Raw genomic sequence first — 228,096 nt, 5'->3', positions numbered from 1 at the left:
CGCGGGTGGGCGCGCTGGCCGCCGAGGCGCACGCGCTGGGCTGCATCGGGCTGCGCACCACGCTCCAGCAGGTATCGGGGCTGGAACCGGGCGCCGGCGCCAGTATCCGCAAACTGGTGCAGACCCCGCACCAGCAGAAGGTCGCGGAACTGGCGCTGGAACTGCTCGGCCCGGCCGGCGCGGTGCGTGAAGGGGCCGGCGAGCGGGCGCTGCACGGCTTCTTGATGTCGCGCTGTCTGACCATCGCCGGCGGCACCACCCAGGTGCAGCTGAACGTCGTCGCGGAGCGGCTGCTCGGCCTGCCCCGCGACCCCGAGCCCCGGCCCCTGATCTGACGACTCCGCGACGACTCTCCGACGACTCCCCGACGGCTCTCCAGGAGGACCCGCATGGCTGGCAAGGCGTACATCGTCGGCGTAGGGATGACCAAGTTCGAGAAGCCCGAGACCCGTGAGTGGCAGTACTGGGACATGGCGAAGGAGGCGGGCGGCAAGGCGCTCGCGGACGCCGGGATCGGTTACGAGGCGGTCGAGCAGCTGCCGGTCGGCTACTGCTACCAGGCCTCGACCGCCGGCCAGCGCGCCGCCTACGAACTGGGCCTGACCGGCATCCCGGTCTACAACGTCAACAACAACTGCGCGACCGCCTCGACCGCGCTGATGATGGCCCGTCAGTTCGTCGAGGCCGGCATCAACGACTGTGTTCTGGCGCTCGGCTTCGAGAAGATGAAGCGCGGCGCGCTGGGCGGCGGCACGGACGGCGGTGCCGGTGGGGGAGCCGCTGGCGCCGGGGGCGCGACCTCGCCGGTCGCCCGGCACTACGGCGTGATGGCCGCCCGGCACGGCTTCGAGATGACCCCGCCCACCGCCCAGATTTTCGGCAACGCGGCCCGCGAGCACATGGAGCGCTACGGCACCACCGCCGAACAGCTCGCCGCGGTCGGTGCCAAGAACCACCGGCACTCCGCACACAACCCCTACGCCCAGTTCCAGGACGTCTACACGGTCGAGGAGATCCTCGCCGCCAGGACCATCCACCGGCCGCTGACCAAGCTCCAGTGCTCGCCGACCTCGGACGGGGCGGCCGCGGCCGTCGTCGCCTCCGAGCGGTTCGTCCGCGAACACGGGCTGGCCGACCGGGCGGTGGAGATCGCCGCGCAGGCCATGACGACGGACACCGAGGACAGCTTCGCCTCCGGATCCTGCATCGATGTCGTCGGTAAGCCGATGTCGCGGGCCGCAGCCCGGCAGGTCTACGCGGCCAGTGGGCTCGGCATCGAGGATGTGGACGTCATCGAGCTGCACGACTGCTTCTCGGTCAATGAGCTGCTGACGTACGAGGCGCTGGGCATGTGCGCGGACGGGGAGTCGGGGAAGCTGGTCGCCGAGGGCGCCACGACCTACGGCGGCCGCTGGGTGGTCAACCCGTCCGGCGGCCTGATCTCCAAGGGGCACCCGCTCGGCGCGACCGGCCTGGCCCAGGCCGCCGAACTGGTCTGGCAGCTACGCGGCACAGCCGGCGAACGCCAGGTCCCCGACGCCCGCGTGGGCCTCGCCCACAACATCGGGCTGGGCGGGGCGGCGGTGGTGACGGTGCTGCGGAGGTGAGGTGCTGGTGCCGGGCGTTAACTCCCCACCCGTGATGGGTAGTTGCCCGTAGGGGGCCTTCCCGCCCCCTACGGGTTCCCCGCCCCCACCCCGTACGGGCCCCCGCGCCCCCGCGCCCCCACCCCGTCTCCGTCCTGCGACCTAGGCCCCTGGTCAGGTGGTACATGCACCGATATCCCGATGCGGGGTGCAAGCGGCGAATGCGAGCATGGTCCGCATGCCCCCGATAGCCACCTCCGCCGCCCTGTCCACAACGTCGCGCCGGGCGGCCGCACCGGCCTGGCTGGTGATGCTGTTGGTCTGCGCCGGGCAGTTCCTGGTCGTCCTGGACGTCTCCGTCGTGAATGTGGCGCTGCCCGCCGTACGGACCGGCCTGGGCCTGAGCGAGCTGGGGCTGCAGTGGATCGTCAACGCGTATGTCATCACCTTCGCGGGCTTCATGCTGCTCGGCGGCCGGGCCGCCGACATCTTCGGCCGTAAGCGGGTCTTCGTCCTCGGGCTGGCGCTGTTCACCATCGCGAGCGTGGCCGGCGGGCTGGCACATCAGCCGTGGCAGCTGATCGCGGCCCGTACGATCCAGGGCGTCGGCGCCGCCGTACTCTCGCCGGCCACCCTCACGATCCTCACCACGTCGTTCCCGGCCGGCCCGGCCCGTACCCGTGCCATCGCCACCTGGACGGCGGTCGGTGCCGGGGGTGGCGCGGTGGGCGGTCTGGTCGGCGGGGTGCTCACCGAGTATCTGTCGTGGCGCTGGGTGTTGCTGATCAATGTGCCGGTCGGGGCGCTGGTGCTGGCCGGCGCGGTGCTGTGGCTCACCGAGAGCCGGCAGGGCGTCGCGCGGCGGCTGGATGTGCCGGGTGCGCTGCTGGTGACCGGTGGGCTCGGGCTGGTGGCGTACGGGATCGTACAGACCGAGACGGACGGCTGGGCCTCGGCGTCGGCGCTGCTGCCGCTGGCTGCCGGGCTGGTCACGATGGCGGCCTTCATCGCCGTCGAGGCGCGTACCAAGGCCCCGTTGATGCCGCTGGGGCTCTTCCGGCTGCGCTCGGTCTCCTCGGCGAACGCGGCGATGGTGCTGGCCGGCGCCGCGATGTTCTCGATGTGGTACTTCCTGTCCCTCTACGTGCAGAACGTGCTGGGCTATCAGCCGCTGCAGGCCGGGCTCTCCTTCATCCCGCACTCGCTGTCCATCGTCCTGGGCTCCAAGCTCGGGCCGCGGCTGATGAACCGGGTGGGGGCCAAGTCCCTGGCCATCGCCGGTGCGGTGATCTCCGCGGCCGGCATGGTCTGGCAGGGCACGATGGACGTCGACGGAACGTACCTCGGCACCATCCTCGGGCCCGGCATCCTGATGGCGCTGGGCGCGGGCCTGACCGCGACACCGGTCGCCTCCATCGCCACCTCGGGCGCCGACCCCGCCGACCAGGGTCTGGTCTCCGGCCTGATCAACACCTCACGCCAAATGGGCGGCGCGCTGGGCCTGTCGGTGCTCTCCACCATCGCCGCCTCCCGCATCGAGGCCGGTCACGGCCCGAAGGCCCTGGCGGACGGTTACGGCCTGGCCTTCCAGGTCGGCTCGATGGTGCTGCTGGGCAGCATTCTGCTGATGGTCATCGCGCTGCCGCGGCGACGGGCGGATGCCGCGCAGGGCTGAGAAACGGGGTGTGCCGGGCGGCGGCGGGGAGTGCGCGCCCGCTACCTACAACCATCCGTTCTGGCGCGCCGCCCGTACCGCCTCCATGCGGTTACGGGTGCCGGTCTTGCCGATGGCCGCGGAGAGGTAGTTGCGGACGGTGGCCTGGGAGAGATGGACCTTGGCGGCGATATCGGCGACCGTCGCGCCGTCCACGGCCGCGGTCAGGACGTCGCGTTCGCGCTGGGTCAGCGGGTTGGGGCCGGCGCTCAGTGCCGCCGCGGCCAGGCCGGGGTCGATGACCCGCTCTCCCGCGAGCACCCGGCGGATCGCCGCCGCCAGGTCCTCCACCGGGCCGTCCTTCACCAGGAAGCCGGACGCTCCGGCCTCCATGGCCCGGCGCAGATAGCCGGGGCGCCCGAACGTCGTCACGATCAGTACCTTGCAGGACGGCAGCTGGTCGCGCAGATCGGCCGCGGCGTCCAGGCCGCTGCGGCCGGGGAGTTCGATGTCCAGGAGGGCGATGTCGGGACGGGCGTCCAGGGCTGCGGCGACGATCTGATCGCCCGCCGCGACCTGCGCCACGACCTGCATGTCCTCTTCCAGGTCGAGCAGCAGCGCCAGCGCGCCCCGCATCATTCGCTGGTCCTCCGCCAGCAGGACCTTGATCACCTGGTCAACTCCTCCATATCCGCCATATCGCCCGTGCCGACCGGCAGTTCGGCCGTGACGCGGAAGCCGCGGCGGCCGTCGGGGCCGCTGATCAGTGTGCCGCCCGCCGCGGCCAGGCGCTCGGCCAGCCCCTTCAGGCCGGTGCCGCCCACCGGTCCCGAACGACCGGGCTCGGTACGGCCCGGGCCGAACGCGCCGTCGATGGCGACCGTGCTGTCCGTACCGTCCACGCCGTCCGTCACTTCGCCGCCCGGGTCACCGTCGCGCCCGGGGACGCGGTCGCGAAGCCAGGTCAGGCCGTGTGCCGTGGCAGCACCGGAGCTTACGGGACCGTGGCCGTCGTCCGTGATCGTCAGCCGTACCCGCTCCTCTTCGGCGTGTACCTCGATCTCACAGCGGGTGGCGCCGCTGTGCCGTACGGCGTTGGTGATGCCCTCGCGGACCACCCAGCCCAGCAGCGCGCCGGCCTGCGGGGGCAGCGGCGGCCCGGCCTGTCGTACGACGGGCTCGATACCGGCCGCCTCCAGCACCGAACGGGCCCGGTCCAGCTCGGTGGTCAGGCTGCCCTCGCGATAGCCGGTGACCGCCTCGCGGATCTCGGTCAGCGCCTGCCGGCCGACCGCCTCGATATCGGCGGCCTGGGCGAGCGCCGCGTCCAGATTCCGTGGCGCCAGCCGGCGGACCGCCTCGGCCTTGACCACCACCACGGACAGGGTGTGCCCCAGCAGATCGTGCAGATCGCGGGAGAAGCGCAGCCGCTCCTTTTCCACGGCGCTGCGGGCCAGTTCCTGGCGGGTGGTGTTGAGCTCCTGGATGGTGTCGAACAGGTTCAGGACCGTGGCCGTCACCATGCCGGACAGGAACGTGCCGTACCCGATGCCGAAGGAGCCCCACGGGTCGTCGTCGTGCCAGCCGGCCAGATACCCGGCCGCCCCGCTGAGCGCGATCAGCCACAGGGCGAGCTTCTTGCCGCGCAGGGCGTGCACCGTGCCGGAGGCGAGCGACAGCAGCGGAAAGAACAGGAACCAGTTGCCGCCGAACCCGAGCGCGATGGAGAAGGTGATGGCGGTCAGCACACCCAGGGCGATGAGCGGATAACGCGAGTCGCGCAGCCGTGGGTTGAAGGAGGACCACACGACGGTGATGTAGAGCGAGTTGAAGGCGAGCAGACCGAAGCCGGCCAGCCAGGGGTTGCCCGACTTGCCCTGGATGATGTTGGAGAAGGCCCCCAGGCCCATCAGCAGCCAGGGCAGAAAGGCGTACTTGCCCGGCGCGTTGTCCGGCTTTTTGCCGCGCCACTTCTGCGTGCACGAGCTGTTGTTCGTGCCCTCCGTGCCCTCCGTGCCGCCGGGGTCCTTGTCGCCGGCGGGCTGCTGCTTTGTGTGCTGCACTGTCGCTTCCCAGGTCTGCGCCATCGTCGATCACACCGTTCGTGCGGCCCGACGGTACGCGTACACCGCGTAACCGCCGAAGAGTGCCAGCCAGGCGGCCAGCACCGCCACCGTGCCGAGGCCCGGTGCGCCGCCCTGCGTCACGCTCCGGCCGAGCTCGGCGAAGCGGTTGCCGGGCGTCCAGGAGGACAGCGAGCGCAGCCAGCCGGGGAACAGCTCGGCCGGGAACCACAGGCCGCCGAGGATCGAGAGCAGCAGCATGCAGCCCGTGTTGACCACGCCGGTGGACTGAGAGGAGAGGCGGTAGCCGTTGCCGAGGCCGAGCAGGGTGAAGGGTGCGGTGCCGACCCACAGCAGCCCGACCAGCGCGGCCCACTGCCAGGCCGGCATCCGGACGCCGTTGACCAGCGCGCCCACCAGCAGCACGGCGGCGATGGCCGGCAGCACCGTCACCGACGCCGTCAGTCCGCGGCCCACCACCACACGTATCGGGCTCAGTGGGGTGATACGCAGCTGTCGCAGCCAGCCCAGGTGCTTCTCCTCGGCGACGCCGGTGCCCGTGCCGACCGCCGCGCCCAGCGCGCCGTACGCGGCCATGCCGACCATCGAGGTGATCTTCCACTCCATCCCCGCGCCGCCGGAGCCCGCACCGATGTTGGTCATCAGCACATACATCAGCACCGGCATCCCGATACCGAAGATGACAAAGCCCTTGTCGCGCAGCGTGCGGCGGACTTCGAGCCGGATGTAGTCGAGCATCACGCGATCTCCTTCGCGGACAGGGCGTCGGCGGCGGCAAACGCCGTGCCGTGGGGGGCGGTTCGGGCGGAGGTGAGCGCGAGGAACGCGTCCTCCAGGCTGGCGGGCACGACCTGCAGACCGCGGACGAGCCCGAGCCCGGCCAGCGCCACGACCGTCGCATCGGAGTCCGCCGTACGCAGCAGCGCGCGGTCGCCGCGTATCTCCACGGCGCTCACACCGGGCAGGCCGGGCAGCGGCTCGCTCGCCGCGCCCGCCAGGTCGAAGGAGACCAGTGACCCGCCGGCCCGCCGCTTTATCGCCTCGCCGCTGCCGTCGGCGACCACCCGGCCGCCGTCGATCACCACGATCCGGTCGGCGTGCTCATCCGCCTCCTCCAGATAGTGGGTGGAGAACAGGATGGTGTTGCCACGGCGGGCATAGGCCCGCATCGAGCGCCAGAAGGCGCGGCGCGCCTCAACGTCCAGCGCCGCGGTCGGCTCGTCCAGCACCAGCAGCTCCGGGTTGCCGGCCAGCGCCACCGCGAAGCGGACCCGCTGGGCCTGTCCGCCGGACAGCCGGTCCACCCGCCGCCCGCCGAATTCGCCGAGCCCCGCCAGCTCCAGGGCCTCGGTGACATCCATGGGATGGGGGTAGGTGGCCGCGACAAAGCTGATCAGTTCGCGGACGGTGACCCGGGGGATGGGCTTGCCGTCCTGCAGCATCGCGCCCACCTTGCCCGCCAGCACCGCCGCCTCCGGCGCTCCGCCGAACAGCCGCACCGTGCCCGAGCTGGGCGGCAGCAGTCCCAGCAGCATGTTGATGGTGGTGGACTTCCCCGCGCCGTTGCGCCCGAGCAGCGCCACCGTCTCGCCCGCGGCGATCTCCAGATCCATCCCGTCGACGGCACGCACCGCGCCGTAACTCCGCGTCACCCCGGAGAACCCCACCGCCGCGGCGCCGCCCGCCCTCCGCGCCGCGCTCACCGGCCCCGTCGTCCGTGTCATGCCCGCCCCGCCTCTCGTCTTCATGCCTATGACGTTACGGAGAGTTGCGAGGTCGGGGCAGATGCGAATGTGTGTGATGGGGGCTGACAAATGTCATGGGTCCGCACGGTGCGTGTCGTGGCGTACGTCGTGGCGTATGCCGTAGGGCCGCACGTATCTGACACCACGTCAGGGGGTTCCAGGTGCTGGACGGATCGGCTATACATGAGAGCCATCGGCTAGAACGCGTTCTAGAAGTGCGGCAGGTGCGCTGCCGGAGCGCGGCCGCGCCGACCAGATACGACCCCGGCGCGGTCGACGGTGCGGACGGCCGGGCCGGGGTCTTCACATCGTGGTGAAGGAGCAACAGCCCCCATGCCCATCGACGCCGCCAAGGCCATCTCCGCCGAGCCGCGGACCACCGAACTAGCCTGGGACCACAAGGACGTCCAGCTCTACCACCTCGGCATCGGCGCCGGCGCGGCCACACCGGAGAAACCGCACCCCGCCACCGACCCGGACGAACTGCGCTACACCCTGGAGAGCGCGCTGCACGTCCTGCCCAGCTTCGCCACCGTCGCGGGCGGCGGAATGGCGGTCGCCGGCGGACTCTCCGCCCCCGGCATCGACGTCGACCTCGCCGCCGTCCTGCACGGCGGCCAGACCGTCACCGTGCACCGCGCCCTCCCGGTGCGCGGCCGCGCCACCCAGACCTCGTCCGTCCCCGCCGTCTACGACAAGGGCAAGGCCGCCGTCATCGTGCTGCGCTCCGAAGTTGCCGACGAGGAGGGCCCGTTGTGGACCTGCGATACGCAGATCTTCGTCCGGGGAGAGGGCGGCTTCGGCGGCGACCGCGGCCCCTCCGCCCGCCTCGAACTCCCCGAGCGCGAGCCTGATCTGAGTACCGAACGCCATATCCGCGAGGACCAGGCGCTGCTCTATCGCCTCTCCGGCGACTGGAATCCACTGCATGCCGATCCGGAGTTCGCGAAGCTCGCCGGGTTCGACCGGCCGATTCTGCACGGGCTGTGCACCTACGGGGTGGCGTTGAAGGCCGTGGTGGACACGGTGCTCGGCGGGGATGTCTCGCGGGTGCGGTCGTATGCGACGCGCTTTGCGGGGGTGGTCTTTCCCGGCGAGACGCTGCGGCTCCGTTTGTGGCGGGAGCCGGGGCGGGTCCAGGTGTCGGTCACGGCGGCCGACCGGGACGATGCGCCTGTTCTCGCGGACACCGTGGTGGAGCACAGCTAGTCGTTGGGGGCCGTCGGGTCCGGCGGCCGCCCGTCCTCGATCTCCCCGGCCGGCGCGGGGAGGTGTCCCCAGTCAGGCGGAACAACCGAGAGGAGCCGTGACATGCGCGCAGCCGTACAGCACGAGACCGGGCAGGACAAGCTGGAAGTGCTCGATGACGTCGAGGCGGTGGGGTTCGGACCCGGCAAGGTCAAGATCCGTATCCGGGCGACCGGGCTGTGCCACTCCGATCTCTCGGCGATGAACGGGGTGCTGCCGCAGCCCGCGCCGTTCGTCCCCGGACACGAGGGCGCCGGCGAGATCCTTGACGTCGGCGACGGCGTCACCGGCCTCGGCCAGGGTGACCGCGTACTGATGTGCTGGCTGCCCGCCTGCGGCAGCTGTCCGTCCTGCAAACGCGGCCAGACCCATCTGTGTCTGGCCGGATTCATGAACGCCGGCACGCCCAACTTCAAACGCCCCGCCGGTGATGTCTTCGGCTTCGCCGGCACCGGCACCTTCGCCGAGGAGGTCGTGGTCGCCGCCAACTGCGCGGTCCCGATCCCGGACGATGTCCCGTACGAGATCGCCGCGCTGATCGGCTGTGGTGTCACCACCGGGCTCGGCGCGGCCATCAACACCGCCAAGGTGGAGGCCGCTTCCTCGGTCGCGGTGATCGGCTGCGGTGGCGTCGGCATCTCCGCCATCCAGGGCGCGAGGGCCTGCGGCGCCGCCCAGATCATCGCCGTCGACCCGGTCCTCGCCCGCCGAGAGGCCGCGCTCCGCTTCGGCGCCACCGAAGCCGTCGCCCCCGACGCGTTCGCCGACGCCAAGGCCCGGATCACCGCGGGGGAGGGCTTCGACTATGTCTTCGAGGTGGTCGGCAAGTCCGCCACCGCCCGTACCGCCTACGAGATGACCCGGCGCGGCGGCACCCTGTGCGTGGTCGGCGCGGGGGCCATGGACGACAACTTCCAGGTCAATATGTTCGAGCTGTTCTTCGACGAGAAGCGGATCCTGCCGTCCCTGTACGGCGGCGCGGATGTGCTGCGCTCCTACGAGCGGGCCATCGCCCTGTGGCGGGCCGGCCGGATCGACCTCGAAGGCCTGATCACCCATCGCGTCCAGCTCGCCGAGGTCAACGACGCGCTCGACCAGATGCGCTCCGGGACCGCGCTGCGCACCTGCATAGAGATCTGAACGCCGGAGAGGCCGGAGACCGGAGATCCGATGCCGGAGAGGGGGCGCACCCGGCTCAACCCGGCACGCCGCATCTCACGGCACCACACGGCACGGCACCGCGCCGCACCGCATCGCACCGTGCTCCGAGACGACTTGAGAGGACAGGAATGGCACAGCCACTTGAGGGCCTGACCGCGCTCGTCACCGGTGCCGGGCGCGGCCTGGGCCGCGCCGAGGCCCTCGAACTCGCCCGCCTCGGCGCCCGCGTCGTGGTCAACGACTACGGGCAGCCGGGCCGCGACGGCTCGGGCGAGGCCTCCGCGGCACCCGCCGAGGACGTCGCCGCCGAGATCCGCGCGGCGGGCGGCCAGGCGGTCGCCCACCTCGGCGATGTCGCCGACCACGAACAGGCCCGCGCGCTCGTCCAGTTGGCCATCGATACGTATGGAAAACTCGACATTCTGGTCAACAACGCGGGCATTCTGCGCGACCGGATGGTGTTCTCGATGACCGAGGACGAATGGGACTCGGTCATCCGCGTCCATCTCAAGGGCCACTTCAACACCACGCACTTCGCCGCGGTCCACTGGCGCGAACGCGCCAAAGCGGCCGGCGGCCCGGTACACGGAAGGATCGTCAACACCTCCTCGGAGGCGTTCCTCGCGGGCTCCGCGGGCCAGCCCAACTACGCCGCGGCCAAGGGCGGCATCGTCGGCCTGACGACCTCCACGGCGCTGGCGCTCGCCAAATACGGTGTGACCGCCAATGCGATCTGCCCGCGCGCCCGCACCCGTATGACCGAGGACGTTTTCGCGGGCTTCTCGGAGCCCGAGGACGGCAGGCTCGACGCGCTCGCGCCCGAGCATGTCGCGCCACTCGTCGGCTATCTGGCCTCGCCGGCCGCGGCCCGGGTCAACGGACAGCTGCTGGTCGTGCACGGCGGCATGGTCGCGATCGCCGAGCGTCCGCGGATCGCCGCGAAGTTCGACACCGCCAAGGAGGTCTTCAGCTTCGAGGAGCTGGACGATCTGCTGACGCCGTATTACGCGCAGCGCCCGCCGAACGAGACCTTCGCGGCGGCCGAGGTACTGGGCCTCAAACACGGCTGAGGGGCCGGCCGGACGCCCTGCGCACAAGGGGGCCGGGCTCTCCACGCACGACGGGCCCCGGCCCACCCGCGCACAACGGCCGTGGCCGCCGCCCGCGAAGATGCGGTGCGGCGGCCACGGCCGTTGTGCGCGGTCGGCGGTCAGGTCCGCCGGACCGGCCTTACGCGTCCTGCGGCTGCTTGTCCCGGCGGTGCCGGCCGTGGGCGGTGGAGTCGGACTCCTCAGCGGCGGCCGGGCCACGGTGCTTGGCGGAGCTTGCGGCCGCGGCGGCCTGGGCGGATGCCTCCTGGGGGCGCGCCTGGGTCGTGTTGGTTCGGGCTTCGGACATGGGAAGAGTCACTCCGTCAGATCGCTTACAGCTGTACGCGTCGGGACCTCGCCCGACGACCGCCAAGGCTGACCCCGAGCGGCACTGTCGGTGGCCGGTCAACCGGCTGCGTAGCCCCCGCCCGAAATTCTAACGGGGCGGGAAATCATGCTCCACCGGGTCTACCGGGCCGCGAGAGGTGCCTGTTGCAAGGGCACTGGCCTGCACATTTGGGGATGCGTCGGGGCGCGCTGCGGTTCCGCGTCCAGGACTCGGAGTTGTGCAGATGCTGTGGAGCGGTTGTCGGCGTCTCCTGCATCCAGGACAATCCCCCCGGCCGCCTTCGCGCTCGTACGCGCGCCCGGGACGGTTCCCCCGCCGGCCACCTTGTCCGCGCCCGCGGCCGGGGGTCTCTCCCCGCCGCCCGCCCCAGAAGCCGGACTCTGCACCGGCCTCACAGGCTCCACCAGCCGCTCCGCGCCCACGGGTTCCGCAGGTCCTACCGCCCCCGCAGGCTCCGCCCGCCGCTCCGCCCCCGCAGGCTCCGCCCGCCGCTCCGCCCCCGCAGGCTCCGCCCGCCGCTCCGCCCCCGCAGGCTCCGCCCGCTGCTCCGCCCCCGCAGGCTCCGCCCGCCGCTCCGCCCCCGCAGGCTCCGCCCCCTCCACCGGCCCCAGCGGTATGGCCATCCGCGCCACCCCGCACGGCTCCGCGTCCGTCGCGTACGGCAGCAGCAGTTCGCCGGCCGCCGTCCACAGCCCGGCCCCCGCCAGCCACCCCTCCGGCACCGGCAGCTGCCGCAGCTCCCGTCCCGAGGGCCGCCAGACCCCCAGCCACGCCCCGCTCACCGCATCCATCCGGTCCATCCGGAACGCCACCGCGCAGCTCTCCGGGGCCAGCATCTGCCCCGGTTGTGCGGCGAACGGCGTCACGGACGTACCTGCCGGTCGCAGGCACTCGGGGAACCGCACCGGCAGACTGCTGCCCAGTACGCCCCAACCCAGTCGGTCGTGCCCCGGCGCGTCCGACCGTACGAGCAGCAGCCCGCTGTCCGGATCGGCCAGCAGCAGCCGGTCGTTGCTGTCCTCGGTGATCTGCAGCAGCGGGCCGGTCCCGCCGCCCCGCTCCAGATCGACCAGCACGGTCTTCGTCCGGCCGCCCCACTCCCGGTCCAGGGCCAGGAGCCGGCCGGCGCGGTCGAGCCAGACGCCCCCCGAGCAGCGCCCCGGGATCTCGGTGACCCGCTCGGGTCCGTGCGCGCCGCCGTGCACCAGCCACAGCACGGTGCGGTGGGCCTCGGGCGCCAGGGCGTAGCCGAGCGACCCGCCAGGGGTGGGCGGCAGCAGGGTCAGCTCGTCCGCTTCCACCGCGCCCAGCAGGAGTTCGCCGGTCCCGGGGTCGGTCGGGTAGAGCAGGGAGCAGGCGAAGCGGTCGGCGACCCGGCGCACGATCAGCACCCGTCCGTCCGTGAGCGGCAGCAGTTGGCTGTCCGGCTCCTCGGGCTGGCTGCCCGGCAGCGGTACGGCGTACGGCTCGGGGCCGCTCAGCGTCCAGCGCTCCGGAAACCAGCTCCCGGCGGCGTCGTCATGACGGGCGAGCCGGGCGGCGTACGAGCCGTCGGCGGCGATGGTCAGCGCCGTGCGGTGCGGGCTGTCCAGCTCCGTGGCGTCCTCAGGGGCACAGATCGTCATCGAGTGGTCACCTCCAGTCAGCAACCGAAGCTAGTTTTCGCACTTCCGGCCGATCAACGCGAGTTGCCGCACTTCACGCATAAGGATGGCGATTGTCCGGTTCGCCGGTGCTGGTTGAGGTGGGTGTGCTTCGGAATTCAACGGTGGGCTAGGTTAGGCGTGCCTAAGTTGCCTCTTGACGGGCCTGACGCGGTCCTCAAGTTGGTTCCGTGCTGCCCGGGTGTTCCTTGTGGCGCCCCGGCGAGCAGCCGATCTCCCGGGAGTACGTGATGTCCCTTCGCCGCCGCGGCGCCGCCGCGACAGCCCTCGCCGCCGCGGGCGCCCTGACGCTCGCGGCCTGCGGTACGTCCGACGCGGGCGGTGGCCGGAGCGACAACGGTGCGGGATCGAAGGCCGTCGCCCAGGGCGGCAAGGACTTCGCGAAGGCCGCCGAAGAGACCGCGAAGATGGGCACCGATGCCAAGCCGGGGCAGTTCCCGCGCACCATCAGGCATGCGATGGGCAGCACCTCGATCAAGGCCGCGCCCCAGCGGGTGGTCGTCCTCGACGTCGGTGAGCTCGACAACGTCGTCTCGCTCGGCATCAAGCCGGTCGGCTACGCCCCCACCGAGGGTGACGAGGCCCTCCCTGGCTACCTGAAGAAGGACGCCGGCCACCCCCGGAGCGTCGGCACCATCAACGGCCTCAACCTGGAGGCCGTCAACAAGCTCAAGCCCGACCTCATCCTGGGCAGCAAGCTGCGCGCCGAGAAGCAGTACCAGCAGCTGAGCAAGATCGCCCCGACCGTCTTCTCGATCCGCCCCGGCTTCACCTGGAAGCAGAACTATCTGCTCAACGCCGCCGCCCTGGACAAGACCGCCGAGGCGAAGACCGAGCTGGCCGCGTACGAGGCCAAGGCGAGGAAGCTCGGCGCCGACATCGGCCCCAAGAAGCCGACCGTCACGATGCTGCGCTACATGCCGCAGTTCACCCGGCTGTACGCCAAGCAGTCGTTCATCGGCACCATCCTTGAGGACGTCGGCCTGCCGCGGCCCAGGAACCAGCGGATCGACGACCTGGCCACCGAGGTCAGCCCGGAGAACATCAACCAGGCCGACGCGGACCGGATCTTCACCGGTGTCTACGGCGACCCCAAGTCGACCAAGCGCGAGAGCGCCGAGCACAACCCGCTGTGGAAGAACCTCAAGGCGGTGAAGGACGGCCACGCCAAGGACGTCAAGGACGAGACCTGGTACCTGGGACTCGGCGTCACCGCCGCCAACAGCGTCCTGGACGATCTGCGCGGCTTCCTGGTCAAGTAGCGGCTCGGGCGGGCAGCCGGCCGTTGAAGCCGCCGTCGGCTCCCCACCCGACCGACAAAGCACCCCACCAACAAAGCACCCCACCACCGAAGAACGAGCCGCCCGGGACAGGACGCCGCCCCCTGTCACAGGCGGGAGGTAACCTTCCACCCGTGCCCGTACTGTCTGAAGTCCTCACCGCGCTCGACGCCCTCTGGCCACCCGAGCGGGCCGAAGGGTGGGACGCCGTAGGCACGGTCTGCGGAGACCCCGACGCCGAGGTCCGCCGTGTGCTGTTCGCCGTCGACCCGGTGCAGGAAATCGTCGACGAGGCGGTGCGGCTCGGCGCCGACCTTCTCGTCACCCATCACCCGCTCTATCTGCGCGGTACGACGACGGTGGCGGCCTCGACCTTCAAGGGCAAGGTCGTGCACACGCTCATCAAGCACGACATCGCCCTGCATGTCGCGCACACCAACGCCGACACCGCCGACCCGGGTGTCTCCGACGCCCTGGCCGGTGCCCTGGATCTGCACGTCCTGGGCCCGCTGGTGCCGGACGCGAGCGACCCGGCAGGCCGTCGCGGTCTGGGCCGGATCTGCGAGCTGGGGCACCCGATGACGCTGGCCGAGTTCGCCTCGTACGCCGCCGCCCGCCTCCCCGCCACCGCGCAGGGCATCAGGGCGGCCGGCGACCCGGACCGCGAGATCCGGACCGTCGCCGTATCCGGTGGTTCCGGTGACAGCCTCTTCGACGACGTACGGGCGGCCGGTGTGGATGCGTTCCTCACCGCCGATCTGCGCCATCATCCGGCCTCCGAGGCCATGCAGAGCACACACAACAGCCCGCCGGCGCTGCTCGACGCCGCCCACTGGGCCACCGAATGGCCGTGGTGCGAGCAGGCCGCGGCCCAGCTCGACGCGGTCTCCGACCGGCACGGCTGGGGACTGCGTACGCATGTCTCCCGTACGGTCACCGACCCCTGGACCGCCCACGCGGCGTCCGCCCCCCGCTTCACCCCGACGCACACCACAGGAGCCCCACGCTGAACGCCGCGCCCGCCGACCAGATCCGCCTCCTCGACGTCCAGGCCCTGGATGTCCGGCTCACCCAGCTCGCGCACCGGCGCAGGAACCTCCCGGAACTGGCCGAGCTGCAGACCCTTGAGGCCGACCTCATCCAGCAGCGCGACCTGCTCGTCGCCGCACAGACCGAGGAGAGCGACACCAGCCGCGAGCAGACCAAGGCCGAGCAGGACGTGGACCAGGTGCGCCAGCGCGCCGCCCGCGACCAGAAGCGGCTGGACTCCGGCGCCATCACCTCCCCCAAGGACCTGGAGAGCCTCCAGCGCGAACTGGCCTCGCTCGCCAAGCGGCAGGGCGACCTGGAGGACGTCGTCCTGGAGGTCATGGAGCGCCGGGAGGCCGCCCAGGAGCGGGTCACCGAGCTCACCGCCCGGGTGGAAGCCATCCAGGCCAAGGTCGACGACGCCGCCGCCCGCCGGGACGCCGCCTGTGCCGAGATCGACGCCGAGGCCGCCACGGCAACCAAGGAGCGCGAGCTGACCGTCGCCGACATCCCGGCCGACCTGCTGAAGCTCTACGACAAGATCCGCTCCAAGGAGGGCGGCGTCGGCGCGGCCCGCCTCTACCAGCGCCGCTGCGAGGGCTGCCGCCTGGAGCTGAACATCACCGAGATCAACGATGTGCGCGCGGCCGCCGCCGACGCCGTCGTCCGGTGCGAGAACTGCACCCGCATTCTGGTCCGTACGCCCGACTCGGGCCTGTAGGCCATGACACGCACGCTGATCGTCGAAGCGGACGGCGGGTCCCGGGGCAACCCGGGGCCGGCCGGCTACGGCGCCGTTGTCCTCGACCCGGTGACGGGTGAGGCGCTGGCCGAGGCCGCCGAGTACATCGGCACCGCGACCAACAACGTCGCCGAGTACAAGGGTCTGGTGGCCGGCCTGCGGGCGGCCCACGCCCTGGACCCGCAGGCACGCATCCAGGTGCGGATGGACTCCAAGCTCGTCGTCGAGCAGATGTCGGGGCGCTGGCAGATCAAGCACCCGGACATGAAGCCGCTGGCCGCCGCGGCCAGGGCGATCTTCCCGGCCGGCCAGGTGTCGTACGAGTGGATCCCCCGCGCGCAGAACAAGCACGCCGACCGGCTCGCCAACGAGGCGATGGACGCCGGAAAGATCGGCAAGCAGTGGGAGCCGCGGGACTCCAGGGCGGCGCTCGCCACCGCACCCGCCCGCAGCGCCGCCGCACAGGCCGCCGACGCGGCCGCCGAGGTGGCGGAGGCGGCCGCCGCCCCGGGCTGGGGCGCTCCCGACCTCGGCGCACCCGCGACCTTCGTCCTGCTGCGGCACGGCGAGACCGCGCTGACGCCCGAGAAGCGGTTCTCCGGCAGCGGCGGCAGCGACCCCGAACTCTCCGCCGCCGGACGCCGCCAGGCCGAGGCGACCGCCGCCGCACTCGCCGCCCGCGGCACGATCCAGGCCGTTGTCAGCTCACCGCTGCGACGCTGCCGGGAGACCGCGGAGACGGTCGCGGCCCGGCTCGGCCTGGAGGTCCGCATCGAGGAGGGCCTGCGCGAGACCGACTTCGGGGCGTGGGAGGGGCTGACCTTCGCCGAGGTGCGCGAGCGGTTCCCCGATGACCTCGATGCCTGGCTCGGCTCCGCCAAGGTGGCGCCCACCGGAGGCGGTGAGTCCTTCGCGTTGGTCGCCCGCCGGGTCGCCGTCGCCCGCGACAAGCTCATCGCCCGGTACGCGGGCCGGACCGTGCTGCTGGTCACGCATGTCACCCCGATCAAGACCCTGGTCCGCCTGGCCCTGGGCGCCCCGCCGGAGTCGCTTTTCAAGATGGAGCTCTCCGCGGCGTCACTGTCCGCGGTGGCGTACTACGCCGACGGCAATGCCTCGGTGCGGTTGCTGAACGACACGGGGCATCTGCGGTAGCGGGGCGTCCCGCGCACCCCGCACACCGCGCGCCTTCCGTACGCGAACGGGCCCGGCCCATCGGACGACCGATGCGCCGGGCCCTTCACATGAACAGCCGTCGGCGCATGGGCGGCCATGAGCAGTAGTCGGTACCCGGGCAGACATGAACAGCCGTCCGCGCCCGAAAGCCTTCAGGCCGCCAACGCCGCCGCCTCCCGAGCGAGTTGGCGTACCCGGCCCCAGTCCTTGGCGGCCAGGGCGTCGGCCGGCAGCATCCAGGTGCCGCCCACGCAGCCGACGTTCGGCAGCGCCAGATACGAGGGCGCCGATGCCGGGCCGATCCCGCCGGTCGGGCAGAAGCGGGCCTGCGGCAGCGGTGAGGCCAGCGACTTCAGATAGGCGGTGCCGCCCGCCGCCTCGGCCGGGAAGAACTTCAGCTCGGTGAGGCCCTCGTCCAGCAGGGTCACCACTTCCGAGGTCGTCGAGACGCCCGGCAGGAACGGCACGCCGGAGTCCTTCATCGCGCCCAGCAGCCGCGGCGACCAGCCCGGGCTGACCAGGAAGCGGGCGCCGGCCGCGCGGGCCGCCTCGACATGCTCGGGGGTCAGCAGCGTGCCGGCGCCGATCACCGCGTCCGGGACCTCGTCGGCGACGGCCCGGATCGCGTCCAGCGCGGCCGGCGTCCGCAGCGTCACCTCGATCGCGGGCAGCCCGCCAGCGACGAGCGCACGGGCGAGCGGCACGGCGTCGGCGGCGTCGTGCAGCACGACGACCGGGATGACGGGGGCGAGTTCGAGCACCGAGGACGGGGGAGAAGTCGAGAGCTTGGGGGAGGCGGGCGCGGGGGAGGAGGCGACGCTGGTCACGCCGCCCATAGTGCGCCCGCCGACCCACTCTCCGCAACGAGCGTTGCGCATGTTGCAATCGCAGTCGGCCGGGTTGCCCCTACGGCCGTATCCCCGGCCCCTACAGCTCCGTCACGATCACATCGACGGCCCACGCCTTGCCGCTCTTGGCCGGGGCCTCCGCCTCCACCGCGTACCCCAGCCCGCGCAGCGCCTCCACCAGCTCCGCCGGACCGTCCGGTGTCAGACCCGCCGACAGCAGATCCCGCACCAGCCGGCCCTTGGTCGCCTTGTTGAAGTGGCTGACCACCGTCCGCTTCTCCACACCGGCCACGATCTTCGACTGCAGCACCCGCACGGTCGCGGTCCGCCCGGCCACCTCACCCTTGGGCTTCCACGCCGTGGCGTACGCCGCCGACCGCAGATCGAGCACCAGCCCCTCGGCGGCGGCCGTCGGCAGCACCTCCGCCATCGGTGCCCGCCAGTACGCGCCCAGCGCGCCGAGCCCCGGCAGCTTCACCCCCATCGAGCAGCGGTACGACGGAATCCGGTCGCCGATCCGCACGGCGCCCCACAGCCCCGAGAACACCAGCAGCGACCGCTCGGCCAGCTTGCGCGCCGGCGCGTCCAGGGACGCCAGCCCGAGCGCGTCGTAGAGCACACCGGTGTAGATCTCCCCGGCCGGCCGTGCACCCGCCGTCCGCAGGCCCGCGTTCTTGGCGATCTCGCCCTTGAGGCCCTCGCTGAGCCCGAGCACCTCCTGGGCCTTGGTCGCGTCCGCGGCGCACAGCTCGACCAGCTCCTCGAACACCGCCTCGCGCGCCGCGGTCAGCCCCGGCAGCGACAGCGATCCGATGTCCAGCGGCGCGCCGGCCTCTCCCGCGGCCTTCCCTTCGGACGGCGGCAACAGCACGAGCACGGTGTTCTCCTTCACGGCGGTAGGGGCGGGGGTGCGGCCCCGGGAAAGCGTATGGCCTGCGCCGGGCGGGCGAAGAACCCGCTCAGGGCCGGCCTCCCCGGCGCGGCGCCGCACGTCGCGCCGCGAGCGCCCACCCGCCATACGCTCGGTTTCATGCCCCGTCTCCATATGCATGTGACCGACGCAGCCGATGCCCCGCTGCGCGCCGCGCTGCGTGAGCTGCGCTGCAAGCTGGAGATTCCGTACCACTTCCCGCCCACGGCACAGGCCGAGGCGGAGAGCGCCGCCCGCGCCCCGCGGATCCCGGTCGCCGATGGCGCGGTGGCCACCGAGCACACCCTGGAGGACGTCACCGACCTCCCGCTCTTCACCATCGACCCGCCCGGCTCGCTCGACCTCGACCAGGCCATGTTCCTGTCGCGCCGCGCGGGCGGCGGCTTCCGCGTCCACTACGCCATCGCGGACGTCGCCTCCTTCGTGACGCCGGGCGGCGCCCTGGACGCCGAGGCGCACCACCGCGTGACGACCCTCTACTTCCCCGACGAGCGCGTTCCGCTGCACCCCTATGCGCTGAGTGAAGGCGCTGCCAGCCTGCTGCCCGACCAGGACCGCCCGGCCGTCCTGTGGCAGCTCGACCTCGACCGGCAAGGGGCCCTGACCGCCGCGTCCGTCCGCCGCGCCCTGGTCCGCTCCCGCGCCAAGCTCGACTACGCGGGCGTCCAGCGGGTCATCGACGACCGGACGGCCGAGGAACCGCTCGCCCTGCTCCGCGAGATCGGACTGCTGCGGGAGGAGCTGGAGGTCGCCCGCGGCGCGATCTCCCTCCATGTGCCCGAGCAGGAGATCGTCGAGCAGGACGGCTGCTACACCCTCGAATACCGCGCCCCGCTCCCGGCCTACGGCTGGAACGCGCAGATCTCCCTGCTCACCGGCATGGCCGCGGCCGAGCTGATGCTCGCCTCCGGCACCGGCATCCTGCGTACGCTGCCCACCGCCCCGGACGGCTCGGTCGCCCGGCTCCGGCTCACCGCCCGCGCGCTCGGCGTGGACTGGCCCCACCACACCTCGTACGCGGCGCTGATCCGCACCCTCGACCCGGGCCGCGCCACCCACGCCGCGTTCCTCCAGGAGTGCACCGCCCTGCTGCGCGGCGCCGGCTACACCGCTTTCGACGGCGCCCCGCCGGCGGCCTCCGACGCGCTGCACGCCGCCGTCGCCGCCCCGTACGCGCATGCCACCGCGCCGCTGCGGCGGCTCGTCGACCGCTACACCTCCGAGCTGTGCCTGGCCGCCTCGGCCGGCGAGGAACCGGCCGACTGGGTCCGCAGCGCGCTGCCCGCCCTGCCCCGGGAGATGGAGACCGGCACCCAGCGCGCCAACCAGATCGAGCGCGCCTGCGTCGACCTCGTCGAGGCGGCGCTGCTGCGCGACCGGGTCGGCGAGATCTTCGAGGCCCTGGTCGTCGAGATCCAGGAGAAGGACCCCACCCGGGGCACCGTCCACCTCTACGACCCGGCCGTCATCGGCCAGGTCGAAACCGCCCCGGACGGCCCCGCGCTCCCGCTCGGCCACCGCATCCAGGTCCGCCTCGCCGAAGCCGAACCGGGCCGCGACCCGGTCCGCTTCACCCCTGTCTGACGGCGGCCCCTTCCGGGGCCCCCGGGGCCGCGCCCGGTGCCGCCGTCGCCGCCCGTACGGCCGCCACCGCGCCCCGCGCGTCATCGGCATGGAACCGCACCGTACGGACCGTCTCCTGCCGCCCCGTCAGCCGTACGGCCGCCACCGGTTCGGTCAGCTCGACGGTCACCGACGTCTGCCCGCCGACCGCCATCTCCAGCACCCCGTCCCCCGCACCCTTCTTCTCCGGCTCCCTGGTGAACCGCAGGTCGTAGCGGACCGAGGCGATCCGCTCCAGCGGTATCCCCACCTCCATCCGGGCACCGTTGCGCAACCGCAGCATCCCGGCCCCCAGCACATGCGGCCGGGTGACCGCCGCGGCCTGGAACCCCAGCATCATCAGCACCGTGTAGACATCGACGACCAGCATCACCTCACGCGCCACCGCAAGTCCGGCGAGCAGCACATGGAGCCCGGCCGTCTCCACGGCACACACGAACGTCAGCCCGTACACGATCGCCGCCTGCGCCCCCGCGTACCCCATGGCCCGCTCGCCCGGCGCCACCCCGATCCGCCGCCGCGCCACCCACCACCCCAGGCTCACCAGCCACCGGCCCTCGTACGCGGCCAGCCGGCGCAGCGTCCCGCCCCTCCGGGTCACCGGGCACGCTCCACGAGCAGCCGGATCGACTGGCGTACGGCCTCGGCCTGCGCGGGCGCGAAGTCCGCGAAGAAAGCCCCCATGAACCCCTCCGAAACCTCCGCGGACTCCCAGGATCCGACCTCCCCGGCCCGTGCGCCGACCTCCGCGGCCACCGCGTCCGGCAGGCAGTCGGAGAGCGCCTGTGCGGCATCCGCCACCCGCGGATCGTCCGGCTCGGCCCCGGCCAGCTCGTCCAGCAGCGCGTACACCTCGTACACCCGCGCCATCGCCCCCGGCTCCGCGGTCGCCTGCCCGAGCAGGGCCGACAGCCGCTCGCCCGCTTCGGCTCCTGCCGTCGCCTCCATCAGCGCCAGCACCTCCCGCTCCTTGGCGGCCATCGCGGGCTCGGGGCCCGGCCGCTCCGCCGCGGTCCGGGCCATCCTCCCGAAGAGCGCCGCCAGTTCCTCCGACACGGGGCCCTCGGCGGGCAGCCCGCCGTGCTCCTCCGCCAGCCGCAGCAGCGCGGCGATGCGCGCCCGCCGGGTCCGGATCGCCTCCTCCTGCCGCGCCAGATCCGCGTCCAGCTCGGCCAGCACCTCGTGCAGCGCCCGCCCCGCGTCGTCGGCGAGGACGTCCCGTACCTCCTCCAGCCCCAGGCCCAGCTCGGTCAGGCGCCGCACCCGCGCCAGCGCCACCGCGTCGCGCAGCCCGTACTCGCGATAGCCGTTGGCCCGCCGCGCCGGCTCCGGCAACAGCCCCAGATGGTGGTAATGACGCACCGCACGGGTGCTGATGCCGGCCAGCGCGGCGAGTTCTCCGATCCTCATGCGGCCAGTAGAAACGTTGACGCCGCGACAAGGTCAAGCGGTCGCGCACACGGTCCGGCCCGGGTGGCGGCGGCCGGTCCGCCCCCCTCACCCGTGCAGGTAGCATGGTCGCTACGGCGGACGAGCCGGCCGGACGGCCGCGTGGGGATCTCACGATCCTCCCGAGGAACGTCCGGGCTCCACAGGGCAGGGTGGTGGGTAACGCCCACCCGGGGTGACCCGCGGGACAGTGCCACAGAAAGCAAACCGCCCGGGCCGCAAGGCCTGGGTAAGGGTGAAACGGTGGTGTAAGAGACCACCAGCCTCCGAGGTGACTCGGAGGGCTAGGTAAACCCCACCCGGAGCAAGGTCAAGAGGGGGCATCGGCTGATGCCTCTGCGCGGACGACCGAGGGCTGCCCGCCCGAGTCCGCGGGTAGACCGCACGAGGCTGTCGGCAACGGCAGCCCTAGATGGATGGCCGTCTCCCCTCGGCCCGCAAGGACCGGGGGCGACAGAACCCGGCGTACAGGCCGACTCGTCCGCCACTACCTGGGACTTAGCCCCGGAAAGGGCCTCTGACCTGCATCGGAGGTCCTTTCTGGTCTTTCAGGGGCTTGCCTGTTTAGGCAGCGGAAAGTCCCCGGAAAGTCCCCCTGACAGACCAGAAAGTCCCCGAAAAGTCCCCGGGTTGGGCTGCCTGGCGAGCCCTCTGAACAGGCGATTCAACGTATGGCGCCACAAGGGAAGGCGCTGATCGCCGAGATGCTGGATAACCGGACGGCTGTCGGTCACGTCGCATGTCACACGCGGTGGGACACAGACGAACACCGGTTGACGAACCGGCGTGCACCGGAACTCCGAAACCGCGCGGAGGAGGTGCTCGCCTGTCAGGACGTTGGCCGGCGGCACGACGTACCTGAAGCGCTGACTGGAGCCGCTGCCCGGCAGCGAATGGTGGGCTCCGGCCGGCGTGGCCGGGCGCCTGATTCCACCGTTGTCCGGGGTTCGGCAAGTGGAGATTTCACTGTGGCTGCGCCGTCTGCTCCTCGGCCAGATCGGTGTCCGTGGTGTCTGCTTTCATGGCGGCACCGACGCGCTCGGTGTGGGGCTGCCAGCTGCGTCCCCGTCCGTGAGGGGTGCATGGTGTGTGGGGTGCTGCGCCGCATGCGGGACACGTTTGTGCGCTGACGGCGTCCTTACGTGGGGCTGAGGCCAGCCACAGCTCACGTCGAGCCCGGCGTAGCTTTCGTTCCGCCGCTTGCTGTTGTTCCCGCGCATAGCGTGGCTCGGCCTTTGCGGTCTTGTCCGGTAGGGGGTGGTCCAGGATCTCCCGGGGGTCCCCGTCCAGCGGAGGATCCGGAGCCTTTCTGCCTGAGTGGAGGGAGTACTCATCGAGAACGAACTCCTTGGGCCGCAGAATGCCTGCGAGTGCGCGTCGTGCTTGGTGCAATGGCCGGACTGGGACCCCCTTCGGGCTGCGGCACAAGGCGGCCGCGGCTGCGTCGCAGTGAGGGCAGGCAACGGAGAGGATCTCGATGAGGTTCTCGCGCCGTTCGGCGTTGGCTCGCTGCCGTCGCTGTTCTTCCTCTTTGCGCCGCTCGGCCTCAGCGGCTTCCCTGGCACTCTGTTGCTCCCGCTCCTGCGGGCTCAGGTGAGCACGGCACGGTTCCCGGGTGATGTCCCACTGGCAGGGCAGGCGGGACTTCGGCGACGACCACGACATGGCGGAGGTTTCGTGAGCCTGACCGCGGAGGAGCGGACTGCGGCTGCTATCGCGGCCCGTCGACGCGCGGCTGACGTAATGATCGGCCGGGTCAGGGACGTCGTGGCCCAGATTCGGCGTGAGCGGGCGAAGGTGACCTTTGCTGCCGTCGCCCGCCGTGCGGACGTGTCCCGCACGTTTCTTTACCAGAACGACACAGCCCGGAAGCTCGTCGAGGCAGCTGCTGCCGAAGCTGCGGGGCGGTTCGGCGCCGACCAGGCCGAAAAGGCCGCGCATACGGAGGCGACTTGGCGGGAGCGCGCTCTCAACGCTGAAGAGAGCCTTAAGGCCACCAATGCTAAGGTTCTCGCCCAGCGCACCCAGATCGCCGTCCTACTCGGCAGGTTCCGGGACCTTGAGAGCGACCTTCCTTCCGATGCTTTCCAGCACCTGATCAGCGAGAACACCACGTTTAAATACCGGGTCCGGCAACTCGCGCAGGACAACAAGTCCCTCGAAGGGCGGCTCAAGGGCGCGAGGGAGAACAACCGGTTCCTCGACAAGCGCATCGCCGACCTGGAGAGCCGGATCCTGGACATGCAACAGGGCCGAGAGACCTAGCAGATCCGCCCCACAGACAACGACCGCTTGATCGAGGGCGAGAAGGCCGTTCACCCTGGTGAGCCCATGATCGCCGGAACGAGTGGCACGAGAGGGAGACTGAACTGTCCCTCTCAGGCGGACCTGGTTCCTCATTCAGGTGCGCGTCGCTGTATCTGACCGTGCGTAAATTCTGCGCTCGGTGTGTGACCAGCACGCTTCTTGCCTGCCTCAGGATGGGCTCGGCCCGACGCCACAACCGTATGGTTGGGACCAAATGGCGTGACGGCTAACCTGTTCGGAGCGAATTAGCATCGTTGCCAGCTGATGTCGCGAAGTTTGGGATCCCCCTAGAGTCGACGAGCGCGGCCGACCCCTGCGCCCCTCGAGCGCTGAGATGCGGTTTGCTTCGCTGTGGCGCAAGCTGAATATAGATGGACGAAGTCGTGCCGGCGGGTCGGGAGTTGTAGGCACCCGCCGAGGTGGAAACGCTGAATTGCCAACGGCGAACGAAGCTGAATCGTGCGACGCATGAGTATTGGGATGCGCGATGGGGGTTGACGCAAGATCGGGAGTCAAGGGGTGCAGCACACCTGGTTGTTCCCCTTGCTGGACAGACGTGATCTGCAGCGAACACGGAAATCTTGTCCTGCACATAAGAGCATGGCAGGCTTCGATACTAGGCTTGACTATTTATGCCACCTACCCAATCGCAGCCCAGATGAATAGCGAGTGGCCGCTGTTTGCGGCGGGCGTGTTGGTTGGAGCCATGGTAGTCGCCCTCCCCTTGTGGCGCGATCGCCCGCGGTGGAGTTCGATCCTGGCGGCCTGGATTTTGTCTTGTGGGATAGTCGTCGTAACCAACTTTCGCGATGCCACATTCTTCAGATTGGTATTGTTTATCACCGCTGCCGCAACGACAGCGGTGTGGCTGGCCGCCTTTTGGATAGATTCGACTGTCGCTCACTTCTTCAATTTTCCGTCTTCACTTATAGCGAACCGTAAGGTCCATTTTGCGAAGATTTCCAGCGCCATAGTTGCGTTCGGCCTAGCCGCCATGACTATCGACGGGATCCTTAACTTCCTCCCTTTGAATTGGGGAGTTCAAGAAGTTGAACCGTATCAAAACGGGCTACTTCTTGTCGGGGCCGGTTCACTGGTAGTCGGCGTCGTATATGCGGTGGGAGTGAGCGCATGCAAGAGAAAGGGCATAGTGGCGACCCGCAAGGTGCCTGGTCCGAAATTTACGAGCCTCACAAATAAGGCAAGAAGGGATCCAAGGAAAGGGGCGGTAGGGAATCTGGTCGATATATTCTATAGAGCGGCCTCTATAGTTGAAATCTGCTTCAGTAATGCGATGTCCGTCGCTTGGTATTCAATAACGGTGATTTCCGTTGCCATCTACGAGATGGCGGCCTCCTTTGCGGCAATCATTGCCGAAATGGCTAGGATCCTCGCAAGATCAGCTGTCAGCGCAGTGCGGTATTCGGCGATCCCTGTCATTGGGATTGGATTTGCCAGTTGGCTAACCTTGAGGGCATCTCAAAATAATCTACAGTATCTGGTTCGCGGAAATAGCGATTCCCTGTTGAATGCAGTAGCACTTGAACTCATCGCCATTGCATCTCTGACTTTAACTTGGATTGCAGTGTCGACGCAGCCGGTCCGGCGCTCTGTGTACTCAGCTGTCTTGTCAGTGCTCAATTCTGCGCCATACCTACTGTTCTACATCTGGGTGGGATTTGCACTCGTCTATTTCATAGGGTTAATTCCTGGAATTCGGATTCATGTACATACGGTCGGCATTGGCCTTACAGTATTGCTGCTTATTTTGTTGGCTGTAGGATTGATAAGGAAAAAAATCCGATAGTGCCGCCATGCCTCGACCTGGAGGTGGTGGCCGCGCTGCTGGAACGCGACCACCACCTGGTCCGTGCGGTGATCCTTGCGGACAAGGGCTTCGCGGGGCGGAAGTTCGAAGTGTTCCTGACCGAACGGCTCGGCGTACGCCTGGTGCACCCGGACCGCAAGAACGAACCGGTCGACCACAGCCGTCTCGTCCGCGTCCGCCAGTGGACCAAGGCTGCTTCGACACCCTCAAGGGGCAGCTCAGCCTCGACAACACCGTGGCAGACCTCCAGTCCCGGAGTCTTCGCCCGCCCAGGCCAACGCCTCCTCGCCCTGGCACCCCGCATCTGGCACAACTGGACCACCGGACTCCCGGTCTAACGCTTACTTATCCCCTACGAAGTTCGTTGCCGGTTCGTGGTGAACATGTCCGCGACGCTCCACAGCTCGTCAGCATCGATACGCACATGTTCAAGCGACGAAAAGCGGACGAGGCGCAGAAGCTGAAGAACCCCGCCACCCGCACAGCGCGCCTCGCGCAGTCCCTCAAGAGCACGACCCGCCTGGCACTGACCGGCACACCCATGGAGAACTGCCCGGAGACCGCGTGGCCACGACGCCTGCGCCCGACACCACAACAGCGCCGCCCTTCTGGGACCGTCTCATCCCCTCTCCGCCCCAGGGCCTCCCCACAGGTGACGAGCTGGCCGCCATCGCCTCTGACGCGGCACACCGCGCCAGTAAACTGCTTCGCATGCACGAAAGTGCTGACCACGCACAGGCCAGCCGGTCAGACGAGCCCGTACCTGGACCCCTCGACCCGGTCACCGACCTTGTCCGCCTGCTGCGTCACACTTCCGACAAGGGCACCATCGAGACTGCTGCCGCCCGCGCAGGACTGCGCACCGGGCAACTGCGCACCCTGCGCGTGGCATTCGCCTTCCACGGCGAAGCCGGCGTGCGTGCAGTCCTTCACTGTGCCGAGGTAGATCCCAGTACCCTGGAACACGCCGCTCGACAGCTCGCCAGTGTCCGCTCGCACACCCGCACACCACTCCACTGCAGGCACAACCGGATCACCGACCTGGACGCAGGCATCCAGCTCCGCCTGGTGGACGACACGTGGTATCCGTTCACCAGAACGCCACAGAACGGCTGGGCACCTGCCCGGGGAGCCGCCCAGCTTCCGACCGCCGCCTACTCGGCGGCACGCCTGGCAACCCGTTCACGCGGCGCATAGCCGGAGGCCCCGGCTCTGTTCCTCACAGCTCGGTCAGCGGGTTCGCCAAGGAGTCTTGATCATCGGGCATGCCGAGGCAGTCGAGCGAGCGATCGCCAACAATCGCGCTCTCCGGCGCAACACCGCCATGACCCATCGCATCACCGACGCTCAGCCGACCGTGCCGGTATCACGACGGAATACAGCCACCGGCCAGCTCGCCCGGGACTGAATGCCACCGAGGAACCCCTCGGAATAGCCCAAGCACCGAAGATCGCCGAACTCCCTCGGTGCTCCGCCGAGGGGCGAGTGGCGCCTCCGCGCATCCGCACCACGATCGGTTCGCACTTGGAGACCCGGGCCGAGCGGGCTGGTACCTAGATCGGAAAAACTCTCCTCGCCGGACTGCGGCTATGAAGTCCAACCATACTTCCGCTCTGAAAACGATCACTGAGTCGTCAGGGCCTTTGGAGTCCCGGACAGGGGTGAGTTGACCAGTGCGGAACGCGAGGAGCTGACACGGCTGCGCAGGCAGAACCTTGAGCAGCAGAAGACGATCGAGATCCTGAAAAAAGCCGCAGCGCTCTGTGCTTACCGTGGCATTGCGGGAGCTTTCGGGGTGGCCAAGGGGTGGCCGGATGCCCTTGGACAGTGCAGCACGGCATACCCGGGCTGAGCACGGTGCATGCGTTCTGATCAGGAGCGATGCCGCCCGGCACCACGGGCGTCACCAGACGGCATGAGAAGTAGGGCGAGTGAGCTGTGCTGGCCCTGGTCGGCGCGTGGTCAGTGGATGGCCCAGCTCTTCGTACGGTCGCCGCGTTTCAGAGTGTCCAGGCGGAAGGTGAGCTGGGTAGCCGCCTCAAGGTCGCCCAGGTCGGCGCGCCGGATGAAGGAGCCGAGGGTGTGGAGGTCCCGTAGCTCGGTGAGTACCGAGAGCCCTGGCCAGTCGGTGAGGTCGTAGCCGTATGCGTCAGAGAAGGCACGCAGCTGAGCGGTGGTGCGACCGAAGCGGACGCCCTGGAAGGTGTTGGCGAGGTCGGTCTCCCGGGGGCCGATCGCTGCTTCGTCCCAGTCGCCGAGCCTGGCGGCGGTGCCGTCCCAGAGGGTGTTGCCCGGGTACGCGTCACCGTGGACCAATCCCCGGCCGAGGGGGAAGTCAAGATGCGCGTAGGCGTGCAGGAGTTCGTCGGAGCGGCCAAGTATCCACTCGCGATCGCTGGGTGTAAGGGCGGTGCTGGACTCGGCGACAGGGCGCAGAGCCAGATGGGGGCGATAGGCGGGAAGCTCGATGGGGGGCTCGGGGAGCCTGTGCAGCAGGCTGAGCAGATGGCCGAGGTGCTCCGGGCCGGGGGGCGGACCATCAGGCTGCGGGTAGTGCCGCCACAGGGTGATCACGTATCCGGGAACGTCCAAGGGCTGTGATACGTCGAGGGGCTCGGTGACCTCAAGTCCCTGGCCAACTAGCCAGCGTGTGAGGGCGATGGCTCGTTGAATCGAGGCGCGCTGTTCGTCCCGGCTGACTCGGACAACGGCGTCGACATGGGGCAGGAGATAGACGGAGGTGGCATGGGAGCGCAGGGGCGAGATGCCGCGTGCCGGAAGCCCCCAGACCTCGCAGGCCCGTTGAGCGGCGCCCTGGGGCGTAAGAGATGTCGTGGTCATCGCTCCGACCGTAGCGCGGCCGTGCCGTCGATGACTCGGTAGCCCTGAATGAGGTCCATCAGTTGCCCGATGGTCTGGTTGCCCTTGAGGTCGGTTCGGCGCATGAGGCTGCCGAGGCGATCCATGGCGCTGCCGAGCTGGCGGATGCGCATCTGCGGGGGCAGGTCCAGGACATGTTGGAGGGCGGTTGTCGCTCCGGCCGGGTCTCCCTGGAGGATGGCGGCGGTGATCAGGTCGATATGGGCCAGGGCCTCATCCCCGTACGAGCGCTCTTCCCTTGGACCGCTGCGGTACGCGGTGATGGCGGCGGTGGCATGCCGGTGGGCCTCCTCGTGTTTCCCGAGCAGCGTGTAGGTGCCGCCGAGGTAGTAGTCCTGCTTCGCGAGGGGGAAGGTCAGCAGGCCACCGAACTGCTCGACCTCGTCGTGGAGCGGAGTTTCCTCCCTGGCCTGCCGCATCCGGTCGAGCGCGGCCAGGGACAGCTCGTGATCGCCGATTCGGGCCGCCACGCGAGCCTCGATCGCGGCGATGCGGATACGGGCCTCGCCGGCCGGGGCGAGCTGGGCCGCGTGTTCCGTCAGCTTCAGTGCCATCCGGTTCTGTGGTGACCATTCGGTGATGAGCGCGGCCGTGCCCGCAGCCCATGCCCGCAGCCCGGTGTGATCCGCCTGCTCGGCGCACAGGCGCGCGGCACGGATCTGTGCCATCGCGGACGCTTGCTCGCCGAGGTTCTGTGAGGCGTGCGCGAGCAGCAGGCACGCCGTCCCGGCGAGCATGAACAGATCGCGGCTCTGCTGGGGGCGCTGGCGGCCCTGCAGGCGGTCGAAGAGCTCATCCCGTACCGCGACGAGCTCGGTGAACAACGGGAGCAGCGGTGCGTGGACGTAATCGGTGGCGATGCGGGCGAGAGTGAATCCGAACTGCTCAAGCTCGTCTGTGCTGACGTTGCTGGACGACATGAATGCGGCGAACGCGCTGGAGGACTGCGCCGCTTCTGTGGCGAGCGAGCGCAAGTGATCGGCTTCCTCACGCTCGGGCTCCGGTGCCTCGCGTGCAGGCGCGCTACTGGGAGCGAGCGGGCGGAGTTCGGCCGGCACATCCAAAGCGTCCAGGAACGCCTGGGTCTTGTCGAGACGCGTGAGACGCCGGGCTCCGGATTCGAGCTGGGAGAGGTAGCCCTGGCTGAGGCCGGCGAGGCGAGCCAGGTCGTCTTGCCGTAACCCGGCGTGCTGCCGCAGCAGACGGCTCATCCTCCCGAAGTCCATTACCCGGAGGGCTTCTTGGATCCCGGGATCCGACCAGACACGATCAGGGATGGCGGGCGGTTCGGGCTCTGTTGAGGTCGGGGCGCCTCGCGCGCAGGCCCCGCACAGTTCCCGGTCGTCCGGGTTGTAGCGGCTGAGGCGGCACCCGCACTTCAGGCAACGACGCTCCCCGCTCACTGCCCCTCCCGACCTCGGCCGACTGATGCTCATGCTCATGCTGGCATTGCGGTTGCCATATTGCAGCCCAACTCTCTTATCGCTCTGGCGATATGCGATCTCCCATGCCCAGTGGCAGCGTGATCCGCAAGCCGTTGCCGAGACGAATTGTCCTCGGCGTGGCAGGGACCTTGGGAGGTATGTCCATGACGGCGAACCACCAGATCGTGTTCCGTATTGTCCGCCGGGAACCGTCGGTTGTTGATGCCCGGCATTGCGTAGGCGTGGATTCGCTGAACGCGACCATGCGTCAGCAGCACCCCTTCGCCCAGGCCCGCCACTTCGCAGATCGGGCTGCCGCTCTGTTGCCGGTGTTGATGGAGACGACCCAATGATCGGCCGGAGATGCCCGGCCGGCATGGCGGCCGCCGCCCCCTCGATGAACTCCGGTGGATGGCCTGCGGGGGGCGGCATGAACAGCGCCCTGGCCATGGAAGCTGTTATCGAGCACGCCGAGCTGCATTCGAGCGTCACATTGGCCTCGGACGACTTGGCTCCCCGTCGGGCCCGGGCATTCACCCGGACGAAGCTCACCGAGTGGGGCCTGGACGCTCTCGCCGATCGCGTACTGCTCATCGTCAGCGAACTCGTCACGAACGCATGCCGCCACGGCAGAACCAAGTCCGAGGGCATGTTGGAGGAGATCACCCTGACGATCTCCTACCAGAACGCCGTCGTAGGGATCGAGCTGGAGGACAACTCCCGCCAGCTCCCCGTTCCGCGTAAGGGGCCGATCAGTGCGCTCGATGGCCGGGGCCTGTGCCTCGTAGCCGCTGAAGCGGACGCCTGGACCTCGCGCCTCAATCCCGACGGCACCGGCAAACGGGTGCTTGCCTTCCTGCGCTGGCCGTCGACGCCACCGGCCGTCTGACCGCAACCCGTCCTCACCACTCCACGCGTCCAATCAGATCTTGGAGCTGTTCGTCATGCCCGCACACTCCCCGCCTGTCCTGCTGCACCTCCTTACACCGAGGGAAACCGAGATCCTGGGCCTTGTCGCCGATGGCCTGGGGAACCGCGAGATCGCGGCGCGCATCGGCTTGGCCGAGGACACCGTCAAGGGCTACCTGCGCAGTATCCGGACCAAGCTGGCCACGAGCCGCCGCCCGGTGCTCGCCGACATGGCGTGCCGAGCAGGTCATGCAGCCCGGCCCAAGGGTGCGGAGGCCGCGCGGCCGGAGATCTCCGATAAGGAGAGGACCACGCTCAGGCTGCTCGCCCAGGGGGCGGGTGCAAGAGAAGTCGCGAAAGCGCAGCTCATGTCGCACCACACCGCCAAGAAGCACATTCGGCGGTTGCTGGACAAGATGGGCGCCTCCGACGCCGTGCACGGAGTCAGCCTCGCCTGGAGCTGGCACATCCTCAACGCCGACGAAGGAGCACGATCCTGATGACGGCGTCCAGCCTCAGGCGTGCGCTCGTCCTCGACCTCGACGGCGTTCTGCTCGATACGCGGCCGGTTATGCGGCAAGCATGGCGAGAGGTACGCGAACGCCACGGCATCAACGTGCCGTTCGAGGCGTACGAGCAGCACCTCGGCCGCCCCTTCGACGACATCATGGAAATCCTGGGCCTCACCGAGGCTGATCGTCTCCACGAGACGTATGCGGAGGCATCTCAGCGAGGCTGCGAGCTGGCCAGCCCGTTCGCCGGCGTGGAGGAAGTCCTCCACGCATTCGCTGCCGCCGACTGGCTGCTTGGCGTCGTCACATCCAAGCCGTTGGACCGCGCCGCTCCACTGCTGGCCCGGCTCGGGTGCCCCTTTGCCGCGGTCCGCACCCCCAGCGGCCCCGGGCGGGGTAAGCCGGCACCGGACCCCCTGATGCTCGCGCTCGTTGATCTCGCCACTGATCCCGCGTCCGCGATGTTCGTGGGCGATATGGCCGTTGACCGCGAGTGCGCCCGGCGGGCCGGTGTGCCGTACCTGCATGCCGCCTGGGGCTACGGCGAGCCCGGCAGCCCGACACCTGAGATCGCGCGTGACCCGCAGGACCTCCTCCGGGTACTCGACACGACCTGTGAGTCGGGCCCCTTTGTCGCAGGGAGCCTGCTGTGACCATTGCGAAGAGGAGCGCTCTCGGCCTCGTCCGGACTTCAGCGGGGGAGCAGACCGTCTGGGCGCTCGTTGGGGAAGCGTCCCTTCGGCACATGACGGCTGCCTGCATCACCACACTGGATCTGGAGGCTTTGCCGGTCGATCGAACAGAGGTGGATCGGCACGTCGCCGACGTCATGTCCGCTTTGGAGACGTACAGCTCGCGGCGCGCCGAGACGCCGGGTGGCGCCTCGTGGTTGTACGTGCAGCACGTTCCCGTACGGCGTCTGATCACGCAGCTGGTGCGGAAGCTCCTGGGGCTGAGTGCGTGGCCCGAGTTCGCCGCGGCCCCCGGGCCCGTGACCCTTGCCCCGTACGAAGGACTGCTTGGCCTGCGGGACAGCAGCTCACGCGAGTACCGCTCCTACACCGTCACCTGGTCGGGTGTCGCGTACGCCCTTGGTGCGCTGGCGCCGCATAATCCGGCGCTCTCCGCCCGGCTGCGAAAGCTCACGACTCTCCACCCTGATAGCCGACTTGCAGGTGCCCCTACGCCTTCGGTCGTATCGGCGGCCGAGGTGGTGGCACTGTCTTGGTCATCCCGGCACGCGCAGACCCTGCTGCCGGTGTTGGAGGAGCTCGCCGGCGCAGGCCGATCCAGCGTGCTGGTCGACCTCGCCACGGACCCGGTGGAGCGCTGCCCAGCCCCCGCGGGCGGGTCCATCACGCTGTGTCTAGCTCCCTCCGAGGCTGTCACCGCCTCCGGGACGGTCCCCGGGCTGCGACTGGATACCGAAGAACCCGACGGCGCCGATGGCACGGCCCAAGTCGGTGTACACACCGTTCGGTTGGACCGGCTGGAGCGCCTCGCCGCCGCACTTCTGGAAGGGAGCGGCGGGTGTACCCAGCCGTCCTGGCGAGCCGTAGTGCGAGTGGAGGAGTGGCTCCAGGAGCTGCTCGACGCGGTACGCCCGCACACCGTGCTGCTGAGCAACGACACCAGCCCGCTCGGAGCGCTCGCCGCCCATGCCGCGGAGCGGCATGGTGCCACCACCGTGAACGTCCAGCACGGGGCGTGGATACCGGAGTCGGTCGCCTGGCCCGCCCTCCACAGCCGTCACATCGTTTTGATGGGTGACCGCGACGTTGCCCCGGCGAGGTCATGGGTTCGGCACCCCAAGGCGGAGATCCACGTCCTGGGGCAGCCGCGCTTCGATGCGCTCGCCGGCCTCGGGCGGGAAGCACAGCGTCGCTATCTCCAGAAGCTGCTCGGCGCCGACAGCGAGCGCGGTCCGGTGCGGATCGCGGTGTGGGCCTGCCAGCCGTTCGGCCCTGAGCGCCTCCAAGCTCAGGCCGACATCATCCTCGACGGTCTGAAGGCGGCCCAGGGGCACTGGGGGCTCGTCATTGCCCCGCACCCAGCCCAAGGGGGCCACGTCTTCGACCGCCTGCTGCGGGGGGACGGAAAACCACCTGTGGCTGTGGCCGACCCGCGCGTCGGAGCGCGCGGCTGCCTGGCGGGTGCGGACGCCGTGGTGAGCGTGTCCTCCACATGCGGCATCGAAGCCGTACTCCTCGACGTGCCCGTCCTCGAACTGGACCGCCCCGGTGACCGCACGCTTGGTCTCGCAGGGCACGCCGTCGCGCATCGGTGCCGAACGGCTGCCGATGTCACGGACGCGCTCGACCTCGTGAGCCGGGGGAGCGCCCGAGTACCGCGAGAAGTGCGCGATGCGGTGTGCCGCTGGCGAGGCCACAGCGCTGCCGACATCGCCCAGCTCATCATCCGCCAGGCCGAGGCCGGCATCTCGCACACCGACCCAATCGAACACCACCCCACGGGCGCCGAGTCCGGCCTGCCCCGGGGCGAGGGAGCCACCATCCGATGACGAACCTGACCGCCGACACCGTCGCCCAACTCTTCACCGGGGCTGTTGCGTTGGCCAAGAGCGGGGAGATGGTCAGCCCGCGCGGGATGGCCACTCGTGAGGTCCTCGACCTCACCATGCGCCTGACCCAGCCCCGGGCACGACTCCTGTACGCGCCGCCCGCCCGCATTGTGAACCCCGCCTTCGCGGTGGCCGAGACCGTCTGGCACCTTTCCGGCTCCGACGCCCCGTGGATCTTCGACTACAACGCGCGGCTGCGGCAGTACGCCGACGACGGCATCCTCCGCGGTGCGTATGGGCCCAGGATGCGGAACTGGGCCGGGAGGGTCGACCAGCTCCACCGCGTCGTCGAGATCCTCAAGGACGATCCCGACTCCCGGCGGGCGACCATTCAGCTCTACGACCCGGCTCGCGACACCGCCGGCCACAAAGACGTCCCCTGCACCCTCGGCTTCCGCTTCCACCTGCGTGGCGGACGACTGCACATGTCGACCACGATGCGCGGCCAGGACGTGTGGATCGGCATGCCGTACGACCTGTTCTTCTTCACCACGCTCCACGAGCTCGTCGCCGGCTGGCTGGACGTCGACCTGGGGGAGTACCACCACCACGTCGACTCCCTCCACATCTACGAGCGCGACATCGAGAAGGCCGACGCGTTGACCGATGTGGCAGCGAGTCCGGTGATGCCTGAACTGTCCACGCCGTGGGAGGGGTTCGAGAAGCTACTCGACCGGGTTGAAGCCGGCGGCGAGACGGGGCACCCGGGCTGGGATGCCATGGCTGAGACGATGCGCAGCTACCGGCTGTGGAAGAGCGGAGAGCGCGAGCAGGCGTGGCGCATGGCTGACGCCATCGAGGGGCCGCTCGGCGAGGCCCTGACCGGCTGGTACGGCGAGCTGAATCGTCGCGTTGGCGGCACGCCGGCTTCCGCACCGGTGGGGACGAGGTGACGACCGCCGTGGACCACGTTCCGTCCGTTGTCCTGGGTGCGTGCTCCTTCACCCACGACTCCGCCGCAGCTCTCCTCATCGACGGCGAGCTGGTGGGTTTCGTCGAAGAGGAGCGCTTGTCCCAGCAGAAACACACCCGTGAGTACCCGCGTCAGGCCATCGGGTGGCTGCTGGAGGAGGCCGGCATCACGCCTGGTGACGTCGAAGCAGTCGCGTACAACTTCCAGCCCATCCGCTACCTCGCCGAGACTCCCGCCGCCCTGCGGATGGCCCTGTCGGGCACGACCCGCTCACGGGCCATACCGCGTGCGGCAGGGTTCGCCAAGGTCGCCGTGCGTACCCGGCGTCGCCTGCGGCTCCTCGCTCAGGACTTCCCCGGCGCCCGTGTTACCCCCGTACTGCACCACCGCGCGCATCAACTGGCCGCGTTCACCGCGTCGGGCTGGGAGGAGGCGGCTGTTCTCGTCATCGACAGCCTCGGCGAGCGGCAGACCACCACCATCGCCCACGCTCACCAGAGCGCCCGTCCGCGGGTGCGCATGCTGGAGGGGCTCACGGACCCGGCTTCGCTGGGCTATGTGTACGGGGCGGTTACCGAGCACCTCGGCTGGCGGCGCGGCGACGAAGAAGGCACCGTGATGGCCCTCGCAGCGCTCGGCGACCCCGCCCGATTCCGGCACGTCTTCACCCGCGCAGTCCACACCACAGCCACCGGCTTCGCCGTGGACCCGGCGTACTTCCCGCCCCGCGTGCTCACCTCCGGCTATCCACGCACTTCCCCTCGGTTCGGCGCCGAGACCTGCCCGCCCCGGCAACCGGACGAGCCGGTCCAGGAGATCCACCAGGACCTGGCCGCCGCCCTCCAGGAGCGCACCGAGCAGATCATGATCCACCTCGCGCGCCGAGCCCGCTTGGTGAGTGGCTCGCGCAGGCTGTGCATGGGCGGTGGCGTGGCCACCAACTGCGTCAGCATCGGACGGATCATCGACGCCGGCATCTTCGACGAGGTCTTCGTCCCGCCGGCTCCCGGCGACGCCGGCACGGCGATCGGCGCCGCTGTCGCCGTGCACACCGACAGCGGCAGCCAACGGCCCCTGTCCGGGATCGCCCGTACCTGCTACCTCGGCCCGTCCTTCCCGGAGCCGGAGCTGGACCTCACCTCGTGGCCCGGACTGACGCAGAAGCCCCTCGGCACGGACGCCGCGGAGTTTCTCGCGGACCAGCTGGCCCACGGGATGATCGTGGGGCTGTTCCAAGGCCGCGTCGAGGCCGGCCCCCGTGCCTTGGGGAACCGCTCGATCCTCGCCTCGCCCCTCGAAGCCGGGGTGGTCGAGCGCCTGAACGCCACGGTGAAGTTCCGCGAGCCCTTCCGCCCGTTCGCTCCCATGGTCACCGCCGTCCGCGCCCGCGAGTTCTTCACCCTCGGCCAGGACGCCCCGTACATGTCCATGGCTTCCCAGGTGACCGACGCTGCCCGCGAGCGCATCCCCGCGATCGTCCACGCCAACGGCACCGCCCGCCTCCAGACCGTCACTGCGCCACAGAACCCGTTCATGCACCAGGTCCTGGAGGCGTTTGCCCGCCGTACGGGAGTCCCTGTCCTGATCAACACCTCGCTCAACGTCAAGGGAAAGCCCATCTGTGGCACCCCGGAGATGGCACTGGACTGCCTCGCGAACTCCGGGCTCGACGCCCTGCTGCTCGAAGGGAGGTGGATCACCAAATGAAGATCGGATACAGCTTCTGGGGCTTCCTCGGAAACGGGGTCACCGACACCCCCGACGGAGGCCGCAGCCACCGCCGGCCGTTGATCGACGCGCTCCTCGGGCGCGGCCACGACATCGTGTTTCTACAGGCCGACCGCGATCGCCTCGAAGCCGGAGACGACCTCGGCGGCGCGTACACCTTCGGCGCCGGCATCCCGGACATCGACGTGCTGTTCCTTGAATGGCGCTGGCCCATCGAAGGGCGCAACACCACCGCCTGCGGCACCCAAGGACACACCTGTGATCTCCACCGCCAAGCGGAGCTGCTCCAGCACTACACCGTTTGCCGCCGTACCCCCACCGTGATCTGGGACAAGGACCGGCAACTGCGCGAGGACAGCATCTGGCGGCGGATCCGGAACGTCGAGGTGTGCGAGGCCGCCCTCACGCCCACCCTTGGTGCCCACCGCCTCCTCTTCCCCGTCGACGATGCACTCCTGGATGGTGCCGACTCAATCGCCCTGGCCAGCGAGGACCGGAAGACGCCGCTCGGTTACGTCGGCAACCAGTACGACCGCGACGACGAGTTCGACCGCTTCTTCGCTCCAGCCGCCGCCCGCTTCGACCACCAGGTGGGCGGCAAATGGACCAGTACCGCGCGCTGGCCACACATCACCTTCCTCGGCCGAATCCCCTTCAACGCCGTCTCCCGGCTCTACAGCAGCACCCTGGCTACAGTGCTACTTCTGCCTGAGCGGTACGCCGCGGCCGGACAGATGACGCAGCGGATCTTCGAAGCCGTCCTCGCTGGCTGCCTGCCGCTGGCGCCGGCCGGCATCCGGCACGTCGAGCGGTTTGTGCCCGAGGACCTGGTGGTCAGGACCGGCGGCCACGTGATCCGGCGGATCGCGGACCTCCAGAGGATCGCTGGCAGCCAGCAGCACGCCGAACTGATCTCGGAGTGCCTCGGCCGACTGGGGCTCTTCCGGCTCAGCCACCAGGTCGATGCACTGGAGACCGTGCTGGACGTGGCCACCGCCGCCGCGTCGCCAAGGCGGGGGGCCGCGTGATGAACCGCCTTGCACGGGCCAGCATGCCCCGATCATCCGTATGTGTTCCGGCGGCCGAGCCGTCCGGGCACCCGAGCACCTCTAGGCTGGAGCACCATGAAGAAGGTCGCCATCGTCGGCTGCGGAGGCAGCGGCAAGTCGGATCTTGCCCGCAAGCTGGCCAAGATCCTGGATGCTCCAGTGACGCACCTGGATTCCGCGTTCTACGACGACGAGTGGAACGCCTTGCCCATGGAGAAGTTCGCCGAGGTGCAGCGCGGCCTGGTCGCGCAGCCGACGTGGATCATCGACGGCAACTACAACTCCACGCTGCAGATCCGGCTCGAAGCCTGCGACACCGTGGTGCTGATGGACGTCTCGACACCGGCCGCACTGTGGGGGATCTTCTCCCGGCAGATCCGGCACGGCGCCGGACACAAGGGCAACGGGGTGCACAACCGCATCACCTGGGGCGTGATCAAGTACGTCGCGACGTACCGGCGCAAGATGCGACCGCGGGTCATGACCAAGATCGAGGAGTTCGCCGCCGGGCACACCGAAGTGGTGCTCCTCACCAGCCGCCGGCACACGCGACGCTGGCTGCAGCAGGTCGCCGCACAGAGCACCTGAGGGCGCCGCGCCCCGAGCGGGGGTGCGGCTCGTGATCACCAACCCGTTTCTCGACCCCGACCGGCAGGGCGAGCTGTACGGCAACACCGCCCGGCTGGCCCGCCGCTCAAGCGCACTGATGCGGGCCAAGACCACAGGACGTCCCGTCCCAGAGACGATCGTCCAGCTGGCCCAGGCACACCGAACCGAGGGCGATCGCCGTCCCACTCTGGTAGCGGACATCGGATGCGGCCGCGGAACCAGCAGCCGCGTCCTGGCCGAGCAGCTGAAGCCGCAGCGGCTCGTGGGTATCGACGCCTCTCCCGCCCTGGTGACCGCCGCTCGAAGTCGCGTCAGCCACCACCCCGGAACGCAAGTGGCGTTTCTCCAAGGGGACTTCCACCATCTACCCCTGCCCGATGACTCTTGTGAGCTGGCTGTTGCGGCGTTCTGCCTCTACCACTCACCCGACCCCAGGCGAGCCATCGCGGAAATCGCCCGCTCCCTGGCCCCCGGTGGGCTCGCCGTGCTGGTCACGAAGGCACTCGACAGCTACAGCGACATGGACGCCCTCATCGCCGCCGCCGGTCTCGACCCGCGCGCCGAGCGGCACGAGAGCCTCTACGCCACCGCGCACGGAGGCAACCTCGCCGAGCTGGCCCAGTCGGCCCTGGACGTGGTGGCGGTCGAGCACGAGGAGCACCGCTTCGAGTTCTCCGGCCTCGACCACGCCGCCGAGTACCTCGCAACCAACCCCAAGTACGACCTGGCACCCGGTCTGTACGGCAACCCGAGCGCCCTGGCCGCCGCGCTCCACGAGTGGCACCCGGACAAACCGATCACCACCACCTCGGTCATCACCTATGTCGTGGCTCGGTCAGCAGGAGGCCGGACGTGACGCCCTTCCACTTCACCAAGCACTACGAGACCCCGGCGAAGGCCGCTGCCGCCGCCCACCACTATGGGTGGCTCGCCGCCCATGCGAAGCCGCTACGGCAGCCGGCGCTGATTGTGATCGGGCCGGCCAGCCTGACCTTCGAGCGCATCGACGGTCGTCATGCGCAGAAGAAGGACCTGCTGTCTCTGGCCGCGCTCCTGGGCGATGCGCATGGTGCTGCCTGGACAAGCGGCCTGGACGCAGCACAGCTGGACATACCTCACGAACTCCGGGAGGGCAGCCTTCTCGCGGCTTTCCGCTCCTGTCGGGAAGTAGCGCTGCGCAACCGGTTGGAGAAGGGCTTTCTGCCCGACACCGCCGCCCTGCACGCGATGCTGACGCTGCTGGAGCGCTCCGCCGATGGGCCTGCCGCCTTCTACAAGGACAGCAACCCGCGGAATTTCCTGATCACCGAGAACGGCACGGTCTTCAGCGTCGACACGGACGACCTCACCCTCGCGCCCTTCGGATACGACCTGGCCAAGCTGATCACGACGCTGATCATGACGCACGGCCCGATCGACCCACCCGACATCGAAGCGGCCCTGAACAGCTACAACCACGCCGCTGCCCGGCACGACGCCCAGCTAGGGGCGACAAGCCGAGAGCGCCTCGGCGACTTCCTCGCACTGCACGCCGTACTGACCGCGCCGTACGCCGGGCGCCACGGCTACCGATACGGCTGGCTGCATCAGCGCCAACAAACCCAAGGCACCTCATGATCACCACAGAACTCGTCTTCGTCCGCCACGGCGAGGCTCGCTGCAACGTCGACGGCCGCGTCGGCGGACCCGCAACCTGCACAGGGCTCACCCACCGCGGGTACCTCCAGGTCCAGAGGGCCGCAGCCCAGCTGGCCGCCGAGCACCGAGCCCAGCCGTTCACCGCGCTCTACGCCGGCCCCCGACTGCGCCTGCAGCAGAGCGGACAGATCCTCGGGCAGGCCCTCGGTCTGGAGCCCCTCATTGAACCTGGCCTCGATGGCCCCGCTCACGGAGAGGCCGACGGCAAGCCCTGGCACTACGTCAAGACCGCAGCGAACGGCGGACCGCATGCCCACCCAGACCAACCATGGGCCACGGGATCCGACACCTGGAACGGCTACCTCCAGCGAGCCGAGGCGTTTCTCCGCGACCTCATCGCCCGTCACGACGGGGGCCGAGTCCTGTTCGCCGCCCACGGCGAAACGATCCTCGCAGCACACGCCCTCCTGCTCGGACTCGGGCCGATGACGGAAGCCGGCTTCACCGTCTCCCACGCCTCCGTCACTCGCTGGCAGCACCACCACAACCGGCTCGGCCAGCGCCGCTGGATGCTCGACCGGCACAACGACACCGCCCACCTCGCCGCATTAGCAGCGGGAGCGACGCCGTGAGCACGGCCTACGACGATCCGCGCATCCAACTCGCGCGCCAGACGGTCGGAGCTGTCAGCATCGTCGCCGGCCCGACGCTCCCGCCCCACCTCCTGCAGCTCATGGACACCCGCGGCAACACCTACTTCGCAAAGCAGCACAGAAGCCAGGCGCGATACGTCCAAGAGACGCACGCCTACCTGACGTGGAGACGCCATCTCCAAGACCACGCACCTGAGCTAGTCGACCGCCAGGACTCGACGCACATCCTCCTGCTCACCGCGGTGCCCGGTCGGAGCGGTGACGCACTCCTGCCTGGTTCGGACGAGGAGGAGCGGGCGCACCACGACGCCGGTGCTGCACTTGGAGCCCTTCATCACGCGACGAACCGTTGTAGCGCCGGGGACATGGGAGACGAGCTGGCAGATCGTCTCCGAAGCTGGGTTGCCAGGGCCGACCTCGCGGACCTCCTATCGGGCAGCGAGCGGAACCTCCTCCTGCAGACCGCGGACGAACTGGCCGGCACCTGCATGGACAGCGCCATCTGCCACCTCGACTACCAGCCCAGGAACTGGCGCATCGGAGAGGGCTTCTGGGCCTTCGACTTCGAGCACATGCGACGCGACGCCCGCCTCCGGGACTTCGCCCGACTCGAATTCCGCCACTGGCCGGCGGCCCCTCAACTGCGCGAGGCGTTCTTCACCGGATACGGCAGTCGCCTCACGGACACCGAACAACGGCTCCTGGAGCGCTTCGGCGCCATCGAAGCCGTCACTGCAATCGTCCGCGGCCACCACCAGGGCGACCTGGCTCTGAGCGCCCACGGTCGCACCGTCCTGTCCCAACTGAGCTGACCACCCCACCCGCCAACCCACCTCTGGAGAGTTCCGTGTCAGACAGCCACTCCGCCGCGACCGCATCGAGCCCTAGGCGCGCGCTGGTGACCGGCGCGGCCGGTTTCATCGGATCCCACCTCGCCCACGCCCTGCTCCAGACAGGAACCACCGTCATCGGCCTCGACCGCCGCGACCCCGCAAGAGATCAGACGGCCGCCGCCAACATGGCCGCACTGCACGGCCTTCCTGGCTACATGCACATCACCGCGGACCTCCTCACCTGCGCGATCGACCCGCTCCTCATCGACGCAGACGTGATCTTCCACCTGGCCGGCATCCCTGGCGTACGACCGTCATGGGGACCGCAGTTCAGCGAGTACGTCAACTCCAACATCCTCGCCACCCAGCGGCTCATGGACGCCGCCACGCGTATGCACGTCCCCCGGCTCGTCGTGGCCTCCTCCTCCAGCGTTTACGGCCCTACCAACGGCGGCCCCAGCGTCGAAGGTGATCACCCCCGCCCGGCTTCTCCGTACGCGGTCACCAAGCTCGCCGAGGAACAGCTCTGCCTGGCTCACGCCTCCCGAGCCGATTGCCCCACCAGCGTCATCGCACTGCGGTACTTCACGGTCTACGGCCCCCGCCAGCGCCCCGACATGTTCACCCACCGCGCCCTCCACGCCGCCATGACCGGGGAGCCACTGCGGCTGTACGGAGACGGCCACCAGCGCCGCGACTTCACGTACATCGACGACGCCGTCGCCGCCACCATCTCCGCTGCGGGGGCCCCCATCGACACGGGCATCGTCAACGTCGGCGGCGGAGCCAATGCTTCTTTGCTCGACGTGATCAACATCGCCAACAACCTCGCTGGCCGAGAAATCCAGATCCACGCCGACAACGCCCGCAACGGAGACGTACTGACCACCCGCGCTGACCCCCGCCGCGCCCAGTCCGTACTCGGCTGGCAGCCGACAGTCGACCTGCCCACCGGCATGCGCGCACAGATGCAGGCCCTGGCCCAGCCCGCGTACCGAACGGCAGCCTGACCACCTGGCGACGAGAAAGGAGTTGCCGTGGAAAGCCCAGAAAAAGCCCGGCTGGACGCCTTCTTCCGACGAATCACCGAACGCTTCCCCGCCGCCGGTCAAGCCACCTCGCTGATCATTACGCACCTCCTCCCCGAACGCCCGGCGTTTCTACGCGCGATGGCCCGCACGACCACCGTCGCAGCCGTTCTCCCCAAGCCCAAATCCGTGACCAAAGAGGCCCTGGCAGAGGTCCGCCGCACATACGCCGTCCACGCCCTCACCCGTGAACTCTTCGCCGATCCGACCAGCGCCCTGGAGTACCTCGAAGACACCGCACCCGGTCGCGACGTCGTCCTCCTCGACATCGGCGGCTACTACGCCCCCAGCCTCGACACCCTGGTCGACAAATTCTCCGGCCGCATCCTGGGAGTCGTCGAGGACACCGAAAACGGCCACCAGCGATACGAGGCGCTTGACCAACTTCCCTGCCCCGTGTTCTCGGTGGCGCGCTCCCCATTGAAGGACTGCGAGGACCACCTCGTCGGCCGGTCCATCGTCTTCTCCACGGAAGCCCTGGTCCGCACCCGAGGCGACATCCTCACCAGCCGCGACGCCTGCGTCATCGGATTCGGCAAAGTCGGCCGCAGCATCGCCCAGACCCTGCGAGCCCACGACCTGCGCGTCGTCGTCTACGACAACGATCCCGTCAAGCAGGTGCAAGCCCACGCCCAGGGCTTCCGCACCACCGCCACCTGCACGGAAGCGATCCACAAGGCCGGCCTCGTACTGTGCGCCACCGGCAACCTGGCCCTGCGGCAGAGCGACTTCGCAGCCCTGCACAACGGCGCGTACGTCGCCTCGGTCACCTCCTCCGAGGACGAACTCGAACTCGACGCGCTCGACGACCTCTACCGGCGCACCCCAGCCGGGGACCAGCTGACTCGCTACGACGTGACCGGCCACTACTTCTACGTGCTCGCCAACGGCAACGCCGTCAACTTCCTGCACGGTGCGGCCGTAGGCACATACATCCACCTCGTCCAGGCCGAGATACTCGCCGCCACATCCGCGCTCAGCCGGGGCACGCACGACCCGAGCCTCCACGAGATGTCCGCAGACGACCGCCAGGCCATCGCCAGCGCCTGGCTCGACCACTTCGCCAGGTGATTCACATGCCCCCGTCCGGCAGCCACATCCACCACACGACCGAGGCATACCGCGGGCGCCACCCCGACGAGCGGGGAGCACTCATGCCTCTTCTGGACGCTTTGACGCGCTCGGAGGACCCGACCAGCCGCAAGACCTACCCCGGCCACATCACCTGCAGTGCCGTCGTGATCGACCGCCACGATCAAGTGCTGCACATCCGCCACAAGATTTTCGACAAGGACCTCACGCCCGGTGGGCACATCGAGCCTGCCGACACCACTCTCCCCAGTGCCGCACTGCGCGAACTCCAGGAGGAGGCCGGCATCCCGCCCAGCGCCGTGGTGCCGCTGATGGGCTACGAAGGCATCCCGCTCGACATCGATGTACACGACATCGCAGCCAACCCTGACAAAGGCGAACCGGCGCACCAGCACTACGACTTCCGGTTCGCTTTCCGACTTCTCGGCGAGCGGAAGATCCACCTCCAAGTCGAGGAAGTCACGGACTACCGGTGGCTGCCCTTCGCCAAGGTCCCTGCACCGACCATCGCTGCCAAGCTCGCTCTCCTGCCCAGCTCCACCAGTCCCTGACCCGCCTATCGACCGGAGATCACCGTGGCCGTCACCACAACGAAGTCGAAGCACACCTCGCGCCGGCACGTAGCGGTGATCCCATGCCGCTGGGGCGCCTCACGATTCCCGGGAAAGCCCCTGGCCATGCTCGGCGACAAGCCGCTGCTGTGGCACGTCCACCAGCGATGCCAGGAGGCCACGCGGCTCGATGATGCCATCGTCGCGACCGACGACCCTCGCATCGAGGAGACGTGCAGGAAGCTCGGCATTCGCTGCGTGATGACTGGCGAGCATGCCACAGGCACCGACCGCGTCGCCGAATGCGCCCAGCACCTCGACGCCGACGCGTACATCAACGTCCAGGGCGACGAGCCGTTCATCGACCCGGCAGCGATCGACGCCGTCTCGGAAGCAGTGGCTCACCTCGACACAACCACCCTGGCGGTCAACGCCTACACGCGCGTGACTGACGTGGCAGCGGCCATTGACCACAACGTCGTCAAGGTCGTCGTCAGCGCGGACAGCAATGCCCTGATGTTCTCCCGCCAGCCGATCCCGTACCCGCGGGGTCACTACCTTGCCTACCTCCGTCAGCTTGGGCTGTACGCGTTCACGGCCGAAGGGCTGGAGATATTCCGCAAGCTGAGCCAGGGGCCGCTCGAACGCGCCGAGGGCGTCGAGATGCTGCGTTTCATCGAGCATTCGCGCAACGTGCGGATGCTGCCCGTGGCCGATGCCGGCCTTGCAGTGGACACCCCCGAGGACCTCGTCCGCGCGGGCATCCTTCTGGAACAGGCACAGGCCAGCTCCGGTTCTCCTGAGAGGGGCGGGGGCTGACCTTAGGTTCTGTCCGTCCGATCATGTTCGGATCCAGACTGACTTCGGTGTGGTCCCGTACCGGCCATCGGGACGCACGGCTGTGCCCGGGTCGTGGTCTCGGGCGCGCCAGGACCAGCACTTTGTGGTGCACATCGCTCGTTCGGGTGGTTAATGCGCGGAGTAGATCTGCGGGGCTCGCACTTGGCTCTTGACTGGCTGGACCGGAGTGAACTGGCCTACGGAACGAGGTAGTTGGTCGTGATTCGTCATGTGCTTCGAACCTTGCTCGTCGCGCCCTTGGTGGCGGGCAGCCTGTGCACAGTGTCGCCGCCCGCTCAGGCGGACGGCACGACGTGCGGGGAGAAGACCTGCCGTGCGGAGTTCACAAACGACTGGGGGTACCACGAGTTCACCGTGCCGGCCGGTGTCAAGTCCATCACCATGTACGTGTGGGGTGCGGGCGCCGGTGGATCCACCGGCGGTGGTGGCGGTGGTGGCGGCGGCACCGAGGTGAGCCTCGCCCCCAACGCCCGGCATCCCGGTGGCGGTGGCGGTGGCGGGGGCGGCGGCGGTGCGGGCGGCAACGGCGGCTCCAGCGGCGGCTACGCCGTCGGCCGGGTCAAGGTGCACCCCGGACAGAAGCTGAAGGTGGCTGTTGGCACGGGCGGAGAGGCCGGCACCGCCGCCCGGGTGGGCAGCCATGGCGGGGCGGGCTCCGAGGACAACAACGGGACGGCCGGGCAGGACGCCTACCGCCCCGGCGCGGGCGGCATCGGCGGCGGCTCGCAGATCACCGACATCGAGTCCCGCCGCTGGCTGCTCTCCGTCGACGGCAGCTCCGCCGGCCATCCCGGCGCCGGCGGACACGGCGGCAAGGGCGGCTGCGCCGGCCATACCTTGCGCAACTGCGTCTGGGAGCCCCCCTACCGCTACCGCGGTGGTGACGCCGGTGCGCCCGGCGGTGGCGGCGAAGCCCAGCCCGCAGATGGCGGAGCGGCCTGCGGGACCGTCGGCGAGGGAGTCACGGGCACCTGCTACGACTCCAGGGTCGGCGGTCAGGGCCAGAACGGCAACCCGGGCACGGTCGGCACACACGGCGGCGACGGCAGCATCGGCCTGCAGGGCCAGCCGGGCGGAGAGGCCGGTGAACCCGGCAAGGGTGCCGCCGGCGGCACGGGCGGCCAGGGCGGCAAACCCCAATACACCGACATCGCACCCCCGGAGTACGTGGGCCTGGGCGGCGCCGGTGGTATGGGTGGTACGGGCGGCGACGGCGGCAAGGGTGGGCGCGGCGGGGTCGGGATCAACCGCCGCCCCGAGGGCAGTGGGCAGGCCGGGCATGGTGGACTGTTCGGCACAGACGGGCAGCGCGGCGGCAATGGCTACGTCCTGATCATCTGGGACAAGCCCGCTTCCTGACGCAGCAGGTTCTCTCGGCCTGCTGCCTGCATTCCGGGATGCCGCGCGTGACGGCCTCGACTCCCTGTGGCGTCGGGGCCGTCACCGCCGGACGGTCCCACTCCGCGGTGGCTCTTCCAACGCCCTCCCCTTCCTCCGTTCTTCGGCAGGTGCGGCTCCAGACGCGCCCACTCCTGCTCCGACAGATCTCTCCGGACCGCACCGGCCGCATCGACGTGATCACCTTCCCGTCACGCGACCCGTCGGACACTGCCTGGTCGGGCTCATTGGCTGGCTCGGCGGAGCTGCACTCGGAGCGTGGCGCCGGCGATAGGACAGGGGAATGCCGCGGTCTGCGGCGGGTTGCCAGGACTTCGGTGGATGTAGAGGTCACCAGCCCGGTGGTTTCACCGTGCCCATGGCCTTGGCGACCCTGATCTCGATGACTACGCGTTCAGGGTTGGCCCGTGGCTGCTTGTACCGCTGGGCGTAGCGCGCTTCGGCGTCTGCGACCGATTGCGGGTCGTCTTTGATGACTGCGGCTCCCTCCAGCGTCGACCAGCGACGTCCCTCGGCCTGGCTGACCGCGACGATGACGTCCGGCCCAGCGGCGAGAACGTTGCGAACCTTTTTGCTGGTGCGGCTGCTGATGACGCGGGCGATACGAGTCTCCGCGTCGTACGTCACTCCGACCGGGACGAGGTGAGAGGTGCCGTCGGGCCGCGGAGTGCTGAGGAAGCAGATGCGGCGTTCCTGCCAGAAATCCAGCTCGGTATCGGACTGTGAAGGAGGTGGTGCTGCCATACAGCCATCTTGCCTGGCAGCGCCCATGCGGTTGACCAACGGGCAGTGTGCGGGGCTTCCTGTGGCGCCGCTCGGTGCGATCGACGCCGTCGCGAACAGGATGCAGAAGGCACTGGTCAGGTAATTGAGAGGCGTGCGCCTTGTCGTGTGCCCCACCGAACCCAAGCCTCATGGCCATCTACTTACCAACGCCAGCTCGTTCACCGGAGCTGTAGTGAATCTCCTCAACGGCCTCGCGGGACACGGCTACCGAAGTGTCTGCGTGGTCGGCGTCGCGAGGCCCGAGACCTGATCCCTCGGGCTGCAGGAGCTGACCCGGGGGAGGTGGACTTCGAGCTCTCCTGGTGGCCCATGTGCGAAGCGCTCGATGCAACAGTTGAAGGCTGTTTCCCCTGCCCGCACGACCGTTGGCGGCTGTTCTCGCAACCAGCCATCCCGCAGCGTCCATGCCCCATTGAGCGGGCTTCGGATGCAGCTCGACCTCGCACCCCATCGTCGACAGGAACGCCACCGCGTGCCAAATGTAACTTTTCGTGCAAAGTGGATGTATGGGTGCGTCAGGCGTCAGGGAAGCGGGCGACATAGCAGAGCGCCTGCACCGGCGACCTGCGGAAAGTGACTTCAGGCGCCTGCCAATCACTGTGCGTGAATACCGAGCTGGATCGATGACATCGGCGCAGCGCACCGATGCCGCTCGCGCGGTCCTGGAAGCGGTGGTTGCCCGTATAGGTCCGCCGACGCTGTACGGCGGAGACGCCTATGGGCCAAACATTCGCTGGCGGACGGATGAGCGGACGCTACTGCTGGACCATGGAGTGGAAGGCCTGCAGTTGTCCGTGCGTCGTACGGCGGAGTTGGAGCAGGAGGAGTTCGCCCGCTTCGAGCGCGGAGTGGGAGAAGGCGCTGAGCAGGTGTCGTATGCCAGCAGCCTGCCGTATCTGTGGCAGCTCTACCGCTCCGGCCCTGGCAGCCCTCCGAAGGTCTTCCCCGCGGGCTACGTAGCTCCGGACTGGGAGCGACTGGAGGAGGCGCTGGAGAGCCTGCTGCGCGCGTGGGGCGAACAGCTGCCGGCACAGGTCGGGGACGACGCGGCCGCGTTCAATATCGTCAACCGGGCCAATAGCGACCGCGCTGTGGGGCTCCTCTGTGGACGTATGGACGGTCTGACGGTGCTTGTCGACGACCGTGGCGTGCCCGACGGCGGCACTCCTCCAGAAGAGATGGAGGCTCGGGGCTGGCAGGTGCCTCTCATGGGGTGGTGGGAAGCGAATTTTGCAGAGCCAGGGTGGGGGAGTGCCGCGGCAGCGGCACGGATGGCGGTCGCAGAGTTGCGCTTGCGCGGAGCGCGCTCCCCCAGAGACCTCGGCCTGGACGATGTCAGCTGTGCGGACCGAGGACTGCTGACCCTGCCTGGGTTGGGCATAGGCGGCTGAGGCGGCCGCCGGCCGACACCGGCCGAGGCCTTTGAGGTCACGTACGGCAGCCAGCTGTCGCTCCCCAGGCCTGGAGGATTCTCAGGCATTGCCCGGCTCGTGCGGCCGGTCTCCTCGCCACTCCCCCCACTGCGGGTCGTCCATCAAGTTCGCGGCGTCCGTTACTAGATTTCGTCGACCGGGTGCCAGGTGTAGGGAACCCGGTCGCGGTCGGCTTCCCACTCGTCGCGGTGGATCTCTTCCAGAACCTCGATGCGCCGTCGCAGCTGCGCGGTCATCTCCTGGATGCGCTGTACCGCGTCACTGGAGTCGATGGGCAGCAGAGCCCGAGTGAGCAGCTTGTACTCCTCGGAGGCGCCCTTGACGTGGATCGCCTGCGGCATGCGGACGATGACGGTGTAGGGATTGACCTCGGCGACGTCCCAGCGGCCGTCGTCCTGCCGCGTGGCCCAGATAACGGTGCGGGTCGAAGGACCGTAGGTCAGCCGGCAGCCATTTCCCATCAGCTCGCTCAGGATCGGCAGGGCGACGGCACCCTCGCCGGCGTACGCCGCGGCTTCGGCGGCCGTGGCGACGCTGATCTGCCCGGGGAGCTGACCGTTCGATCGGCGTGCCAGTTCCCCGCTCTCCGGGGCCTGGCCGGACGCCTCTGCGGCCCGCCTCTTGGAGCTGTCGGCGTGCAGCCAGGTCATGATGACCATGCGGCAGTCCGGCAAGGCCGCCGGGAAGAGCGTCTGAGACTCCAGCTCGACGATCTCGAAATTGTGGGCTGGCAAGGACACCCGGTAGTAGAAGGCCTCCCGCGCCTCGGTGACGTCGCAGCGCTCTTCCCACAGCTGCCGAAGGTAGGCGTCTCCGTTGATGATCTCGGCGACGAGGGCACCGATTTCGGCATCCTGCGGGTGCTGGAGTACGGAGAAGCGCAGCATCGCCAGCCATTCGACGGCGTGCTTGTTCCAGTCCACGAAGACCGTTTTCGCCTCGTCGCTGAGCAGCGACCACCGCATCAGGTTGGCGCCGGGATCCAAGACCCACGGGCACCAGGTCTTCATCGGGTCGTTGTACCCGACGATGTTCCACTTCGAGTCGAGCAGCCAGGCCGGATTCGTCTGCTGGTCGAGCAGAGCCTGCACCGCACGGCGGGTAGGCGTATCGAACGCCGGCGCCGGACCAGCAGCGACTGCGCCACCCATGCTGTAGAGGAGCAGGGCCTGAAGCTCGTCGCGCCCGAGGGTGAACAGCTTTCCGATGGCCTCGCACTGCTCGCGGCTCAACCGCGTCGTGGCGCCGGTTTCCAGATCGCGGTACCAGCGCACAGAGCGGGCACACGCGTCGGCGACGTCCTGCTGGGTGATCTGTCGGCCGAGCCGTTCACTGGCCACAGCTCTCCAGGCCCGCAGAAGACCGGCGAGACCCATCAGCTGTGCTGGGGTGAGCGGTCGGGTGTCTTCCCGGCCGGCCTGTTTTCCATCCTGTTTACCGGAGAGCGGCTCGTCGCCGCCCCGCTCGGGTCCGCTCTCAGCGGTTCCCCCGCCCATCGCATCCTCCGTGCTTTGTTGCCTGCACCAGGGCCACCGCTTCCCTCTTCGGGACATGGAAAAGGGGGAGGCCATCGGCCGCCCCCTCCCCTGGGTTCCGTACATCAACAATACGGGAACTCGAATTCGATCTTGCCTGCCTTTCATGATCGATGGGATCGGAATTGTGGGCCAGGCCACACCTGAAATAGAAGATCGTTTCGATGTTCCGCTTCGCGGCCCTGGGTAAGGCGGTATCTACAGTCACCATTCGGGCATAGTGGGCGGCAATTTTCTGCCGCTCGTCATTAGCGGCAGAAAATTGCCGCTCGCCTTTTATTCCGCTCGTCGGCAGGTGTAGGCAAGAGGGGATTGGCGTGTCATGTCGTAGAGATGGTCCGTCATGTGTGTGGCCAGTATGGCCAGTTGGTGTTGTCGCACCCCTCGACCAAGCCCATTGACTTTCCTGGTCTACGCGCATCAACTCGGGCTTACGGATGCTTTGACTGGGGGCTTAGGTCCCGCTTAAATCACCGCATGGATCGGTTCGGCAATCAGTTGCCCCGGGCTTTCGCCGGGGGAGGGGTATGCGTTGCAGTCATTCGCAATGAAGCGGCCGGCCCGCAGCCCCTGTTTACGGCGGGGCGAGGTCGCGCAACTCTCTGCGCTGTGACGGAAGCCTCATTCCTGCTCTGCCCCCACCGGCAGGTCATTTACGCCGTATCGGCAGAGGCTGAGTCATCTATGGATCTTGGGACCCGGTCCTGCATTTGTTGCTGATCGCTCCGCAGTCGGCAAGCCGAGCGGACCACCACGGAAGCAGAGGGCATGAGTGGTCGCCGTTCGATTGCCTGCCTGAGCCCGAGGGCAGCGCGAGGAACGCCCGTCGCGAATGGCACTCCGCCCCGGCGATGGAGCGAGATCACCCACCAAACACTGCGCCGGCCCCTTCTGGAGGCCGCACCGAAGCGCCCTCGCTTCATCGAGGAGTGTCATATGTCGAGTTGGCGTCGAAGTGATACAGCGCCCGCTGGGCGCTGGAGTGTTGGCAGCCCTACGCATATGTTGCTGCTCCCTCGGCGAAAACGCCGAATGGGAGCGCACACGAGGAGGGGAGTCAGAAGTAACACCAAGCGCCAAGTCCCCAACATTCAGGGGGAAATGAAGTAGGCGCCCAGAAGCCAGAGGCTTCCGGGCGCCGACCCCGCCGCCCCGGAGGGGCTGCGGATTCATAACCGGGATGAGTCGGCTGACCTTTTCGACGAGAACGGCCGTCCCACCCCACCTACGAGTGAGGAATTCTTGCATGCCCAAGTCCCGAGGCGGAAGGGCGCCCACTGCCCAGTCCGCCAAGGCCGTTGAACCCACTGCCGGAACCCACCAGCACCGCTTGGCTGCCCTCATCGCGGACATGGTTCCCGGGGCCCGCACCCTCCGCGTCTCTCAGCGCGAGCCCGGCCGGAGCTGGCCGAGCCCCTACGCCCGCGCGTACGACGCGCAGGGGCAGCACATAGCGCTCAACCGAGCCCAGGGCATGACGGCCGCACGCTGGGTGATCCGAACCCACCCCGAGGTGATCTGGGACAAGGCGTACGACCTCGACCTGACCACAGGGGCCCTGCGCCCCGTCGCCGACGCATACGCCGCAACGGGCGGGGGCCGCTGACCGTGGCCAGGATCCGCACCATCAAGCCCGAAGCCTTCGCTTCCGAGTCGCTCGCCGCCGTCTCCCTCACCGCTGAGCGGACCTTCTTCGGGCTGCTCACCCAGGCCGATGACCATGGTCGCTTCCGCGACCAGCCCGCCGTCCTCGCCGGATTGCTCTGGTCCCTGCGTCCTGAGCACAGCCCTGTAGACGTCGAGGACGATCTGACCCAGCTCGCCGGCGCCAACCTGATATGCCGCTACGAAGGCGACGACGGCAAGCGGTACCTGCACATCGTCACCTGGCGCCAGCACCAGAAGATCAACCGCCCGAGCGGCATTCGTCACCCGCCCTGCCCGCAGCATGACGGAGAGCGGGCCGCTCCCGGCGCATCGCAGGCTCACGGAGCCGTCACTGAGTCCTCCGCGAAGTCTCACGGAACCATCAGTGAGTCCTCAGTGAAGGCTCACGGAGCACTCACTGAGCCCTCCAGGAACCACAACACCGCAGGTCAAGACACATTCCGTGAGCCCTCACTGAGCCCTCACGGAGAACTCAGTGAGCCCTCCGTGAGTCCTCACGGTCCGGATCTAGGACCTAGGAACTTGGATCTAGGAACTACTACTTCGGGGGGCGCAAGCGCCCACGCACCGGAGACCGTCTCGACCAAGCAGCTCATGGACGAGTACGCCGCCGCCTGCGCGCATCGCCCTCCCAGCGGCGTACTTGGCCACCTCGGGCGCGAGACCGCCAAGCTCCTCGCCGAAGGCATCGCCCCCACCCACATCCGCGCCGGACTGGCCCGCCATCGCGCCAAGGGACTGCACCCGAGCACCCTGCCGAGCCTCGTCCACGAAGCCATGAACGCCACCCCCGCTGGTTTGGTGCGGACGGAATCGCGGCCTAACCTGCCCGGTCACCGGGCCTGGGCCAATCCCGCCGACCCTGCCGCCGCCTACGCCGAGGAGCTGTGATGCGCGACCATGACGCCCAGCCCGTCGGCGGCATCGCCCGCCGCCTGGCCCACATCCTCACCACCCGGGGCATCGACCCGGCCGCCAAGCTCACCGACGCGGCTGAGCCCACCCCCGCCCTGCAGGCGGCCGAGGCCCGCATCCCGGCCCGCTACCAGGCCGCCGTCGCCGATCACCCGGCCGTCGTCGCCTGGGTCCGTGAGGTCGCCCAGGCCGGACGCCCCGGGCCCAAGGGTGCTCCGGGTATCGCCCAGGGCCGCTCGCTGCTCATCGTCGGCACCACCGGGACGGGCAAGACCCACCAGGCGTACGGCGCGGTCCGGTCCCTGCTCCTCGCCGGCGTCCGGTTGCGCTGGAAGGCGATCACTGCCGCCGACCTGTACGCGGAGCTGCGGCCCCGCCCCGGCCACGACGGCGAGCGCGAGCTGATGGACCTCGCCCGATGCCCGCTGCTGATCATCGACGACCTTGGAGCGGCCAAGAGCAGCGAGTGGACCGAGGAGATCACGATGCGGCTGATCAACCGCCGCTACAACGAGATGCTCCCGACCCTGGTCACCACCAACCTCGGCATGGCCGACCTGCGCCAGCACATCGGGGACCGCGTCGCCTCCCGCCTGACCGAGATGACCGACAAGGTCATCCTCGACGGCCTCGACGGCCTCGACCGCAGACGAGCCCTCGCAGCCGAGCGTCGCAGCAACGTTGCAGTCGCCACGCCACCGGCATGCACCGAACTTGCCGGGTCAGCGCCTCCCACGGCCGTATCCGCTGCTCGCCGCCACGGCCGCTAGCGACCTTTCGCGACCGCCGTCCCCGGTCGCCTCCTTCACGACCGATCCCCGGGTCGCGCCTGCCCAAACGGGCCCCGGGGGCCACGGAGACATCCCATGCACAGCACCGAGAACCAGACGCCGCGCACCCTCGGCGACCTCACCTGGCACGACCACGCCGCGTGCCGCTCCACCGCCCACCACCAAGTCGATCCGGAAATCTTCTTCCCCGAGCCGGACGAGATGGATCGCATCCGCGCCGCCAAAGCACTGTGCGCACAGTGCCCCGTCCTCAACACCTGCCTCGACGCCGCCCTCGAAGGCGGCGACCGCGACGGCATCCGCGGCGGTATGACCGAAGAGGAGCGAGCGCCGCTGCACCGCAAGTTCCAGCACCGCCTCAACTACGCCCGCGTCAACGCCGTCCTGGCCGGTCGCGACGTCCACCTCACCCAGGCCGAGCGCGAGGCTGTCGTCCGGGCTGCCTACCAGGCCGGTACCCCGGCTGAACAGCTCGCTCGGCTGCTCAAGGTCAGCAAGGAACACGCCCAGAAGCTCTACCGGGAAACCCGCCGCCAGATCCGCAACCGTGCGGTCGACCAACAGAAGACGGCGAACAAGAGGAACAAGGGCAAGAAGGAGCCCAAGAGCCAGACCACGGTGCTCAAGGAATCCAGGACGAACACCTCCCGCGACGACCTCGGGACGGCCGCGTGAAGCACATCGCGCCGCTACCAGCGCGGATCACCGGCTGGGACCGGGCCGCCATAGTCGCCCTCGGCGGCGCCGGATGCGCCCTCTCCTACGACGCCCTGCAGCAGATGGCCGTCGCCATCCACATCCGCGGGTTCCTCACCTACGTCTTCCCCCTGGTGATCGACGGCTTCATCGCCTACGGCGTGCGCGCCCTGCTGGTCCTGCGCAGCGCATCGCTCGCCGCCCGCTGCTACGTCTGGATGTTGTTCGGCACCGCGACGGCCGCGAGCATCTGGGCGAACTCCCTGCACGCCGTGCGCCTCAACCAACAGCAGCCGCAAGGCTCGGGGCTTCGACTCGGCGACGTCACCGTCGGCATCCTGTCCACCCTCGCCCCGCTCGCCTTGGCAGGAGCGGTCCACCTGTACATCCTCATCGCCCGGCGGGTCACCAAACCCGCTCTCCCCGGACAGCCGGACACCTCCAGCGTCCGAACTGACCGGGTCACCGCTGACCGCCGGGACACCCCCGTCGGTCAGGCCGAGCACCAGCCGGCCCCGGTCACCTCCGGACACCCAGCAGCGCTGTCCGCCCCGGATACCAACCGCCCGGCGGTCACCGTCGGCCATGACACCCGCGAGACGGCTGCCCGGGCCGAGCTGTCCGGACAGCAGGAGGACCTGGCCGAGCCGGAGTCTGAGCACGATGGCCGAACCGCTGACCTGGGCGGACACCCGGTCACCAGACCCGCCTCGGTCACCCGCCTCCATGTGGCCGCCCCGCCCGCCACAGAGCCGGAGACTCACCCGGTCACCGCTCCGGAGACCTCGGACAACGACACCCCGGACACCGATCCGGTGACCGACAACCTCCTGCTGATCGCCCGCCAGGCAGTCACCGAGGCAGGGAAGACCACCCGCCAGGTCGTCGCGGACGCCATCCGCGGACAGAACCTCCCACTCGCCAACGACCGACTGACCGACCTTATGCAGCAGCTCCGCGCCGAGGTCAACGAGGGCTCGGCCACCAGGACGGGCTGACCGAACGAGCCACGCCGAGCGGTGACCCGGCCGACCTGCACCGCCGGGTCACCCGCTCCCACGCACCACACCATCGACCTCTCCACACAGCGGAGGCACCACGATGCGCACCACATCGGCTACCCACGCCGAGGCCGACGCCTGGATCACCGTCCTTCGCGACCACGGACACCTCCACCGCGCCGAACCCGGGCCCAACGGGAGCTGGACCATCCAGCGAACGCCGGCAAGCACACCCCGAACCCTCCACCACCCGGTCCTCGCGCTCGACTACGTCGCCGAGGTCCTCCGCGACGTACGCGGCCACACCGCGGAGAAGCCCCGATGACCCCCTCCGAACCGTCCGGCACCACCCCTGAACTGCAGCAATTCCACTGCCCGGCACGATGCCGAGCAAGCTGTACCTTGCGAAACTCCTCCGCAGCCACGGGCAGCGGAGGAGTTTCGCAAGGGCATGCCCCCGCCTCCCAAGAGGCGGGGGAGGTCCGGCACCAGGGGGTGCCGGACCCAGAGGCTGCGACCGAGGGCGGATCGCAGCCAGGAGCGGAAGAACCGCCGCCCGCCGCGACGCGTACGCGCCCTCGCCTCCGTCAGAGCGTGCACCGCGACCAAGTCCGCAGCGTCCGCCTGACCCAAGACGAACTCGACACCGTCAAGCGCGCCGCCGAAGCCGTCGGTCTGAAGACCGCCGGGTTCCTCGCTGACGCCGCGGTCGCGGTCGCCCAGGCCCAAGGCGGTCCGAAGACATGGCTGTTGGACCAGCGCGGCCGGGTGGAAGAACTGATGGCCGCCAGCGCACAGCTCGCCCGCGCCGGCAACAACCTCAACCAGGTTGCCCGCGTGCTCAACTCCGGCGGTCAGGCTGATTACGCGGACGAGGCGGTCGCCCGAGTCCTGCGTGCCGCCGCCCGCATCGAAGCCGCCGCCATCGAGATGGCGAGGCGCTGAGGCGTGGTCCCCGACATCTCCACCGGCAGCCGCACGTACGGACTACTCAACTACCTCTACGGGCCCGGCCGCAGGGACGAACACACCGACCCACACCTCGTCGCGTCCTGGATGCCGGGTCTCGCCCCCGACCCCGGGCGAGACCCGGCCGCCACCCTCAAACAGCTCACCGACCGGCTCGACCTCCCCGTCCTCGCTCTCTCGAAGAACCGCCGCCCGGCCCAGCACGTCTGGCACTGCCCCGTACGAACCGCCCCCGGCGACCGCCGCCTCACCGACCCCGAATGGGCGGAAGTCGCCCGCCGCATCGTCCACGCCACCGGCATAGCCGAAGACGGCGACGAGGAGGCATGCCGCTGGGTCGCCGTACGCCACGCAGACGACCACATCCACCTCGTCGCCACCCTCGTCCGCGTAGACGGCCGACGACCCCGCCGCCACCAGGACGGCATCCGCGCCCAGGCCGAATGCCGAAAGATCGAAGCCGAGTTCGGCCTGCAGATTCTCAACGCCGGTGACCGCACAGCAGCCCAGCGCCCCACCAGCGCCGAACGCTCAAAGGCCGAACGAACCGGGCGTACCGAAACACCCCGCGAAACCCTGCGCGAATCCGTACGCCAGGCCCTGGCCGGAGCCTCCGACGAGGACGAGTTCTTCCGCCGCCTCGCCGAGACCGGCCTCCGGGTCGACAAGCGCATCGCCCCCTCCGGCGACACCATCGGATACAAGGTCGCCCTCCCCGGCGACCGCAACCGCGACGGCGAACCGGTCTGGTTCTCCGGCTCCAAGCTCGCCCCGGATCTCTCCCTGCCCAAGATCCGGCAACGCCTCGACGCCGGGCCCATCGACGACGAGCCCGCTCGCGACCGCCAGCCCGAGGAACGCGGCGGCCGACCAGCCCGTGCACGCCGCGACGCAACCCACGTCGCCGAGCGCGCCGCATCCGCACTCAGCGGGGACGACGGCGAAGACGCTGCCGCGCAGCTGGTCGGCGTCGGCGAGCTGCTCGACGCGGTAGCGCAAACCGCACCGGCCTCCACCCGCAAGGAGCTGGGCGAGGCAGCCCGCGCCTTCGAGCGCGCGACCCGATCCCATATCCGTGCCGAGCGCGTCGACAACCGCGCCATCCGCTCCGCCGCGCACGGCATCATCCGCGCCGGCAACGCGCTTGGCAGGGGCGAGGACGGTGGCGCCACGGCAATGCTCCTGTCCACCATGGTCCTGGTGACCATCGCCGCAGTTCGTTGGCACTCCGCCCGCGGTCACGCTCAGCAGGCCGCCGCTGCTCAGCAAGCCGCCCAACATCTCCGGGCCGCCTACCGAACCGCTGCGACCGTCCCCATGAACGCCATGCGTGAGCAGGGCCGACGTCTGCCTGCACCCGTACGAAACCGGTACGCCGACACCGTCGCAGCCACGCTCCCCGACCAGGCCGACCATGTGCTCCGCGAGCCGGGCTGGGATGCCCTCGCTGCCACTCTGGACCAGGCCGAGCGAGCCGGCCACGACCCCGCCGCCCTCCTCAAAGAGGCGATCGAGTGGCGAGAGCTGGACACCGCCGACAACGTCACCGACGTACTCGTCTGGCGGCTGCGACGCCTCGGCAATCTGCCAGCGACCGTGACCCCACCCCGCGCGCGTGACGGCCGAAAGGCGCCTCCGACTGAAGCCCGCGCGGTGCGGCCAACGCCGAGCGCGCCTCCATCTCACGCAGCGCAGCTCGATCCTCGTATGCGTTCGCCGAGGCGCTGACCTGCACAGCAAAGGGGGGAGGCCGGACACATGACACCAGCCTCTGTTAGCGCTGATCGGAGAGACAAGAAGGAGACGATGCGGATGCTGAGCGAGGACGCCCCCTCCGATGACCCGCTGGTGCGTCTCCAAGCCGAGACACAGCCGCCCTGCCACGTGCACCTCTGTTGCGCCACGCACCCAGAGGAATCCGGCGGCGGTTTACCCCAGAACCATGGTGCAGGTCCCGATCTCGTCGAGCTATGAGGGGCGTTGGGGTTTGGGGCCAACTCGGTTGCTGAGTTCATTGACGGTGCTGTCGGCGATATCGCGTCACTACGACGCACCAGACGCAGCCATACGCTCAACGGCACGTCGATGCTCAGGAACTGCTCGATGGAAGCCCATGAATCCGCTGACGTCCAGCATCTGCTGCGGCCGCAACTGCCACTGGTAAGCCTCACGTTCCCAACCACCAGCTTCTCGGCTGTCGCCCGTCTCCCGGGCGAATTGGAGGCTCTTCGGCGGTTGCTCCCCGTATGCTCCCAGTCGACATTTGGCCAGGTCAGACCCCGTGATGAAACAGACCGCTCAGCTAATTGTTCCGGCCCACTTGACGCCCTAAGCTCTTTCTGCTGTGCGTCCACAGTGATCATTGGCCTGCACCACCACCGGGGGGAAGCGCATGACCTACGACCAGGATTGGGACCGTCGGCTCAATCCGTTCCGCTACAACGAGGACGGATCGCTCACTGATGCCGCCAAGCGGCAGAACGTGACGATGGAGCTCAACTCCGCTGGGGGCAACGGAGGCGGAGGCGCAGGGAGTGGGGGCCGACAGACATCGGTCCATACGGCCGCACTGACCAAGGCCGCCAAGGCGGTGGAGGAACTGCGGGGTGATACCGACAAGGTGGATCAGCACGCCCTGTCAGCTACCGACGTCGCGTCAAGTGGGCTGCACGGCTGGCAGACCGACGACGGGTTGTTCAGGATGCACAGGCGCTGGGCGGGGGAGGCCGTTCACCTCAGCACGATGCTGTCCGAGGCATACATGAAGCTGCACAACACCAGCGTGTCGTATGAGCAGACTGATCACGCCGAGAAGTCCAGGATGGACGCGCTCGACGGTGGGAGGAGCTGATCATGGTCACTTTCTCCGACCTCCTCCATGCCGACCTCGGGAAGCTCCAGGCAGCGGCGGACGAGTGGAAGCTGCTACCGAAGAAATACCAGGGACTGCAAGAGCACTTCGAGGCCCGTGTCACCAAGCCCCTGAAGTCCGATTGGCAAGGGCATGCCGCCGACCAGGCGCAAGAGTCGCTTACCAAGATCAAGAAGCAGTACGGTGCCGCAGCAGAAGAGGCACAAGCCATTGCGACGCTGTTGCTCGACGCCCATTCGGAGTTCAGCGCGGCACAGAAGAAGCTTCGCCGGATCATGGATGAGGATGCGCCGGCTGAGAAGCTCGAAGTGTTGGATAACGGCACGGTCATCGATGTTGATCTCGATAACCAAGGCACCACCGAGGCATATCGTGATGCCTTCCTCCCGGAACGCAAGGCCGCGGTCGATGCGATGCAGAAGCGTATCGAGAAGGTCTTGAGGGAGGCTACCGCTGCGGACGAAGCCGCGGACTGGGCGCTACGCCAGGACTCCAACGGTAAGAATAGCGACTCGTTTAACAAGAACATCTATACGTCGTTGGACTCGGCGCGGGACGCCAAGAAGGATATGACCGAGGCGCTCAGGCTCACCAAAAAAGGCGAAGACCTGACCAACGATGAGCTGGGCCGGTTGGGGAAGCTTCTTTCAAAGCGCAAGAATGACATGGTCTTTGCGGAGAAGTTCGCTCTCTCGATGGGTCCGAAGGGTGCGCTCGAATTCTGGCGTGAGGCGTCAGGGCCGAACTCCGGAGAGCAAGGTGGCGAGCGTAACGCGGCTCTCAAGCAGTTGCAGGCCGGCCTCGGCTCCACACTCGGCATCGCCACACAGAGCGAAAGTGCGGCGATGGACGGTTGGAAGGAGAAGATGCGGGCGCTCGGGCCGCAGATGATCGATCCGGGAGGGATCGGCGGGCCGAGTGCCAAGGGCTACCAGTTGATGAGCAGCCTCATGCGAAGCGGTAGCTACGACAGCGATTTCCTCCATGACTACGGCCGAGACCTCCTGAGCTACGAGAAGACCAGAAGCCCATCGACTCCAAGGGAGTTGTGGGCTCCGGACTCCACCATGCCGAGGATCGACTACTCGGGAGACGGGCCGGGCGCCGACCCCATGACGGGCTACATGGATGCACTGAGCAAGAATCCCGAAGCCGCAACCGGGTTCTTGGACCCCGGCGAGCCGCGCGAGAACGGCAATCTCAAGTATCTCGTGGATGACCGAGAGTGGGTAGAGGACGGCTTCGACAAGAAGACCGGCCAGGGTTCGCTGGCACTGGCCATCGAAGCCGGCTCCACCGGGCATCAGCCGGGGCAGGAAGACGAGGTGCGCGAGCACACTGCATCGCAAGCCAGGATCATGCGTGACAGTATCAACATGCTCGACGGTGGCTCGAAGGACGAGAAGCTACCTGACGGCATGCATCGTCCGATCGCCAATGCCCTGGGCGACTACGTCTCCGACACGCAGGACGTGCTTTCGAACGTCAACGATGGATCAGCGCATCACGATGGAGAGAAAGCATCGGGGGTGTGGGCGGACAAGGAGACCGGACAAATGCGTATGGCCGTTGATCGGAATTCGTTGATCCGGGTCATGCGTGGGGTGTCGGACGATCCTGTGGCGTATCGTGCGCTCCAGGAGGCGCAAACCACCCATACGGCATACCAGTTGGCTGATATTCCTGCTGGAACTGGCGCGGACGAAGCCAAGAAAATGATGTCTGATGCCACTAAAGCAACGGGCGCCATCGATGCTATCCAAGGTGATGTCATCCTCGATCACCGCGACGAGGGACGCTCTGACCATAAGTGGTGGATAGCGAAGGCTGGATATCATGGGCTAGCCGAGGGAGCTAGCAAAATCCCTGTCGTTGGCTCCATCGCGGTGCGCCTCACTGATGTGGGTGCTTCCGCCTGGCAAGAGAAGATGGATGCCGATACCGATGCGCGCTCGGCCGAAGAGATCGCGGAGAACACACTCAACGGAAGCGCGGGCATGGGGGGGAAAGCCAGCATCAATGCGATGGTTGGCGAATTGTACGAGACGCGAGGAATTGGCGCTGATACGTCGGACGCAAACTTCGTCCAGCATGAACTGCAGGGCTTTTACGAGGATGGTCGTACCGATGTGCAAGATGTTCTTGGCCGAGGGAAGAACAACAACTGATGACCGCTGACGCAACGGAGGACCGCCGTATTGGTGACCCCGATCCTCGAGTAGTCCGCCGCGAGCGCAAGCGGTGGCTGATCGCCGTGGTCATCATCGTCGTGGTGGCGGTGCCCAGCATCTTCTATTTCAGCGGGGCGTATGACCGTTGGCAAGACGGTCGGAGCCTGGCCGACTCTTGCAGAGGCAGTGTTGACACCTCAGAGGTCAGGGAACTGCTAGGTGTTGACCGTTTGCGCGCGCACGATGTTGAAGTAGAGCAGGGAGCTGTCCCCAGCTCAGGTCAGCTTCACAAGTGCTCCGTGCGTGACCCCGATGCCGGCGGATGGCTATCAGTGGGACTGGACTGGGGTTCCGGTGCGGCGGGGGCGCTTCACGACTTCAATGAATTCGTTCCGTACGGTGACGTGGGAATGGCGATTCCGCTCGGCCACGGATGGCAAGGCGTGATGGATGAGGGGCACGCGGGTCAAGATCTCGTTGCCACAGTCAACATGCCCTGCACAAATCACCGTAGCGATCCAAAGCGTTCCTCCCTGATCGTCACGGTGAAGGGGATGGCTATGCGATCAGTGGACGGAGCCACCCAGCGCGCGCGGTTCGCCCGCACGACGGTGAAGACGGCGCAGAACGCAGCCAAGGCATGGGGATGTACTGCTGTTCCTGGGGGCGCCATCGATCGGGTGCCGGACAACACTGCGCACTCGATAATATCGGGTAAGGCTCGCGGGACTTGTGCGGGCATCGAAGAGGCTGTCCGCGAGAGCGTCACAGATTCGAAATCCCCGATCGAGAATTGCTATTACGTCGCGGAATCAAGTTCTGTCCACAATCGCGTCAGCGCCTTCTACGGTCCCTTTGCTCCGGCGCTGCGGGAACAGCTCGGCTATGATGATGAATACGATCCGTGGAAGCCTGCCGGCCGTAAGGGCGATGCATTCTGGGCTTCGGCACAGTGTCCTTCCGGTAGTCGGGCGTTGTACATCACGACCCGACCGGTAGACCACAATAACTACGACTCGGACCCAAGCGAGAAGGTGGAAAAGGCCGCACTGAAGGAGTTCGCTACCCGGTCCGCTAAGCGCCACGGCTGCACTGATCTCAAATTGCCGTGAAGAGGACCACCAGGCGCGGTGTCACCACGCAGGGCGGAGATTGAGTGGTTGTCTCTGCGTCAATGTGCGAACACGTCACTCTGGCGCACAACGGGCGGACGCGACATGCCGCCGTAGCCAAGTCGGCCAGATCCGGGTCGCTTTTAGGACAGATGCGCGATGCCTTCGTCCTTGCCAGGGCCACGGTTGACTGGGCGGTCTGACGGAGGGTTACATGAGTTCGCTATGGCGCGAGCGCCAGGCAGAGATCTAGCACGAGGCCGGGGGGATTTGGATGGCCGAGGGATATCGCGTCGATTTGAGCGCACTACAACAAGTCATTACGCGACTCAACTCGCTTGTGGACACCATGGATGGGGTCGGTGTCACGGCGGAGTACAAGACCGAGCTGCCCGAGGGATACCTGGGGCAGGGGTTCGCCGAGGAAGCTGGGCTCCGGGGTGCGCACGGCGAGCTGAAGCGGGACATCGCGGACATGGTCGCTGAGCTGAAGCGCATGATCGCCGCAGCTGGCAAGAATTCGGCGGCGGTGCACGACGGCTACGAGAGTCGTGAGCAAGAGGTCCGCGAATCAATGCGCTAAGTCGGAGCCACCGCTGGCTCGCGCATGTGGGCCGGCGCAGCGGGGAGGAATTGAGATGGGTAGCGGGGGCGGGCACAGCACCGACTTTTCAAGTATGACGCTTGAAAAGTTGAAGGCCATGGTGCGGGACGCGCAGCCGGACAAGGTCGATGAGATCGCCGACCACTGGATGCACGTGCATGACCAGATGGCCGGCGATGCTCCGGACGGAAGTGTGCGGGACCTGTTGGACAAGGCCGTGGCGGATGTCCTTGAGTACTGGCACGGAACCGCTGCGGACGCTTTTGCCGCGCGGGCCAGGATCTTGAGCAAGAGCCTCAAGAACGGCTCCCTGTACGCGAAGAACACGGCGCACACCCTGAAGGCCGCGGCAATCGACCTTCGAGAGGCTAAGCGGGCTGTCACCGAACTACAAGACACCGAGAGTGAGGTCAAAGACGGAAACGTGATCACGGCGGGAATCTCGTTCGTGAAAGATGGTGTGGACAAGGTAGGCGATGCCATGAGCCGTGACGACAGCGGACTGAAACACGACGTTTCCAAGGGCATGAACGCTGGCGAAGCGCTGTCTAAGCACGCAGACACGCTCTCGCGCGGGCGGGAGATCGCCTTGCAGGCAGCCGCCCACATGGAGAAGCTCGGAGCCTCGTACAACCTTAAGGCAAGGAACCTGCAGGGCCCGGGGAAGATCGAACCGGATAAGCCTGTCTCTGCGCCGGACTCGATGGTTCCGCCGCCGGATGTGGCAGCTGCCATGGTTCCAGTCGTGGCGAGTCCCCGGAAAGCCGGACCGAGTTCGGGCGGCCGGAGGGCGGCCGGCGGTTCGCCGTCTGCGGGAGGTGGAGTCGCTTCTCCGCGTCCTGGGCAGTCGGGCGGCGCTGCGGAGGGTTCTGCCGGACCTGGAGCGCGTCCTTCCGCGCCGAAGGCACCGCTTCCTGGTACGGCGTTGGACGGGGTGCGTGGCGGCGTGCCCAATCCCACCAATTCTCCCGGCGCAGGCCCTGGCGGCGCGGTAATCGGCAGGAGTCCCGGCGAATTTGGTTCGGGCCCTGGTGGGCCAGTTGTGCCTCCTGGTGGTCAGCCACCGATCGGTGGCCGTGGTCCGCTGGGTGGCAGAACGACACGCCCCGGCACCCCGGGCGTTCCGAGCACGCCTCCGGGTGGCCGCGCAGGTTCAGGAAAGTCCGCAGTGCCAGGCGCCCCCGGCCAACCAGGCCAGACAGGTCGACCGCCAATCGGCGGCACCGGTGGTCCGGGTGCGTCGGGCAGGGGCGGAACGCGTGGCCGTCAGGGAGGGTTCGCCCGACGGCCTGGTGGAGTCGTCGGAGAGCCAAGCAAGCCCGCAGTGCCGGGGCGGGGCGCGCAAGGCGGCTCCGGTCTGCATCGCAGCCGCGGCGGCGCTCTGAACAGCGGTCCGGAAGGAGCATCTCGCGCTCGGGGTCCGATGGCTGTGCCGCCTGGCGGGCGATCGGCCCGCGATGAAAAGGAGAAGCGAGAGTCGTCGCGTCCCGACTACTTGGTCGAGGATGAGGACACCTGGGCATCGCAGCGCGACGTTGTGCCTGGCGTTATCGGCATCTCGGCCTCCGAGGAGAACGCCGGTGCCGACGCGTCGGAACAGCGAAGCCCTGAGACTGGGCCGGACAGTTCGGAAGGAAGCGGCAAGGCGTGACGCTCAAGCGATGGATGAGATCGGCAGGTGGGGCGGCGCTGCTGTGCGTGGTCAGCCTCGCACAGGTAGCGACCCCAGCGGCCGCGGATTCCATTCGCGATCGTCAGTGGGCTTTGTCGGCGTTCGATGCGGATGCGGTTGAGAAGGTATCCACAGGTCGGGGGGTGACCGTCGCCGTCATCGACACGGGCGTCGACGGGACCCACCCCGACCTCGCAGGCAATGTGCTGCCCGGTAAGGATTTCCTCAAGGGTGGTCGTGCGGACCGTGAGGAGGACAGTTCGCATGGCACTGGCATGGCCTCTCTGATCGCAGGGCACGGCCATGGGCCGGGGGGGACTGCGGGCATCAAGGGACTGGCCCCTGCGGCAAAGATCCTGCCTCTGCGCGCCATCACGGATAGTGGACTGCAAATGGGCACCGGCAAGCCAGTGTCGCAGGCGATCCGCTACGCCGTTGATCACGGAGCATCGGTGATCAACCTGTCACTGGCGGACGACTTCAAGGACCCGGACATGGCCGCCTCTGTCAGATATGCGCGACAGAAGGACGCAGTCATCGTCGCCGGGGCCGGGAACGACGGAGTTGCAACGCCGGAATATCCCGCGAGCTTCCCAGGAGTGATCTCGGTGGGGGCCGTCGCCTCCGCAGGGAAGATCTGGGAGAAGTCCAACTACGGGTCGAACAACTTGCTCGCGGCACCTGGGGTAGACAACTACAGCGCGGGTCTGAACCACGAGTATCAGCACGGTACCGGAACGTCTGGTGCCACAGCCTACGTATCAGCCGCCGCTGCACTCCTCCGGTCGAAGTTCCCGGATCTCACGGCCGGCCAAATCGCCAACCGCCTGGTGAAGACAGCCAAGTTGCCGGACTCCATGAAGGGCGCGAAGCTTCCGGAGAGGCACTACGGGTATGGCTTCATCCGCCCCTACAGTGCCCTGACCGAGGACATTCCCGCCGGTTCGAGGAATGGCCCGCTGCCCGCTCTGTCGTCTTCCTCGCCCGACGCGGCAGCTGATCCTCCGGCCCCGGCCGATCCAGGTGCGTCTGCCAGCAAGGACCGGTCGGCGTACGTCATCTGGGGTGTCGTCGGCGTAGTGGTGCTCGGGCTCTTGGCCGTTGTGGCAGTGGTTGTTGTCAGGCGCCGGCGTCCTGTCGTGCCGCCGCCTTCGCCGTATGGCCAGCAGCAGCCTGGCCCGCCTTTCCAGCAGTAACCAGGCCACGTTGGCAACCGTCACCATCAAGCGCCCTCCGCGCGCGACGCCTCCTGACTATCCCAAGGGCGACCTCCGGCTGAAGGCGCCGCCCGTGCTGCCTGAGCACAAAGGGGAGCCTGTTGCGCTGATGCTGTTGCCGACGATGGCAATGGGCAGCAGTGCGGTCTATTTCTTCCTGCCTGGCTCTCCGCCGTTCATGAAGATCATGGGCGCCATCATGGCCGTCTCCGCCGTGGCCATGGGGATGACGCAGATTGTGCGTGCTCGCCGCGGCCCATCGTCGAGCGTGCGTGCGGCACGTCAGGACTATCTGAAGTATCTGGTCCGGACCCGTGAGGAGGTGCGGGATACCGCACGTGGTCAGCGGCTGGCTGAGTGCCGCACTTTCCCGGAGCCAGGCCAGCTGTGGGCTGTGATCGCCGACCGTAAGAGACTGTGGGAGCGGCGGCCCGAGGACGATGACTTCGGTCAGGTGCGGGTGGGGGTGGGCCCTCAGATGCTGGCGACCCGGCTCGTCGTGCCGCAGGCCGGGCCGGCAGAGGAGTGGGAGCCGCTGGCCGCGCATGCGCTGCAACGGTTCGTGAAGGCGTATGAGCAACTTGATGAACTGCCCATGGCGCTGTCCCTGCGTGCCTTCCCGTGGCTGACGATCCGGGGCCATGCCGACACAGTCCAGGGGGTCGCCCGTGCTGTGATCTGCCAATTGGCCGCTCTGCATGCGCCGGACGACCTGTGGCTAGCGGTGGTCGCAGCGCCGGGTGCAGTCCCGGAGTGGGACTGGATGAAGTGGTTGCCGCACGCCCGTCCGGCCGAGCACGGCAATGGCGTTGGACGGCGCGGCCCCGGCCTGCTGATGTTTCCTTCGTTCGATGCCCTTGAGGAGGGGCTCGCTGAGCAGTTGGCTGCGCGCCATGAATGGTCGCCGGATGCCCAGCCGCTCCTGGACCGGCCGCACTTGGTGATTCTGCTGGACGTTGGGGCCACGGCGGGATCGCCGCTGACTACCGACCGAGACAGGTTCCAGGGCGTGACCGTCATTGAACTCGAATCGGCAGCTGGTGCCGAGCAGCAGCACCGGACGCGCGGAAGCAGGTCCCGCGGAATCGATCGTCGACCGGGTCTGGCTGTCGAACCGAACACCCTCAGCCTCGTCTCCAGCGCCGGCTCCGTCTACACCGGCATTCCTGATGTCCTGACCGCGGTCGAAGCCACCGCGCTCGCTCGTGCCCTGGCACCCTTGCGCACCAGCGACGACGAGGACGAGGACCCGCTCCTGGGCAATCTGGGATTCACCGATCTGATGGGCATCGACGACCCCACAACCTTCGACCCACCCTCGACACAGCGGACCCCGCACGAGCGGCTGCGCGTGCCGCTCGGAGTCGACGGGGACGGCAACCCCGTCGTCCTCGATCTCAAGGAAGCCTCTCAAGGAGGCATGGGGCCGCACGGACTGTGCGTCGGCGCCACTGGATCGGGCAAGTCTGAGCTGCTGCGCACTTTGGTCCTTGGGCTCGCCACGACTCATAGTTCCGAGACCTTGAATTTCATTCTGGCGGACTTCAAGGGCGGAGCGACCTTCGCCGGCCTGGCTGACCTGCCGCACACAGCCGCCTTCATCAGCAATCTCGCCGAGGACCTCACCCTCGTCGACCGGATGCAGGACGCCCTCGCCGGCGAACTACTCCGCCGTCAGGAACTCCTGCGCGCCAGCGGCAACTTCGCCAATATCGGAGCCTATGAGAGAGCACGGATGGCGGGGGCACCGCTTCAGCCGTTGCCCACCCTGCTGATCATCCTGGATGAGTTCAGTGAACTGCTGACCGCCAGGCCCGAATTCATCGACATGTTCCTGCAGATCGGACGCATCGGCCGCTCTCTCGGCGTGCATCTATTGCTTGCCTCGCAACGTGTGGAGGAGGGCCGGCTACGCGGCTTGGACACCTACCTGTCCTACCGCCTGGTCATGCGGACATTCTCGGCCGAAGAATCCCGGATCGCCCTCGGCACACAGGACGCCTACCACCTGCCCGCAGTCCCCGGTGCCGGAATTCTGAGCTGCGGCACAGAAGCCCCAACGCAATTCAAGGCCGCATACGTCTCCGGTCCGTACCGTCCCCGGCGCACGACGGCCTCCGGGCGTCGGGAAGACCTTTCACCGATGCTGTTCACTGCCGAGTCCGCCCTCGCCAATCCCGACCCATCTGTCCCTGGCTATGACGAAGCCCCGCAAGACGGTGACGATACCGGCCCTTCCGTACTGGACGTTCTGGTGGGGCGCCTCCAGGATGAGGGGCCGCCGGCACCACAGGTCTGGCTTCCCCCGCTGGAAGATTCTCCTCTCCTCGGCGATCTGCTCCCCCCTCTCACCAGCACATCCGAACGGGGCCTGCACCCCGCCGAATGGCGGGAGATGTCACTGGTCGTCCCACTCGGCATCGCCGACATGCCATTCGAGCAACGCCGCGAAGTCCTCAAGCAGGACTTTTCCGGTCCGCAGGGCCACGCCGTGGTCATCGGCGGCCCGCGTTCGGGGAAGTCCACCTTGCTGCGCACCCTGGTCACAGCCTTCGCCCTGACGCACACACCACGCGAAGTGCAGTTCTACTGCCTGGACTTCGGGGGCGGCAGTCTGTCGTCCCTCGCTGATCTCCCGCACGTCGGGGGTGTGGCATCTCGGCTGGACGCGGCCAAGGCGCGACGGACCATCGCCGAGATACGGGACATCCTCGACGAGCGGGAGGAGTTCTTCCGCAACCACCACATCGATTCCATCCGGACCTACCGCGGGCGGCGGGCCGTGGGTCATTACCCCGACCATCTGTGGGGCGATGTCTTCCTCGTCATCGATGGCTGGGGCACCTTCAAACGCGAGCACGAGCAGCTGATCCCCGACGTCGAGGCAATGGCCATTCGGGGCCTTGCCTTCGGCGTCCACCTCGTCCTTACCGCTGGCCGATACAACGAGATCCGCCCTGCCCTCAAGGACCAACTCAGCGCCCGGCTGGAACTTCGGATGGCCGATCCCCTGGATTCCGAGCACGACCGCAAACGTGCCCGTAACGTGCCCGCATCCCGTCCCGGGCACGGCCTCGCCCGGGGCGGACTGCATTACGTCGCCGCCCTCCCGCAAGCCGCTGGCCTCGGTGCCACACAAGACCAGACAGACGGTGCCGCAAGCTCGGCCGATCTGATCGAGGCCATCGCAGCCAACTGGTCCGGCCAGGTGTGCCCGCCTGTGCGCATGCTCCCGGATTGCCTGCACGGCGACGCGCTTCCCAAAGCCAGCGAAACGCCTGACCTGGGCTTCGCTGTGGGCTTCGACGAAGTGGCCTTGGCCCCGGCCTATGTCGCCTTCGACAATGACCCGCTCCTCGTCATCTATGGCGAAAGCGAGTCCGGGAAGACCGCGCTTCTTCGTCTGCTCACCCGGCGTCTCGCCGAACGGCATCAGCCCCATGAAGCTCTGGCGATCGTCGGCGACTACCGACGCGCTCTGCATGGCCAACTCCCTCAGGACCATGTGCTGCACTACGCTCCTGCGTCGGCATCCCTCGAAGACGGCCTCAAGCGCCTCGTCCCGCTGCTGCAAGCTCGGATGCCATCCGCGGAGGTAACCGCCGAGCAGATGCGTGCCCGCAGTTGGTGGCACGGCCCTGAGATCTTCGTCGTCATTGACGACTACGACCTCGTCGCACTCCCGTCCGGCAATCCCCTCGAAGCGCTGGCCGAATATCTTCCCTATGCCCGAGACATCGGCCTCCGCGTGATCGTCGCCCGCACCACCGCCGGCGCGGCCCGAACCTCCTTCGACCCGGTCACCAGACGCCTCAAGGAGCTCGGAGCAGCGGGCATCATCCTGTCCGGAGACCCCGACGAAGGACCACTGATCGGTAATTCCAAGGCCGTGGCCATGCCACCCGGACGGGCCCAGCTCATCACTCCCCGGCAGCGACCCCACATCGTCCAAATCGGCTGGTACGCCCCCAGCTGAGGCAGTGGAGGCAGCCAGGCCCTCGATGTTCTGGTGGAGCTGTATGGGTCAGGCATACGCCAGACCGTCGGCGAGGTGTAGCACGTCGGTCGATACGGAGAGGGCAGCGTGAAAGCTGATGACCTCGCACACGGTGGGATGTATGGTCCTCCAGCTGAGCGTGACCGGCCTGTTGGGTCCCAACGCCGGTGCCCAGGGAGGCCAGTTGACGGGGGAGTCTAAGGGCACGAGCGCCGCGCCCTCGGCAAAGGCGCGAGGACGGTGGCGCCATTGCCATGCTCCTGTCCACGATGGTGCTCGTCACCTGCGCCGCCGCTGGCACTCTGTCCGCGGTCACGCACAGCCGGCCGCCGCCGCTGCCCGGCAGACTGCTCAACATCTGTGTAGCGCCTACCGATCCGCTGGCGCTGCCTCTATGGATGCGATGCGTGAGCAAGGCCGTCGCCTTCCCGGACCCGTATGAGAGCGGTACGCAGGCGCCCTCGAAGCCACCCTGCCCCAGCACGTAGACCACGTACTGCGCGAACTCGGCTGGGACGCACTCGCCGCCACCCTGGACCAGGCCGAGCGAGCCGGACATAACTCGACGCCCTGCTCCAGCAAGCCATCGAATGGCGCGAACTGGACACCGCCGACAGCATCGTCGACGTACTCGTCTGGCGACTGAGGCGGTTGGGCAAACTCACCGCCACTGTGGACCAGCCCCGTGCACGTACGAACCCGCGCGTACCTCAGCAGCAACCCCAGCCCTCGAAGCCGCAGACGCCCGCGCCTGCCGCCCGGCCCAACCTCAACGACCCCCGTCAACGTGGCGCGAGGCGCTGTAGCACAACAAACAGATAGACACTGGCCGCCAATCCTGTTAGTGCTGGTCAATAGAGACAAGGAGACGATGCGGATGCTCAGCGAAGACCTCCAGACCCCGAGAACTTCTCTGCCGGGGACGGCCTCTGGCAACGACCCGCTGCTGCGGCTTCAGGAGGAGATGCAGCCCGCCGGCGGGAACATCGGTCTCCGCGCGACTACGCACCCCGAGGAAATCCGGATCACCGGCATCGCCGTCATGTGCCCGCAGTGCGGCGCCCGGCGGGACTGGATGGTGATCTGCGACCGCAACGAGATCAGCATCCGTTGCCGCTGCTCGCACCAGTGGGTCGAGCGCGAACTGACCCGCGTGGACTACCAGACCATGATCGGAGAAGGTATCGGCCAGGACTTCCCGAGCCTGGAGGCCGCGGCACAGGCTGCGGGGTATGACGGCACGCTGGCCGGTACCTACCTGGCCTGATCAGCCCCGGGGCCGAGTCCCGGGGCTCGGCCCCGCATTCCTAATTCGGACACCTTCCGTGTCCACAATCACGGGCACTGCCCTCCCTGCTGTGTGCTTCCCTGCATTGGCTCCGCCGACGGCTCGCAGGATGGCGCTTTATCGCTGCGCACTCGATCTCAGTCGGTCGACCGCGTAACGTCCCGCGCGGCGGCCTGGCCTTGGTCGCCATTGAGAGTGACGGGCGGGGGCGTGTCGAGGTACGCGCGGGCTGCCTCGGCGAAGCGTCCGCGGGCGTCGTCAAGCTGTTCTACGGCGTGGGCCCTCCTTAGCGCGTTGTTCTGGTTAGGGCTGAATGTCTCCAGGACGAACACGTACGCCTGCCAGGGGCTCAGGATGCCACGAGCCTCGAAGCTGCGCGCGAGGCCGATCACATCGTCATGGAACTCGAATGCAGACCTGCGGGGACGTCGGCGCATGAGGTCGCGGGCCTCGGTCTCAGCGACTTGTGCGGCCTCGGCTACGGGCGCGGCCACTGGCAGCAGTTCGGGATCGAGTCCCTGGGGCCCGGTGTTTCCGTGGGTCGGTGGAACACGGAGGTACTCACGGACCGGCGACATATGGTCAACACGGAGGGTGAGGGTATCGAGGAGCTCGGCGAGGAGCTCGGGCGTGATGTTCTCGGCGAGGTCAGCGAGGGCCCGTGTCAGTGGTGCGACCGGTCCGGTTGTGGCCCGGACGGCGGCAGCGCAGCAGCGGTCGACCCGCTGGGCGAGCGGGCGCAGACTGCTGGGGCCCTCAAGGTCGACCAGGGCAAGGGCGTCGTTGACCTCGCGCAGCGCTGCCGCTATGGCGTCAGCGTCGGAGTTCTTGCGCTCGACGGCGTGAGCGACGCGGGCGGCAGCGCGCATGAGGTCCCCATATGCGGCGCGTTGCTGAGTGCGTCTCCACTCAGTATGTGTTGCGGCTGTCTGCGCATCGGCGGCAGAGCGAGCGGCGTCCGCCTGGGCGTGCGCTCCGTGGGCTTGTATCCGGGCTGCGCCGAGAGTGCCGACGATTCCGAGGATCACGCCAACGAGGGCACCGCCTCCACCGATGTACGCGGCTATGACTTCGGGTTGCATGAGGCAGATCATGTCGTACGCCCTGGTGGCCCGGCCGGACACTCGGCGAGCTGTCCGCCTGGCGAGTTGCAGTGCGCCGCCATCCTGGCCGCAGTTTCGGTTGCCGGGTCGCGTGGAGTGGCGAAAGTGGCCGACTCGCTCCGACACGCCATGCATGAGCTGAAGGTGGTCGGGATGACGTGGCTCGGTGCCGCGCGGCGCGCAGGACACGGTCGCCATGACGACTGGGATCAGCGCTTGAAGCGGGCAGCCGAGGCGAAGCGAGAACCGGATAGGACCTCCAGAGCAGTGCGAGAGGTCCTTGGCTCCGAGACCCCATACGCCGAGAGGGCTGCCCCAGTGTGGGCAGCCCTCGGTGGTCTGAATGAACGGCCGTCAGGCAGAGGCCAGGTGGTTTGCGAGATGCAGGGCGTCGACGGCCACAGACAACGCGGCGTGAAGGCTGATGACCTCGAACAGCGTGGGACGAACGATGGGGGTCCAGTCGCCGCGGAGGCCCGGCCAGGTGGCGAGGACGACCTCCGCTGTGGCCAGGCCGAGGCGAGCCGTGACGTCCATTCTGCCGTCGAGACTCGGCGCCCAGTCCAGCAGGATGGAGCCAGGGCGGAGTCGGTTGGGATTCTGGGCGGGCGCCCAGGCTGCGCGGATCGGTTCGGTGGGCAGCAGCGGTACAGAGCGGAGGATGGCGCCGCGTGCGGACTTGGGCATGGGCCGACGGACGAGATCACTCAGGATCAGATACGGGGCCGTGAGGCTGATCGGCTCCGCCGAGGGGCGCGAGCGGGCGCGGCTCACGCAACTGCCCAGTTCAGCTGGTTACGGACCGCGGGTGGCAGCACGCCCTCCTGGCCGTTCTCGGCTATGTAGACAGCACCGTTCGCTCCCGAGATCTCGATGACGCGGCCAATGCGGTGGGCATGGGGCCAGTCCGGGTTGATGGCGAAGTACGCGGGCAGGTCGGGGTCGACGGTCTGGAGCTGGTGGATCAACTGGCGGACGGTGATCTGGTACGGCAAGGCGGCCTCCTGGACGAAGGGGAAGTGCGGATCGGGAGGATTGCAGCGTCTGGGGGTCCGGTTCAGACGTCTGCGTCGAATCGCAGTAGCTCGCGCAGCACGGCAGGGCCCTTCGACGGCGCTGCGGATTTCGCCGGGATGTGGGCGGCGCGATGCCGTTTCCCCTGCTCGGCGGCGTAGGACTTCGTGGACGATGGTTGGCTTGTCCATTCCTTGCAGCTGCACGTCGCGAGGAATCGGGCCCGTCCGGTGCATGCCTCGGTGAGCGGTGTACCGCCCGTGGTGTGCCGATGTTCTGAGGGGCAGATGGTGTCGTCCGCGTGATACGCGGTCACGGTGATCGAGTGGCGGGGCATGAGGCGGCCTCCTGGTCAGATGGGAAGGGGATTCGGCATTCGCCGGGCAGGCGTCAGATGCAGGAGCAATAGCGGCTGGGGAAGGCGATGAGAGCCGCGAGGAATCCGGCGACGGCATGTGCGGGGACTTCCGGCCCGAAGGTCTGGTGCCAGGCCGTTGTGCCGTCCGTTCCCTTGATGTTGATGTGCCACAGCTCGCCGCGCGCCGCTGCGGGGCTCTCGGCGAGGAATCCCACGTATACGCGCTGGTCGGGGCTGGAGCAGTGGACGTTGCCGTCCAGGTCGGAGACGACGTCCCAGCCCTGGTTCTTGAGGAGGTCGGTGACGGGGCTCGCGGAGTGGCAGTCGAGCAGCCACTCACGCTCGCCGAGGGCGGCGAACGGAAGCCCAGCGGGAGCCTGGAACGGGGCGGTGGCGGTGAGTGTCACGAGCAGCGAACCCTTCGTTGACCTGCGGGTTTTCCCGACTCCGTACGTTGACATGGTCTGCGGCGGGTCTCCAGTCCTGTCCCGCGGTGTGCGTCTGCCGTGGGCGAACTGGCAACGGGGACAACCGCTGTTGTCCAGGCAAGGGGGAATGAATCGGTCTCCCCAGAGGCTGTCCCGGGGGCGACCCGATCGCGGTGGAAGGGACCGACTTGGAGAGCGAAGAGATCCGTACCTACGACGAGGCCGTCGATGACGCGGAGGCCGCGTCCCTGGGCCGGGCCCGCTTGGCCGACGGCAGACGAATCGAGCTGAGCGTGGAGGACCTGGCGCAGTTGGTCGGCGCCGAAGCCGAGGGCAAGCGCGACTCGGGCCAGCATGGGCCGACCGGCACCGTTTGACGACGGGCCGACGCCAGTCCGTCGGGCGCGACCGAGACGCTGAGGTGCGGCCCTTTGTCGGTGCGCCAGCCGGCCCCGATGAGCGGCTGGAAGCCTTGGTCCCTGCCGGTGCCGCCGTAGAGGTACGTGTCGTGGCCCTGCGCGTAACCGTGGGCGAGGGCGGTGGTGCAGGCGGTGACGAGTTCCGTGGGGGTGTTGTTGTCGAAGGTGGCCAGCCAGCCAGCCAGCGGGCCGGGCCGAACGGGTCGGAGTGGACCGCGATCTTCCACAGGTCGGTGACTTCGCCTTCGGGGAGGTAGCCGAGCCGGATGTGCTGTTCGGGCGAGGTGGCGAAGACGTTCGCCAGTTCGTCGTGTTGGAGGTGGAACCCCTGGTCGAGGAGCGGCTGGAGTGCGGGGTCACCGGTGAAGGTGTTGCCGGCGAGGTAGACCGGGGAAACGTAGAAGTCCCCGTCAGAGCGTGGGCGGGCATGGGGGATCGGATCTCCGGGTGAGGTGCGGGTGTCAGCGTTGACGGCGCGAGCCAGCGTTGACGGGCGTGACGGGAGCGGATGCGGCTGGTGCAGGCTGGACTTGGTGCATCGCGTTGGTGCGCGAACTGCGGGCCAGCGCAGCCGTGCTGCGCGAAGTCGCCTGGTCGGGGCGCAGGGGCTGGGTCTCGACCAGGGAGCGGTGGCGGTCGGGAATGAGGAATGCAGCGCGGACGACGGGCCTTGGGTCGGTCAGGGCGTCGGCCGTGGCGGTCATGAGGTGCTCGGGGGTGCCCCGGCTGAAGTACGCCTGCCAGCTCGGCGCGGAGACGGGGTCAGGGCCGGCGGACATGCGCCAGGTCGACTTCTCCGGGTCAAGTAGCTCGTCGTACTCGTGGAGCCAGCCGCCGCGTATCCGGTAGGCGGCGTGACCGTCGGGCGAAACCATCCGGAACGGCCGCGTGCCGCGGACGGCCTCCCACTGATGACTGGAGAACACGGTGGCGGGCGTATGCCCGGTGTGGTGCTCGCCGCCGCTGAGGTAGTCGGCGAAATTGTTCGGCAGCCCGGCGACGAGCGTGTCCGCGAACGCCGCCACGATCTCTCGGGGGGTGTCGCGGTCGAAGGTGGTAATCCAGTCCGGTACGCCGAGCGGGTCCTCGGCATACGAGAACGTCCAGCCGCCGTAGTGGCTGTCCATGACATTGGCGATGCGCACGCGCTGGCACGGACTGGTGTAGTACGTGTCCTCGCCGAAAGCCACGACCTTGGTCCAGCCTGTCGCAGAGTCAAGGGTGTTGAAGATGCCGTCATCAGTGCCGGGACCGGCGAGGTAAGCGGGGGTGATGAAGACATCGGCGGCGGGGTCGAGGGCGTGAGGGTCGGTGGTGGGCATGAGAACAACTCCGAAGGGGTGGTGCACGGGCGCCCGCGCGGCTCGCACTGGAACGTGCGCGGGCGCCGTTGTGGCTGCGGGGTCTGACTGTGGGCATGTGGATCACCTGGTCCGGGATGGGCGGGAGAGCGCCGAGACGTGGACCGGGACGCGCGGCTGTGGCTCTGGGGCGTGAGAGAACAACCCCGGGAAAGCCGAGGGGGTCCGCCGTACAGCCGCGTTGGCCCTCGCCATGTCGGCCGTCGGCCGAGTTGTGGGGTTGTGTCGCACAGTGGTGCGTGAGGCCATCGACTCGAAGGCAGCCAGCTCCACGTACACGGGCCCGAGTGCCTGAGCGGCTGGCGTCAGGTCGTACGCGCGGTTGGAGGGGCCGGTGCGGGTGAGGAGCTGATCCTCCTGGAGTTGCTGGACGCGGTAATGGAAGGAGCCTGTGGCGAGTCCCGCCGCGTCGCGCAATTCGCCGTTCGGAAGTGGGCCGTGCTGCGAGAGGGCGTGGAGGACGTCGACCGCGCCCTTGCCGCGCAGCCGGCGCAGGGCATCCTCCGTCCGCTCCGCCTTGGCGAGCACCGGGCCGCTCTCGGCGAAGTGCGCGCGATGCCAGGAAGCAAGCGCGCGATGGGCGTTGTGTGCGTGGCGGCCGAGCGGGGCGACCTCGTAGAGCCCGAGCTGCGGTCGTTCCAGGAGGCCGTCCGTGAGCATGCGTCGCAGAACCCACTGCGTGTTCTGGGTTCCGATCCACGGCAGCGCTGAGGCGATCTCTGTGAAGCGCATCTGGCCGTGCTGCTGGATGGTCTGCAGTGTCCAGGTGGTCCAGCGAGGGGCGAGGCGGCCGATCGCGTGGCGGACGTCCTGGGTGGGGTCTTTCGCCGATGTGTGGTCGTACATGTCCAGTTCTCTGAGTATCGATCGTGCGCCGTCAGCGGGAGCGCACGGGGCGTTCTGCGGGCGCGGGTGAGGTGACGGCGGGGGATATCGGGGCAGCGGGGACAGGCGGTGCCGCAGCCGTGCGCAGGGCTGCGGCCCGTGCCGGGGAAGCCGGGGTCGATGTGGCCTGTGCGCGGGACGCGGAGCGGCGTCGCTCCGTGGCCGGTGAGTCCTCGGCTTGAGGTACCGAGCGCCTGTATGCGCTGGTCAGAGCCTTCAGATGATCGGCGCTCTGGCCGCGGCGTTCGGCGAGGATGGTGATGTCCGCGCCGATCGTGCCGAGGACCGTGCTGCCGACGCCTTGCTCGATCGCCTGCAGCTCTCGGTAGGCGGACCGGGAAGCCTGGACGATCTTGTGGTCGAGGTCGTCGACCTTCCAGGCGGCGTCCACGATGAGGGCAGCCATCTGGCCGTGCGGGCTGAGGAAGTTGTACCGGGCCAGCAAGTCGGTGGGGCGGTCGACTCCAAGGGCGTCGGCGACGAGCCGTGTACCGAGTCCCGGCGGGGTGGAGGGAGACATGAACATCCTTCGTGCGGTGCTGTGCGAAGAACTGGGGATCACGAGCGGGTGCGTCGGGCCCGTGGCTGCGCGGTGGGAGCCGCAGGTGCCTGCGGATGGGCGTTGGCCTGGCTGCGGCCGTGTGGGGAGCGGGCCCTGGCTGCCTGGGCGCGACGCCCGAGAGGTGGCGTACTGGCGGATGCCTCCCGCTCGCGCTCCAGTCGGCGCGCTGCGGTTCGGTAGGCGGCATGGTCCTGACGCTCGCCGACGGCCAGGAGGTAGATCTCCCGTTTGTGCTGGGAGGAGGTCGGAGCGTCCCGGTACTGGATGACGAGCCGCCATCGGGTTTCCGGATCTACGTAGACCTTGTGGCAGCCCGCCAGTTCGCGTTGCAGGGCGGCTCCGCGCTCGTTGCCGTGGACCAGGTGTTGCAGTTCCAGCAGGGCCAGGTCGCGGATGTCCTCTGGGACGGATCGCAGGTCGGCGAGGGCTTCGGGGTGTGCCGCGAAGGCGTACCGGGCCCGGTTCACGGCGCGCTCCGACGCGGAGGTGCCGGCGCAGCCGCCGTAGACCGAGGTGGTGCGACGGGAGGCGGGGCTACGGCGAGGCTGCCGGCCTTGACCGTTGAGCAGGCGCGAGCAGCTTCTGCCCGGAGGCCGACCGTGCCTTGGGGTGCCGGTGCCAGGGGGAGCGGAGTGGACTGCTCCATGGCCCAGATATCTGCTGCTTCGGCGGTGGCGAAGGCTCCCTCCCGCACCGTGTAGGACCGAAAGTCCTTGGTGGTCTCTTCGAGGAAGAGGCGGTACGGAGCGCTTGCGGAGCCGGGGTGGCTGTCGTAGACGAGCGTCCGCACCTCGAGGCCGAAGTCGAAGGAAGACGGGTTGTGGGTGTAGTGGTCGATGACCTTGTACCGGTCGTCCGGGTTGGCCCTGAGCAGATCATCAAGGCGGGCCGTGAGCGCGTCGGCGGGCCGGGGCCCGTGGTTATTGGACAGCTCCGCCGATTCGGCCGGGCAGCCCTGGCGGATAAGCCAGTTCTGTGCCAGCGGAATGACAGGGTGGCTCTCGTACTCGAAGTCGAATGTTCGCTGCTCAATGTCCCGGGTGATGTGCAGTGAGACGTACTCCGCCATGCCGGGGATGCCCCAGATCGCAGCGCGGTCGTACAGCAGCAGATATGTGTCGCGGCCGTCAGGGCTGTGGTGCTCGGCAAGGGGCACGAACATGTCGTCCGAGAGCGTGAGCGAGAGGAAGCCCTCCTCGATCCGCTCTGTGGCGGCCTCGAAGCCCTCGATCCGGTAGTCCGGCACCGGGGCGTAGGTGTTCGCCATGTCAGACTCCGGCAGGCTCGGGCGAGGCCAGGAGCCGGTGGTTGGGGCGGGCCGGGCTGGTGGTGCACGCGGCGAAGGGCCCGTCCGGCGTGCGGAGTTGGAGCAGCGCTGGGTCGAGGTGGTCGCGGTGCCATGTCGAGGGGCCGGTGAGGCCGGTCTCGACGTCGGTGAGCTGCTGCCAGGCGAGCCAGAGGGCGTGCAGCCGGGCGACGGCTTCGGGGTGTTCTTGCCACTGTTGGCACCATGGGCGGCCGGTGGTGATCTCCCTGCCGTAGACCGGCAGGAGCAGGTGATGCACCCAACTGGTCAGCGCGGCGAGTTCCTCGGCGTATGCCTTGCCGTCGAGCGCCAGGATGAAGACGGACGAAGGGCCGTCGAGCTGCGAGTCCTGCGTGTCCGCGCTCCGGCCGCTGACCGGCACCGCGCCGGGCTCGACGGTGCGGTCCACAGGCTCGTCAGCCTCTGTGAGCGGCGGGTCGTCGGTGAGCCGGGCGAGCGTTTCGCTCTGCTTGCGACTCTCCGCGACCAGCCGCGCGACTGTGGACACGAGGTCGTCCAGGTCGTGATCAGGTATGCGCACAGACTTGTCGCCATCGTGGGTGGGTCCGGACATCACTACCCCTCCGCAAGATCGGGTGGTTGGGGTGTCGAGGGTCCGGAAAACCCCAGGTTTGGCCGGGCCGGAAAACTGGTGTAGACACACCGCTCAGAGTGCTAGGCGATGCGAGCAGCCCTGCGACGAAACCGGCACACATGGGCGCCGGCCGGGAGTGGCTTGCGGTCGGGGCTGTCGGCGGTGGTACTGCCGTTGTTCCGCTTCATCGTGGTGGCACGCGGACGAGATCACGGTGTGGCTGATGTTGATCCGCGGCTCCGACGAAGGGTGCCCCTCGCGGCTGCTTGCCAAGTGCAGGTGTGCGCTTAGGTGGCTCGCAGAGAATCAACATGCCGTCTTGATCAGGGCGAGGAAGGCGGTCACATCAGTGGGGGTGCGGAACCTGATGGCGTCGGGCCCGATGGCGTGGCCCCGCTCGGCCAGTAAGGGTTGGACTTGGTGAACCGCCCGGGTGAGGGTGCTGCCGTTGACGCCGAAGAGCTGGGCTGGCAGGTATCGGGCGCCAAGTTTGCGCAGGTAGAGCAGGGTGGCCAGGACTCGGTCGGCCGTGGTCAGTTTGTCCTTGGCGCCTGCTCCGGGAGCACGGCGTCGCTCACCCCCGCGTTGACGGAGCCGTTCACGCTCACGCAACCCGGCCAGATCAGGCTCCATTTCGTCGACGAGGCGGTTCAGTTCCACTTCGGGCATGCCGGTCAGCTCCGAGCTGCGCAGTAATGCAGCCGCAGGCCGCAGTGGTGCCTTTGCCGGTCAGACGATCGGGGCTGCGCTGTCCGCGCTCGGGGTGCCGGGGTGGTCGGGGCAGGAGGGTGTAGTTCCCGTCCCCGTGGAATCGATGCTGGGTCATGGCGAGGGCATCGATTTGGGCATCCGCATCCTCGACGGCACGTGGAGCATGGAGCTCACTCGGCCGTCCCGCAAGACGAGTCGAGGTGGGGCACCACCCTGATGCGGGCATCCTCAAGGCGGAGGCTTGCCTTTTGTCGGGCGCTGGGGATCCAGAGCTCGATGCGGTCGCCTGTCTGGCCGAAGGAGATGACAGGGCGATCGGTCGGCGGGCGGACGCCGTAGTACGGGGTGTCACCGGAGGGCAGCGCCACACAGACATAGTCGGCGCTAAGGCCGAAGTACTCGGGGATGTCCTTGCCCTGAGCCGCCAGCCGTCGGTCTGCTACGCCGCTCTGGCCCGCGCCGAGCAGAACGACCAGGGAGAAGGCGATTGCCAGGCCGGTGCCGACGCTCAGCATGAAGGTCCACGACGTCCAGGAACCCCGCGCGTCCACCGACGAGTTCAGAAATCGGATCCAGCCGAGATAGGCGATGAAAAGGAACAACGTGCCGAGGAACACGGACAATACCCAAGTGCCGGCGAGGACGCTTCCGACCCCTTCCTTCCCTGGCGGCAATTCCAACTCGAACGGCGACAGATAGGCGCGCTGGACCAGCGTCCCGAGCCACGGGACCAGCGGCACGGCCAGCGGTGCAGCAAGGGGAAGAAGCCATGGGACGGCCCGATGGGTTGCCGTATCGCGAAGGGCCAGTACCGTGCCCACCAGCACGTAGGTAACCATCAGCAACAGGACGGGAGCGCCGACGCGCGGATCGTCGAGACCCATCGCCGACCACAGACCGGCGCCGAACAGGATCAGCATCGCCGCCACGAAGAGCAGGCCCAGCATGGCGGCCGTCTGCCACGCCACACGGGTCTTGGGCATCGTCAGCACGTGCCGATCGGCGTCCAACTCACGCCCCGGCAGCGGATGCCGGGAGAGTTCGGTACGCGCGGAACGACGGCTGCGGGCCAACCGGCGAAGACGCGGCTCGTCAAGCGAGGTGGGGATGCGTACGAGGCGCACGGTGCCAGCGGCCTGATCGTGGCCAGCGGTCCTCGTCAGCAGATGTGCTGAGTGTCGCAGGTGCCGAGTGGGTGACTGGCGCCTGCCGCGCAAATGCCATTCGATGAGGGGCCGGTGCACCGGCTCCACCAGCGTGGCGTCTCGGCAATTCGCGGATATGTCGGCGTCCTGGGCAAGCGTGTCGAACGTGGCCACCGCCTGTTGCACCGCCCCGTCGCGCACGCTGCGTATACGCGCTTCGACGATCCTGACGGTCCAGTCGCCCTGCGGCGCCAGTGACGTCTCCTGGGCGAGCGGCAGCCGTACGGGCCAACCCAATGACTCGCACAACTGAGTCAGAAGATCGATTTCCTCGGGGCGGTCTATGACCTCGATCACCATGTAGACGCGACGATTGAAGGGCACCTTGCCGCCCATCGCGACGGCAGGGAGCACAGCATCTGTCGCGCCCGGCGATGACGGCCGGGAACCACCGGAGGCCGAGTCGCTGGCGGAGGCACCGGAATCAGGGGTGAACATGCTGGTGATTCTGCGCCGGGCACGTCACCCGCGTCCCACAGTTTGATGATCTGCACGCCCTTAGCCGGGCGGCTCAGGGCCAGCACCACCCCGGAGGGAGGAAACGACGAGGCGTCCGTACCGTGTGGTGAGGGCAGCGGCGGTGGCGACGATCGACAGGCCGAGGGCGACGAGCAGGTGGGCGGTGGACTGGTCGCCGAGGACCTGGAGGACGCTGAGAGCCGTACCGAGGGGGAGGCCGAGGATGGTGAGGACTCCGAGAGCGCCGCTGATCTGCTGGCTTTCCTGGTTTTGGACCAGTCGGCTGTAGTCCGCGGCTTCGGCCAGTATCTCTGCGAAACGCTCGGGCAATCGGTACTGAGCCTGGAAGGCAAGAAGTAGTTCGTTCGCCGGGCCGTGGGCGGTGAGGTGCTGGCGCCAGTAAGTGCTGCGGAAGAGCGCGATGTTCCTTTCCAGCGAGCCGACTTGGGCGGATAGGTGCGGGCCGTCGAACACTCCGGAGAGTTCGTCGGTGAGTTGGTCGATGTGGTCGCGCTGGAGTGTGCCCAGGAGGAGTGCGTCGAGGTAGACCGTGCGGGCGTGCAAGGCCGCGAAGTCGTAGAAGTCGCCCTCGCCGGCGTCGGCGCGATGACCGAGGAATGCGGCGCTATGCCGCAGCACGAGAGCACTCCAGTCGGCGGAGATGCGCACAGCTTGATCGAATTCGTCCGCTGCCGTTTCCGGAGCGAGGGGGAAGTCGCGTGGTGTGGAACGGGATGCAAGCTGCCACAGCCAGGAGTCGGCGGTAGCCGGCAGTTCTGCCGTGGGCTCAGGCCGAAGCGCGGGCGTGTGGTGGGCGTCAGGCGTGAGGAGGGCGATGGTGTAAGGGCGGGCGATCGCTAACGCGTCAGTGTCGTCTCGAACTTCGGCCACCGGCCCGAAGAGCTGCTGCGGCGCGAATGGACCGGTGAGTGGGTCGCGGCCGGCGTAGGGCCGGTGGCCGATCGCTCGCAGTACCGGAAGCAGTGGTCTGTCCACGGTGAAGTGCAACACCGCCAGACCGTGCCCGTGGCTTCGTCCCGCGGCGGTACGCAGCAGCTCCAAGCCCTGCAGCTGCAGCCCATCATGGACGATTGAGATCATCCGATGCCAGCGACAGGGACGATCCGACGACCCGTACAGCACTCTGGCGGAGGCGGGTGCGAAATAGGTCGCGCGGGTGGCTGCATCCGTCCGTCTGCTGCCGACCTCGAACGGGAAGGGCCCCTCCGCCCAGTCCGGAGTGCGCAGCAACCGTACTGGGAGCACAACCACGAGGATCTGCCGCGCCCCGGCAATCGCCTCTAAATCAATGGTCATCGGTAGTACTCGGCCGGGTCTGGCTGGTCGAGCCTGACCACGAACTCCGCGCCACCGGGGCGGTCTGTGGCCGCATGGAACCGTACGCGTTCGCCCGTACGGATGGTGCGGAAGCCTTCGGTGACGATCTGCGTGTAGTCGAAGGTGTAGTAACGACCGTCCGCCTCGTCCTGGACGATGAAGGCGCCCACCGTTCCGGTCTGTCCTCCGCCGGTGGGCCGGCGGTCGACGATGATGCCGTGCCGCGCCTCGCTCATGAGATGGCTGCCTCTGGGTCGGTGATGTCCTGTACACAACGGAAACCGACCGCGTTACTGCAGCCACGCTTCCGGTAGATGCCCTTGCTGCTCGCTTGCACGGCGCGCAGCGGATTGTCGTAGCTGCCACCGCAGATGACCGCTTCGCCGGCGTCATCCAGGCTGGTGGAGGTCCATTCCCAGACGTTCCCTGCCATGTCGGTGATGCCGTACGGGGAGCGGTTCGTGGCCCTGTCGCCGACCGGGGTGACCCAGGCTCGGCGAAGTGCCTCGTGGGCGAACTCCTGCTGCCAGGCGTGGAAGGTCACCACGGGGTGACCGACCCAGGTGTCAGCGCAGTTGACCGGCGCGCCGTCCGCTTCGTCGCCCCAGGGAAAGAGACGGCCGTCCGTTCCGCGAGCGACGGCTTCCCATTCCAGTGCGGTGGGCAGGCGCTTGCCTTCGAAAGCTGCGAACGCGAAGGCGCTCCACCAGCTGACACAAATGGCTGGGTAGTCGTCGTAGCGGGCATTGCGGTAGTAATCCGCTTCGCGGAGCCGGTCGGTCCAGGGGGTGTGGGTGATGTTGTCTGGCTGGTCAGGGTGGTCCCAGGGCGAGGTGCCGTCGGGCCGTAGGGCATCGAGGAAGCGGCGGTAGCGGGCGACCGTGACGGCATGGCGGTCGAATCGGATCGCGTGTCGTACGCGGCGTAACAAGAGACGTTCGGCCGGGCCTACGAGGTGAACCCCAGGGGGAAGGACGCAATCGTCGGTAGGAACAACCGCCGGGATGCGGGCGAGGAAGGCTCGCACCTGCTCGGTGATGAAGGCACCGCCAGGCAGGTCTGCCGCCTCTTCACGACCGCTTGGGGCGGCGAGGAATCGGGCAGCTAGCAGCTCCTGGTAGGCGGTGTGGACGAAGGCGACCTGGTCCGGACCGGCCGGCCGCAGCAGTGGAGCGAGCACGCAGTTGTCGAGTTCGAGACGGCCGTCGATGAAGGCGCCAGGGCCAAGGTCGCGGTGCAGGTCGAGGAGGGAGAAGACCGTCTGATCGGTGAGGAAGGCCCTGCCGAAGACTGCCGGCAGCCGCGCTTCGGTATCGACCTGACCCTGGTCTGCGAGGGTCTTTGTGATGTGTGTGCCGAGCAATGCGTCGAGAGGCTGGGGCGAGGCAGGTTGGAGGAGGGCGGTCAGTCGCTTCTCCAGGAACGTGGCATCGCGGTCGGCGAGCCGTAGGAGGTGGAAGTGCGGTACTCGGGCCGGGTCGACTCCGTTCGCGTACATCTGCTCAACCAGCTGTTCGGACCGGGCGGCTCCGCTGTCCAAGAGCTGACGGACTTGGGGGGAGTCGGCGAGGAACGACACCCGCGAGCTCATGACCACCGTGGACTCAGCGGAGAGCACCGGGGCCAGATCCGCGAAGAGTCGCAGGAAGCCGGCGGGGCTGGCCTCGTCCACGCCTTCGTCAACCGCGTCCAGGACGCACAACGCAGAGCCGGACCGGATCAGGTAGAGGAACAGGTCGTACGCACGGGAGCGGTCCGCGGTCATGCACGGGGACAGCAGGCGTGCGGCGTATTCGGGGAAGGTCTCGTCCCTCGGTTTGAGGCTGAGGTCGAAGTAGAAGCGAAACCGCCGCGCGTCGGGGTCCGCGGCCAGCGTTCGGAGCAGTGTGCTTTTACCGCTGCCGGGACGACCGGTGATCAGAACGTTGGCTTGGCCATGGGCAAGGCGGCCGAGGAGGGTGGCTGCGTCCTCGGCTGTGTGGATGAGGGACTCTCCCGTGTGGGCGTCGGTTGACAGCACGGTGGCGGTGACAGCCTTGCGTGGCTCGGCACGGTCCGCGGGGGTCACGTCGGCAAGGTGGGCGGCAAGGTCGACGTGCCTGTCGATGAAGCTGTCGTAGCGCACCAGCCGGTAGTCGCGGCCGAGCAGTTCGCGGACAGGCCCGGGCAACTCTTCGTCGTCACTGGCCTCGTCGAGGATGACGAATCGGGTGAGCTTGGGCAGGCGGGTACGTAGCAGCTCACCGTCATTGGAGGTGAGTACGGCGCGCAGGTCGTCCACGTCCTGCGAGACCATCAGCTCGACGTACTCCAGGCGCATGCCCGATTCACGGCAGAAGAGCTGGTAGACCGTGTCGGAGGTAAGGACGAATCGCTTGGCTTGACGGTAGCCGAGAGTGATGTATAGCCCGGCGAGGAACTCGCAGCGACGGGCGACCTCGGGATCCATGTGTGGCTCTCCGCCCAGCAGGGCGGAGCTGCTGGTACTTGTGAACCAGACCAGAACGTCGACGAGTCGGCGTACCGCGAGCAGCCCGTCCTCGTCGGAGATGTCGTAGCCGTCGTGCGTGGACCGGTTGCGCAGACGGCGGATGTCATCCAGCGCGTTCAGGACGGTACTGCTGCGGATATGCGGCTGGCACCGCTTGACCAGGTCATTAAGGGCTCGGCCCGATGGGTCGCCCTCGATGCCATGGTGCCGCCACAGTTCCTTGAGAAGCTTCTCCGTCAGCTTGCCGACGAGGGAGATTGCGTTCTCCGGGTAGCCGTCATTGAGGCTGCGTAAGGGACGTTCGAGGTCAAGACCGAGACGGTCGGCGACACGGGAGTGGTCATCGAGCTCGCTGCGGAGCCGTTGCAGCCGTTCGTCCACCACCATGCTCATCGCCCCTCACCTGGTTTCACGCCCAGTAAGAAGGCGAAGCGGTCTGGAAAGGCGAGCACCGGCTCCGGATGCGCGGCTCTCATCTCCTCGATTCCCTTCTCGATCTCGCTGTCGCTGAACGTGGAGAGCACGGACATGTAGCGGGCCCGCACCATGCCGATGTACTTGTCCCGATCAAGATGCAACTCGTGCTCTACATAACGAAGTTGGGGTTGCAATCCGGCCGCCCGTAGGTGGTCGACCATGAGTTCGGGGTCGGGCTGGAGTTCTGTGAAGCGGGAGCGCGCCGCCTGGAACAGTGGGTACTCGATGCTGGTCGGCAGCATGACCACGAGTAGGCGACCGCCGGGGGCAAGCCGACCGGCCAGGCCATGCAGGGTGGTGGCGGGTTCGGCGACATGATGCACCGATTCCTTCAGCCAGATGGCGTCCAGTTGCTCGTACGGTAACTGGGTGCTTCCAGCAGCGAAGTCTTCTGCCGAGGCTGCGATCGGCGTCAGGCCGGCGGGTGGTGGCGTACCGATCTGGTGCAGCATCGCCAGTGATGGGTCCACGCAGAGGATGGCCTGCTGCGGGTTGATGATCCGGGCCACCTCGCGTGCGAACATCCCTGTGCCGCAGCCGATGTCGGCGATTCGGTCAGCGGAAGACAGATGCAGGCTCTCGACTATGCGTGCAGACATCCAGGTGATGTGGTGCGGCCCATATGCCCAATGTTCGTCGTAGTCGGCAGCAAGCCGCTCGTAATGTCCCTGAACATCCCGCCGCTCCACAGTCCCCCCGCCCGGGTATACGGCTCTGCTGACCTGCCGTCAGGCTACTCCTCCCGTAACTCCATGGAGCCGATCAGCCACGGTTTCTGGCCAGAGTGGGCGCCGCCGCCGAGGTGTACCCGTGGATAACCAGCCTGAGATCGAGTTCGGGGTCATCATCCACGGCACGGAAGAGGACCTCGTCCGACAGGTCCTCGACCAGTCTCGTCAGCGTGGCGAGCTGCTTGGACGCGGTCGCGACATCGGGAAGATCACGCGGTGCCGCAGGAACGCCGATGTCGGCATGCAGGCCGTCGAAATCTTCAGCAATGGCGTGCAGCCCGCTGTGTTCCAGGGCTGCGCGCCCAGTGTGATTGGTCATGACGCACTCCGGCGGTGGAGGCGGCCTGAGACAGCGGGACGCGAGGCCGCGGTGGGTGCCGTGGCAGGGGCTGTGCCAGTGAGGTGAGGGCGGCTGCGGGATCGGGCCGCTTCGATGCGGGCAGCCGGCGGGGCAGCGCCCGGTTGGTCGGCAGCGCGAGGGGGCTCGGACTTGGCGCCGGTGGCGATGCGCCAGCGGCGGCGGACGTCATCCAGTGGCCCAAGCGCGTGGAGGGCATAGCCGATCAGCCGACCCGGTGCCAGCGACTCGTCGTCGGCCAGCGCGCGCACCTGCCGCGCCGCGACGGCGGCCGCCCGCATGAGCGAGGCTCGGACGACCTGCTCGCCGACGTACTCCGCCGACCCCGCGAACGCCGACGGGTCACAGATCCGCAGCACACGTTCCGTGTCCAGGGTCCGGTCGGCCAGCGCGCCTCGGCGCTGGGTCTCCCACAGCACGGTGAGTTGGTCGATGGGCTCGCCCCGATGGTGGAGCGCGCCCAGGGACCGGTAGATCTGCTGATGGCCGGCATCGGCGAAATCGCTGGGGTGAAGCCAGCCCACGACCTCGTCCAGCTTCTGAGGACGCGCACTCAGACACCCGAGGAGGAACTCCTCGTCGGCCAGGAGCTGTTCATCCACCGGCTGTGGATGAGCGGCAGGGGATGGGGCTGACGCCGGGGGCGCTACGGGCCGGGGCTCGCCTCCCCAGCGGCGCGCGAGATCGGCCAGCACGTCAGACAGGACCTCGGCGTGATGCACTGTTTCCTCGATGCCGACGCGGATGGCGTCGGCGTGGGCGGCCTGGTGCAGTCGTGTGGCGTGCTGGGCGACACTGCGGTGGATGGCACCTTCCAGCACCATCCGTCCGTAGACCACCGCATGCTCGGGGCGAGGACAGGCCGACACCAGGGAGTGCGCGTAGGAGGCGGTGAGTCCCCGGGCGTGCTTGCTTGCCTCGGCGACCGTGTCGGTCACCCAGGACCTCGGTACGGGACCTGCGCCCTGTTCCTTCGAAGCTGGGTGGCCGTCGGCCCGGAGCTTGAGCATCGCGGCGTAGATCGCAGTGTGCGCGGGACGGGAGAAGTGCTCCGGTCGCAGCCAGGGCGAGAGCCGGTCAAGCTGGCCGGGAGCTAGAAAGACCGCACCCAGGACCGCCTGCTCGGCATGGACGAGCGGAGTCATCGCCAAGCCTCCCGCGCGGGATTGCGTGCTGCCTTGTGCCCGGCGTGCAGCTCGCCGACGGCACGGTTTGCGGCGGCAAAATCGGCTGCGTAATTGTCCAGTTCGGCGGCGAAGGCGTGGTCCGAGGCGAGGATGGCTCCGGCGGGGGAGACGAGCCACCAGTGACCGCCGCGCCGTATGGCGGGAGTGCCGGCAAGCCGCTCGGACCGGCGGACGGACGCCCAGGACGGTGGGGGTTGGGTCATGGGAGCACCTCACGAGACGGGGAATCAGGGGAGAGGATCGGATGACGGGGCGTGGGGCGCGGAAGGCGCCCCGGCGGCCGGGTGCGGGGGTGGTGGAGGCGGTTCATGCCGCCGGGCCGAAGTCGTCCTGGCGTAGCGCCTTGGCGGCTGCGCGCTCGGTGATGGCCGCGGTGGCCTTGTCGGACGCCGTGCCCAGCCGCTTGGCGTCGCGGCCCTTGTACCAGGGCTTGAGGTCGATGAGGGCCAGGCGGATGCCGGTGGCCATCAGGCAGGCCGTGCCCTTGGGCATGGCGCGCAGCACGTCGGGTGGGAGCACGCGCTCCTGGCGCATCGAGACCGAGGTGGACTTGCCAGACTCGCCGGTGGAGACCGAGACCGTACGCACGTCATGGTCGCCGGCCAGGCGCGAGATCTTGTCGGCGAAGTCGGCGTCGTCCATACCGGAGCCGATCAACTTGATCGTTGACGCGGAGAGCAGTGCGTCCATGCCAGCCTGGCCCCAGACGCGGACGCCCTGCTGGTAGGACTGCAGGATCGTCATCGGGATGACGCCGCGGGACCCGAGGTGCGAGTACAGGTCCGGCAGGTCGGAGATCTTGCAGACGTTGGCGGCCTCGTCCAGGATCGCCAGCAGCGGAGCATCGAGACGTCCGCCGTCGCGCTCGGCCTGCATGACCGCGGCGCGCATCACCACGTCGGCGGCTGCGGCGATGATCGCCGAGGCGGAACCGCCGCCGTCCTTCGACAGCAGATACAAGGTGTCCGTGCCGGTCGCGAACTCCTCCGGCTTGAACTCCCGTACGTTCTCAAGTTCGTTGGGCGGGGTGACCCAGGCGGCGATGTCCGGGTCAAGCAGGCAGCTGGCGTACTGCCGGGCGGTTTCGAAGATGCCGTCGCGAGTCTCGACGGCCCCGGCCACGGTGCCCTGGAGCTGGGCGGCGACCGCGTCGAACCCGGCATCCTGGAGCAGATCGATCGCCGTACGGTCGGCCGGTGAGGCGAGCCAGGCCAGCACATCTGTGATCGGACGTCGCGCGTGGGCGGCGGCCAGGAAGAAGGCGGTCAGGGTGTTGGCGGCGGCCGTGGACCAGAAATCCCCGGCACTGGACTCGTCGACGGAGGCGGTCACGAAGTGCCCGGCGAGTCGCCGAGCCCCGGCGAGATCACGGGCGTCGGCAAGAATGTCCCACCACATGGTCCGGGGCGCATGTGCGATCTGCTGCGGATCCAGCGTCCACACCGTCCCGACCTTGGCACGGGCGTCGATGGTTGCGGTGTACGCGTCGCGCGCCGCCTTGTTCGAGGTCAGCAGCACAGGGCCGGGGGCGCGCAGGATGGCGGGGATAGCAAGTCCGGAGGTTTTGCCGGACCGGGGGGCCATGATCGCCAGGATCACGTCCTCCCAGGAGGAGCGGACCTCCGCCTTGCCCGGCTTGAGGGCGCCCAGCAGGACGCCGCGGTCGTCGGGATCGATGTCCTTGGGCTTGGTGCCTTTCAGGCTGGGACGCAGGTCGATGGCCTTTGCGGCGATCTGCCGGGGCAGCAGGGGGGCCAGCTCGTGCCGGGTGGCCAGCCCCGACGGGCTGCTGCGGAAGCGCAGCCACACCTTCGCAGCTACGACGGCGGTGGCCAGGAGGACGAGGGCGGGCAGGACGTAGCAGCCAGTGATCACGGCGGGCTGCGGCAGATGAGGCCAGACCCGCTCCGGATGAAGAAGCGTCTCTTCAGGTCGGTAGGCGGCCCACGGATCGGATCCGACAACGGCGTTGGCGAGATTGCCGAACAACCAGGCCAGCGAACCTCCTCCCATGCCGAGCCCGGCGAGGGCGATGAGGAGGTGGAAGAGGACGTCGGTGCCGGTGGTGGTCGAGGGCGTGGTGGTGCGTGGCGTTGACAAGGTGAGTTCCAGGGGTGCGCGGCGCGAAGAGAGGGGAGGACGGGGCGGCGCGTTCTTCTGGTGATCACGGCATGGCTCCTGGAGGCTGTTGAAGTTGAAAGAGGGGGACTAAGGACGGGGGGATGCGGCGGTCTGCGTGCTCGCCGCCGTGTGCGTGTCGGCGGGCGGGTTGATCGGCCAGCCGGGGTGATCAGGCCGCCGCTCCTCGAAGTGGGCGGTCAGCGTGTACGGCGGGGGCTGGGTGGCGCGGCCGGGGAGCGGGCCGCCTCTTCCGGTGCCGCAGGGAGGCCGGCTGGGCGGTTTGGTGAGGACGCCACAGCCGCGCGAGCACGGGTGGTGTGTGTCACGGAGGGGACCTTGTGCCGCGACGGGAGCGGCAGCTCGGCCAGAGGCGGGGCATCCTGCGGCGTCGCGTCCGGCAAGGCCGATAGATCGAGCTGCGCGTCGGCCAACCGGTCGCCGAGGAAGGCGACATGGTGCGCAATCGAGCGCAGATGCTGGCCCAGTTCCCGGCCGTTGGGGGTGTCGAGTCGCTCGCACCAAGCAGCGGCAGTGTCGATGAACTCCTCCAGATCGCCTACGGCACCGTGGTGCTCATCGAGGACCTGCTCCAGAACCTCGGCGACGTCGGCCGAGCGACGCAGCTCGTGCAGCTCGCCGGTTAGCGCGGTCAACGACTGCCCAGGCTGGATCGTGCGTGCGGTCACGCCCTCCGGTGCAGGGATGGGGAGCGGCAGCATGATGCGAGGGTCGGCGGCAACGGTGAGGTCGGCGTCCTGGAATTCGCGGGTGGCGGCGGCCACTGTCCGCACTGCGGTGTTGTGCGGGGTGCCCTCCGGCAGGAGATAGACGTCCAGGTCCTGGCTGTAGCGGAAGTGGTGCTTGCGCAGGACCTCATCCAGGTGCGGCCGGTTATCCGCGACGGCAGCGGCCACACCGAGGTCGGGGTGGACTCCGAAGGCCACGTCGGGCTCGTAGGGCAGATTCATCACGAAGACTCCTTCGAGGCAGAGGCGTTAGCGGGCGCGGACCGGCTGCTGGGTGGCGGAAGCCCCGCGGTATGTGGCGGCGACGGCCGGTCGTTGTGGCAGTGCGACGCCTGCACGAGCCGGGGAGATGGCGATGGCGGCCTGAGCGCGGCGCTGCATCATCGACAACCTCGGATCACGACGCCCGTTGCCGGGCATCGAGTAGAAGATGTCGAACGCGCGACCGGTGTGCTCCAGCCGGGCCTCGACGTACCGCAGATCGCCTTCACCGTGGAGCAGCAGTCCCTCGCGGGTACGTACGTCGGTGCCGACGGCCCGCAGCGTTCCCTCGGGATCGCGTACCTGGTCGTGCACGACGATCCGGGCAGCTCGGATATCGGCATCGAGCACACGGGCGGAAGCGAAGGCCGCCTCCCCGGCACTGGGCACCTGCGCGGCGGAACGGTTCTCCGGCCGGCTGAGGAGACCTCGGTCGGTGTGGAGCGGGGTGTGGGGATTGAGGTCGTACGCGGCGTCGGACGTGACGGTGTACTGCGCGGCCCGCAGGGACTGGACCGCCCGTTGCCCTCGGCGGGTCGGGTCGCGGATCGGCTCGGTGAGGGCGTAGAGGTCGCTGCCGGGCAGCCGCTCGAAGCCGACCCGCCGCAGCATGTGGTCGGCGACGTGGTTGTCGTGCGAAACCGCTGCCACGACGCCGTAGCGGTCGTGGTGGCTGACGGTGATGTGCGGGCGTGTTTCCGCCACGGGAAGTGCACCTCGCAGAGGTTGGGGCCGTGCGGACGACGAGGATGCGGCCCGAAGACGGGTTTGGTGATGCCGGGAATTTGCGCTAGCGCAAGCGAGGCCAGCGGCTCTGGCCCCGGGGCGTGGAGCTGGGGCGCGCCGCTTCAGCCATGACGGGTCCCGGTGCGTCCCGAGGTGTTACCTGGTGACCACCAGCCGTGCGGCGAGTTTCATCAAGGGCACCGAAGGGGCCTGTGGCCAAAGGGATGTGGCCCTGGGCGGCGTTGGCCTTCGCCGCGTCGATGTACAGCTGGACGAGCCGACGTGCGGCACGGCGGATTGTGTTCTTCAGAGGCATGGGAATGGATTCCTTCAGATGCCTAAGGAAGGGGAGGCGGAGGGAGCCGAAGTGCGGCTCGGCTCCCTCCGAGGCATGAGCACGGCGAAAGGCGCTGCTCAGGCATGCATCCGGGCGTCTGTGTCGAACAGTTCGCGTTCGCGTGGGTGGAGGAGGTGTTGAGTAATGAACGACCTGCCCGCGACCTTCCACAGACCACGCCCCTTGGTGAGGGCGGACACTGCCTGGGTCTCCACGCCTGTCAGCCCCAACAGGGCGGCGGCGGAGGTGAGTTGGTCGGCTTCCTGACGGTAGATGATCCGGGTCGAACAGTCGGTGAGCAGACCCTCCGCCAACGCCCGGCCCCGGGAGCCGGCATCGCCCGCAGTCAGCAGATCGCTCAGGCGGTGAATCACCATGAGGTTCGCGATGCCAAGACCACGCGAGAGCTTCCACTGGCTCTGCATGCGCTCCAGCAGCGCGACGTGCCGCATCACGCGCCATGCCTCGTCGTAGATCACCCAGCGCCGCCCGCCGGTGGGGTCGGCGAGCGCGGACTCCATCCACGCCGAGGCACACGTCATGGCCAGGACGAGGGCGGTGTCGTCGCCGGCCCCGCCCAGCCGCGAGAGATCGATGGACAGCATCGGCGCACTCGGGTCGAAGGCGACGGTGCTGGGGGCGTCAAACATCCCGGCCAGGTCACCGTGCACGAGTCGCCGCACTGCGTGGGCGAGGTCTTCGGCCGCGTGTCCGAGGCGGCCGGTCAGTTCGCCGAGCGCGGAGTCGAGCCGCTCGGGGGAACCAAGTACGTGCGCGACGTCGCCCAGCAACGGGGTGGTGCCGTGTGCTGCGGCGTGGGCGACGGCCTGATCGAGCGCCACATCGAGAGCGGTGTGCTCCATCGGGTGAAGTTCTCGTCGCAGGACCGTCTTTGCGAGCGACCCGAGGAGGAGAAGACGCCGCTTGCGGACCTCATTGCCCCAGTCCTCCTCGCCGACGCCGTGCGGCCGCGCAGGCGCGTCCAGAGGATTCAATCGCCCCGGCAGGCCGGGGCCGAGGGCGATGGTCTGGCCGCCCAGCTCCTGGGCAACGACGGTCCACTCGCCCTTCGGATCGCAGGGCACGTAGATCCGGTAGCTGAAGGCCACGGCCCGCAGAGCGAGGGACTTGGCCAGGGCGGACTTGCCCATGCCGATGATCCCGGCGAGCAGGATGTTCGGATTGGTGAAGCCATCGAGGCGCCCGTACAGAGCGAACGGATCGTACGTAAACGCCGCCTCGGCGTGTACGTCACGGCCTATGTAGATGCCCTGGGCGCCGAGGCCGCCCTCGGCGAGGAAGGGATACGCGCCGGATGCGGTGGCAGTCGTCATGCGGTGGGCGGGGAGCTTGAGACGGCCGCCGCGGGCGCCGGCCGGACCGGGTCGGCCGGCGCCCGGGTAGGTGGCCCGCAGCTCGGGGTCGATGCCCGGTTCGGGGCGGCGTGCTTGGGGGCGTGAGGCGTCGCGGGCCTGGTCGCGGGCAGCGGCGAACTGGTCGCGGGCGGCGCGGGCAGCGCGGCGGTCGCTTTTGCGAGGGACGAACAGCGGACTGGCGCTGGCACGGGTGCGGGTGGACATAGTGGTGGTGCTCCAGAGCGGTCAGTGGCGGATCAGGCCGGTGAAGGGGGCGCGCAGATCGGCCGGGGTGTGGTCAAGGCGGACTTGGGCGGAGGTGGCCAGGTGGCGTTGGCACACGGTGAGTTCCGGCGCACCCTCGGGGAGACGGGCCCGGCACGCCTCCCGGGTGAGGAGGCGGCCGGTGCCGGGGTGTGGGGCTGCGTGGTAGGCGTCGTGGAGGTGCTCGGCGGCTTGCCACAGCCGGATCCGGCAGGCCCTCAGGTGATCGCCCTCGGCCTCAGCTACCGGGGTGGTGCGGCTGGTGTGGGCGTCGAGGAGGCCGTACAGGGCGGTGAGGTGGGCGTGGAGGGCGTCCAGCTCGGTGCGGTGTGCGGCCACGGGCCCGGCGGGGAGGTTGATTGCTCGGTGGAAGTCGAGCGCCGCGGTGGCGAACGGGACGAAGTCCTCAGCCAGGTCGGGCAAGGGGGCGGTCGGCATGAAAGGGGCCCTTCGGTTGAGCGCGGTGGTGCAGCTGGGGCGCTAGGGGCGGGCCAGCGGGAGGGTGGCGTTGGTGAAGGCTTCGGCCTGCTGCCAGGTCAGCAGCCGCAGATCGAGGAGGGCGGATATCGCGGCCGTCTCGATCGCCGCGCAGGCGGCGTTGAGCTGCTCGTCGGTGTCGGCGCTGACGGTGAGCAGGCCGGTGAGGGCGACATCGGCGTGGCCGGCGATCAGCTGGCGCTCGCGCTGCTTGATGTCGGCGTACTCGACCGAGTCCTCTTCAGAGTCGACCTGGCCCTTGCGCTGCCGCTCGGCGGCATCCGCGATCACCGTGGCCTTCTTGCGCTGCACATCCTTGAGCGCGGCATCCAGCCCCTTGGGCGCGTAAGTCAGCGACAGCGTGCGGCGCACCCCCGATGTGAAGAGGAGCTGGTGCAGGAAACCGGGGGAGGTCTCGATGCGGGGCCAGTTCTCGACCCAGTACGTGGCGTGGCGGGCCGAGTCGGTCTGGATCCGGTCGGCCTTCTCCACCAGAACGACCGGGCCGGCAGCCGCCGGGTCGGCCTGCGGACGGCCGGCCTCCGACCACTGATCCAGGGCCGCGGACGCCTTCGGGTCGTAGGCGGTGCGGATCACAGCGGCGATCTCACTTGCCCCCAGCCATCCACTGGGCATGAGGCCGGAGTTGCGGGCGGCCTGGTCGAAGATGGAGGTGAGCTGGGACAGGACGGCGAAGGCACCGGTGAGTCCGCCCCCGGCCTGGTTGATCAGACGTCGGGCAGCCTTGAGATCGAGCGCGATCGCGACGTACGCCTCGTGCGGGGCTGCTGCGGGACCGGCGGCGGCCAGCAGTTCGCTGTAGATGGGTCCGGCCATGTGGGCGTCGGCGTTGCCGTGCTCGCTCCAGTAGCGGTTGAGCGCGTCGCCGGAGTCGGGAACGGTCCGCTCCAGCACCTGGACGCGGGCGATGTGACCGGTACGGGAGAGGGCGGCCAAGGTGCGGCCCCAGCCCGCGACATTGCTGGCCTGGGTTGCCGGATCCAGCAGGGCGAAGGCGCGGGAGGACACCTTCACCACAGCGGTCAGGGTGCCGTGGTGCGGGTCGTGCACCGCGCCGAACTGACCGTCGGGCGAGGTGGTCACCCGCAGGGAGGCGGCAGTGCCGGGCAGGTGGAGCAGGCCCTCGCGCCGGGGTCGGCGGGAGGGGCGGGCGAGCCAGATGAGCTGGCCCTTGAAACGCCGCAGCGCGTAACGCAGGGCGATGGGTGCCCAGTCGGCGAGGGACCGTCCGCGGTGGCGGATGAAGACCGCCGACAAGATGACCACCCACAGCGGGATGAGCTTGAGAGCCCCGGCGACGCCGGCGCGCATCAGCACCCCGAGCAGGGCCAGGCCGGTGAGGGCGACGACGATGAGCTGGGCGACCGAGAGGCCGAGCAGGATACCGCGGCGTGAGCGATGAGGGAACTTCACGGTGGCCGGGCCGTCAGGCTGAGGAGTGTCGGGATGCATGGCAAAGCCGTCCTTGGACGTGGTGAGAAAAGAAGTGGGAAGGGGGCGGGCGGGCCGAGCGCGGCCAGGCGCCCGCCCCCGTCAGGTGAGGGCTACGAGCCTGAGCCACCCGGTGGCTTGGGGTAGATCCACCGCTGCGGCGTGGTACCGCCCTGCGGAGGAGGCCCACTTGCCGGTGGCGGCCCGCTGGGCCGTGGCGCAGGCGGGTCCATCCGCGTACCCGCTGCGGCCGAGGCGCCCACGGGCCCGGAGGAGACCGGTGCCGAGGCTGCCGCTGTGCCCGAGGTGGTCCCCTGGTCGTGGCGCTGGATCAGGGGCTGGCCGCGGTCGCCGTCCGTGGGAGGCCGCTGGATCAGCGACCGGCCCTTGTCGCCCGTGGCGTTGGGGTCCTCGCCGTAGCGGAAACGGGTCTGCTTCGGCTTACTGCCACCGCTCGAACCGCCGGTCGGATCAATGCCGGAGGCGACACCATCCGTGCCCTGGCCCGGCACCTTCGGCGGCCCCTGCGGAGCAGGCGTCCCCGTGCCCGCCTGCATGGCGAGCTGGCCTGCGGTCTTGGCCGCACCCGCCGCCACCGCCATGCCGGCGACGCCGGTGCGGTGCAGGTCATCGTGGCCCCCACCATCAGCGGCCCAGTGGATGAACTTGTAGGTGGCGTAGGGGCAGAGCATCACCAAGACCATCACGACGATGCCCGCGATCGCATCCGACAGGGCAGCGAGCCCACCGTGCGAGTCGGACTTGCCCATGGCCGAGACGCCCAGCAAGAACACGATCGTCATCAGCAGTTTGCTGACGACCAGGGTTGCCGTGGCCTCGACCCAGCCGCGGCGCCAGCGCCTGGCCACCTCCCAGCCCCCGCCGGCACCAGCGAAGACCGCCAGCGTGACCAAGACCAGGATGCCGACCTTGCGGGCAACCATCACAGCCCAGTACAAGAACGCCCCGATGGCGCAGCCGAGCGCGATGATCGAGGGGACACCCCAGCCCAGGCCATACATCGCCCCCAGCTCATTGACCTTGATCATGCGGCGAACCGCATCATCAACAGAACTGTTGGCCGCCTTGAACAGACCGGCACTGAGCGCGTCGACCACAGTGATGGCGACGGTGGTACAGGCGATGGCAGCGAAGGCGAAGAAAACGCCCACCATGGTCCCGAACGCAGCCTGGGCAAGGGCACGTTCATCCCTACGCCAGGCAGCACGAGTGAGCTGCAGGCAGAACGTGCCCACCGTCAGGATCAACCCGATCGGCAACAGCAGTTCGTAGTTGTTGCGGAACCACTCGGCATTCAGATCGATAGCGGTGGTCTGATCGACCGCCTTGGACGCGAGGTCGGCCGCGGACTGGGCCACCTCGCCCATCGACTTGGCGATCCAAGCACCGATGCCATCGGTGACCGCCTCGCCGGTGGAGCTGACGACGCCGCCGACGGCGTCGCAGACCGTATTCATCAGAGGAAGGTCGCAGGCTCCCATCAGGGCACCTCCTTATCCGGGTTGAGGGCGGTCATGGCGCGGCGTTGGGCAGGACGGCTGCCAGCGCGCAGTTCTGGTGCGGGCGGCACTGGACGGCGAGGGTCATCGAACGGGCCTCGGACCCGGCTCCTGACCCCTTCCAGGCGAGGGTCTGGTTGCCGGTGACCGTGACGGCGTAGACGTACGCCTCGGTGATCGCACCGGGATTCTGCGCCAAGGCGGTCTTGAACGCCTGCGGGAAGTGACCCTCGCCAACCGTGGCGCTCGCGTGCTGGCGGTTGTCATGCAGCCGCGACCACAGCACCGGGCTGGGCACCTGGTTGGTGACGGACTTCCAGTCGGCGTACTTCTTCTCGCCGGTCATCCACCGCTTCAGCCCGGCCAGATGCTCGGCCTGGGAGAACGAGCGAGTGTCGTACGTCCACAGGACCTTCGTGGCCGCCTTGGCGAACACGATCGGATCGCTCGTCTTCGGCGGCGCCGCGACAGCCACCCCCTTGCTGTCAGTCGCCTCGGGAGAGGGCGACGACTCCGGAGCGGACGCCGGCGGCGGAGAGGGCTTCGCCGAGGCTGGGCTGTCCGTACGGTTCAGATACGCGACGAGACCGGCGACGGCCAGCAGCACCGCGAAGATGATGCCGCCGATCAGCGAGCGCCGCAGCACCGAGGTCGGTTCTCCGTACGTGCGCTCCTCGGGAATGCGGAGACGTTTCTTCGGCATCAGTGGACCTGCGTTCCCATGGCGGAGAAGAACGCAACGATGCCGTTGGCCGCGCCCAGCAGCAGGGCGCAACCCGCGGCAACCGCCGTGCCCTTCTTGCCGTTGGCCTCCGCCTGGTGGCCGCCGCTGTGGTGGCCCCAGGCCCAGACGACCGCGGAGATAACCAGGGCGCCGACCGCGGCGATGATGCCGAACAGGTTGATACTGCCCATCACGTTCTTCAGGACATCGAGACCGGGAAGCCCGCCCTGCTTCGGCGTGACGCCGGGGTTGTAAGCCAGGTACTGGGCGTGCTGCATGAGTTTCATGGGAACTCCAGTGCGAATTAGGGCATGCGAAGGCCCGAAAGAGAGGAAGAGGAGAGGGGGAGAGAGGTCGGTCAGACGATGCGGCGGGCGGCGAGGACATCCGGCCGCCAGGAGGCGAGAGTCGAGATCTTGACCACGTCACCGGTCTTGGGAGCCTGGAGGATCAGCCCCTGGCCGATGAAGATCCCGACGTGTTCCGGCGCGGCTGCTGTGCCGCGGGTGAAGAGCAGATCGCCAGGCTTGAGGGCATCGACGCTGACCGCCTTACCCTCCTTCACCTGTGTGTACGTGGTCCGGGAGATCGAGACCCCGCCGGCCTTGTACGACGCCTGCATCAACGACGAGCAGTCACAGTGGCCCATCGGGTCCTGGCCGTGCGCATCGGTGCAGTGGCCACCCCACTGGTACGGGGTGCCGAGCTGACCCAGGCCCCAACGGATCGCCGTGCGAACCGACTTGGGCGCATCAGTCGGAATCTTGTAACCCTCGGGAACGGCCCCGGCAGGGATCGGGCCGAACCCGCTCCCGTCGCCTCCCGTACTGCACCCACCATCAGGGGCATCCGGCGTGGCGCCCTTATCGGAACCGTCCTTGGCCGGGAGGTTCTTGGCGATGGCCTTCTGAAGGGCCGTGGCCAGCGGTTCCCACTTGGCGTACGCATCGGGGAACCCGCTCGCCTGGACCGCCTGCGCGGCCTGGGCGACGGTCATCGACTGCCAACCCGAGACCTTCAGCAGCGCCTCGTAGAACTTCGTCGAGGCGTGCACCGGATCCCGGACCTGCTGCGCGGTGCCCCAGCCCTGGCTGGGACGCTGCTGGAACAGACCGAGAGAATCCCGGTCGCCGTAGTCCAAGTTCCGCAGCCCCGACTCCTGCAAAGCAGTCGCCAGTGCAGCGATCTGCCCCCGCGCAGGCACCTTCATCGCGAGGCCGGTGGCCAGGATGGTCTTGGCGTTCGGTATCTGCTCCTTGGCGTTGTCCAGCCCCGCAACGGACACCGAACCCTTGCCACTGCCCTTGAGGATCGACTCCACCTGCTTGGCCACGGCCTTGGCGTCCACCGCACCGGCACCACCGGCTTCACCGCAGGCGGCCTGGGCGTTGCTGGCGCCGGCCAAGGCGACGGCGATGGGCGCGATCAACAGCACCGGGGCGAGGACAACGCCCCCGGCTATCGCAGCGACCTTCTTCACAGCCAGCCACCGGACGCTTGGCGTATCCGGAGATCCGGCTCGGGCGAGGGGCGCGCCTGGGCATGCTGCATCAGCAGCTCCTTACTCGTAGGCAGCGTGGCGCCGGCGTTCTCGTCGAAAAGGCCACCGGCACCACGCCGGTTAAACATTCGAAAGTCCCCGAAGGGAGGGCCGTGCTTCGAAGCTGCTAACTCCGAAGTGCCGGACCCTTTATCGCAACGCGGCAGCCAGCCGCGCCCGTAATCTCAGACGCCACATGATGAATTCCTCTCCCTCACATCCGTCAGGGTTTTCACGGGTGCCGAGCGGGCCGCCGATTGGACGAGGCAACACGCATCAGCACAGCCCAACAGGGCTGGGAACAGTCCCCGTCCTGCGAACACGCCGAGACTGTAGAGACAAAATCCGGCCGCCCCAAACGAGACGCGATCATGAAAGGAACGACCAAGATCACGTCATTGGGTGCGGCCGGAAAAAGGCGCTAACCTCCGGCCCACTGCTCACCCCAGGAACCGCCCATGCGGTTGTCCCGAGCAGCACTGGCACGCAAATCCCGTTCCAAGGGTGCGTGCATGAGGCCGTCTTCCGGAAAGAGAGATCCGCCGAATGTCGTCGTACACCCTGCACCGAGGCGATGCGCTTACCGTCCTGAAGTCCCTCCCGGACGAGAGCGTCGACAGCGTCATCACCGACCCGCCGTACAACTCCGGCGGGCGCACCAGCTCCGACCGCACCGCCCGCACCGCACGGGCGAAGTACACCAGCGGCGACGCCCGCCACGACCTGGCCAACTTCCCCGGGGAGAACCGCGACCAGCGCTCCTACCGCGCATGGCTGAGCGAACTGCTCACCGAGGCCTACCGCGTCAGCCGCGAACACGCCGTCGTCATGGTCTTCTCCGACTGGAGGCAGGACCCGACGACCTCGGACGCCCTGCAGATGGCCGGCTGGACCTGGTCCGGCACCATCCCGTGGATCAAGCCAGCCTCACGACCTCGCAAGGGCGGCCCGAAGCAGGACTCCGAGTTCATCCTCTGGGGCGTTAAGGGAAGCCTCGACAACACCCGCGACCTCTACCTGCCCGGCCACTACATCGCCTCCCAGCCCCGCAAGGACCGCGTCCACATCACCCAAAAGCCGGTCGAGGTCATGCAGCAGCTCGTCCAGGTCTGCCCGCCCGGCGGCACCGTCCTCGACCCCTTCACGGGCTCCGGAGCCACCGGCATCGCCGCACTGAAGGAAGGCCGCAACTTCATCGGCGTCGAACTCTCCGACCACTACGCAGGCATCGCTGAAACGCGCCTCCGCAGTGTCCTGACCCAGGACGACTTCGAACTCGCCGGACCCGAAGAGTGAGAGCCAGACACCCCAGCCGACCGGGCCAGAAGCAGAAAGGGCGGTTGCGGCATCGAAACCCGATGACGCAACCGCCCTTGACCGTCTCTGGAGTCACCCCATGTCGACACTCTGCCGGATCAGTTCACCGGCCCGAGCGAGATCATCACGCGATCTGATGCGCACCTCGACACCGTCCTTGATCCCCAGGCACCCCAGCCCGCGGACGTCCCTAGAGAAACCCTCCTCCAGCTCCACGGTGTCCGGGTCCAGCTTCAGGTTGACCACCAGCATCCGGTTGCGCGGCTGGACGCGCACCGTGGCGACATTCTTGATCCGCCGGTACGCGATGTAGTGCAACTGGGGCTCCTTCTGCACATCCCCATGGGACAGGAGCACCTCATCGAGCTCCGCGTACAGATCCTGAAGATCCTTCGGCGATTCGTCGAGGTACTGCTGAACCGACTTCGGCGAAATCGCACTGGAGACTCGGGACGCGGCGGGCGCCTTTCCTCGAGTCCGGGCTGCGGCGCCGGCAACGGAGGCGACCAGCTGCAGCGTAAGCACATCATCGAAGACCCGGTAGCTCACCAAGTCGATGCGACGGCCGATCATCTCGATGGCCACCGTGTCATGGTGCGTGAAGTTCCCGGCGATGCAGACGAGTCGGGGATTGCTCCAGTCGATCGCGTCGGCCGCCTCGGTGCCGAGCTTCTCCTTGACCAGGCTCTCGAACTCGTGGTGGTGGTCGTGGAGCCACGACAGGTACGACAGTGCCTGATTCGTCACGTTCTGATCGAGGGAGCGCTTGTACTCCACGATGACCGGAGTCCCGTTCTCGTCCAGGCCCAAAGAGTCGATCCGGCCCCGGTGCCGACCCGTTGTGTACTCGCTGGCCAGGAAGCGGATGCCGAGCATCGCCTCCATGTTGGCCTCGATCAGCGACTGCAACTCGCGCTCCACACCCACGGACGCCCCGGGGATCTCGGTGGCTCGCCCGCCCCTCACCCTGAAGACCTTCAGGTTACTCACGTGCCTCCCGCCCTGGCTTGATCATTGCGAACGAACAATCGGCGACGGCGGTGGTTTATTCCGGCTGATGACCTGACTGCATCGTCACGAAGCTGCGCAACACCCCAGGGCGAGAGTTGCGTGAGGGCCCTGCTGTGCCGGGGTCGATACGATCGGTGGCTGGGCAGGACAGCAACGTCTTACGTGCTGGACGTTCGCAGTCTGGGCTCGGCTGTCCGTGGTGGCCGGTAGCCTGTTTCCACCCCTCGAGCATGACCTAGAAGGAGCGCAGAGTGACCGTGACCCTGCCGGAGCTTGAATCACGGCTGTGGGCTGCGGCCAACAGCCTCCGCGGACCTGTTGAGCATGCGGACTTCAAAGCCTATGTCTTCCCGGTGCTCTTCTTCAAACGCATCTCCGACACTTGGGACTACGAGCACCGGCGAGCACTTATTGATTTTGGTAACGACGAAACTCTAGCACTGCACCCCGATAACTATCGTTTCCAGGTGCCGGATGAGTGCCACTGGCGAGATATCCGCCGGAAACACAAGAATGTTGGTGTTCACCTTCAGACGGCGCTGGACCTGATTCAGCAGGCTAACCCGACTACTCTCGGGGGCATCTTTGGTGACGTGGCCTGGGGAAATACCGACCGTCTCCCCGAGCACGCGCTGAACAACTTGCTCAAGAGCTTTGATGAAATCAACCTTGATCCGGGTTCCGTCTCAGGAGACATGCTCGGTGCTGCTTACGAGTATCTTCTACGAGAGTTCGCTGAAGCTTCGGGAAAGAAGGCTGGCGAGTTCTTCACGCCGCCGCCAATTGTGCAGCTGCTCACGCACCTGTTGGATCCCCAGCCCGGCGAATCAATCTATGACCCGGCATGCGGTTCTGCAGGAATACTTGTAGAAGCGGTCAATGAGGTTCGGGATGCTGGCGGGGATACCCGCACGCTCCGACTGTACGGTCAGGAGGTAAACCTCACGACCGCAGCCATCGCGCGGATGAATCTCTACATCCACGATATCGAGGACTTTGATATCAAGCGTGGCGATACGCTCCGAACCCCTAAGTTTCATGATTCCCGCAATCAGTTGGCGCGATTCGATGTCGTGATCGCCAATCCTCCGTTCTCCCTAAAAAACTGGGGAGGTGAGGCGTGGCAGAACGACCCTTGGAAGCGATCATCCTGGGGAACGCCGCCCAAAGGTAATGGAGACTATGCATGGATTCAGCACATGGTCTCCTCTATGCATCCAAAGAAAGGGCGTGTCGGTGTAGTAATGCCGCACGGTGCCCTGTTTCGTGCTGCTGAAAGCGAGATTCGCGCCGGTCTGATCAACGAAAACCTGCTGGAGGCAGTGATTGGCCTGCCGCAGAATCTCTTCTACTCGACGTCCATCCCTGCTTGCATCATGATCTTCCGTGCGGTTAATTCTCGGATTCGGGAGAATAGGAAGGAGGAAGGGATTCTATTCATCGATGGATCGCAACGCTATGTCCGAGGGCGGACGCGAAACACGATGGATGCCTCGGACCTTAAGGCCATCATCGATAGCTACCGATCCGGCGAAGATGCCTTGGATGGCTCCGTAACAACCTACTGGGCCCCTCGTGCCGAGATCAAAAAGAATGGCTGGGACCTCAATCTTGGTCGGTATCTCAAGTCTGCCGTAGTTGAATCCGTAGACGTGCACTCAGCTCTGAAACACTTCCGTCAAGCTCAGGATTCTCTGCGTGAGGCGGAGAGTCGCTTCGATGCGAGACTGAAGGCGGCAGGCTATGAGCAGTAATTGGGAGACGCTCCCCCTTGGTGAAATCGCTAAGTTGGAGATCGAAACGATCGCCGTTGAGCCGGGCTCGAAGTTTGACTATGCGGGTGTTTACAATGAGGGGCGCGGTGTATTTAACCGCGGGGTGCTGAAAGATACTGAGACGAGCTATCCGAAGCTACATGTCCTGCGTCCCAATCGCATCGTCATGCGTAAGCTGACAGCTTGGGAAGGGCCTATTGCTGTCGTACCGGAGGAGTTCGATGGGTTTGTGGTGTCGCCCGAATTCCCCACCTTTCTTTTGGATTCGACTAGGATCACTCCAGAGTTTGCATCACTGATCTGCCAGAGGTCATCTTTCTGGGGGAAGATGGCAGAGAGAGCGACCGGCTCCGTCCAGCGTCGAAAGCGCGTCTCTCCGAGCCAGCTTCTCGCGATTGAGGTGTCCATTCCTTCAATCGCCGAGCAGTGGCGAATCGTCGATCTCATTTCATCTGCAGACTCTATGGTGTCGGCCTGCGAGCGTGCACTCCGCGCCGCTGTAGTTACCTCGGGGAGAGTGCGTGAGAATGAAATCTCGTCTCTCCCGAAGACGCCACTCCGCTCGCTAATTGAAAGGATCGAGGCCGGCAAGAGCTTCCAGGCCGAGCGTCGGCCCCCCAGCGCAGATGAGCGAGGCGTGCTGAAGGTATCTGCTATTCAGCAGGCTGGCTTTGTAGCAGAGGAGAGCAAGGCGGTGACTTCGGGTATCTTCCTGGACCCCCGGTGGGAGGTGCAGGAGGGCGATGTCCTGATGACTCGCGCAAACTCTCCCGAGAGAGTGGGGATGGTCTGCCGTGTGCATAAAGTTCGCCCAGGGTTGTTCCTCTGCGACAAGACGCTCAGACTCGTGAGCGATCCGGAGGTCGTTGATCCCGACTTTCTCGCATACGCAATGCAGACCGACGAGGTGCGCAGTCGCCTTACGGCCGCCGCCACCGGAACCAGCGCGTCGATGGTGAACGTTAGCCAGCAGAAGATCATGAGTCTGGAAGTGGCGTTTCCGGAACTTCCGCAACAGCAGAGAATTGCGGATCTGCTTCGTGCACAGGGGGAGACGGTGTCTGCGCTGGAGCGAAAGCTGGGATCTGCGAAGGATCTGCGAAATGCGCTTCTTGAAGATCTTCTCTCTGGGCGCCATCTGATTCCTGATAGTTATGACCACTTGTTGAACTGAGGAGGGCTTTATGGGGGGCATGTCGGAGGCATCGACGGTTCAAGCTGCGCTCATCGCGCGGCTGGTCGAGCCCGACATGGGATGGACACACGTCCCGGGGAGGGACCTGGCCAGGCTGCCGACATCACCGATGGTGGAAGGTGAGGTCCGTGAAGCTCTGATCCGTCTCAACCCGGCCATTGCCAAGAAACCGTCCCGCGTGGACGAGGTGCTTCCGAAGCTGAGGGCTCTGTTTCTGGCAGTGAGCGACGACGGTTTGTTTGCAACGAACCGGCAAATGCTCGAATGGCTGCGCGGGCAGGTCACGCACCGATTCGTTGGCACCCGGCGCGATGTCCCGGTTCACCTGATCGACTACTCCGCCCCCCACAAGAATTCCCTGATCGTCTCGAACGAGGTCGTGTTCGTAGGTGCTGACACCCGTCGATACGACATTGTCTTGTGGGTGAACGGCCTTCCGCTCGTTATCGGGGAAACAAAGACCCCAGTCGACAGCTCCGTTTCTTGGTTTGATGGGGCCAATGAGGTTCACTCCATATATGAGACACGGACGCCTAGCTTCTTCGTCCCAAATGTTTTCTCCTTCGCTACGGAAGGTAAGGAGTTGCGTTATGGCGCGATTGGGCAGCCAGCCGAGCACTGGCTGCCGTGGGCCTCGACAGCGGACCCCATCCGCATGCCGTCACTCCAAGCCATACTCCGGTCTGCGGAACTGCTGCTACGTCCCGAGCTGATCCTGGAGATCATCAACACCTACACCTTCTTTACGTATCAGGCCTCAGCCACTGGCACGGTGGCCAAGAAGGTGATTCCGCGCTATCCCCAGGTAGAAGCGGTCGAAGGCATTGTCACGCGAGCGCGCGATCCTTTGCGGGACCAGGGTTTGGTGTGGCACCATCAAGGCTCGGGGAAGACCCTGCTCATGGCCTTTGCAGCGGCCAAACTCCGCCAGGAGTCGACAGCGCTTGATGCGCCCACGATCGTAGTCGTTCTCGACCGGCTTGATCTCTTCGAACAGCTGGCCTCCGAGTTTCGGGCCGTCGGTGTGATGGACACAGCCCTTGCGGAGAGCGCCCCTGAGCTTCGGAAGATGCTCACGAAGGGACGGAGGGGCGTGATTGTTACCACAGTCTTCCGATTCGCGAACGCGGGTGTGCTGAGTAGGCGTAGCAACATCATCGTGCTGGTCGATGAGGCGCACCGAACTCAAGATGGGCGCCTGGGGCGGGACTTGCGCGCGGCGCTCCCCAAGGCGACCAGGGTCGGGTTAACAGGTACTCCCATCTCAATCGGTCCCCGCGACACCTGGGACAACTTCGGCCACCCCGATGACCCTGGGCACGTCCTCAGCCACTACTCGGTAGAGCGCTCCATTGCAGACGGAGCCACCCTGCCGGTTCACGTGGAGACTCGTCTCGTCGACTTCCACATCGATGCCGCCAACTTGAATCAAGCGTTCGCGGAGCTAGCGGCAGAGGAGGGGATCAGTGATGAACAACAGTCGCTGATTACCCGGAAGGCTGGCACCGTCGCATCGATCATGGCGTCACCGAATCGCATCGCCGCCGTGGCTGCCGACATCGTGCGTCACTACCGAGCCAAGATTGCCCCGCTTGGATTGAAGGCACAGGTCGTCGCATACGACCGCGCTATGTGCGTGGCATACCAAAATGCCATCAGCGAGCTCCTCGGTGAGGACGAGGAGTGCACGGTGGTGATGACTTGCCGGACAGGAAAGGACGATCCCGATCCTGAAGAGTGGTGGGTCTACGACCGCGACCGAGCAGCAGAGGCGAAGGTCAAGCAGCGTTTTCGTGACCCGGAGGATCCCCTCAAGATCCTGATCGTAACGGCCAAGCTACTCACAGGATTTGATGCACCGGCAGAGGGCGTCATCTACCTGGACAAGCCCCTTCGAGCGCACACGTTGTTTCAGGCGATCACCCGGCCGAATCGGCGATGGACCAATCCAGTCACTGGACAAGAGAAGTTGCATGGTCTCGTCGTGGACTATGTCGGTCTCGGCAAGGAGTTGGCCGCGGCTCTGAAGGTTGGGTATACCGGCCGGAAGAAGCCACTGATCGATGTTGAGGACTTGTACAGCGAACTGGCGCATGTCATCGCTACCGCTCTCGCACGCTTCGATGGCATCGACCGAACCGATGCCGGGTTCGCGACTCTGCAAAAGGCACAGGAGCGCCTCGCGACGACCAAGCCGCGCGAGGGTTTCGCCAAGGAATTCATCATGGCGCAGGGCCTGTTCGAGTTCCTTTGGCCGGCACCCGAACTGCGCACTTACGAGCCGGACTACCGTTGGCTTGCGAAGATCTATGCCTCGATCCAGCCGTCGCAGCTTTCAGACAAACTGCTATGGATGCGGCTTGGGGCCAAGACGCAGAACCTTATCGCCAGGCACATTGGCGACGTTCGCATCGATGCAAGCGGTCTGGAGGAAGTCGTACTTGACGCGGGGATGGTCCAGGTCATCCAGCAGCTCGATCTTGGCTTTGATGATCCAGATGATGAGAGGCCCATTACCGCGGCCGAGGTCTTGGACAGCATCGCGAAGCGTCTCGCACGCAAGCTCGCCGGCATCACGGTTCACCCCCTCTACGAGAGCTTGGCCGAGCGCCTGGAACAGCTCCGACAGACGAAGATTATCGATGCGACACAGAGCGTCGAGTATCTGAAGCGCATCCTCGAACTTGCCCGGGACGTTGCGAGGGCCGATCGCGCCGAGCGCGAGGGCCGACTCGGTGAAGTAGCGATCTTGCCCGATCCCCGGCTAGGCGCGCTCACCCAGATCTTCTTGGAGTATCAGCCCGACTTCACTCCCCGAATCCTGGAGAGCGTCATCGAGAAGATCGATGCCCTAGTTCTTCAGACCCGGTACACCGGCTGGCAGGCCAGTCAACCTGGGGATCGAGAAGTTCGCCGCCAGCTTCGGGTCATCCTGAAGGAGTACGGTCTGCCGCCGACGGGAGCTCTGTTTGACCGGGCCTACGCATACATCGCTGCGAACTACTGACCTGACGAGACGGGTTTGTGGAGACGCTCCAGCGTCCGCCTCTACGTCGGCGACCCTGGCAGATCCGGTGGACATCCTCCCGTGCAAGACCCTTGTGATGCAGGCGAGCGCCGCGCTCCCGGTTTGTTCAAGCTGGACCGGAGCATCTAGTGGTCTGGGGAGACGGCGTTCATACCGCCTCGACCGCTGGGCGCTTTGGCCTCGGGGCCAGAGACCTCCGAGGAATACCTGCGCGTCGGCGGTACCTTGACGATCTCCCGAGTCTTTGCCGAAGACTGCGGCTGATCACCACTCTCGGATCAGGGATCTCTCCGATTCGCTGGCCCACCGTTCCCCGAACGGAATCGGGCGGCCATGGCGCCGCCCATTCCCCGAAGGGGCACTGCGCGACGGTCGGACCATGGTCCTCTTCTATCTGCCCGTAGCCACAAAGGTCGCACGGCCGGTTCTTCCGGGCAGTGCGGCGCTACGGATGTTGCTGGATGGGTGTTGCAACAACCTAACCAGCGTCAGCCGCGGGGTCCTGCGGAGGCTGAATGCGCGCTAAGGGGGAGGGATGTCAGGTGTCGATGTCGTCGAAAATACTCCGGTTGCACGAGGACAAGCGTGGTGTCGCATGACCGTCGGATGCGAAGTTCGACGGTACGTGATCGTAGCCTTCATATGCGATCTCGATCATCTTCTCAATCTGTTCCAGCGCGTGGTCCAGAGCTGTTGCCGCTCGGTGGTCGGCATCGAATGCCTCCCGAAACGTCCGGAGCTCTGTCTTCAGGGTCTGGTAGTAGTCCGACGGATCAACGCTGGGGTCCTGGTTGTCGTACCAGTCGTCAAGTGTGGATTCCAGGTTGGGTATGAGTGCGGCTCGTACCTCTTTGAGTAGATGATCCCGGTCAGTGTCGGTGAGCAGGACTTGCCACTCGGGGAGCCGCAGCCACCCAGCATCGGGTGCCTCCACGGCGACTTCAGTGACTCGTTGCAGGATGCGCCCGCGCTCGTCTGGTCCGAGGAGACCAGCTTGATGCAGGCGGGCAAGAACCTTGGCCTCATGGGTGGCATCAAGACTGGTGTACAGAAATGACCGTTCGTCCATCAGGCGTGACAGGAACTGTGGGTCGGTTTCGGTGTAGACCTTCAAGAACGCATCGGAACAGCGTGTAGCGAAGAAGGCGTGCCACAGGGATCGATCTTCCCACTGCCCTCGTGTTTCAGGTTCGATGTCATGTAGGCGCTGGGCAACCGTGGGGTAAAGGGAAGCCGGGACGCGCAGGAGCGTGCCGTGCTGTCCTTGCGTGCCGCAGTCAATGCGGTTCAGCAATGTGCGCCAGTTCGAGCCGGCGATGAAGACGCCCAGGAGATTGGGGTCATCCGCCATGAGTTCGGCGAAGCCTTCGTGCAGTGTGGGGTGCCGGAACGACCATGCTTTGGCGGTGCCGCTGCCGGGCGGATGGGAGAGCCGCAGGAAGGTGCCGTTCAGTGCGTGAAGTGCGCGGCTGACGCCAGCAGGAGTGCTGCCAAGCCGGGTGATCACCTCGCTCTGTGGGCCGTCCAGGCTGAGGGGTGCCGGTAGTTGTTCGCCTGCTTGGTAGGTGAGGGCGAGGGCGGCTTTCTCGTCGGGTCCAAGTTCTGTGTAGACGTCGCGGAGGAACGTGGTTGGGCGAGCCATGAAGCGAGTGATACCGTCCGCGGTCAGCTCAAGGTGGCGGGTGAATGCCTGCTTGCCTAGGCGTCGAGCCACCTCAGGGTGGAAGGGCTCTGCGGCGGCTGCGGCATCCAGATGCGGCTTCATGGCCGCTCGGATCTCGCGCGGTTGGTCGCCGCGCTTGACGTGGTTGTAGAGGATCTGGCGGCGTTCTGCCATGGGGAGTTGAGCAACGTCGACGACCACCTGCTGTTCGTGAAGCAGAGGGTAGGCGTATTCCTTGAGGTAAGGGCGGGCGTCGCGATAGATGTAGTCGCGGGATGTGAGTACGACTTTTGCTCCACCGTGGACGGCGGCCATGACTTTGCGCATGTGCCGTGACCAGCTGTCGGTGAGCTGCTGCTCGTGGCGCACTGAACCAAAGGCGTCGTCGATCCAGAAGAACTGGTTCGGCTCGTGTGGGTTCCAGTGCTGCACGAGTGCGGCGGCGTCGTGGGCGTTCACGGTCAGGCAGCCCCACGCGTCGAGAGCTGTCATGGCCAAGGTCGAAGCGATAACCGACTTACCGGCAGCGGGCTCTCCGAGCAAGAGGACGAAGCCGTGTTCTTGTACGGCTCTCAAGGCTCGCTGGTAGGCGGTGGTGACTACGAAGGTTGACAACTCCTCGCGGAGGTAGCCACCGAGGAGCGACTGCGCTTGAACGTACGCGCGTTCGTCGAGGACCTGCGAGAGGTCGCCCAGTCCGTAGACCCGGGGCGCGAACATGCGCAGCTGTTGGTGGGTGGCAATGGTGTCGCACACCCACTGGCCGTCAAGAACCAGGGGGTGGATGACTCCGGCTCTACGTAGCCGAGCGCAGATGGTGGCTTCTGAGGTTCCGCTGACTCGCGCGTTGGTCAGAAGGACGTAGCTGTGGCAGATCCCATGCCTGACAAGCGACTTGACCTTTGCGAACTCCTCATCGAGATCGGAGGGGGCAAGGGTACTGTCTGACTTCTTGGTGTGCTTGCACTGCAGCACGAATGGGCCGGCGGGTAAGTCCTGGATCCCCGTGGAGGCGGCTGGCTGCTGCCATGAGCCATAAAAGGCACCGTCACGGCCCCCATCGTTCGAGTCGGCGAAGGCATGAACGGACTGCCCCCATACGTGCCGCAGGACCGCCGCACACAGGTCTTGAAAGGCACGCCACCCCAGGGTATGGAGGGCGAAGGTGGGAGAGCCGGGTGCGGCGACTGCGCCCGGGCGCGGCAGGGGTGGCATGCCTTCTCGTCGTCTCCGTCCATGTGGCACCTGTCCCCGCAGCGCAAACTCGGCCGTCACGCTGGTAACTTCGGTTTGCGCCGTGCAAGGTATTGAGTTTAAAGATCCATGTCGCTGCTGGTTCAGGTGGCGTGATCGAGCAGTGTGAGCACTAGTTGTGATACCCGGCTACCTTAAGTTTACTGGCGTGATGAGCGAAGCGGAGCGACCGTCGGTGGGGACGCCGCGCCAGAGACGAGGCCCTCGTAATGCTCGCCTTGCTCAGGTTGCTGGGGACCGGGACGGCTTGGTTGCCAGTGGTTCTGTGCGGGTGAGCGTGGGTGATCCGGCCGTTCCGTGTGTGTCACCTTCATGCCGAGCGGTCACGATCTGCGCCTGAGGGGGCACCTTCAGGTGATAGCCGACTTCGTCGGCCTGGGCGGAGCGCACACGCGGCTGCACAGCGCGACGACGCCGTCGTGGGTGCGAGCTCCGGAGGCCCGCCCATTGCTCAGGGAGCAGCCACCGGAAGCGGGCGCACGCCGCCGGCAGATACCCGCGCGTTCACGAATCTTGATCGGCTATATCGCTCGGCGGGACACCATCCGCTTCACACCCTGGGACGGCCTCAAGGACTTTCATGCCTGTCCCAGGGAGAGGTTTGAGGGACTTTCCACCGCGTAAGCAGGGAAGGCTCTGACAGCGCTGAAAGATACAAACGTGCTGTTCAGGACCTGCGACCTTGTCATTCGATGATGTCGACCGCCAGCCCGCCGCGCGGTCTCCTTGTACCTGGCATTCACGTCGGCGGCCTGCATCCCCCCGATGCTCTGATGGGCATATCGGCATACGTAGTGCCCGCCGGACCGATCAGGTGGCCTGCTGCTACGAGCGGCTGTCTAGCACTTAATCGCGGCCGGTCCAAACCGGCTTTTCTCCGGACGCTGGTCTCTGCCTACCAGGAGCAGCCCGCACATCGTTGCTGCGCTGCTGGTGGGAGACCGGCGCGGATGCCGGTACGGCGAAGTTCTCACCCGGAGATATCCAATGAGTCATCAGAAGCAGCCTTTTGTCGAGACAGCGTTCCTGAACGTGGAGAACGCTGCTACATACCTTGGTATCTCGACGAACACCTTGTACGTCTGGCGTCACCGGCGGCAGGGACCGCCCAGCTTCCGTATGGGCCCTGGCGGGCGGGTCATGTATCGCCGGGACTTGCTCGATGCGTGGCTGGCGGAACAACAGGAAGCCGATTCGCGTTCGAACCCGGCCCTTAGCCCGATGAACAGGACGACACAGCGGCGTTCGCCACGCACGGTGGCCTGATGCGGATGGCCGGTCTTGGAGTCGGACCGGTCGCAGCGGGCTGTGGCCCAGGACCGGCGAGTTGAAGGCGTGGACGATACGCGGAATTTCTTGCAGACGGAGGTCGTCTGTGTGCTGAGCATGGCGCGGAAGGTGCCTTGTGAATTGGCTCTCCGACCTTAAGGGGCTTCATATGGCGGGATACATAGAGGACAGGTGGCTCAAGAAGCGGCCGAATAAGGAGACCGGCAAGCGCGAGCGCACCGAACTCTGGGGGAAGCGCACCCGCTACCGGGTGAAGGGAATCCCGGGCGTTCAAGATCGCTCGTTCGACACGGTCGCGGACGCTAAGGCGTGGCTCGCCGAGGCACAGACCGACTCGCGTCGCGGCGAGTTCGTCGATGCCCGCGATGGTGAGATCACCCTCCGCGAGTATGTCGAGAAGCACTGGTGGCCGTCGCAGGTCCACCCCGCACAGACGCGGGAGAGCATGGAGTATCGGATCTGGGGAAACGTACTGCCATACCTAGGCGAGATCTCGCTGCGGGACATTAGCACCGCAGAGCTCCGCAAATATTCCGCCGACGTGCAGCGCGCGGTCGGAGCCGGCACGGCGCACGTCGCCTGGATCTACCTGAAGGCGATCATGCAGGCCGCGGTCGAGGACAAACGCCTCTTCCGCAACCCCTGCAAGGGCAACAGCAGCATCAAGCCGCCGAAGAAGCCGGAACGGAAAGCTCGCTCCTGGGAGCAGTCGCGGGTGGACGCCGTTCGTCGGGGGCTCCCGGACCGATACCAGGTGGCGCTCGACCTCGGCGTCGGGTGCGGCCTCCGCCAGGGGGAGGCGTTCGCGTTCAGCCCCGGAGACATCCACGGAGACTCGGTGCACATCGAGCGGCAAATCCTGCGGCACCGGTCGCAGCTGTACTTCGGCCCGCCGAAGGGAGGCAAGGAACGCGACGTCCCGCTGTCGGCCGCCCTTGCCAAGCGGCTGTTGACGCACCAGGAGTGGCTGAAGCCCGTTCTCGTCACCCTGCCATGGCTCGACCCGGAAGAGCCGGACCTTCCCCGCGAGAAGCGGCGTACGGTCACGATCCCGCTCCTGGTCAGTACGACACGAGGCGGCGCAATCAACCGCACCACCTGGAACACCAAGACCTGGAAGCCGGCGCTCGCCAAGGCCGGGGTGATCCCGCCCCTCGCGAAGCCGAAGCCGGGGGAGAAGGCCACCCGAGTCTGGGAGCCGAGCCGGGAGCATGGATTCCACGTCCTGAGGCACACCTTTGCCTCGGTGATGCTTGAGGCGGGCGAGTCGATCGTCTCGCTGGCGCAGTGGCTCGGTCACTCCGACCCGGCCTTCACTCTCCGCACCTACACTCACTTCATGCCGCAGGCCGGCGCCCGCGGACTCTCCGCCATCGAGGCGTGGTTCACCGATCTCGACTGAAAGTCCCCGAGAAGTCCCCGCGGGCACAACGGCCCGAAAAGATCATGCAAACATGCAGGTCAAAGCGTGATCCTTCCCGGGGGCGACAGAACCCGGCGTACAGGCCGACTCGTCCGCCTCTTAAGCCCCTGACCTGCGGTCAAGGGGCTCGTGCGTTCACCCTGCCGGGTGGCGCCCACCGGCCACACCACGTCGACAGGTAGGCCGGCTGCCCTCGCCTCGGACACCACATCAGCGGTGCCCCCGCTCTTGGCCGAAGGCGGTTACCCGTTCCACACCGCCACCAGGCGGTCAGCCTGCTCCAGCAGTGCACGATGCGCCGTCTGCCAAGAGCTGTGCAACGCGCGCTGAGTCCCGAGCGGACTGACCCGGCGTACAGGCAGACTCGTGCGCCGCCTGTGTGCTCCGGTCCGCCCGTGCGGCCGGGGGGATGAGTCTCACCTGCCCCATCGCCACCCCGCCGGGAAAACCGACCCGAAACCCCACATTGGTGTGGGTGTGGTTCATGCTCCACATGGGTAACACGCATTTCCCGTAAGGGCGTTGCGGCATGATGCCCGTGACTCATGAGTGTGGGGAGAACCAGATGTCCGACCTGGCGACCGTATCCGCCGAGATCGCTCCCTACCTTGCCCTGGCGGCGAACAGCCTGGGCACCTCTGTGATCACCGCGGCTCAACAGCGGATCGCGGAACGCACGGTGACGGCCGGCGAGGGGTTCTTCCGCCGGCTGGTGCGCCGTGGCGACGGTGACGGTGGTGGCCTTGGTGGCGCCACCCAGCCGGTTCTCGACGCGGAGCGTGCGGATGCTCTCGACGAGTTGCTCGCCGGCCTCACCCATGAGGAGCGCCAGCTGCTGTCCGCCGCGGTGGCCGCCTGGCTGCGGGCCCCCGCCGACCGAAGGGACGAGCGCCACCTGCTGGATCACGTCGGCCGGCTCGCCTCGTCCGCGGGCGGGCGCATCGTCTACAGCACCCCGACCGCGACCGGCCAGGGCTCCATCGCGGCCGGCGAGATCCACGGCGACATCCACATGGGGGGCAGCGACCGCACCCGGGACAGCTCATGAGCGGCGGTGTCCGCGACAACGGCGGCGACATCCACAACAACCCGACGGCGCACGGCGATTACTCGATCGCGGCCAACGACATCAAGAAGATCATCATCAAGTGGGTGATGCACCCCAGCGCACGCTGGCTGCCGCTGCTGCTGGCCTGTGCGGTCGTGGTGATCGCATGGACCGGGTGGCCGGACGGGCCGGCCGGCCAGTACGCCCTCTGGGGCACGCTCGCCGGACTGTCGCTCGTCACGGGCGCCGCCCGCGTCCTCAACCGGAGGCCACGTGACGCCCGGGTGGTCGGCACTCTCTCGCTGGTCTCCGTACTGGCCACCGTCGGCGGCTGGCTGGCGTTCCAGAGCGTCCGCACGCACGGCGAGATCGATGTGACCGGGCAGGTGCGCGCACAGGGCACACAGCCGCTGGACGACGCCGCGCGCCACTCGCTCACTCTCCTCCTGGACGCGCCTGCCCTGGAGAAACCGCGTAATGCCCTGCGCCTGACGCTGGCCATCGCCGACCACAACCCGGCGGCCCCGACCTGCCTGCCGGACACCACCGCGACGGTCTCCCTGCTCACCTCGGGCGCCGCCGCCCAGCCGACGACGATCCGCCCCGGCGGCACCGTCGACTTCACCCTGGGCGCGCGGGTCAGCACCGTGCGGATCGACGTCAGGCTGCATACCGCCCGCGGCTGCCGTATGGACGTGCAGACGACGGGCGCGGTGCTGCACGACAACTAGCGGGGCTGCACGACAACCAGCGGGGCTGCACGACCAACGCGAACGATGAGAAGACCAGAACGGGGAGTTCTATGAGCGCAGGAGTACCACCGGCGGCCGGCCGCCGCCACCGCACCCTCCCGGTCGCGGCCCTGCTCGGCCTTGCCGCGCTGACCGCGACCGCCTGCGGCGCCTCGGAGCCGGAGTCGCTCTTCGCGGACGGCAAGGTCTCGGTCGGGGCGAAGAACGACCAGCCGGGAACCGGCGTGGTGCACACCTACAAGTTCTCGGGCTTCGACATCACCGTCTCCCAGCAGATCCTCAAGTCCGTCGGCGCGGAGCCGGACTTCGGGATCGTGCCGTCCGAGGACCGTGCCGCGGTGCTCACCGAGAACAAGAAGGACCTGGTCGCGGCGACGTTCTCGATCACCGTCGACCGTATGAAGGAGCTGGACTTCGCGGGCCCGTACGCGTCCACGTACCAGGGCATCATGGTCCGCAGCAAGGACCACCGGATCCGCAAGCCCGAGGACCTCTTCGGCAAGCGGGTCTGCACCTGGCCCGGCACCACCTCCGTCACCACGCTGGAGGGGCCGCAGTACGAGCGGATCGCGGTCTACGAGCGCCCGGACGCCTCCAGTTGCATCAAGGACCTCAAGGACACGAAGGTGGCCGACGCGGTCTCCACCGACCAGATGATCCTTTACGGCTTCACCCAGGAGAACCCCGGTCTCAGGGTCGTCCCCGACATCACCTACGGCTCCGCCAACCACTACGGCATCGCCATGAAGAAGGGCCACCGCCAGGACTGTCTGAAGCTGCGCGACGCGCTGCGGGACTACGTCAGCAGCAACAGCTGGAGCCACGACTTCTCGACGTCGCTGTGGTCCATTCCCAAGGCCGACCCGACCTGGGAGACCGACTACAAGCCCCGGGTCGAGACCATCGACGCGCTGTCCTGCCGCGACCGGCCCAGGACGTGACGGGGCACAGGGGCGCTGATCATCCCGGCGAGGGCGACGCGTCGGGACGCTCGTAACGGAGCAGGACGACCCCGTTGCCGAAGGTCCGGGTCCTGGCGAGCCGGAGGGTGATCATGGCGTCCGATGCCGGGAACAGGGGTTTGCCCCGTCCGATGAGGACCGGATGGACGTAGATGCGGTACTCGTCGATCAGATCGTGCCGCAGGAAGGCCGCGGTGAGATCGGCGCCACCGAGCGCCAGGTCTCCGCCCGGCCGCGCCTTGAGCGCCATGATCTCGTCGACGACGACGTCCCGCATGACGGTGGTGTTCCAGTCGGCCCGCTCCAGGGTCCGGGAGAACACGATCTTGGGCATGTCCCGCCAGATACCGGCAAACTCCGCCATCGGTCCGGTACTTGAGGGGTCCAAGTCGGCGGTGGGCCAGAACTCGGCCATGAGCTCGTAGGTGACGCGGCCGTTCAGGAAGGCGCCCATCGCCCTGAGCTGCTCGTTGAAGTGGCGGTGCAGCTCGTCGTCGACCATGTGCCAGTCGATCTGGCGGTCCGGTCCCTCGATGAATCCGTCGAGGGACACCGACATCATCAAGATGATCTTTCTCATCGATGTCACGGCCGCGACGATACGCGCACCTCGCCGGCCCGCTCGACATGCAGTCCGAGGGTAATCGGCCCGATACTTTGTGCTATGAGTCGATTCGTTCCCATACCTGGTAGTGAACGCCTGGCCGCATCCGAGGCGCGCCCCGTAGGACCCCTCGATGGTTCGATGCCCATCGAGGCCATGGTGATGCTGCGCCGCCGGGCGGAGGTTCCCCGCGAGCTGATCGTGGGGCCCGAAACGATCTCGCAGGCCGAGCTCGCCGAGCGGTACGGCGCCGACCCGGCCGATGTCGAGCTCGTACGCGAGGTGCTGGGCCGCCATCGCGTTCAGGTGGCCGACGTCGATCTGGCGTCCCGTCGCGCCAAGGTGACGGGCACCGTGGACGATATGGCCGCGGCCTTCGGGACCCGGCTGTCCCAGGTGGCCAGCCCGGACCCGGCCGGCGGTGCGCCCGTCGAGCACCGCCACCGCGAGGGCCCGCTGAAGGTGCCCGCCGAACTGGAGGGTGTGGTCGTGGCGGTGCTCGGTCTCGACGACCGGCCGCAGGCGCGCCCCCATCTGCGGCACGCTGAGGCCGAGGCCCGCCGGATCTCCTACAAGCCGTCGCAGCTCGCCAAGGTCTACAAGTTCCCGCCCGGCACCGACGGCAGCGGCCAGACGCTGGCGCTCGCGGAGCTCGGTGGCGGCTTCCGGCAGCCCGAACTCGCGACCTACTTCGAGTCCCTCGGCCTGCCGACGCCGCGGGTGACCGCGGTGAGCGTCGGGGGCGCCCGCAACCACCCCGGTGAGGACGCGGACGCCGAGGTGCTGCTGGACATCGAGGTCGCGGGTGCGCTGGCACCGGGTGCCGAGCAGAAGGTGTACTTCGCGCACAACACCGACCGGGGCTTCGTGTCCGCGGTGAGCGCCGCCGTCCATGCCACCCCGACGCCGGCCGCGCTGAGCATCAGCTGGGGCGCGCCGGAGTCCGAGTGGACCGAGCAGGCCCGCACCGTGTTCGACGAGGCGCTCGCCGATGCCGCGGTGCTCGGTGTGACGGTGTGTGTCGCGGCCGGTGACGACGGCAGTGGTGACGGGGTCGGCGACGGGCTGCCGCACACCGACTTCCCGGCGTCCAGTCCGCATGCGCTGGCCTGCGGCGGCACCCACCTGGAGGCCGACCCCGCTACCGGCAAGGTGCGCAGCGAGAAGGTGTGGGGCGGCCTCGACGGCGGTGGCGCCACCGGGGGCGGCGTCAGTGAGGCGTTCCGCCTTCCGTCCTGGCAGGACACGGCCGGCGTCCCGCACAACGGGAGCGCTCCGGGCCGTGGCGTGCCGGACGTCTCGGGCGTCGCCGACCCGGCCACCGGCTACGAGGTGCTGGTGAACGGCCGTCGCACGGTCATCGGCGGCACCAGCGCCGTCGCGCCCCTCTGGGCGGCCCTGACCTGCCGCATGGTTGAGGCGCTCGGCCGCCCGCTCGGGATGATGCATCCCCTGCTGTACGCCGGCGCGGAGCCCGGACGGACCTCGCGGGGCTTCCGCGAGATCATCGAAGGCAGCAACGGCGCCTTCAGCGCAGCCCATGGCTGGAATGCCTGCACGGGGCTGGGTGTGCCCGACGGTGAGGAGCTGCTCGCCTCCTTGCGGGAGATGTCGTCCGGCTGAGGTTCCGTATCGAACCATCGCACCGCGCCGCCGCCGTACGGCCACTACCCTCGTGGGAAATTCATTCGAATGGACGTACGGGGGCGGCGGTGCTCAAGCACTACTACCGGCTGGTCTACTGGAAACGGCGGATCACCCGCGCCCTGGGGTGGCGGCGTGGCATACGTGCGGACTCCCCAGGGACGTACGGCCGGGGATCTGGCGCCGGACGGCGGCCGGGGCGTGCCCGCCAACTGGCGTACAGCGCACGGCCGTTGCTGGTCTTCGGTGTGCTGGTGGCGATCGTCGTCGCGGCGTCGGCGGTGGCCGGCGGGGGCTATGACGACTTCGGGTGGGCCGGGCCGTAAGGGTGGGGCCGCACGGCGTGCGTCGCCGTACGGCCCCGGTGCGTGGGTCGGCGTGCCTGGTTCAGGACGCCTGGGCCTTGTTGTAGAGGTTCTTGGCGTCGTCGCCGAAGTACGGGCCGAACATGGTGTCGGGCAGGAACTGGTAGCCGAAGCTGTTCACCGAGGACTGCAGTCCGGTGCCGGTCTTCTCGTCGAACGAGGTGAACCAGGGGCCGCCGCTGGAGCCGCCGGTCATGTTGCAGGACAGGCCGTGGTCCTTGGAGAACAGCGGGTCCTTGATGGTGGTGCCGCTGCAGTAGATCAGCTTGCTGCCGTCGTACGGGGCGGCCGCGGGGTAGCCGAAGGCGTACATCGCCTTGTTGTAGCCGGAGTTGAACGACAGGCCCTGACCGCCGACGACATCGGTGAGCTTCTTGCCGTCGAGCGGGGCGACGACCGCCGCGCCGACGTCGTAGTTGATGTCCTCACTCGCCGTCCACTGTGGCGTGGAGAGCGTTGTGGCGGCCGGCCATGTGCCGTACGGGGCCTGACCGTCGTGGTAGCCGGGGACGAAGACCCAGTTGGTGTGCCAGGCGCCCTGCAGCTTCACACAGTGCCCCGCGGTGATCACGGTGCTCTTGTTGGCGCTGGTCACCGCGTCGCCGGAGCAGGAGGCGTTGCGGCCCTGGTAGGTGAAGAACACCCGGCCGGTGGTCTTGACGACCGCGCCGCCGCCGGTCCACGGCCCGCCGGCCTGGGGGAGGACCCCGGGGAGCAGCGACGGGAGGGACGGCACCTTCGGGAGCTGCGGGAGGGTGGGCTGCACCTTGAGCGGGGCGCTGCGCGGGACCGCGCCGGCGGTGGTGGACTTCTTCGCCGGCGTGGCGAGGTCCAGGGGGGTGGCGGCGCGCATCCGGTCGGCGGTCCAGAAGGCTTCGAGGCCGGTCCGCGGGGCGGTGGAGCGCGGGGAGTGGTGCGGGGCGGCGGCGCCGGCCGGGCCGGCGGGGAGCAGCAGGGCGAGCAGCGTACCGGCGGCCGTCAGGGTGCCGAGGACGGCCCGGGACCTGCCCGCGGTGTGCCGCGCCCGTATGCCGTGAACTGACGGTATGCCACGAACGGTTCGTCTCACGCGTAACTCCTTCTGCGGGGGCCGCGCGCGACAAGGCGCGCGCGGCCGCGGGGGGACGGGACCGCGCGGGGCGGCCCGGCAGACGAGTGGTGCGGATCCGAGGTAAGCGTGCCACCGGAAGCGGCGGGAGGGCAGAGGGCGTACCGGGATTCGGTGCGACGGCCGGTCCGGAACCCTCAACCGCGCCCGATATAGGGCATGTTGGTCGCCAGCACCGTCGCGAACTGCACATTGGCCGCCAGCGGCAGCGCCGCCATATGGACGACCGTGCGGGCGACATCCGCCGCGTCCATCACCGGCTCGACGGCCATCTGGCCGTTCGCCTGCAGAATGCCGGTCTGCATCCGGCCGGTCATCTCGGTCGCCGCGTTGCCGATGTCGATCTGGCCGCAGGCGATCTGGTACGGACGGCCGTCCAGGGACAGCGATTTGGTCAGACCGGTCATCGCGTGCTTGGTGGCGGTGTACGCGATGGAGTGCGGCCGCGGGGTGTGGGCGGAGACCGAACCGTTGTTGATGATCCGGCCGCCCTGCGGGTCCTGGGTCTTCATGGTGCGGAACGCGGCCTGTGCGCACAGGAAGGCACCGGTGAGGTTGACGTCCACCACCGTGCGCCAGTCGTCGTACGCCAGCTCGTCCAGCGGCGCCGCCTTGCCGAAGGTGCCCGCGTTGTTGAAGAGCAGATCGAGGCGGCTGAAGCGGTCGCGGACGGCCGCGAAGAGGGCGTCGACCTCGTCGGGCCGGGTGACATCGGTCGGCACCGTCATGATCGTGGGGGCCTCGATGTCCACGTGGCCCACCAGGCGGGCGGTCTCCGCCAGGGCCTCTGCGCGACGTCCGGCCAGCACCACCGTCCAGTTGGCGGCGACCAGCGCATGGGCGACCGCCCGCCCGATGCCGGAGCCGGCGCCGGTGACCACGGCCACCTTCCGGGGCGCCGCCCCGCCCTCCCGCGCCTCCTGTGGCGTCGGCGCGGTCTGCGTCGTGTGCCCGCCCCGGGTGGCCGGTGCCGGCAGGGTGGGCCGGGCCGCGGTCGCGGTCCCCGCCACCTGCCCGGCCCGTGCCATCGGCGTTGCCTGTGCTGCCCGTGCCCGCTGTGTGTTCTGTGCCATGGCGGCAGCGTAAACGGCGTAAGGGGAGCGGACCGGCCGCCGCCGCCGTGACTCAGCCGCCGGTGTGGAAGCGCTCCAGCACCGCCGCCTTGGCGGCCGTGAACTCCTCCTCGGTGAGGATGCCGTCGCGGCGGAGCTCGCCCAGTTCCCGCAGGCGGCGCAGCAGCGCGTCATGGTCGTCGGCGGGGGCGGCGCCGGCCGTCTTCGGTGCGGGCGGGGTGCGGGCCGGGACGCCCTGGGGCCCCGCCGTCAGGGCCGTTGTGGTCAGGGCCTTCTCGGCGCCGGCCGCGGGGTGCGGCAGCCGCGCCGCCACCGCGGCCGCCAGCAGCGCCGTCGTGCCGCTCTCCTTCTTGAAGCCCCACAGCTCGATGGAGTTGGGGTCGTGCTCCGGCTTGATCCGCTCCGTGGCGCCGCGCGTGCGGAAGCGGAGATAGCCGGACTCCAGACCGGCGGCGGCCCGCCACTCCACGGCCTCCAGGTCGGCCAGGTCGAAGTCCCTGGGGCCCCAATGCCGCTTGGTCTCGCTGGTGTTCCAGCGCCACTCCAGGTGCACCCGCTCACCGTCGAAGGTGGCGATGCCGTCCACCCCGGCGGCCGTCAGCGGCACCGAAGGGCCGGGCAGCAGATAGCGGTCGGTGGGCCCGTCCGGCATCTGCTCCAGCATCAGGGCCTGCCGTACGGCGTCGACGAAGTAGTCGGCGACATCGGCCCGCGCGGCGTCCACGGCCACCTGATACGGGTTCGCCTCGTCCGGCAGACCGCCGCCGGTGACCTGGAGCAGCGGGTCGGCGCCGTCCCGCAGCCGCAGCCGCAGCCGGCCGCCCTTGCGGGCCGGTTCGTAGGCGATGCCGGCTATCGCGGCCAGCGGCACCGTGAACTCACCGAGATCCTGGCGCAGTTTGTGCACCCCGCGCTCGCGCCCCGGCACGATGCGTACGACCTCGTCGTCGAAGGTCCAGGTGCCGTCGCGCACCATCAGTTCAGCCATGCCCTGAATCCTACGGAGACGTCGTCGGGCGCGTCGGGTGCCGTGATTGTCCGGCGACGTCCGTTGCGGGACCAGTCCTCATCCACCTGTCATGCATGCGTCGTACACGGGACAGCGCGGCGCCGTCCTGCCGCCCTCCAATCACAGAGGACAACCGCCGTCAGGGGAGGGCCAGATGAGCCACGCACCGCACGAGCAGGAGATCCGGGCCGCCGCCGCGCACTTCGGCCGCCGCCGTTTTCTCACCGTCACCGGGGCCGCCGCCGCGCTCGCCTTCGCGACCAACCTCCCGGGCACGGGCGCCGCGTACGCGGCCGAGGCCGATGCGCGGACGATCACCGAGAACCCCTTCACCCTGGGCGTCGCCTCGGGTGACCCGCAGCCCGGCTCCGTCGTGCTGTGGACCCGGCTCGCGCCGCGCCTGTACGAGCTGGGCAACGGCATGCCGAACGCCAGAGTCACCGTCCGTTGGGAAGTCGCCTACGACGAGCACTTCAAGCGGCTGGCCGGCCGCGGCCGCGCCGATGCGCACCCCGAGTTCAACCACTCCGTGCACATCGAGCCCACCGGCCTCGCGCCCGACCGGGTCTACTACTACCGCTTCCGCGCCGGCAGCTGGATCAGCCCCGTCGGCCGCACCCGCACCGCGCCCGCCCGTGGCGCCCGGATCTCCGAGCTGAAGCTCGCCGCGGTCTCCTGCCAGGCCTACCACGACGGCTACTTCACGGCCTACCGGCACCTCGCGCAGGAGGACCTCGACGTCGTCTTCCACCTCGGCGACTATCTCTACGAGTACCCGGTCAGCGCGGTCGGCGGCGCCCGCAACTACACCGACCGCAAGCTGCCCGCCCTCTTCAACCGAGAGACCGTCACCCTGGAGGACTACCGGCTGCGCTACGCCCTCTACAAGTCCGACCCGGACCTGCAGGCCGCGCACGCCGCGCACCCCTTCATCGTCACCTGGGACGACCACGAGGTGGAGAACAACTACGCCTCCGACATCAGCGAGGACAACCTCCCGCCCGCCGAGTTCCTCGTCCGCAGGGCCGCCGCCTACCGCGCGTACTGGGAGAACCAGCCGCTGCGCCGCCCGCAGCGCCCCAACGGCCCCGACGCCCGGCTCTACCGGCGCCTCCAGTACGGGCAGCTCGCCCAGTTCGACATCCTCGACACCCGTCAGTACCGCTCCGACCAGGCCTACGGCGACGGCTGGCACGTACCGGGCGCCGAGTCCGAGGACCCCGGGCGCACCCTGACCGGCGCCACCCAGGAGCGCTGGCTGATCGACGGCTGGCGGCAGTCCACCGCGCGCTGGAACGTCCTGCCGCAGCAGGTCACCTTCTCCGAGCGGCGCAACGCCACCGGCGCCGGCTACCAGCTCAGCATGGACGCCTGGGACGGCTACGCGGCCTCCCGCCGCCGGGTCCTGGCGGGCGCCGAGTCGGCGGGCGTGGACAACCTCGTCGTGCTCACCGGCGATGTGCACGTCCACTACGCCTTCGACATCAAGAAGGACTTCAAGGACCCCGGCTCGCGCACCACGGGCGTGGAGTTCGTCACCACCTCGATCGCCAGCGGCAAGGACGGCGCGGACAAGCCCGCCAACTGGGCCACATACATGGCCGCCAACCCGCACATGAAGTTCTACAACGGCCGGCGCGGCTACCTCACCGTCACCCTGGACCGGGACACCGCCCGCGGTGACTACCGGACGGTGTCCGCCGTCACCAGCCCCGGGGCGCCGGTGCACACCGCCGCCTCGTTCGTCTCCGAGGCGGGCGACCCGGGCCTCAAGCCGGCCTGACCGGGACGTCCGTCCTAGGACCGCGGGCCGTCCGCCCTAGGTCCAATGGACGGCCCCGGAAGCGGCCGGCGGCCGCCCCGTGCATGACACCATGGTTCAGCCATCAACGACCCATGGAGACCTTCATGACGGAGCCCGGCTCCACCACGGCCGAGACCCAGGACTCACCCGCGATATCCGAGCGGGGCGCGGCAGCAGCACCGGCCGCGTCCCGCCGCACCAGCCTCCTGGTCACCCTCGTCCTCGGTGGTCTCACCGCGGTCCCGCCGCTCTCCATGGACATGTATCTGCCGGCCCTGCCGCAGGTCACCGCCGCACTGCACAGCCCGGCCGCCACCGTCCAGCTCACCCTCACCACCTGCCTGGCGGGCATGGCCCTGGGCCAGATGATCGTCGGCCCGATGAGCGACAAGTGGGGCCGCCGCCGCCCGCTGCTGGCCGGCATGGTGATCTACGTCCTGGCCACCGCCCTGTGCGCGCTCGCCACCAACGCCGAACTCCTCATCGCCTTCCGCCTGTTGCAGGGCCTGGCGGGCGCGGCCGGCATCGTCATCGCGCGGGCAGTGGTGCGCGATCTGTACGACGGGGTGGCGATGGCCCGGTTCTTCTCCACCCTGATGCTGATCTCCGGTGTGGCGCCGGTCGTCGCCCCGCTCATCGGCGGCCAGATCCTCCAGATCACCGACTGGCGCGGCGTCTTCGTCGTCCTGACCGCCGTCGGGCTGGCGCTCACCCTCCTCGTATGGCGCACCCTGCACGAAACCCTCCCGCCCGAGCGCCGGCACCCCGGCGGCCTCGGCGAGACCCTGCGCACCATGCGCGATCTCCTCGCCGACCGGGTCTTCTCCGGCTACCTCCTCGTCGGCGCCTTCGCCTTCTCCGCCCTCTTCGCCTATATCTCCGCCTCGCCGTTCGTCGTCCAGGAGATCTACGGTGCCTCCCCGCAGACCTTCAGCCTGCTGTTCGGCATCAACTCCGTCGGCCTGGTGATCGTCGGCCAGATCAACGGCAAGCTCCTGGTCGGCCGGGTCGGCCTGGACAAGGTGCTGGGCACCGGACTGGCCGTGATCGCTCTCGCCGCGACCGGTCTGCTCCTGATGTCCTCCGGCGTCTTCGGCGACGTGGGACTGGTCCCGACGGCCGCCGGCCTCTTCGTCCTGATGGCCGCCATGGGCCTGGTCATGCCGAGCACCAACACCCTGGCGCTGGTGCGCACCCCGCACGCGGCCGGCTCCGCCTCCGCGCTGCTGGGCACCTCCACCTTCCTCCTCGGTTCGGTGGCCTCCCCTCTGGTGGGCATCGCGGGGGAGCGGACCGCCGTACCGATGGCCCTCGTACAGCTCTGCTGTGCCGTATTGGCGCTCGTGAGCTTCCTGGGAATGTGCCGCCCGTGGCAGCGTAGGGGGGAGAGCAACGGGAGCAACGGCGAGAGGACCAGACTCTGAGCGCACCGGGACTCACCTACGGCACGCCGGCCCAGGCGGGACTGGACCCCGCCTGGATGGAACGGCTGGTCCGTGGTGTGCGGGCGCTGCCCGAGGGCCCCTCGCCCTGGTGCCCCGGAGTCGTCGTGCTGGCCGGCCGCGGCCCGGTCGTCGTCACCGAGGCCGCCGCGGGCTGGGCACTGCGCTACCGGGCCTACGACCCCGAGCGGGACCGTGGTGTCGATCTGCCCCGTGACCTGTGGGAGCCGATGCGGGTCGGCACCGTCTTCGACCTCGCCTCGCTCACCAAGCTCTTCACCGCCATCGCCACGCTCCAGCAGGCCGAACGCGGCTACCTTGCCCTCGACGAAGAGGTCAGGTCCCACCTGTCGGCCTTCGCCCCGGGTATCACCGTCCGGCAGCTGCTCACCCACACCTCAGGACTCGCCCCCGAGCTCCCGTTCCACGACCACCGGGGCCGCACCGCACAACTGGCGCTCCTGTGGCAGGAGGCGGCAGCCCCGACCGGCGGCCGGGGCCCCGCCTACCGCTACTCCGATCTCAACCTCATCACCCTCCAGCTGATCCTGGAGCAGCTCACCGGCCGGCGCCTGGATGCCCTGATCCGCGAGGGCATCACCGGCCCGCTGGGCATGTCCAGCACCTGCTACGGCCCGCTGGCGCCGCACGGTGTGGCGGCGACCGAGGACCAGCGGCGCCCCTGGGCCAAGGCGGACCGCGGCATGCTGCGCGGCGAGGTGCACGACGAGAACGCCTGGGCCCTGGGCGGTGTCGCCGGCCACGCCGGCCTCTTCTCCACCGCCCAGGACCTGGCCGTGCTGTGCCGGACGCTGCTCAACGGCGGCGTCTTCGGCACCACCCGGATCCTCGGCGCCGGCACCGTCGCCGCCCTGCTCGACCCGCCCGGCCTCGGCTTCGGCGTCGACCAGCCGTACTTCATGGGAGAGTTGGCGGGCCGCGGCGCGGCCGGACACACCGGCTTCACCGGCACCAGCCTGGTCCTGGACCGCGCCACCGACACCTTTCTGATCCTGCTCGCCAACACCGTCCACCCCCGCCGCCGCGACAGCGGCAGCGCCCCACGCGCCGAGGCCGCCACCCGTCTGGCCCGCGCCGTGACGCGCGCCGCCCGACCGGCGGGGCACCCCGGAACGGGCCCCCGGCGGGCCCCGTAGAATTTCTCCAATGCACGAGGAACTGCGCGCCGCACTGGCCGGCCTGCTCGACGGCCTGCCGCCCAAGCAGGCCGCGCAGGCTGTCGACCGCCTGATCGCCAACTACCGGGGCCGTACGCCCACCGACGCCCCGGTGCTCAGGGACCGCGCCGATGTCGCCGCGTACGCCGCCTACCGGATGCCGGCCACCTTCGAAGCCGTACGGGCCGCGCTGACCGCCTTCGCCGCCCGGATACCCGACTGGTCCCCGGCCACCCACGTCGACATCGGCGGTGGCACCGGCGCCGCCACCTGGGCCACCGCCGCCACCTGGGAAGGCCACCACAGCACCGTCCTGGACTGGGCCCAGCCCGCCCTCGACCTGGGCCGCGAGCTGGCCGAGGGGATCCTCCCCGATACCCGGTGGCAGCGCGGGACCATCGGCGAGGGCCTGACCGTCCCGCCCGGCACGGACCTCGTGACCGTCTCCTACGTCCTCGGCGAACTCCGCCCCGAGGACCGCCACGCCGTGGTCGCCGCCGCGGCCACCGCCCAGGCCGTCGTCCTGATCGAACCGGGCACCCCCGACGGCTACCTCCGCATCCGCGAGGCCCGCACCCAGCTCATCGACGCCGGATTGCGCATCGTCGCCCCCTGCCCGCACAGCGACAGCTGCCCGATCGTCCCGCTTGTCCGGAGTGTGGGGGCACCCCCAGCGGTAGCTGGGGGAGATTGGTGCCACTTCGCCGCCCGGGTCAGCCGCTCCTCCCTCCACCGCCAGGTCAAGGGCGGCTCCCTCCCGTACGAGGACGAAAAGTTCAGCTACGTGGCCGCCACCGCTTTTGACGCCACCCCGGCCCCGGCCCGGATCGTCCGCAAGCCCCAACTCCGCAAGGGCCAGGTTCTGCTGGACCTCTGCACGGCCCACGAGGCGCTGCAACGCACCACCGTCACCAAGCGCCACGGCACCCAGTACCGCGAGGCCCGTGACGCCTCCTGGGGCGACGACTGGTCCTGACCGGGGTGAGTGGCTCACACGGTTCACTCCTTCTGCGACCGCTCCTGGAACTTGCGCAGCAGCTCACGGCGGTGTGCCTGCGGATCGGGCTGCCCGTGACCACGGCCACCGCCCGCGCCGCCGCGCAACGCCCCTCGTGAGAGCTTGCTCCGGGTCCCGCCGACACCCAGCATCCCGCCCGCATTTCCCTTGCTCATGGGAATCCCCTTCCTCACCGTGACGCGAGACGAAGCGTCTCGCTCGGGATCCATCATGAGGCGAGACGGTGCGTCTCGTCAAGACGATACGTCTCGCCTTCCTCTCGCTAGACTCCGCTCCATGGCCAACAAAGCAGCCCCCGACTCCTCCCGCCGCAGCGAACGCTCCCGTCGCGCGATCTTCGACGCCGCCCTCGCGCTCGTCGGCGAGGTCGGCTACGACAAGCTCACGATCGAAGGCATCGCCTCCCGGGCCGGAGTCGGCAAGCAGACGATCTACCGCTGGTGGCCCTCCAAGGCCGCCGTCCTGCTGGACGCGTTCACCGTCGATGTCGAGGACTACGAACAGGGCCTCCCGGACACCGGCGATCTGGCCGCGGACCTGAAGTTCGTGCTGCGCGCGACCGCCGATGAATTCAACGACCCCACGTTCCAGGCCCCCTACCGCGCCCTCGCCGTGGCCGGCGCGAACGACGAGGAACTCTCCCGTACCTTCGTCGGCCGGCTGCTGGAACCCGGCATCCGGGTCTATGTCGAGCGGCTGCGGGCGGCGCAGGAGGCGGGCGAGGTCGACGCCGACATCGATGTGCGGGTGGCCGCCGAGATGGTGCTGAGTCCCTTCTCACAGCGCTGGCTGATGCGCACCGGCGAATTGACCTACGACTTCGTCGACACCCTTGTCGACCAGGTACTGCGCGGCCTGCGACCTCGCGACTGAATCCGCCGGGGGCCGGCGGGCAGGGGCGACGATGTGTCGCCGATGGGATGAATTGCCGGTATTCGGCCGCCCTTCGTTCACCCCGGATCTCCACACCGGTCACCCGAGGCGCAGGATGGTGGCAGCATTGATCCCAGACCACCGCTCGAAGTGAGGGGATAGATGGAACGCAAGAGCAGGTTCTCCCAGTGGCTGCGCCGGCCGAAGAGCGGATCGGACGGCGGCGATACGGACACGGGATCAGCGGCTGCGCGCGGCCGCGAGGACCTGCTGCTGGCCGCGGCCGACGCGGGCTTCCCCGTCGCCCCGGCGGCGCACCCCTCCGGCTACGGCTGTTCCTGTGAACGCATCGGCTGTCCCACCCCCGGCCGGCATCCCATCTCCTTCGGCTGGCAGACCGTCGCCACCACCGACCGCGACAAGGTCGCCGCCTGGGTCCGCACCCTCCCGCAGGCCAACTTCATCACCGCCACCGGCATCGCCCACGACGTGCTCGACGTCCCGGTCGAGGCGGGCCGCAGCGCCCTGGGCCGGCTGGACGCGGCGGGCATCGACGTAGGGCCGATCACGCTCAGCGGCGCCGGCTTCGGCGACGGCCGGATGCTGTTCTTCACCGCCACCCGCGGCACCCCGGACGACGAGGACGAGTGGTGGCCGTGCGAGCTGGACTGCCACCCCGAGACCATGGACGAGCATCCGGGGCTGCGCTGGCACTGCCGCGGCAGCTATGTCCTGCTGCCGCCCTCGACACTGCCCGGCGATCAGCCCGCGGTGACCTGGCTGCGCGGCCCCGAGCTGCCGCTGCCCGACCCACTGACGCTGCTGGAGTCGCTCACCGACGCCTGCGCTGAGTTCAACGACCGCGAGCCCTACCACGAGACGGCGGCCTGGCCGATCGGCCGCTGAGCGGGTCCGCCGAGGCCCACCCCCGTACGTACGCCGAAGGGGCCGCCGGGATCATCCCGACGGCCCCTTCCGCGTACGACTGCGGTGTCACCCGCGATCCGGCTGCGGCGGCACCCGCCTACAGCGGCTTGACCGACGTCTTCGCCTCGATCCGGTTCAGGACCGTGACCTTGCCCCCGGAGCTCTTGGCCGGCACGGTGACCGCCTGGCCGGAGACGGTGGTGAAGGCCATCTTGTTGGTCTTCTTCGGCGGCCCTTCCAGCAGGCCCTGAAGGCCCGCCGGCACCGTGATCGTCAATCCCGTGGAGACCGTCTTCTGCTGGTGGTAGAGGGTCGAGAAGAACACCAGCGCCCCGCCGTCCGCCGTCCGCAGCGCCACCGGCGGATAGCCCGAGGCGGCGTCCTCCCACTGGATGCGCGCGCCGGGCTGGTTGGCGTCCCGGGCGCGGCGGGCGCGCCAGCCGTCGGTCTCCCGGCCGGAGGCGAAGGTGCTGCCCTTGCCGGTGTTGAGATAGTCCGCGTAGGCGCCGCTCAGCTTGCCCGGGGCCACCGTCAGACCGGACGAGGCGTCGGCGGGCACCGCCTCGGCGAAGCCGTCCTGGTCCGTCTTCAGCTCCGGTGCCTTGTTGCCCGCGAACGTCGCCAGGTACACCGCGCGCCACTTCTGGTTGATGCCGTCGCGGCTGAACACCAGGAACCAGCGGGTGTTCTGGCCACTGGCGTTCTTCCGGTTGCTGACCGCGTCCGCGATGAAGAACTTCGGCCAGCCCGCCTGCTTGGGCACGGTGAAGTGCGCGTCCTTGAACGCCAGCGCCGGGAAGTTCGGATTGCCCTGCGGCCGGAGGGCGTGTGCCGCCTTTATCCCCGCCTGGTCGATGGCGAGCAGCGCGCCCGCCTCGAAGGAGGGGTTCAGCTTCGGATCGAGCTGACGATTGGCCTTGTTGAAGCCGTCGGCGAAGCGTGTGAGCGCCTTGGCGCCCTCAGCCTTCGTCACCGCCGGCAGCTTCTCCCTCTCGCCGTGCACCGTCATGCACCCGCTCAGTATCACCAGCGCCGCCGCTGCCGACGTCAGTGTTGCGGGCACCCGGAACGGCGACCTGCGTGTCATGGGGCTCGGGCTCCTTCGGGGCGACCGGGGCGGACTGGGAGGCCGCCGGGGTGGCACGATTCGGCGCAACCCTACCGGGGGCGAGGAAGAACGCGAGCGTGGGGATCAGATACAGAGCCCACACCGTGACCTGAAGGACGGTCGGGTCCGGCTGGAAGTTGAAGATGCCCTTCAGCAGCGTGCCGTACCAGCTGTCGACCGGGATCTGTGCGCTGATGTCGAACGCCTGGGTGGTCAGACCCGGCAGGATGTCGGCCTCCTGCAGATCGTGGAAGCCGTACGCCAGCACGCCCGCAGCGACCACCACCAGCATGCCGCCGGTCCAGGTGAAGAACTTCGCGAGGTTGATCCGCACCGCGCCGCGGTAGAACAGCCAGCCCAGCAGAACAGCCGTCAGCAGGCCCAGCAGCGCCCCGACCAGCGGCCGTACGCCGTCGTTCGCGGACTGTGCCGCGGTCCAGATGAACAGCGCGGTCTCCAGGCCCTCACGGCCCACCGACAGGAACGCGGTGACCACCAGCGCCACGGTGCCCATCTGCAGCGCCGCGTCCAGCTTGCCGTGCAGCTCCTTCTTCAGATGCCGCGCGGTACGCCGCATCCAGAAGACCATCCAGGTCACCAGGCAGACCGCGATGACCGACAGCGAGCCGCCGAGCGCCTCCTGCGCCTTGAACGTCAGGGTCTGCGAACCGAATTGCAGCGCGGCACCGAACGCGAACGAGAGCACCACGGCGAGCGTGATACCGATCCAGACCGGGCGCAGCGCCTCCCGCCTCCCGGTCTTGACCAGGTAGGCGATCAGGATGCACACGACGAGACTGGCTTCCAGGCCCTCGCGCAGACCGATCAGGTAATTGCCGAACACGTCGGTTCCGTCCCTTCCTTCATGGGGTCGACTCCTTCATGGGGTCGACAAGCTGTTTCACGGCGTCGACGGTGTCAGGCGAACAGCGCCCGGCCCCACCAGTCGTCCGCGTTCCGGACGCCCGGCGGCACCGCGAAGACCGCTGAACCCACGTGCTGGATGTACTCGTTGAGCGCGTCGTTGCGCGCCAGATTCCGCTGGACGGGGATGAAGCCCTGGCGTACGTCCCGCTGGTAGGCGAGGAAGAACAGCCCCGCCTCCAGCCGCCCCAGGCCGTCCGTACCGTCGGTGAAGGAGTAGCCGCGGCGCAGGAGGCGCGCCCCGCTGTTGGAGTCCGGGTGCGCGAGGCGGACATGCGCGGTCGGCAGCATCGACTTCAGATGCGGCTCGTCCCGCTCGTGCTTCTTGCCGACCGGCGCGCCCTCGCCCTTGTCGCGGCCGAAGATCTGCTCCTGCTCCTTGAGCGGGGTGCGGTCCCAGGTCTCGATGTGCATCCGGATCCGGCGCGCGACGAGGTAGGAGCCGCCGGCCATCCAGCCGGCGTCGCCCTTGGCGTCCTTCTCGCCGACCCAGACGTGCTTGTCCAGGGCCGCCTTGTCGGTGCCCGCGACATTCCGCGTGCCGTCCTTGAAGCCCATCATGTTGCGCGGGGTCTGCGCGTCCGGCGTCGTCGAGGACGTCTTGCCGAAGCCCAGCTGCGACCAGCGGACGGCTATCTTGCCGAAGCCGATCCGGGCCAGGTTGCGGATCGCATGGACCGCCACCTGCGGGTCGTCCGCGCACGCCTGGACACACAGATCGCCGCCGCTGCGGGCCTTGTCGAGGTTGTCGCCGGGGAACTGCGGCAGATCGACCAGCGCCTCGGGCCGGCGTCCCTTGAGGCCGAACCGGTCCTTGCCGTCCTTCTCGAACAGCGTGGGGCCGACGCCGAAGGTGAGGGTGAGCCGGGACGGCGGCAGACCGAGCGCCTCGCCGGTGTCGTCCGGCGGCGCCTCCGCCTGCAGACCGATCGCACCGTCGCCGACCGCGTCGCCGGCCGTCATCCGCGCCGCCGCCTTCGTCCACTCCTTGAGCAGCGCGATCAGCTCGTCGCGGTCGTCGGTGGTGACATCGAACGCCGCGAAGTGCAGCCGGTCCTGGACGGCGGTGGCGATACCGGCCTGGTGGGTGCCGTGGAAGGCGATCGCGGCGCCCGCGGTCGCGTCCGCGCCGGCCGGCTGGGCGTCGCTGCCGACGCGCAGCGCCGCCGCCGTACCGCCGGCCGCGACCGCGCCGAGCGCCAGGCCCGCGCCGCCCCAGCCGAGCAGCGAACGCCGCGAGGGCACGCGCCCGTTGGTGTCCTTGCCGGAGGTGTCCTCGGCGGTGTCCTCGGCGGTGGTGTTCTGCGCGGCCGTTTCGCCCGCGGTGATCTTGCCGTCGTCGTGCGTCATGGTGACCCCTTGCCTGGCGGCGGACTACTTGGCGGTGGCCACGGCGGCGGCCAGCTTGGAGAGCGGTTCGGCCAGCGCGTTGACGCCGTCGGCGAGCTCCTTGCGCTCGCTCTTGCCGACCGTGTCGTACGAGGCGAAGCCGTCGGCGGAGCCGCTGTCGCGGTGCTTGTCGAGCTGGTCGCGGATCGCCTTGAACTGCTTGTCCAGCTCCTTGGCCAGCGCCGCGTCGTTCTTGGCGACGACCGGCTTCAGCAGCTCGTACGTCTTCTCGGCGCCCTCGACATTGCCCTGGAAGTCGACCAGGTCGGTGTGGCTGTAGCGCTCTTCCTCACCGGTGACCTTGCCGGTGGCGACCTCGTCGAGCAGCTCCTTGGCACCGTTGGCCATGCTGGTCGGGGTGATCTCGGCCTTCCCGACCCGCTTCTGCCAGTCCTTCAGGTCGGTGATGAGCTGGTCGGCGAGCTTCTTGTCGTCCCCGGAGATCTTCTTCTCCTCCCACAGGGACTTCTCCAGCTTGTGCCAGCCGGTCCACTTCTGGCCCTTCTCCACGCCGTCGGCGCGCACATCGACCTTGGGGTCGATGTCACCGAACGACTCGGCGACCGGCTCGGTGCGCTCCCAGCCGACCCGCGAGACGGCATAAGTCTTCTTCGCGGCCTCGATATCGCCGTCCTTGACCGCGTCGGCGAACTTCTGCGCCGCCGGGAGGGTCTGGTCGGCCTGCTCCTGGACGTACTTGCGGTAGGCGGCGACCGCGGCGTCCAGCTTGGGGTCGCGCTTCTTGGTGCTCGCGCCCTTGCCGCTGACGGTGATCTTCTGGCGGATGCCGTCGCCCTTCATGCCGGGCTTGCAGGCGACCTCGTACTTACCGGCCTTGATCTCGGCGGTGATCTCCGCGCTGGTGCCGGGGCCGATGTTCTCCCGCTCGGTCACGATCCGGTCGCCGGGCGCGTAGACGTACACCTCGGTGACCTTGGAGCCCTTGTTGTGCACCGCGAACCGGACATGTCCGGCGGGGAACTCCTTGGCGGAGAGCTCGCAGCCGGTGTCGGTCGCGGTCACCTCGATGACCCCCTTGCCGCCACCCCCTTTGCCGTCGTTCTTCGCGGCGCAGCCGGCGACGGCGGTGACGGCCGTGGCCGCGGCGATGGCGGCGACGACGGAGGTGCGAAGGGCTCGCATACGGGGGCTCCAGGCGGGCTCGGATGTACGGAAACGACGTACAGGAACGATAGACAGCGGTTAAGATCGCCACTAAGGCGGCCCTAACTTATCTGAGGCTTACCTACTTCTGCCCACCCTGTCCAGTGATCCCGCTCTCATGGGCAACGAGCCGATTACGGATTGACCCGCACCCGGTCACGGAACCATCACGTGCCGGTCAAGGTAAGGGTCGTGCCTCGCGACGGGGCATGACCGGCGGCGTTCCGGTCCGCGACCGCGACCCCGCCCGGCCCCCTGTTCCACCTCGCCGTCCGATTCAATATCCGCATGACCGAACTCGATGCCGATGTCGATGTCCTCCGGGTGTTCTGCGGACCGGACGGGGCCGGGGGCAATGCGCTGGGCGTGGTGCGCGACGGGACGGCACTGCCCGATGTCGCCGACCGCGCTGCCTTGGCCGCCGAACTCGGCTACAGCGAGACCGTGTTCCTCGACGACGCCGCACGCGGCACCGTCGACATCCACACCCCGAGCGTCCAACTCCCCTTCGCCGGGCATCCGCTCGTCGGCCTCGCCTGGCTGCTCCGCACCCTGGGCCGCCCGCCGCGCACCCTGCGCCCGCCGGCCGGCGAGGTCGCGGTCGGCTTCGAGGAAGACCTCACCTGGGTGCACGGCCGCGCGGAGTGGGTGCCCGAGCGCCGCACCGAGCGCCACGCCTCGGTGGCAGAGGTCGACGCCCTGCCCGCGCCGCCGCCGGGGGAGGGCTGGCTCTACGCCTGGGCCTGGCAGGACGAGCCCGCGGGTGTGGTCCGTGCCCGGGCCTTCCCACGGCGCGGCGACACCATCGTCGAGGACGAGGCGACCGGCGCCGCCGCCATGCTCCTGACCCACCAACTGGGCCGCCCCCTGGACATCCGCCAGGGCACCGGCTCCCAGATCCTCACCCGTATCTGTCCGGACGGCACCATCGCGGTCGGCGGTCGGGTCCGCCGCGATACGCCGTAGTACGTGGACGGGCGATCAGCGACCGGCGCCCCGTGCCCGGCCGCTACGCGCTCAGCGGGAACTGCTCGCCCAGCTCGCGGAAGACCGCGCCGTTCAGCCCGAAGGCGCGCTTGCACTCGTCGACCACCCGCTGCTTCTCCAGGTCGTCCACCGGCAGCGCGTCCAGCAGTGCGCGGTATTCGCGCTTGAAGGCGGCGGGGTTGGCTATGTCCTCGAAGACGTAGAAGCGGACGCCGTCGCCCTTGCGGGCGAAGCCCCAGGTCTTTTCGGCGGTGCCGCGGATGATCTGGCCGCCGGAGAGGTCGCCCAGGTAGCGGGTGTAGTGGTGGGCGACATAGCCGGCCGGCCAGTCCCGGGCGCAGACCGCTACCCGGGCGGCGTACGCCGCGGTGGCCGGCAGCGGCTGGAGGCCGGTGTGCCAGGACGGTCCGCCGAGGTGGCACAGGTCGCGCTCCAGCTGGGCGGTGCGGGCCAGTTCGGGGCGGATGAAGGGGCCCGCGACCGGGTCGTCGGCGAGCGCTTCGGAGGCGTCCTCCAGTGCGCGGTAGACGAACCACAGCTGTTCGGTGTAGCGCCGGTAGGCCGCGACGCCGAGCTTGCCGCCGAGGAGGTCGCTCATGAAGGAGGAGTTCTCGGCCTCGGTGTGCTGCTCGTGGGACGCGGTGCGGATGACCGTGGAGAAGGGAGCAGACGGGGTGGACGGGGTCGGGCTGGACGCTTCCAAAGCGGACCTCCGGTACCGAGGGGAGCGGGCGGGAACAGGGACTCCACGGAGCCCCTGGCGCTCGGGCCCACCTAACTACTTAGGCTTACCTAAGTCAACCTGTTCCCGACGTCCTGTCGGTAACCAGCCTACCCCCGTTCCCGACGCCCTGTCGGCAAAGCGGGCCCTTGCTCCCGACGTACCGTCGGCAACAAGGGCCCGCTTCCTCGGCGCTTTCTCGGCGCTCCCGCCGGTACTCCCCCCGGCGCTCCCGTCAGGGAAGGGTGAGGATCTCCGTCCCGGTCTCCGTCACCACCAAGGTGTGCTCGAACTGCGCGGTCCGCTTGCGGTCCTTGGTCACCACCGTCCAGCCGTCGTCCCACATGTCGTAGTCGTACGACCCCAGCGTCAGCATCGGCTCGATCGTGAACGTCATGCCGGGCTTGATGTCGGTGGTGTGGTGCGGGCTGTCGTAGTGCGGAACGATCAGACCGGAGTGGAAGGACGAGTTGATGCCGTGACCGGTGAAGTCACGGACCACGCCATAGCCGAAGCGCTTGGCGTACGACTCGATGACCCGGCCGATGATGTTGATCTGCCGGCCCGGCTTGACCGCCTTGATCGCGCGGTTGAGCGCCTCCCGGGTGCGCTCCACCAGCAGCTTGGACTCCTCGTCCACGTCACCGCACAGGTATGTGGCGTTGTTGTCGCCGTGCACACCGTTGATGTACGCGGTGACGTCCAGGTTCACGATGTCGCCGTCCTTGAGGACGGTCGAGTCCGGGATGCCGTGGCAGATGACCTCGTTGAGCGAGGAGCACAGGGACTTGGGGAAGCCCCGGTAGCCGAGCGTGGACGGGTACGCCCCGTGGTCGCACATGAACTCATGGGCGACCCGGTCCAGTTCATCGGTCGTCACGCCGGGCTCGATGAGCTTGGCGGCCTCCGCCATCGCCTGCGCGGCGATCCGGCCGGCGATCCGCATCCGCTCGATCGTTTCGGCGTCCTGCACCTCGGGCCCCGTATACGGGGTCGGTGCGTCCTTTCCGACGTACTCGGGGCGTGGGATCGAGACAGGGACGGGGCGGGTGGGGGAGATCTTCCCCGGGACAAGAAGCGACTGGCCAGACATGCCAGCGAGTGTATCCGCGGGCCGTCGGGCAGGATGGTGGCACTGATGCACCCACAGGAGGCGGCAATGGCGCTGTTCAAGAGGCCGACGGTCGGTAGGCCGGGCGAGTGGTACTACTGCCTCAAGCACCAGAAGGTCGAGGAGGGGCCCGAGTGCCGCGCCGCCGACCGCCTCGGCCCCTACGCCACCCGCGAGGAGGCCGCACACGCCATGGAGACCGCCCGCGAGCGGAACGTGGAGTGGGAGACCGACCCGAAGTGGCACGACACGGGCGCGGGCCAGGGTAAGGGCGGCGGGGAAGAGGAGTAGCCGGGGAAGGGGAGCAGGCGGGGAAGGGGAGCGGGGGAGTCGAGCAGCCGGGGCGGGGCTCCGTCGGTCCGCCCGCCCGCCCGCCGGCTCAGGCCGTCGCCGGATCCGCGTCGGGCTCCTGCGAACCGGTTCCGGCGCGGGCGTCGTCACCACCGCGGGCCTCGCCGCCACTCCCGCTGCTGCCCTCGCCGACGCCTCCCTCGCCGACGCCGGCCTTTCCGTTGCCGGCCGCGGCGGCCCGTCGCTCCCGCATCCGCCGCGCATGCTCGCTCGTCCTCGCGTCGTACGTCATCAGCTTCGGCAGCCCGAGCGCCATCAGCCCGACCGCCGCGAAGCACAGCAGCCCGCCCACCGACACCGACGTCCGTACGCTCGTCAGCGCCGCCATCCCGCCGACCCGGACCTGGCCCAGCTGCGGGCCCACCGAATACGACAGCAGCTCGATGCCGGCCAGCCGGCCGCGCAGCTCGTCGGGGATGGTCTGGTTCCAGAGCGCCGAGCGGAAGATGCCGCTGATCATGTCGAAGGAACCGGCCAGGGTCAGGAACAGCAGCACCAGCCAGACGTTGTGCAGCTGCCCGGCGACGGCGATCGCCAGCGCCCATCCGGCGGCCGCCAGCGCGATCGCCCGGCCCTGCCGGTGGACCCGTGACGTCCAGCCGCTGGTCAGGCTCACCAGGCAGGAACCGGCCGGCAGCGCCGCGTACATCAGGCCCAGGGCCCAGGGTGCGTCCAGGTCGTCGGCGAGGAACGGGAAGATCGCCAGCGGAAAGGCGAACAGCATCGCGGTGAGATCGATGGCGTAGGTGCCCAGCAGCTCCTTGCGGCTCCAGGCGTAGCGCGCGCCCTCGGCGATCCCGCGCAGCGACGGCTTTTGGGCATCGTGCGAGGCGGGCGACGGCGCCAGCTTCAGGGCGAGCAGCACCGATGCCACATAGGTGACCGTGTCGATCGCATACGCCCAGCGCAGCCCGGCATAGGCCAGCAGTCCGCCGGCCAGCGCCGGCCCCGCGATGGCGCCGATCTGCCAGCGCAGCGAGTTGAGGGCGGCGGCCGCGGCGAGCTGGTCGTGCGGGACGATCCGCGGCACGATCGCGTCCAGGGCGGGCCGCTGCAGACCGGTCAGCGCGCTGGACGCCGCCGCGGTCGCGTACAGCGGCCATACCAGCGGGTCCGGCAGCATGCTGTTGAGCAGCAGCACCGCGGAGATCAGGCCGAGCGCGACCTCACTCCAGACGATCAGCCGGCGGCGGTCCACGGAGTCCGCGAGCGCGCCACCGTAGAGACCGAAGACGATCAGCGGGACCAGCTCCACCGCGCCCAGCGCGCCGACCGCGAGCGTGGAGCCGGTGAGCTCCTTCAGTTGCAGCGGCAGCGCCACGAACGTCAGGAAGCTGCCGAAGACCGTGATCGCGCCCGCGCACCACATCAGCCGGAAATCGCGAGAGGAGCGCCAGGGCGCCAGATCCGGCAGGAGCGCGGACAGACGTCGGCGGGCAGGGGGCGAAGGTGGGGCGCCGTCCGGAGTCACGATGCACCATCGTGCGCGCGGGCGCGGGGCGGCGCAAAGGATTTAAAGGTCATGCAGTCGGGCGCGGTGGTGGTATCCCGACGGCAGAACAGCACAGGTCCTGGCGATCACGGGGTTGCGACGCCCTGTGATCACCGGGGAGATCTGCGCCTGTCTTTCCAACGGGGATCAGCCGATGACGTTCAGGCCGAGGGCGGTGCAGATGTGGGCGGCTTGGCTCGGGGAGATGACCGCGCCGCGGAACTGTGCGGCGGTGGCGATGGTGAGTTCGCCGAGGTCGGCGCCGCGTAGATCGGCGCCGGTGAAGTTGGCGGCCCGTAGGTTGGCTTCGGCGAGTCGGCAGTCTTCGAGGGTGGCGTCGCGGAAGTCGGCACCGCCGAGGTCGGCTTCGGTGAAGCGGATGCCGACGAGGTGGGCGCCGCGCAGGCTCAGGCTGTTGAGGTTGGCGACGGCCAGGTTGCAGCGGGCGAGTTGGAGGCCCACGCCGCGGTGGCCGGTGAGGCGGGCCCCGATCATGCGGCAGCCGGTGAAGGTGGCGTCGGCGAGCAGGGCGCCGCCCCATTTGGTGTTGGCCAGGTCGGCGCCGTCGCAGACGAGGTCGCCGCAGTCGGCATCGGTGAACTTGGCGCCGGCTGCGCTGCCGCCCTGCCAGCGAGCCTGATCGAGCAGGGCCCCGGTGAAGTCGGCTGCCGTAGCGGTGCAGTCGGTGAAGACGGCCTCGGCGAGGTGGGCGCCGCGCAGGTTGGCCTCGGTGAAGGTGCAGCGCGTGAAGGTCCGGGGGCGCGGATCGCGACGCAGTGCCGGGCGCAGGTCGAGGCCGGTGAAGTCGACGTCGGTCAGGTCGGTTCGGGCGGCGAGCAGCGTCAGTGGGTCTGCCGGCGGGTTGGCCGGGTCGGTGTCGTGGCCGTGGTGGTGGAAAGGCGTTGGTGCTTCGGTCATGGTCGGCCTCGCTCTGGGGTGTTCGGGGTGGGGGCGTCGCGGCGCGGTCAGCGGGAGAGGGCGGGTTCAGCGGCCTGCCGAGGCTGGTTGGCTGTGTCGTTGCGGTGGCCGGTGCGGCGGGCCTTGAGGGCGTCGTAGGCGAGGGTCAGGGCGAGGCCGGCGAGGGCCCACAGGGCGAGGGTGAGCCAGTAGCGGCCGATGCCGTCGCTGTCGAAGTACATGATCTGGCGCAGGCTGCCGGAGGTTGAGGTCATCGGCAGCAGGTCGTGCAGGGCGCGGATGGGTGCGGGCATGGTCTCGATGGGCAGGGCCGCTCCGGAGGCGGGCATGCCCAGGAACATGAAGATCCCGACGGCGGGCAGCGCGGTCATGCGCCCGCAGAAGCGTGACAGGAACACGGTGGCCAGGCCGACGGCCATCACGGTGAGCCAGCCGGTGACGAGGATGGCGGGGGCCGGGCCGTGCACGGCGCCCAGGATCGGTCCGGTGATGAGCCAGACGGCGAGCGCGGCGACGGCGCCGAAGGCGGCGAGGGCGGCCACTGTGCGTCGCCGGGTGAGTCCGGTGCCGAACACGGTGGAGAGCATGACCGCCGACAGGTAGCCCGCCAGGGTCAGACCGATCGCGGCGTACATGGTGCTGGTGTCGCTGGTGTCATCGGTGCTGAGCGGGACCAGGTCGCGGACCTGGAGGAACTGGTGCTGCTGGACGGCGACGTTCGCGAACGGCGCGGCGGCCAGGTTGACTTGGGCGGCGCCGGCGGCTGAGGCGGTATAGAGCAGAGGGCCGTCTGGCTGCGGCGGTCGGGCGAACGTCGTGCTGGGCGTACCCGCGGTGCGGTCACCGGGCGTCGGCGCGGGGACGTAGGCGGCCGCCACGGCCCGGTGCGCTACCAGCTGCCGTGCCTGTTCGGTGGAGGCGACGGTGCTGACGTCGTACGCGTCGCCCAGGGTCTTCCGTAGGGAAGTGGCCAGCGGCCCGGCCTGCGCTGGTGGTCCGGCGACCGCGATCTTCAGGTGGTGCGGGGTCGGTGTGTGCATCGCGGCGGTGTAGATGCCGACCAGCAGCACGACCATCGCGAACGGGAACAGCAGTACCCGGACTATCGATCGGACCATGTGTCCTCCTCGGAATGTCTTGGCGCTGTCATGTGTGCGCCTCCAGGAAATCCATTTCTCAAGATGCATCTTCCAAGATACATCTCTCGTGATGCATTACTGTAGATGTATCATCGGAGATGGTCCCCAAGGAGGGTGTACGTGGTACCGCCGACCAGTCCCATGAACCTCGCTGAGCTGCATCAACTCGGCAGGCGCCTCACGGCTGCCGCGATCTCGGCGATGAAGGGCGCCTCCGACCTGGGGCCGACCGAGCTGCTGGTACTGGAGTGCCTGTACACCACCGGTCCGCAGCCGGTGGGGGCCATCGCCCAGCGCACCGGCTTCGCTCAGAGCCGGGTATCCACGGTGGTGGCGGCACTGCACAAGCGGGGCCTGGTCGAGCTGGGAGCCGACCCGGCCGACCGGCGCCGGACTGTCGCCAAGATCGCCGAGCGTGCCGGCGCACAGGCCCGGGAAGCCAGGAGCCGAGACGCCGAAACGACTCTGCGGCAGATGCTCCCCGCGCTACCCGACGCGGAAGTCGACGCGGTGATCGCGGTACTGAAAACGCTCAGCAGAGCCCTGGGTGAGGCACCGCCAGACACCCCGGGCCGGGAGGCCTAATGCCACCCGCCGCCCTGGGGCGGTAACGCTGGCTCTCATCAGGCACAGATCCCCCCCCGGTGATCACAGGGCGTCGCAACTCCATGATCAACAGAACCTGTGCCTGCTTTGCCACCGAGGCACCACCACCGCGTCAATCCGCGCGACCTCTCAACCGCCGACGGGGCAGATCTGACGGGCTACCAGCGCGGGGGCGGCGGTGCGGTCAGCTCGTCGGCGAGCCGGGCCAGCCGGTCGCGGAAGCGGCGGTGTCCGCGGGGCGTGGGCAGGCTGTTCTCGCCGGCGGCCGCGCTCACCAGATGCTGGACCGTATCGAGGTCGAGCTCCTGGGGTGTGGGGGGCCCGCCGTCGGCCGGGGCCGGGGGCGCGGCGAGTGCCTCATGGGCCAGCGCGTGCAGATCGCGGTCGCCGCCGTCCAGCGCGAGCACCGTCGCGCCGTTGCGGCGGGCGTCGTGCACCCGCTCCAGCAGCCCGGTGCCCGGCTGCCCCGGCGCGACGACCAGCAGCGTCTCGCCACGCCCGGCCGCCTCCAGCCGGCCGAGCCCCACCGCCAGATGGGCCGGCGCCCCGCCGGGGACACGATGGCGCACCAGCGTCGGCGACAGCTCCGGCAGCCCCGACCAGGCGGCCTCGTCGTCCAGATGGGCCGCCAGATGCCACGGCTCGTACGCGGCACTGCCGACCAGCAGCAGCCCACCACCGTGCGGTGCGACGGCCGCCCGCAGCGACCCGGCGAACCGCCGGCTGTCCTGCACCCACTCGGTCCCGGCGAGCACCTCACGCAACAGCGCGACCCGTACGGCATCCATGGCCCGGCATACTGCCGCAGTACGCCGACGCCTGGTTGCCGTCTCAACAGCTGTCACCCGTACGGGACGAGAGCATCGCCGAGGCGCGGGTGGACTCCTCACCGCCTTGCGTCGGCAGGAGACCGGCCGCGGTGAGCAGGCGGCCGATCTCCGTCACCGACTGCTTGCTGAGGGGCAGTTGGGGGAAGGCGGTGGTGCCGCGATCGATGATGCCGAGCAGGTGGAGGGCGGCCTTGAAGGAGCCCAGGGCGGAGGAGCTGCGGCCCATGTCGGGCTCGGGGGCGACGTCGACCATGGAGAACAGGGTGACCAGGCGTTCCTGTTCGACGGCGGCCTGCTCCCAGTTGCCGGCTCGGGCGGCCGTGTAGAGGCGTACATAGCCTGCCGGGTCGACGTTGCCGAGGCCCGGGACGACGCCGTCGGCACCGGCCAACAGGGCGGTGTCCACGGTGAGTTCGGAGCCGGTGAGGATCGAGAAGTCGGGGGCGGGGCCGTTGCGGCGGGCGGTGCGGCCGCCGAGCAGGACGAGCAGCCGGCGCAGTGCGGCCTCGTCGCCGCTGCTGTCCTTGAGGCCGGCGAGGGTGCCGTCCTCGGCCAGTTCGCGCACCAGGGACGGCGGCAGCTTGCTGTGGACGGCCATCGGGATGTCGTAGGCGAACAGGGGGAGGGGCACGGCCGCGCGGAGGTGGCGGAAGTGTCCGGCGATCTCCCGGGGGTGGGTGCGGGTGTAGAAGGGCGCGGTGGCGACCAGGGCGTCGGCGCCCAGGTCGGCGGCGGTCCGGGCGTGGTCGAGGACCCGGGCGGTGGTGGTGTCGATGGCGCCGGCGAGCACCGGGACGCGGCGGTCCGCGGCCTTGATGACGGCTTCCAGGGCGGTGGCGCGCTGGGTGTCGGTGAGGTAGGCGACCTCGCCGGTGGAGCCGAGCGCGAACAGCCCGTGCACCCCGCCGTCGATGAGGTGGTTCACCAGGCGGGTGAGGGAGGCGGTGTCGACCTCGCCGTGGGGGTCGAGCGGGGTGCAGACCGGCGGGATGACGCCGTGCAGGGGCGCGGGCAGTGCCATGGGGGCTCTCCGGGGGGCTCCGATGTCAGATGTCAGAGGTGTACGGGTGGTGGCAGAGGCGGTGGCAAGGGGTGTGGGCGGAGGTGGTGGTGGCCGGGGAGATATAGGACGTGGGACGTGGGATGTCCTATCTCGGAGCACAATAGACCTGTTCACGGGCGGTCGGTCAAGGATTCGCGGTCCCGGCGGGGGCGGTGGCGGACCGGCCGGCGGCACGGCAGGCGCGGGAGAGGGAGAGGGACATTCCATGGCGCGAGGGACGATGGCCGAGGACGTGCAGGCGCAGATCAAGCAGTTGATCCTGCAGCGCAGACTGACGCCGGGCGATCCGCTGCCCACCGAGGCGGAGCTGGTCGCTCTGCTCGACGTCAGCCGCAACTCGGTCCGTGAGGCGCTCAAGGCGCTGCAGGCCATGCGCATCGTCGAGATCCGGCACGGCTTCGGTACCTACGTCGGCCCGCTCACCCTCGAACCGTTCGTCGAGGGTGTCGCCTTCCGCGCGGCGGTCCGCCACCACCAGGGCGAACCGAGCCTGTACGAGCTGATGGAGGTCCGCGAGGCGCTGGAGGCGGGCCTGATCGGTACCGTCGCGCGCCATCTCCCGGCCGAGGATCTCGCCGTCCTCAAGGGGCTGGTGCAGCGGATGGCGGAGGAGGCGCGCGGCGGTCAGGTGCAGAGCGCCACCGACCGGGCCTTCCATCTCGCGCTGTACCGCTCGATGGGCAACCACCTGCTGAGCGAGGTGCTGGACGCGTTCTGGGCGGCGCTGCGCCGGGTGCGCGAGGACCTCTCCGACGACCGCCCCGACCCGGAGGTGACCCACCGTCAGCATCAGGAGATCGTCGACGCGTTGGAGGCGGGTGACGGTGACCGCGCCGTGGAGGCGATACACCGGCACTTCGACGGTATCCGGCGCCGACTGGCCGAGTAGCGGGACCGTAAACCCGCCCGGCAGTGCGGCGAAGGCATCGTCGAGGGCGCCGTTGATCCCGTTCACCGGGATTTCACCCTCTGTCGACGGTGCCTTTGCCGACACGGAAAAGTGCCATGTGCACTGCCTTGACGGTCAGTTGGGCACTTCCTATGGTCGCCTCAGGACAGGGGACATCCTACGTCCTTGCCCGTTGGGGGTGACCCATGGCGTACGAGAGCTCAGTGCCGTACCGGGCCGGGACCGAGGGGTACACAAGCTTCCGGATCCCCGCCGTGGTCCGGGCGCGCTCCGGGGCCGTCCTTGCCTTCGCCGAGGGCCGGGTCTCCTCGGCCGCCGACTCCGGCGATATCGACCTCGTGCTCAAACGGTCCATGGACGGCGGCCGCACCTGGGGCCCGCTCCAGATCGTCGCCCGCAACGGCACCGGCACCGTGGGCAACCCCGCCCCGGTCGTGCTCGCCGGCGGCCGGGTACTGCTCTTACAGGTCCACAACGCCGCCGACGCCACCGAGGACCGCATCCGCCGCGGCCGGGTGCCGCCCGCCGACGGCCGGCGCGTCCGGCTCCAGCACAGCGATGACGACGGTGCGAGTTGGAGCCCGCCCCGCGAGATCACCGACCAGGCCAAGCTGCCGCAGTGGCGGTGGTACGCCACCGGGCCCGGCCATGCGCTGCGGCTGCGCCACGGCCCGTACGCCGGGCGGCTGATCGTCCCCGCCAACCACTCCACCCCGCCCACCGCCCCCGAGGACACCGGTGCCGAGCCCCGCTACAACGGCGGGCACGCCCTGCTCAGCGACGACGACGGCGCCAGCTGGCGGATCGGCTACCGCGACAGCGGCACCGACCCCGCCGTCGCCCCCAACGAGACCACCGCCGCCGAACTCCCCGACGGCAGCGTCTATCTCAACGCCCGCAACGAAGCAGCCGCCGCCTGGCGGCGCGTCGATGCCGTCTCGACGGACGGCGGTGAGCACCTGCTGCGGCCCTTCCGGCCGCAGGCGGGCCTCGCCGGACCGGCCTGCCAGGGCAGTGCGCTGCACCTCGGCGACCGCGACGCACTGCTCTTCTCCGGACCCGCCCACCCGGCCGCCCGCGCCCTGATGACCCTGCGCACCAGCCGCGACGCCGGCCTGACCTGGCGCCACGCGCACACCGTCGCCGGGCTCCCGGCCGCCTACTCCGACCTCGTACGCCTCGACCGCGGGAGCGTCGGACTGCTCTACGAGACGGGCGACTTCAGCGCCTACTCGACGATCACCTTCCGCCGCATCCCCGTGGAGGAGCCCGCATGACCAGCAGCCCCATGAACCCGATGCATCGCAGAACGGTCCTGGGCGGGGCCGCCGCCCTCGCCGCCGGCTTCGCGCTCGCCGGCTGCGGCGACAGTGGTGACGGCGACGCGCCCCGCCAACGCAAGAAGGGACAGAAGATCGATCTGACCTTCTGGTCCTGGGTGCCGGGCATCGACAAACCCGTCGACCTGTGGAACCGCCAGAACCCCGAGGTACAGGTCAAGGTCGAGAAGGTGTCGGCCGTCAACGGCGAGCAGTACGCGAAGATGCACGCCGCCATCAAGGCCGGCAACCCGCCCGACCTGGGCCAGATCGAATTCCCGGTCATCCCCAGCTTTCTGCTCGACAACGGGCTGCTGGACCTCGCCCCGCTCGGCGCCGCCCGCCACAAGGACAAGTTCTTCGGCTGGCAGTGGCAGCAGTCCGTCTTCGGCAAGGGCATCTACGCCGTCCCGCAGGCGTCCGGGCCGATGGGCCTGTTCATCCGCCAGGACCTCTTCGACAAGTGGGGTGTCCAGGTCCCCGGGACATGGGACGACTACGAGGCGGCCGCCAAGGCCATCCGTAAGAAGGGCGCCTGGATCGAGACCTTCGCCCCCACCAACGGCAACCGCTTCTCGGGCCTCGCCTGGCAGGCGGGCGCCAAGTGGTACGGGACCCACGGCGACACCTGGATCGTGAACATCGACGACGAGCCCACCCGCAAGGTCGCCGACTACTGGGAATCCCTCGTCCGACAGAAGCTCGTCAAGACCATCCCGGACCGGCAGAACGCCTGGTACAAGGACCTGCAGACCGGCGCCATCCCGGCCTGGGTGGGCGCCAGTTGGGGCGACGCCCTGCTGGTCGGCAACGCTCCCGGCACCAAGGGGAAGTGGCGGGCCGCGCCGCTGCCGCAGTGGAAGGCGGGCGGCAAGGTCTTCGCCAACTGGGGCGGCTCGACCACCGCCGTGTTCGCCAAGGCGAGCTACCCCGAGGACGCCCTGGACTTCGCCGTCTGGCTCAACACCGACCCCCGGTCGATCGCGCTGCTGATCGACGGCGGCTACGGCTTCCCCAGCGCCAAGAAGGGCTATGCCACCACCGACCTCGACGTCGACAAGGACTTCTTCGGCGGCCAGGCGTACAGCAAGATCTTCGCGGACGCCGGGGCGCACGTCGACACCAGCTGGCAGTGGGGGCCCGGCGTGGACACCCTCTATCAGCGGCTCGGCGACGCCTTCACCGACGCACTCGCCGACGGCAGCTCCTTCCGCTCCGTCCTGAAGAAGGTGCAGGGCCAGACCCTCGCCGACCTCAAGGGCAAGGGCCTGAAGGTGGAGAGCGGCGGGTGAGCCGGGACACGCTGAGCCGTCCGGAGCCGGTCACTCCGAAGCAGCGGGCCCCGCAGCGCCGCTCGCGCCGCGCCTCCCGCACCGAGGCCCGCAACCGCCGCGCCGCGGCCGGCTTCGTGCTGCCCTTCCTCGCCCTCTTCGGCCTCTGCTTCATCGCCCCGATCGTCTACGCCGTCCACCAGAGCCTGTACAAGACCGAACGCACCGGCCCGCTCGGCCTCGGCGGCCGGGAACACGAGGCGTTCACCGGCCTCGCCAACTACGCCCACGCCCTGTCCGACGACCGGTTCCTGACCGGCTTCGGCCGGGTGCTGCTCTTCGGCGCCGTCCAGATCCCGCTGATGATCGTGCTCGCCACCACCCTCGCGCTGCTGCTGGAGAGCGCCAGTGCCCGCGGCATCACCTTCTTCCGCAGCGCCTTCTTCCTCCCGTACGGCGTGCCCGGTGTGATCGCCTCGATCCTGTGGGGCTTTCTGTACGTCCCGGGCATCAGCCCCCTGGTGAAGATCGCCGACTCGGTCGGGTGGGACGTGGACTTCCTCTCCCGCGGCACCGTCCTGTGGTCCATCGCCAACATCGTCACCTGGCAGTTCACCGGCTACAACATGCTGGTGCTGATCGCCCAGCTCAAGGCCGTACCGGGCGAGCTGTACGAGGCGGCCCGGATCGACGGCGCCACCGCCTGGCAGGTCGCCCGGCACATCAAGCTCCCGCTGATCCGGCCGGCGCTCGTGCTGACCTGCGTCTTCAGCATCATCGGCACCCTCCAGCTGTTCGCCGAGCCGATGGTGCTGCGCCCGCTGGCCTCCTCCATCGACTCCGGCTTCACCCCCAACCTGCACGCCTACAGCGAGGCGTTCGTCGGCAACAACCAGCATGTGGCGGCAGCCGAGGCGGTGCTGCTCGCGCTGGTGGCGTGCGTGCTGTCCTTCGGCTTTCTGCGGCTGGTCGGCGGGCGCGCGAAGGAGCGCGGATGACCCGGCCGCCGGTCCGCTACCGGATCATCACCGCCTCGCTGCTGACCGTCGCCGCGATCTACTTCCTGGTGCCCGTCTACTGGCTGATCGTCTCCGCCACCAAGAACAGCGCCGATCTCTTCGGCACCTTCGGCTTCTGGTTCGCAGACCATCCGCACCCCATCGACCACCTTGTCGATGTCCTCACCTACGACCACGGCATCTATGCCCGCTGGTTCGCCAACTCCGTGCTCTACGCCGGGATCGGCGCGGTCTGCGCCACCCTGCTGTCCGGCGCGGCCGGCTATGCGCTGGCCAAATTCCCGTTCCGCGGCCGGGAAGCGATCTTCAACGCGGTGCTCGCCGGCGTGCTGATCCCCGGCACCGCGCTCGCCCTGCCGCTCTACTTCCTCTTCAGCTCGATGGGCCTGTCCAACACCTACTGGGCGGTGCTGATCCCCAGCGTGGTCAGCCCGTTCGGGGTCTATCTGTGCCGGATCTACGCGGCCGCGGCGGTTCCCGACTCGCTGCTGGAGGCGGCCCGGATCGATGGCGCGGGCGAGGCACGGATCTTTGGGGGGCTCGGGCTGCGGCTGATGACACCGGCGCTGGTCACCGTCTTTCTGTTCCAGTTCGTCCACATCTGGAACAACTACTTCCTGCCGCTGGTCATGCTCTCGGACTCCGACCTCTACCCGATCCAGCTGGGCCTGACGTCCTGGACCGGCTACGCGGACCGCCAACCGGTGCTCTATCAGTACACGGTGGGCGGTGCGTTCTTGTCCGTGGTGCCGCTGATGGTGCTGATGACGGTGCTCCAGCGGTACTGGCGTACGGGCCTGACCGAAGGCAGTGTGAAGTCGTGACCGCGCCGCGGTGAAGCGGTACGTGAAGTCGTGACCGCGCCGCGGTGAAGCGGTAACGGCGTGACAGGATCGCTGTCATGACTACTCCTGACGCTGCCCAGTCCGAAAACGTCGCGACCCGTGTGAAGGCCGCCCTCAAGCGTGACCCCTGGGACCTCCCGGACGTCTCCGGCCTGGTGGTCGGCGTCCTCGGCGGCACCGGCGACCAGGGCCGCGGCCTGGCCTACCGGCTCGCCAGGGCCGGCCAGAAGGTGATCATCGGCTCCCGGGCCGCCGAGCGGGCGCAGACCGCCGCCGACGAACTCGGCCTGGGCATCGAGGGCGCGGAGAACGCCGAATGCGCCCGGCGCAGCGATGTCGTGATCATCGCCGTGCCCTGGGAAGGTCACGCCAAGACCCTCCAGGCGCTCCGCGAGGAGCTGGCCGGCAAGCTCGTCATCGACTGCGTCAACCCGGTCGGCTTCGACAAGAAGGGCGCCTACGCGCTCAAGCCCGAGGAGGGCAGCGCCGCCGAGCAGGCCGCCGTCCTGCTGCCCGAGTCCCGGGTCACCGCCGCCTTCCACCACCTGTCCGCGGTGCTGCTCCAGGACCCTCAGGTCGAGCAGATCGACACCGATGTGATGGTGCTGGGCGAGTCCCGCGCCGACACCGACCTGGTCCAGGCGCTGGCCGCCCGTATCCCCGGTATGCGCGGTGTCTTCGCCGGCCGGCTGCGCAACGCCCACCAGGTCGAGTCGCTGGTCGCCAATCTGATCTCGGTCAACCGGCGCTACAAGGCGCACGCGGGCCTGCGGGTCACCGACGTCTGAGACGGGCGGCGGGGCCGGCGGTCCGGGCGCCGGGTACCGCCGACCGGACGGACCGCTGCCCGGCGCGGGCGGGACATGGGGGACACTGGGAGGGATTGCCCGACCCTGACACAGGAGCCGATCCCATGCCCCGCCTTGCCGTCCTTGCACTTCTGGTGTGCGTCCTCGCGGTAGCCGCAGCCGTTGTCTCGTTCGTGGAGGGCAGCTTCATCGGCATCGTCTGGATCCTGCTGGCCGGTGTCTCCAGCAACATGGCGTGGTTCTATCTGCGCAAGGCGAAGCTGGAGCGGACGCAGCAGGCGAACGCGGCCGGCTGAACCTCCCGGACACGCCCTAGATCACGCCGCTGACCTGCGAAATCTGCGGTTCGCCCTGCCAGAAGCGGAAGAACTCCTGGCCGAAGTAGCTGTCGAGCGGCGAGACGCCGAGGCCGCGCAGGATCGCATCCACCAGCTCGAAGAACACATGGTTGATCTCCGGCACCCACAGCAGCCCGAAGACCGCCAGCAGCCCGAACGGCGCGAACGGCTCCACCTGCCGCCGCAGCTTCAGCGACAGCCACGGCTCGATCACGCCGTAGCCGTCCAGCCCCGGCACCGGCACGAAGTTCAAGAGCGCGGCGGTCACCTGGAGCAGCGCGAGGAACGCCAGCGCGAAGCGGAACGGAGCCGGTACGCCGTCCAGGCCGTGCAGCCAGAACGGGGCCGTGCACACCGCCGCGAACAGGATGTTGGTCAGCGGCCCCGCCGCCGAGATCAGACTGTGCCGCCAGCGCCCCTGGATCCGCCCGCGCTCGATGAACACCGCGCCGCCCGGCAGCCCGATCCCGCCCATGATCACGAAGATCACCGGCAGCACGATGCTCAGCAGCGCATGGGTGTACTTCAGCGGGTTCAGCGTCAGATAGCCCTTGGCCTCCACCGAGATGTCGCCGCTGTGGAGTGCGGTGCGGGCGTGGGCGTACTCGTGCAGACACAGCGACACCACCCAGCCGGACACCACGAACAAGAACACCGCGAAACCGGTGTTCGCCGCGAGCGTCCCGCTCCACACGGCCCACCCCGACACGGCCAGGACGGCGACGAGCGCGAGAAAGACCGGACTGACGCGTCGGTCGGCGCTCCGGATTGCTGTGGTCATGGTGCGGGCTCCCGAGGGTCGCGTGAAGGGCAGCCATGACCGTAACCGCGGTACGGCGGCCGGCGCACGGGTCCCCCTGAACGGGCTCGTTCACGGACCCCTCCCCGGCCCGTCGTCCGCGAAACGAAGCGCGGTGGCCCCGGAGTTCCGGCCTTGGACGACAATGACCCGGTGCGTTACGGAATTCTCGGCACCACCCAGGCCGACCGGGCCGACGGCACCCCCGTCGCCCTCGGCGGCGCACGCCTGCGCGCGCTGCTCGCCGCCCTCGCGCTGCGCCCCGGCCGGGCGCTGTCCCCGGACGTGCTGATCGCCGACATCTGGGGCATGGACCCGCCCGCCGACGCGGCCGGTGCGCTGCAGGCGCTGGTCGGCCGGCTGCGCCGTGCCCTGGGCCACACCGCGGTCGCCTCGGCCGACGGCGGCTACCGGCTGTGCGCCGAGCCCGACGCGGTCGATCTGCACCGCTTCGAACGGCTCGTGGCGGAGGGCGGCCGGGCGCTCACCGACGCGGACCCGGCCCGCGCCGCCGCCCTGCTCGACGATGCGCTGGCGCTCTGGCGCGGCCCGGCCCTCGCCGACCTCCCGGACGCGGGCGCCGAGGCGGCGCGTGCCGAAAGCCGCCGGTTGGACGCCCAGCGCACCCGTCTCGCCGCCGACCTCGTGCTCGGCCGGGCCGCCCAGGCGCTGCCCACCCTGCTCGCGCTGTGCCAGGCCCACCCCCTCGACGAGTCCTTCCAGGCCCTGCGGCTGCGTGCGCTGCGCGCCGCGGGCCGTACGGCGGAGGCGCTGGCGGCCTACGAGGAGATACGCACCGGCCTCGCCGACCGCCTCGGCGCCGACCCGGGCCCCGAGCTGCGCGCCCTGCACGCGGAGCTGCTGCGGCCGGTTCCTGAGCTCTCGCCGCCTCCTCCGCCGACCTCGGCCGGTGCCACGGCCGCCGTCCCCGCCGCGCACCACACCGCGAGCGCATACGCCCCGCACGCCCCGTACGACCCCCACGCCGCGCAGCCACCGCACGGCTCCGCCCCCGCGGCCCCCGCCGTCCCCGCCCGCCCCGGAAACCTCCGCGCCCGGCTCACCTCGTTCGTCGGGCGGGACGCCGATCTGGCGGCGCTCCGCGCCGATCTGGCCGAGCACCGGCTGGTGACGCTGCTGGGCCCCGGCGGCGCCGGCAAGACGCGGCTGTCGCAGGAGGGCGCCGAGGCCGCTGCGGCCGCGCTGCCGGACGCCTGGCCGCACGGCGTATGGCTGGCGGAGCTGGCGCCGGTGGACGATCCGCAGACCGTGCCCGAGGCGGTGCTGACCGCGCTCGGCGCCCGTGAGACCGTCGTCCGCGGCACCACCGCCGAGGGGCTGCGCGCCGCCGCCGACCCGACCGCCCTGGACCCGCTCGCCCGGCTCGCCGAGCACTGTGGGGGACGCCGGATGCTGCTCGTCCTCGACAACTGCGAGCATGTGATCGGCGCCGCCGCCGAGCTCGCCGAGCGGCTGCTGGCCGACTGCCCCGGCGTAACGGTGCTGGCCACCAGCCGCGAGCCGCTGGCCGTACCGGGCGAGGTGCTGCGGCCGGTCGGGCCGCTGCCCGACCCGGTCGCGCTGCGGCTGCTCGCCGACCGCGGGGCCGCCGCCAGCCCCGGCTTCCGGATCGACGCCGACGAGGAAACCGCAGCGGCCTGCACCGAGATCTGCCGCCGGCTGGACGGGCTGCCGCTCGCCGTCGAACTCGCCGCCGCCCGGCTGCGGTTGCTCGCGCCGCGGCAGCTCGCCGACCGGCTCGACGACCGTTTCCGGCTGCTGACCAGCGGCAGCCGGACCCTGCTGCCCCGGCAGCAGACGCTGCGCGCGGTGGTGGACTGGTCCTGGGACCTGACCGACGAGCCCGAACGGGCCGTGCTGCGCCGGCTGTCCGTCTTCGCCGGCGGCTGCGATCTGGCCGCGGCGGAAGAGGTGTGCGCGGGCGACGGCGTCGACGGGCGCGAGGTGGCCGGGCTGCTCGGCTCACTGATCGACAAGTCGCTGGTGGTGGCGGCACCGGCGCCGGACCGACAGATGCGCTACCGGCTCCTGGAGACGGTGGGGGAGTACGCCGCCGAGCGGCTGGACGAGGCGGGCGAGCGGGCCGCTGCCGAGCGCCGCCATCTCGTCGCCTACCGCGAACTGGCCCGTACCTCCGACCCGTTGCTGCGCGGGCCCGGCCAGCGCCCCTGTATGGACCGGCTGGAGCTGGAGCACGACAATCTGCGCACCGCGCTGCGCCGCGCCCTCGCCGCCCGCGACGAGCACGAGGTGCTGTGTCTGGTGCTGTCCCTGCAGTGGTTCTGGTCGCTGCGCGATCACCGCAACGAGGCCCGCCACTGGGCGACGGCGGCCGGGACGCTCGGCCCCAACCCCTTCCTGCCGCCCCTCGAACCGGCCCCCGATCTGCCCGAGCAGCCCATCGACAGGCCACCGCCGATGGACCCCGAGCAGCTGGCGGAGGCCCGCCGCGGGGTCCGGCTGGTCGCGCTCTCCAGCATGGACAGCGATATCGAGGCGCTGCGCCATCCCCAGCTGCAGGAGGAGCTGGCCGGGATGCTCGCCGTCTACCGCATCGGTATGCCCCAGACCTGCAAGGTGCCCGGGGTGCTGTGGTACTACGCGGTGCTGCTCACCGGGCGGTTCGAGGAACTGGCGGAGCTCGTCGACAGCGCGGTGCGCGCCTGCCGCGACTTCGGCTACGAGTGGGAGCTGGCCTACATCCTGCAACTGCGCTCCAAGATCTACAACGATCTCCGCGGCGGGCTGGCGCAGGCGGGCAGCGACGCCGACGAGGCGCTGCGGATCTTCCTGCGGCTCGGCGACGCCTGGGGGGCCGCCGAGGCGCTGTCGGGGCGCGGCGAAACCCATGAGAAGCGCGGTGAGTACGCGCTCGCGGCGCGCGACTACCGGGCCGCGATGGTGCACGCCGAGGAGCTGGGTGCGCACGGCCAGACTCTGCTGCTGCGCTGCCGGCTGGGCTCGGTGCTGATCGAGGACGGCCAGGCGGAGACCGGCGAGCGGATGCTGCGCGAGGTGCTGGCCGATGCCGCTAAGGGCAACAGCGGCCGGGACACCGAGCCGTTCGCGCGGATGATGCTGGCGATGCGGCTGACGATGACGGGGCGGCTGCAGGAGGCGCGCGCGGAACTGCACACGGTGCAGGAGCTGTTCACCCCGCGGCCCCCGGATCTGTTCGCCGGGCTGCTGGAGTCGTCGCTGATCTCACTGGATCTGGAAGAGGGACACAGCGAGGGCCTGCTGCCGAGGTTCCGGGCGGCCATGGAGCTGATGCAGGACTCCCTGGCCCAGATGGTCGCCCCGGATCTGCCGGTGGTCCAACTCCTCACCGGTGCACGGGTGTTGATGGCCGTACGGGGCGAGTCGGGGGGCCGGGACGCGGCGCGTCTGGTAGGTGCGTACGACGCGCTGCGGGCGACCAGCCACGTCCCGGCGCTGATCATCCGCGACGACCGGACCCGTACCGAGGCGGCCGCGCGGGCGCTGGTCGGCGATGCCACGTACGAAGCCGGGTACGCCGAAGGCGGTGGTCTCTCCCTCGAAGAGGCCACCGCCCTCATCTGACGCGAGCCGGGCGAAGGCTGTCACTCCCGGGGCCCCGGGCCCCGGGCGCGTCAGGTCTTGTTGCGGAACTTGCGGACCGCGAGCGGCATGGTGATGGCCGTGATGGCGACCGCCCAGGCCAGGGTGATCAGCGTCGGGTGTGCCACCGCGCCTTGGCCCTTGATCAGGGCGCGGGCCGCGTCCGCGAGGTTGGAGAGCGGGTTGACGCTGGTGAACCCCTTCAGCCAGCCGGGCATCGTCTTCGTCGGCGCGAAGATCGACGAGCCGAACTGGAGCGGCATCAGCACCAACATCGCCATGCCCTGCACCGCCTGCGGAGTCTTCAGCGCGAGCCCCAGCAGGATGAAGATCCACATCAGGGCGGCGCCGAAGACCGTGGACAGCGCGATCGCGCCGAGGAACGCGGGGATGCCGCCCTCGATCTTCAGGCCCAGCAGAAAGCCCATACCGAGCAGGATCGCGGTGGCGATCAGCATCCGGCCGACCTCGACGACGATCTTGGCTATCAGGACCGAGGACCGGGCTATCGGCATGGTCCGGAAGCGGTCCATGACGCCCTTGCGGAAGTCCTCGTTGACGCCCGTGCCCACCGCCATGGCGATGTTCATGCCCATCATCGCCATCATGCCGGGCACCAGATACTGGACATACTTCTGTTGGTTGCCCGGGCCGAACATCGCGCCGCCGAAGACGTACACGAACAGCAGGATGAAGATGATGGGCATCAGCAGGGCGTCGAACATCGACTCCGGGTCCTGCTTGATCTGCAGGGCGTTGCGCCGCACCAGCGCCCCGATATGCCGCAGATTGGCGCGCAGCCCGATCCGGCCCTCGTCGGCGCCGGGCTTGGCGAGCGGCGCCGTCATCGTTGCGGCACTCATGCCGATACCTCCGCGTACTGCTGGTCCATGTCGTCCTCGGGCGCGCCGGCCTCGGAGGTCTTCTGGCCCGTGATGGCCAGGAACACCTCGTCCAGGCTGGGCAGATGGGTGCTGATCCCGGCGAGCGAGAAGCCCCGCTGGCCGAGCACGCTGACCACCGCGGTCAGCTGCTCATCGCTGATGATCGGTACGTTGACCACACCCCCGTCGTGGTCAGCGGTGGCACCCGCGATGCCGTCCAGACCGGCCTGCGCGATGGCGCCCACCATCCGGTCCAGCTCTCCGGGCTCCGACGGCCGGATCTGCAGCGTCCGCCCGCCGACCTTGGCCTTCAGCTCGTCGACCCGGCCCTCGGCGATCACCCGGCCGCGGTCGATCACCGTCAGCTCGTCGGCCAGCTGCTCGGCCTCTTCCATGTACTGCGTGGTCAGCAGGACCGTGGCGCCCTCGCGCACCATCCGCTGGACCTCCTCCCACACCTCGTTACGGGTGCGGGGGTCCAGGCCGGTGGTCGGCTCGTCCAGATAGAGGACCGCCGGCTGGCCGATCATCGAGGCGGCGAGGTCGAGCCGGCGGCGCATACCGCCGGAGTACTTGGCCGCGGGCCGCTTGGCGGCCTCGGTCAGCGAGAACCGCTCCAGCATCTCGTCCGCGCGGCCGCGGGCGTCCTTGCGGGACAGATCGAGCAGTCGCCCGATCATGTAGAGGTTCTCCCAGCCGGAGAGCTTTTCGTCGACCGAGGCGTACTGCCCGGTCAGGCCTATCGTGCGGCGCAGTGCGCGGGGCTGGCGCACCACATCGAAGCCGGCCACGACGGCGCTGCCGGCGTCTGGCACCAGGAGGGTGGACAGGCAGCGTACGAGCGTCGTCTTGCCGGCGCCATTGGGGCCGAGCACGCCGAGTACGGTGCCTTCCTTCACGTCCAGGTCCACCCCGTCGACAGCCTTGACGTCGCCGAAGTGCTTGACCAGACCGCGCACCTCCACGGCGTTTCCGCCCCTGGTGGTTATCGTCTGTCGCGTCATGCCCCCAAAGGTGCCAGCCGCCACCGACAACGCACCGACAGGCCACCGACAGGGCCACCGATACGACCGACAGCGCCACCGATACGACCGACAGGCCCGTCGGCCCGCCTGTGCAACGGCGGCCGGAACGGTGTGTTCCGGCCGCCGCTGAGGGGTCGCTCTGCCGACGAGCCGCTTTGCCGACGAGCCGCTTCGCAGGCGGGCCCGCTCCGCCGGCGAGCCCGCCGCAAGGTGCCGCCTAGTGGAAGGTGTGCTCCTCGGCCGGGAACGTGCCGCCGATGACGTCCTCGGCGAAGGCCTTGGCCGCGCCGCCGAGCAGCTCACGCAGCTGGAGGTACTGCTTGACGAACTTCGGCACCCGGCCGGCGGTCATGCCGGCCATGTCGGTCCACACCAGCACCTGGGCGTCGCAGTCCAGGCCCGCGCCGATGCCGACGGTCGGGATGTGCAGCGAACGGGTGACCTCGGCGGCCAGCTCGGCCGGCACGGCCTCCAGGACGACCGCGAACGCGCCCGCGTCCTGCACGGCCTTCGCGTCCCGCAGCAGCTGCTGGGCGGCCTCCTCGCCGCGGCCCTGGACGGGGTAGCCGCCGAAGGCGTTGACCGACTGCGGGGTCAGCCCGACATGCGCCATCACCGGAATACCGGACGAGACCAGCAGCTCCACCTGGTCGGCCGAGCGCTCACCGCCCTCCAGCTTGACGGCGCCCACTCCCGCTTCCTTGACCAGCCGGGTGGCGTTGCGCAGCGCCTGGACCGGCCCTTCCTGGTACGCGCCGAAGGGCAGATCGCCGACGACCAGGGTGCGCTTGGTGCCCCGCACGACCGCCGCGGCCAGGATGGCGATCTCGTCCATGGTGACCGGCACGGTCGTTTCGTAGCCGAGGTGACAGTTGCCCATCGAGTCGCCGACGAGCAGTACGGGGATCCCGGCCTCGTCGAAGACGGAGGCGGTCATCGCGTCGTAGGCGGTGAGCATCGGCCACTTCTCGCCGCGCTCCTTGGCGGCGGCGATGTCGCGGACGGTGATCCGGCGCGAACTCGTGCCCCCGTACAGCGTCTTCGGCACAGACTTCTGGGCAGGCGAAAGCTGCGTCATGGTGACGGCTCCTGTTCATCATCTCGAGGCACCCTGACGGCGTCCCCGGACTCCCCTCCATGCTGGCACGGCCCGTGCGCAAAGGAAAAGGGGAGGAGGGGTAAGTGGCCGAGGCGCGCGCATTCATGGGCGGGGTGCCGGCGGGCAGACCGGTGGGGGAGGGCGGCGCGGTTCACCCGTTTGCCGGTGCGGCGGGGGACTCGGCCGAGTCTTCATCGATACGGAACGGGTCCGTATCGATAAAGCGTCTATGGTGCCGCCATGGCCACCTCACCCCCCTCGTCCACCGCTGCGGGCGAACCAGCCGCCCGGCACGTACCCGAGCGCATCCACCGCCGCCGCTGGGCGATCCTGTACACCCTCATGCTCAGCCTGCTGATCGTGGTGCTGGACAACTCCATCCTGAACGTCGCCATGAAGACGATCGCCACGCCGATCCCCGCCGGCCTCGGTGCCACCCAGAGTGAGCTGGAGTGGGCGATCAACTCCTACACCCTGGTCTTCGCCGGGCTGCTGTTCACCTCCGGCCTGCTCGGCGACCGCCTGGGCCGCAAGAAGGTGCTGCTCTTCGGCCTGGCGGTGTTCGGCGCCGGATCGGTGCTCGCCGCGGTCTCCGCGTCGCCCGCCCAGCTGATCGCCTTCCGCGCCGTCATGGGCCTGGGCGGCGCCTTCGTCATGCCGGCCACCCTCGCCATCCTGATGAACGTCTTCGAACGCGAGGAGCAGCCCAGGGCGATCGGCATCTGGGCCGGCGGCGTGGGCCTGGCCATCGCGATCGGCCCGATCGCCGGCGGGCTGCTGCTCGACCGCTTCTGGTGGGGCTCGGTCTTCCTCATCAACGTCCCGATCGTGCTGCTCGCCCTGGCCGCGATGCTGATCCTGGTGCCCGACTCCAAGGACCCCAGCCCCGGCCGGATGGACCCGGGCGGGGTGCTGCTGTCGGTCGTCGGCCTGGTCCTGCTGGTCTACGGGATCATCAAGAGCGGCCAGCTCGCCGACTTCGCCGACCCGCAGGTGGCCGGCGCGATCGCGGGCGGCCTGGTGGTGCTCGCCGGGTTCGTGGTGCACCAAAAGCGCAGCGACCATCCGTCGATCGACATCGGCTACTTCCGCAAGCCCGCCTTCTCCGCCGCGATCGCCGCCATCGCCCTGGCTTTCTTCGCCCTCATGGGTGTCACGTTCTTCATCGTCTTCTACGTCCAGAGCGTGCGCGGCTACAGCCCGCTGGAGGCCGGTCTGCTGATCCTGCCGCTGGCCGTGGCACAGATGATCTTCGCGCCGAGGGCCCGGCTCGCCGTGGACCGCTACGGCGCCCGCGCGGTGTGCACCTTCAGCATGGTGATGGTGGCCGCCACCATGGTGGGACTGCTGCTGCTGGACACCGAAACCCCGATCTGGGTCATGGAGGTGCTGTTCTTCCTGGAGGGCGCCGCCATGGCGCACATCACGCCGCCGGTCACCGTCGCGATCATGCAGTCGCTGCCGCTTGAGAAGGCCGGCTCCGGCTCGGCGCTCAACAACGTCTTCCGGCAGGTCGGCGGCACCCTCGGCGTCGCCGTCCTCGGCTCGCTGCTGTCCACCACCTACCGCGACGGCATCCAGGACGCACTGGAGCGCGTGCCGGGTGTGCCGGCCGCCGCCCGGCACGCGGCCGGCGAGTCCATCGAGGCGACCCTCGGCCTCGCGGACCGGATGGGCCCGGCCGGCCGTCCGCTGGTCGCCGCCGCCGACGGGGCCTTCCTCCACGCCATACACGTCACCGCCATCGGCTCGGCCGCCGTCTCGTTGATCGGTGCCGTGGTGGTCCTGGCATTCCTGCCCGGCAAAATGGGGCCGACGCCGCGGTCTGCGGAGCCGCGGGAGGAGCGAAGGGCGGGCGTGGAGCGATGAGCGGGGCGGCGGAGGACTCCGAGGTGGCGGCGGCCGAGGCGGGGCCGGGTCCGGTGGCCGCCGAGCGCCGCGGCCGGCCGCGCAGCGCCGCGGCCGACTCCGCCATCATCGAGGCCGTGCTGCGGCTGATCGAGAACGGTGTCTCCATAGGCGAGTTGTCCATGGAGCGCATCGCCCGCGAGGCCGGCGTCGGCAAGGCCACCATCTACCGCCGCTGGTCCGGCAAGAGCGCGCTGATGCTCGACGTCATGCGGTCGCTGGACGTCCAGGGCCCGCCGCCGGCCGGCGACTCGGTACGCGACGACCTGGTCGCACTGCTGGAATTCCTGCGCCGGCGCGGACTGGCCAAGCGCAGCTCCGCGCTGCTGCGCACCGTCGTCAGCCATGTCCAGGCGCAGCCCGAGCTGTGGGCGGAGTACCACAACGCCGTCGTACGGGCCCGCCACGAGGCGCTGCTCGCCGTGCTGCGGCGGGGTGTGGCGAACGGCGAGATCCGCGCCGACCACGATCTGGAAACCCTCGCCGACCTCTTCATCGGCCCGATGCTGGCCCGCGCCCTCCTCCACGAGTGGAAAGAACTCCCCGAGGGGCTCGCCGAGGACATCGTCGACATGGTCCTGGAAGGCGTACGGCCCCGGGCGGAAAGCGCGGCGGGCTGAACACCGTGTCCGCTCCGGCGTGTTGGGGCGTGCGGCACCCGCCACCCGGCCGGACGCCATATGACCGGACCATGCCCGTTCTGTCACAGCCGTTGTCACGAACCCCAGGACCGGAACCCCGACCCGCCACCGCGCCGTCCTCAGTTCTAAGAAAGCGCATTACGGACCATCGCCTAGGGTCGAGGACCACAGGTGAGGCGCACCGGAGCAAGGCAGTGAGGACAACGGAATGGCGCAGGCATACATGACGGAGCCGGGACAGGGGCAGGACCCCACGCGGGCCGGTTCCCGGGCCGAACGCCTGCGGAACTGGTGGCGTCCGGACGGGATGTGGCGGCGCGGCATCGTGCTCGCGGTGCTCGCCGTACTCCTCGGGCTGCTGATGCTTCTGCACGCCCAGATCCCCAACGCCGTGGGAAATCTGGGCAGTCTGCTGGAGACCTTCCTGCCGTGGCTGGGGCTGGCCGTCCCGCTGCTGCTCGTCATCGCGGTGCTGCGCCGCTCGGCGACCGCGCTCATCGCGCTGGTGCTGCCGGTCTTCGCCTGGCTCAATCTCTTCGCCGGTCAGATCACCGACAAGGCCGGCACCGGCGGCAATCTCACCGTCGCCACGCACAATGTCAACGCCGACAACCCCGACCCGGCGGCCACCGCCCGGGACATCGTGGCAGCCGGCGCCGATGTGGTGGCCCTGGAGGAGCTGACCGGCGCCGCGCTGCCGACCTACCAGCAGGGGCTGGCGAAGGCGTACCCGTACCACACGGTGCAGGGCACCGTCGGTCTGTGGAGCAAGCGCCCGCTGTCCGACGCGGCACCGGTCGACATCAAGATGGGCTGGACCCGCGCGCTGCGCGCCACCGTCACCGCCGCCGACGGCCAGAAGTTCGCCGTCTATGTCGCGCATCTGCCGTCGGTACGGGTCAAGGTCGAGGCGGGCTTCACCGCCAATCAGCGTGACGGCAGCGCCGAGGCGCTGGGCGAGGCGATCGCCGCCGACCCGGTGAAGAAGGTCATGCTGCTCGGTGACCTCAACGGCACGATGAACGACCGCTCGCTGGCCCCGGTCACCTCCCAGATGCGCTCCGCCCAGGGCGCGGCGGGCGACGGCTTCGGCTTCAGCTGGCCGGCGGCGTTCCCGATGGCCCGGATCGACCAGATCATGATGAAGGGGATGGACCCGGTCAAGGCCTGGGTGATGCCGTCGACCGGCAGTGACCATCTCCCGGTCGCCGCGTCGGTGAAGATCTGACGCGGGCTTGTCACGCCCCGTTCGCGCGCCGGAATACTGGGCCTGAGAGACTTTGTTCCGTAAGTAAACTTAAAAAGCTTACGGTCCGCTGACTGCGTGCCTGCCCGCCCGCACGCACAACCCTTGAAAGGTCTTTCATGCCCTTGGCTCTGCTCGCGCTCGCGATCTCGGCCTTCGGTATCGGCACCACGGAATTCGTGATGATGGGCCTGCTGCCCAACGTCGCGGACGATCTGGGCACCTCCGTGCCCACCGCCGGCTACCTCGTCTCCGCCTACGCCCTCGGCGTCGTCATAGGCGCCCCGCTCCTGACCGCCCTCGGCTCCCGGATCCCGCGCAAGCGGATGCTGGTCCTGCTGATGGGCGTCTTCACGGTCGGCAACCTCGCCTCGGCCCTGGCTCCCACCTTCGGGCTGCTGATCGCCGGCCGGCTGCTGGCCGGTCTCCCGCACGGTGCGTTCTTCGGCGTCGGCGCGGTGGTCGCCGCCCGGCTGGTGCGCGAGGGCCGGCAGGCCCGCGCGGTCGCCACGATGTTCCTCGGCCTGACCATCGCCAACATCATCGGCGTCCCCGCCGCGACCCTCCTCGGCCAGCAGCTCGGCTGGCGTTCCACGTTCCTCATCGTGGCCGCCATCGGCCTGGTGGCGATGGCCTCCCTCGCCCGGCTGATCCCCCCGCTGCCGGCCGAGGAACGCAGTGGCCTGGGGCGCGAGCTGCGGGCGCTGGGCAACCGTCAGGTGCTCCTCGGCCTCCTGACCACCGTCTTCGGCTTCGCCGGGATCTTCGCCGTCTACAGCTACCTCGCGTCGATGATGACCGAGGTCACCGGCTTCGCGCCGGGCTCGGTCCCGCTGGTCCTCGCCCTCTTCGGCATCGGTATGACCCTCGGCGCGCTCGCCGCGGGCCCACTCACCGACCGGGCGCTGCGCCCGACCCTGTACGGCTCGCTGGCCGCCCTGGCCCTCGTCCTGACCGCCTTCCACTTCACCGCCCAGGTGAAATGGGCGGCCCTGGTCACCGTCGTCGTGATCGGCGCGGTCGGCTTCCTGACCACCACGCCCCTCCAGATGCTGGTCATGAACAAGGCCCAGCAGGCCCCGACCCTGGCCGCCGCCTCCAACCAGTCCGCCTTCAACCTCGCCAACGCCGGCGGCGCCTGGGTCGGCGGCCTGGCCCTGGCGGCCGGCTGGGGCTGGACCTCCCCGACCCTGGTCGGCGCCGTCCTGGCCGCCCTCGGCCTCGCCGTCGCCGTCGTCGCCGGCCTCCTGGACCGCGCCACCCACGACACGTCCCGGATCGTGGCCCGCGGCGGGGAGGCGGACCCGGAGCCGCGGACCGCCGCGCCCGTCGAAGCGGGTGTGCCCGCCGGGGGACACCTGGGCTGACCCCGCACGGCACGACGGACCGGGGCCGCCCCTGCGTGCCAGGCGTCGCGGCGGGAGTTCGGCGACAGGGCCTAGGCGCGGCCCGGCGTCTCCCGCCAGCGATTGGTGATCGGCAGCCGCCGGTCCTTGCCGAAGCCCTTGGCGGAGATCTTGGTGCCCGGCGGGTACTGGCGCCTCTTGTACTCGGCCGTGTCGACCATCCGCACCACCCGCGCGGCCAGTTCCTCGTCGAAGCCCTGGGCGACGATGTCCGCCAGGCCGCGGTCGCGGTCGACGTACAGCTCCAGGATGCGGTCCAGGATGTCGTAGTCGGGGAGCGAGTCGGTGTCGACCTGGCCGGGGCGGAGTTCGGCGCTCGGCGGCTTGGTGAGGGTGTTCTCCGGGATCGGCGGGGTCCGGCCGCGGTCGGCGGCGGCCTGGTTGCGCCAGCGGGCCAGCTCGTAGACGACCGATTTGTAGACGTCCTTGATGGGGCCGTAGCCGCCGACCGAGTCGCCGTAAAGGGTCGAATAGCCGCAGGCCAGCTCGGACTTGTTGCCGGGGGCGAGGACCAGGTGGCCCTCCTGGTTGGAGATCGCCATCAAGGTCGTTCCGCGCAGCCGCGACTGGAGGTTCTCCTCGGCGAGGCCGGTGAGGGGGAGCGCCTGCATGTAGGCGTCGAACATCGGGCCGATCGGCACCGTACGGAAGGACAGGCCCGTACGGCGGGCGAGTTCGGCGGCGTCGGTGAGCGAGTGTTCGGAGGAGTAGCGCGAGGGCATCGCCACCGCGTGGACCTGGCCCGCGCCCAGGGCGTCGCAGGCGAGGGCGGCGACCAGCGCGGAGTCGATCCCGCCGGAGAGGCCGAGCACCACGCTGCGGAAGCCGTTCTTGGCGACATACGCGCGCAGGCCGACGACCAGCGCGGTGTAGATCTCCTCGATGTCCGTGAGGCGTTCGGCCTCGCCGCCGAGGGTCTCGGGGACGTAGGACGGCAGCGGCTCGGAGGAGAGGGTGAGGTGGGCGACGCGCAGTCCGTCGTCGAGCACGCCGGAGGGCGGCACGGGCGCCGCGGCGGGCAGTTCCAGATCGACCAGTACGCAGCCCTCAGCGAACTGCGGGGCCCGCGCGATCACCCCGCCGTCCTTGTCGACGACGATCGAGTCGCCGTCGAAGACCAGATCGTCCTGGCCGCCGATCATCGCCAGATACGCGGTGGTGCAGCCGGCCTCCTGGGCCCGCTTGCGGACCAGCTCCAGCCGGGTGTCGTCCTTGTCCCGCTCGTACGGTGAGGCGTTGATGGACAGCAGCAGCCCGGCGCCCGCACTGCGAGTGGCCGGCACCCGGCCGCCGTCCTGCCACAGGTCCTCGCAGATGGCGAGCGCGACATCCACGCCGTGCACCCGTACGACGGGCAGTGTGTCGCCGGGGACGAAGTAGCGGAACTCGTCGAAGACGCCGTAGTTGGGAAGGTGGTGCTTGGCGAAGGACAGGGCGACATCGCCGCGGTGCAGCACGGCGGCGGCGTTCTGGGGGGCGCCCGCGGGCCGTCCGTAGCGTGGTGTGGCCTGCTCACCGCGGTCGAGATAGCCGACGATCACCGGGAGGTCGCCCAGGCCCTGCTCGTCCAGCCGGCCGGCCAGCGCCCGCAGCGCGGTGCGGCTCGCCTCGACGAACGACGGGCGCAGTGCGAGGTCCTCGACGGGATAGCCGGTCAGCGCCATCTCGGGGAACGCGACGAGGTGTGCGCCCTGGTCGGCGGCGTGCCGGGTCCAGTGCGCGATCGTCTCGGCGTTCTGGGCGAGATCGCCGACACAGGAATCGATCTGATTGAGGGCGAGACGAAGTTGAGGCACCCCGCCAGTGTAATCGTCTTTCTGACGCAATGGGGGGTCGAAGCGGTGTCGGTGGTGCTTCGGAGGCGTTACGGGCGGGCTTGAACGGCGGCGTGCCGGGCGGCCCGAATCGCCCTGCGGGCCGCCCGTCGCACGCCGTGCCGGGTCACTTCTTCCGGTAGCCCATGACCGTCATCATCCCCGACTCCGAGTGGTAGAGGTTGTGGCAGTGGACCATCCACAGCCCGGGGTTGTCGGCGTCGAAGTCGACCGCGATCCTGCGGCCGGGCAGCACCATCATGGTGTCCTTGCGGGGGCCGCCGTCCGGCAGCGTGAAGGTGTGCCCGTGCACATGCATCGGGTGCCACATCCTGGAGTGGTTGCGGAAGGTGATCCGGACCCGTTCACCGGCCTCGACCGCGTACCGCTGCGACGACGAGTACGCCTCCCGGTTGATCGACCAGTCGAACCTCTTCATGGAGCCGGAGAGCGTCATGTCGATGGTGCGGTCGGGTCGGCGGGATACGGCCCGGACCGACTCGGCGGCCCTGAGTCGGTCCGCGGTCACCAACTTGCCGTACAGCCGCTTGGGGCGCACCGACGGGCCGGGCGCCTCGCCGCTTCCGGTGCGCAGCACGGCCAGCGCGGAGCGCTGCTTGCCCTCGGCGAGCGCGGTGAGCGGAAAGACGCCGTCCTTGGCCGTGATCATGACGTCATAGCGCTCGCTCATGCCGATCAGCAGCGCATCGGTCGTGTCGTGCTCGACGGGGCGGCCGTCGGTGTGGGTCACGGTCATCCGGTGGCCGCCGAGCGCGACGCGGTAGCAGGTGTCGCTGCCCGCGTTGATGAACCGGATCCGGATGCGGTCGCCGGGCCTGGCGCGGAAGGTCTGCGGGTCCTCGGCGGTACGGCCGTTGATGAGGTGGTACGGGTGGTCCACATCGCCCGCGATGCCGCGCAGCAGCCTGCTCCTGGCGTCCTTCAGCACCCGCGACGGGCCGTCGGAGGGCGCCGCGGCCTGTCCGTCCTTGCCGTGCGCGCCATGGGTCGTTCCGCCGCCGCCCCTCGTTCGCGGACCGTCGTCCATGTCCTCGTGGCCCATGCCATGGTGGTTCCTGCCGTGGTGCAGCTCGGTCAGCACGGCGTCGGGTGTGCTGCCGTCGATCCCGTCGAGCCAGTCGTCGATCATGACGACCCACTCCTGGTCGTACGAGAGCGGCTCCCTGGGGTCCTCGACGATGAGCGCCGTGTAGAGCCCGCGGTCCAGCTGCACGCCGTAGTGCGGGTGCACCCAGTGCGTACCGGGGTCGGTGACCGCGAAGTGGTAGTCGAAGGTGGCGCCGGGTTTGACGGACCGCTGGGTCAGGCCCGGGACGCCGTCCATGTCGTTGCGCACGGCCAGCCCGTGCCAGTGCAGGGTCGTGGACTGCGGAAGGTGGTTGGCGAGGGTCAGCGCCATTCTGTCGCCCGCCGTGATCCGCAGCTCCTTGCCGGGCAGTTCGTCGCCGTACGCCCAGGTCCGAACGGTACGGCCGCCCAGGTCGAGGCGGGTCTCGGCGGCGGTCAGCGAGTAATGGCGCACAGGGCCCGCGCCCCGCCTGCGCTCGGTCTCGGCGACCTCCGGGCCGTCGGGGGAGACATAGCCGGGCGGCACGTCGCCGGAGTCGTGGGAGTGGTCCATGACGTTCTTGCCGTCCGGGCCGGCCTGCCGGCCGGAGCCGGATGCGCCGGTGGCACAGGCGGTCAGCAGACCGTTGCCGGCGACGGCGATACCCGCGCCGAGCAGGGCGCGGCGGGAGTGCGTACGCATGGGAGAAGCACCTCGTGACGATGTCGGTGGTGAGCGAGGGTCGGTGTGAGGGGCGGCGCTGCCGCGGACTCCGGTGGGCGTCGGCGGCGGGGCGCGCTCCTACACGCGCAGCACCGACAGTCGGGCGAGGAGTTTGAGGCGCGGCGACGCGGATATCTGCCACCGGCCGTGCGGCAGACGTGCGCGCACCGCCGCGAGCAGGCCGGTCTCCGGGCGCCCGGTCAGCGTGCCGACGCCGAGGAGGACCAGGAGGGCGAGCGCCCAGACACAGAGAACGACGCGGGTGTCGTGCCCGTCGTGTCCGGTCATCGGGTACCCGGACGTATGCGTGGTGACGATGCCGACGATCAGCGCTGTGAACAGCAGCAGTCGGCCGCACCACGCGGCGGCCTTGCCCTGTTCCCGCATCGCGGACCTCTCGACGGAACGACGAACCGGCGGACGTCATGACGGCCGCCTCACGCACCCTACCCCCGAGGGGTATGGGCCTCCAGTGGTGGCCGCCGAACGGGGGGCCACCGGCCCGGCCCGCCCCTCAACCACCCGCCTATCCTTGGCCTACCCGCGCCAACGGCCTGCGCGGGGGCACCCCCGGCGGCAGCCGGGGATTGCCGCGCGGCGGGCCGGGTCCTCCCGAACACCTGGATGTCCGTGACCCGTACCCGCCCTCCCGCCGCCGCCCGCCACCGGGCGGCCGCCGCGCTGCTGCTGCTCGGCGCCCTCGCGTACACCGCGTGGGTGCTGGAGCTGGTGGTCGCCACCGGCCTCGACCCCGTGCAGGCGTACGTCAGCGAGCTGGCCGCCGCCGACCAGCCGCTCGGCGGGCTCTTCCGCGCCACCGATCTGATCGCCGGGCTGCTCGTACTCGCCGGTGCGGTGACCGCGCTGCTGACCCTGGAACGCAGACCGTGGGCGACGGCGGGCTGGGTCGCGCTGGCGCTCTTCGGCGCCGCCACGGCCGTCGACTCCCGGCTGCCGCTGAGCTGCGCGCCGACCAGCGACCCGGCGTGCGCGGCCCGGGAGACCGCGGGCCTGGTGCCGGCCACCCATACCGCGCACGCCCTCAGCAGCTCCTGCGCCATGATCGGCGCGCTCGCCGCGCTGGTCCTGCTGACCTTCGCCGCCCGGCGCTACGACCGATGGCCGGCGCTCGGCCGCCTCGGACCGCCGCTGGTGTTGGCCGAACTCGCCGCAACGATCTGGACGCTGGCCTCCGTCGCGGCCTTCACCGCGGGTCAGGGCACCTTGGCCCTCGGCGCCGGACAGCGTCTGCAGGTCCTGCTGGTGGCCCTCTACATCGTGCTGCTCGCAGGCTGTGTGGCGCGGTCGGCACGGACGGGCGCCGCGGAGCCCGCCGTACGGCCGGTGCCGCCCGCCCCGCCGGCGTCCCCGCACCCGAAGCCGTCCCCGAAGCCGTCCCCGTACCCGAAGCCAGGAGAAGGAGACCGATGAGCCGAACCCCGCGCCCGCTGCCCACCCCCGGCCGCATTCTGCGCGTCGACGGAGTACCGCTGCATGTGCTGACCGAGGGCAGCGGCCCCGTCTGTGTCCTCAGCGGCGGCCTTGGCATGGCGTGGTTCGACTGGGACGCGGTCGCCGCGCTGCTCGCCCCGCACCGCACCGTCGTCCGCTTCGACCGCCCCGGTCTCGGCCTGAGCGGACCGGCGCCCGCGCCGCCCACCCTCGCCGCCGAGGCGGACCGGATCGCCCATCTCCTGGACGCGCTCGGCCATTTCGGCCCCGCCACCGTCGTCGGCCACTCGCTCGCCGGTTTCCACGCCGAGGCGTTCGCCCGGCTGCACCCCGACCGCTGCGCCGGGGCCGTGCTGGTCGACGGCAGTGTCGAGGAGCGCCCGCGGCCCCGGCTGCCGCGTGCGCTGCGTACCGCCTGGGCGGGCGGGCTGGCCGGAGCGCTGTCCGCCGCCGGGCTGCCGCGCGTCCTGGGCCCGGTCACCCGCCGTCTGATCGGCCGTGTCTCGACCGTCGGCAGCCACCCGCCGCACCCGTGGGAGCGCGCCGGCTACCGCACCAGCCGGGTCGTGAAGGCCTGTGCCCTGGAGAACGCCACCTACCTCTACCAGGCCGCCGAGCTCGCCGCGCTGCGTGCGGACCATCCGATGCCGGGCGCACCGGTGACGGTCCTGGCGGCGTACGACGGCAGCGAGACGGCGGGCCAACTGCGCTGGCTGGAGCGGCAGCGGGCGCTCGCCGCCGAGCTGGGCGGCCGGTTCGCGGTCGCCGCGCCCGCGGGCCATCTGGTGATGGCCGATGTGCCGGAGTCGGTGGTCCGGGCGGTACTGGATCTGTCGGGGACGGGGCGCGACGCGGCGGTGCCGTCCGTCTAGGGCCTGTCCGACCCTGATCCGCCGGACAGGCCCTGGCTAGGCCGGCCCCAGGAGGCCGGTGAGCAGCGGCACCTGCCGCCGTTCACCGGCCTCCAGTGCCAGCCAGGATCCGTCGGGGAAGGCGATGTCCACCCGGGACGTGTGGCGCGCGGGATGCGGGTCGCGCCGCAGGCCGTACCGTCCACGCGGCAGCTCGCCGAGCAGCCGGGCCGCCTCCCGCTCCGGCATCGAGGGCTTGCTCAGCAGCAACAGCCGCTGGTCGGTGAAGGCCAGCGCGAGCTGCTCGTTGGCGTAGTGGGAGACGTCCGGCGTGCCGGTGCGGGTGGTGATGACGAACCACCCCGCGACGCTGTCCCAGCCCCCTTCCCAGACACGCCCGCGGAAGATCCGGCGCACCCCGCGCCAGGTGTGGTGCGCACCCGCTTCCACCAGCCCGGCAGGGACGGAACACAGCCACATGACAGCGCCCACGGGCAGAAAGATCCGCTGCCATCCCTTGAACCGTGCCTTCTCCCGCGCCGCGGGCTTGGGCCGGCGGCAGCGCTTGGGGATGACGTCGGGCACCAGCGGGTCGAGCTTCACCGGCAGGGCGCCGTACAGGGTCTCTCCCGGCCGCAGATGACCCGAACCGTGCGCGATGAGCCAGGCGTCCCGCTCCGGGACGACGGGGGTGGGGTGCATATCCGTCTCTCTGTCCGCCCCGGCACTCAGCCGAAGGTGTCCTCGATACTGCCCTTGGGCACGCGATACGGCTTCGGCTCCTTCGGGCCGTCGTCGTCCAGCGCCTCCTTGCCGAAGTGCTTGATCGCTTCCTCGGCCGGGGCCTTGTAGTCGCCGGTGAGGCCGGTGGCGGCGCCGATGAGGGGCTTCGAGCCGTGACCGGCGATCTGGCCGGTGACGATGTGGTGGGCCATCCAGTCCCGCATGCTCTGCCCGCGCATGCCCGTGGGCCCGCCCAGCTTGCGCAGTGTGGCGGCGACCTTGCGCGCCTCGTTGAAGGACTTCGCGCCGCTCTTGAACTCCTTGACGGCCTTCATCAGGTCCCGCAGCGTCTTGGCCAGGCCCGTGGAGACCTTCTCGACCCGGCCGATGAAGACCGCGACCTCCGCCTCCGCGACCAGGCCGTCCACCACCGTCGCCAGGCCCAGCGTGAGAATGTCGGTGATCACCATCGCGGCCAGGGTCATCGCCGCCCACTCGATCGCCTCGCGGATGATCGCGACGATGGCGTCCTCGGCGAACTTGCACTCCGCGGCGGCCTGACTGAGGATCCCCGCGGTTTTGCCCATGTCCTTGGCGGTGTCGTCGATGGCATCGACGATCTTGCCCATCCCGTGGCCGAAGCCGTCGGAGGCGTCGCCCTCCCACTGCTCGGGCAGCGCCCGTGCCGCCGACCGCAGCCCGTCGGCCACCTTGTGCAGCGCATCGGCCTGTGCGCGCCACTCCTTGGCGGCGGCGGTGAGCTGCGTGGGCATGCCGGTGACCTTTTCCAGGTCGTCCATCAGCCCGATCTTGTCGAGGAACCACCGGATCGCGTCGTCGAGCCCGGCGTCGATGCCGTGCTCCTCGCTGTTGTGGATCTCCTCGACGTCGGGAAGCTTCTCGATCTCCTTGTTGACCCACGCATAGGCGGCCGAGACGCTCATACGGGCACGCTCCCGCCGCCCGCGCCGCTCCCGCCGAAGCCTTCCTGGAGGGCGTATTCATTGGCGACATAGGCGCCTGCCATCGCCCGCAGGCTCTCCGCCGCGCTCTGCAGCAGGTCGGTGATGTCATGGATGTTCTGCTGCGCCGCGGTGGCGTGCTCGTTGTACGAGGTGTGCAGCTCGTCGGACTCCGGCAGCTTGCCGAAGGCACCCGACGGTATGTCCACATGCTCCAGCGCCCGCGCGATCCGCGGGACCGCCTCCTGATGCTGTTCGGTGCCGGACGCGCAGTGGAATATCGCGTCCGGGTTGGTCTGGAAGCCCTGTCCCATGCCCCGTCTCCCCGTATGTTCCGGCTGTTCCGGATCGCCTTGCACCGGTCGGAGTCAGCGTAGGAACGGCAAGGCACGGAGCCGTCAATACCGGGTCAATGGGTGATCATTTGCGGCCCAAGACTGGGCCAAGCCGGCTGTTCGGCGCCGCGGACCGCGCTGACCTCGTTCCCTACGGGGAAGGATCCGCGAGGAGGGTTACGGGGCGGCGGTTCTGATTCAGGCCAAGGGTGCGTAATGTGACGGTAACCCCCGCACGTGATACTGGTGTGCCACACCGCGTCGTTCCCCGCGTGTGGACAGGCCGATTGACCTGCAAGGATTGGTGACCCATGGACAAGCAGCAGGAGTTTGTGCTCCGGACGCTGGAAGAGCGCGACATTCGCTTCGTCCGGCTGTGGTTCACCGACGTACTCGGATTCCTCAAGTCCGTGGCGGTGGCCCCCGCCGAGCTGGAGCAGGCCTTCGACGAGGGCATCGGCTTCGACGGCTCGGCCATTGAAGGATTCGCCCGCGTGTACGAATCCGACATGATCGCGAAGCCCGACCCCGGCACCTTCCAGATCCTGCCCTGGCGCGCCGAGGCCCCCGGCACCGCCCGGATGTTCTGCGACATCCTGATGCCGGACGGCTCCCCGTCGTACGCCGACCCGCGCTATGTCCTCAAGCGCATCCTGGCCAAGACCTCCGACCTCGGGTTCACCTTCTACACCCACCCCGAGATCGAGTTCTTCCTGCTCAAGGACAAGCCGGTGGACGGCCAGCGGCCCACCCCCGGCGACTCCTCCGGCTACTTCGACCACACCCCGCAGAACGTCGGCATGGACTTCCGCCGGCAGGCCATCACGATGCTGGAGTCGATGGGCATCTCGGTGGAGTTCAGCCACCACGAGGGCGCGCCCGGCCAGCAGGAGATCGACCTCCGCTACGCCGACGCGCTGTCGACCGCGGACAACATCATGACGTTCCGGCTGGTCATGAAGCAGGTGGCGCTGGAGCAGGGCGTCCAGGCGACGTTCATGCCCAAGCCGTTCTCGGAGTTCCCGGGCTCCGGTATGCACACCCACCTCTCGCTCTTCGAGGGCGACCGTAACGCCTTCCACGAGTCCGGCTCGGAGTACCAACTCTCCAAGGTCGGCCGCTCGTTCATCGCCGGTCTGCTCAAGCACGCGGGCGAGATCTCCGCCGTCACCAACCAGTGGGTCAACTCCTACAAGCGCATCTGGGGCGGCGCCAACCGCACCGCCGGCGCCGGCGGCGAGGCTCCCTCCTACATCTGCTGGGGCCACAACAACCGCTCCGCGCTGATCCGCGTCCCGATGTACAAGCCCGGCAAGATGGGCTCGACCCGGGTCGAGGTCCGCTCGATCGACTCCGGCGCCAACCCGTATCTGACGTACGCGGTGCTGCTGGCGGCCGGTCTCAAGGGCATCGAGGAGGGCTACGAACTCCCGGCCGGCGCCGATGACGACGTCTGGGCGCTGTCGGACTCCGAGCGCCGGGCGATGGGCATCGAGCCGCTGCCGCAGAACCTCGGCGAGGCCATCGACCTGATGGAGCGCAGCGAACTGGTCGCCGAGACCCTCGGTGAGCACGTCTTCGACTTCTTCCTGCGCAACAAGAAGCAGGAGTGGGAGGAGTACAGGTCGGAGGTCACCGCCTTCGAGCTGCGCAAGATGCTGCCCGTGCTCTGAGCCACCGGCCACCGAGAGGCTGCACCATGGCACTACCCGCTCCGCAGGGACGGCGGAGCAGCACCTTCACCCGGCTGCTGAGACACGGTTTCACCGACCCCTCGGCGGCCGGGGAGCTGCTCGAAGCCCCCGAACTCGCCCCCGTACGCGATGACTCGGTGCTGCTGGAGGCGCTGGGGGCCACCGCGGACCCGGACCTCGCGCTGCGCGGTCTGGTCCGCCTGGTGGAGGCGCAGGAACCGGACGAGCAGCAGGCCCTGCTGAGCACCCTGGTCGCGGCCAAACCGCTGCGCGACCGGCTGCTGGGCGTGATGGGCGCCTCCGAGGCGCTTGCCGACCATCTCGCCCGGCATCCGGACGACTGGCAGTCGCTGGTCACCTACGAGTCGGTCGATCTGCACCCCACCACCCCCGAGTTCGAGCAGGCGCTCGCCGAGGGCATCTGGGGCGAGCGGGGCGCCGACCGGCCGCGCGCGGATGCGCTGCGCGCCGCCTACCGCCGGGCCCTGCTGGGCATCGCGGCCCGCGATGTGTGCGGCACGACCGATGTCGCCGAGGCGGCGGCGGAGCTGGCGGACCTGGCCACCGCCACGGTGCGCGCCGCCCTGGAGATCAGCTACGAAGAGGCCCCCGGCGACGCGGCGGTGAGCCGGCTGGCGGTCATCGGCATGGGCAAATGCGGCGGCCGGGAGCTGAACTATGTCTCCGACGTCGATGTCATCTTCGTCGCCGAGGCCAAGGAAGGCGTCGACGAGGCCAAGGCGCTGCAGGCCGCGACCCGGCTCGCCGCCCGCATGATGCGGCTGTGCTCGGACAACACGGTCGAGGGCACGATCTGGCCGGTGGACGCCAATCTGCGCCCCGAGGGCCGCAACGGCCCGCTGGTGCGCACGCTCAGCAGCCATCTCGCCTACTACCAGCGCTGGGCCAAGACCTGGGAGTTCCAGGCGCTGCTCAAGGCCCGGCCGATGGCCGGTGACCTGGGGCTGGGGCAGGAGTACGTCGACGCGCTGTCGCCGATGGTGTGGGACGTCGCCGAGCGGGAGAACTTCGTCGCCGATGTGCGCCAGATGCGCCGCCGGGTCGTCGAGAACATCCCCGCGGCCCAGGTCGAGCGGGAGCTCAAGCTCGGCCCCGGCGGGCTGCGCGATGTCGAATTCGCCGTCCAGCTGCTGCAGTTGGTGCACGGCCGCAGCGATGCCACGCTGCGCAGCGCCACCACCCTCGACGCGCTGGCGGCGCTGGCGGCCGGCGGCTATGTCGGGCGCCAGGACGCCGCGGCGCTGGATGCCGCCTACCGTTTTCTGCGCACGCTGGAGCACCGTATCCAGCTCTTCCGGATGCGCCGTACGCATCTGATGCCCGAGGCCGAGGTCGAACTCCGGCGGCTGGCACGCTCGTTGGGCCTGCGCACCGAGCCGGTCGACACCCTCCGCAGGGAGTGGAAGTGGCACGCCCGCGAGGTGCGCCGACTGCACGAGAAGCTCTTCTACCGGCCTCTGCTCGACGCCGTCGCCCATCTGGAGCCCGGCGAGACCCGGCTCTCCGCCAAGGCCGCCGGCCATCGCCTCGAAGCCCTGGGCTACGCCGACCCGGTCGCCGCGCTGCGGCATCTGGAGGCGCTGGCGTCCGGCGTGACCCGCAAGGCCGCCATCCAGCGCACGCTGCTGCCGGTGCTGCTCGCCTGGTTCGCGGACTCCGCCGACCCGGACGCCGGGCTGCTCAACTTCCGCAAGGTCTCCGACGCGCTCGGCAAGACGCCCTGGTATCTGCGGCTGCTGCGCGACGAGGGCGCGGCCGCCGAGAACCTCGCCCGGGTGCTGTCCGCCGGCCGGTTCGCCCCCGATCTGCTGCTGCGCGCCCCCGAGGCGGTCGCGCTGCTGGGCGCCCCCGACGGGCTGCAGCCGCGCTCCCGGGCGGCGCTGGAGCAGGAGGTGCTGGCCGCGGTCGGCCGAGCGGACGGTGCGGAGGCGGCGGCCGCCGCGGCCCGTGGGGTGCGCCGCCGGGAGCTGTTCCGTACGGCCGCGGCGGATGTGATCGGCGCGTACGGCACGGAGTTCAGCCCGGCGGAGACCGACCACGGCCACTCCGTCGACACCGTCGGCGCCGCGGTCTCCGACCTCAACGCCGCCACCCTCGCCGGTGCCCTGCGCGCCGCGGTCCGCGAGCAGTGGGGCGACACCCTTCCCACCCACTTCGCGGTGATCGGCGTGGGCCGGTTCGGCGGACATGAGCTGAGCTACGGCTCGGACGCCGATGTCCTGTTCGTCCACGAGCCGCGCGAGGGCGCCGACGAGCAGGAGGCCGCCCAGGCCGCCCACGCGGTGGCCAACGAGATGCGCCGGCTGCTCGAACTCCCCTCCTCCGACCCGCCGTTGCCCATCGACGCGGATCTGCGCCCGGAGGGCAGATCGGGACCGCTGGTGCGCACCCTCGCCTCGTACGCCGCCTACTACCGGCGCTGGTCGCTGGTGTGGGAGGCGCAGGCCCTGCTGCGCGCCGAACCGGTCGCCGGCGACGTCGAGCTGGGACAGCGGTTCATCGAGCTGATCGACCCGCTGCGCTATCCCGCCGAGGGCCTGGGCGACGACGCGGTCCGCGAGATCCGCAAGCTCAAGGCCCGGATGGAGTCCGAGCGGCTGCCCCGCGGCGCGGACCCGACCACCCACGCCAAGCTGGGGCGCGGCGGTCTGAGCGATGTCGAGTGGACGGTGCAGCTGATGCAGATGCAGCACGGCTGGGAGATCCCCGGGCTGCGCACCACCCGTACCCGCAAGGCGCTGGCCGCGGCCCACGCCGCCGGGCTGATCGGCACCGAGGACGCCCAGACCCTGGACGAGGCCTGGGTGCTGGCGGCGCGGGTGCGCAACGCGGTGATGCTGGTGCGCGGCCGCCCCGGCGACACCTTCCCGGTCGACGGCCGGGAGCTGGCGGCGGTGGGCCGCTACCTCGGGTACGAGGAGGGGCACGTCGGCGAGATGATCGACGACTACCGGCGGATCACCCGGCGGGCGCGCAGCGTGGTCGAGGAGCTGTTCTACGGGGCGTGAGCCGCGGCGTCCGGCGCCGGCAGCCCCCGGCAGTGCCCGAGGAACCCGGCCGGCGTCAGCTCGAAGGCCCGGTCGAGCGCCGAGCCCGGCACACCTGACGATGACCGGCGGCCGGGTCACCCATCGGACGGTGGGCTGGTACGGCCGAAGCCGATACGCGTGGCCTGTGGTGCCTACGCCACCGCAGGCACCACCCGCGACAGACGATGCGGCAGCGTGCCGTACCAGACACCGGCCAGCGCGAAGCCGAAGCTCAGGCACAGCACTCCGCCGACCGCGTCCAGCCAGAAGTGGTTGGCGGTGGAGACGATGACCAGCAGCGTCACGGTGGGGTAGAGCAGCCCGAGGGCCTTGGCCCACAGCGGCTTGGCCAGCAGCGCGATAGTGATACCGCACCACAGCGACCAGCCGATGTGCATCGACGGCATCGCGGCGTACTGGTTGGACATCGAGGCGAGGTTGCCGGACGCCATCGAGCCCCATGTCCCGTGCTTGATCAGGGTGTCGACGAAGCCGCCGTCCGGCATCAGCCGGGGCGGCGCCAAAGGGTAGAAGTAGTAGCCGATCAGGGCGACACCGGTGGTGGCGAACAGGGCCAGCCGGGCGGCGGCGTAGCGGCCCGGATGCCAGCGGTAGAGCCAGACCAGCACACCGATCGTGACGATGAAGTGGAGTGTCGCGTAGTAGTAGTTCATCGACACGATCAGCCACGTCACGCCGTTCACCGCGTGGTTGACGGTGTGTTCCACGGCGATGCCCAGCGAGTGCTCCGCCTGCCAGATCCAGTCGGCGTTCTTCAGCGCCTGCGCCTTCTGCTCCGGCACCGCGTTACGGATCAGTGAGTACGTCCAGTAGCTGACCGCGATCAGCAGGATCTCGAACCAGAGGCGGGGTGTGCGAGGGGACCGCAATCGGGCCAATCGGGCCAACCGGCCTTCGCTCGCAGGGCGGTCCACACGCTCCCCGGCGGGTGGCGGGGTGGTCGGCAGGCCGTCCAAAGTCCTCGTATTCGCATCACCCATAGGCAGACAGTCTGCCAGAAAGGGACGTCTCGTCGATCATCCTTCGGTCGGGTATTCGACCCTCTGTATCCGTCTTGCGACGGACGGAAGACCCCCGCCGTTCTCAGGGCCGCAGCCCTCAGTGGGCCCGCAGCGGCTTGGGGATCCTGGCCGGTTTCGGGGCCGAGGCGGTCGAGCCGCGCACCACCAGCTCGGGGTGGAAGACGAACTCGCTGTGCGGGGCCGGGGTGCCGCCGATCTCCTCCAGGAGCGCGCGCACCGCCGCCTGCCCCATGGCCGTGACCGGCTGCCGGATCGTGGTCAGCGGCGGGTCGGTGAAGGCGATCAGCGGGGAGTCGTCGAAGCCGACCACGGAGATCTCGCGCGGTACGTCGAGCCCGCGCTGCCGGGCCGCGCGGATCGCACCGAGCGCCATCATGTCGCTGGCGCAGATGATGGCGGTGGCGCCCCGCTCGATCAGCGCGCTCGCCGCGGCCTGGCCGCCCTCCAGGGTGTAGAGGGAGTGCTGGATGAACGGCTCCGCCTCGGCCGGGCCGATCTGCAGCCGCTCCTGCATGCTGCGGACAAAACCTTCGATCTTGCGCTGGACGGGAACGAACCGCTGGGGGCCGAGCGCCAGCCCGATCCGCCGGTGGCCGAGCGCGCTGAGATGCGTGACCGCCAGATCCACCGCCGCCCGGTCGTCGGGGGAGACGAACGGCGCCTGCACCTTGTCGGAGAAGCCGTTGATGAGGACGAACGGCACGCCCTGGCCGCGCAGCTGCTCATAGCGCTGCATATCGGCGGAGGTGTCGGCGTGCAGCCCGGAGACGAAGATGATGCCGGCGACCCCGCGGTCGACCAGCATCTCGGTCAGCTCGTCCTCCGTGGAGCCGCCCGGAGTCTGGGTCGCGAGGACCGGGGTGTAGCCCTGCCGGGTCAGCGCCTGGCCGATGACCTGGGCGAACGCCGGGAAGATCGGGTTCTCCAGCTCCGGGGTGATCAGCCCGACCAGGCCCGCGCTGCGCTGCCGCAGCCGCACCGGGCGCTCGTAGCCCAGCACGTCGAGTGCGGCAAGCACGGACTGGCGGGTGGTGGCGGAGACACCGGGCTTTCCATTGAGCACCCGGCTGACGGTGGCCTCGCTGACACCCGCCTGCGCTGCGATATCGGCCAGCCGGGCGGTCATGGGTGGGACTGTACCGTTCGGCCGTCAGATTGCCCACCAGGTGCAGCTGTCGCCGGGGAGCACGGCGGCGGCGTTGTTGACGGTCACCGGGGCGCTGGAGAGCAGCGGTGTTCCGGGCGGCGGGAGTTCGACGTCGTGGCCCAGGGTGTTGACGGTACACAGCACGCCGGGGCGGCTGAAGGCGAGCACCCCGTCGGGGGCCGGCTGCCAGTTCATCGTCCCGTCGCCCAGGCCCGGCAGCCGTCGCCGCAGATCGAGGGCGGTGCGGTAGAGCTCCAGGGTGGAGGCGGGGTCGCCGGTCTGCGCCGCGACGGTGAGGCGGCGCCAGTCGGCGGGCTGCGGCAGCCAGCTGCCGCCGGGCCCGAAGCCGTACGGCGGCAGCTCGCCGGACCAGGGGAGCGGCACCCGGCAGCCGTCGCGGAAGCCGTCCTGGCCGCTGGCCCCGGAGGCCCGGTGGCCGCGGAAGAACGCCGGGTCCTGGCGCGCCTCGTCGGGCAGGTCGGTGACCTCCGGCAGTCCCAGCTCCTCGCCCTGGTAGAGGTAGGCCGAGCCGGGCAGGGCCAGCATCAGGAGGGTGGCGGCGCGGGCGCGGTCCAGGCCCCCGCCGAGCCGGGTGGTGTGCCGTACGACGTCGTGGTTGGACAGCACCCAGGTGGTGGGGGCGCCGACCGAGGCGGTGGCGGCGAGCGAGGCGTCGATGACCGAGCGCAGCGCGCCGGCCTGCCAGCCGGCGTTCAGGAACTGGAAGTTGAAGGCCTGGTGCAGTTCGTCGGGGCGTACGTACAGGGCGAGGCGTTCGGGGGTGGGGGCCCAGGCCTCGGCGACGCCGACGACCTGCTTGCCGTGGGCGTCGCCGTATCCGTCCAGGAGGCGGCGCCAGGCGCGGTGGATGGCGTGCACGCCGTCCTGGTCGAAGAAGGGCAGCACCTGGGTGCCGATCAGCTTGGCCTGCTGGCCGTGGCCGATGTCCGGCAGGCCGGGTGCCTTGACCATGCCGTGCGCGACATCGATCCGGAAGCCGTCCACGCCGAGGTCGAGCCAGAAGCGCATGACGGCCTCGAATTCGGCGTGCACATCCGGATTGTCCCAGTCCAGGTCGGGCTGCTCGGGGGCGAAGAGGTGGAGGTACCAGTCGCCGCGGTCGGTGCGGGTCCAGGCCGGGCCGCCGAAGACCGACTCCCAGTCGTTGGGCGGGAGTTCGCCGTCCTTGCCCTTGCCGGGGCGGAAGAGATAGCGCTGCCGGGCGAGCTCGGGGTCCTGGAACCACGGGTGCCGGTCGGAGGTGTGGTTGGGGACGATGTCGACGATCACCCGCAGGTCCAGTTCGTGGGCGGTGCGGATCAGGTCGTCGGCGTCCTGGAGGCTGCCGAAGAGCGGGTCGACGGCGCGGTAGTCGGCGACGTCATAGCCACCGTCGGCCTGTGGTGAGGCGTAGAAGGGCGTGAGCCAGACGGCGTCCACGCCCAGGTCCCGGAGGTACGGCAGGCGCTCGCGGACCCCGCGCAGATCGCCGATGCCGTCGCCGTCGCTGTCGGCGAAGGAGCGTACGTATACCTGGTAGATGACGGCGTCGCGCCACCACGACGGACCTCGGCCCGGTCCGGGGGCCTGGGGGGCGGGGCTGGGGGAAGTGAGCTCCTGGGTCATCTGCCGTCCCTGTCGAGGTCAAGAGGGCGTTGGTGCCTTCACGGAATCAACGCTCGGGCAGCCGCGCGGTGACGGTGCCACGGATGCCGGGAGGGTCCCGTTCCGGCCATCCCGTTGCAATTTGTTCCAACGGTCTTGCAGAAAATTGCCGCAAGGTCTTTCGGTTTGTTTGCAGCGCTGTTACGTTCCTGACCGCCATCTGAGGCATTTCCCTAAGGAGTTCACATGCGGCGTGGCATACGGGGCGTAACGGCCACCGCGCTGGTAGCGGGCCTGGCACTGGCAGCGACGGCGTGCGGTGGGGGTGACAGCGGAGGGAGTAACAACAGCGGCGGCGAACTGTCCGGAACCGTTACCTTCTGGGACACCTCCAACGACGCCGAGAAGGCGACCTACCGCAAGCTTGCCGAGGGCTTCCAGAAAGAGCACCCGAAGGTCCACGTCCAGTACGTGAACGTCCCGTTCGGTGACGCCAACGCCAAGTTCAAGAACGCGGCCGGCGGCAACTCCGGCGCCCCCGACGTGATGCGCACCGAGGTCGCCTGGGTCGCCGACTTCGCCAACCTCGGCTACCTCGCCCCGCTCGACGGCACCCCCGCCCTCGACAAGAGCGACGACTACCTCCCGCAGGCCGTCGGCTCCACCAAGTTCAAGGGCAAGACCTACGCCGCGCCGCAGGTCATCGACACCCTCGGCCTCTTCTACAACAAGAAGATCCTCAAGGACGCCGGCGTCGAGGTGCCCAAGACCTTCGCCGAGCTGGCCGCCTCCGCCAAGAAGATCAAGGCCAAGACCGGCGCCACCGCCCTCTACCTGCGCGGCGACGACCCCTACTGGTTCCTGCCCTACCTCTACGGCGAGGGCGGCAACATGGTCGACGCCCGCGACAAGGTCGTCGAGATCGACGACGGCGCCGGCGTCAAGGCGTTCAAGGCCATCAAGGACCTGGTCGACTCCAAGGCCGCCGTCACCGACGCCACCGACGGCCAGGAGAACCAGCTCAAGGCCCTCAAGGACGGCACCGTCGCGATGGCCGTCGACGGCCCCTGGGACATCGAGGGCGCCCGCGCCGGCAAGGCATTCAAGTCCCCCGCCAACAAGGAGAACCTCGGCGTCGCCCCCGTCCCCGGCGGCAGCTCCGCCCAGGGCTCCCCGCAGGGCGGCTGGAACCTCTCCGTCTACGCCGGCAGCAAGAACCTGCAAGCCTCGTACGCCTTCGTGAAGTACATGAGCTCCGCCAAGGTCCAGCAGGAGACCACCGACAAGCTCAGCCTGCTGCCCACCCGCAAGTCCGTGTACGACGTGCCGGCCGTCAAGAACAACGAGATGGTCAAGTTCTTCAAGCCCGCCGTCGACGGCGCCGTCCAGCGCCCCTGGATCGCCGAGGGCAACTCCCTCTTCGAGCCGATCAAGGTCCAGATGAACAAGGTGCTCACCGGCGCCGCCACGCCCGAGCAGGCCGCCAAGGCGACCGGCGACGCCTACCGGAAGCTGCTCAAGGACTACAAGTGACCGTTGCTGTACGGGTGCGCCGGGCGCTGGGCACCCACTGGTACGCATGGACGATGGTCGCCCCGGTGGTACTCGTCATCGGGGTGATCATCGGCTACCCGCTGGTGCGCGGCGTCTTCCTCTCGCTCACCGACGCCAATGAGGCCAACGTCCAGCGCGACATCGGCGTCAACCACATCCCCGCCACCTACAAGTTCACCGGCCTGGACAACTACCAGGCCGTGCTCTCCGACAGCGTCTTCTGGGACCGTCTGGGCTGGACGGTCCTGTGGACCGTCGGCTGTGTCTCGATCACCTTCCTGGCCGGCCTGACGCTGGCGAACATGCTCAACCGCACGCTGCGCGGCCGCACCTTCTACCGCCTGGCCCTGATCCTGCCCTGGGCCGTCCCCGCCTTCATCTCCGTCTTCACCTGGCGGATGCTCTACAACGAGAAGAACGGCATCCTCAACAAGCTGCTGGCCGGCGGCGGCATCGACGCGATCCCCTGGCTCAACGACCCGACCTGGGCCAAGCTCTCGGTCATCGCCGTCAACGTCTGGCTCGGCGTGCCCTTCATGCTCGTCGCCCTGCTCGGCGGACTGCAGTCCATACCGGGGGAGCTGTACGAGGCCGCCGAGATGGACGGCGCGAGCGCCTGGCAGCGGTTTCGCCACATCACCGTGCCGGGACTGCGCGCGGTCAGCAGCACGGTGATCCTGCTCTCCACCATCTGGACCTTCAACATGTTCCCGGTGATCTTCCTGCTGACCCGGGGCGGCCCCGGCGACGCCACCGAGATCCTGGTGACCTACGCCTACCGGCTCTCCTTCGTCGACAGCCCCCGCAACTTCTCCGAGTCCGCGACCTGGGGCGTACTGATCCTCGTACTGCTCTCGATCGTCGCCGTCGTCTACCGCCGGGCGCTGCGCAAGCAGGGAGAGGTGTGGTGACCATGACCCGCACACGCACGACCCGCACACCGAAGACCCGTACCCGCAACCAGCGTTCCCGGCCCGCGTCCATAGGGCTGCACGCGACCCTGGCCGCCGCGGCCGTGATCGCGGTCTTCCCGCCGCTGTGGCTGCTGGTGACGTCCTTCAAACCGAGGACCGACGCCTTCTCCACCGGCGTCGTCACCCACTTCACCTTCGCCAACTACACCCATGTACTGGCCGACACCGAGTTCCTGACCTGGTTCAAGAACTCCGTGATCATCGTCGGGCTGACCACCGTCCTCGGCGTCTTCATCGCCGCTACCACCGGCTACGCCGTCAGCCGCTTCCGCTTCCCCGGTATGCGCCCGCTGATGTGGCTGCTGCTGATCACCCAGATGTTCCCGGTCGCGGTGCTGATCGTGCCGTTGTACAACCTGCTGGCGAGCCTCGGCCTGCTCAACCAGCCCGCGGGCCTGGTCGTGACGTATCTGACCATCGCCGTTCCGTTCTGCGCCTGGATGATGAAGGGCTTCTTCGACACCATCCCGGTGGAGATCGACGAATCGGGACGGGTCGACGGCCTCAATCCGTTCGGCACCTTCTGGCGTCTGGTCCTGCCGCTGGCCCGCCCCGGCCTCGCCGTCACCGGCTTCTACACCTTCGTCACCGCCTGGGCCGAGGTCGCCTACGCGTCCGCCTTCATGACCGGCGAGGAGAATCTGACGCTCGCCGGCGGCCTGCAGACCTTCGTCAACCAGTACACCAACGACTGGGGTTCGATGACCGCCGCCGCCGTGATCATCGCCGTGCCGGCCGCGCTCGTCTTCGCCTTCGCCCAGCGCCACCTCGTATCCGGACTGACCGCCGGCACCACCAAGGGTTGATATGACTCCACAGCACAACGTCACTCCTGCCACCGACTGGTGGCGCGACGCGGTGATCTATCAGGTCTATCCGCGCAGCTTCGCCGACGGCAACGGCGACGGCATGGGGGATCTGGCAGGCATCCGCAGCCGCCTGCCGTACCTGCGTGACCTGGGCGTGGACGCCGTCTGGCTCAGCCCCTTCTACGCCTCCCCGCAGGCCGACGCCGGCTACGACGTCGCCGACTACCGCGCCATCGACCCGATGTTCGGCACCCTGCCCGACGCCGAGGCCGTCATCCGCGAGGCCCATCGGCTGGGCCTGCGCATCATCGTCGACGTCGTCCCCAACCACTGCTCCGACCAGCACGAATGGTTCCGGCGGGGACTCGCCGAGGGCCCCGGCTCCACGGCCCGTGAGCGCTTCCACTTCCGTAAGGGACGCGGCGAGAACGGCGAAGAGCCGCCCAACGACTGGGAGTCGCTGTTCGGCGGCCCAGCCTGGACCCGGGTCCCCGATGGGGAGTGGTACCTCCACCTCTTCGCACCCGAGCAGCCCGACTTCAACTGGGAACACCCCGCCGTCCAGGACGAGTTCCGCTCCATCCTGCGCTTCTGGCTGGACCTGGGCGTCGACGGCTTCCGGGTGGACGTGGCACACGGCCTGGTCAAGGCCCCCGGCCTGCCCGACATGGGACACGGCGAGCAGCTGAAACTGCTCGGCAACCAGGTGCTGCCGTTCTTCGACCAGGACGGTGTCCACGACATCTACCGCTCCTGGCGCGCCGTCCTCGACGAGTACTCCGGCGACCGGATCGCGGTCGCCGAGGCCTGGACCCCCACCGCCGAACGCACCGCGCTCTACCTGCGCTCCGACGAACTCCACCAGGCCTTCAACTTCCATTACCTGAACACCGGTTGGGACGCGGACGCGCTCCGCGAGGCGATCGACTCCTCGCTCGACGCCATGCGCCCGGTGGCCGCCCCGACGACCTGGGTGCTCTCCAACCACGACGTCGTACGCCACCGCACCCGCCTCGGCGGGGGCCTGGACCGCGCCCGCGCCGCCACCATCCTGATGCTGGCGCTGCCCGGCTCGGCCTACCTCTACCAGGGCGAGGAGCTGGGCCTGCCCGAGGTCACCGACCTGCCCGACGAGGTCCGCCAGGACCCCTCCTTCTTCCGGGACACCGGGCAGGACGGCCTGCGTGACGGCTGCCGGGTGCCGATCCCCTGGAGCGGTCAGCAGGCGCCGTACGGCTTCGGCGACGGCGGCAGCTGGCTTCCGCAGCCCGCCGACTGGGCCGGGCTCAGCGTCCAGGCCCAGACCGGCGACCCCGGCTCGACCCTGGAGCTGTACCGCGCCGCGCTGGCGCTGCGGCGCACCCACCCGGGCCTCGGCGCGGGCGAGACGGTCGAATGGCTGACCGCACCCGAGGGCGTCCTGGCCTTCCGCCGGCCGGGCGGCCTGGTCTGCACCGTCAATGTGACCGAGGCGCCCATCCGGCTGCCAGCACCCGGCAGGCTCCTGCTCTCCTCCCGTCAACTGGACGTACCCCAGGGCGACTTCGTCCTGCCCGCCGATACCGCTGTCTGGTGGGAGGAGTGACCCTGCCCCCTGCCCACGCCACCCCCCGGCTGTCCGACATCGCCGCCCAGGCGCAGGTCAGCGAGGCGACCGTCAGCCGGGTCCTGAACGGCAAGGCGGGCGTGGCGGCGAGCACCCGGCAGCGGGTGCTCGCCGCGCTCGACGTCCTCGGCTACGAACGTCCCGTACGGCTGCGCCGCCGCAGCGCCGGGCTGGTCGGACTGGTCATCCCCGAGCTGACCAACCCGATCTTCCCCGCCTTCGCCCAGATCATCGAGCAGTCGCTGGCTGGCCATGGCTACACACCGGTGCTGTGCACCCAGATGCCGGGCGGAGCCACCGAGGACGAACTCGTCGAGCAGCTGGAGGAACGCGGTGTCACCGGCATCGTCTTCCTCTCCGGCCTGCACGCCGACACCCGCGCCGACCCCGGCCGCTACGCCCGCCTGGCGTCCCGCGGCGTCCCCTTCGTCCTCATCAACGGCTACAACCCGCACATCGACGCGCCGTTCGTCTCACCCGACGACGGCGCGGCGGCCCGGATGGCGGTGCGCCACCTGGCCGAGCTGGGCCACGAGCGGATCGGGCTGGCCGTCGGCCCGTCCCGTTACGTCCCCTCCCGCCGCAAGGCCGAGGGCTTCGTGGCGGCGCTGGGCGAGTCGTTCGGCCTGTCGAGGGGGCAGGCCGAACGACGCGTCCAGCACACCCTGTTCAGCGTCGAGGGCGGCCATGCGGCGGCCGCGGCGCTGCTGGACGAGGGCTGCACCGGCATCGTCTGCGGCAGCGATCTGATGGCGCTCGGGGTCGTGCGCGCGGCCCGCCAGCGCGGCCTGGACGTACCGGGAGCGCTCTCCGTGGTCGGCTTCGACGACTCCCAGCTGATCGCCTTCACCGACCCGCCGCTGACCACGGTGCGCCAGCCGGTGCAGGCGATGGCGACCGCCGCGGTGGGCGCGCTGATCGAGGAGATCCATGACCGTGCGCACGGCCGGCAGACCCCCGGCCGTCGCACCGAGTTCGTCTTCCAGCCGGAGCTGGTCGTACGGGGATCGACGGGGCCGGTACGGGAATGACCTCCGGCGTGGACCGGCTCCTGCCACACTGAGTGCGCTGTGTTGAACGATCGGTGACCGGCGGCCAGGAGTGGGTGTGTGATGAGCGACGAGGTGCGTCCGTACACAAAGGAAGAAGTGCTGCACGGCGTGGCGCTCATCCAGGCGCACCTCGCCGAGGACGAGGACGCGGTGGCCGCGCTCTACGACGAGGACGACGAGAACTCGGCGGTGGAGGCCGCCCGCGCCATGTTCGCGATGGCCCACATCATCGTCCACGGCCTGGTCATCCCCGAGATGTGGGTCATCAAGAAGGGCTTCAGCTACGGCGACACCCGCAATGTCCCCGAACTCAACCTCGCCATCCATGTCGTCAAGAACATGGAGGAGCGGGTGGAGATCGCCCGCGCCTGGCCCATGGTGATCGCGGTGTCGGCAGGCGAGGTGATGGGGCTGATCGTGCAGTGCACCAACACCAAGATGGAGGAGGTACCGGCCTTCCTCGACACGGTGCGCGAACGGGTGCTGCTGTCGATGCGGCCGTAGCCGTGCCGTGGCCGCGGTCTGCCCCGGGTCAGACCTCCTGGACCGCGTGCGACACGAACGCCGCCCACGCCTCGACCGGCACGGCGAGCCGGGGGCCGTCCTTGTCCTTGGAGTCGCGGATGTGGATGGTGGTGGGGGTGGGGGCGATCTCTACGCAGCTGTCGCCGGAGTCGCCGCTGTAGCTGCTCTTGAACCAGGCCAGTTCGGTGGCGGTCGTCATAGCGCTCCTCGCATCCTCGTCAGCAGACCCCGGGAGTCTTCGGGGGTGAGGGCCTGCGAACGCAGTTTCGCATAGCGCATATGGAGCGTGCTGATCGTCTTCGGGTCGGAAATGAGCTGGCCGCTTTCCTGTCCCTCGCAGTAGCCGAACCACTCGTTGTCAGGCATCTCCGACAGCTGCAACGGACCGTTCAGACCGGCATGCACGCCCCGTTCGAGCGGCATCACCTGCGCTTCCACGTTCCGGAGGGCCGTATGCTCCAGTACGTGGTCGATGAGTCCCCGGACGGTTTCCGCGCCGCCTGTGGGGCGCGTGAAGACATGCTCGTCGATGATGAAGCTGAACGCTGTGTTCGGCCGGTTCCGCAGCAATTTCTGCCGCTCCAGGCGGGCGGTCACTTGGGTCTCGACCTGCTCGTCGGACAGCATCGGGACACGATTCTCGAACAGCGTCCGCGCATACGCCTCGGTCTGTAACAGGCCAGGGACGAGGCGGCATTCGTAGGTGTACAGGCTGATTGCCTTCTCCTCCAGCCTTGCCCACTCACGGAACCAGGACGCCAGACCGCGCTGCCTCGACAGACGCTTCGCCGCCTTCCGCAGGACTCCGCGCGCGTCCAGCACCTCCTCCGAGCGGTCGATGAACTTCTTCGACGGCAGGCGTCGCCCCTGCTCGACGGAGCCGACGTAGTGCGACGAGTACCGGATCTCCGGGGCCAGGGACTCCTGGGTGAATCCCGCGTGTTCACGGAACCCCTGGTAGACGGCTCCGAAAGTCTTCAGGCTGTCGGACGGCTCGGGTTCGCCGCTGTCGTAGTGCTCGGAGTAGTCGCTGCTGCTGTCTTCCATGACGGGTACTCCCGATGTCACTGGTACTGACCCCGCAAGTCACCCATCGTTACGGCCTGTTACTCGTCCCGTCCACCTATTCCGCTCGTACAGTTCCCGGCGTACGAGCTGAGTACCTGGGTGCGGCCGCCCGCGAACTGTCTGTTCTCGCACCGGTGTTACGCCCTCCGCTTTGAGCCGCCGCGCCTGACCGTGGCTGAGTCGCGCAGCCGGGGCTGGACGCCGCTCCGGCCGGCCGGGCGCGTGGGCCCGGTGAGGGGCCTCCGGTCGGCCGGAGCGGCTACTGCGGGAACGTAACACCGTTGCAATGTCTTGCGTAAGGTCTTGCAACAAGGAATCGGCGCAGATAGAACCATGAGCCATGTCCTTCACCACACGCCGGTCCCGCGGGCGCCTGGCCGCCGCCCTTGCCCTGACCCTCGGCGCGGCGGCTCTGCTCGTCGCGCCGCCGCAGCAACAAGCACAGGCGTCCCCGTCCGGCCCGGACCAGGCCCTGGCCCAGTGGATCGACCGCGACACCGTGGTCTGGAAGGGGGCCGAACGCACCGCCGCCCAGCTGGAGTTCGGGGCGGCGGGGAAGCGCATCCGGCTCACTCCGGGCACGCTCAGCCCGTCCGAACGGGCCGCCTATCCGCATCTGGCGGGCTATCCGGCCTTCACCACCGACCCCCGCGACCGCGGGCTGGCCCGTACCGCGCTGCGTGGCCGGATCGTCGCCACCCAGCGCACGGCGGACGGGCAGCGCGCCACAACCGGCGTACAGATACCCGGAGTTCTGGACGACCTGTACGGCGCCCGTGCCCAACAGGCCGCATTGGGGCCGGTCTTCCAGCACGGCCGCCCCACCCTCTCCGTCTGGGCGCCGACCGCCCGCACCGTCGCGCTCGAACTCGACGGCCGTACGGTCCCCATGCGACGGGACGGCGCCAGCGGGGTCTGGCACGTCCAGGGCGCCCGCGGCTGGGCCGGAAAGCCGTACCGCTACCTCGTCACCGTCTGGGCGCCGACCGTCGGCAAGACCGTCACCAACAAGGTCACCGACCCCTACTCCACCGCCCTGACCGCCGATTCCACCCATAGCCTCGTCACCGACCTCGACGACCCCGAGCTCGCACCCAAGGGCTGGGCGGGGTTGCGCAAGCCCGCTGCGGTGCCGCTGCGCCAGGCCCGCATCCAGGAGCTGCAGATCCGCGACTTCTCCGTCGAGGACCGCACCTCCCGCCACCCGGGCCAGTACCTCGCGTTCACCGACCGCCGGTCCGACGGCATGCGCCATCTGCAAGCCCTTGCGCAATCCGGCACGTCCTATGTCCATCTGCTGCCGGCCTTCGACCTCGCCACCGTCCCCGAGCGCCGCGCCGACCAGCAGCGGCCGGACTGTGCTCTCGCCTCGTACGCCCCCGACTCCGACCGCCAGCAGGACTGCGTCGGAAAGACGGCCGCCCGCGACGCCTACAACTGGGGCTACGACCCCCTGCACTACACCGTCCCCGAGGGTTCGTACGCCTCCGACCCCCAGGGCACCGCCCGCACCGTCGAATTCCGCCGCATGGTGCAGAGCCTGAACGGGGCCGGGCTGCGCACCGTCATGGACGTCGTCTACAACCACACCGCGGCAAGCGGCCAGGACCCGCACTCCGTCCTGGACCGCATCGTGCCCGGCTACTACCAGCGGCTGCTCGACGACGGCGGTGTGGCCACCTCCACCTGCTGCTCCGGCACCGCGCCCGAGCACACCATGATGGGCAAGCTCGTCGTCGACTCCGTCGTCACCTGGGCCAAGGAGTACAAGGTCGACGGCTTCCGCTTCGACCTCATGGGCCACCACCCCAAGGCCAACATCCTCGCCGTCCGCAAGGCCCTCGACGCGCTGACGCCGGCCAAGGACGGGGTGGACGGCAAGTCGGTCGTCCTCTACGGCGAGGGCTGGAACTTCGGCGAGGCCGCGAACGACGCCCGCTTCGTCCAGGCCACCCAGAAGAACATGGCAGGCACCGGCATCGCCACCTTCAGCGACCGGGCCCGTGACGCGGTACGCGGCGGCGGCCCCTTCGACGCCGACCCCCGCGTCCAGGGCTTCGCCTCGGGCCTGTACACCGACCCCAACGCGGCGGCGGCCAACGGGACACCGGAGGAGCAACGCGCCCGTCTCCTGCACTACCAGGACCTGATCAAGGTCGGCCTGACCGGCAACCTCGCCGACTACACCTTCACCGACGCCACGGGACGCCGCGTCAAGGGTTCCGAGATCGACTACAACGGCGCCCCGGCCGGCTACGCCGCCGCCCCCGGTGACGCCCTCGCCTACGCCGACGCCCACGACAACGAAACCCTCTACGACGCGCTCGCCTACAAACTGCCGCAGCACACCGGCGCCGCCGACCGATCCCGTCTGCAAGTTCTTGCGCTGGCCACCGCAACCCTTTCGCAAGGCCCGGCGCTCTCCCAGGCGGGCTCCGACCTGCTGCGCTCCAAGTCCCTGGACCGCAACTCCTTCGACAGCGGCGACTGGTTCAACGCCCTGCACTGGAACTGCGCCGAGGGCAACGGCTTCGGCCGCGGGCTGCCGCCGGCCGCCGACAACAAGGACAAGTGGCCCTACGCCAAGCCCCTGTTGGCCGACCCCGCGCTCCGCCCCGGCTGCGCCGCGATCACCCAGGCCTCCGCCGCCTACCGCGATCTGCTCCGTATCCACGCCACCGAGCCGGCCTTCGGCCTCGACACCACCGCCGGCGTCCAGTCGGCGCTGTCCTTCCCCCTCTCCGGAAAGGACGAGACACCCGGCGTGATCACCATGCGGCTCGGCAACCTCGTCGTGATCTTCAATGCCACCCCGCACCAGCAGGCCCAGACCGTCCACGACCTCGCCGGTGAGCGCTACGCCCTGCACCCCGTCCAGGCCCACGGCGCGGACCCGGTGACCGCCACCGCTTCCTCTGCGCGCGCATCGGGCACCTTCACCGTCCCGGCCCGCACGGTCGCGGTCTTCCGCCACCGCTGAGCCGGGGGCCCGGGGCCGGGGCCGGCCGAGATCAGCCGGCCAGCCGCTTTTCGAGGAGGGTGACGGCGTACGGACTGCCGCCGGCATCCTCCTTGAACGGCTGCTCCCCGACGACGGTGTAGCCGGCGCCCTCGTAATACGAGCACAGCCGCGGATTGGACGCGAGGCAGTCCAGCCGGGACCACTCCCGGCCCTCCTCGGCGATCCGCCGCTCGGCGTACCCCAGCATCGCCCGGCCGGTCCCGGCCGGCGCCCGCCCGCGGTCCACCATCAGCCGGTGCACATAGCCCGCCTCCGGCGGCTGCGGCCCCCACGCGGGTTCGTCCCGCCACCACAGTTCGAACGCGCCCACCATCCGCCCGGCAACCTCCGCCAGCCAGACCTCGCCGTCCTTCATCCGCAGCCGGAAGTGCTCTTCGTCCTTCGCGCCGGGCTTCCACTGATCTATGCCGGACTCCAGCATCCAGTGGGCCGCGGCGTCGTACAGCGCGGCCAGCGCACCGGGATCGGTGCCGTCCTCGGCGAGCCGGAAGGTGATCTCATCCATGCGGGGATTGTGCCGCAGCCGCCCCACCCGCTCCGCGGCAGCCCGCCCCGCCGCTCGGTCCGGCCCCGCCGCTCGGTCCGGCCCCGCCGCCGGGTCCGGCCCCGCCGCCGGGTCCGGCCCGGCCCGCCCCGACGCCGTACGTCAGACCGGCTGCGGCAGCGCCATCAGCCGCCCGACCAGGTCCGCGAACATCCCGTCGTCCGGTTCGTCCGCCAGTATGCGGCGGACCACCTGGGCCATCCGCTCGTCGTACGCCGCGCTCACCGCCGCCAGCGCCGCGAAGTCGTGGACCAGCTGCCGCTCCAGCTCGCGGCGCGGCACGCGCCGCCCGTCCAGCCACAGCAGCGCGGTGGTCTCGGCCAGCGAGACCCAGGAGCGGACCACCAACTCCAGCCGCGGGGCGGGGTCGGGGATGCCGAGATGGGCGACGATCTGCTCGTAGGCGGCCTGTCGCACCCCGTCGATCATCGCGCCGGTACGCGTCGAACCGATCGCCGGACCGCCGCGCATCAGCGCCGAGAACCCGGGACCGTGCTCGTCCACGAAGTCGAAGAACCGCTCCATGACCCGCAACAGCCGGGCGCCGAGCGGACCTTCGTGCGGCTCGACGAACCGGGCCGTCAGCTCCTCGGCGGCCCGCCGCAGCGCGGCCTCGTACAGCTGCTGCTTGCCCGGGAAGTAGTGGTAGACCAGCGGCCGGGAAATACCGGCCGCCTCGGCGATCTCGTCGATCGAGACATCCTCGGGGGAACGGTGGCTGAAGAGGTCGAGTGCGACGGCGATCAGCTGCTCGCGCCGCTCCTCGACGCCCATCCTGCGGCGCGCCCCGGTCGTCATGCGGACCACCCTAACGATCCGGGGCGCGGCACGGAATCACGAAATGGCAATCACAGATCGAGCACGAGCCCCCCGCCGCGCGCCCGCGAGACACAGATCAGCAGCGAGTCGTCGCGCTCGGCGTCGGTCAGCAGCTCGTCGCGGTGGTCCACCTCACCGGCCAGCACCCGCTGTTGGCAGGTGCCGCAGAAGCCCTGCTCACAGGAGTACGGCAGATCGGGCAGCGCCTGCTCGCGGATCGCCCGCAGCACACTGGTGTTCGCGGGCACGGTGACCGTACGGCCGGTGCGGCGCAGCTCCACCTCGAACGGTGCGTTCTCGCCCGCCGGTGCGGGGGCGGCCGGCGCGAACCGCTCGGTGTGCAGCGTCAGCCCCTCGGTCACGGCCGGCAACAACGCCGCGACCGCGTCCATCAGCGGCTCGGGCCCGCAGCAGTAGACCGCGGCGTGCGGCGGCGCACCGGCGAGCACCGCGGCCAGATCGGGCCGGCCGGCCTCGTCCTCGGCGACCACCGTCACCCGGTCCGTGCCGGCCCCCGCCAGCTTTTCGATCTCCGCCAGGAACGGCATCGAGGCCCGCGATCGCCCCGCGTACACCAGCTGCCACGGCACCCCCTCCCGCTCGGCCTGCCGCAGCATCGGCAGGATCGGGGTGATGCCGATACCGCCCGCGATGAAGACGTAGGCATGGCTGTCGTGGAGCGGGAAGCGATTGCGCGGCCCGCGGACCTCCACCACCGTCCCCTCGTGCAGCTGCTCGTGCACCTCGCGCGAGCCGCCCCGGCCGTCCTCGATCAGCCGGGCCGCGATGGTGTACGAGCCGGGCGTCGCGGGCTCCCCGCACAGCGAGTACTGGCGTACGGCCCCCGACGGCAGGACGAGGTCGATATGCGCGCCCGGCTCCCAGCCCGGGAGTTCCTCGCCCTCCAGGCGCAGCCGTACGACGCCCTCGGCCTCCTCCACGCGCTCCACGACCCTCAACTGCCGTGCGGCCGAGCCCTTCCGTCCCCTTCCCGAGACGGGGTTCTCCAGCGCGGGCATCGGCCACAGCGGGGATGCCTTGATGCGGCGGCGCAGTGCCCGCCGGGCCACCAGCGCGGCCGCGGCGACCACGACGACGGTACGTATGCGGGGCATCTCAGGCGCCTCCGGCCGTACGGGCCTCGGCCGCGGTCGCGGCGGGGGATCCGGCGAGATACGCGGCGGCCTGTTCGGTGCTGCCGTGCTGCGAGGGGTGGTAGGTACGGCTGAGGTACTGCGGGATCGAGCGGGCCATGGCCCCGGTGGTCGGCAGCACCCCCTGCCGGCCGGCGCGGAGGAACTCCCGCAAGCTTGCCCGGCCGTCGATCAGCGACGGGTCGTTCTCCATGAAGAAGCGGGTGCCGCGCTGCCACAGGAAGACCAGCGCGGTGAAGGCCGTGGCCCAGGTGCGTACCCGCCGCCGGTAGCCGCCGTCCAGGTGGACGAAGAGATCAAAGGCCACCGAGCGGTGCTCGACCTCCTCCGCGCCGTGCCAGCGCAGCAGATCGAGCATCGTCGGATCGGCGCCCTTGGCGTCCAGTGCCTCGGCGTTGAGCACCCAGTCGCCCAGGAACGCGGTGTAGTGCTCGATGGCGGCGATCGTCGCGACCCGCTCCAGCAGCCACCATTTGCGGGCCCGGCCCGGTGGCAGCGTGCGGTCGCCGAGCAGCTTCTCGAAGAGCCAGTCGACCTGCGCGGTGTACGGAGTCGGGTCCAGGCCCTGCTCCTTGAGATGCGGCAGGACGTCGTCGTGCGCCTGGGAGTGCATCGCCTCCTGGCCGATGAACCCGATCACGTCCGCGCGCAGTCGGGGGTCGCGGATGTAGGGCAGCACCTGCTTGTAGACGTGCACGAACCAGCGCTCGCCGGCCGGCAGCAGCAGATGCAGCACATTGATCGTGTGGGTGCTGGAGGGGTCGCCGGGTATCCAGTGCAAGGGGGTGTCCGCCCAGTCGAACGCGACGTTGCGGGCCTTCAACGGAGTGTGCTCGGACGCGACCGACCGGGGCCGCAGCGAGGCCGTATTAGACATGGCGTCAATGTACTGGCGGGTAAGGAATGCCGGTACCCCTCGGACGACGAAAATCGCCGGGCGCGGCCGGGCGGCGTCCTGCGCCGCACCGCCCCGGCGCCTCGCCTCAGCCCAGCGCCTCGATCTTCCCGCCGTTCGCCAGCCGCCCCGCCAGCTCCGCGCCGGCGCCCGCCTTGACCGGGAGCGCCAGGAAGCGGCCCGTTGCCCGGCCCTCGACGCCGCCGGTCGTGGTGATCGAGGTGACCCGCTCGCTGCCGGCCGCCAGCAGCCACCACTGGCCGTCCGTGGCCTTCCACAGCACCCCGGTCAGCGCCCTCGGCGCCCGCGGGCCGCAGGCCGTACCACCGTCGGCGCGCGCCGTCACCGCCCCGGGGGCATACGGCCGACCGCCCGGCGCCGGCGCCTGGAACTGCGCCAACGTGCGACTGCCCGCACCGCGCCAGGTCTCGGCGCGGGTGCACAGCCAGGCCGCGCTGCCCGTGCCGCCGGGCAGCTGCTGCCGCGCGAACTCCCAGGAGTTCACCGTCCGCACGCCCTGCCCGCGTACCACGGCCAGCTGGCAGGCCGTGCGCGCCCACGCCGTCCTGGCCTGCGGACCGGACACCTCGCCCGGCCTCCGCGGGGGGCCGTACGTCAGCCGCACCGGGGTCAGCTCACCGAGATCGGTCAGCAGCCGGCCGCCCATCCGCAGCGCCGGCCAGGCCGTGCACTTCTCCGCGGGCTGCGGTGATGGCACCGGGTCGGTCACCCCGTTCGCATCGAGGTGCAACGGCTGCCCCGCCGCCTCCGGCTTCAGCAGATCGACCAGCCGCCCCGGCTTCACCCAGGGCGCCGTCAGATAGCGCACATTGCTCTGCGTACGGCTCACCACCACCGCGCTCGCCGAATCCGCCGCCGCGCCGTCCGTCCGCGCGAAGTCCAGCGCCGCGCCCGTGCCGTCGCCGCGGCCCTCGCCGTCCGCCGTCTCCGCGTACCGCACCACCCGCAGCCCGTCGTGGAAGAGCACCACCACCGCGTGGTCCACCACGCCCGCGAACAGCAGCTGGGCGGGCCCCGCGGCGGGCCCGGACGGGGTGCCGGGCGTCGCCGAGAGCGGCACCCCGGCCCCGGGCCTGGCCCATACGGCCAGCGCCCGCCGCAGCAGCGCCTTGTCGTGGATCCGGTCGCCACGGGCCGGCCAGGCCGAGAAGTCCTGCCGCGCGGCGTTCTTCCAGACGGCCGGCGACGTCACCGCCAACTTCCCCGGATCCAGGGCCGCTTCGGCCGAGGTGTTGCGCGCGTACGGCGGAGCGGCCGCGCCGTCCGGGCCCCAGCCCTCGCCCGGCAGCCCCAGCAGCGCCCCGCACACCAGCACCGCGGCGCCGGCCGCCAGCACCGCCCGGCAGTGCTGCCGCCGCCGGATCAGATCCGTCGGCCGGGCCTGCAGCGCGCACGGGTCGAACTCCGGCGACTCCAGCAGCGACCGGTCCCGGCTGCCGGCCGGCGTCTCGGCCCGCTCCGCCTCGTCCAGTGCCTCGCGGGGGTCCGCCACCCCGGCGGCCTCCAGCACCCGGCGCGCCTCGGGCGGGCTCAGCCGCTCCAGATCGCGCAGCACGAACGCCGCCCGGGCGGGTCCGGACAGCGCGGCCAGCGCCTGGTCCAGGGCGAGTTCATCGGCGCCGCCGGAGCGCGGGAACAGCCGCAGGCCCCACACCTGGGGGAACAGGGGCGGCAGGGCGGGCAGCCGCCGATGCGTGCGCCCGGCGGCGAGTGCCTGGCGCAGCACCCGCAGCCGGACGAAGGCATAGCCGGGGTCGATCGCCGCGTCCGTGCCGATGCGCTGGGTGGGCAGGCCGAGCCCGCGGGTGGAGGCGCGCTGGCGCGGCAGGGTCCGCTGCACCACCCCATGGGCGGCCAGCACCCGGCGGCTGCGGCTCTGGCCGGGCGGCAGGACGAGATAGGCCAGCCGGACCAGCCGGGGATAGTGCTCGACCAGCGCCGCCTCGGCCTGCTCGACGTCGATGACCGCACCGAACTCCTCAAGGCTGCCGGGGGAGGTGCGGTCCGGACGCTGGGGTGTCGCCTGCTGCTGCTTCACGTTCGGTGAAACGAGTGAATCCTGTGATGGTCACCGACGTGCCCGGGGGCCCTGGCGGGTGACCGCACATGGCTGCGGCCACCGCGGTACGCCGTCCGCGGTGGCCGCCCGGCTGCCGGGGCCCGACCGGTGCTGGGGCGTGTCCGCAAAGTCCCGTCGTTCGCCCGAAGGGCGGGGCTCGCGGCGTCTGGTGCACTACGTTCGCTGCGCTCATTCCGTCTCGGCTCTTCGATCGTTCTTCGGAGGCCGAGCGCGATCGCAAGGCGGAGGGTCGTCCTCGTAGTGGGTCTACGTGGACGATCCCGACAACGCAGCGAGCGTGCGTGCCAGACGCCGCGAGCCAGGCGGGACTTTGCGGACACGCCCTAACGCTCCAGGTCGAACTCGCCGTCCCGTGCGCCGAGTACGAAGGCCCGCCACTCCGCCTCGGTGTAGCGCAGTACCACATCGGGATCCGTGGAGTTGCGCATGGCCACCGCGCCGCGTTCCAGGAAGGCGATCTCGACGGCCTCCTCGGACTCGCCCGGGGCGCGCTGCCAGGTGGCGTCGGAGATGTCGAGGGCGTAGAGCCACTCCTTCTCAGCTGCGGCACTCATACCGTGATCCCCTCGCTCGTGGTCCGTTGCGGTCAGCGTACGCGGTGGTCAGGACAGCTTCCAGCGACGGAACTCGGCCGTCCCGCGGTCCCCGGTACCGGAGTTGGCGGCGGACTGGTGCAGCCCGGTGTCCTGGCGCGCGCCGGCTCCGGGGACGCGGACGGTGGCGATCTCGCGCCAGGTCGCGCCGTCGTCGGTGGAGCAGGCGCCGGTGTACGTACCGGAGCCCGCGCGGTCCGGCCCGCGGGTCAGGCGGAGCAGTACGGGCGCGGTGATGCCGGTGATCCGCCGGTAGGTGTCCAGGGCGCCGTCGCCATCGGCGTCGTAGGACAGCACCACGCCGTTGGCGGGCGTCACGGACAGATTGAGGAAGCCGAGGGCGTCCGGCGAGCCCTGGGCGGGCGTGCCGAGGCGGTTGCGGACGACGAGGCCGGCGCGGGCCCAGGGGCCGGTCGGGTCCTGCCCGGTCACCTCCACCGTCACCGACCCGCCGGCGGTCAGCGCGCCCGCCCGGTAGACCGCGCCGAACTCGGCGGTGGCCCTCCACAGGTCCGCGCCCGAGCCGTTGACGGCGAAGCGGTCCTCCAGCTGCCCGAAGACCGCCGCATTGGTGGTGACCGTGCTGAGTTCCGGGTCCAGCGGCCCGGCCACGAACAGCGTGCCGTGCCGCGAGGTGCGGACCCGCGGCTCGCCCTTCGGGCCGTACTCCGTGGTGAGTTCGTACGGCAGCGGCCGCAGCGGCGCGTCCAGGGGGCCGGCCGGGGCGGCGACCCGCCAGCGGGCCCTGCCGGTGCCGCCGGGCGGGACGGACGGCAGCGAGAGCGGCCCTTCGGCGTCGGCCGCCACCCCCCTCAGCGCGAAGTCCACCCGGCCGGTCGCGCGCAGCCCGTTGACATTGCGCAGCGCCGCGGTGACGGTGGCACGGCCGCCCGGCGGCAGCGTGGACGGGGCGGCGCCGACCGTGACGGTGCCCTGGTAGGGAGCCTTGGCGAGGGTGTCGTGGACCCGCTGGGCGGTGCGGTGGGCATCGGCCGTCGGGCGCAGCGGATAGCTCTTGCGCGCCCGGGTCCAGGGCTCTTCCATGGCGTACCAGTCGAAGGTCTTCGGCGGCCGGTCCGCCGCCAGCGCGTCCGCCAGTTCGTCCAGGTACGCCTGCCACTGCGGGAGATGGACATCGCCGATCAGGCCGTGCCAGTCGCGGTTGGCGTAGTTGGCGAGCGAGCCGCCGTCGGCGGAGGCCCGGTCGGCCCAGGTGGTGATCAGCGCACGGGCGCTGTGCTCCAGCCGCGCCTCCTCCTCGGCGCCGGACGCCATGGCCCTGGCGTCCGCCAGCCACGGCCCGAGCAGGAACTGCCGGTGTGCGCCGGTGACCTCCTCGCTCAGCCGCATCAGCCGCAGCCACAGCCCGGACAGCGCGCGGAAGGTGTCCCGGTCCTTGCGCCGGTAGGCGTCCTGGAGCTGCCCGATCAGCTGCCAGGACCGGTTGGCGAGGGCCTGCCGGGCGGCGTCCGTCAGATCGTGGTGGTAGGCGTCGCTGGTGCGCAGCGCGGGGCGGACCTTCAGCAGCGCGGCGAAGGCGGTGTCGAAGGCGGCCGGGTCGAAGGCGGGGGTGTGGGTGGCGTAGACGGTGCCGGAGCGGGCGGTCAGACCGGGGCGGGCGGCGAAGACCGAGTCGTGCGGGCGGCCGTCCTTGCTGGAGATCTCGTACGCGCTGGTGCGCAGCGCGCCGAACGCGGTGCGGGCGTGCTCGTCCCGGGCGCCGTAGCGCAGGTCGGCATAGCCGTCGAACCAGGCGGCGCGGTCCACCGGCCGCTCCCGCCAGGCCAGTTCGCCGAACAGCTCGAAGGCGGCCGGATCGCGCTCCGCGGCCTCCGGCATGTACGCGGTCCCGGCGAGCTTGCTGCCCGGCCTGTCGCGCCAGGCCGTGAACCGTTCGGCCCAGATATGGGTCTTGGCGCCGAGGGTGGTGCGGCCGCCGAAGTTGGGGATGCTGCCGAAGGCGTACGGCACCCCGCCCCAGTCCCGCTCCCGGTCGGTGACCGTGTCGAGGTCGCTGAGGCCGTCCACGATCAGCATCCGGTCGTGGTCGACGGCGTCCAGCAGATCGCGCCGGGGGTTGTTCTGCCAGCCCAGGATGATCCAGGTCGCGCCGGGCCGGGCGGTGCGCAGCGCCTTCTCGACGGCGCGTGCGGCATCCGGCACCGGTACGTCACCGGGGTCGCCGCCCTCGTGCAGCAGATCCATCTTGAAATGGTCGGCGGGGCCCAGGAGTTGCTGCTGATGGCGGTAGAAGGCGGCGGCGACCTCGGCGAAGACGTCGGTGCGCGGATCGAGCCAGTCGGGGCGTTCAAGGCCCGACCAGGTGCCCTGCGGCACGGTTACGGCCCCGGGGTTGCGGGCGGCGAAACCGTCCGGAACGGTGCCGAAGTAGCCCGGCAGTACGGGACGCATCCCGAGCTCGCGCAGCCGGTCGGTGATCCGGCGGCCCAACTCGGCGCGTTTGGCGATCAGTTGGGCGCTGGTGGGACCGCCGTAGCCGCTCATGTTCTGGAGCAGCCACCACGGCTGGTGCGAGGGCGCCGGGAGCCAGCCGCGGGCCTCGGCGTCGGAGTAGCCGAACCCGGTCAGCAGCCGGTGGTAGACGGCCTCGGCGCCGGGGGTGACCAGCACCTCGTTCACGCCGTGCAGCGCCAGCACATCGATCAGCCGCTCCCAGCGCGGCCAGTTCGCGTACGGGGCGGTGTAGCCGTCATGGGTGTCGTTGAGGGCGAAGCGGTGCGGCAGAGAGGTGGCGCGCTCGACGGGGGAGGCGGGGGCGGGCAGCCGGGCGGGCAGCTCCAGCTGGTCGCCGGCCCAGGACAGATGGGCCCGGCAGGTGTATTTGAGATACCAGTTGACGCCGGTCAGCAGCACCGCGGGGGTGGTCCCGGCGACCGTGATCCGGCCCGGCCGGCCGTCCACCCGGAAGCGGTCGGTGCCGTCCTCCGGGGCGAGCGGCACCAGCTGGAACTGGTCGGCGTGCCGGGGCAGCAGCCGGGTCAGCGCCGCCCGCGCCGGCGCGGTGTCGTACGGTGCCGCCCGCTCCGGCAGGTGTGCGGACCGCCCGGCGGCAGAGACGGCGGCGGGGGCGGCCCCGCCGAGCGCCGCCCCGGCGCCGATCGCTCCGGCGGTTCCCAACAGCGCGCGTCGTGACGGTCGGCTCACGTGTGCCCCCACTGCTCGGTGGTAACAACAGACCCGTGCGAGGGGCACGCTAACGGTCGGTCAGCCGCGGTCCAAGTAGGCCAGGACCGCCAGCACCCGCCGGTTGTCGTCGTCCGACGGCGGCAGCTCCAGCTTCCCGAAGATGTTGGAGGTGTGCTTGGCGACCGCCCGCTCCGTGATGACCAGCCGGCTCGCGATCGCCGTATTGGACCGGCCCTGCGCCACCAGCTCCATCACCTCCACCTCGCGCGGCGTCAGCCGCGCCATCGGCCGGTCCCGTGAACGCCGCGACAGCAGCTGCGAGATGACCTGCGGATCCATCGCCGTACCGCCCGCCGCCACCCGGCGCACCGCATCCACGAACTGCTCGGCGTCGAAGACCCGGTCCTTGAGCAGATAGCCCACCCCGCCGCTGCCGTCCGCCAGCAGCTCGCGCGCGTACAGCTGCTCCACATGCTGGGAGAGCACCAGCACCGGCAGCCCCGGCCGGGCCTTCCGGGCGGCCAGCGCACACTGCAGCCCCTCGTCGGTGAACGACGGCGGCAGCCGCACATCGACCACCGCGACATCCGGCTCCCGCTCCGCCAGCGCCCGGGTCAGCTCGGGACCGCTCTCCACCGCCGCGACGATCTCGAAGTCGTAGGCCTCCAGCATCCGGACCAGCCCGTCCCGCAGCAGGAAGAGGTCTTCGGCGAGCACTACACGCACGGAATCTCCATCGTCACCAGCGTCGGACCGCCGGCGGGGGAGCTGACGGCGAGGATGCCGTCGAATGTACCGAGCCGCCGGTCGATACCGCGCAGCCCCGAGCCGTCCGTGCCCGCACCGCCCGCGGCCGCCGGCCGCAGCACGGCGCCGCCCCGCCCGTTGTCCCACACCGTGATCCGCAGCCGGCCCCCGAGATGCTGGATGTCGACCTGTATCCGGTCGGCGCCCGCATGCTTCGCCGCGTTCGTCAGCACCTCGCTGACCGCGAAGTACGCCGCCGACTCCACCGGCGCCTCCAGCCGCCGCGCCAGCTCCACCTCCACCTCGACCGGGATCGCCATCCGCAGCGCGAGCGCCCGTACGGCATCGCCCAGACCGCGCTCGGCCAGCACCGGCGGATGGATCCCGCGGACCAGATCGCGCAGTTCGGTCAGCGCCTCGGCGGAGGACTCACGGGCCCTGACGAGCATCTCCCTGGCCCGGGCCGGGTCCTTCTCCAGCAGCGCCTCGATCGTGCCCAGGCTCATGCCCATCGCCACCAGCCGGGCCTGCGCGCCGTCGTGCAGATCCCGCTCGATCCGGCGCAGCTCGGCGGCCGAGGCGTCCACCGCGTCGTGCCGGGTCTCGGTCAGCCGCGCCACCCGCTCGGTCAGATCGGCCTTGGGCGGCGTCAAGAACGCCGCGGCGAGCAGGAAATGGGCCCGCAGCAGCGCCGGATTCCCGTACCACGCCAGGGCCAGCAGACCGGCACCGAGCACCGGCGCCGCGACCAGCATCGCCGGCTGGTCGGTGGGCAGAAAACCCAGACCGAGGATCTCGCCGCCCAGACCGGTCAGCCACTCCAGGAGGGGCAGCAGCACAAACCCCGCCCCGTACCCGATCAGCGAGGGCGGCAGCAGCGCCAGCAGCATGCCGGCCGACGCGTCCACCGGCAGCCACAGCAGCTCCCGCCAGGTCGCCGGATCCCGCAGCAGCGCCGCGCAGCGCCGCGCCTGGCCGACCGGGCCGTGGCCGAGACCGGCGGGGAAGGGACGGTACGCGGCGGGGATGCGCACCCCGGCCAGGTCGTACCCCCACACCCGGCGCAGATGCGCATACCCGCGTGCCCAGGACAGCACCAGCGGAGTCGTGAGGATCCCCACCCCGATGACCATCAGCCCCATCGACACCACGATGAGCACGAACAACGCGACCGAACCCGCCTCCACGGCCACCGCGAGCCCCAGTCCCCGGACCGCGGCGACCAGTGTTCTGCGGACCCTCATCCGTTCGCTCCCTGGGCTTCACGCGCCCGGCCGTCGGACACGGGAACAGTCTGCCGCGTAGAGAAGGGCCAGGTCATGGGGTTACGCCCCCGGCAGGGGTGTACCCGGCACCACCGCGGAGCAGCGCACCGGCTACCCCGCGCGGCCCGCCGGCCCCCGCAGTCCCACACCCCCGTCGAATTGCACGCCTCGCACAGCCTCCCCACTCCCCATGGAGGGCTCCCATGAGCATGGCATCGACCGCGTCCGCCCCCGTCCCCGGCACCGCCCCGGCCGCCGCACCCGTGCCCGCTTCCGCTTCCGCACCCACCGACCCCGGATACACCGCGGAGATCGCCGACACCCGCGAGCAGATCCGCGCCGCCCAGCGGCTGCGCCACCAGGTCTTCGCCGAGGAGATGGGCGCGACCCTGCACTCCCCGCTGGCCGGCCACGACATCGACGCCGTCGACGACCTCGCCGACCACCTGGTGGTCAGCCACACCGCCACCGGCGAGGTGGTCGGCACCTACCGGCTGCTGCCGCCCGGCCGCAGCCCGCGGCTGTACTCCGACGGCGAGTTCGACCTCGGCGCCCTGGCGGCGCTGCGCCCCTCCCTCATCGAGGCCGGCCGCTCCTGTGTCCACCCCGACCACCGCAGCGGCGCGGTGATGACCCAGATGTGGGCCGCGCTCGCCCGCTACACCCTGCTCTCCGGCCACCGCTACCTCGCCGGCTGCGCCTCCGTCCCGCTCGCCGACGGCGGCACCGCCGCCACCCACGCCTGGGAACTGGGCCGCACCCGCTACGCCGCCCCGCCCGAGCTTCAGGTCACCCCGCACCACCCCTGGCACTCGGCCGTCCCCGCCCCCGAGCGCCCCAGCCTCGCCCAGCTGCCCCCGCTGCTCCGCGGCTATCTGCGCATCGGTGCCTTCATCTGCGGCGCACCCGCCCACGACCCCGAGTTCGATGTCGCCGACTTCTTCGTCGTCCTGGACATGGAGCGGCTGGGCGACCGCTACCGGCGCTACTTCCTGGGGGAGCGGTGAACGGCCCCTGGGACGTCTGGTCCGACTGCACCCCGGGCTGCGCCACCCATGCGCTGCCGCGGGTACCGGCGACCGAAATCGCCCGGCGCGGCGCCGTGTTCGCCCACAAGGTGCGGCGCGCGCTGACGGACGGCGGGCGGATGGCCGATCCGGTACGGCTGCGCGCCCACGCCGCGGGGCTGCTCTCCGCGCTCGGCATACGTGTCGAGGGTGCGGCCTCGCTCACCGCCGAAGGCGGCCCCGGCACCCTGATCGTCGTCAACCACATCTCCTGGCTCGACATCCCCGCCCTGCTCGCCGTCGAACCGGTCACCCTGCTCGCCAAGCGCGAGGTCGGCGGCTGGCCGGTCGTCGGCAGCCTGGCCCGCCGAGCCGGTACGTACTTCATCGACCGTACGAGCCCCCGCCAACTTCCCCACACCGTAAGGGAGTTGTCCGAACTGCTCGCCTCCGGGCGGTCGGTGGCGGTCTTCCCGCAGGCCACCACCTGGTGCACGCCCGACCAGGGAGTCTTCCGCCGGGCCACCTTCCAGGCCGCCATCGACGCGGGCGCACCCGTCCGCCCGGTGACCCTGAACTACACCCAGCAGGGGCTGCCCAGCACCGTGGCCGCGTTCTGCGGCGAGGACACCTTTGCCGCCTCCCTGCGCCGGGTGCTCGCCGCCCGCGCGCTGACCGTCCGCGTCACCGCACATCCGGCGCTGACGGCGGCGGACGCCGGCCTGGACCGGCGGGCGCTGGCGGCGCTGGCGGCCGGGGCGGTGCTGGGCGGCCGGCAGAGGACGGGAGCGGCGGTACGTGGCGCACCGGTGCCGGCCGTATCACCGCGGGATGCGGCACAGCCGACTGCGCCCGTGCGGGACACCCCGGCCCATGTTTGAGCAGCTGGACCAGCTCACCGAGCCGCTCCAGGGCATGCTGGGCTCACCCTGGCTGTGGCTGATCGTCCTGCTGGTGTCCGCTCTCGACGCACTGCTGCCGTTCATGCCGAGCGAGACCACCGTCGTCCTGGTCGCGGTGCTCATCGGACCCGATCTGCCGCTGCTCGCCCTGCTGGCGGGCGTCGCGGCGGCCGGGGCGCTGGCCGGTGACTGCCTCGGCTACACCGTGGGGCGGTACGCGGGCCCGCGGGCGATCGGCCGGCTGCTGCGCGGCGAACGCGGCCGGGCCCGGCACGCCAGGGCCCGCACGATGGTCGAACGGCACGCCGCGCTGCTCGTCATCGCCGGTCGCTTCGTGCCCGGAGGGCGGGTGGTCGCCGCGCTGTCGACCGGCAGCGTCCGCTTCCCGTTCCGCCGCTTCGTCGTGCTGGACGCGATCGGCGCGGGCACCTGGGCGCTGTGCAGTGCGGCGCTCGGCGGTCTTGGCGGCGCGGCGCTCAGCGATTCCCCGGCCAAGGGGATGCTGCTGGTCTCCGGGATAGGGCTGGTGGTGGCGGGGTGCGCGGGATATCTGTACCGGCGAGGAGACCCGGGCCGACGGGGTGACCCGGATCGCCGCGGTGCCCCGGATCGGCGGCGGTCATGCCGGCGTACGGTCGTCACCGGCCGGGCGGGGGAGCGGGTCCCCGCCCGGCCGGGCCCGCGGCAGGAGGGCGACTGAGCCCGGCCTCAGACGCTCGGCACGTACTTGTAGCCGACCCGCCGCACCGTCACGATCGACGACCGGTGCTCCGCGCCCAACTTGCGGCGCAGCCGGGCGACATGGACGTCGACGGTGCGGCCGTCGCCGACATGCCCGTACCCCCACACCGTGGTCACCAGCTGGTCGCGGGTGTGCACCCGGTGCGGATGGGCGACCAGATGGGCCAGCAGCTCGAATTCGAGGTACGTCAGGTCCAGCGGCCGGTCCTGGACCCGTGCGGTCCGCTGCTCGGGGTCGATCCGCACGATCTCGTCGCCGGTCGGCGCGGTCACGTCGGGCCGGTCGGCCGGCTGCTGGGCGGCGGCCTGTTCGGCCGGTACGAGAACGAGATAGCCGACCATCGGCGGCTGGCCGGGCAGCGCGGGCAGGCTGTGCTGAGGCGCCGGCAGCCAGGTCGCGCCGGAGTTCAGCAGCTCGGCGACCGATTGGACACTGTGGCGCGCCGGGGGTCCCTCCGGACGGAGCCCGGGGGAGCTTCCGCCCGGGTCGGCGGCGGCCTCGTCGGGGGCCACGGCGCGCAGTCGGTGGCGGTGGGGGTGCGGGGTGGTGAGGGGGGAAACGGGAGCCGTCGCGGAACCGGCGGTCAGGGTACGGACGTTCGTCATCAGGAGTCAGCTCTTTCGCGCAGAGGGGCGTCGGGGACGTCGTGCGCGCGGGCAGTGCTGGGGACGCCGGTCAGCGGCGTCGGTGAGGCGTGTGCGGGCCCGCGCTCAGTGCGCGCGGCAACACAGACGGTCGAATGCGTGCGCCTGCCGGGACGGCCAGAAGGGCTCAAGGTCGCTGCGACCTGTCGCGGTGTCTGTAAGGCTGGCCATGGACCCCATTGAACCAGACGGTCGGTGATCTGTCCCTCGCCAGGGTGGCGCTGTGACGGGATTGCGCCGCGCCGCGGCCGGGCGGGCGCCGGGACCGGGGGAGATCCGGTCCCGACTCGGCTTTTGCGCAACGGAGTTGAGGGCCGTCCCGGCGCCGGGGACGGTGGCTGGAATCCGATGCGCGGGCATGTTGTCACCTATATCGGCTTCGGCTTCGGCTTCGGCCTTGGAATCCGGTCGCCGCCCCTCCGCATTCCCGCGCCCATCGCCACCCCGAGCGCGAGCGCCGCCAGATGCCCGGCGTCGGTGAACGTCCGCCCGCGGCGCAGCACCGGCCGTATCCCCAGTGCCAGCAGACCGGTTGTCGCCGCGGCCCGCGCGCCGCGGTGGGGGACCGTCGCGGCGAGCGCGCCCAGCGTCGCGTAGAAGCCGTAGCTGGCCCCGACATCGACGGCCCGCGCGGTCGCGTCCGGAGGATTTGTGCACACGCGGCCGCGCAGGCCCGCGTGGACCAGCAGGCTGGCACCGACATGGCCGGCCGCGAACACCCCTGCCGCGCGCGGTGCGCCCCAGCGTGCCTCGGCCGTACCGAGGGTGGCGAGCAGCGCGGCGCCGTACGGCACCGGCAGCGGTTCCTCGACGAACGCCGAGCTGGTGGCCAGCGTGTGCCATCGGCCGGCCCGCAGATTGGCGACGTTGGTGGACTGCGTACGCAGCAGTTCCGTGCGCCGTGGGCCGGGCAGCCGCGCGGTGGCGTACGCACCGAGCTGCAAGGCACCGACGTACAGCGGCGCGAGCCAGGGCACGGCGGTCGGTCTGGCCCGCGGCCGGGGTATCCGCCGCATGGGCATCCGTCGCATCTCAGACCCCCATCGGCAGCCGCTTGCGCCAGTCCAGCGGGGCGACCTCGATGACCCGGTCCGGATCGCCGTCCCACTGGACCGGCAGGCCCGCCTCGGCGAGCGCCGCCACCACCGTCCGCCCGACCGCGGCACGCTCCTCCGCCGAAGCCTCCCCGGAACCTTCCGCAGCCCCCTCCCCGGAACCTTCCACCGCCCCTTCCCCGCCATCCGCATAGGCGCCGTAGCGGACCGCCAGCCCGTGGCCCTCCGCGGCCGCCTCGGTGTCCTGGTAGTGGAAGAAGACGAAACCCCGGTCGCCCTCGGCGCGTTCGGCTCCTATCTCTCCGAGCCCGCAGCTGCTGCAACAGCTGAAGTTCATCCGGGCGGTCAGCCCCTGGGCGTCCAGCGCGGAGAAGGCCTGCCCGAGCCGCTCCGGGTCGGTCACCTCGGGCCACTGCGCCTGCTCGGCGAGCCGCTCCTCCCACAGCCCCGCGACGATCCGCCGCGCCTCGTCCAGCGAGACCTGGGTGTCCTCGGGGTCGAAGGAGTCACAGACGCCCTGCGCGGCGTCATGGAAATTCCAGAACCCGGAACGTATGCCCTTACGGGCCTGCTCCTCGGCCGCCGCGCGGGTCTCCGGAGTCAGACCGGGCGTGGAGTACAGATCCGCCGGCCGCCAGTCGAGCGCCGTACGCCAGGCCTCCCCGCCGCGCGCCCAGTCCAGGAAGGTGGCGACGACCGCCTCGATGTCGTCGGTCTCCACGCTGAAGTGCCGCTCCGGTCCGCCGTCGCGGTACTCCACCCGGAACGGCCCGGAGCCGTCCCGCCAGGTCTGGAGGTACACATGGGCCTCGTCGGGGATCCGCTCGACGACCACGAAATGGTCGTCGTCGGCGCCGATCCGCCGCAGCAGCCCGGTGAGTTCGGCCTCGGTCGGGTGCGCATGGTCCGCCCCGGTCTCGGTCGTGACGCTGATCGCAAGCATGCCCCCAGCGTGCCAGCCGCCACTGACAATCACCCCGACCGGCCCGACCGGCCCGACCGGCCCGACCGGCCCGACCGGCCCGACCGGCCCGACCGGCCCGACCGGCCCGACCGGCCCGACCGGCCCGACCGGCCCGACCGGCCCGGCCGCCACGACCGCCCCGACCGGCCCAGGTCCCGGCACGCGAAGGGGCCGGACCAACCGGCCCGGCCCCTCATGCGTTGCTGCGTCCGCGTCAGACCTGCTCGCGCCGCGCCAGCTCCGTGCAGCAGGTGTCCGTGATCAGGCGGGTGACCACATACGGGTCGACGTTGGCGTTCGGCCGCCGGTCCTCGATGTAGCCCTTCTTCTCCACCTCGACCTGCCAGGGGATACGCACCGAGGCGCCGCGGTCCGAGGCGCCGTAGGAGTACGCGTCCCACGGGGCGGTCTCGTGCGCACCGGTCAGACGGTCCTCGATGCCGGTGCCGTACTGGCGCACGTGCTCCAGCGGCTTGTCGCCCTCACCCAGCGCCTCACAGGCGGTGATGATCGCGTCGTAGCCCTCGCGCATCGCGCGGGTGGAGAAGTTGGTGTGCGCGCCCGCGCCGTTCCAGTCGCCCTTGGCCGGCTTGGCGTCCAGCGACGCGGTGACGCCGAACTCCTCCGCCACGCGGTGCAGCAGCCAGCGCGCCACCCACATGTGGTCCGAGACCTCCAGCGGCGCCAGCGCGCCCACCTGGAACTCCCACTGGCCGGGCATGACCTCGGCGTTGATGCCGGACAGGCCGAGACCGGCCGCCAGGCACAGGTCGAGGTGCTTCTCGACGATCTCCCGGCCGAAGATCGCGCCCGCGCCCACGCCGCAGTAGTAGTCGCCCTGCGGGGCCGGGAAGCCGCCGCCCTCGGGGAAGCCGAGCGGCCGGTCGCCCTTGAGGAAGGTGTATTCCTGCTCGATGCCGAAGATCGGCTCCTGGCCGGCGAACTTCTCCGCCACCGGACGCAGCAGGGCGCGGGTGTTGGAGGAGTGCGGCGTGAGGTCGGTGTTGAGCACCTCGCACAGCACCAGCAGGTGGTCGCCGCCGCGGATCGGGTCCGGGCAGCTGAACACCGGCTCCAGGACGAGGTCCGAGGAGTGGCCCTCGGCCTGGTTGGTGCTGGACCCGTCGAAGCCCCAGCGAGGCAGCGTGGACACTCCCCCAGTGCCAAAGGCCTGGGAGGGACCCCCATCCAGGATCTTGGTCTTGGAACGGAGCTTGGCGGTCGGCTGGGTGCCGTCGATCCAGATGTACTCGGCCTTGATGGTCACGGGGTCCTCTTATACGGGTAGGTGCGGGTACGCGTGCGGGCGTACCGGAGCACTCTCGCAATGAGCCGTTTCCCGTCCATTGCCCATTTGTGAACCGCAGGTTACTCAGCCGGACATCCCGCCATTCCGAAGGTTTTCGAGCCCATATGCCCAAGATTCCATGGGTCGATATGTCCGCCTTTATGTCTGGCGGTGTGGCGGAGGCCTCAGTGGTGCTGCTTCAGCAGAGCCTCGAACCCCAGATGGTGAACGCGGCGCACCAGCTCCTGGCCGCTGATCCCCATCGCCTCCGCGGTGCGCCCGACATGCCACTCGTGCGAGGCGAGCCGATGCAGTACATGGCCGCGCCGGACCTGCTTGTCGGAGAGCCGGAACGTCTTGAGGTAGGCGACCCGCCCCTTCCCGTCCGTGATCGCCTCCCCGATGTGCTGCGTGCGGTGCAGCGCGAACGGCGGCAGGAACCGCGACAGCCGGAACCGCCCCATCCGATACACCTGCCGTACGTCATAGGACGCGTCGAGCAGCTCGCCCGCCATCAGGTCGGCATGCTGCGCCTCCCACTCCAGCTGCCGCCGCTCGGCGGCCGAGCGCAGCTCCGCGAGCGAGGTGATGTACTCCGCCGCGATCCGGGTCGTGAACTCCGGCACCGGCCCGCCGTACAGGGCGTACTGATACATCAGCTCGCCGTACAGGTCCTGAAGGAGAGAGGGGTGCAGCGCCCGGTAGTCGTCCGGATGCGGCACCACGAAAGCGGCGGCCAGGGAGTCGGCGACGTACACCATCACCCCGCACTGCCCCGGATGGATCTCGAAGATCCGCAGCGCATCGTCGAGACCGGGCATCCGCTCGCCCCGGTACGCCCACTCCGCGCGCGGTGAGAGCCCGTCGCGCACCGCACGCCGGGTCCACTCCTCCCATACGACGGACGGCCCGCCGAAGTGCAGCGCCAGATAGCCGTCGAGCGCAAGATGGAGCGGCAGAAAACGCAGCCCGCCCGAAGCGCCGCCGGATGCTCGCCCCTTCCCGCGCTGCCTCTGGACGAGCTTGCGCGGAAGGTGCAGCGGCGCGCAGGTCACCGGGCCGCGCTCATCGCTCAACTGCGAGCCGTACGCGGCGGCGGGCGACCCGTCACCCGTCCAGTTCGCCACGAAACCATGCGGAATGTACGAGATGTAGGACGTGTGCCCGCCGGCCCGCACCGCCGTCGGCCCGTCCTCGTAGAGCTCGCGATGCAGCCGCAGATCGCTGATCGGCTCCGCGCGCACCAGAGGGACGAGCCGGACCGCACCCCATACCTGTGCCGGGCGGGCCCGCAGCCCGCTCAGATCCAGCCTGCTCATACCGCGCCCCGCTCCCCGTCCGTTTCCTCCCCCAGGAACTGCCGCACCCGGTCGTCCATATGGGCCCGCAGCTCGGCGAGCCCCGTACGCCCCTCCGCGAACCGGGCCAGCTGCACCAGCGCCGGCAGATCCTCCGCATTGCGCACCCCGGCCGTCGGCACCGAAGGGGACAGCCGCCGTACGGCGAAGTCCTCGGCGTCGTACACCGGGTTGAGATGGACGAGGGAGGTACGGCGCGCCGGATCGAGGCGGGCCCGCCACACCCGGAGCACCTCACCGGCCAGCCCCGGCGGCGCGTTGTCCCAACCGTCCGAGACGATCACCAGCCGCTCCGGCGCGTACTCCAGCGCGTCCAGCAGCCGCATCCCCAGCGGCGTCGGCCCGTAGGGGTGGGCCAGCAGCGCGTCCTGCCGCCCGGACGTCCACAGCGGCAGATAGGACCCCGCCAGCGCCTCCAGCAGAAAGTGGCAGGCCAGCGCGGTCGCGAGCGGACGACGCGGCTTCTGCCGCGAACCGGTCGTGGAGAAACTGTCGTCCAGTACGGCCGCCACCCGGCCCCACGTCCCGGCCTGCGCACCCGCCGTACGCCGCGCCGCGGCCCGCAGCGCACCGGTCAGCTCGGCGCGCCGCGCGGCCCGGTCGTCGAGCGGGAGCCCGAGGACGTACGAGGCGAGCCGGGTCAGCGGCATGGCGGCGAGATCGATGGCCACCTCGGCGCGGTGTGTACGGGCCGACTCCTGTACCCGCAGCCGCTCCAGCCGCGTCATCCGCGGCGCGATGCGCTCCAGGAAGGCGCGGCGGCCGACCCCGTGCGTCGCCGCGAACCCCTCGGCGACGGTGAACGGCAGCTCGTACAGGGCGCCCTGCTCGTAGTGCGCCCGCCGCCAGGCGTCCAGCAGGGGAGTGGTGAAGTGCTTGCGGCGGCCCGGCGCGAAGAGGAAATCGCCCAGCTCGCCGCCGCTGTCGCCACCACCGTCGCCGCTCCGTTCGCCGAGCGGCAGATGGGCGTGGCGCGCCGCGCACTTGAGGCCGGCGCGGTACTTCACCGCGTCCAGCGCCGGGTCCGGGCGCGCGGCGAGCCAGTCGCGCATGATCGCGCGGGTCCGGCGGTTGTTGACCTTGGCGGTGCGCAGCGCACGGAAGAGGCGGTAGACGCGCGGTGCCGGCAGCCGCGCCAGCCGGGCCGCGATCAGCCGCCCCTCGGAGCGCCGCTCCCGCTCCGTCGCCTCGCCCGCCGTCTCCAGCAGCCGGCGCACGATCAGCGCCGCATTGTGGTCGTTGATGTCCAGCGCGAGCGAAGCGGCGTACAGCGGGCGGTAGTTGACGCGTACGTACGCATGCAGAAAGTCCAGCGACAGATGCTGTTCGTGCTCGTCGGAACGGAATTCGCGCTGCCCGGTGGAGGTGATCGCGGCATTCACGAACAGCAGCACGTCCTCGGCCGCCACCAGCTCCGCGGAGCTCGCCACGCCATCCACCCCCCGGTAGTCGGATGCCGGCCGGGGAATGGGGGCACGAGCAGCGAATCGTTGCTTAGCAGAGCAGGTCCGGAAGTCGCACCGGAGTCCCGCGGCCGGCCCCCGAAACGTAACACCGCGGGCGCGCGCCGGTCATACGGATTACGGGACGGGGCCCAGGGGCGCACGGATCGCGGCGCGGGCGTGCCGAACCGGCCACCCCGTCCCACGCCCCGCGAGAGACTGGCCGCATGACGATCGTGCGTATCGGACTCCTCGGCACCGGACCCTGGGCGCGGAGCGTCCACGCCCCCGCCCTCGCCGCTCACCCGGGCGTCGACCTCACCGGCATCTGGGGGCGCAGGCCCGAGGCGGCCGCCGCGCTGGCCCAGGTCCATCGCGCCCGCCCGTACGCCACCCCCGACGAGCTGTTCGCCGACTGCGACGCCGTCGCGATCGCCCTGCCGCCGTCCGTCCAGGCCCCGTTGGCGGCCCGGGCCGCCGAGTCCGGCTGCCACCTCCTCCTGGACAAACCGGTCGCCACCTCCGTGCCCGAGGCGCGCGCCGTCGCCGAGGCCGCCGAACGCGCGGGCGTCGCCTCCGTGGTCTTCTTCACCGCCCGCTTCGGGGAGCGGGAAGGCAAGTGGATCGCCGCCCAGGCCGCGATCGGCGGCTGGTTCACCGCACACGCCGACTGGCTCGCCGCGGTCTTCGCCACCGGCAGCGCCAGCCCGTACGCCCACTCGCCCTGGCGCCGCGAGAAGGGCGCCCTGTGGGACATCGGCCCGCACGCGCTGTCCGTGCTCCTGCCGATTCTCGGCGACGCGGAAGCGGTCAGCGCCGCCCGGGGACCGGCCGACACGGTCCTGCTGACGATGCGCCACAGCGGCGGCGCGGCAAGCTCGGTGACGGTCGGCCTGACCGCCCCCGCCGCCGCGTCCGGTGTCGAGGTCACCCTCCGCGGCGAAGCCGGCATCACCTCCCTGCCCCGCCGCGAGGGCGGCCCCGAACCGGCCTACCACCGCGCCGTCGACGCCCTGCTCGCCTCCGCAGAGACCGGTCTGCCGAACGCCTGCGACATCCACTTCGGTCTGCGCGTCACCCAGATCCTGGCGGCGGCCGAGGAGACACTGATGCCGCTCATGCCTCTGGGGTCATGAACACATGGCGATTTTGGTCGTGGAGGGTATGAGCGAACCCCCGTAGCGTCGTGGGCGTCAGCCGCCCCGCCACGCACCAAGGGAGCCCCGCCGCCATGACAGCCACGACACCCGCCACCGGCTTCACCAGCTACGTCGACGTGGTCCTCGCCGCCCTCGCCCGCGATCCGTCCCGCGCCGCGGTGACCACGGCTGTCGACGCCGTACCGGCCACGGCGGACGGGAGAGGCGGCGCCGGCGGCAGACCCGGCACCGACGCACGCGCCGAAGTCACCGCCGGCGCCTTACACGCCACCGTCCACCGGATGGCCGCGGTCCTCGCCGACCACGGCATAGGCCGCGACCGAACCGTCTCCCTCCTCAGCGGCAACTGCCCCGAGGTGCTCGCGGCCCGCTACGCCGCCAACCTCCTCGGCGCCCGTGTGGTCTTCCTCTACGACGGGATGGCCCCCGAGACCCTGGCCCGGATCGCGGAGAGCGTGGAAACCGCCCTGCTCCTCGTCGATCCGGTCCTCCACGACACCGCGCGGGCCGTGCTCGCACACACCAAGGGCCCGCTCCCCGAGGTCATGACCCTCGGCCCGGCGCCGGCCGCCCTCGGCCCCGACCTGCTGGCCGCCTGCGCGGCCCTCCGTACCACCCCCGTCGTCCCGAGCGCCGCCCGCCCGGAGGACGACTGGTGCATCCGGCACACCGGGGGAACGACCGGCATCCCCAAGGGGGTCCGGATGGCGCACGCCCCGTACGCCGCGATGATCACCCAACAGCCGCCGGCCGCCGACGGCGCAAAGCCCCGCTTCCTCGCCTGCACCTCACTGGCCCACCTGGCGGGCATCCTCGCCGATGTCACGCTCGCGGCCGGCGGCACCGTCGTACTGCACCGCGCCTTCGACCCCGCCGCCGTGCTCGCCGCCATCGCCCACGACCGCATCACCCACCTCTGGCTGCTGCCCCCGCTCCTCTACCAGCTCCTGGACGACCCCACCGTCCCCACCACCGACCTCAGCTCGCTCACCAGCATCACCTACGGCGGCTGCGCGGCCTCCCCGTCCCGGCTGATGCAGGCCACCAAGGCCTTCGGTCCGGTGCTGTACGGGATGTACGGCATGTCCGAGGCGATGTCGATCGCCGTGGCCCTCCCGGAGGACCACACCCGGACCGGCCCCGGCGGCCGGATCACCGCCGGCCACGCGCTGCCCGGCGTGGAGCTCGCCGTCCGCGACGCGGACGGGCGGGACCTGCCGGCGGGGGAGCAGGGGGAGGTCCATGTACGCTCCGCCGGCGTGATGACCGGCTACTGGAAGCAACCCGAGCTGACCGCGCAGGTGCTGCCCGGCGACGGCTGGCTGCGCACCGGCGACGTCGGCTACCTGGACGACGAGGGCCGGCTCTACCTCGTCGACCGGGTCAAGGACCTGATCATCGTCGTGGGCGGCCATGTTCACCCGGCGGAGGTCGAGGACCTGCTGCACACCCACCCCGCGGTCGCCCACTGCGCCGTCTACGGGGTGCGTACGGTCGACGAGGCGGAGGAGGTGCACGCTGCGGTCGTGCCCGCCCCGGGGTACGACGTGGACACCGACGACCTCCGGGCCTTCGTCACCGAGCACAAGGGCGCCCTCTACGCCCCCACAGCCGTCCGTCTCCTCGACGCGATCCCCCTCACCCCGGTCGGCAAGCCCGACAAAACCCTCCTGCGGGCGACGACCGCGACGGCCTGAGGAGGGCCCGCCCGGGAGGCCGGCGAAAGGGGCGGCCCGGAGTACCGGCCAGGAGGTCCAAATCCCCCCTGGCCAGGGGCTTTTGTCAGTGGTGGCCAGTAGAATGGGAACCAGTCAGTGAGGGTTCATCCACGCTCCAGGAGGTCGCCGATGGCCGCTGCCACACTCATGACGAAGCCTCTCCCGGCCCACCCACTGCCCAAGAAGCCGCTGCCCGCCGGATGGCCGCGCGAACGGTACGAATCCCACAACCGCCGCCTGAAGGCCATGCGTCTGGCCATAGCCCTGCTCGACACCGGCGTGTACCGCCCCGAGCAGGCCCACAACCGCAAAATCCGCAGCACCGCGGCCGAAATAGGGGTCCACACCCCGTCCGACACGACCTGCCGCCTGGTGCGCGCCCTCATCTACGACAACTGCTGACCGCCCCGGGCGCACCGCCCCGGCACCACAACAGGGCGGCCGGCCCCGGGACTTCCCCGGGGCCGGCCGCCCCACGCTCACACCCGGCGAGGCGCGCCCGGCTCACCCGGCGCGCCCTCCATGTTGGCCACCTCCGCCAGCGCCTCCTCCAGCCACTGCACCCAGAAGGTCTCCAGACCGATCCCGGCCCGCAGCACAAGCCGCCGCAAACGGTCCTCCGGATCCGCAGCGGCCCCGAAGTCGCGGTCCTCGATCTCCTGGTACTCCGCCAACTGCCGCCGGTGCAGTGTCAGATGGCGTCGCAGCTCCTCGTCGAGCCCGGTGCGCCCGACGACCGCCGCCGCCCGCAGCCGCAGCAGCAGCGCATCCCGGATGGGCTTGGGGTCCTGCTCACCCGATGCCCACCGGGTCAGCTCGGTACGGCCTGCGGGCAGCACCTCGAACTCCTTCTTCTGCCCGCGGGACGGCTGATCGGAGGGCAGTGCGCGGATCAGCCCGGCCTGCTCCAGTTTTCCCAGCTCGCGATAGATCTGCTGATGGGTGGCCGACCAGAAGTAGCCGATCGACCGGTCGAATCTGCGGGTCAGTTCCAGCCCCGACGACGGCTTCTCGAGCAGGGCGGTGAGGATCGCGTGCGGGAGGGACATGGGGAGATCCTAGGCACGTCCCGGGCAGGTCACAGGGCCGCCGCCAGCTCCGTCCCCTGCTGGATGGCGCGCTTGGCGTCCAGCTCGGCGGCGACATCCGCACCGCCGATGAGATGCACGGCACGCCCCTCGGCGCGCAGCTCCTCGTACAGATCCCGCCGGGGCTCCTGGCCCGTGCACAGCACGACCGTGTCCACCGGGAGCGTCGCCACCGTGCCGTCGACCGTGAGATGCAGACCCGCGTCATCGATCCGCTCGTACGCCGCCCCGGCGACCATCGTCACGCCCCGGTGCCTGAGCTCCGTACGGTGGATCCAGCCGGTGGTCTTGCCGAGGCCGGCGCCGACCTTCGACGTCTTGCGCTGGAGCAGATGCACCTGGCGCGGGGTCTTGGGACGCTCGGGCGCGCGCAGCCCGCCGCGCTCCTCGTAGGCCGTGTCGACACCCCAGGCGCGGAAGTACGTCTCGGGGTCCTGGCTCGCCGCGTCACCGGCATCGGTCAGGAACTCGGCGACATCGAAGCCGATGCCTCCCGCCCCGATGATCGCGACCCGCTCACCGACCGGCGCGCCGTCGCGCAGCACATCGAGGTAGCTGACGACGCTCGGGTGGTCGATCCCCTCGATCTCCGGAGTGCGCGGGGTGACACCCGTGGCGACCACGATCTCGTCATACGCACCGAGGTCCCCGGCCGTGACGGGGGTGTTCAGCCGTACCTCCACACCCCATGCCTCCAGCTGCGTCCGGAAGTAACGCAGCGTCTCCTCGAACTCCTCCTTGCCCGGCACCCGCTTGGCGATGTTCAGCTGCCCGCCGATCTCGGCCGCGGCGTCGAACAGCGTGACGTCATGGCCGCGTTCGGCGGCCGACACGGCGCACGCCAGCCCGGCGGGACCGGCGCCGACCACGGCGAGCCGCTTGCGCAGCCGGGTGGGGGAGAGCACCAGCTCGGTCTCGTGGCAGGCCCGCGGATTGACCAGGCAGGACGTGATCTTGCCGCTGAAGGTGTGGTCGAGGCAGGCCTGGTTGCACCCGATGCAGGTGTTGATCGCATCGGACCGGCCGTCCCGCGCCTTGGCGACGAAGTCCGGATCGGCCAGGAACGGGCGGGCCAGCGACACCATGTCGGCGCGTCCGTCGGCGAGCAACTCCTCGGCCACCTCGGGGGTGTTGATGCGATTGCTGGTCACCAGGGGAACGGAGACCGACCCCATCAGCCGCTTCGTCACCCAGGTGTACGCACCGCGCGGCACCGAGGTCGCGATGGTGGGGATACGGGCCTCGTGCCACCCGATGCCGGTGTTGATGATCGTCGCGCCGGCCGCCTCGATCTCCTTGGCGAGCGCGATCACCTCCTCCAGGGTGGAACCGCCCGGGACGAGGTCCAGCATCGACAGCCGGTAGATCAGGATGAAGTCCGTGCCGACGCGCTCCCGGGTGCGACGGACGATCTCCAGCGGGAAGCGCACCCGGTTCTCGTACGAGCCGCCCCACCGGTCCGTGCGGTGGTTGGTCGCGCCCGCGATGAACTCGTTGATCAGATAGCCCTCGGAGCCCATGATCTCGACCCCGTCGTACCCGGCGGACTTGGCCAGCTCCGCCGCCCGTACGTAGTCCTCGACGGTCTGCTCGACCTCGTCGTCGGTGAGCGCATGCGGCGGGAAGGGGCTGATGGGGGCCTGGATCGCGCTCGGCGCCACCAGATCGGCGTGGTACGCGTACCGCCCGAAGTGCAGGATCTGCATCGCGATCCGCCCGCCCGCCGCATGCACCGCCGCGGTCACGGTCCGGTGCTGCGCCGCCTCCGCCTCGGTGGTGAGCTTGGCCCCGCCCTCGTACGGCCGTCCCGCCTCGTTCGGCGCGATGCCACCGGTCACCATCAGCCCGACGCCGCCCCGCGCACGGGCGGCGTAGAAGGCGGCCATCCGCTCGAAGCCGTTCTCCGCCTCCTCCAGCCCGATGTGCATCGACCCCATCAGCACCCGGTTGGGAAGGGTCGTGAACCCGAGATCGAGCGGGCTCATCAGGTGCGGGTACTGGCTCATGGGGGCCTCGCCTCCGTGCGGGGTGGTCGTGAAGCCAGTTGTAGACCAGCCGGTAAGCCTTGTGCAACAAGTTGCAAAAAACGTGACGGAGACGACGCCGGTCCGCCCACCGGAACCCGTAAGGCCGGGGCGGCAGGCGAGCGGTACGGCTCCCCCGTGCGGCGGAGGCGGATCGTCAATGGGAACGAGGTCGCCCGGCTGTGCCGAGGGCTTGAATCGTCATGGCGCAAGGGCCGCACTTCCCCCGGTTCGGGGCATGGGCGGCCCGGCCCAACCGATCACCAACATCGCGCATTCCGCGTGATCACCAGCCAAAGGGGCACATCATGCGTATCCGCCAGATAGCCGCTGTAGTCGCCGCCGCTGCCGTACTCACGCTCGGTGTCGCACTGCCGGCCTCCGCCGATGGTCACGCGGACGTTGCCGCGGCCCAGGGCCGTGTCACGAAGGTCCAGGTGTTCCAGGACGCCAAATACAAGAACAGGAACACGACCTTCACGGAGGACATGTGGGATCTGAGCAAGGACGGCTGGAACAACACGATCAGCTCCGCCATCAACTGGGGCAACCGCACGGTCACCTTCTACTCCGGTGTGAAGGGCCACGGCGCCCACTTCTCCCTGGCGCCGGGCGACCGGGAGGCGCACTTCGGCAACCGCGGCATGCCCGACACCACGACCTCCGTCATGTTCCGTTAACCGCTAGCGCTGAGCTGCGCTGACAGCGAGTTGTTGACGGGCGGGGTGCGGCGCCGGGGGGCGCACCCCGCCCGCCTGCCAGCGCACCCCGCCCCGCCTGGCGCACACCGCGCAACGCACTCCGAGAGGCAACGATGCCGCCCTCCCGCCCCCGGACCACCACCGCGCTCGCACTGCTGCTCCTGGCCACCACCGCCTGCACAGCCGTGGAGCACGAGTCCACGCCCGCCCCGCACGCCGCCACACCCCAGCCTGTGACCCGGCAGGCCGAGCAGCTCCTGCTGCCACTGGACGCCTATGCATCGACCGTGGCCGAGACCCACGCCGTGGAAGACGCACAGGACATCCTCATGCGCCGGTGCATGAACGACCTGGGCATGGAGTGGAAGACCCTGCCCCGGGTGGACGCCCGGGACATCGAGCCGCAGAACGTCGGCCGATACGGAGCCGACGAGGCGGAAGCCGTCCGCTACGGGTACCACCCGCGCCCCGACCCGCCGTCGGTGGTACGGCGCAACCGCGCCTGGGACGAGCGCGAGGCGCTCCCGGCCGAGGTACAGCGCGCGGCCTACGGCCCCTCCGGCAAGGGCGGCTGCCTCAAGACCGCCCAGCACCAACTCGTCGGCGACACCGCCCCACCCGACTACCACGCCTTCAACCAGCTGACCGGCACCGCCCTGGAAACCTCCCGGCATGCCCCCGAAGTACGCGACGCCGTGCGCAAATGGCACGCATGCATGGCGAAGGCGGGCTTCGACTACCCGGACCCCATGGCCGCCGCCGTCAGCGAGCGCTGGAAGACGGCCGAACCCACACCGGCCGAACGCGCCACCGCCCGCGCCGATGCGGCCTGTCAGCGGTCCACCAAGGTGATGACGGTCTGGGCGGCGGCCGAGACCCGCATCCAACGCCGTCTGATCCAGCAGAACACCGACCGGCTGCACGAGGCGAAAGCCCGCAAGGACCGCTGGCTGGCAGCCGCCCGCCGCGTCCTGAACCGTGATGACGGCCAGTGACCCGAGTCAGAGGTTCGTCGTGGTTCGTACAGCCAACGACATCGCCGTCGGAACGGACCCATCGCCGTCATCGGCGTCCTGCCGCGAATCGACGTTCCTGCGGCGCCGACGAACAGGGTGCTCGCCCCGGAGTGAGGGCGTCCAGGCTCGCGGCGCTGCCCCACACGCAAAGGCCGTCGGCCGCGCCTTCCGAGAACGGAAGAACACGGCCGACGGCCCACAGACGGCCCAGGAGCGCGAAAACCCACTCTGACCTGCGACGTTCTTAACTGTCGAAGTACCGCCGGAGAAGTGCTCCGATCCGCACCGATGACCCTCCGGCGGGCGGGGTGGTGCACGACGGGTGCACGAAGGGTGCACGGCAGGCCGGCCGGTGCGGGCCGGCCTGGACGTCATGATCAGGCGAGGTCGAACCGGTCCAGGTTCATCACCTTGTCCCATGCCGCGACGAAGTCGTTCACGAACTTCTCCTTCGCGTCATCGCTCGCGTAGACCTCCGCGAGCGCGCGCAGCTCGGAGTTCGAGCCGAAGACGAGGTCGGCACGGGTGCCGGTCCACTTGACCGCCCCGGTGGCGTCGCGGCCTTCGAACTCGTCCTGCGCCTCGGACGTCGACTTCCATGTCGTGCCCAGGTCGAGCAGGTTGACGAAGAAGTCGTTCGTCAGCGTGCCCGGCTTGTCGGTGAGGACGCCGTGCTTCGCCTGGGCGTGGTTGGTCCCCAGGACGCGCAGGCCACCGACGAGGACCGTCAGCTCGGGCGCGCTCAGGGTCAGCAGGTTCGCCTTGTCGAGCAGCAGGTACTCGGCCGGGAGGCGGTTGCCCTTGCCGACGTAGTTGCGGAAGCCGTCGGCGGCCGGCTCCAGCGCGGCGAACGACTCCACGTCCGTCTGCTCCTGCGCGGCGTCCACCCGGCCCGGCGTGAAGGGCACCTCGATGTCGAGGCCGGCGTCCTTGGCCGCCTTCTCGACGGCCGCGCTGCCCGCGAGCACGATCAGGTCGGCCAGCGAGACCTGCTTGCCGCCGGTCTGCGCGGAGTTGAAGGACTCCTGGATGCCTTCGAGCGTACGCAGCACCTGCGCGAGGTCGTCCGGGTTGTTGACCTCCCAGTTGCGCTGCGGCTCCAGGCGGATGCGGGCACCGTTGGCGCCGCCGCGCTTGTCGCTGCCGCGGAAGGAGGAGGCCGATGCCCAGGCCGCGGACACGAGCTGCGCGACCGTGAGGTCCGAGCCGAGGACCCGCTCCTTGAGGGAGACGATGTCCGCGGCGTCGATCAGCGCGTACGTGCGCTCCGGCAGCGGGTCCTGCCACAGCAGCGTCTCGGACGGGACCTCCGGGCCGAGGTAGCGCACGACCGGGCCCATGTCACGGTGGGTCAGCTTGAACCAGGCACGGGCGAAGGCGTCCGCGAACTCCTCGGGGTTCTCGTAGAAGCGCCGCGAGATCGGCTCGTAGACCGGGTCGAGGCGCAGCGCGAGGTCCGTGGTGAGCATCGTCGGCGCATGGCTCTTCGACGCGTCGTGCGCGTCGGGGATGGTGCCCGCGCCCGCACCGTCCTTGGCCACCCACTGGTGGGCGCCGGCCGGGCTCTTGGTGAGCTCCCACTCGTAGCCGAACAGGTTCTGGAAGAACCCGTTGCTCCACTGCGTCGGCGTGCTGGTCCAGGTCACCTCAAGACCACTGGTGATGGCGTCGGCGCCCACGCCCGTGCCGTGCGTGCTCTTCCAGCCCAGGCCCAGCTGCTCCATCGGGGCGGCCTCGGGGTCGGCGCCGACGTGGTCCGCCGGGCCCGCGCCATGGGTCTTGCCGAAGGTGTGGCCACCGGCGATGAGGGCGACGGTCTCCTCGTCGTTCATCGCCATGCGGCGGAACGTCTCACGGATGTCGCGGGCCGCGGCGATCGGGTCCGGGGTGCCGTTGGGACCCTCGGGGTTGACGTAGATGAGGCCCATCTGCACCGCGCCGAGCGGGTTCTCCAGCTCGCGGTCGCCGGTGTAGCGCGCGTCGCCGAGCCACTCGGTCTCCGGACCCCAGTACACGTCCTCGTCGGGCTCCCATACGTCCTCGCGACCGCCGGCGAAGCCGAAGGTCTTGAAGCCCATCGTCTCCAGCGCCACGTTGCCGGTGAGGATCATGAGGTCGGCCCAGGAGATGTTCTGGCCGTACTTCTTCTTGACCGGCCACAGCAGGCGGCGGGCCTTGTCGAGGCTGGCGTTGTCCGGCCAGCTGTTGAGCGGCGCGAAGCGCTGCTGACCGGCACCGGCGCCACCGCGGCCGTCGCTGATCCGGTACGTACCGGCGCTGTGCCAGGCCATACGGATCATGAGCGGGCCGTAGTTGCCGAAGTCGGCCGGCCACCAGTCCTGCGAGGTGGTCAGCACCTCCGCGATGTCCCGCTTCACGGCCGCGAGGTCGAGGGAGTTGAACGCCTCGGCGTAGTCGAACTCCTCACCCAGCGGGTTCGCCACCGCCGGGTTCTTGGCGAGGATCTTCAGGTTGAGCCGATCCGGCCACCACTGGCGGTTTCCGCCGCCCTGGGTCGGGTGCGGGGCGCGCCCGTGCGCGACCGGGCAGCCACCTCCGCCCTCCGTCTTTGCGTCAACGGCGGCTGCGTCATGGTTCTCAGGCATGGGAATCCTTCCGGGCCAGGCGGATCACGGTGCTCAGGAACTGCGGGCGCTGGAACGGTCGGGACACAGGCTCCAGTAGATGACCTCGACCTCGTCGTTCGGCAAGCCGGGGTCGTCGGTGCGCTCGGGCAGGGGCCTCGCCGACCGCGCAGTCGCCGTCAGCGACGACACGACGCGTCCCTCGAACCCGAGCGGATGCGTCTCCTCAACCGTCACATGCTTTTTCCTGCTGTTGTCCTGTCCCTTGGCTCTCGCTGGAGCCGATCCTACGATGGACTCAATCCAAGTCAATACGACAACCAGGCCCGTACGGATTCTTTTCAGGCGATGCACAGTTAGGCTGGTGCGCATGAGTGACCTGCTGGAACGGCTTCGCGGACGTGGCTGGCGGATGACCGCACAGCGCCGGGTGGTCGCCGAGGTACTCGACGGCGACCATGTTCATCTCACCGCAGACGAGGTGCTTGCGCGAGCCACCGCCCGGCTGCCCGAGATCTCTCGCGCGACCGTCTACAACACTCTCGGCGAACTCGTCTCGCTCGGCGAGGTGATCGAGGTCGCCACCGACGGCCGCGCCAAGCGCTACGACCCGAACGCCCACCGCCCACACCACCACTTGGTGTGCTCGCAGTGCGGCGCTATCCGTGACGTCCACCCCGGCGGCGACCCGTTGGCCGATCTGCCCGCCTCCGAGCGGTTCGGCTTCACCGTCCGCGAGGCCGAGGTGACCTACCGGGGCCTGTGCCCCGACTGCACCCGCACCTGAGCCGGCCCGCGCACCTCCGCCCCTGACTACCTGCTCCGCCCCTGACCACCTGCCACCCCGCGGGAAAACGCAATGAGTGGTTGTTTCCGCCGATGTCGGACGGAAACAACCACTCAAGGCTTCTCGACTATTGCGCGCCGAGTTCGAGCTTTGCTTTCTAGATGTCGAAGTAGAGCGCGAAGGCACACCGGCGGGGGCTGCCGCACCCGTGCGCCCACACAGCTCCTGTCCCCGGCGTAGGCAGCCGGGCCGGAAACTGTCACCGTGGTCGCACACCCTGGACCTGGCTCTCCGCGATCGGACGAGCCCGTCCGCAGGGGCCAGCCAGGCATCCGCTCCCGCCGAGGAGGATCCGCCATGGCAGCTCTCCATATTCCCCACCCGAAGCCTCGAAAAGTGGCCACGCCCGCTACAGCCACCGCCTTCACACTGTCTCTGGGCCCGGGCTCCACCAGTCCTGCCTACGGCGGCGGCCTCTATACCAGGAGCGATCGACTCAAAGGTGCGGTCATTGGGGCGGGGGTGGGCGTCATGTCATTGACTGCCTACCACGGCATCGCAAAAATCACCGCTCGTAATGCCCAAGAGCGGTACCAGGTAGGCGTCGTCGCGGCGTGGATGTCGCCGAGGGCCAGGCGACCGGGACCGGGACCGGGACCGGGACCGGCGGCGAAGAGGATATCGACGTCTCCCTGGTCCAGGTTGGCGCGGTAGCTGACGGCGAGACGGCCTACGTCAGCGTCACAGACGTCGAGACTGCTGACGGCTGTCAGCACGTGGACCGAGGTCATCCCCATGACCTGCCATTACGCGACGCTGACCTGCGATTGACCGCGCCGGTCACCCTGGGGGTCCATGCTTGACCCGGAACCGGTGGCCATGCCGCCTCTGGGGCGGATCGGGCTTGGACCGCACTCGGCCTCGCTACCACCTGGCTCACCGCCCGCACTCGTGTGAGGACAAGTGACTGCCTCTCGCGGTCTGCCCTGATCCTCGGAGGGCGACGCGCAGTACAGCAAGGATCGCTGCAACTCACCGACCTGGCCGACTACTTGGAGACGAAGAAGGCCTGATCTTTGGCCGACCCGGCCTGGGCTTACGAGTAGGCCGCTGCCACCAACCCAGCCGACGAAGGCCCCCGTGGCTCAGCCGACAACCGATGATCAGCTCAAGCCGCTCAAGCCGCTCAAGCCGCTCAAGCCGCTCAAGCCGCTCAAGCCGCTCAAGCCCACGATGGAATCCCAAGCTTCGGAAATCCTCTGAAAGAGCGAGGTTGAGTCGGCATTCCGCGATTGTTCGTCCTGGCTACGTGGCCATCGTAGCCAGGACGATGCGCGTCAGCGCAGGAACCCTTCGTAATTGTGCTGCTGGAGCTGACTCTCGATCTGCTTCACGGTCTCCAATCCGACGCTCACGATGATGAGGATGCTCGTGCCGCCGAACGGGAAATTGCTGCCGTTGAACAGCACCAGTGCCGCTGTGGGCACAAGGGCGATAAGCCCCAGGTAGAGCGCTCCCGGCCAGGTGATCCGGTTGAGCACGTAGCCCAGGTAGTCAGCGGTGGGTCGGCCAGCACGGATACCGGGGATGAAGCCGCCATGCTTCTTCATGTTGTCGGCAATTTCTTTGGGGGTGAAGGAGATGGCGACGTAGAAGAACGCGAAGAAAACGATCAGCAGGAAGTAAAGTGTCAGATAGATCGGTTGGTCACCCCTGGCGAGATTGGTGGCGATCCACCGGGTCCATCCTGATGCTGAGTTACCGCCGAGATCGATCAAACTGGGGATGGAGAGCAGTGATGAGGCGAAGATGACGGGAATTACACCCGCCTGGTTCACCTTCAGTGGAATGTAGGTCGAAGTGCCGCCGTAGGAACGGCGGCCGATCATTCGTTTTGCGTACTGGACCGGGATCCGGCGCTGCGCCTGTTCGACGAAGACCACGAGGCAAACCATGCAGAGGCCGACCGCGATCACGATGGCGAACTCGCCCCAGCCGCCCAGGATTTTACCCGACTTCTTGATATCCCCCAGGTTGGCCGGGAAGCTGGCGGCGAGAGAGGTGAACATCAGGATTGACATGCCGTTGCCGATGCCGCGATCGGTGATCAGCTCTCCGAGCCACATCACTACGGCGGTGCCGGCGGTCATGGTGATGACCATGACGGAGGTCTTGAAGATCGAGATGTCCGGGACGATCTGGGTGCGGACCTGGCAGGTGGGGAAGAGCCCACCGCTTTGGGCTTTGGCCACCAGGGCGGCGCCCTGGAGCACCGCCAGGCCCAGCGTCAGGTACCGGGTGTATTGGGTGATCTTCGCGGTACCCGCCTGGCCCTCCTTCTTCATCGCCTCCAGGCGCGGAATGACCACCGTGAGCAGTTGAAGGATGATGCTCGCCGTGATGTACGGCGTGATCCCCAGGGCGAAAATGGTGAGCTCCAGTAGCGCACCACCGCTGAACGTGTTGATCAGGCCGAAGAGGCCGCCGTTGCCGACACCCTCCTTGATGCACCGCGTAACGCTCCGATAATCCACCCCGGGGACCGGAACGTTCTGCCCCAACCGATAGAGAAGCAAGATTCCCAGCGTGAAGAGTATCTTTTTTCGAAGACCGGACGCTTTGAAAACCCTGACGAATACGGTAGGCACTTTTTCAAATCGTCCTTAGTCTCGCAAGTTGATAGGTATTTGCATTGATTCCCGACTGTCCTTGCCCGCCGAGTTGCTGCCACTCGGCGGTCGGAGCACCCGTTGATGACGGCTTGCCAGGGTGGAGTCATTCGGCGCCTGAACCAATCGGTCACGTAAGGCGCATGGGGAAAAATTTGGATCGAGCAGGGTTGTCTTCTCGGGCTGATAGCCCATGACCTCTGCCAATCTGGATACGCCTCGATATTCCAGTTGCAGGCAGCTGTCGTCGCTGGTCAGGAGAAGGTTGCTGAGTGCAGCCAGGACTGACGTGAAGTCATGGAGCTCGCGGCGCTGGGCACGTCTTTGGCAGTGGCATCGCATGGCGATCTCTTGGTGGCGCCTTCGCCAGCGGGACCATCTCAGTGGCTGATTGCCTGCGAACTAAACGGCTCTGCGCGATGGCGGTGGGGCCAACAGACACCGTGGCAGTGTCGTTGTTGCTGATGTAGAGGTTCTGAAGATCATCTTCCGTCAGATGGTTGCTGCCGTAGGTGCCCGGCACGTGGATGTCGACGGCAAGTTGGTTCGGGTAGTGGCCTGACCCGCTGCGGCCCGGTGGCCTGGTCGCGGCGTGGGCAACCGAAGCGGCAGGTACCCGGTATCACCGGTGTCGACTCGCGGATCTGCCGGTCGGCGGGCGGTCGGTGGTGGTCGACTCGAAGCTCCAGCAGCAGTGCGGCGCAGCGCTCGCACGGGCGAGGCGCTCCTCGCCCCGGTGCCGCTGCCGAAACGGAGTCGCGCAGGTAAGCGGCGAGTTTCGAAGCGTACTTACGGCCCTCCCACTCCATCTCCTCCATCCCGGGCGCGCGCTGTCAGTTTGGCGTCAGGCTGTTCCGCCGGCGGGTCGATGCCCGCCGCTCCAAGATCCCCGCACCTTGGTCTCGACATTCCTGCCATTACCGTCCGCTCCTCAACCGCCATAGCCCGAACCTTGGCCGGCGCTACTTGGTCGTTGAGGTGTGGGTCGGGATCGGGGCCGGCGCGGTCGTGCAGGTGCGGGTGGGGATCGGGACCGGCACGGTCGTTGAGGTGTGGGTCGGAATCGGGACCGGCACGGTCGTGCAGGTGCGGGTCGGGATGGGGACCGGCGCGGTCGTGGAGGTGGGTTGGTGATGAGGAACGGTGGGCCCGCCTTGAGCGGAAGCGCTCGGCAGGACTTCCAGCCCGACGCCGAGCCCCGCGATCGTCAGCGCCGAGCCGGTGGCCATCCAGACCGTCCGAGCACGCCGACGGGCACGGACCCCAGCTTGCAACCGCTGCCGGTGCTGGTCCTCAAAGGGGGTGTTTGCCTGGGTATCGCGCATCATCCGCGCGAGTTCGTGTTCGAAGTCTTCCATGATGTCTCCTTTCACTTCACCGGCTCGATGGCGTCACCGAGGAGCTGCCGCAACCGCGTCACGCCTCGTGACGTAAGGGAGCGGGCGGTGCCCACCGGACACCCCAGCGCCTCGGCAACCTGCACCTCGGACAGGTCCTGGTAATAGCGCAGCACCACCGCGGTGCGCTGTCGCACCGGCAGCAATGCCAGCGCGGCCTCCAACCGAGTCCGTTCCTCCACGGCAGTGGCCACATCGCCGGCCTCGGGAAGCTCCGGCAACCGTTCCACCGGACGCTCGCCCCACCAGCGACGTCGCGCCGAGCGAGCCGCCGCACGTGCCAGCACCCGGCGCACATACGCCTCCGGCGCCTGCTCGGCCACCCTCGGCCACGCAAACCACAGCTTGACCAGCGCCTCCTGCAGCAGATCCTCGGCCCGATGCCGATCTCCGCCGGTGAGCAGATGCGCCAGGTGAAGCAGTGCCGGCCAACGAGCCGCGACGAACCGGTCGAACGCATCGGTTCGCAACTGCCTCATCAACGCCGTCCCCCGCCTCGATCACTCGCCTACACCCCTACAAAGGCACTGACCCACGTCCCGCTATGCAGTCCCCGGGCGTGAGCTGCCTCACACGCCCACCTCAGCCCCGTGCGTAAGTCACCGAAGCGCACATCCCGTGGGAGTTCCTCACTCTCATGTCCAGCCGCCTGTCCCGCCCCCACCGGCAGACGACCCAGCTTCGGGGTCTGTCAATTGAGAGGCCCTACTGACCTTGAATGACTGGAGTTACGGCGATTCGAGGACGAAGCCGGTCTCAGCGACGAAGCCGTCGAGGACCGTTGCAGTGAGTGTGGGGAGGGCACCGTCGTGGCTGGTTTCGAAGTGGTCGCGAAGGGCGCCGTTGTCGCCGGCCGCGACGGACCAGGAACCTGATGCCCCTGGACGAACGTGTTCGTGCCGCACACGGGGATCCAGTGGGGAGTGGCCGCAGGAGTTGGGCTCCGGCTCGGAAATGACGTGCTGGCGTCGGCTACGTCGTGGTTGACGGGCTGGCCGTCGCGGTAGGCCGTGAGGCGGTGGGGTCGGAAGCCACCGGCCCGAAGGGTGCCGGCTCGGCCCGCACCATCCCGACATTCACCAGGAAGCCCCCGCTGAGTGCGGCCGCGAGCGCGACATCCAGCAGGATCTTGCCCGGAGCGTGCACCGCCCGCTGCTTGCGCCACGGTGCCAGCGCCGCCGATATCGCCGCATCCAGGCCCGTCTTGCGGACTGCCTCCGCCGGCAACACGGCCCCGCCTCGTCACCACGCCAAGACCGTCGCTCGACAGGCACCTGCGGGGTACCACCCGATGCTCTTCTTGACCTGAGGAGTGCGGCTTTCCAGGCGGCGAACAAAACCCTGGACAAGTCCCGTCACCCTGCAGGCAGAACTGGCGGCAGCAGATCGGCCTGCGGCGCCCCTGCGACGATCAGGTAGCGCTCGTAGCGGCGGTGCACGCGTCCGCAAACGGTCAGCCGCGCCACCGTAGCCCTACGGACCAGTGGTGGCGGCCCAGCCTCTCGGCAAAATCGATGCCCTTGCAGGCGATACACGGAAGCGGAAGCGGGCTACGGCGCGTTCCTCTCAGCCCATTCGGCAGCGCGCAAGACACCCGATCAAGACCGTCGTACCCCATCGCCAGCAATCAGCAAAAGGCCAGGTCAGCGACCTGCAGCAGCCATCACCGAAGGTCGCCGACCCGGCCGATTGCTTGGAGACCAAGAAGGCACGGCGGACGGGTTCTTTGTCTTGACCGCGCTGACAAACCAGTGGGGCCGCCACTCCAACGGAGTGGCGGCCCCACTGCTGTGCTGACGTCGGGTCAGGCTTTGGGTGGACCGGTGCACACGCGGTGCACAAGGGGGTGGAAAACAGCCGGGAACCACGAGAAGTTACGAGCAGCGTTTTCGCAGGTCGCAGCAGGTCTTCCGGGTTCCCGCCCAGGTCACCCGACCCTGCTCTTTAGATGTCGAAGTAAAGCTCGAACTCATGCGGGTGCGGCCGCAGCTGGATCGGGGCGATCTCGTTCGTGCGCTTGTAGTCGATCCAGGTCTCGATCAGGTCGGAGGTGAAGACGCCGCCCTGCTGGAGGTACTCGTTGTCGGCCTCGAGGGCGTCGAGGACGGCCGGGAGGGAGGTGGGGACCTGGGGGACGCCCGCGTGCTCCTCGGGGGCGAGCTCGTAGAGGTCCTTGTCGATCGGCTCGGCCGGCTCGATCTTGTTCTTGACGCCGTCCAGGCCCGCCAGGAGGAGGGCGGAGAAGGCGAGGTACGGGTTCGAGGACGGGTCCGGGGCGCGGAACTCGACGCGCTTGGCCTTCGGGTTGGAGCCCGTGATCGGGATACGCATGGCCGCGGAGCGGTTGCGCTGGGAGTAGACCAGGTTGACCGGGGCCTCGAAGCCGGGGACCAGGCGGTGGTAGGAGTTCACCGTCGGGTTGGTGAAGGCCAGCAGCGACGGGGCGTGCTTGAGGATGCCGCCGATGTAGTAACGGGCGGTGTCCGAGAGGCCGGCGTAGCCCTGCTCGTCGTAGAAGAGGGGCGCGCCGCCCTGCCACAGGGACTGGTGGACGTGCATGCCGGAGCCGTTGTCACCGAAGATCGGCTTGGGCATGAAGGTCGCGGTCTTGCCGTTGCGCCAGGCGACGTTCTTCACGATGTACTTGAAGAGCATCAGGTCGTCGGCGGCGGCGAGCAGGGTGTTGAACTTGTAGTTGATCTCCGCCTGGCCGGCCGTGCCGACCTCGTGGTGCTGACGCTCGACCTGCAGGCCGGCCGCGTCCAG

Annotated in this window: 203 protein-coding genes, 1 other RNA gene and 6 pseudogenes (2 of these 210 running past the window's edge); 107 read left to right on the top strand and 103 right to left on the bottom strand. The window is 69.4% G+C overall.

All coding sequences use genetic code 11. From position 1 onward, the window contains the following. From KI385_RS14575 to KI385_RS14565, 3 genes are all read left to right on the top strand, one after another. A protein-coding gene (locus KI385_RS14575) for an acyl-CoA dehydrogenase family protein (RefSeq protein WP_238572634.1) crosses the window boundary here: on the top strand, positions 1–335 show its final stretch. Its footprint begins 1,849 nt before the window's first position; only the last 335 of its 2,184 coding nucleotides appear in the window; its start codon lies off the left edge, out of view; the stop codon is at positions 333–335. Positions 336–389: 54 nt separating this feature from the next. Further along, complete coding sequence (locus KI385_RS14570; RefSeq protein ID WP_238572632.1) at positions 390–1,607, top strand: lipid-transfer protein; 1,218 nt, start codon at positions 390–392, stop codon at positions 1,605–1,607. A 208-nt stretch (positions 1,608–1,815) separates the two neighbouring features. Beyond that, positions 1,816–3,261: an MFS transporter gene (locus KI385_RS14565; RefSeq protein WP_238572631.1), complete on the top strand. Its 1,446-nt coding sequence runs from the start codon at positions 1,816–1,818 to the stop codon at positions 3,259–3,261. A 45-nt stretch (positions 3,262–3,306) separates the two neighbouring features. Here KI385_RS14565 and KI385_RS14560 read toward each other — a convergent pair whose 3' ends face one another. From KI385_RS14560 to KI385_RS14545, 4 genes are read right to left on the bottom strand one after another with little or no spacing between them, the layout of a single operon-like run. Further along, positions 3,307–3,912: a response regulator transcription factor gene (locus tag KI385_RS14560; RefSeq protein ID WP_238572630.1), complete on the bottom strand. Its 606-nt coding sequence runs from the start codon at positions 3,910–3,912 to the stop codon at positions 3,307–3,309. Further along, positions 3,909–5,327: a sensor histidine kinase gene (locus KI385_RS14555; protein WP_281066853.1), complete on the bottom strand. Its 1,419-nt coding sequence runs from the start codon at positions 5,325–5,327 to the stop codon at positions 3,909–3,911. Before KI385_RS14555 ends, KI385_RS14560 begins: the two co-directional genes overlap by 4 nt. 6 nt (positions 5,328–5,333) lie before the next feature. Next, positions 5,334–6,062 (bottom strand): ABC transporter permease, encoded by a 729-nt coding sequence (locus KI385_RS14550; protein WP_238572629.1) that lies wholly within the window; start codon positions 6,060–6,062, stop codon positions 5,334–5,336. Beyond that, positions 6,062–7,048 carry an ABC transporter ATP-binding protein gene (locus KI385_RS14545; RefSeq protein ID WP_238572628.1) on the bottom strand — a complete coding sequence of 329 codons (987 nt, stop codon included), beginning with the start codon at positions 7,046–7,048 and terminating at the stop codon, positions 6,062–6,064. The genes KI385_RS14550 and KI385_RS14545 overlap by 1 nt, the downstream gene beginning before the upstream one ends. Positions 7,049–7,402: 354 nt before the next feature. Here KI385_RS14545 and KI385_RS14540 point away from each other — a divergent pair, with 354 nt between their 5' ends. The 3 genes from KI385_RS14540 to KI385_RS14530 all read left to right on the top strand — a co-directional run bounded on the left by KI385_RS14540 (position 7,403) and on the right by KI385_RS14530 (position 10,548). Beyond that, complete coding sequence (locus KI385_RS14540; RefSeq protein ID WP_238572627.1) at positions 7,403–8,278, top strand: MaoC/PaaZ C-terminal domain-containing protein; 876 nt, start codon at positions 7,403–7,405, stop codon at positions 8,276–8,278. A 102-nt stretch (positions 8,279–8,380) separates the two neighbouring features. Then, positions 8,381–9,457 (top strand): Zn-dependent alcohol dehydrogenase, encoded by a 1,077-nt coding sequence (locus KI385_RS14535; RefSeq protein ID WP_238572626.1) that lies wholly within the window; start codon positions 8,381–8,383, stop codon positions 9,455–9,457. A 149-nt stretch (positions 9,458–9,606) separates the two neighbouring features. Beyond that, on the top strand, positions 9,607–10,548 hold the full coding sequence (locus KI385_RS14530; protein ID WP_238572625.1) for a 3-oxoacyl-ACP reductase: 942 nt from the start codon (positions 9,607–9,609) through the stop codon (positions 10,546–10,548). 160 nt (positions 10,549–10,708) lie between these two features. Here KI385_RS14530 and KI385_RS14525 read toward each other — a convergent pair whose 3' ends face one another. Continuing rightward, positions 10,709–10,876 (bottom strand): hypothetical protein, encoded by a 168-nt coding sequence (locus KI385_RS14525; RefSeq protein WP_238572624.1) that lies wholly within the window; start codon positions 10,874–10,876, stop codon positions 10,709–10,711. A 161-nt stretch (positions 10,877–11,037) separates the two neighbouring features. Continuing rightward, positions 11,038–12,543: a hypothetical protein gene (locus KI385_RS14520; RefSeq protein WP_238572623.1), complete on the bottom strand. Its 1,506-nt coding sequence runs from the start codon at positions 12,541–12,543 to the stop codon at positions 11,038–11,040. Between the two features lie 269 nt (positions 12,544–12,812). Between KI385_RS14520 and KI385_RS14515 the strand changes: the two genes are divergently transcribed. The 4 genes from KI385_RS14515 to KI385_RS14500 all read left to right on the top strand — a co-directional run bounded on the left by KI385_RS14515 (position 12,813) and on the right by KI385_RS14500 (position 16,788). Beyond that, the gene (locus KI385_RS14515; protein WP_238572622.1) at positions 12,813–13,844 is read left to right on the top strand and encodes an ABC transporter substrate-binding protein; all 1,032 of its coding nucleotides are present in this window, start codon (positions 12,813–12,815) and stop codon (positions 13,842–13,844) included. A 152-nt stretch (positions 13,845–13,996) separates the two neighbouring features. After that, positions 13,997–14,872: a Nif3-like dinuclear metal center hexameric protein gene (locus KI385_RS14510; protein WP_238572621.1), complete on the top strand. Its 876-nt coding sequence runs from the start codon at positions 13,997–13,999 to the stop codon at positions 14,870–14,872. After that, positions 14,869–15,612 (top strand): zinc ribbon domain-containing protein, encoded by a 744-nt coding sequence (locus KI385_RS14505; protein WP_238577693.1) that lies wholly within the window; start codon positions 14,869–14,871, stop codon positions 15,610–15,612. The genes KI385_RS14510 and KI385_RS14505 overlap by 4 nt, the downstream gene beginning before the upstream one ends. A gap of 3 nt (positions 15,613–15,615) precedes the next feature. Continuing rightward, on the top strand, positions 15,616–16,788 hold the full coding sequence (locus KI385_RS14500; RefSeq protein ID WP_238572620.1) for a bifunctional RNase H/acid phosphatase: 1,173 nt from the start codon (positions 15,616–15,618) through the stop codon (positions 16,786–16,788). 173 nt (positions 16,789–16,961) lie between these two features. On the opposite strand, the gene eda is transcribed toward KI385_RS14500, so the two are convergent. Both eda and yaaA read right to left on the bottom strand, forming a co-directional pair. After that, positions 16,962–17,645, bottom strand: a complete 684-nt coding sequence (eda, locus tag KI385_RS14495) for a bifunctional 4-hydroxy-2-oxoglutarate aldolase/2-dehydro-3-deoxy-phosphogluconate aldolase (RefSeq protein WP_238577692.1) — start codon at positions 17,643–17,645, stop codon at positions 16,962–16,964. Between the two features lie 91 nt (positions 17,646–17,736). Then, complete coding sequence (gene yaaA / locus KI385_RS14490) at positions 17,737–18,534, bottom strand: peroxide stress protein YaaA (protein WP_238577691.1); 798 nt, start codon at positions 18,532–18,534, stop codon at positions 17,737–17,739. A 153-nt stretch (positions 18,535–18,687) separates the two neighbouring features. On the opposite strand from yaaA, the gene KI385_RS14485 reads away from it, so the two are divergent. Next, a complete protein-coding gene (locus KI385_RS14485; RefSeq protein WP_238572619.1) occupies positions 18,688–20,172 on the top strand; it encodes an RNB domain-containing ribonuclease in 1,485 nt (494 codons plus the stop codon). Here the strand turns inward: KI385_RS14485 and KI385_RS14480 are convergent. Continuing rightward, a complete protein-coding gene (locus tag KI385_RS14480) occupies positions 20,159–20,812 on the bottom strand; it encodes a hypothetical protein (RefSeq protein WP_238572618.1) in 654 nt (217 codons plus the stop codon). The genes KI385_RS14485 and KI385_RS14480 overlap by 14 nt on opposite strands. Continuing rightward, positions 20,809–21,621 (bottom strand): MerR family transcriptional regulator, encoded by an 813-nt coding sequence (locus KI385_RS14475; RefSeq protein WP_238572617.1) that lies wholly within the window; start codon positions 21,619–21,621, stop codon positions 20,809–20,811. The genes KI385_RS14480 and KI385_RS14475 overlap by 4 nt, the downstream gene beginning before the upstream one ends. A 121-nt stretch (positions 21,622–21,742) precedes the next feature. Here KI385_RS14475 and rnpB point away from each other — a divergent pair. Continuing rightward, an RNA gene (rnpB, locus tag KI385_RS14470) (RNase P RNA component class A) lies at positions 21,743–22,144 on the top strand. A 479-nt stretch (positions 22,145–22,623) separates the two neighbouring features. Here the strand turns inward: rnpB and KI385_RS44585 are convergent. Further along, complete coding sequence (locus KI385_RS44585; protein WP_425356911.1) at positions 22,624–23,325, bottom strand: zinc finger domain-containing protein; 702 nt, start codon at positions 23,323–23,325, stop codon at positions 22,624–22,626. Positions 23,326–23,337: 12 nt separating this feature from the next. Here KI385_RS44585 and KI385_RS14465 point away from each other — a divergent pair, with 12 nt between their 5' ends. The 6 genes and pseudogenes from KI385_RS14465 to KI385_RS14440 all read left to right on the top strand — a co-directional run bounded on the left by KI385_RS14465 (position 23,338) and on the right by KI385_RS14440 (position 27,203). Then, positions 23,338–23,925, top strand: a complete 588-nt coding sequence (locus tag KI385_RS14465; protein ID WP_238572616.1) for a DUF6262 family protein — start codon at positions 23,338–23,340, stop codon at positions 23,923–23,925. A 664-nt stretch (positions 23,926–24,589) separates the two neighbouring features. Continuing rightward, positions 24,590–25,774, top strand: coding sequence for a hypothetical protein (locus KI385_RS14460; RefSeq protein WP_238572615.1), 1,185 nt, complete (start codon positions 24,590–24,592; stop codon positions 25,772–25,774). 20 nt (positions 25,775–25,794) lie between these two features. Beyond that, positions 25,795–26,133, top strand: a pseudogene (locus KI385_RS14455) (IS982 family transposase); the annotation flags it as partial. An 86-nt stretch (positions 26,134–26,219) separates the two neighbouring features. Further along, positions 26,220–26,342, top strand: a pseudogene (locus tag KI385_RS43925) (SNF2-related protein); the annotation flags it as partial. Positions 26,343–26,506: 164 nt separating this feature from the next. After that, a complete protein-coding gene (locus KI385_RS14445; protein WP_238578095.1) occupies positions 26,507–26,992 on the top strand; it encodes a hypothetical protein in 486 nt (161 codons plus the stop codon). Between the two features lie 55 nt (positions 26,993–27,047). After that, positions 27,048–27,203 carry a hypothetical protein gene (locus KI385_RS14440; protein WP_238578094.1) on the top strand — a complete coding sequence of 52 codons (156 nt, stop codon included), beginning with the start codon at positions 27,048–27,050 and terminating at the stop codon, positions 27,201–27,203. Here KI385_RS14440 and KI385_RS14435 read toward each other — a convergent pair. From KI385_RS14435 to KI385_RS14425, 3 genes are all read right to left on the bottom strand, one after another. Next, positions 27,162–27,506, bottom strand: a complete 345-nt coding sequence (locus KI385_RS14435) for a DUF397 domain-containing protein (protein ID WP_281066979.1) — start codon at positions 27,504–27,506, stop codon at positions 27,162–27,164. The genes KI385_RS14440 and KI385_RS14435 overlap by 42 nt on opposite strands. Positions 27,507–27,757: 251 nt before the next feature. Continuing rightward, entirely contained in the window at positions 27,758–28,636 is an 879-nt protein-coding gene (locus KI385_RS14430; protein ID WP_238572612.1) for a phosphotransferase family protein, read from the bottom strand. After that, the gene (locus KI385_RS14425; RefSeq protein ID WP_238572611.1) at positions 28,633–29,886 is read right to left on the bottom strand and encodes a helix-turn-helix domain-containing protein; all 1,254 of its coding nucleotides are present in this window, start codon (positions 29,884–29,886) and stop codon (positions 28,633–28,635) included. The genes KI385_RS14430 and KI385_RS14425 overlap by 4 nt, the downstream gene beginning before the upstream one ends. 296 nt (positions 29,887–30,182) lie before the next feature. Between KI385_RS14425 and KI385_RS14420 the strand changes: the two genes are divergently transcribed. From KI385_RS14420 to KI385_RS14335, 18 genes are all read left to right on the top strand, one after another. After that, a complete protein-coding gene (locus KI385_RS14420; protein ID WP_238572610.1) occupies positions 30,183–30,452 on the top strand; it encodes a hypothetical protein in 270 nt (89 codons plus the stop codon). After that, positions 30,449–30,988 carry an ATP-binding protein gene (locus KI385_RS14415; protein WP_238572609.1) on the top strand — a complete coding sequence of 180 codons (540 nt, stop codon included), beginning with the start codon at positions 30,449–30,451 and terminating at the stop codon, positions 30,986–30,988. The genes KI385_RS14420 and KI385_RS14415 overlap by 4 nt, the downstream gene beginning before the upstream one ends. Before the next feature lie 40 nt (positions 30,989–31,028). Then, the gene (locus KI385_RS14410) at positions 31,029–31,508 is read left to right on the top strand and encodes a LuxR family transcriptional regulator (protein WP_238572608.1); all 480 of its coding nucleotides are present in this window, start codon (positions 31,029–31,031) and stop codon (positions 31,506–31,508) included. After that, the gene (locus KI385_RS14405; RefSeq protein ID WP_238572607.1) at positions 31,508–32,173 is read left to right on the top strand and encodes an HAD family hydrolase; all 666 of its coding nucleotides are present in this window, start codon (positions 31,508–31,510) and stop codon (positions 32,171–32,173) included. The genes KI385_RS14410 and KI385_RS14405 overlap by 1 nt, the downstream gene beginning before the upstream one ends. A 92-nt stretch (positions 32,174–32,265) precedes the next feature. After that, positions 32,266–34,041 carry a hypothetical protein gene (locus KI385_RS14400; RefSeq protein WP_238572606.1) on the top strand — a complete coding sequence of 592 codons (1,776 nt, stop codon included), beginning with the start codon at positions 32,266–32,268 and terminating at the stop codon, positions 34,039–34,041. Continuing rightward, complete coding sequence (locus KI385_RS14395) at positions 34,038–34,994, top strand: thymidylate synthase (protein WP_238572605.1); 957 nt, start codon at positions 34,038–34,040, stop codon at positions 34,992–34,994. Before KI385_RS14400 ends, KI385_RS14395 begins: the two co-directional genes overlap by 4 nt. 8 nt (positions 34,995–35,002) lie before the next feature. After that, on the top strand, positions 35,003–36,721 hold the full coding sequence (locus KI385_RS14390) for a carbamoyltransferase family protein (RefSeq protein WP_238572604.1): 1,719 nt from the start codon (positions 35,003–35,005) through the stop codon (positions 36,719–36,721). After that, positions 36,718–37,770, top strand: a complete 1,053-nt coding sequence (locus tag KI385_RS14385; RefSeq protein ID WP_187412916.1) for a glycosyltransferase family protein — start codon at positions 36,718–36,720, stop codon at positions 37,768–37,770. The genes KI385_RS14390 and KI385_RS14385 overlap by 4 nt, the downstream gene beginning before the upstream one ends. A 96-nt stretch (positions 37,771–37,866) precedes the next feature. Further along, the gene (locus KI385_RS14380; RefSeq protein WP_238572603.1) at positions 37,867–38,379 is read left to right on the top strand and encodes a P-loop NTPase family protein; all 513 of its coding nucleotides are present in this window, start codon (positions 37,867–37,869) and stop codon (positions 38,377–38,379) included. Positions 38,380–38,410: 31 nt separating this feature from the next. Beyond that, positions 38,411–39,256, top strand: coding sequence for a class I SAM-dependent methyltransferase (locus KI385_RS14375; RefSeq protein ID WP_238572602.1), 846 nt, complete (start codon positions 38,411–38,413; stop codon positions 39,254–39,256). Further along, entirely contained in the window at positions 39,253–40,017 is a 765-nt protein-coding gene (locus tag KI385_RS14370) for a phosphotransferase (protein ID WP_238572601.1), read from the top strand. Before KI385_RS14375 ends, KI385_RS14370 begins: the two co-directional genes overlap by 4 nt. Continuing rightward, positions 40,014–40,670: a histidine phosphatase family protein gene (locus KI385_RS14365; RefSeq protein ID WP_238572600.1), complete on the top strand. Its 657-nt coding sequence runs from the start codon at positions 40,014–40,016 to the stop codon at positions 40,668–40,670. The genes KI385_RS14370 and KI385_RS14365 overlap by 4 nt, the downstream gene beginning before the upstream one ends. Then, positions 40,667–41,503 carry an aminoglycoside phosphotransferase family protein gene (locus KI385_RS14360; protein WP_238572599.1) on the top strand — a complete coding sequence of 279 codons (837 nt, stop codon included), beginning with the start codon at positions 40,667–40,669 and terminating at the stop codon, positions 41,501–41,503. The genes KI385_RS14365 and KI385_RS14360 overlap by 4 nt, the downstream gene beginning before the upstream one ends. A gap of 86 nt (positions 41,504–41,589) precedes the next feature. Next, the gene (locus KI385_RS14355; protein ID WP_238572598.1) at positions 41,590–42,534 is read left to right on the top strand and encodes an NAD-dependent epimerase/dehydratase family protein; all 945 of its coding nucleotides are present in this window, start codon (positions 41,590–41,592) and stop codon (positions 42,532–42,534) included. Between the two features lie 27 nt (positions 42,535–42,561). Then, positions 42,562–43,683 (top strand): adenosylhomocysteinase, encoded by a 1,122-nt coding sequence (locus tag KI385_RS14350; RefSeq protein WP_238572597.1) that lies wholly within the window; start codon positions 42,562–42,564, stop codon positions 43,681–43,683. A gap of 83 nt (positions 43,684–43,766) precedes the next feature. Then, positions 43,767–44,255: an NUDIX hydrolase gene (locus tag KI385_RS14345; protein ID WP_238572596.1), complete on the top strand. Its 489-nt coding sequence runs from the start codon at positions 43,767–43,769 to the stop codon at positions 44,253–44,255. A 24-nt stretch (positions 44,256–44,279) separates the two neighbouring features. Then, positions 44,280–45,074: a 3-deoxy-manno-octulosonate cytidylyltransferase gene (locus tag KI385_RS14340; protein ID WP_238572595.1), complete on the top strand. Its 795-nt coding sequence runs from the start codon at positions 44,280–44,282 to the stop codon at positions 45,072–45,074. A gap of 303 nt (positions 45,075–45,377) precedes the next feature. Further along, entirely contained in the window at positions 45,378–46,475 is a 1,098-nt protein-coding gene (locus KI385_RS14335) for a hypothetical protein (protein WP_238578093.1), read from the top strand. Between the two features lie 369 nt (positions 46,476–46,844). Here the strand turns inward: KI385_RS14335 and KI385_RS14330 are convergent, their stop codons facing one another. Continuing rightward, the gene (locus KI385_RS14330; protein ID WP_238572594.1) at positions 46,845–47,258 is read right to left on the bottom strand and encodes a TIGR03618 family F420-dependent PPOX class oxidoreductase; all 414 of its coding nucleotides are present in this window, start codon (positions 47,256–47,258) and stop codon (positions 46,845–46,847) included. Between the two features lie 665 nt (positions 47,259–47,923). Here KI385_RS14330 and KI385_RS14325 point away from each other — a divergent pair. Further along, complete coding sequence (locus KI385_RS14325) at positions 47,924–48,691, top strand: hypothetical protein (RefSeq protein ID WP_238572593.1); 768 nt, start codon at positions 47,924–47,926, stop codon at positions 48,689–48,691. 164 nt (positions 48,692–48,855) lie between these two features. On the opposite strand, the gene KI385_RS14320 is transcribed toward KI385_RS14325, so the two are convergent. Further along, positions 48,856–50,334: a helix-turn-helix transcriptional regulator gene (locus KI385_RS14320; RefSeq protein WP_238572592.1), complete on the bottom strand. Its 1,479-nt coding sequence runs from the start codon at positions 50,332–50,334 to the stop codon at positions 48,856–48,858. A 1,180-nt stretch (positions 50,335–51,514) separates the two neighbouring features. On the opposite strand from KI385_RS14320, the gene KI385_RS14315 reads away from it, so the two are divergent. The 15 genes from KI385_RS14315 to KI385_RS14245 all read left to right on the top strand — a co-directional run bounded on the left by KI385_RS14315 (position 51,515) and on the right by KI385_RS14245 (position 71,220). Then, positions 51,515–51,874 carry a hypothetical protein gene (locus KI385_RS14315; protein WP_238572591.1) on the top strand — a complete coding sequence of 120 codons (360 nt, stop codon included), beginning with the start codon at positions 51,515–51,517 and terminating at the stop codon, positions 51,872–51,874. 2 nt (positions 51,875–51,876) lie between these two features. After that, positions 51,877–52,827 (top strand): hypothetical protein, encoded by a 951-nt coding sequence (locus KI385_RS14310; RefSeq protein ID WP_238572590.1) that lies wholly within the window; start codon positions 51,877–51,879, stop codon positions 52,825–52,827. After that, positions 52,827–53,621, top strand: coding sequence for an ATP-binding protein (locus KI385_RS14305; RefSeq protein ID WP_238572589.1), 795 nt, complete (start codon positions 52,827–52,829; stop codon positions 53,619–53,621). The genes KI385_RS14310 and KI385_RS14305 overlap by 1 nt, the downstream gene beginning before the upstream one ends. A 96-nt stretch (positions 53,622–53,717) precedes the next feature. Further along, positions 53,718–54,317, top strand: coding sequence for a WhiB family transcriptional regulator (locus KI385_RS14300; RefSeq protein WP_238572588.1), 600 nt, complete (start codon positions 53,718–53,720; stop codon positions 54,315–54,317). Then, on the top strand, positions 54,314–55,336 hold the full coding sequence (locus KI385_RS14295) for a DUF2637 domain-containing protein (protein ID WP_238572587.1): 1,023 nt from the start codon (positions 54,314–54,316) through the stop codon (positions 55,334–55,336). Before KI385_RS14300 ends, KI385_RS14295 begins: the two co-directional genes overlap by 4 nt. A gap of 103 nt (positions 55,337–55,439) precedes the next feature. Next, positions 55,440–55,664, top strand: coding sequence for a hypothetical protein (locus KI385_RS14290; protein ID WP_238572586.1), 225 nt, complete (start codon positions 55,440–55,442; stop codon positions 55,662–55,664). A gap of 269 nt (positions 55,665–55,933) precedes the next feature. Next, positions 55,934–56,284, top strand: coding sequence for a plasmid mobilization protein (locus tag KI385_RS14285; protein WP_238572585.1), 351 nt, complete (start codon positions 55,934–55,936; stop codon positions 56,282–56,284). 3 nt (positions 56,285–56,287) lie between these two features. After that, on the top strand, positions 56,288–58,036 hold the full coding sequence (locus KI385_RS14280) for a relaxase/mobilization nuclease domain-containing protein (RefSeq protein ID WP_238572584.1): 1,749 nt from the start codon (positions 56,288–56,290) through the stop codon (positions 58,034–58,036). A gap of 664 nt (positions 58,037–58,700) precedes the next feature. Then, entirely contained in the window at positions 58,701–59,159 is a 459-nt protein-coding gene (locus KI385_RS14275) for a hypothetical protein (RefSeq protein ID WP_238572583.1), read from the top strand. A 2-nt stretch (positions 59,160–59,161) separates the two neighbouring features. Next, entirely contained in the window at positions 59,162–61,348 is a 2,187-nt protein-coding gene (locus KI385_RS14270; RefSeq protein WP_238572582.1) for a hypothetical protein, read from the top strand. Further along, positions 61,348–62,463 carry a hypothetical protein gene (locus KI385_RS14265; RefSeq protein ID WP_238572581.1) on the top strand — a complete coding sequence of 372 codons (1,116 nt, stop codon included), beginning with the start codon at positions 61,348–61,350 and terminating at the stop codon, positions 62,461–62,463. The genes KI385_RS14270 and KI385_RS14265 overlap by 1 nt, the downstream gene beginning before the upstream one ends. A gap of 274 nt (positions 62,464–62,737) precedes the next feature. Beyond that, positions 62,738–63,046, top strand: a complete 309-nt coding sequence (locus tag KI385_RS14260; RefSeq protein ID WP_238572580.1) for a hypothetical protein — start codon at positions 62,738–62,740, stop codon at positions 63,044–63,046. 1,668 nt (positions 63,047–64,714) lie between these two features. After that, complete coding sequence (mycP, locus tag KI385_RS14255; protein WP_238572579.1) at positions 64,715–65,935, top strand: type VII secretion-associated serine protease mycosin; 1,221 nt, start codon at positions 64,715–64,717, stop codon at positions 65,933–65,935. Then, entirely contained in the window at positions 65,898–69,932 is a 4,035-nt protein-coding gene (gene eccCa / locus KI385_RS14250) for a type VII secretion protein EccCa (RefSeq protein WP_238572578.1), read from the top strand. The genes mycP and eccCa overlap by 38 nt, the downstream gene beginning before the upstream one ends. An 898-nt stretch (positions 69,933–70,830) precedes the next feature. After that, on the top strand, positions 70,831–71,220 hold the full coding sequence (locus tag KI385_RS14245; protein WP_238572577.1) for a hypothetical protein: 390 nt from the start codon (positions 70,831–70,833) through the stop codon (positions 71,218–71,220). A gap of 158 nt (positions 71,221–71,378) precedes the next feature. Here the strand turns inward: KI385_RS14245 and KI385_RS14240 are convergent, their stop codons facing one another. The 4 genes from KI385_RS14240 to KI385_RS14225 form a co-directional block, all read right to left on the bottom strand. Continuing rightward, positions 71,379–72,323 (bottom strand): hypothetical protein, encoded by a 945-nt coding sequence (locus KI385_RS14240; protein WP_238572576.1) that lies wholly within the window; start codon positions 72,321–72,323, stop codon positions 71,379–71,381. Between the two features lie 375 nt (positions 72,324–72,698). Beyond that, the gene (locus tag KI385_RS14235) at positions 72,699–73,031 is read right to left on the bottom strand and encodes a hypothetical protein (RefSeq protein WP_238572575.1); all 333 of its coding nucleotides are present in this window, start codon (positions 73,029–73,031) and stop codon (positions 72,699–72,701) included. 83 nt (positions 73,032–73,114) lie between these two features. After that, positions 73,115–73,339 carry a hypothetical protein gene (locus KI385_RS14230; RefSeq protein ID WP_238572574.1) on the bottom strand — a complete coding sequence of 75 codons (225 nt, stop codon included), beginning with the start codon at positions 73,337–73,339 and terminating at the stop codon, positions 73,115–73,117. Between the two features lie 409 nt (positions 73,340–73,748). Further along, positions 73,749–74,123 carry an SPDY domain-containing protein gene (locus KI385_RS14225; protein WP_238572573.1) on the bottom strand — a complete coding sequence of 125 codons (375 nt, stop codon included), beginning with the start codon at positions 74,121–74,123 and terminating at the stop codon, positions 73,749–73,751. Between the two features lie 209 nt (positions 74,124–74,332). Here KI385_RS14225 and KI385_RS14220 point away from each other — a divergent pair, with 209 nt between their 5' ends. Beyond that, positions 74,333–74,521, top strand: coding sequence for a hypothetical protein (locus KI385_RS14220; RefSeq protein WP_238572572.1), 189 nt, complete (start codon positions 74,333–74,335; stop codon positions 74,519–74,521). Positions 74,522–74,676: 155 nt separating this feature from the next. Here the strand turns inward: KI385_RS14220 and KI385_RS44580 are convergent. Continuing rightward, positions 74,677–74,790, bottom strand: a pseudogene (locus KI385_RS44580) (DUF317 domain-containing protein); the annotation flags it as partial. On the opposite strand from KI385_RS44580, the gene KI385_RS14215 reads away from it, so the two are divergent. Beyond that, positions 74,772–75,014 carry a hypothetical protein gene (locus tag KI385_RS14215; RefSeq protein WP_238572571.1) on the top strand — a complete coding sequence of 81 codons (243 nt, stop codon included), beginning with the start codon at positions 74,772–74,774 and terminating at the stop codon, positions 75,012–75,014. The pseudogene KI385_RS44580 and the gene KI385_RS14215 overlap by 19 nt on opposite strands. Before the next feature lie 10 nt (positions 75,015–75,024). Here the strand turns inward: KI385_RS14215 and KI385_RS14210 are convergent, their stop codons facing one another. The 25 genes and pseudogenes from KI385_RS14210 to KI385_RS14090 form a co-directional block, all read right to left on the bottom strand. Continuing rightward, complete coding sequence (locus tag KI385_RS14210; protein ID WP_238572570.1) at positions 75,025–75,885, bottom strand: SPDY domain-containing protein; 861 nt, start codon at positions 75,883–75,885, stop codon at positions 75,025–75,027. 102 nt (positions 75,886–75,987) lie between these two features. Next, positions 75,988–76,770, bottom strand: a complete 783-nt coding sequence (locus tag KI385_RS14205; RefSeq protein ID WP_238572569.1) for a winged helix-turn-helix transcriptional regulator — start codon at positions 76,768–76,770, stop codon at positions 75,988–75,990. 31 nt (positions 76,771–76,801) lie between these two features. Then, positions 76,802–77,329: a hypothetical protein gene (locus KI385_RS14200; RefSeq protein ID WP_238572568.1), complete on the bottom strand. Its 528-nt coding sequence runs from the start codon at positions 77,327–77,329 to the stop codon at positions 76,802–76,804. A gap of 38 nt (positions 77,330–77,367) precedes the next feature. Beyond that, a complete protein-coding gene (locus KI385_RS14195; RefSeq protein WP_238572567.1) occupies positions 77,368–77,838 on the bottom strand; it encodes a type II toxin-antitoxin system RelE family toxin in 471 nt (156 codons plus the stop codon). Beyond that, on the bottom strand, positions 77,835–78,638 hold the full coding sequence (locus KI385_RS14190; protein ID WP_238572566.1) for a hypothetical protein: 804 nt from the start codon (positions 78,636–78,638) through the stop codon (positions 77,835–77,837). Before KI385_RS14190 ends, KI385_RS14195 begins: the two co-directional genes overlap by 4 nt. 1 nt (position 78,639) lies before the next feature. Next, on the bottom strand, positions 78,640–79,251 hold the full coding sequence (locus tag KI385_RS14185; RefSeq protein WP_238572565.1) for a DUF4913 domain-containing protein: 612 nt from the start codon (positions 79,249–79,251) through the stop codon (positions 78,640–78,642). Between the two features lie 327 nt (positions 79,252–79,578). Next, positions 79,579–80,134, bottom strand: a pseudogene (locus tag KI385_RS14180) (helix-turn-helix domain-containing protein); the annotation flags it as partial. A 19-nt stretch (positions 80,135–80,153) separates the two neighbouring features. Then, entirely contained in the window at positions 80,154–81,626 is a 1,473-nt protein-coding gene (locus KI385_RS14175; RefSeq protein ID WP_238572564.1) for a hypothetical protein, read from the bottom strand. A 60-nt stretch (positions 81,627–81,686) separates the two neighbouring features. After that, on the bottom strand, positions 81,687–82,964 hold the full coding sequence (locus tag KI385_RS14170; protein ID WP_238572563.1) for a hypothetical protein: 1,278 nt from the start codon (positions 82,962–82,964) through the stop codon (positions 81,687–81,689). After that, positions 82,961–83,221, bottom strand: a complete 261-nt coding sequence (locus tag KI385_RS14165) for a hypothetical protein (protein WP_238572562.1) — start codon at positions 83,219–83,221, stop codon at positions 82,961–82,963. The genes KI385_RS14170 and KI385_RS14165 overlap by 4 nt, the downstream gene beginning before the upstream one ends. After that, on the bottom strand, positions 83,218–85,869 hold the full coding sequence (locus KI385_RS14160; RefSeq protein ID WP_238572561.1) for an SUMF1/EgtB/PvdO family nonheme iron enzyme: 2,652 nt from the start codon (positions 85,867–85,869) through the stop codon (positions 83,218–83,220). Before KI385_RS14160 ends, KI385_RS14165 begins: the two co-directional genes overlap by 4 nt. Next, complete coding sequence (locus KI385_RS14155) at positions 85,866–86,642, bottom strand: class I SAM-dependent methyltransferase (RefSeq protein ID WP_238572560.1); 777 nt, start codon at positions 86,640–86,642, stop codon at positions 85,866–85,868. The genes KI385_RS14160 and KI385_RS14155 overlap by 4 nt, the downstream gene beginning before the upstream one ends. Positions 86,643–86,715: 73 nt before the next feature. Next, a complete protein-coding gene (locus KI385_RS14150; protein WP_238572559.1) occupies positions 86,716–87,003 on the bottom strand; it encodes a hypothetical protein in 288 nt (95 codons plus the stop codon). After that, positions 87,000–88,187 carry a DnaB-like helicase N-terminal domain-containing protein gene (locus KI385_RS14145; RefSeq protein ID WP_238572558.1) on the bottom strand — a complete coding sequence of 396 codons (1,188 nt, stop codon included), beginning with the start codon at positions 88,185–88,187 and terminating at the stop codon, positions 87,000–87,002. Before KI385_RS14145 ends, KI385_RS14150 begins: the two co-directional genes overlap by 4 nt. After that, the gene (locus KI385_RS14140; RefSeq protein ID WP_238572557.1) at positions 88,184–88,432 is read right to left on the bottom strand and encodes a hypothetical protein; all 249 of its coding nucleotides are present in this window, start codon (positions 88,430–88,432) and stop codon (positions 88,184–88,186) included. The genes KI385_RS14145 and KI385_RS14140 overlap by 4 nt, the downstream gene beginning before the upstream one ends. Before the next feature lie 103 nt (positions 88,433–88,535). Then, positions 88,536–90,329, bottom strand: coding sequence for a type IV secretory system conjugative DNA transfer family protein (locus tag KI385_RS14135; RefSeq protein WP_238572556.1), 1,794 nt, complete (start codon positions 90,327–90,329; stop codon positions 88,536–88,538). Positions 90,330–90,547: 218 nt separating this feature from the next. Further along, entirely contained in the window at positions 90,548–91,318 is a 771-nt protein-coding gene (locus KI385_RS14130; protein WP_238572555.1) for a hypothetical protein, read from the bottom strand. 27 nt (positions 91,319–91,345) lie between these two features. After that, on the bottom strand, positions 91,346–92,062 hold the full coding sequence (locus KI385_RS14125) for a hypothetical protein (RefSeq protein WP_238572554.1): 717 nt from the start codon (positions 92,060–92,062) through the stop codon (positions 91,346–91,348). 435 nt (positions 92,063–92,497) lie between these two features. Next, a complete protein-coding gene (locus KI385_RS14120; protein ID WP_238572553.1) occupies positions 92,498–94,000 on the bottom strand; it encodes an ATP-binding protein in 1,503 nt (500 codons plus the stop codon). Between the two features lie 21 nt (positions 94,001–94,021). Next, positions 94,022–94,477, bottom strand: a complete 456-nt coding sequence (locus KI385_RS14115) for a DUF6238 family protein (RefSeq protein WP_238572552.1) — start codon at positions 94,475–94,477, stop codon at positions 94,022–94,024. A gap of 42 nt (positions 94,478–94,519) precedes the next feature. Then, complete coding sequence (locus tag KI385_RS14110) at positions 94,520–95,989, bottom strand: PrgI family protein (protein WP_238572551.1); 1,470 nt, start codon at positions 95,987–95,989, stop codon at positions 94,520–94,522. Positions 95,990–96,081: 92 nt separating this feature from the next. Continuing rightward, complete coding sequence (locus KI385_RS14105) at positions 96,082–97,470, bottom strand: SCO6881 family protein (RefSeq protein WP_238572550.1); 1,389 nt, start codon at positions 97,468–97,470, stop codon at positions 96,082–96,084. Between the two features lie 31 nt (positions 97,471–97,501). Beyond that, positions 97,502–98,191, bottom strand: a complete 690-nt coding sequence (locus KI385_RS14100; protein WP_238572549.1) for a hypothetical protein — start codon at positions 98,189–98,191, stop codon at positions 97,502–97,504. Continuing rightward, entirely contained in the window at positions 98,191–98,499 is a 309-nt protein-coding gene (locus KI385_RS14095; RefSeq protein WP_046929256.1) for a DUF6112 family protein, read from the bottom strand. The genes KI385_RS14100 and KI385_RS14095 overlap by 1 nt, the downstream gene beginning before the upstream one ends. Positions 98,500–98,570: 71 nt before the next feature. Beyond that, positions 98,571–99,692, bottom strand: a complete 1,122-nt coding sequence (locus KI385_RS14090) for a C40 family peptidase (protein ID WP_238572548.1) — start codon at positions 99,690–99,692, stop codon at positions 98,571–98,573. A gap of 606 nt (positions 99,693–100,298) precedes the next feature. On the opposite strand from KI385_RS14090, the gene KI385_RS14085 reads away from it, so the two are divergent. Continuing rightward, the gene (locus tag KI385_RS14085) at positions 100,299–101,048 is read left to right on the top strand and encodes a DNA-methyltransferase (RefSeq protein ID WP_238572547.1); all 750 of its coding nucleotides are present in this window, start codon (positions 100,299–100,301) and stop codon (positions 101,046–101,048) included. Positions 101,049–101,141: 93 nt separating this feature from the next. Here the strand turns inward: KI385_RS14085 and KI385_RS14080 are convergent, their stop codons facing one another. After that, positions 101,142–102,059: a DUF5655 domain-containing protein gene (locus tag KI385_RS14080; RefSeq protein ID WP_238572546.1), complete on the bottom strand. Its 918-nt coding sequence runs from the start codon at positions 102,057–102,059 to the stop codon at positions 101,142–101,144. A gap of 272 nt (positions 102,060–102,331) precedes the next feature. Between KI385_RS14080 and KI385_RS14075 the strand changes: the two genes are divergently transcribed. From KI385_RS14075 to KI385_RS14065, 3 genes are read left to right on the top strand one after another with little or no spacing between them, the layout of a single operon-like run. Beyond that, positions 102,332–103,834 (top strand): type I restriction-modification system subunit M, encoded by a 1,503-nt coding sequence (locus tag KI385_RS14075; protein WP_238572545.1) that lies wholly within the window; start codon positions 102,332–102,334, stop codon positions 103,832–103,834. Beyond that, the gene (locus KI385_RS14070; protein WP_238572544.1) at positions 103,824–105,029 is read left to right on the top strand and encodes a restriction endonuclease subunit S; all 1,206 of its coding nucleotides are present in this window, start codon (positions 103,824–103,826) and stop codon (positions 105,027–105,029) included. Before KI385_RS14075 ends, KI385_RS14070 begins: the two co-directional genes overlap by 11 nt. A 19-nt stretch (positions 105,030–105,048) precedes the next feature. Further along, entirely contained in the window at positions 105,049–108,057 is a 3,009-nt protein-coding gene (locus tag KI385_RS14065; RefSeq protein ID WP_238572543.1) for a type I restriction endonuclease subunit R, read from the top strand. A gap of 559 nt (positions 108,058–108,616) precedes the next feature. On the opposite strand, the gene KI385_RS14060 is transcribed toward KI385_RS14065, so the two are convergent. After that, positions 108,617–110,956 (bottom strand): nSTAND3 domain-containing NTPase, encoded by a 2,340-nt coding sequence (locus KI385_RS14060; protein ID WP_238572542.1) that lies wholly within the window; start codon positions 110,954–110,956, stop codon positions 108,617–108,619. Between the two features lie 1,026 nt (positions 110,957–111,982). Between KI385_RS14060 and KI385_RS14055 the strand changes: the two genes are divergently transcribed. From KI385_RS14055 to KI385_RS14035, 5 genes are all read left to right on the top strand, one after another. Further along, on the top strand, positions 111,983–112,261 hold the full coding sequence (locus KI385_RS14055) for a helix-turn-helix domain-containing protein (protein WP_238572541.1): 279 nt from the start codon (positions 111,983–111,985) through the stop codon (positions 112,259–112,261). A gap of 172 nt (positions 112,262–112,433) precedes the next feature. Continuing rightward, positions 112,434–113,687 (top strand): tyrosine-type recombinase/integrase, encoded by a 1,254-nt coding sequence (locus KI385_RS14050; protein WP_238572540.1) that lies wholly within the window; start codon positions 112,434–112,436, stop codon positions 113,685–113,687. A gap of 586 nt (positions 113,688–114,273) precedes the next feature. Further along, positions 114,274–114,756, top strand: a complete 483-nt coding sequence (locus tag KI385_RS14045; RefSeq protein ID WP_238572539.1) for a hypothetical protein — start codon at positions 114,274–114,276, stop codon at positions 114,754–114,756. Next, the gene (locus tag KI385_RS14040; RefSeq protein ID WP_238572538.1) at positions 114,753–115,487 is read left to right on the top strand and encodes a hypothetical protein; all 735 of its coding nucleotides are present in this window, start codon (positions 114,753–114,755) and stop codon (positions 115,485–115,487) included. Before KI385_RS14045 ends, KI385_RS14040 begins: the two co-directional genes overlap by 4 nt. Before the next feature lie 71 nt (positions 115,488–115,558). Then, on the top strand, positions 115,559–116,449 hold the full coding sequence (locus KI385_RS14035) for a transporter substrate-binding domain-containing protein (RefSeq protein WP_238572537.1): 891 nt from the start codon (positions 115,559–115,561) through the stop codon (positions 116,447–116,449). Positions 116,450–116,468: 19 nt separating this feature from the next. Here the strand turns inward: KI385_RS14035 and KI385_RS14030 are convergent, their stop codons facing one another. Continuing rightward, positions 116,469–117,050, bottom strand: coding sequence for a dihydrofolate reductase family protein (locus KI385_RS14030; protein ID WP_238577690.1), 582 nt, complete (start codon positions 117,048–117,050; stop codon positions 116,469–116,471). Positions 117,051–117,215: 165 nt separating this feature from the next. On the opposite strand from KI385_RS14030, the gene KI385_RS14025 reads away from it, so the two are divergent. After that, positions 117,216–118,697, top strand: coding sequence for a S53 family peptidase (locus KI385_RS14025; protein ID WP_238572536.1), 1,482 nt, complete (start codon positions 117,216–117,218; stop codon positions 118,695–118,697). 89 nt (positions 118,698–118,786) lie between these two features. Further along, complete coding sequence (locus KI385_RS14020; RefSeq protein ID WP_238572535.1) at positions 118,787–119,044, top strand: hypothetical protein; 258 nt, start codon at positions 118,787–118,789, stop codon at positions 119,042–119,044. A gap of 61 nt (positions 119,045–119,105) precedes the next feature. Here the strand turns inward: KI385_RS14020 and KI385_RS14015 are convergent, their stop codons facing one another. The 3 genes from KI385_RS14015 to KI385_RS14005 form a co-directional block, all read right to left on the bottom strand. Next, entirely contained in the window at positions 119,106–120,152 is a 1,047-nt protein-coding gene (locus tag KI385_RS14015) for a trypsin-like serine peptidase (RefSeq protein ID WP_238572534.1), read from the bottom strand. A gap of 176 nt (positions 120,153–120,328) precedes the next feature. Continuing rightward, a complete protein-coding gene (locus KI385_RS14010) occupies positions 120,329–121,219 on the bottom strand; it encodes an SDR family oxidoreductase (RefSeq protein WP_238577689.1) in 891 nt (296 codons plus the stop codon). Positions 121,220–121,316: 97 nt separating this feature from the next. Next, complete coding sequence (locus KI385_RS14005; protein ID WP_238572533.1) at positions 121,317–122,252, bottom strand: DUF4429 domain-containing protein; 936 nt, start codon at positions 122,250–122,252, stop codon at positions 121,317–121,319. Between the two features lie 175 nt (positions 122,253–122,427). Between KI385_RS14005 and KI385_RS14000 the strand changes: the two genes are divergently transcribed. The 4 genes from KI385_RS14000 to KI385_RS13985 all read left to right on the top strand — a co-directional run bounded on the left by KI385_RS14000 (position 122,428) and on the right by KI385_RS13985 (position 127,673). Then, the gene (locus tag KI385_RS14000; protein WP_238572532.1) at positions 122,428–124,056 is read left to right on the top strand and encodes an alkaline phosphatase D family protein; all 1,629 of its coding nucleotides are present in this window, start codon (positions 122,428–122,430) and stop codon (positions 124,054–124,056) included. Positions 124,057–124,181: 125 nt separating this feature from the next. Continuing rightward, positions 124,182–125,501, top strand: coding sequence for a Bcr/CflA family multidrug efflux MFS transporter (locus KI385_RS13995; RefSeq protein ID WP_238572531.1), 1,320 nt, complete (start codon positions 124,182–124,184; stop codon positions 125,499–125,501). Between the two features lie 56 nt (positions 125,502–125,557). Further along, positions 125,558–126,676: a serine hydrolase domain-containing protein gene (locus tag KI385_RS13990; protein ID WP_238572530.1), complete on the top strand. Its 1,119-nt coding sequence runs from the start codon at positions 125,558–125,560 to the stop codon at positions 126,674–126,676. A gap of 10 nt (positions 126,677–126,686) precedes the next feature. Then, entirely contained in the window at positions 126,687–127,673 is a 987-nt protein-coding gene (locus KI385_RS13985; RefSeq protein WP_238572529.1) for a small ribosomal subunit Rsm22 family protein, read from the top strand. A gap of 23 nt (positions 127,674–127,696) precedes the next feature. Here the strand turns inward: KI385_RS13985 and KI385_RS13980 are convergent, their stop codons facing one another. Further along, positions 127,697–127,870, bottom strand: coding sequence for a DUF6243 family protein (locus KI385_RS13980; protein WP_238572528.1), 174 nt, complete (start codon positions 127,868–127,870; stop codon positions 127,697–127,699). 121 nt (positions 127,871–127,991) lie between these two features. Between KI385_RS13980 and KI385_RS13975 the strand changes: the two genes are divergently transcribed. Both KI385_RS13975 and KI385_RS13970 read left to right on the top strand, forming a co-directional pair. Beyond that, a complete protein-coding gene (locus tag KI385_RS13975; protein ID WP_238572527.1) occupies positions 127,992–128,588 on the top strand; it encodes a TetR/AcrR family transcriptional regulator in 597 nt (198 codons plus the stop codon). Positions 128,589–128,750: 162 nt separating this feature from the next. Continuing rightward, positions 128,751–129,494 carry a bifunctional DNA primase/polymerase gene (locus KI385_RS13970; RefSeq protein ID WP_238572526.1) on the top strand — a complete coding sequence of 248 codons (744 nt, stop codon included), beginning with the start codon at positions 128,751–128,753 and terminating at the stop codon, positions 129,492–129,494. Positions 129,495–129,612: 118 nt separating this feature from the next. Here the strand turns inward: KI385_RS13970 and KI385_RS13965 are convergent, their stop codons facing one another. The 4 genes from KI385_RS13965 to efeO all read right to left on the bottom strand — a co-directional run bounded on the left by KI385_RS13965 (position 129,613) and on the right by efeO (position 134,079). Beyond that, positions 129,613–130,542, bottom strand: coding sequence for an SCO2278 family lipoprotein (locus tag KI385_RS13965; RefSeq protein ID WP_466489340.1), 930 nt, complete (start codon positions 130,540–130,542; stop codon positions 129,613–129,615). Then, positions 130,475–131,467 carry an iron uptake transporter permease EfeU gene (gene efeU, locus KI385_RS13960; protein ID WP_238572524.1) on the bottom strand — a complete coding sequence of 331 codons (993 nt, stop codon included), beginning with the start codon at positions 131,465–131,467 and terminating at the stop codon, positions 130,475–130,477. Before efeU ends, KI385_RS13965 begins: the two co-directional genes overlap by 68 nt. Positions 131,468–131,541: 74 nt before the next feature. Then, positions 131,542–132,897: an iron uptake transporter deferrochelatase/peroxidase subunit gene (efeB, locus tag KI385_RS13955; RefSeq protein WP_238572523.1), complete on the bottom strand. Its 1,356-nt coding sequence runs from the start codon at positions 132,895–132,897 to the stop codon at positions 131,542–131,544. 24 nt (positions 132,898–132,921) lie between these two features. Then, positions 132,922–134,079 (bottom strand): iron uptake system protein EfeO, encoded by a 1,158-nt coding sequence (gene efeO, locus KI385_RS13950; protein WP_238572522.1) that lies wholly within the window; start codon positions 134,077–134,079, stop codon positions 132,922–132,924. A gap of 309 nt (positions 134,080–134,388) precedes the next feature. Between efeO and KI385_RS13945 the strand changes: the two genes are divergently transcribed. After that, complete coding sequence (locus KI385_RS13945; protein WP_238572521.1) at positions 134,389–135,066, top strand: PhzF family phenazine biosynthesis protein; 678 nt, start codon at positions 134,389–134,391, stop codon at positions 135,064–135,066. A gap of 43 nt (positions 135,067–135,109) precedes the next feature. Here KI385_RS13945 and KI385_RS13940 read toward each other — a convergent pair whose 3' ends face one another. Together KI385_RS13940 and map are read right to left on the bottom strand one after the other, a co-directional pair. Then, positions 135,110–135,790, bottom strand: coding sequence for a biliverdin-producing heme oxygenase (locus KI385_RS13940; protein WP_238572520.1), 681 nt, complete (start codon positions 135,788–135,790; stop codon positions 135,110–135,112). A gap of 253 nt (positions 135,791–136,043) precedes the next feature. Then, positions 136,044–136,901, bottom strand: a complete 858-nt coding sequence (gene map, locus KI385_RS13935) for a type I methionyl aminopeptidase (RefSeq protein ID WP_238572519.1) — start codon at positions 136,899–136,901, stop codon at positions 136,044–136,046. A 66-nt stretch (positions 136,902–136,967) separates the two neighbouring features. Here map and KI385_RS13930 point away from each other — a divergent pair, with 66 nt between their 5' ends. After that, positions 136,968–137,210, top strand: a complete 243-nt coding sequence (locus KI385_RS13930; protein WP_238577688.1) for a hypothetical protein — start codon at positions 136,968–136,970, stop codon at positions 137,208–137,210. Between the two features lie 88 nt (positions 137,211–137,298). Here the strand turns inward: KI385_RS13930 and KI385_RS13925 are convergent, their stop codons facing one another. The 3 genes from KI385_RS13925 to KI385_RS13915 all read right to left on the bottom strand — a co-directional run bounded on the left by KI385_RS13925 (position 137,299) and on the right by KI385_RS13915 (position 140,798). Next, on the bottom strand, positions 137,299–138,639 hold the full coding sequence (locus tag KI385_RS13925) for an MFS transporter (protein ID WP_425357074.1): 1,341 nt from the start codon (positions 138,637–138,639) through the stop codon (positions 137,299–137,301). Between the two features lie 270 nt (positions 138,640–138,909). Beyond that, entirely contained in the window at positions 138,910–139,680 is a 771-nt protein-coding gene (locus tag KI385_RS13920) for a pentapeptide repeat-containing protein (RefSeq protein ID WP_238572517.1), read from the bottom strand. 47 nt (positions 139,681–139,727) lie between these two features. Continuing rightward, a complete protein-coding gene (locus KI385_RS13915) occupies positions 139,728–140,798 on the bottom strand; it encodes an ABC transporter permease (RefSeq protein WP_238572516.1) in 1,071 nt (356 codons plus the stop codon). Positions 140,799–140,960: 162 nt separating this feature from the next. Here KI385_RS13915 and KI385_RS13910 point away from each other — a divergent pair, with 162 nt between their 5' ends. Next, positions 140,961–141,404: a MarR family winged helix-turn-helix transcriptional regulator gene (locus KI385_RS13910; RefSeq protein WP_238572515.1), complete on the top strand. Its 444-nt coding sequence runs from the start codon at positions 140,961–140,963 to the stop codon at positions 141,402–141,404. A 179-nt stretch (positions 141,405–141,583) separates the two neighbouring features. Here the strand turns inward: KI385_RS13910 and KI385_RS13905 are convergent, their stop codons facing one another. Together KI385_RS13905 and KI385_RS13900 are read right to left on the bottom strand one after the other, a co-directional pair. Next, positions 141,584–142,213 carry a hypothetical protein gene (locus KI385_RS13905; protein WP_238572514.1) on the bottom strand — a complete coding sequence of 210 codons (630 nt, stop codon included), beginning with the start codon at positions 142,211–142,213 and terminating at the stop codon, positions 141,584–141,586. Positions 142,214–142,256: 43 nt separating this feature from the next. Further along, positions 142,257–143,276, bottom strand: coding sequence for a dihydrodipicolinate synthase family protein (locus tag KI385_RS13900; RefSeq protein ID WP_238572513.1), 1,020 nt, complete (start codon positions 143,274–143,276; stop codon positions 142,257–142,259). 247 nt (positions 143,277–143,523) lie between these two features. On the opposite strand from KI385_RS13900, the gene KI385_RS13890 reads away from it, so the two are divergent. From KI385_RS13890 to KI385_RS13860, 7 genes are all read left to right on the top strand, one after another. Then, the gene (locus tag KI385_RS13890) at positions 143,524–144,207 is read left to right on the top strand and encodes a FadR/GntR family transcriptional regulator (protein WP_238572512.1); all 684 of its coding nucleotides are present in this window, start codon (positions 143,524–143,526) and stop codon (positions 144,205–144,207) included. A gap of 206 nt (positions 144,208–144,413) precedes the next feature. Then, positions 144,414–145,505, top strand: a complete 1,092-nt coding sequence (locus tag KI385_RS13885; RefSeq protein WP_238572511.1) for a sialidase family protein — start codon at positions 144,414–144,416, stop codon at positions 145,503–145,505. After that, positions 145,502–146,839, top strand: a complete 1,338-nt coding sequence (locus KI385_RS13880) for an ABC transporter substrate-binding protein (RefSeq protein WP_238572510.1) — start codon at positions 145,502–145,504, stop codon at positions 146,837–146,839. The genes KI385_RS13885 and KI385_RS13880 overlap by 4 nt, the downstream gene beginning before the upstream one ends. After that, complete coding sequence (locus KI385_RS13875) at positions 146,836–147,816, top strand: carbohydrate ABC transporter permease (RefSeq protein ID WP_238572509.1); 981 nt, start codon at positions 146,836–146,838, stop codon at positions 147,814–147,816. The genes KI385_RS13880 and KI385_RS13875 overlap by 4 nt, the downstream gene beginning before the upstream one ends. After that, positions 147,813–148,661 carry a carbohydrate ABC transporter permease gene (locus KI385_RS13870; RefSeq protein WP_238572508.1) on the top strand — a complete coding sequence of 283 codons (849 nt, stop codon included), beginning with the start codon at positions 147,813–147,815 and terminating at the stop codon, positions 148,659–148,661. The genes KI385_RS13875 and KI385_RS13870 overlap by 4 nt, the downstream gene beginning before the upstream one ends. 77 nt (positions 148,662–148,738) lie before the next feature. After that, on the top strand, positions 148,739–149,470 hold the full coding sequence (gene npdG, locus KI385_RS13865) for an NADPH-dependent F420 reductase (RefSeq protein WP_238572507.1): 732 nt from the start codon (positions 148,739–148,741) through the stop codon (positions 149,468–149,470). 125 nt (positions 149,471–149,595) lie between these two features. After that, a complete protein-coding gene (locus KI385_RS13860) occupies positions 149,596–149,787 on the top strand; it encodes a hypothetical protein (RefSeq protein ID WP_128510129.1) in 192 nt (63 codons plus the stop codon). A gap of 16 nt (positions 149,788–149,803) precedes the next feature. Here the strand turns inward: KI385_RS13860 and KI385_RS13855 are convergent, their stop codons facing one another. Then, on the bottom strand, positions 149,804–150,610 hold the full coding sequence (locus KI385_RS13855; protein ID WP_238572506.1) for a site-2 protease family protein: 807 nt from the start codon (positions 150,608–150,610) through the stop codon (positions 149,804–149,806). Between the two features lie 153 nt (positions 150,611–150,763). Here KI385_RS13855 and KI385_RS13850 point away from each other — a divergent pair, with 153 nt between their 5' ends. Then, positions 150,764–154,213, top strand: coding sequence for an AfsR/SARP family transcriptional regulator (locus KI385_RS13850; RefSeq protein WP_238572505.1), 3,450 nt, complete (start codon positions 150,764–150,766; stop codon positions 154,211–154,213). Between the two features lie 50 nt (positions 154,214–154,263). Here KI385_RS13850 and KI385_RS13845 read toward each other — a convergent pair whose 3' ends face one another. The 3 genes from KI385_RS13845 to panB all read right to left on the bottom strand — a co-directional run bounded on the left by KI385_RS13845 (position 154,264) and on the right by panB (position 157,218). Continuing rightward, complete coding sequence (locus KI385_RS13845; RefSeq protein WP_238572504.1) at positions 154,264–155,094, bottom strand: ABC transporter permease; 831 nt, start codon at positions 155,092–155,094, stop codon at positions 154,264–154,266. Continuing rightward, a complete protein-coding gene (locus KI385_RS13840; RefSeq protein ID WP_238572503.1) occupies positions 155,091–156,119 on the bottom strand; it encodes an ATP-binding cassette domain-containing protein in 1,029 nt (342 codons plus the stop codon). Before KI385_RS13840 ends, KI385_RS13845 begins: the two co-directional genes overlap by 4 nt. Positions 156,120–156,357: 238 nt before the next feature. Beyond that, positions 156,358–157,218, bottom strand: a complete 861-nt coding sequence (gene panB / locus KI385_RS13835; protein ID WP_128510134.1) for a 3-methyl-2-oxobutanoate hydroxymethyltransferase — start codon at positions 157,216–157,218, stop codon at positions 156,358–156,360. 261 nt (positions 157,219–157,479) lie between these two features. Here panB and KI385_RS13830 point away from each other — a divergent pair, with 261 nt between their 5' ends. The 4 genes from KI385_RS13830 to KI385_RS13815 all read left to right on the top strand — a co-directional run bounded on the left by KI385_RS13830 (position 157,480) and on the right by KI385_RS13815 (position 162,401). Continuing rightward, a complete protein-coding gene (locus tag KI385_RS13830; protein ID WP_238572502.1) occupies positions 157,480–159,108 on the top strand; it encodes an MFS transporter in 1,629 nt (542 codons plus the stop codon). Beyond that, positions 159,105–159,767 carry a TetR/AcrR family transcriptional regulator gene (locus KI385_RS13825; protein WP_238572501.1) on the top strand — a complete coding sequence of 221 codons (663 nt, stop codon included), beginning with the start codon at positions 159,105–159,107 and terminating at the stop codon, positions 159,765–159,767. The genes KI385_RS13830 and KI385_RS13825 overlap by 4 nt, the downstream gene beginning before the upstream one ends. Positions 159,768–160,011: 244 nt before the next feature. Continuing rightward, entirely contained in the window at positions 160,012–161,016 is a 1,005-nt protein-coding gene (locus KI385_RS13820; RefSeq protein ID WP_425357073.1) for an endonuclease/exonuclease/phosphatase family protein, read from the top strand. 137 nt (positions 161,017–161,153) lie between these two features. Continuing rightward, on the top strand, positions 161,154–162,401 hold the full coding sequence (locus KI385_RS13815) for an MFS transporter (RefSeq protein WP_238572499.1): 1,248 nt from the start codon (positions 161,154–161,156) through the stop codon (positions 162,399–162,401). 71 nt (positions 162,402–162,472) lie between these two features. Here the strand turns inward: KI385_RS13815 and KI385_RS13810 are convergent, their stop codons facing one another. The 3 genes from KI385_RS13810 to KI385_RS13800 all read right to left on the bottom strand — a co-directional run bounded on the left by KI385_RS13810 (position 162,473) and on the right by KI385_RS13800 (position 166,433). Beyond that, entirely contained in the window at positions 162,473–164,236 is a 1,764-nt protein-coding gene (locus KI385_RS13810) for an NAD+ synthase (RefSeq protein ID WP_238572498.1), read from the bottom strand. Between the two features lie 145 nt (positions 164,237–164,381). Beyond that, a complete protein-coding gene (locus KI385_RS13805) occupies positions 164,382–166,025 on the bottom strand; it encodes a multicopper oxidase family protein (protein ID WP_238572497.1) in 1,644 nt (547 codons plus the stop codon). 99 nt (positions 166,026–166,124) lie between these two features. Continuing rightward, entirely contained in the window at positions 166,125–166,433 is a 309-nt protein-coding gene (locus KI385_RS13800) for a hypothetical protein (protein WP_238572496.1), read from the bottom strand. A 237-nt stretch (positions 166,434–166,670) separates the two neighbouring features. On the opposite strand from KI385_RS13800, the gene KI385_RS13795 reads away from it, so the two are divergent. Continuing rightward, positions 166,671–167,477 (top strand): DUF998 domain-containing protein, encoded by an 807-nt coding sequence (locus KI385_RS13795; protein WP_238572495.1) that lies wholly within the window; start codon positions 166,671–166,673, stop codon positions 167,475–167,477. Further along, complete coding sequence (locus KI385_RS13790; protein WP_238572494.1) at positions 167,474–168,370, top strand: alpha/beta fold hydrolase; 897 nt, start codon at positions 167,474–167,476, stop codon at positions 168,368–168,370. The genes KI385_RS13795 and KI385_RS13790 overlap by 4 nt, the downstream gene beginning before the upstream one ends. 36 nt (positions 168,371–168,406) lie before the next feature. On the opposite strand, the gene KI385_RS13785 is transcribed toward KI385_RS13790, so the two are convergent. Genes KI385_RS13785 through KI385_RS13775 form a run of 3 tightly spaced genes read right to left on the bottom strand, consistent with a single transcriptional unit; the run spans position 168,407 to position 170,348 of the window. Next, on the bottom strand, positions 168,407–169,051 hold the full coding sequence (locus KI385_RS13785) for a hypothetical protein (protein WP_238572493.1): 645 nt from the start codon (positions 169,049–169,051) through the stop codon (positions 168,407–168,409). A gap of 26 nt (positions 169,052–169,077) precedes the next feature. After that, positions 169,078–170,016 carry a WXG100 family type VII secretion target gene (locus tag KI385_RS13780; protein WP_238572492.1) on the bottom strand — a complete coding sequence of 313 codons (939 nt, stop codon included), beginning with the start codon at positions 170,014–170,016 and terminating at the stop codon, positions 169,078–169,080. Beyond that, on the bottom strand, positions 170,013–170,348 hold the full coding sequence (locus tag KI385_RS13775; RefSeq protein ID WP_238572491.1) for a hypothetical protein: 336 nt from the start codon (positions 170,346–170,348) through the stop codon (positions 170,013–170,015). Before KI385_RS13775 ends, KI385_RS13780 begins: the two co-directional genes overlap by 4 nt. A 332-nt stretch (positions 170,349–170,680) precedes the next feature. Here KI385_RS13775 and KI385_RS13770 point away from each other — a divergent pair, with 332 nt between their 5' ends. Next, complete coding sequence (locus tag KI385_RS13770; RefSeq protein ID WP_238572490.1) at positions 170,681–172,042, top strand: glutamine synthetase family protein; 1,362 nt, start codon at positions 170,681–170,683, stop codon at positions 172,040–172,042. Between the two features lie 26 nt (positions 172,043–172,068). Then, positions 172,069–175,092, top strand: coding sequence for a bifunctional [glutamine synthetase] adenylyltransferase/[glutamine synthetase]-adenylyl-L-tyrosine phosphorylase (locus KI385_RS13765; protein WP_238572489.1), 3,024 nt, complete (start codon positions 172,069–172,071; stop codon positions 175,090–175,092). 173 nt (positions 175,093–175,265) lie between these two features. Here KI385_RS13765 and KI385_RS13760 read toward each other — a convergent pair whose 3' ends face one another. From KI385_RS13760 to KI385_RS13750, 3 genes are all read right to left on the bottom strand, one after another. Next, on the bottom strand, positions 175,266–176,114 hold the full coding sequence (locus KI385_RS13760; RefSeq protein ID WP_238572488.1) for a phosphatase PAP2 family protein: 849 nt from the start codon (positions 176,112–176,114) through the stop codon (positions 175,266–175,268). A gap of 118 nt (positions 176,115–176,232) precedes the next feature. Continuing rightward, positions 176,233–177,282: a LacI family DNA-binding transcriptional regulator gene (locus tag KI385_RS13755; protein ID WP_238572487.1), complete on the bottom strand. Its 1,050-nt coding sequence runs from the start codon at positions 177,280–177,282 to the stop codon at positions 176,233–176,235. A 24-nt stretch (positions 177,283–177,306) separates the two neighbouring features. Further along, entirely contained in the window at positions 177,307–178,929 is a 1,623-nt protein-coding gene (locus KI385_RS13750) for a glycoside hydrolase family 13 protein (RefSeq protein WP_238572486.1), read from the bottom strand. Between the two features lie 225 nt (positions 178,930–179,154). Here KI385_RS13750 and KI385_RS13745 point away from each other — a divergent pair, with 225 nt between their 5' ends. From KI385_RS13745 to KI385_RS13720, 6 genes are all read left to right on the top strand, one after another. Further along, a complete protein-coding gene (locus KI385_RS13745) occupies positions 179,155–180,441 on the top strand; it encodes an extracellular solute-binding protein (RefSeq protein WP_238572485.1) in 1,287 nt (428 codons plus the stop codon). A gap of 53 nt (positions 180,442–180,494) precedes the next feature. Further along, positions 180,495–181,373, top strand: coding sequence for a carbohydrate ABC transporter permease (locus tag KI385_RS13740; protein ID WP_425357072.1), 879 nt, complete (start codon positions 180,495–180,497; stop codon positions 181,371–181,373). 2 nt (positions 181,374–181,375) lie between these two features. Beyond that, entirely contained in the window at positions 181,376–182,242 is an 867-nt protein-coding gene (locus tag KI385_RS13735; RefSeq protein ID WP_238572483.1) for a sugar ABC transporter permease, read from the top strand. Position 182,243: 1 nt separating this feature from the next. After that, positions 182,244–183,830, top strand: a complete 1,587-nt coding sequence (locus tag KI385_RS13730) for a glycoside hydrolase family 13 protein (RefSeq protein ID WP_238572482.1) — start codon at positions 182,244–182,246, stop codon at positions 183,828–183,830. Beyond that, positions 183,818–184,882, top strand: coding sequence for a LacI family DNA-binding transcriptional regulator (locus KI385_RS13725; RefSeq protein ID WP_238572481.1), 1,065 nt, complete (start codon positions 183,818–183,820; stop codon positions 184,880–184,882). The genes KI385_RS13730 and KI385_RS13725 overlap by 13 nt, the downstream gene beginning before the upstream one ends. 81 nt (positions 184,883–184,963) lie before the next feature. Continuing rightward, positions 184,964–185,407 carry a DUF6224 family protein gene (locus tag KI385_RS13720; RefSeq protein ID WP_238572480.1) on the top strand — a complete coding sequence of 148 codons (444 nt, stop codon included), beginning with the start codon at positions 184,964–184,966 and terminating at the stop codon, positions 185,405–185,407. Positions 185,408–185,435: 28 nt separating this feature from the next. Here the strand turns inward: KI385_RS13720 and KI385_RS13715 are convergent, their stop codons facing one another. Both KI385_RS13715 and KI385_RS13710 read right to left on the bottom strand, forming a co-directional pair. Continuing rightward, the gene (locus KI385_RS13715) at positions 185,436–185,627 is read right to left on the bottom strand and encodes a DUF397 domain-containing protein (RefSeq protein WP_238572479.1); all 192 of its coding nucleotides are present in this window, start codon (positions 185,625–185,627) and stop codon (positions 185,436–185,438) included. Further along, positions 185,624–186,475, bottom strand: a complete 852-nt coding sequence (locus KI385_RS13710; protein WP_238572478.1) for a helix-turn-helix domain-containing protein — start codon at positions 186,473–186,475, stop codon at positions 185,624–185,626. Before KI385_RS13710 ends, KI385_RS13715 begins: the two co-directional genes overlap by 4 nt. 418 nt (positions 186,476–186,893) lie before the next feature. Here KI385_RS13710 and pulA point away from each other — a divergent pair. Beyond that, positions 186,894–189,476: pseudogene (gene pulA, locus KI385_RS13705) on the top strand (pullulanase-type alpha-1,6-glucosidase); the annotation flags it as partial. Between the two features lie 31 nt (positions 189,477–189,507). Here the strand turns inward: pulA and KI385_RS13700 are convergent. The 9 genes from KI385_RS13700 to KI385_RS13660 all read right to left on the bottom strand — a co-directional run bounded on the left by KI385_RS13700 (position 189,508) and on the right by KI385_RS13660 (position 200,762). Further along, positions 189,508–190,023 (bottom strand): GNAT family N-acetyltransferase, encoded by a 516-nt coding sequence (locus KI385_RS13700; RefSeq protein WP_238572477.1) that lies wholly within the window; start codon positions 190,021–190,023, stop codon positions 189,508–189,510. A 141-nt stretch (positions 190,024–190,164) separates the two neighbouring features. Further along, entirely contained in the window at positions 190,165–190,860 is a 696-nt protein-coding gene (locus KI385_RS13695; protein ID WP_238572476.1) for a TetR/AcrR family transcriptional regulator, read from the bottom strand. A 50-nt stretch (positions 190,861–190,910) separates the two neighbouring features. Next, positions 190,911–191,996, bottom strand: coding sequence for a PDR/VanB family oxidoreductase (locus KI385_RS13690; RefSeq protein ID WP_238572475.1), 1,086 nt, complete (start codon positions 191,994–191,996; stop codon positions 190,911–190,913). 1 nt (position 191,997) lies between these two features. After that, on the bottom strand, positions 191,998–192,912 hold the full coding sequence (locus KI385_RS13685) for a metal-dependent hydrolase (RefSeq protein ID WP_238572474.1): 915 nt from the start codon (positions 192,910–192,912) through the stop codon (positions 191,998–192,000). Positions 192,913–193,018: 106 nt separating this feature from the next. Further along, complete coding sequence (locus KI385_RS13680; protein ID WP_238572473.1) at positions 193,019–194,989, bottom strand: hypothetical protein; 1,971 nt, start codon at positions 194,987–194,989, stop codon at positions 193,019–193,021. A 365-nt stretch (positions 194,990–195,354) separates the two neighbouring features. Continuing rightward, positions 195,355–195,585 (bottom strand): DUF397 domain-containing protein, encoded by a 231-nt coding sequence (locus tag KI385_RS13675; protein WP_238572472.1) that lies wholly within the window; start codon positions 195,583–195,585, stop codon positions 195,355–195,357. A gap of 48 nt (positions 195,586–195,633) precedes the next feature. After that, positions 195,634–198,789 carry an alpha-N-acetylglucosaminidase gene (locus tag KI385_RS13670; RefSeq protein WP_238572471.1) on the bottom strand — a complete coding sequence of 1,052 codons (3,156 nt, stop codon included), beginning with the start codon at positions 198,787–198,789 and terminating at the stop codon, positions 195,634–195,636. A gap of 60 nt (positions 198,790–198,849) precedes the next feature. Then, positions 198,850–199,497, bottom strand: a complete 648-nt coding sequence (locus KI385_RS13665) for a LuxR C-terminal-related transcriptional regulator (protein ID WP_128508361.1) — start codon at positions 199,495–199,497, stop codon at positions 198,850–198,852. After that, the gene (locus KI385_RS13660) at positions 199,488–200,762 is read right to left on the bottom strand and encodes a sensor histidine kinase (RefSeq protein WP_238572470.1); all 1,275 of its coding nucleotides are present in this window, start codon (positions 200,760–200,762) and stop codon (positions 199,488–199,490) included. Before KI385_RS13660 ends, KI385_RS13665 begins: the two co-directional genes overlap by 10 nt. 224 nt (positions 200,763–200,986) lie before the next feature. Here KI385_RS13660 and KI385_RS13655 point away from each other — a divergent pair, with 224 nt between their 5' ends. Genes KI385_RS13655 through KI385_RS13645 form a run of 3 tightly spaced genes read left to right on the top strand, consistent with a single transcriptional unit; the run spans position 200,987 to position 203,392 of the window. Next, on the top strand, positions 200,987–201,790 hold the full coding sequence (locus KI385_RS13655; protein WP_238572469.1) for a GNAT family N-acetyltransferase: 804 nt from the start codon (positions 200,987–200,989) through the stop codon (positions 201,788–201,790). Continuing rightward, positions 201,787–202,671 carry a lysophospholipid acyltransferase family protein gene (locus KI385_RS13650; RefSeq protein WP_238572468.1) on the top strand — a complete coding sequence of 295 codons (885 nt, stop codon included), beginning with the start codon at positions 201,787–201,789 and terminating at the stop codon, positions 202,669–202,671. Before KI385_RS13655 ends, KI385_RS13650 begins: the two co-directional genes overlap by 4 nt. Continuing rightward, positions 202,664–203,392, top strand: coding sequence for a DedA family protein (locus KI385_RS13645; RefSeq protein WP_238572467.1), 729 nt, complete (start codon positions 202,664–202,666; stop codon positions 203,390–203,392). The genes KI385_RS13650 and KI385_RS13645 overlap by 8 nt, the downstream gene beginning before the upstream one ends. Positions 203,393–203,400: 8 nt before the next feature. Here the strand turns inward: KI385_RS13645 and KI385_RS13640 are convergent, their stop codons facing one another. From KI385_RS13640 to KI385_RS13615, 6 genes are all read right to left on the bottom strand, one after another. Then, on the bottom strand, positions 203,401–204,039 hold the full coding sequence (locus tag KI385_RS13640; protein WP_238572466.1) for a winged helix-turn-helix domain-containing protein: 639 nt from the start codon (positions 204,037–204,039) through the stop codon (positions 203,401–203,403). Between the two features lie 407 nt (positions 204,040–204,446). Continuing rightward, positions 204,447–205,109 (bottom strand): rhomboid-like protein, encoded by a 663-nt coding sequence (locus KI385_RS13635; protein WP_238572465.1) that lies wholly within the window; start codon positions 205,107–205,109, stop codon positions 204,447–204,449. 1 nt (position 205,110) lies between these two features. After that, entirely contained in the window at positions 205,111–206,076 is a 966-nt protein-coding gene (locus KI385_RS13630) for a DUF6891 domain-containing protein (RefSeq protein ID WP_238572464.1), read from the bottom strand. Between the two features lie 235 nt (positions 206,077–206,311). Beyond that, entirely contained in the window at positions 206,312–207,364 is a 1,053-nt protein-coding gene (gene glnII / locus KI385_RS13625) for a glutamine synthetase (protein ID WP_238572463.1), read from the bottom strand. A gap of 206 nt (positions 207,365–207,570) precedes the next feature. Next, positions 207,571–208,704: an ARPP-2 domain-containing protein gene (locus KI385_RS13620; protein WP_238572462.1), complete on the bottom strand. Its 1,134-nt coding sequence runs from the start codon at positions 208,702–208,704 to the stop codon at positions 207,571–207,573. Next, positions 208,701–210,173: a hypothetical protein gene (locus tag KI385_RS13615; RefSeq protein WP_238572461.1), complete on the bottom strand. Its 1,473-nt coding sequence runs from the start codon at positions 210,171–210,173 to the stop codon at positions 208,701–208,703. Before KI385_RS13615 ends, KI385_RS13620 begins: the two co-directional genes overlap by 4 nt. 239 nt (positions 210,174–210,412) lie before the next feature. Here KI385_RS13615 and KI385_RS13610 point away from each other — a divergent pair, with 239 nt between their 5' ends. The 3 genes from KI385_RS13610 to KI385_RS13600 all read left to right on the top strand — a co-directional run bounded on the left by KI385_RS13610 (position 210,413) and on the right by KI385_RS13600 (position 213,465). Next, on the top strand, positions 210,413–211,321 hold the full coding sequence (locus tag KI385_RS13610) for a Gfo/Idh/MocA family protein (protein WP_238572459.1): 909 nt from the start codon (positions 210,413–210,415) through the stop codon (positions 211,319–211,321). 95 nt (positions 211,322–211,416) lie between these two features. Beyond that, on the top strand, positions 211,417–213,042 hold the full coding sequence (locus KI385_RS13605) for an AMP-binding protein (RefSeq protein WP_238572458.1): 1,626 nt from the start codon (positions 211,417–211,419) through the stop codon (positions 213,040–213,042). A 150-nt stretch (positions 213,043–213,192) separates the two neighbouring features. Next, the gene (locus tag KI385_RS13600) at positions 213,193–213,465 is read left to right on the top strand and encodes a hypothetical protein (protein ID WP_128508351.1); all 273 of its coding nucleotides are present in this window, start codon (positions 213,193–213,195) and stop codon (positions 213,463–213,465) included. Positions 213,466–213,542: 77 nt separating this feature from the next. Here the strand turns inward: KI385_RS13600 and KI385_RS13595 are convergent, their stop codons facing one another. Both KI385_RS13595 and KI385_RS13590 read right to left on the bottom strand, forming a co-directional pair. Then, positions 213,543–214,112, bottom strand: a complete 570-nt coding sequence (locus KI385_RS13595; protein ID WP_238572456.1) for a PadR family transcriptional regulator — start codon at positions 214,110–214,112, stop codon at positions 213,543–213,545. A 29-nt stretch (positions 214,113–214,141) separates the two neighbouring features. Then, on the bottom strand, positions 214,142–216,157 hold the full coding sequence (locus KI385_RS13590; protein ID WP_238572454.1) for an NADPH-dependent 2,4-dienoyl-CoA reductase: 2,016 nt from the start codon (positions 216,155–216,157) through the stop codon (positions 214,142–214,144). 326 nt (positions 216,158–216,483) lie between these two features. On the opposite strand from KI385_RS13590, the gene KI385_RS13585 reads away from it, so the two are divergent. Both KI385_RS13585 and KI385_RS13580 read left to right on the top strand, forming a co-directional pair. Then, positions 216,484–216,855, top strand: coding sequence for a peptidase inhibitor family I36 protein (locus KI385_RS13585; protein ID WP_238572453.1), 372 nt, complete (start codon positions 216,484–216,486; stop codon positions 216,853–216,855). 134 nt (positions 216,856–216,989) lie between these two features. Then, positions 216,990–217,871 (top strand): hypothetical protein, encoded by an 882-nt coding sequence (locus KI385_RS13580; RefSeq protein ID WP_238572451.1) that lies wholly within the window; start codon positions 216,990–216,992, stop codon positions 217,869–217,871. Positions 217,872–218,269: 398 nt separating this feature from the next. On the opposite strand, the gene katG is transcribed toward KI385_RS13580, so the two are convergent. Next, positions 218,270–220,498 (bottom strand): catalase/peroxidase HPI, encoded by a 2,229-nt coding sequence (katG, locus tag KI385_RS13575; protein ID WP_238572450.1) that lies wholly within the window; start codon positions 220,496–220,498, stop codon positions 218,270–218,272. A 33-nt stretch (positions 220,499–220,531) separates the two neighbouring features. Then, a complete protein-coding gene (locus KI385_RS13570) occupies positions 220,532–220,714 on the bottom strand; it encodes a hypothetical protein (RefSeq protein ID WP_342593449.1) in 183 nt (60 codons plus the stop codon). 133 nt (positions 220,715–220,847) lie between these two features. Between KI385_RS13570 and KI385_RS13565 the strand changes: the two genes are divergently transcribed. Further along, positions 220,848–221,264 (top strand): Fur family transcriptional regulator, encoded by a 417-nt coding sequence (locus KI385_RS13565; protein WP_238572449.1) that lies wholly within the window; start codon positions 220,848–220,850, stop codon positions 221,262–221,264. A 1,140-nt stretch (positions 221,265–222,404) separates the two neighbouring features. Beyond that, complete coding sequence (locus tag KI385_RS43920) at positions 222,405–222,527, top strand: hypothetical protein (RefSeq protein WP_281066850.1); 123 nt, start codon at positions 222,405–222,407, stop codon at positions 222,525–222,527. A 74-nt stretch (positions 222,528–222,601) separates the two neighbouring features. Here KI385_RS43920 and secY read toward each other — a convergent pair whose 3' ends face one another. From secY to glnA, 5 genes and pseudogenes are all read right to left on the bottom strand, one after another. After that, positions 222,602–223,912, bottom strand: a complete 1,311-nt coding sequence (secY, locus tag KI385_RS13560; protein WP_238572447.1) for a preprotein translocase subunit SecY — start codon at positions 223,910–223,912, stop codon at positions 222,602–222,604. 983 nt (positions 223,913–224,895) lie between these two features. Beyond that, positions 224,896–225,291, bottom strand: coding sequence for a cellulase (locus KI385_RS13555; protein ID WP_238572445.1), 396 nt, complete (start codon positions 225,289–225,291; stop codon positions 224,896–224,898). A gap of 11 nt (positions 225,292–225,302) precedes the next feature. After that, positions 225,303–225,809 carry a SigE family RNA polymerase sigma factor gene (locus KI385_RS13550; RefSeq protein WP_238572444.1) on the bottom strand — a complete coding sequence of 169 codons (507 nt, stop codon included), beginning with the start codon at positions 225,807–225,809 and terminating at the stop codon, positions 225,303–225,305. A 529-nt stretch (positions 225,810–226,338) separates the two neighbouring features. Next, a pseudogene (locus KI385_RS13545) lies at positions 226,339–226,656 on the bottom strand (IS1380 family transposase); the annotation flags it as partial. Positions 226,657–227,274: 618 nt separating this feature from the next. Then, a protein-coding gene (gene glnA / locus KI385_RS13540; protein ID WP_238572442.1) for a type I glutamate--ammonia ligase crosses the window boundary here: on the bottom strand, positions 227,275–228,096 show its 3' portion. The gene runs 588 nt beyond the window's last position; the window shows 822 of its 1,410 coding nt (coding positions 589–1,410); its start codon lies beyond the right edge, outside the window; the stop codon is at positions 227,275–227,277.

The organism is Streptomyces inhibens, assembly GCF_022221585.1.
Classification (GTDB): Bacteria; Actinomycetota; Actinomycetes; order Streptomycetales; family Streptomycetaceae; genus Streptomyces; species Streptomyces inhibens.
This window is presented reverse-complemented; position numbering and strand designations above follow the sequence as displayed.

What these genes read in the sequence shown, in the direction of transcription:
- KI385_RS14570 (WP_238572632.1), top strand. Translation starts at nt 390, where the DNA reads ATGGCTGGCAAGGCGTACATCGTCGGCGTAGGGATGACCAAGTTCGAG.
- KI385_RS14565 (WP_238572631.1), top strand. Translation starts at nt 1,816, where the DNA reads ATGGTCCGCATGCCCCCGATAGCCACCTCCGCCGCCCTGTCCACAACG.
- KI385_RS14555 (WP_281066853.1), bottom strand. Translation starts at nt 5,327, where the DNA reads ATGGCGCAGACCTGGGAAGCGACAGTGCAGCACACAAAGCAGCAGCCC.
- KI385_RS14550 (WP_238572629.1), bottom strand. Translation starts at nt 6,062, where the DNA reads ATGCTCGACTACATCCGGCTCGAAGTCCGCCGCACGCTGCGCGACAAG.
- KI385_RS14545 (WP_238572628.1), bottom strand. Translation starts at nt 7,048, where the DNA reads ATGACACGGACGACGGGGCCGGTGAGCGCGGCGCGGAGGGCGGGCGGC.
- KI385_RS14540 (WP_238572627.1), top strand. Translation starts at nt 7,403, where the DNA reads ATGCCCATCGACGCCGCCAAGGCCATCTCCGCCGAGCCGCGGACCACC.
- KI385_RS14535 (WP_238572626.1), top strand. Translation starts at nt 8,381, where the DNA reads ATGCGCGCAGCCGTACAGCACGAGACCGGGCAGGACAAGCTGGAAGTG.
- KI385_RS14530 (WP_238572625.1), top strand. Translation starts at nt 9,607, where the DNA reads ATGGCACAGCCACTTGAGGGCCTGACCGCGCTCGTCACCGGTGCCGGG.
- KI385_RS14525 (WP_238572624.1), bottom strand. Translation starts at nt 10,876, where the DNA reads ATGTCCGAAGCCCGAACCAACACGACCCAGGCGCGCCCCCAGGAGGCA.
- KI385_RS14520 (WP_238572623.1), bottom strand. Translation starts at nt 12,543, where the DNA reads ATGACGATCTGTGCCCCTGAGGACGCCACGGAGCTGGACAGCCCGCAC.
- KI385_RS14515 (WP_238572622.1), top strand. Translation starts at nt 12,813, where the DNA reads ATGTCCCTTCGCCGCCGCGGCGCCGCCGCGACAGCCCTCGCCGCCGCG.
- KI385_RS14500 (WP_238572620.1), top strand. Translation starts at nt 15,616, where the DNA reads ATGACACGCACGCTGATCGTCGAAGCGGACGGCGGGTCCCGGGGCAAC.
- eda (WP_238577692.1), bottom strand. Translation starts at nt 17,645, where the DNA reads ATGGGCGGCGTGACCAGCGTCGCCTCCTCCCCCGCGCCCGCCTCCCCC.
- KI385_RS14485 (WP_238572619.1), top strand. Translation starts at nt 18,688, where the DNA reads ATGCCCCGTCTCCATATGCATGTGACCGACGCAGCCGATGCCCCGCTG.
- KI385_RS14475 (WP_238572617.1), bottom strand. Translation starts at nt 21,621, where the DNA reads ATGAGGATCGGAGAACTCGCCGCGCTGGCCGGCATCAGCACCCGTGCG.
- KI385_RS44585 (WP_425356911.1), bottom strand. Translation starts at nt 23,325, where the DNA reads ATGTCGTGGTCGTCGCCGAAGTCCCGCCTGCCCTGCCAGTGGGACATC.
- KI385_RS14445 (WP_238578095.1), top strand. Translation starts at nt 26,507, where the DNA reads ATGCACGAAAGTGCTGACCACGCACAGGCCAGCCGGTCAGACGAGCCC.
- KI385_RS14430 (WP_238572612.1), bottom strand. Translation starts at nt 28,636, where the DNA reads ATGACCACGACATCTCTTACGCCCCAGGGCGCCGCTCAACGGGCCTGC.
- KI385_RS14425 (WP_238572611.1), bottom strand. Translation starts at nt 29,886, where the DNA reads ATGAGCCGTCTGCTGCGGCAGCACGCCGGGTTACGGCAAGACGACCTG.
- KI385_RS14420 (WP_238572610.1), top strand. Translation starts at nt 30,183, where the DNA reads ATGCCCAGTGGCAGCGTGATCCGCAAGCCGTTGCCGAGACGAATTGTC.
- KI385_RS14415 (WP_238572609.1), top strand. Translation starts at nt 30,449, where the DNA reads ATGATCGGCCGGAGATGCCCGGCCGGCATGGCGGCCGCCGCCCCCTCG.
- KI385_RS14405 (WP_238572607.1), top strand. Translation starts at nt 31,508, where the DNA reads ATGACGGCGTCCAGCCTCAGGCGTGCGCTCGTCCTCGACCTCGACGGC.
- KI385_RS14400 (WP_238572606.1), top strand. Translation starts at nt 32,266, where the DNA reads ATGACGGCTGCCTGCATCACCACACTGGATCTGGAGGCTTTGCCGGTC.
- KI385_RS14395 (WP_238572605.1), top strand. Translation starts at nt 34,038, where the DNA reads ATGACGAACCTGACCGCCGACACCGTCGCCCAACTCTTCACCGGGGCT.
- KI385_RS14385 (WP_187412916.1), top strand. Translation starts at nt 36,718, where the DNA reads ATGAAGATCGGATACAGCTTCTGGGGCTTCCTCGGAAACGGGGTCACC.
- KI385_RS14380 (WP_238572603.1), top strand. Translation starts at nt 37,867, where the DNA reads ATGAAGAAGGTCGCCATCGTCGGCTGCGGAGGCAGCGGCAAGTCGGAT.
- KI385_RS14365 (WP_238572600.1), top strand. Translation starts at nt 40,014, where the DNA reads ATGATCACCACAGAACTCGTCTTCGTCCGCCACGGCGAGGCTCGCTGC.
- KI385_RS14345 (WP_238572596.1), top strand. Translation starts at nt 43,767, where the DNA reads ATGCCTCTTCTGGACGCTTTGACGCGCTCGGAGGACCCGACCAGCCGC.
- KI385_RS14330 (WP_238572594.1), bottom strand. Translation starts at nt 47,258, where the DNA reads ATGGCAGCACCACCTCCTTCACAGTCCGATACCGAGCTGGATTTCTGG.
- KI385_RS14325 (WP_238572593.1), top strand. Translation starts at nt 47,924, where the DNA reads ATGACATCGGCGCAGCGCACCGATGCCGCTCGCGCGGTCCTGGAAGCG.
- KI385_RS14320 (WP_238572592.1), bottom strand. Translation starts at nt 50,334, where the DNA reads ATGTACGGAACCCAGGGGAGGGGGCGGCCGATGGCCTCCCCCTTTTCC.
- KI385_RS14315 (WP_238572591.1), top strand. Translation starts at nt 51,515, where the DNA reads ATGCCCAAGTCCCGAGGCGGAAGGGCGCCCACTGCCCAGTCCGCCAAG.
- KI385_RS14305 (WP_238572589.1), top strand. Translation starts at nt 52,827, where the DNA reads ATGCGCGACCATGACGCCCAGCCCGTCGGCGGCATCGCCCGCCGCCTG.
- KI385_RS14300 (WP_238572588.1), top strand. Translation starts at nt 53,718, where the DNA reads ATGCACAGCACCGAGAACCAGACGCCGCGCACCCTCGGCGACCTCACC.
- KI385_RS14290 (WP_238572586.1), top strand. Translation starts at nt 55,440, where the DNA reads ATGCGCACCACATCGGCTACCCACGCCGAGGCCGACGCCTGGATCACC.
- KI385_RS14275 (WP_238572583.1), top strand. Translation starts at nt 58,701, where the DNA reads ATGACCTACGACCAGGATTGGGACCGTCGGCTCAATCCGTTCCGCTAC.
- KI385_RS14270 (WP_238572582.1), top strand. Translation starts at nt 59,162, where the DNA reads ATGGTCACTTTCTCCGACCTCCTCCATGCCGACCTCGGGAAGCTCCAG.
- KI385_RS14265 (WP_238572581.1), top strand. Translation starts at nt 61,348, where the DNA reads ATGACCGCTGACGCAACGGAGGACCGCCGTATTGGTGACCCCGATCCT.
- KI385_RS14260 (WP_238572580.1), top strand. Translation starts at nt 62,738, where the DNA reads ATGGCCGAGGGATATCGCGTCGATTTGAGCGCACTACAACAAGTCATT.
- eccCa (WP_238572578.1), top strand. Translation starts at nt 65,898, where the DNA reads ATGGCCAGCAGCAGCCTGGCCCGCCTTTCCAGCAGTAACCAGGCCACG.
- KI385_RS14245 (WP_238572577.1), top strand. Translation starts at nt 70,831, where the DNA reads ATGCTCAGCGAAGACCTCCAGACCCCGAGAACTTCTCTGCCGGGGACG.
- KI385_RS14240 (WP_238572576.1), bottom strand. Translation starts at nt 72,323, where the DNA reads ATGCAACCCGAAGTCATAGCCGCGTACATCGGTGGAGGCGGTGCCCTC.
- KI385_RS14235 (WP_238572575.1), bottom strand. Translation starts at nt 73,031, where the DNA reads ATGCCCAAGTCCGCACGCGGCGCCATCCTCCGCTCTGTACCGCTGCTG.
- KI385_RS14210 (WP_238572570.1), bottom strand. Translation starts at nt 75,885, where the DNA reads ATGCCCACCACCGACCCTCACGCCCTCGACCCCGCCGCCGATGTCTTC.
- KI385_RS14205 (WP_238572569.1), bottom strand. Translation starts at nt 76,770, where the DNA reads ATGTACGACCACACATCGGCGAAAGACCCCACCCAGGACGTCCGCCAC.
- KI385_RS14200 (WP_238572568.1), bottom strand. Translation starts at nt 77,329, where the DNA reads ATGTCTCCCTCCACCCCGCCGGGACTCGGTACACGGCTCGTCGCCGAC.
- KI385_RS14190 (WP_238572566.1), bottom strand. Translation starts at nt 78,638, where the DNA reads ATGGCGAACACCTACGCCCCGGTGCCGGACTACCGGATCGAGGGCTTC.
- KI385_RS14185 (WP_238572565.1), bottom strand. Translation starts at nt 79,251, where the DNA reads ATGTCCGGACCCACCCACGATGGCGACAAGTCTGTGCGCATACCTGAT.
- KI385_RS14175 (WP_238572564.1), bottom strand. Translation starts at nt 81,626, where the DNA reads ATGTTCACCCCTGATTCCGGTGCCTCCGCCAGCGACTCGGCCTCCGGT.
- KI385_RS14170 (WP_238572563.1), bottom strand. Translation starts at nt 82,964, where the DNA reads ATGACCATTGATTTAGAGGCGATTGCCGGGGCGCGGCAGATCCTCGTG.
- KI385_RS14165 (WP_238572562.1), bottom strand. Translation starts at nt 83,221, where the DNA reads ATGAGCGAGGCGCGGCACGGCATCATCGTCGACCGCCGGCCCACCGGC.
- KI385_RS14160 (WP_238572561.1), bottom strand. Translation starts at nt 85,869, where the DNA reads ATGAGCATGGTGGTGGACGAACGGCTGCAACGGCTCCGCAGCGAGCTC.
- KI385_RS14150 (WP_238572559.1), bottom strand. Translation starts at nt 87,003, where the DNA reads ATGACCAATCACACTGGGCGCGCAGCCCTGGAACACAGCGGGCTGCAC.
- KI385_RS14145 (WP_238572558.1), bottom strand. Translation starts at nt 88,187, where the DNA reads ATGACTCCGCTCGTCCATGCCGAGCAGGCGGTCCTGGGTGCGGTCTTT.
- KI385_RS14140 (WP_238572557.1), bottom strand. Translation starts at nt 88,432, where the DNA reads ATGACCCAACCCCCACCGTCCTGGGCGTCCGTCCGCCGGTCCGAGCGG.
- KI385_RS14130 (WP_238572555.1), bottom strand. Translation starts at nt 91,318, where the DNA reads ATGAATCTGCCCTACGAGCCCGACGTGGCCTTCGGAGTCCACCCCGAC.
- KI385_RS14120 (WP_238572553.1), bottom strand. Translation starts at nt 94,000, where the DNA reads ATGTCCACCCGCACCCGTGCCAGCGCCAGTCCGCTGTTCGTCCCTCGC.
- KI385_RS14115 (WP_238572552.1), bottom strand. Translation starts at nt 94,477, where the DNA reads ATGCCGACCGCCCCCTTGCCCGACCTGGCTGAGGACTTCGTCCCGTTC.
- KI385_RS14110 (WP_238572551.1), bottom strand. Translation starts at nt 95,989, where the DNA reads ATGCATCCCGACACTCCTCAGCCTGACGGCCCGGCCACCGTGAAGTTC.
- KI385_RS14105 (WP_238572550.1), bottom strand. Translation starts at nt 97,470, where the DNA reads ATGGGAGCCTGCGACCTTCCTCTGATGAATACGGTCTGCGACGCCGTC.
- KI385_RS14100 (WP_238572549.1), bottom strand. Translation starts at nt 98,191, where the DNA reads ATGCCGAAGAAACGTCTCCGCATTCCCGAGGAGCGCACGTACGGAGAA.
- KI385_RS14095 (WP_046929256.1), bottom strand. Translation starts at nt 98,499, where the DNA reads ATGAAACTCATGCAGCACGCCCAGTACCTGGCTTACAACCCCGGCGTC.
- KI385_RS14085 (WP_238572547.1), top strand. Translation starts at nt 100,299, where the DNA reads ATGTCGTCGTACACCCTGCACCGAGGCGATGCGCTTACCGTCCTGAAG.
- KI385_RS14070 (WP_238572544.1), top strand. Translation starts at nt 103,824, where the DNA reads ATGAGCAGTAATTGGGAGACGCTCCCCCTTGGTGAAATCGCTAAGTTG.
- KI385_RS14065 (WP_238572543.1), top strand. Translation starts at nt 105,049, where the DNA reads ATGTCGGAGGCATCGACGGTTCAAGCTGCGCTCATCGCGCGGCTGGTC.
- KI385_RS14060 (WP_238572542.1), bottom strand. Translation starts at nt 110,956, where the DNA reads ATGCCACCCCTGCCGCGCCCGGGCGCAGTCGCCGCACCCGGCTCTCCC.
- KI385_RS14055 (WP_238572541.1), top strand. Translation starts at nt 111,983, where the DNA reads ATGAGTCATCAGAAGCAGCCTTTTGTCGAGACAGCGTTCCTGAACGTG.
- KI385_RS14050 (WP_238572540.1), top strand. Translation starts at nt 112,434, where the DNA reads ATGGCGGGATACATAGAGGACAGGTGGCTCAAGAAGCGGCCGAATAAG.
- KI385_RS14045 (WP_238572539.1), top strand. Translation starts at nt 114,274, where the DNA reads ATGTCCGACCTGGCGACCGTATCCGCCGAGATCGCTCCCTACCTTGCC.
- KI385_RS14040 (WP_238572538.1), top strand. Translation starts at nt 114,753, where the DNA reads ATGAGCGGCGGTGTCCGCGACAACGGCGGCGACATCCACAACAACCCG.
- KI385_RS14035 (WP_238572537.1), top strand. Translation starts at nt 115,559, where the DNA reads ATGAGCGCAGGAGTACCACCGGCGGCCGGCCGCCGCCACCGCACCCTC.
- KI385_RS14030 (WP_238577690.1), bottom strand. Translation starts at nt 117,050, where the DNA reads ATGAGAAAGATCATCTTGATGATGTCGGTGTCCCTCGACGGATTCATC.
- KI385_RS14025 (WP_238572536.1), top strand. Translation starts at nt 117,216, where the DNA reads ATGCCCATCGAGGCCATGGTGATGCTGCGCCGCCGGGCGGAGGTTCCC.
- KI385_RS14010 (WP_238577689.1), bottom strand. Translation starts at nt 121,219, where the DNA reads ATGGCACGGGCCGGGCAGGTGGCGGGGACCGCGACCGCGGCCCGGCCC.
- KI385_RS14005 (WP_238572533.1), bottom strand. Translation starts at nt 122,252, where the DNA reads ATGGCTGAACTGATGGTGCGCGACGGCACCTGGACCTTCGACGACGAG.
- KI385_RS14000 (WP_238572532.1), top strand. Translation starts at nt 122,428, where the DNA reads ATGAGCCACGCACCGCACGAGCAGGAGATCCGGGCCGCCGCCGCGCAC.
- KI385_RS13995 (WP_238572531.1), top strand. Translation starts at nt 124,182, where the DNA reads ATGACGGAGCCCGGCTCCACCACGGCCGAGACCCAGGACTCACCCGCG.
- KI385_RS13990 (WP_238572530.1), top strand. Translation starts at nt 125,558, where the DNA reads ATGGAACGGCTGGTCCGTGGTGTGCGGGCGCTGCCCGAGGGCCCCTCG.
- KI385_RS13985 (WP_238572529.1), top strand. Translation starts at nt 126,687, where the DNA reads ATGCACGAGGAACTGCGCGCCGCACTGGCCGGCCTGCTCGACGGCCTG.
- KI385_RS13980 (WP_238572528.1), bottom strand. Translation starts at nt 127,870, where the DNA reads ATGAGCAAGGGAAATGCGGGCGGGATGCTGGGTGTCGGCGGGACCCGG.
- KI385_RS13975 (WP_238572527.1), top strand. Translation starts at nt 127,992, where the DNA reads ATGGCCAACAAAGCAGCCCCCGACTCCTCCCGCCGCAGCGAACGCTCC.
- KI385_RS13970 (WP_238572526.1), top strand. Translation starts at nt 128,751, where the DNA reads ATGGAACGCAAGAGCAGGTTCTCCCAGTGGCTGCGCCGGCCGAAGAGC.
- efeB (WP_238572523.1), bottom strand. Translation starts at nt 132,897, where the DNA reads ATGACGCACGACGACGGCAAGATCACCGCGGGCGAAACGGCCGCGCAG.
- efeO (WP_238572522.1), bottom strand. Translation starts at nt 134,079, where the DNA reads ATGCGAGCCCTTCGCACCTCCGTCGTCGCCGCCATCGCCGCGGCCACG.
- KI385_RS13945 (WP_238572521.1), top strand. Translation starts at nt 134,389, where the DNA reads ATGACCGAACTCGATGCCGATGTCGATGTCCTCCGGGTGTTCTGCGGA.
- map (WP_238572519.1), bottom strand. Translation starts at nt 136,901, where the DNA reads ATGTCTGGCCAGTCGCTTCTTGTCCCGGGGAAGATCTCCCCCACCCGC.
- KI385_RS13930 (WP_238577688.1), top strand. Translation starts at nt 136,968, where the DNA reads ATGGCGCTGTTCAAGAGGCCGACGGTCGGTAGGCCGGGCGAGTGGTAC.
- KI385_RS13925 (WP_425357074.1), bottom strand. Translation starts at nt 138,639, where the DNA reads ATGTGGTGCGCGGGCGCGATCACGGTCTTCGGCAGCTTCCTGACGTTC.
- KI385_RS13920 (WP_238572517.1), bottom strand. Translation starts at nt 139,680, where the DNA reads ATGACCGAAGCACCAACGCCTTTCCACCACCACGGCCACGACACCGAC.
- KI385_RS13915 (WP_238572516.1), bottom strand. Translation starts at nt 140,798, where the DNA reads ATGGTCCGATCGATAGTCCGGGTACTGCTGTTCCCGTTCGCGATGGTC.
- KI385_RS13910 (WP_238572515.1), top strand. Translation starts at nt 140,961, where the DNA reads ATGAACCTCGCTGAGCTGCATCAACTCGGCAGGCGCCTCACGGCTGCC.
- KI385_RS13905 (WP_238572514.1), bottom strand. Translation starts at nt 142,213, where the DNA reads ATGGATGCCGTACGGGTCGCGCTGTTGCGTGAGGTGCTCGCCGGGACC.
- KI385_RS13900 (WP_238572513.1), bottom strand. Translation starts at nt 143,276, where the DNA reads ATGGCACTGCCCGCGCCCCTGCACGGCGTCATCCCGCCGGTCTGCACC.
- KI385_RS13890 (WP_238572512.1), top strand. Translation starts at nt 143,524, where the DNA reads ATGGCGCGAGGGACGATGGCCGAGGACGTGCAGGCGCAGATCAAGCAG.
- KI385_RS13885 (WP_238572511.1), top strand. Translation starts at nt 144,414, where the DNA reads ATGGCGTACGAGAGCTCAGTGCCGTACCGGGCCGGGACCGAGGGGTAC.
- KI385_RS13880 (WP_238572510.1), top strand. Translation starts at nt 145,502, where the DNA reads ATGACCAGCAGCCCCATGAACCCGATGCATCGCAGAACGGTCCTGGGC.
- KI385_RS13870 (WP_238572508.1), top strand. Translation starts at nt 147,813, where the DNA reads ATGACCCGGCCGCCGGTCCGCTACCGGATCATCACCGCCTCGCTGCTG.
- npdG (WP_238572507.1), top strand. Translation starts at nt 148,739, where the DNA reads ATGACTACTCCTGACGCTGCCCAGTCCGAAAACGTCGCGACCCGTGTG.
- KI385_RS13860 (WP_128510129.1), top strand. Translation starts at nt 149,596, where the DNA reads ATGCCCCGCCTTGCCGTCCTTGCACTTCTGGTGTGCGTCCTCGCGGTA.
- KI385_RS13855 (WP_238572506.1), bottom strand. Translation starts at nt 150,610, where the DNA reads ATGACCACAGCAATCCGGAGCGCCGACCGACGCGTCAGTCCGGTCTTT.
- KI385_RS13845 (WP_238572504.1), bottom strand. Translation starts at nt 155,094, where the DNA reads ATGAGTGCCGCAACGATGACGGCGCCGCTCGCCAAGCCCGGCGCCGAC.
- KI385_RS13840 (WP_238572503.1), bottom strand. Translation starts at nt 156,119, where the DNA reads ATGACGCGACAGACGATAACCACCAGGGGCGGAAACGCCGTGGAGGTG.
- panB (WP_128510134.1), bottom strand. Translation starts at nt 157,218, where the DNA reads ATGACGCAGCTTTCGCCTGCCCAGAAGTCTGTGCCGAAGACGCTGTAC.
- KI385_RS13830 (WP_238572502.1), top strand. Translation starts at nt 157,480, where the DNA reads ATGGCCACCTCACCCCCCTCGTCCACCGCTGCGGGCGAACCAGCCGCC.
- KI385_RS13825 (WP_238572501.1), top strand. Translation starts at nt 159,105, where the DNA reads ATGAGCGGGGCGGCGGAGGACTCCGAGGTGGCGGCGGCCGAGGCGGGG.
- KI385_RS13820 (WP_425357073.1), top strand. Translation starts at nt 160,012, where the DNA reads ATGACGGAGCCGGGACAGGGGCAGGACCCCACGCGGGCCGGTTCCCGG.
- KI385_RS13815 (WP_238572499.1), top strand. Translation starts at nt 161,154, where the DNA reads ATGCCCTTGGCTCTGCTCGCGCTCGCGATCTCGGCCTTCGGTATCGGC.
- KI385_RS13805 (WP_238572497.1), bottom strand. Translation starts at nt 166,025, where the DNA reads ATGCGTACGCACTCCCGCCGCGCCCTGCTCGGCGCGGGTATCGCCGTC.
- KI385_RS13800 (WP_238572496.1), bottom strand. Translation starts at nt 166,433, where the DNA reads ATGCGGGAACAGGGCAAGGCCGCCGCGTGGTGCGGCCGACTGCTGCTG.
- KI385_RS13795 (WP_238572495.1), top strand. Translation starts at nt 166,671, where the DNA reads ATGTCCGTGACCCGTACCCGCCCTCCCGCCGCCGCCCGCCACCGGGCG.
- KI385_RS13790 (WP_238572494.1), top strand. Translation starts at nt 167,474, where the DNA reads ATGAGCCGAACCCCGCGCCCGCTGCCCACCCCCGGCCGCATTCTGCGC.
- KI385_RS13785 (WP_238572493.1), bottom strand. Translation starts at nt 169,051, where the DNA reads ATGCACCCCACCCCCGTCGTCCCGGAGCGGGACGCCTGGCTCATCGCG.
- KI385_RS13780 (WP_238572492.1), bottom strand. Translation starts at nt 170,016, where the DNA reads ATGAGCGTCTCGGCCGCCTATGCGTGGGTCAACAAGGAGATCGAGAAG.
- KI385_RS13775 (WP_238572491.1), bottom strand. Translation starts at nt 170,348, where the DNA reads ATGGGACAGGGCTTCCAGACCAACCCGGACGCGATATTCCACTGCGCG.
- KI385_RS13770 (WP_238572490.1), top strand. Translation starts at nt 170,681, where the DNA reads ATGGACAAGCAGCAGGAGTTTGTGCTCCGGACGCTGGAAGAGCGCGAC.
- KI385_RS13765 (WP_238572489.1), top strand. Translation starts at nt 172,069, where the DNA reads ATGGCACTACCCGCTCCGCAGGGACGGCGGAGCAGCACCTTCACCCGG.
- KI385_RS13760 (WP_238572488.1), bottom strand. Translation starts at nt 176,114, where the DNA reads ATGGGTGATGCGAATACGAGGACTTTGGACGGCCTGCCGACCACCCCG.
- KI385_RS13755 (WP_238572487.1), bottom strand. Translation starts at nt 177,282, where the DNA reads ATGACCGCCCGGCTGGCCGATATCGCAGCGCAGGCGGGTGTCAGCGAG.
- KI385_RS13750 (WP_238572486.1), bottom strand. Translation starts at nt 178,929, where the DNA reads ATGACCCAGGAGCTCACTTCCCCCAGCCCCGCCCCCCAGGCCCCCGGA.
- KI385_RS13745 (WP_238572485.1), top strand. Translation starts at nt 179,155, where the DNA reads ATGCGGCGTGGCATACGGGGCGTAACGGCCACCGCGCTGGTAGCGGGC.
- KI385_RS13740 (WP_425357072.1), top strand. Translation starts at nt 180,495, where the DNA reads ATGGTCGCCCCGGTGGTACTCGTCATCGGGGTGATCATCGGCTACCCG.
- KI385_RS13735 (WP_238572483.1), top strand. Translation starts at nt 181,376, where the DNA reads ATGACCCGCACACGCACGACCCGCACACCGAAGACCCGTACCCGCAAC.
- KI385_RS13730 (WP_238572482.1), top strand. Translation starts at nt 182,244, where the DNA reads ATGACTCCACAGCACAACGTCACTCCTGCCACCGACTGGTGGCGCGAC.
- KI385_RS13720 (WP_238572480.1), top strand. Translation starts at nt 184,964, where the DNA reads ATGAGCGACGAGGTGCGTCCGTACACAAAGGAAGAAGTGCTGCACGGC.
- KI385_RS13715 (WP_238572479.1), bottom strand. Translation starts at nt 185,627, where the DNA reads ATGACGACCGCCACCGAACTGGCCTGGTTCAAGAGCAGCTACAGCGGC.
- KI385_RS13710 (WP_238572478.1), bottom strand. Translation starts at nt 186,475, where the DNA reads ATGGAAGACAGCAGCAGCGACTACTCCGAGCACTACGACAGCGGCGAA.
- KI385_RS13700 (WP_238572477.1), bottom strand. Translation starts at nt 190,023, where the DNA reads ATGGATGAGATCACCTTCCGGCTCGCCGAGGACGGCACCGATCCCGGT.
- KI385_RS13695 (WP_238572476.1), bottom strand. Translation starts at nt 190,860, where the DNA reads ATGACGACCGGGGCGCGCCGCAGGATGGGCGTCGAGGAGCGGCGCGAG.
- KI385_RS13690 (WP_238572475.1), bottom strand. Translation starts at nt 191,996, where the DNA reads ATGCCCCGCATACGTACCGTCGTCGTGGTCGCCGCGGCCGCGCTGGTG.
- KI385_RS13685 (WP_238572474.1), bottom strand. Translation starts at nt 192,912, where the DNA reads ATGTCTAATACGGCCTCGCTGCGGCCCCGGTCGGTCGCGTCCGAGCAC.
- KI385_RS13675 (WP_238572472.1), bottom strand. Translation starts at nt 195,585, where the DNA reads ATGAGTGCCGCAGCTGAGAAGGAGTGGCTCTACGCCCTCGACATCTCC.
- KI385_RS13660 (WP_238572470.1), bottom strand. Translation starts at nt 200,762, where the DNA reads ATGAGGGTCCGCAGAACACTGGTCGCCGCGGTCCGGGGACTGGGGCTC.
- KI385_RS13655 (WP_238572469.1), top strand. Translation starts at nt 200,987, where the DNA reads ATGAGCATGGCATCGACCGCGTCCGCCCCCGTCCCCGGCACCGCCCCG.
- KI385_RS13645 (WP_238572467.1), top strand. Translation starts at nt 202,664, where the DNA reads ATGTTTGAGCAGCTGGACCAGCTCACCGAGCCGCTCCAGGGCATGCTG.
- KI385_RS13640 (WP_238572466.1), bottom strand. Translation starts at nt 204,039, where the DNA reads ATGACGAACGTCCGTACCCTGACCGCCGGTTCCGCGACGGCTCCCGTT.
- KI385_RS13635 (WP_238572465.1), bottom strand. Translation starts at nt 205,109, where the DNA reads ATGCGACGGATGCCCATGCGGCGGATACCCCGGCCGCGGGCCAGACCG.
- KI385_RS13630 (WP_238572464.1), bottom strand. Translation starts at nt 206,076, where the DNA reads ATGCTTGCGATCAGCGTCACGACCGAGACCGGGGCGGACCATGCGCAC.
- KI385_RS13620 (WP_238572462.1), bottom strand. Translation starts at nt 208,704, where the DNA reads ATGAGCAGGCTGGATCTGAGCGGGCTGCGGGCCCGCCCGGCACAGGTA.
- KI385_RS13610 (WP_238572459.1), top strand. Translation starts at nt 210,413, where the DNA reads ATGACGATCGTGCGTATCGGACTCCTCGGCACCGGACCCTGGGCGCGG.
- KI385_RS13605 (WP_238572458.1), top strand. Translation starts at nt 211,417, where the DNA reads ATGACAGCCACGACACCCGCCACCGGCTTCACCAGCTACGTCGACGTG.
- KI385_RS13600 (WP_128508351.1), top strand. Translation starts at nt 213,193, where the DNA reads ATGGCCGCTGCCACACTCATGACGAAGCCTCTCCCGGCCCACCCACTG.
- KI385_RS13595 (WP_238572456.1), bottom strand. Translation starts at nt 214,112, where the DNA reads ATGTCCCTCCCGCACGCGATCCTCACCGCCCTGCTCGAGAAGCCGTCG.
- KI385_RS13590 (WP_238572454.1), bottom strand. Translation starts at nt 216,157, where the DNA reads ATGAGCCAGTACCCGCACCTGATGAGCCCGCTCGATCTCGGGTTCACG.
- KI385_RS13585 (WP_238572453.1), top strand. Translation starts at nt 216,484, where the DNA reads ATGCGTATCCGCCAGATAGCCGCTGTAGTCGCCGCCGCTGCCGTACTC.
- KI385_RS13580 (WP_238572451.1), top strand. Translation starts at nt 216,990, where the DNA reads ATGCCGCCCTCCCGCCCCCGGACCACCACCGCGCTCGCACTGCTGCTC.
- katG (WP_238572450.1), bottom strand. Translation starts at nt 220,498, where the DNA reads ATGCCTGAGAACCATGACGCAGCCGCCGTTGACGCAAAGACGGAGGGC.
- KI385_RS13565 (WP_238572449.1), top strand. Translation starts at nt 220,848, where the DNA reads ATGAGTGACCTGCTGGAACGGCTTCGCGGACGTGGCTGGCGGATGACC.
- KI385_RS13555 (WP_238572445.1), bottom strand. Translation starts at nt 225,291, where the DNA reads ATGGAAGACTTCGAACACGAACTCGCGCGGATGATGCGCGATACCCAG.
- KI385_RS13550 (WP_238572444.1), bottom strand. Translation starts at nt 225,809, where the DNA reads ATGAGGCAGTTGCGAACCGATGCGTTCGACCGGTTCGTCGCGGCTCGT.